The sequence below is a fragment of the Treponema maltophilum ATCC 51939 genome, from assembly GCF_000413055.1.
Lineage (GTDB): Bacteria > Spirochaetota > Spirochaetia > Treponematales > Treponemataceae > Treponema_C > Treponema_C maltophilum.
In genome coordinates this window covers 674,926-905,611 of sequence record NZ_KE332518.1, presented here as the reverse complement: position 1 = coordinate 905,611, position 230,686 = coordinate 674,926, and the positions used below count along the sequence as shown (strand labels likewise).

The window sequence follows — 230,686 nt, the reverse complement described above, 5'->3', positions numbered from 1 at the left end:
GATACCATCTTCTTTATATCCGGCAAGCACACTTGCAAACATTGGCGTATCAACCCAGCCGGGTGAAACGGAATTGACACGGACACCATTCTTTCCATTTTCAACTGCCGCATTTTTACTCATCCCGATGATAGACCACTTACTGGACCCATAGCCGATTTCCAGCGAATATCCGAACATACCGGATACCGAACCGAAATTGACGATGGATCCCTTTTTCTGTTTCTGCATGATCGGCAATGTTTTTGCCATCATCAGATATGTTCCGAACGTATTGATCTCATAGACCCGGCGGAAAGTTGAAAACGTATAATCTTCCGCCCGCTTTTGCGGACCGCCCCAACCGGCCGTATTCACAAGCGCATCGATGCGCCCCCAGCGTTCAACCACTTTCGCCACCGCATTTTCCACCGCATTTTCATCGGATACATCCGTAGCAATAACCATGGAACGATCAGTAGAAAGATTAAAATGCCTGATTGTTTCCTGTCCGAACTCTTCATCGATGTCCAGAATGGCAACCTTGGCTCCCTCTTCATAAAATTTTTGTGCCAGCACACAGCCGATACCTAGCTTGTGATACTTTTCCCACTGCTTCGCATTTATTCCTGCGCCGGTAATAATCACAACCTGATTTGGAAAATCCATAATAATCTCCTTTATTTTGATTATCTTCCCGCCCGCATGTTTTGTCAATATTTTAGTGCATATTTTATCGTATATTTTTTTATAGAGTTTTTTACGGTCATGGGAGTTACAATGAGAGGAACTTTATAAAGCGATTCATATGGTACAAGAAAACTCTTTACCAAAACATTCCTGTTCGAAAATTTCTTCACCGATTCCGCAGCAGTCCGTAGAACCCACGCCCAGGGCTTCAGCATGAAAAGATTTGCATAGCGAACGACAAAATATGAAACATCTTGAGCCTAAATCGTGCGGATTTTGAATGATTCAAGTAGAACTCAGCTCGGGAATTCTTCCTTCGCTATTTAAGCGGACAGAGCTTTGGCGGACTAAAAAGCCCAAAAGAAAACACGCTTATGAGAAATGCGTGAAAAAAGAGGACGTGAACGGCTTATGAGCGAAGCGAATTGCCTGAGCGGCCTCTTTTTTCACGTATCTTTTCGGGAGTAGGTAATTTCTTTTATTGATTTTAGTTCATGCTGAAGCCCTGGTGTTTCGGCACGCTCTACTTGACCGTAAAATCGTTTTTCGCTAAAATGGAGTCCTTAAGTTTTAGGGAACGGCCGAAGGAGGTGATTACATTTGGCTCATATCATGATCGATGATTCCGAGAACCTTGAAAAAGCCATTAAGCGTTTTAAACGAATGGTTGAAAAAGAAGGAATTATCCGTGAATGGAAAAAGCGGGAATATTTTGAAAAACCTTCAACCATCAAAAATCGCAAAAATAAAACCCTCCAGCGCAAATTGATGAAAAAGAACAGAAAAACCCGCGATACGGGACACGGTGCATATTGATCGGCAACGTTAAAAACCGAAACGGTGTGTCCGGGAAACAAACGTTTTCAGGCGCACCGTTTTTTTTACGGCTGTGTTTTTCGGCGCTGTGCATTGTCTTTCTTTTTTTGCAAAGCTGCGCAACCGGTTCCGGAACGGAGTCTGCAGCCGGTACAAATCCTGCAGCCGACAGGTCGGCCGCCGAAAAAACCGAAACAAAAGAATTTCTATTTCCCGCCCCTTCGTCTTCTCAATGGCAAAATCTTATTCCGCCCGTATATTACCTGCGCTGTAAAAATAAGCGGGAACGGGTGCGCTATACGCTTGTGCGCATACACCTTGCCGATTCTGCCATTGAAGTTGACGGAATACCTGAAGACGCCACGGAAGACGGCGTTACGGATGCGGCCTACCTTTGGCGCACGGCCGCACAAAAAGGTTTTTTTGCGGCGGTAAACGCGACACCCTTCGATTACGGGCCGCTTTTTTCGGGCACACTCAAATTGTGCGGACTTTATATACGCAACGGTACGGAATTGTCCGCTGCTCGAAGCGAATATGCCGCCTTATGTTTCGACCGCACAAAGCGCGCGTATATTGCAAACAGTCAAACGGACGACTCGGTAAAACAGGCGCATCTTGCTTTCGGCGGATTTTGGACGATTTTGGAAAACGGAACCGTTCTCCCATTTAAAAATATCCGGAACGCGCGCACCGCCGTCGGGATCGGCGAAGACGGTTATACGCTTTATCTTTTAACCGTAGAAAAAAATCTTTTTTCGCGCGGACTTTCGTTTGAAGATTGCGCGCTCATTTTAAAAAATGCGGGTGCCGTTGATGCCGTTCAGCTCGACGGAGGCGGGTCGACCGCCCTTATTTTTCCCGATTTTCCCGCGTATTCGGTGCGCGCCAAACGCAAAACGGCCAACGCCCTCGGCATACGGTACGTGAAAAGATAACCGGCAGTTTTTTTGCCGATTTTTGCTCATGGAGAATCGCTGTGAAAAACGATTGACCAATCGTTTTTTTTTAATTATTATGTACGTATGGGCGTTATGACAAGTCAGCAAATATCCCGCTTTTACGACTCATATCGGAATACGGAAATAATGTTTTCCAAAGAAACCATAAAAGCACTGAATCTCGATCCGCGGCAGGTGTATATAAAATGCAACAGCGGGCAATGGCCGTGCATAATAAATTCTTCGTCGCTGAGCATTGCGCGCATTATCATAGGTACAAAAGGCGGAGCATATGCCGCCATACAAAAAGTGAATACGCCGGTAAGTTTGCGGTTTTTCTTTTCGGATCCGAACGGACAAACAATGAGTTTTTTTGTCAACGCGCACGTCAGTGCGATGGATCCGTACATGAATTCCAAAGAACTTGCGATTGCGACGTTGGCGTTCAATTCAAAGCCGCCGGATGATCTCATCGAAATAGTCGGCCGCCTGCTCGAGACAAAAGATAACGCCGTCAAACGCAGAGAAGAGCGCATCGCCATTACGCCCGAATCGAAGCGGCGGCTTTCTTTAATGAAAGAAGAAACGATTGTCAATATACAAAACGTGCCGCGCAACTGCATTATACGCGATCTTTCGTTTTCCGGTGTAAAACTCATCATGATGGGTGTAGCGCAGTTTTTAAAAAACAAAGAAGCCTCTTTGCAGCTCGAATTCGATGAACCGCGTGAAACGCTTATCATTAAAGGCCTGACGGTCAATGCGGTACCGGTGGAAGGCCGAAAGGAATTGGTTACGCTTTCGATAAAATTCGACGAAGCTTCGGTTCCGATTTCGTATAAAATACACATCAACAACTGTCTGACGGCCGTGCGGCAAAAGATGCTCAACTCGGTCGCGCAAAGTGCTCCGGCAAAGCCCGCCGCGGCAGCTTCCGCAAGCACGATACCGGCGGCAAAGCCCACCGCTCCCGCCTCTCCCGCTGCAGCCGACATACCGAACGCGGCGGCGCAAAAAACGCAGGGATAACGACCGTGAGTCCCGCAAGCCCGCTCGATTCGGTTGTGTTTATTGCGCTCGGCGATAATTTTAAGCTGCCGGCAAACGCGTTTACGATCGATCCTTCAATACCGCTTCCCGTTCAAAAAGCGTCGGCTTCCTCATCAGTAGACATCGCCTCTTTGACGCAAGAGCAGATTTTCGCCGGCATTTTAACCGTGCTTGCCTACGACACGGCGAACGCGAACAGGCAGTATTACCGCAGTTTAATAAAGGCGGCAAAACCGGATATTTTGCGCGAATTGACCGAAGCCGCGATTTTAAAAGCGAAAAACGAAGATTACGAAATCGCCGACGAAATATTCGCCGCCCTGCGCGGTTTGGAACCCGAAAACCCCGCCGTTACGTTGAATTCGGCACTGTTTTTCGACCAGCGGGCCGACTCGTACCGGCGCTCGGGCTTAACCGAAGACGCCGACGCATACGACGAAAGCGCGCACGCCTATTATAAAGAAGCGATGGCAGCCGAGCCGGCCGTTCCCGACGCTTTTTTTAATGCCGGATTTTTTTATTTAAAACAGCAAAATTTTTCCAAGGCGAAATTCTGCTTTGAATCCTACCTCCGCCTCACCGAAGGCGCCGATACCGAAAAGGATGAAAACACCGCATATAAACGCGAGCGTGCGCGACAAATCGAAACGGATATCAGCAGGTGCAACCTCGACGACGAATTGTTCAAATCGGCATTCGATTTTATTTCGATTGGACAAGAAGAAAAAGGCCTTGAATGTATCCGCCGCTTTTTGGAAAAAAATCCGAAAGTGTGGAACGCGTGGTTTATGCTCGGCTGGGCGCTGCGCCGCTTAAACCGCTGGAAGGACGCAAAGGCGGCTTTCGAACAATCGCTTGAATGCGGCGGCGAAAACAGCGACATATACAATGAGCTTTCGCTGTGCCTTATGGAACTGAACGATTACGAAGGCGCGGGAAAATGCCTGCGCACGGCTTTAAAACTGGAGCCGGAAAATACGAAGATAATGTCGAACATGGGCTTTTTGGCTTTGCGCAAGGGCGATCCGGCCGAAGCCGCGCGCTATTTTAATGCCGTATTGGAATTCGATCCGGACGACCGCATCGCAAAAGACGCTTTAGCACAGCTTGATTCTCAAGGGCAAGCTTAATTTTTAAGTGCCGCAGAACGCCGCACTTTGCCGCGCCTTTACAAAACCTGCGCTTAGGGCAGGCACTTTAAAGCTGCGACAGGTCGAGTTTGCTGCCCGGCTTTATGTTTTTTTTCGCAAACCAACCCCGCGGCACTTCAAGCGCATAGCGCACGGAAACGGTCGACTCTACGCTTGCAGTACTGAACGGCGTCATATCGTATATTTCGCGGATTTCGCCGCTCGAACTGATGAAGGCGATCGAAAGAGCCGTCGGCGTATTTTTCATCCAAAAGCTTAATTTTTCCTCTCTTTTAAAGATAAAAAGCATACCAGTTCCTTCGGGAATATTTTTGCGCCCCATATAGCCTTTTGTGAGCTCTCTTACGGAACGCGCAAGCTCAACCCGTATGGGAACGGTCGTGCCGTCGGTGCATGTGATCGTCAAATCTCTTTTTTCAAAGTCAAGCGCAAATATCGAACAGGCGCTTAAAATAAGGCAGCACAGCAAAACGGCTCCCCTCGGCAACAGCTTTACAGCCGGCGATAAAAACTGTTTCATAAGTCCTCCAAAATACCCGAACGGATTGTTTCCGACACGGATTCTTCAACCCGGCTTGCTTCGCCGAGCCGCTCAAAAACCGTGCGGTCTATATACTTTACGCTTACCGGCCTTTCAAGGCTTAAAATGACCTCTTCATTCCGCCAAACGGCTTGTTCGGGAGTCAATTCGGCAGGCGTGCCGTATTTTTCCAAAAGCTTGGTAAACACCGAATAATAATCTATTTTTTCCGGATTGAAATTCACAATAAGGGTATAAAGCTTGTCTTCGTAAAACTGAAACCAGCAGCGTTCCAGATATCCGCCGGAAGAAGTTTCGATAAGCACGCGGTTTTCTCCGGGCAAAAGCGAAACATCGCGCTCGCCGCGATAACCGAAAAGAGAATCGGAGCGCAACGCTTTTTTTACTTCTTCGAGCGTCATTCCGAGTTTTATCGAACGGTAACCCGCAGGCAGTTTTTCCGGCGAAGGATTTATGTTTAATGCCGGCGGTATTTTTTGCGCAGGCGCGGCCCTTTGTACGGTTGATTGCGCGGGTGCAATTTTTTGTAAAGGGGTTTGGGCAAAAATAAGCGAAGCGAATAAAACGCTGCAAAAGCTTACGGCAACAAACAGTCCGTTTTTCATAATTACAGCACCGGAGCCGATTGCTTTTGCTTTCGGTAAAATTCGGAGGCTTTCATCAATTCGCGGCAATCGGCAATGTAAATCTTATTGGACACCAAACGGACGCGCGGGTCCTTTATAAACTGAGCCAATACGATGGCTTGCTCTTCCTGCGGAATGCCGCACATATGCGCCAAATCGTAGGGCGTAAGGTCGAACTGATGGCTCGCGGTCTTTCCGAGCGGAACGCGGTTTTTTTCGAGCTGTAAAGCGAGCATGTCGAACAATTTGAACATGGGGTCGCGCAGCTGCGCGTTTGTAAGCTGGCGCGACATGGACCACAAACGCTCGGCAAGTGTTATCGTAAGCCGCGTAATAAGCTGCGCTTGAGTTGCAACCATTTGATCGAAGTTTTTACGGTTCACCGCCATAAGCACGCAGTCTTCGTGAGCGATCGCGCTTGCCGAACGCGGTTTGTTTTCGAGCAGGGCCATTTCGCCGAAAAAGTCGCCCTTTTGCAAGACGGCCAAAATCACTTCGTTATCGTCGACAACCTTCGATATTTTAACCTGCCCCGATTGGATAATAAACATATCCTGCCCGGACTGACATTCGGAAAAAATCATCGTATCTTTCGGATAGTTGCGCAAATTACCGGTGGGACTTTCAAAATAAACGGCGTGTGAGCGCGCTTTTAAAGTAACAAAGCGGCTTTTTGCCTTTTCGATATTCGCTCCGCCGGGACATTCTTTCATATACTGATAATAGCCGTAGACCGCCAAATCGGTTTTTCCCATTTTTTCGTAATAGGCGGCGATAGAGTACATGCGCTCCGGAGAATCGGCCATGCTGTTTTTTAAAGTAAGCCGGGTAAGGATTTCGTTGACCGTGCGCATCCTGTTGGCGAAGGTGCGGATTATTTTCATCGCAACCGGCGTATTTTTTGAAATAAGGGCCTGATACTGATCGCGCCGTACGGAAATGACGACAACGTCGGTCGCCGCAACGGCCGTTTCTATTTGGCTGTGGGAAGACATACAGGGAACGACGCCGACGAAATCGCCGGGGCCGAGTACGGAACCTGAATCCGAAAGTACATCGCCTTGCCGGAATGTGTGAACCTTTCCGCTTTGAATAATATAAAAACGGTCGTTTTCGGTTTTGCCTTCAACCAGCAGATAGGAGTCTTTTCTGAAATTCACAAACGATAATTGTAACAATTCTTCCCTCGTTTAGGCTCTTATTAAGGTATAGTATAAAAGCCTAATAGACTATTGTCAATAAAGATAATTTCGCATTCGAGGCTAAAACCCGTACGCTTTTTTACTTCGCTTTGAACGTATTGTACCAGTTCTTTTATACTATCGGCAGAAGCGCCGCCCGTATTTACTATAAAATTCCCGTGCCAGGGCGCAACCTGCGCGTTTCCTCTGCGCGTGCCGCGCAAAAGCGCTTCGTCGATTATTTTTCCCGACGGTTTGCCGAACGCGCGATTGTTTTTAAAAACGCTGCCGGCGCACGGATAACGGAAATGTCCTTTTTCTTCGCGGTCTTTTATAAAACCGCGGCATTTTTGTTCGATAAGAGAAGCCTCGCCTTTTTCGACTTTAAAAGCGGCCGAAAGGATGAGGCAGGGCCTTTGTTCGGCGCACCGGGCCATAAAAGGCGATTTTTTATAGTCCCAATCCGTTTCGTTCATCGTATAGCGCCGCGCTTCATCGTCTTCGGGCACGGCATAGTCGGCAAAGAGCAAAACGTCGCTTATCGATTTTTCGTAGCAGCGCGCATTCATGTACACCGCCCCGCCGACCGTTCCGGGAAGCCCCGCAAAATTTTCAAGACCGGAAAGTCCGTGCGCAATGCAAAAGTCGGTAACCTCATCAAAACTTGTACCCGCGCCGCAATACAGCACATCGTCTTGTAACCTTAGAGCGTTTAAGGCCTTTGTACACAGTATGCAGCCTTCAAGCCCTTCGTCGGCAACAACGATATTGGAGCCGCCGCCCAAGATAAAAAAGGGAACGCGGTTTTCACGCAAGAGGCCCAGCACAAACATACAGCTTTTTTCATCGTCCGGCTGCGCGAACACGCGGGCATCCCCGCCGACTTTAAACGTCGTGTGATCAGCCATCGATTCGCCGTATATTATTTTTCCGCGAAAATCCGAAGAAGTATTGCAAATTTCCGCTATTTTGCGTAAATTGGTATTCATAGGTTTTCAGTATAATATAAAAAGTTATAAAGAAAAAGAGAAAAAGATGAAAATTCGGGAGGCATTATGGCACTGCGTTTATTCAACACGATGGGACGGCAAACACAAGATTTTATTCCCATACGCACAGGAGAATGCGGTTTTTACGGATGCGGCCCGACCGTATACAATTATGCGCACATAGGGAATTTGCGCGCATACGTATTTTTGGACACGCTTGACCGCACCATGCGCTTTTTAGGCTACAAGGTCAATCACGTTATGAACATTACCGACATAGGCCACTTAACCGGAGATGCGGACAGCGGCGAAGATAAAATGCTTAAAACGGCAAAAGAACGCGGGCAGTCGGTTTTGGAAACGGCCGATTTTTACACAAAGGCTTTTTTTAAAGACATCGATTCGCTTAATATACGCCGGCCGACCGTCGTGTGCAAAGCGACCGACCATATTCAAGATATGATCGATTTAATCAAACGGATTGAAGCGAACGGCCATACCTACAGCAGCGGCGGGAATTTATACTACGACGTATCCACCTTTCCCGACTACGGAAAACTTGCAAACCTCAATTTGAACGACTTAAAAGCCGGCGCGCGCATCGATATCGACGCGAACAAACGCAATCCCTACGACTTTGTGCTGTGGTTTACAAAAAGCAAATTCGAAAACCAAGCGCTCGTATGGGATTCGCCGTGGGGCAAGGGGTATCCGGGCTGGCACATTGAATGTTCCGCTATGAGCATGAAGTATTTGGGCGAACAGTTCGACATTCACACCGGAGGCATAGACCATATTCCCATTCACCACACAAACGAAATCGCCCAGTCCGAAGGCGCTACCGGGAAAAAATGGGTAAATTATTGGCTTCACAATGAATTCCTTGTCGTAAATAAAGAAAAAATGGCCAAGTCTTCCGGCAGTTTTTTAACCTTGCAAAAGCTCATCGATGCCGGCTTCGATCCGCTCGACTACCGGTTTTTCCTTTTGGGCGGCCATTACCGCAGTCAGCTTGCCTTTTCGTGGGAAGCGATGGAAAGCGCCAAAAATGCGCGCAAAGCCCTTGTTCAGCGCTTTGCAAAAACGCTTAAATCGGCTTATGCCGAAGGATTGACAAAAGAAGATGCCGAACGGTACGCGCGCTTTTCTTCGAAAAACGCTTCCGACGAAGACGTTGAAGAATGCGCGCGCCGTCTGCAAAAATTGAGTGCGGAAGCAAAACAAAGCCTCGACGCTTTCAGACAGGCACTCGAAGACGATTTGGCTTTGCCGCGCGCATTGTCGGAAATACAAACGGCGGTAAAAAACAAAAACATACGCGCGCGCGACTGCGTGCTTTTGACGGCCGCCGCGGACGGCGTGCTCGGTCTTGAACTCGTAAAAAGCGCCGCCGCCCTTTTGGAAGAAGCCGAACGCGGTACGGCCGGCATCGGCACCGGAGACGCGGACATAGACAAATTGGTTGCGGAACGCACGAGAGCGAAAAAACAAAAAGATTACGCGCGCGCCGACGAAATACGCACGCTTTTAAAAGAAAAGGGCATTATATTGGAAGATACGCCCGAGGGTACGACGTGGAAACGCCAATGAAAACCGGCGGACGCTGTAACGTTAGCGGGGGTTGCTTTGTTTGATATACAAATATCGGCCGCAAACGAAGGGGACTTCCGCAAAGTATACAATGCGGTCATGCCCCTTTTGTTCAAAATATCGTACAGAATTGTCAACGATGAAGAAGCGGCGGAAGATTTGGCGCACGATTCGCTTATAAAGATGCATGAAAAGCAGCTCGTTTTTCCGTCGCTCGACGACGCAAAATACTGGCTTATACGCGTTGTAAAAAACGCATCTTTAAATTATGCAAAGCGAAAAGTACGGGAACGGCGGGCGTACGAGCGTGCGCTTAAAGAAGATCGACGGCAAAGCGATTCGGGCGAAACGGAACTGTTAAAGGCCGAAACCCTGCGCCGCACGCGCGAAGCGCTCGACAAACTGCCCGTCAATTTGAAAATGGTGCTTATACTGAAGGAATATGCCGAATTGAATTATAAAGAAATCGGAAGAGTTTTGGGAATTACTGAAGGAAACGTAAAAGTCAGAGTGTTCCGCGCACGCGAACAGCTGGCAAAACTGATAGGAGAAGACGATGTCTACTTGCCCCGGTAAAGATATTCATTGTTTATACGCGGATAACGAGCTTCAAGAGCCTTTTAAAACGGAATTCGAAAAGCACACGGAAGGCTGTCCGCACTGCCGAAAAGTTTTGGAGCATTATTTGTTTTTGCGCAAAGCGCTCGAAAGCGATGCCGCAAGCAGCGATCTTTCCGACAGCCGTCTTGCCGAAGGCTATTTACGATTAAAAGCGCAGCTCAGCTATAAAACCGTCGTTATGCCGGACAAGCCTTTTTCGGCCCTGTCTTTTTCCGTAAAGCTGGTTCCGGCCGCGGCCGTTTTAGCCCTTGCCGTTGCCCTTCCCCTGCGGTTTTTCGGAAAAACCGCACAAAGCTCATACCCTGCAGCCGTAAGTACGGCGGCCGTTCGCGCCGAACCGATACGCAACGGCGGCGTTTTTTCGAGCGAAACCCTTCCCGCCTCGTCTTTGGCTTCCGCGCTGGGGACCGACTATACGGTCAATATCGATATGCCCAAATTGACGGCGATGGACGTATTTAAGCCTCAACTTTCATCTTCAAACGAGTCGGCGATGCAAATTCCTCTGACAGGCGTTTCGCACATACCCTTTGCCCAAAATGTCGATATAAAACTTCCCTCATACGGCGCCGAGGGTTCGTTCAAGTGAGTCTTTTAGACAAGTTCCTTTACCGGTTCCGCAAACACCCGCTCGTCAGAATAGCTTCGACGGCGGGCATTATCGCTCTTGCAGTCTATGTGTTTTTTTTTCTGTCGACGGCGCGCCGGCAAGCTCCCGTGCTGACGGGCATACATCCGGCGGTAGGAGAACCGGGCGAAATTATAACGCTGACGGGTAAAAATTTCGGATCTTCAAAAGAAAGCGATTCTTACGTGGAAATCGCCGGCTGCCGGCTTACAACATCGTCGTATCTTGTATGGACGGACACGTCGATAAAAGCGGTGCTTCCCTACAATGTGGAAGACGGCTTGGTATACGTAACGACAAAAAACGGACGTTCCGAAGCCGAAATTTTTGCGAATAGGCAAACCATCCCCGTTCCGGTCAGCCGCATCCCGGCAACCGCAATTCCGTTTATAGAATCCGTTCAAAAAAAGACGGCTCAAATCGGAAGTCTTATAACGATCACGGGCACCGACTTCGGATCGCTGCGGGGAAACTCGCGCGTACTGTTTACTTCCGCGTACAACGCTCCCGACCGTGAAACGTTGCTTATTCCCTGTTCCGAATTCGATTCCGATTACGTCTTTTGGAGCGACACGCGGCTGCAAGTGCGCGTTCCCGACGGAGCGGCAACCGGACAGGTTTTCGTCGAAACCGATTACGGCAAAAGCTCAGGCTTCGACTTTACCGTTTCGTCTTCGGCCGGTTCAAAGACTTATGCGGACATGCACACGTATTCGGTAAAAGTTGCGGCCGACATAAGCGACGCTCAAGCCGAAACGAATTCACTTTTGACGCTCTTTATCCCGCTGCCGCAGATAACGTCGGCTCAAAAAGCGGTTACGATTGTCAATTCAAACCCGGAACCGTCGATTCCGCGCTATATGAACACGCTTGTACACCAAGTGAGCCTGCACGAAGCGATCGGGAAAAAGTTGAATTTTTCTCACACCTTTGTGCTGACCGTATACGCCGTGCATTCGCAGATTCAAGCATCGGCGGTAAAATCCGTCAGTGAAGAAACAAAAAAAATGTACGCATCGTATTTGAAAAGCAACGCCGTCACCCCTTCCGATAACAAAGCCGTGCGGGAATTGGCCGCATCGATTATAAAAAACGAAAAAAATCCCTTTGTACAGGCAAAACTTTTATATACATGGCTCATCAAAAACATGAGGGTGTCGCAAAACACACAAAGCGGCGACACGAACGTTTTGCGTTCGCTGTCTTCCAAAAAGGCCGACGCCTACGATATGGCGGTTTTGTATACGGCGCTTTTGCGCGCCGCGGGTATTCCTTCCCTTACGAACGGCGGTATTTTGGTCGATTCCGACATGCAAAGCCGCAATCATTGGTGGTGCGAATTCTACATCGACGAGGTGGGCTGGATTCCCGCCGATCCGGCATTGGGCGCGGGTTTGGCGTATAAAGCCTTTCAAAAGCCCGAATCCGCAGCCGATTTTTACTTCGGCAATTCGGACGCCCAGCATATTACGTTTTCGCGCGGATGGAACAATATAAAACCGGCGCACGTGACGGGCAAAAAAGTATACCGGCCCAAATCCTATGCGCTTCAGTCTATTTGGGAAGAAACGACCGCCGGCAGCGTCAAGTACAGTTCATACTGGCAGGATGCCGCCGTAACGGGAATATATTAAAAGTTTTAAGGGAGGAATGATAATATGATTAAGGTTTTATCGGTCGGAGGTTCGATTGTGGCGCCGGCGGAACCGGATACGGCATTTTTAACGGCGTTTGCGGCGATGATCCGCTCATGGCTTAACGAAGATGCGCAGCGTAAACTTATTCTCGTTGTCGGCGGGGGCGCTCCGGCGCGCCTGTATCAAAATTCCTACCGCAGCGTATGTTCGCTGTCGAGTGCAGGCTCCGGCGAACGTTCTTCAATTCAATACGACAATAACGAAGCCGATTGGCTGGGCATTATGGCAACCCGCCTTAACGCGCAGCTTTTAAAAGCCGTTTTTTCCGATGTATGCGTGGATCCCGTTGTCTGCGATCCGACCGCCGACTTTAATTTTACCGGACGCATTTTGGTTGCCGCAGGATGGAAGCCCGGCTTTTCGACCGACACGGACGCCGTATATTTGGCCGAACGCTTCGGAGCGAAAACGGTTGTCAATCTTTCAAACATCGAAAAAGTATACAGCGACGATCCCAAAAAGAATCCGGCCGCAAAGCCCTTGGACGATATTTTGTGGAAGGACTTTTTGCACATGGTCGGCGAAGAATGGGTGCCCGGTAAAAATTGCCCCTTCGATCCGGTTGCAAGCAAAAAAGCCGACAAAGCGGGCATTTCGGTCATATGCGCGGGCGGAAAAGATATCAATAATATGCTTGCGATTTTAAATGAAAAGCCGTTTTTCGGCACGCTGATTCACTGAGCGTTTTTTTTAACGGGTTTTAAAAGCGCGCCATGCGCTTTAAAATGCCGGCGAGCTTTTCGCCGTACTGCCGGTCGGACGCCCATGTGCCGCTCAGCGCATACACGTCGGGAGCCTTCCCTTTCGGCTGCACCCAGCGGTAGCGCGGATCGGCAAGCGGCATGCGCAGATCTTCAGTGCTTCCGTAGGCTTTTAAATGCTGAATATGAGCGCGCACGCCTTCCTGTTCGGAATTAAAGCGGCAGCCGGGATTGTTTTCGTCTATTGCGCCCAAGCCGCAAAAATTATACATATCTTCGGTTATTAAACCGCCGAAACGTAAAAATCCCGTTTCCAAACACATTTGCGCAAAAGCTATGTCGGAATTGATTCCTTCAAACGAAGCTTCGATTATATACAAAGCCGCCAAGCGCCGCACTTTTAAAACATCCGCATCGGGAACTTCGGCAATAAAAAACGCTTCCAAAGCCGAAGCCGTTTTAATTCCCGCATCGGCAATAACGACTGAAGGAAAGGCAAGTTCCTTTGCCGCAACGGCGTTTTGCCCTTCCCGCCGTAACGGTGAAAGAGAAACGCACGAAAAAAACAGCGCGGCACAGGCAAAAATCGGCACAAACATGTATGATTTTTTCACGCATAAACTATACTTTGTATTAAGGAAAAATGCAATCGAGCCCTATAATAAATATGAGACCGTGTTTTTTTAAAACGGAATTAAGGATGGATTATGGAAAATGTTTATTCTTTGTCGGAACTGACACTTAAAGACAGTAAAAAACCGCAGGCGCGCGAAATACTGCTTGCCGAAGGCGCGCACAGTTTAAGTACGCAGGAATTGATTATGGTGCTTTTAGGTTTCGGTTCGCAGAATATTCCGGTCAGACAATTATCGGGAAAAGTACTGCACATTTTGCAGACGGCCGGCGATGAAAACCTCACGGAAAAGCTTTTGAACACCCGCGGCATCGGAGCCGGAAAAGCATGCATTATTGCCGCCGCGATAGAATTGGGCAAGCGCTTGAATTCGGCCAAAGGAATAAAAATAAACAGCCCGACCGACGTGCTGCCGCTTTTACGCCATTATACGCTCGAAAAACAGGAGCATTTTTTGTGCGTTTCGCTCAACGGAGCACAGGAAGTTATGAATATCCGCACGGTGAGCGTCGGCATATTGAACCAAACGCTCATTCATCCGCGCGAAGTATTCGCCGAGCCGCTTAAAGAGCGCGCGGCAGCGGTTATTTTGTCGCACAACCATCCGTCGGGAAGAGCCGACCCCTCGGACAAAGACATCGACATAACGCACAGGCTGCTGAAAGTATCGGAACTGCTCGGCATTCACTTGCTCGACCACATTATTATCACAGTGTCCGATTACTTCAGTTTTGTCGAAAACGGGCTGGTTTTTCAGCGGTAAATGCGCTATGATGAGTACATGCAAAGCGCTCAAAGATTATTGCTTTTTGCGGCGGCCGTTTTTTTGTCGGCGGGAAAAACCGCGGCATCGGATCTTGAAATCCGCACACGGGAACTTCCGTCTTTTTCGCCTTCCGTTTTAACGCTCGACATACGCACAAACGTATCCGCAGCCGAAATATATCTTAACAACGTATTCAAAGGAAGCGCCCCCCTCGTATTGGAAGATACCGTTCCCGGCAGCTACATACTGCGCATCGAAAAAAAAGGCTATTATACGCAGGAATACGAATGCGACTTTGAAGGCGGCAGTAAATACATACTATGGGCGCAGTTGGAAGAAATTACCGGTATTTTGCGCGTAAAAACCGACGAACCCGGTGCCGAATTGTACGTGGACGGCGTGCGAAGTTCCGAATGGACTTTAAAAGTAAGCGAAGGTTCCCATACGGTTGAAGTAAAAAAATTCGGTAAAAAAAGCGAAAGCCGAAACGTATATGTATTCCGTGCCGCGAGCGTCGACCTTGACTTTCATTTGCAGCCGGCCGATTTTGAAGTACGTTCTTTTTCATCATCGATGCGCCGCTTTAATCCGCATAATCCGGGCGCTTTGGGCTTGTGCCGCTTTTATTTTTCCGTAACGGCCGAAGGCGACGGCGAATTGGAAGTATACGATGCTTCGGACAGAATCGTATACCGGCGCCGCGTCGGCCCCTTTACACGGGAAAATCAGGAATGCGCGTGGGACGGCCGAGCCGAAAACGGACAAATCGTAAAGGACGGCACGTATACTGCGCGCATAAAGGCGCGCGGAGAAACCGGTGTTCAAGGCGGCGAAAGCCTGTCATTTTCGGCAACAAAAGAAATCCCGGTTACAATCGACCGTTCTTTGTTTTATCCGCTGATTGCTGCCGCGGCAGGCGGAAGCGCATCGGGTACGGTACCTTCGGTACGCCTTATACCCAAGGGCGGCATATATTGCGCGTTCAGTGCGGGAGCCGATTTTTTGCTCGGCGGCACAAAAGGCGGAAATCAAACCGTACCGCAAGGCTTTAATTCGGCACCGCTTTTCGTATCCTTTGCCGGCACGCCTTTACGCTTTTTGGAACTGTCGTGCACCATCGGAACCGAAATACGGTCGGAAACGCAAAGCCCCTTTGTCGTGCAGGCGGCCGCAAAAGCCGCACTGAACGCAAAACCGTTTTATTACGGATTCCTCGTGCGCTACGGTTATTCATCGGCGAGGGCATCGGCTTTATTTAACGAAACGGGATTAAGCGCAGGCGTTGCTACGGCCGCCGAAATAGGGCCGGTATGCGTAACGGTAGCCGAAGAAGCGGTATTCGGGGACGAGCGCGGCATTATAAACGCGCTCGCGGGAAAACTTAAAACGGGACTGTCGTGTGCTTTTCAAAGGGATTTTTATTCGCTGCACGTTTTCGCTTCCTGCCTTTTTCCTTTCAACGCAAACGGCATGAACGAATACGGCGTACTGAACAGCGGCACGGAGTTTGCGTTTTTGCCCCCCGCGCGCGATTCGGCATGCATGCCCTTTGCCGGACTGTATTATTCGTATGATTCGGCCGCGGCAAAACACGCCCTGTCCTTCCGCATGGGAGCCGCATTATTGTATTAGGCGCACCGCTTCGGCAAAAGGAGTAAAAACGAATGGAAAATTTTTGGCCGATTTTCATCAACATAATAAGCGCAATAAACTATATGTTTATCTTATTTATTTTGTTTTTTGAAAAACAGGATTCGGGCCGGCGTTTTGCATGGATACTGACGCTCAGCTTTTTGCCGGGCTTGGGCATCGTTTTATACTTTTTGTTCAGCGGTCATTTTTTTACAAAAACGCGCAAAATGGAAATCGCAAAAAAATATGTAAAAGACGAAACCGCTCAACTTATGCAGGCGCAGGAAAACTTTTTTGCATCGCAGGCCGGCAAATTGCCGAACATGGTTATGAACGAATACAGCTCGCTCATACACTTAAACCTCATATACGGTAACAGCCCCGTAACCTTTGCCGAAACCGCGCACATTTTTACCTCGGGACAGGAAAAATTCGCGTCGCTGTACCGCGACATAGAACGGGCGACGACGTTCATCTATTTGCAGTACTTTATCGTACGCAATGACGCAACCGGACGGGAATTTCTAAACCTGCTGTGCAAAAAAGCGCAGGAAGGCCTTGAAATCAGGCTTTTGTACGACGACATGGGCTCTCTTACGACGCCGCGCTCTTTTTTTGCCCGGCTCGATAAGGCGGGCGGCATGACGTTGCCGTTTTTTCCGATAAAAACCGGAAGTCCATGGTCGCTTAATTTCAGAAATCACCGCAAAATCGTGATTATAGACGGAAACATCGCCTACACGGGCGGTTTTAACATCGGCAACGAATACGCGGGCTTGGGAAAATTCGTGTGGCGCGACACCCATGTCCGATTGACGGGAAGCTGCGTCCCTTCACTTTTAAGTTTATTCGTAGTCGACTGGTATGCGGTTGCAAGCGGCAAAAAAAAATTCACCGCAAAGTCATGGGCGACCCCCGCCGTCATGCGCAAAAAAATCAATTCGGCAAACAAAAATATTTTGCGCGAACTAAAAACGGATGTTCCCGCCGTAACCGAACGCATCCCTACACAAGTTGTAGCGTCGGGCCCGGATAACAGAGGACGAACGGAAATAAAAGATGCGATGATTCGTATGATTATGATTGCAAAAAAAAGCGTGCGTATTCAAACGCCGTATTTTACGCCCGATGCGGCTTTTTTTTCGGCCGTAAAGATTGCGGCAAGCTCGGGGATAGAAGTATCGATTATGGTGCCCGGCCGATGGGATAAATTCTATGTAAAAGCCGCCGCATGCGCTTATATGCGTGATCTTTCGGCTTGCGGCGTACGGTTTTATAAGTACCCGGGATTTATTCACGCAAAAACGCTTATAACCGACGATAAAATCGTTACGATCGGTTCGTGCAACATAGACAGCCGCAGCTTTGAATTGCACTACGAAGCGAACGTGTTTTTTTATGACGAAGGATTCGCAAAAAAATATTCGGCCGTGTTTTTTAACGACAGAGCGGGCTGCACCGAATACACACTTGATTGGCTGAACAGCCGCCCGCTTATTCAAAAAGCGTGGTGGAGCTTTTGCCGCCTGTTTTCACCGCTGATGTAAGCCGGGACGGCGAGTTTTGAAAATCGGCTAATGCCAAAATAACTTCAAGGCGAGGTCTGCCCGCATACGGCGTGGTTGAGCTTTATAGGTAAAATCACCCGAGAAAAACGCTCAAAACGCCTCGCGGTCAGCCCCTCGTCTGTGTACCGTTTTTGCATTCCTAGCGTACAAAACTCGCCGTCCCTTATTGCGGACGTATTGAAGTATTTGTAAGTCTTGTATTTTCCTGCGCGTTCCGTTAAAATGAGGGTATTCCGTATAATCAATAAGGAGAAATTCATTTATGAAAACCGTTTCCGCGCTGCAAACTGCGCGCTATGCGTACAAACCCAAACTTCCGGCCGTACTGGGCGGCAAGGTTGAAAACCTTACATTAAGCTTCGGCAAAAAAACTCAAGCCGTTTCCGACACCGAAGAATTAAAAAAGCTTTTTGAAAACACCTACGGCAAACCGCTCGCTCAAGTACAAAAAGGAAAGAACGCGAACGCTCTAAAGAAAATAAAAGCGGGCGTTATCCTTTCCGGCGGACAAGCGCCCGGCGGGCACAACGTTATCTGCGGTTTATACGACGCGATAAAAAAAGGCAACGTCGATTCCGTTCTGCTCGGCTTTTTGGGCGGACCTTCCGGATTGCTTGAAAACAAATTCATCAAATTCACCGACAAAATAATCGACGAATACCGGAATACCGGCGGCTTTGACATTATCGGTTCCGGCCGCACGAAAATAGAAACCGACGAGCAATATGCGGCGGCCGCAAAAAACGCAAAGGCAAATAAACTCGATGCGCTGGTTATTATCGGCGGCGACGATTCGAACACGAACGCGGCGCTTTTAGCCGAATACTTTATACAAAATAAAATTCCCACGCAGGTTATCGGCGTTCCGAAAACCATAGACGGCGATTTGAAAAACGCTCTCATCGAAACGAGCTTCGGCTTCGATACCGCGTGCAAAACGTTTTCCGAACTTATCGGCAACATCGGCCGCGATGCGAATTCGGCAAAAAAATATTGGCACTTTATAAAACTGATGGGAAGGTCTGCAAGCCACATTGCGCTTGAATGCGCGCTGCAAACCCAGCCGAACATCTGCCTTATTTCCGAAGAAATTGCGGCAAACAAAACCACCCTGCGCGGCATTGTCGAAGGCATTTGCACCGTGATCACCAAACGCGCGGCAAACGGAGAGAACTTCGGTATCGTGCTTATTCCCGAAGGTCTTGTCGAATTCATTCCCGAAATGAAGGTTCTCATCGCCGAACTGAACGATACGATGGCACTGAAGCAACACGAATTTGCCAAGCTGAAAAACTTCGACGAAAAAAAAGCATGGCTTAAAACGAACCTTTCGCAAACCTCATTTGAGGCCTTCGATTCGCTTCCCGAATCAATCGCCGACCAGTTTTTGGCCGACCGCGATCCGCACGGAAACGTACAGGTAAGCAGAATAGACACCGAAAAACTTTTGGCCTTGTCGGTCGCCAAGCGCCTTGCCGAAAAGAAAAAGGCCGGCACTTACAAGGGCAAATTCAGTTCGTACACGCACTTTTTCGGCTACGAAGGACGCTGCGCCTTCCCTTCAAACTTCGATGCCGACTACTGCTACGCATTGGGCTACAACGCCTTTATTTTGATTGCAGGCGGCGTAACGGGTTATCTTTCGTCGGTGCGCAATTTGGTAAAAAGCGCAAAAGAATGGACGGCGGGCGGCGTTCCGCTTACGATGATGATGAACATGGAACAGCGCCACGGCAGCAAAAAGCCGGTTATAAAAAAAGCGCTTGTTGAATTGAACGGCAAACCGTTTAAAAAGTTCGCTTTGCAGCGCGACAAATGGGCGATCGACACAAGCTATACTTTCCCCGGCGCCATACAGTATTTCGGCCCGAGCGAAGTGTGCGACTGCCCCACCAAAACGCTTTTGCTGGAACGGAAGTAAAAAACTTAAAAGGGGACGGAGAAAATCGGGGAAACTGTCCAAAAACTTCAGTTTTTGGACAGCATCATCTTTCATTTTTAAAGTCTTTCGATTTCTTCAACGGAAAGTCCTGTTCCTTCGGCTATTTTAGCAATATCAAAACCAAGCCGTTTAAAAGCCTTTGCCGTTTCAAGCGCTTTTTGGTATGCTCCGTCGGCAAAGGCGATTTCGCGTTCCTCTTCTCTTTGTACTGCAATGTCGGTATCATAATCATATTCGGCTATCAACATGTTCATAACCTCCCGTGATTTTCGCTCTAAATAATTCCGTAAAATATCGTTTTGAATACATTCTTTAATCGCATTCTTAAAGCCGTTTTTTCTATCGAGCTTGATGTGCCGGCGCACCGCTTCTACAAACTGCGTGTATTCCGCAAGCGGCTTGCATTTTTTCAAGAGCTTGTTGTCTTTATTGTAATTGATGTTTATCACTTTTACAAGCAATTCAAGACTTAGTTTTGCGGATTTTACCGAGAATGCATCGGAAAGCCGCAGTTCCGCCTGAGAGGGGTATTTTTCTTCACCGTTGTAAAACACATAGAATTCGGGCGTAGGAATCTGTTTAAGTTTACGCAAATAGCGGTCGCGCGGGTTTTGGATTTGTTCGTACAAGCGGGCTGCATATTCCAAAAAGCGCACCGGCATGTTATCGTTGATTGTAGATTGGTGTTCGGCCAGCACGATAATTTTGTTGTCGATAAGACAGGATACATCGTTGCAAAAACTCATGTACATGACGTTGTCAAGGCGCAGCGGCTTGAGCTCGGTCGAGCCGTCCAAATGAGTGCGGTGAAGCGCATTATACAACGACAGAAAATTCTCCTTTGCGTTTTCGTCCTCGCCGAATAAATCGACGAACACGGAATCTTTATAGCGGCGATTGTGTTTTTTCATATACACCTCCGTACCTAATTATAGACGCAGACGGTATAAAAATAGGAAAAAACACTTGCTCCCGATAAGTACGCGTGAAAAAAATCACCGCACATCCGATTTTCAAACATTACCGTGCGGGACGAAACGCTCGAGTGCGGCGTTAAAGCCCAAGCCAGCTTCCCTTCAACTTATACATCTTCCACTTCTTTCGGGTCGGTAAAGTCTGTGTGATGCCTTCGGTACCTGGTATTTACTACTGCGTTTTCAGCTTGAGCTGATTACCGGCCAGCTCGGTCGTCCAATCCTTTGAGGTTGGCAATGTCTGCGGTGTTATGGGGAACTTGTCTTTGTAGTCAGTTGTAAGCGTATAACCGTCTCCCTTTACGACAACTCTGCCTACTTCGTATCCGGTTGTATCATTCTCCATCGTAAGCGTTGCCGCAAGCGTATTGGTCAAGGGGGCCGTTACGGTAATAGACGCTCTTGTTGTTGTACCGTCGTTACCCAAGTACACGTCGTTACCTGTATCGACTTTTGCGCTGCCTGACATCGTCATAGTTACACGGCGGTCGACAAAAATACCCTTTCCCAGCGCCGAGGTGGGAACGCTGCTTAGCGTCATATTGCCGCTCACTGTTCCGCCAGAAAAGTCGAATGTTTCATTATTAACGCCTATGCCGCCGCCAAAACCGTTCGTAGCTGTGTTATTCTTTATGTCGCCGCCCGAGACGGTCAATTTATAAAGCGAACATATACCGCCGCCTGCCATCACACCTGAGGCCTCTGCCGTATTGCCTGAAATTTCGCCGTCTAAAACGGTAATTTCGCCTTTGGCCTCATCGGTACTAGAATAATAATATCCGAAAATACCGCCGCCTTTTTGAGCTGCCGTATTGCCGCTCACCTTTCCCTTTGACATGGTAAAGGTACCGTGCAATACAGCGATGCCGCCGCCCCCGTTCGCAGTGTTGTCGGAGATTTCGCCGCCGGTCATCGTAAGCGTGCCGGTATTTTCATTAGCATCTGCATCAGTGCCGACGCAGATGCCGCCGCCAAGGCCGTTATTTTCCGCTGTGTTGCCGGAGATTTCGCCGCTGCCGGAAAGCTCCAGGGTTCCGCCCTTATCGAGTGCAACACCGCCGCCGTTTTTGGCGTTATTGGTTTTAATTTCGCCGCCTGTCATAGTGAATGTGCCGCGGTCTATGTGCACACCGCCGCCGGAACCTTCGTACGTACTGCCGTTTTTGCCTGCTTCATTTCCTTCTATGCTGCCGCCGCTCATAACAAGCGTTACCTTAGAGGAACCGTCCACATACACACCGCCGCCTTTTCCGATATCGCTTCCATTTTTTGTCGTCTTGTTCAATTTTATGGAGCCACCGGTTATAAAGAGTTTTCCTGTTGAATCGACGTAGATGCCTCCGCCATTTTTACCTGCGTCGGCGGTATTGCTTTCAATAGTGCCGCCGGAAAGAGTAAAAGTTCCCCGATGCACGAATACGCCGCCTCCGCCGCTCTGCCCCGTATTGTTTTTTATTTCACCGCCGGTCATCGTAAACGATACACTCGTAAACGATGCACTATTATCAACAAGTACGCCGCCGCCTAAAGAGCTTACCGTATTTCTCATAAGAAAACCGCTTTCCATACTTACCGAGCCTGATTCGCGCACAGAGATAGCTCCGCCGTAGGAGGCTTTGTTTCCGCTTATAGTCGCAGTTTTAAGCGTAAAACGTCCGTTTTTCTGTATGCAGATACCGCCGCCTTGGTTTGCTTTGTTGGCATCGGCCGCAGAACCGCCGATAGTGCCGCGGTCTAAGGTCAGCTCGCCTTCTGAACAAATAGCGCCGCCGAATTCCGCTGCCTCACAGTTTTTAATAATGCAGTTTGTAAGTTTCGCCTTGCATCCCGCTTTGACAAATATGCCGCCGCCGGATTGTTCGTCATCTGTAGTTCCTGCTGCCATACCGCCTTTGAGCGTAATGTTTTCAAGCGTCAGTTCTCCGCCGTTTTCAACGGTAAAGATACGATGTTTGGGTTTACCGCCGATGTCCTTATCGGCATTGAGTACGGGAGTTAAGCCGGTTCCTTTTACGGTGATCTTTTTTGTTACACTGATTGCACCGTGGTTATCGGTAGCGTTTGTTGCTTTAACTTCACCCATGACGGTTATAACGCCGCCGGCCTCTGCACTCTCGACGGCCTCTTTTAGATTTTTCCATGCATTAGTCGGAGAGCTTCCGCTTGCGATATAACCTAAAGTATGCGCTTCTTTTGGCGCGGAAGAAAGGCCTTTTGTGTCGATCAGCCGGACTGTGTATTTTTGGGGGAGTGTACTTTCCGTAAGGCTCGTACCGGTTTTAAAACAGACCTTCCATGTTCCTGAAGGGACAGGGTCAATAATCTGCGAAGCCGATGACAAAAGACCGTTCGTCGTGTCTACCGCAAATCCAGAACTTTCTATGGGAAGCAGTATTTTCTTCGTTTCTCCGCCCTCTTTAGTAATGACAAGGCCTAAATCGTTGTGTAGGTTTTCGCCTGCTATGGTTGTATTCATAGCCGAATTGTCCACCTTAAAGCACAAAACATAATGAGGATCCGCCTCATTCGTTTTTGCTATCGTTATATCGCCGATTTCGGGCGGCGGCGTGTTTGCTTCAATATTCAGGCTAAACTTTTTACCGAACTTTCTGCCGTCCGTGGAAGTAAGGGTAATTTCGGCTCCTATGTTGCCGTTACTCCATTCGTGTGCTTTCAAAAAGGTCGAGCCGTATTTGAGCCTTAATGCCGATTTATCAGGCGTTTGCTCTAAGGTGTAGTCCGTGCCGTATGTCGGCTGCGTTGAAAGCCCGGGAAAACGGATAATCTTCTGCACGTCTGCTGCTGAGGACGTTGACGTAGGCATAATTAAGCTGAATTTTCTTGAGTTATGCAGTTTAATTGTAAGCGTTACAGGCGAATCCGACGGTATGCACAGTGCTCCGTCATTACTCATTTGATAGGACACATCAAAACTGTAATCCACAGGAACAACTTCCGACGCCCAATAGCCGAATTCTTCATCTATATCCGCGGTAAACTGTTTGCACGCCGTCATACCGAACAGCAGCGCGATGACTGCCGCACACACGGCAGCGCGTATAAAATTTTTACCTGATCGTTTCATAGCCGACTCCCTCATAAAAACAAATATTGCGTCGTTTCCCTAAAACATCCAGCCGACGGAAACTTCCGGCTGAACAATATACTTCGGCATGCCTTTTCTGAACACGATAAAGTGTTCGACGCCGGCTTCGACATACATCTTTTTGAATATATTTAAAAGCTGCAGCGAGGTTCCCGCACTGATGCCCGGTCCCCAATACCAGTACGCGGGACTTTTTACATCGCCCGAACCCTCAAACACAAAGCGGCTGTTTACCAAAAAGGCGGCGCCCAAGCCCGCGTGTACGTCGAGGTTTAAGCGGTGTTTTATAAGCGGATATATGTACACCGCGTTCAACTGTGCGGTCATGAGCGTGCCGTTCAGCCTGTAATACTCGTGCTTTGAATTCATCATTGCGGCCGAATAGGTCAGGTTAAAGCCGAAGTTGCCGTAGGTTCTTTTTATCGGCAGGAGCGAAAAGCGGAACATGCCGCCTAAGGGGGCGACGTTCCTGTTATAGAACGTTTGAAAGGCGCTTTGACCCGCAAAGCCGGTAAACGTATAGCCGACCGACACATAGGCGTCCACGGGCTTTTGGAATTTGAAGGTTACGGTTTTGCTTTTGTCGGTTAAGCCGCTTATATCGCGCACGGTAAAGGTATAGACGCCCGGATTGAATTTATTTAAGTTCAATTCAAAGCGGACTTTTTTTCCGTCTTTGGAAAGCTCGGTCGGCACAAGCGCGATCGGCGCGCTCCCCTGTTTGTTCAGGAAAAACACGGTGTGGCGCAAAAAATACGCGCCGGATGCGGCAAAGATGCCGTCGAAAAATTCATCCAAATAGATGAGGTGCGGCGACACGGATTCGACTTCCGGCTGGTGCGCGATCAAAATTTCAAAATTGCGGTAAGCGCTGGACGCTTCGGCCTGTCCGAGCAGGTTGATGACGGTTATTTTATAGCGGTAAGTTCCCGGCGGCAGCGATACATCGGTAAAGTTGTCTTTTACCGTTTTTTTATCGATTCTGCGCCACTTGCCGTTATCGTCCTCTTTTTCGAGTTCGAACTCGTAACCCAAAATATCGTCAACCTTTTGCCACGAAAGCCGTTGGTATAAAACCGAGCCGTGTTCGCTTTCCTCGATAAAATAGTGCGTCGGTTCCTCCGTTTGCTCTTGGACGGGCTCGCCGGTACCGGCAGGAGTCTGCGCCTGTGCGGGCGGCAGGCATACAAAAAAAACAAGCGCACACAAAGCCGCAAAAAATCGTCTATCGCCCATACAAAACTCCGGTATCATCTGTTTCGACTTTTTTCGTTTGCGGCAAATCTATGACAAAGTGCCGCACGGAAGCGTTCCCGTCTTGGAACAAAAGGCCGTTCTTTAAACGCCGTTGGGCGCGTATGTCGGCAGAAAACGTTCCGCGCGATAATTTGGCAAGTTCGGTAAATGTAAAGGCACATTCGCCCGCAGTACCCGCCGCGGAAGCTTCGTTTGCCTCTATTTCGCGCTCGAAAATCTTTTGATTTTTAGCGTTGTACAATTTGATTGAATAATGCGTAGCGTCGGCGTTCTTTTTCCAACGGAACACGATGCTGCGGTTCGTTTTGAAAAAGTTTACACTGAATGTTTCGTTTTCCTCCGGTGAAGAAACGGCAAGTTTTTCAAGCGGCGGTATGGGTAAAACGGTAAAAGTTCCGTCCCGAACCGACGAAATGTCCAAGCCGTCTTCGGTTGCGGCGCTGACCCGCCAGCGGTAGGTTCCGGCTTCAAGCGGCGGAAGGTCTACCGTATAATCGGGATTCGAAACCGAAATGATGCTGCCCGCTTTGCCGACCTTTTCGAGTACGAGGCGGCTTTTTACGGGTTTTTCAACCGAGTTCCATTCCAAAGTGCCCGGCTTGAGGGCCGCATCCACGCCGGAGATCCGTGCACCGCGCACGGGAGACACGAGTTCGACGGGGCGCAGGTGCTTTAAATCGAAGGTTTTATCGGCGGCAAAGCTGTGGCGCCGGCTCGACGTAACAGTCGCCGCGGCAAAAGCCTGCACGTGTATAACGTAGCGCCCCTCGCGTATCGACTGCAAAGCCATTTTTACTTCGGTGCCGGTAATGTACAGATTTTCGTATAAGGGCTGCGAATCCAAGCCCGGCTCGGTGATTTTTACCTGATAATAATCGGCAAGCGGAACGGCCGTCCACGCAAAGGTCGTTTTCGCATCGGGGCGGACAACGACCGAATCGCCTATACCGATAAGTTCCGGACGAGGAAGCGCGGGAGCAACGTTCAGCTTTTTGGCCGGCGTATGAAAAGTTTCGTCTTCGCTTTTTATCGCCACGCGCCAATAACAGTCGCCCCGCTCGAGCATGAGGCCGTCGATACCGGAGCCCTGCGCTTTTATGTCCAAAAGGGGAGATGAAAAATCGGGCGTCGCGGACACTTGAAAGCGCTGTTCGCCCTGCAAATTCGTTTTCCACGTAAAGCGCGTATCGAGGCACAAGGTGTCGGCCAACACGTAATTGTCCGGCGGAAAAAGCGAACGAAGGATAACTTCGCTGTCGCGCGTTTTAAAAGAGGAAGCCGCGCTTGCCGTTAAGCGTTCGCCGTTTTTATCGAGCCCTTCAACCGTCCAATAATAAGTGCCGTTCGGAAGCGCTTTTGCGGCGTTTTTCAGCTCGTAATAATTGATGTCGGAAGAACGCTCCAAAACGGGATTGTTCATCGCTTCGGTTTTTGCAACGCGCACAAGGTATTTTTTTACCTCGCTTACGCTCTTCCACGAAAAGGTTACGCTTTTGCCTTCGGCCGTATCCGCGATTTTTCCGGGCGCAAGCTGTTCTATAGGTGCAAAGGTTTTTTGTTTTTCGATATAAAAAACCGATGCGGGAGTCGGCTTGCGGCTCGTTTCGTCTTCCGCCGCATAAATCGGCGTTAACCGCCAGTACCATGTTCCGTCGCGGGGAAGCACAAACGAAACCGATTCGCCGTTCACCTGTTTTGTAACGGCGGGATTTTTCATATCGGGATCGGAAGAGGCTTCAAGCACGTAGGACGAACATACTTCGTTGCCCTTCCACAAAAAGCGTACGGCCGGAAGCGCTTCTTTATACACATAGCGCCTGTCGCTCGCGGGTTCAAGAATTACGGGCGGAGGCGCGGCCAAGACGGTAAATTTTCCCGAATCGGACGAAGCATCTTCCGGGCCTTTTTCGGCGGCGTACAGTCTCCAATAAACGGTGCCGGGTTGTTCATCAAGGGTCAATTCTTTTAAGCCGGTAACCGACACGCGGCGCACATTTTGCGTAAAATCGCGGCTGCGGGACGTTTCAAAAATCAATTCGCTGCCGTCGTCAAAAGAGCTGTACCATTTAAATGGAACCGCAGCCGCTTTACCGGCGGCGTTTTTGTTCAGTATTTTCATTTCGGGAGCGGGACTTATAACCGAAACAAAGGGGCGATTTTCGGTGCCTGCGGCATCGGCTCTTCCCGGCTCATAACCGAAACCGCCGGCATTCACAACCGTCCCTTCGGTTAAGATTTCGCCTTGCGCCTGTGCCGCGGAATCCGCTTCGGCAAAACCGCCGTCCGTTTTGCTCAGGGCAGCCCGTCCTTTTTCGACGCTCAAACGCAATACGCCGCCTGAAGAATCGGCTTCCCGGTCGGCCTCAAGCTTTTGCATGTGCAAAACCGAATCTTTTTCCACATTGACCGATGCGTTATCCGAGCGCACGGCCATTGCCGCGCCGGCCGTCTGCACCGAAATTCTTCCTTCGTCAACCTGTATGGCCGTTTCGTCTTTTTGCGCTTGCTTAAAGATTTGAATCATCGTGTTCGCACCGACGCTTATGACGTTTTGATCGGGAAAGTTAATCGTCGCTTCGGATAAAGGCGCGGTACGGATAATGTCGCCGTTATACACGGGCGAATACTGCACGGGTCTGTCCCATACGGAACGGTCGAGAAATTTTCGCTGCACGCTTTTGTATTTATACGAAACGGTTGCGATTTGCACCTTATCGCTGCGTTCAAGCGTTTTATTCACATCGCGGTAAAACAGCCGGGCCGTAAAGGCAACCGCAGCGAGAGAAAACACAACGACGGCGATATCCTGCAATATGCTTACCGCGCTCGGAGAATCAGGATTGTATTTTGTACTTTTTTTCGTCTTCATTGAGATTTACCTTCGCAAAATCGGGAGTCGGGATTCCGAGTACAGTCCGTATTTGTCCGAGTGATTGGGGGCCTTTTGCGCCCGCGCCGGGGATGCCGTCTTCGGCGGGCATATTGACAACGGCAAACATTCTCAGCGGTTTTTCTTTGCCTTTGACGGTAACCGCCGGCATTTCTTCAACGACAACATGATCGCGCACCAAATTATACGTGTATTCGGTAATAAGGATGTCCGTTCCCATCGGCTTGTTCAAAGCTTCCGTGCGGGAAGCGAGGTTTACGGCGTCCCCGATAACGGTATATTCCATTCGTTTTACCGAACCGATTTGCCCGGCAACGACGGCGCCCGAATTGATACCGCATCCTATGCGGATAATCGGCTTTTTATCTCCGCCGCGGCCGCGGTTGAACGCAATAAGAGCCGCCCTCATGCGTAATGCCGCACGGATGCAGTTGAGCGCATCTTCTTTCGGACTTCCCGCCGAAGTCGGGGCGCCCCACACCGCCATAATCGCGTCTCCGATAAACTTATCGACAACACCGTGGGTCATGTTCACGCATTCGACCATAGCCGTCATATATTCGTTCAAAAACTCGACGACTTCCGACGGCTCAAGTTTTTCGGAAATCGCCGTAAACGAACGGATGTCCGAAAAGAAAATCGTCGTTTCCTTTGTTTCGCCGCCGAGCGCAAGTTCCCCGCGCGCGGCAAGCTCGGCGATTTCTTTATTGATAAAGCGGCCGAACGAATCTTTAAGCCGTTCGCGCTCCGCAAGCCCCTTGCCCATCTTTACAAAGCTCGACGTTAAAAGTCCCAGTTCGTCTTTTGTTTTCGGTTTTAAATCAAGTTCGTATTCGCCCTGCTCTATTTGCCCCGCGGCGCGCGCAAGGGTTTTAACCGGCCGGCTTATCGATTTGGAAAAAAACCATATAAACACAATCGAAAGGAACAATACGATAACGCTTAAATAAATATTGCGCCGCGTCGTATCGGCAACCGGTTCCAAAAGAACGTCGGCATCCGCGGTCGTTAAAACGGCAAGTTCGCCGAAGGCAAGGCGGCGGTACGTACCGAAATACTTTTTACCGGTATCGTCGGTAACGAGAAGCTGGCGGTTCGTGTCGCCGTTTTCGCGCATCTGTGTAAACAGCGAAAAATTGCTCACATTGGCGCCGTTTTTTACCAAGTTGAAATCGGGGTGAATGAGGATGTCGCCGTCGTCGTTGACCAAATACGTGGTTTGCAGCGTTCCGGCTCCGAAACTGTCGGATATTTTTTCGGCGGAAAAGAAGACGGCCAAACCCTGATTTAAGCCCCGCTCCGTGTAGGGATAGCACAGCACCAGCAGGGGGCTTTCGAACACGGGAGAAGCGTTCAGCACGTTCATAATGCCGCGTTCGGTTTCGCGGATTTTATCCCGCTCACGGGATAAAAAAGTATCGATAAGAGAAGGATCCAATTCGTTCGACAAAAAGAACGCCGAACTTAAAAGTTTGCGCTCCAAACCGTCGGGCCGGTTCGAATCGGTTACCAAAACGGCGGCAACCGAAGGATTGCGCTCAAAGTAAAAATCCGCCGCCTGTTTTGCAAACGAACTCCCGCTTTCCGTTCTATTCAAAATATCCAAAAGCAAAAACGCGTTCGCGCGCAAAGACGACAAATCTTTTTCCGCCAAGCCGGCGGCTTGCGCGTTTACCGTGCGGTTGTTTTCTTCCGCGCGGATTCGCACATCCTGACTTCCGAACCACGTAACCAAAAGCGTAATAATTCCGAGCGATAAAATCGTCAAAACCGAAATAATAACAACCAGTTTTGCTCCGATGGAAAATTTAACCCGATACGAAACTTCATCTCCTGCAGTTTTTGTCATGTCGCCAACTCTTTAATTGAAATTGAAATAGAGGCTCTATTGCCCTTATATAGTATATACTAATATACGGGAAAAAACAATTTGAGCCGCACACAAAACATAAAAATCGATATTTTTTTAATTTTCGGCGCGGTACAGCGATTTTATCTTTTTTTGAACGGAAGAAGACAATTCGGGGCCGTAGGCGACAACGATTTTTTCGGGCGAAGCAAGCAGGCTTTGCAAAGCCGACTCAAGTTCTGCTCCGCTCAAACCGCGTATCGCTTTAAGGCTTTCGTCGAAGGGCGTCTGAACAAAGCCGTAAAACGCGCAGCGCGCGAGGCGCTTCATGCGGTGTTCGGTATCTTCGGCATTGATGATTTCTTCGCCGCACACATGCTCTTTTGCCGCGCGGATTTCATCGTCGCCGAAGCCCTTTTGCACAAGTAATTGCAGTTCGTCGCGCACTACGGCAAGGATTTTTGCGGCGTTTTTTTTCGGCGCGCACGCATAGGCGCACCAATAGCCGCAGTCGGCATAGAGCGAAAAAAAACTGTACACGGTATAGCAATAGCCGCTCCGTTCACGCAACGCTTGAAAAAGCCTTGAGCTCATCGTATCGCCGATAAGCGCATTGAGAACCGACCAAGCGTAATAATCTTTCAGCGTAAACGGAAAGCGCAATGGATATAAAACGAAAAACTGTTCCTGCTGAAAATCGGCGCTTAAAAAATGCACGCCTCCCTTGCTTCTTTTTTTCGGAGTCGGAGAAAGCAGTACACCTGCGGGAATTTGCGCAACTGCGGGAACGGACTGAATACGGGGACGACAAGCGGCGTGCGGCCCCAATTTTTCAAGACGGGAACACAAAGCTTCGGGATTTACGTTGCCCGCGACGCAGACGGTAAGCTCTCCTTTTTGAAAAAAATCGGCATACCACGAGCGCACCGAATCGGCGGTCAACTTCCGCACGTCTTTAACGGTACCCGCAATCGGAAACGACAAGGGATCGCCGGGCCATAAAATGTCGCTCACCGCGTCCAAGGCGGCGTCTTCGGGATCGTCGGCCGACGCTTCTATTTCGCTTTCGATAACCGTGCGCTCGCGCTCCGTTTCTTCGCTCAAAAACACGGAATGTTCGGCCATGTCGCACAAAATGTCCAGCGCATCTTTGGCATAAAAAGACGGGACAACGCAATACAGGCACACCTGTTCGCGCTCGGTAAAGGCGTTCGCATAACCGCCCATGCGGTCGAATGCGGACGCGATATCGAAAGCGCTGCGGCTTTTTGTGCCTTTAAAAAGCATGTGTTCGGCAAAATGACTTATGCCGCGCCGGCCTTTTTGTTCGTAGCGCGAACCGCAGGAAAACCAAAAACCGATTGCAACCGTCCGCACGGCTTCAATCGGTTCGGCAATCAGCGTAACGCCGTTTGAAAATCTGCGTTTAAAAACCGGCCTTGCGGCCGGCTCCGTTTTTTTACTTGTGCTGCGCTTCAACGGCATCGATGTAGGATAAATTCAATCTGCCCATCTTATCGATTTCCAGCAGTTTTACGGGAATTTGCTGACCCTCGCTTACGACGTCCGACACCGAAGCGATTTTCGTGCGCGAAAACTTGGAAATATGGCACAAGCCTTCTTTGCCGGGAAGAATTTCGACAAAGGCGCCGAAGTCCATAATGCGCTTAACCGTACCGTTGTAAATCAAGCCGACTTCCGGATCTTCGACGATTCCCTTTACGGCCGCTTTTGCACCGTCGGTTGAGGCGGCGTTTTTGCCGTAAATCGTAACCGTTCCGTCGTCTTCGGTATTGATCGTAACGCCGTATTGGGCGGAAACGGCTTTTATGTTTTTGCCGCCCGGCCCGATAAGCGCTCCGATTTTATCCACGTCGATTTTCATCGTTTCGATCTTGGGCGCATACTTGCTTATTTCGGCGGCGGGCTTGTCGATCGTTTGGTTCATAATACCCAAAATATGCAAACGGCCGCGCTTTGCCTGAGCGAGCGCCTTCGTCATAATTTCTTTTGTAACGCCGGCGATTTTAATGTCCATTTGAAAGCCGGTAATACCGTCTACGGTGCCCGCAACTTTAAAGTCCATGTCGCCGAGGTGGTCTTCTTCGCCCAAAATATCGGACAAAATCGCATATTTTTCGTACGCGTTACTTTCGGTACCTTCGGTAATAAGTCCCATCGCTATACCGGCGACGCTCTTTTTCATCGGAACGCCCGCGGCGAGCATGCACAAGGTACCGCCGCACACCGACGCCATCGAAGAAGAACCGTTCGATTCCATAATTTCGGAAACGACGCGGATTGTATACGGGAACTTTTCGCGGCTCGGCACCATCGGCTCCAACGAGCGGCGCGCCAAATTACCGTGTCCTATTTCGCGCCGTCCGGTTCCCATTCTGCCGACTTCGCCGACCGAATACGGCGGGAAGTTGTAATGCAAAATAAAGTGTTCGCGCCGATCACCGTCTATGTCGTCGTACACCTGTTCGTCGAGCATGGTGCCCAAGGTTGCAACCGCAAGCGATTGGGTTTCGCCGCGCGTAAACAGCGCCGAACCGTGCGGACGCGGCAGTACGCCGATTTCGCAGGTAATGGGACGGATATCTTCCGTTCCGCGCCCGTCGACGCGCACGCCCTTATCGAGAATGCTTTTGCGCAAAATATTGTATTCCATGTCTTCAAAAAGCGCATCGAACAATTTTTTTTGCGCTTCGTCTTCGAGCTGCTCCGCGTATTTTTCGGCGAGCAACGTTTTTACGGATGCAATCGCGTCGCGCCGTTCGTGCTTGCCCTTTACAAAGCAGGCTTTTTCCATTTGCGGAAGCGCTTCGGCGAGCATGGCATCTTTATTTTCAAGGGCAACCTGCAGCGGCGAAAGCGGAAGCTTTTCTTTTCCGGCAAGTTTGCGCAGTTCATCCTGCAAGCGGCACATTGCGGCGATAAAATCCTGCGCTTTTTCCAAAGCGCCGAGCATAACGTCTTCGGACACTTCGTTTGCGCCGCCTTCGACCATCGTAAAGCCGTCGGCTGTTCCCGCAACGACGATTTCCATATCGCCTTTTTCGATTTGCTCGTAGGTCGGATTCAAAATATATTCGCCGTTTACGTACCCGACGCGCACTCCGGCAACCGGTCCGTTAAAGGGTATGTCCGAAATATGCACGGCGGCCGAACTTGCGATAACCGAAAGTATGTCCGGCGGGTTTATTTGATCCGAAGAAATGCAGGTCGGAATAATTTGAATTTCGCGCCCGAAAGCAATATCGAACAGGGGGCGCATGGGCCGGTCGATAAGGCGCGACACGAGGATTTCCTTATCCTTGGGGCGCCCTTCCCTTTTTATAAAACCGCCGGGAATTTTTCCCGCGGCATAATATTTTTCGTTGTAATCGACGGTGAGCGGTACGTAATCCAAGCCTTCCTGTGCGGAAGGAGAAGCACATACCGTCGCGATAACGGCCGAACCGCCGTATTGCGCGTACACGGCGCCGTTCGCCTGTTTGGCAATCCGGCCCGTTTCCAAAATCAGCTCGTCATCGCCGATTTTATATGTAACTCTGTGAACCATTTAATCCTTCTTATTCTATTATTTACGCAAACCGAGGTCTTTAATAAGCGCGCGGTACGTTTCCAAATCTCTGCGCTGCAAGTATTTGAGCAGTCTTCTGCGCTGACCGACCAGCTTTATAAGAGAGCGCGACGCCCCGGTGTCTTTTTTAAACGTCTTACAGTGCTCGGTAAGCTGTTTAATCCGTTCGGTTAATAATGCGATTTGAACTTTCGTATTTCCGGTGTCTCTTTCATTCGCACCAAAATTGTTTACAACCGATACCGTTTTTTCTTTTGTAAGTGCCATACTTACTCCTTTTATTTTAATCCTTAAAGTCTCAATTTTTAAACCGGATCGTATCGAGCCGGCAATTTTTATATACATCGGGCACATCCAGGCGAAGGACGGAAGAACCCGCATGTAAATCCGCTGCAAAACCGATTTTTTTTCCGGCATCCGATGCCGAAACGTTTACGCGGTAAACGCCGTCGGGCGGCAGTATTTGAAAACAGTCTTGCCCGCCCCCGTATTTTTTTAACGCGACCGTTTTACCGCCCTCGTTTTCGGCGCTGAAGCACAAGCAGTCGATTTCGAACGGCCGTCCCAAAAGCTGTTCGGCTTTATCGAGACTGCCCGAGCGGATGCACCGGCGCACGGCGCTGGAACTTATGCGGCTGCCGCCGTCGGCTGCCAAAGACACAAAATCGCATTCGATTCCGTGTTCGCCGGCAAACTTCCGTATTTCGTCTTCTCCGGCCGCGTGATTATGCCCGCAGCGGAAAAGTTTTCCCACTTCGAAAAAACGCATTCCGCAGTAATCTTTTAATACGGTTAAAAAGGTATACCCCTCCATTTTACTGAAATCGGAGGAAAAGTCAATGACTACGGCGAAAGCGAAGCCCCATTGCTTAAAAACTTTCAAGCGCAAACGCAGCGTCGATATGTCGCCTTCATATGAATCCTGCTGCTTAAAAGCGCGCGGAGAATGTGTAAAGGTAATAAGACCGGGTAAAAGAGCGCGTTTTCGGGCATCCGCAACAACTTTCGCACATAAAACCTCGTGCCCCCGATGCGGGCCGTCGAAACCGCCGACAGTCAGCGCGGTACCGCTTCCCGCAATAAAGTCCGAAACCTTTGAATTAAGAACATCGTCCCATGAAAAAACCTGCATGTTCACCGAGTATAGCAAATTACATAAAAACGTGATAGCCCGGCCCTATCGGCAACCCCGAAACGGTCCACAGCGCCAAAAACGCCACCCAGATAAGCGTAAAGGCTATCGAAAAGGGCAGCATATACGCCATAACCGTTCCCGTTTGCGCGCGCTTATCATACTTTTGCGCATAAGCCAAAATAATTCCCAAATAGGCGAACGTCGGCGTGATATTATTGGTTAAGCTGTCGCCTATGCGGTAGACCATTTGCGTTGCCGCGGGCGTTATGCCGGCAATCAAAAGCATCGGAACGAAGACCGTAGAAAGAACCGCCCATTTGGCACTCATGCTGCTTACAAAAAGATTTATGATCGCAATCAAAAATACGAACGCGATAAAGAGGCCGACGCCCTGAATGCCGCTGTTTTTAAGGAACATACCGCAATTGATCGCGATAATCGTTCCCAAATTGCTTTTTGCAAAAACCGAAATAAACTGGCTCGCAAAAAAACAAATAAGAAAAAACGGCGCAATCGTTTTCAATTCGTTTGTCATCATATCGAAGATGTCTTTGAATTTTTTAATCGAACCGGTAACTTTTCCGTACACATAACCGGGGACGGCGAATACGAACAGAATAACCGCGGGTATGGCACGCAGCATCGGACTGAACGCAAAGGATTTCCCTTCCGGCGGAGCGAACGGCATGCCTTTAAATCCCATAACGACGATAAGCAAAACCAGCGCCGCCAAACTCACGGCGGACATTCTCATGGCTTTTTTTTGTACGCCGGTAAGAGAAACCGCAAAATGCTCCTGTTCTTCAAGCTCGAATTCGACGCCCATACCGGTTTCGTCAAGCTTCTTTTCTATAAATCGTATCGAAACCCATGCGACGGCTGGACTTAACAAAAGCGTCGAAGCAAGCATAAAATAATAGCCGCTCGCAGGCGAAACGACCATCGCGGGATCCACCAGATGGGCGGCGGCTTCTGTCATGCCGGCAAGCATCGCGTCTCCGTTGCCCACAACAAGGGCGGCACCGAAACCGCAGGCTACGGACGCATAAGCGGTAAAAAGTCCCGCCAAAGGATTACGCTTTAAGTTTATATACAGCACGGCAATAAGCGGCGGAAAAACGACAAAGGCACTGTCGCCGATGAGGTTGCCGTTTATGCCGATCAACACCACAATCATCGTTACCAAAAACTTCGATTTAAAGTTTGAAGCAAGCGATAAAATACCTTTTAAAAAACCGCTTCCGTTGGCAACGCCCAATCCGAGCGTCGCGATGAATACCGCGCCGATCGGAGCAAAGCCCGCCCATACCGACGGGAAACTTTGCAGTATTTCGGCGATACTTTTTGCAGTAAGCAAATTCACCGCGGCAACTTCTTTATTGTTTATCGGATTGATAACCTTTACCCCGGCTGCGGCGCAGACGGGGGATAAAATCAGCGTTAAAAAGAAAAACGCGATAAACATATAAATCGGATGCGGAATTTTATTTCCCGCACGTTCAATAAAGCCCAGTACGCCCGTAAGCTGTGCCTTTTTTTTATTTGAGTTCTCCATTTTATTCCTCCGAAGAAATCCTACATATTTCGTTTTATAAAATCGACGTAAAACCGGACGGCGCTTTCCAAAGCCGCTTCGTCCATATCGAATTTGCCGTTGTGATGAGCGTGCACGATACCCTTCGCCTTGTTCCCTATGCCGATAAAGGCGTAAAAACCGGGAAATTTCTGCAAATAACAACCGTAATTGTCGGCGCCCATAATCCGCTCAAAGTGAATGACGTTTTTGCTCCCGAAAACCGCTTGAGCCGACGGCAGAGCTTTGGCGACGCACAAAGCGTCGTTTACGACCGGCGGAAGACCGACCGGCGTCGTCCATTCGATTTTCGTTCTCGTGAGCGTTGCGGCGGCTTTACAGCTGCGGTCGATAACCGAAATCAGCTGTTTTTTTTCGGCGGACGAAAAAAAGCGCATTGTTCCGCTGAGTTCCGCGCGGTCGGGAATAACGTTCGTAGCGCTTCCGCTGTGGAACATTCCGAAGCTGAGCGTATTGTTTTGCAGCGGGCTGAATTCCCGGTCTTTAATTCGGAACGCTTCTCCGACAATCATCGCTCCGGCATTTATCGGATCGATTCCCTGGTCGGGTCTTGAGCCGTGGCAGCCTTTTCCGGTTACAGTGATGCGGAAACTCGTCGTCCCGGCCATTACCGCGCCCGGCTGCAAAGATATTTTTCCGACGGGAATATCGGCCCACAGGTGCGAACCGATTATCGATTCGATTTTGCCGGCCTTTTTAAGATAGGCGATCATCTCTTCGTGCCCCTTACCGATTTCTTCGGCTTGCTGAAAACACAGGTACACGGTTCCCTTCAGTTCGGCTTTAAGCGATTGCAGCTCTTTTGCAAAAGCCAAGAGAATCGCGATATGACCGTCATGACCGCACGCGTGCATGCAGCCCGGATGTTCCGATTTGAACGGAAGCCCCGTTTGCTCTTCTACGGGCAGCGCATCGATGTCGGCGCGGAACGCATAGGTTTTTCCGCTCAAAGCGCCTTTTATGCATGCGGCGGTACCGTACTCGCCGACCTTTTCATACGAAACGCCCAGCTTTGTCAATTCTTTTCGGATATTTTCGGCGGTCTTTTTTTCCTGCAAAGACACTTCCGGTATCCGATGGAATTTACGCCGCAGCGCGACAACGTATTCTTTTATATCGTCAGACACATTCTCCTCCGTGTAAAATTATTTTCGTTTTTTTTCAACGGCTTTTTCGAGCCGCGCCAAAGCTTCCTCAAGAACCGAGCGCGCGCAAGCGACATTGAGCCTGAGATATCCGTCCTGTGCACCGAAGGATCTTCCGTCGCTTAAACCCAAACGCGCTTCGTTTACGATAAAATCGCAGAGCTCGTCGCCTTTCATGCCGAGCGCGCGGCAGTCGAGCCACATCAAATAGGTACCTTGCGGTACATAGGTTTTTATTTCCGGAATTTTTGCGTCCAAATAATTTTTAACGAACCTTACGTTGCCTTCGATGTAGCGCAAAAGCTGTTCGAGCCATTCTTCGCCTTCACGGAAAGCAATTTCGGTTGCAAGAGCGCCGAAACAGTTAGGCATACCGATAGCGACGCGATGCCAAAACGAATCGAATTTTTCTTTTGACGCTTTATCGGGAAAGATGATCGTACAAGCTTGCAAACCGGCAAGGTTAAAGGTTTTCGTCGCCGACGTACAGGTAATCGTATTTGCGGCGGCTTCAGACCCGATTGAAGCAAAGGGAATATGTTTGTTGCCCCAGAGCATAATATCCGAATGGATTTCGTCGGACACGACGGGCACCTTGTACCGGCGGCACAATTCGTCGATTTTTTCCAATTCGGATCTTTTCCACACACGCCCGAGCGGATTGTGCGGATGGCATAAAATAAACAGTGCGGGCTTTTTTTGCAGCGCTTTTTCAAACGCATCAAAATCGATATCGATAATGCCGCCGTCTCTTTGCGTCAACGGAACGGTAAGCGGAAGACGGCCGCAGTTTTTCGTCGCATTAAAAAACTCCGAATATACCGGCGTAAAAAATAAAACGGTCTGTCCTTCGCGCGAAAATTCGCTTATAACGGCGGCCAGAGCCGGAACGACGCCCGGACAAAAAGATGCAAGAGCGGTATCGAAGAGCCAGCCGTTCCGTTTTTTTTGCCAATCACGCACGGACTCGAAATAGGAAGACGGCCGCAGCGTATAACCGTAAATACCGCTTTTTGCGCGCTTGCAAATCGCGTCGATAACCGGCTGCGCGGTCGGAAAATCCATATCGGCAACCCACAGCGGAATAATATCTTTTTTACCGAATACGGATTCGGCTCCGTCATATTTAAGCGAATCGGTATTTCTTCTGTCTACACGGATATCAAAATTATAAGTCATAGGCATGAGTATAGCGCCTGTATGCTGCGTTGTCAAAGGCTTGATGTAAAAGAAAAAGCATATATATTGACACATAAAAGAAAAAAGGACGATACTACCCCGTAAAATCCGTACAAAAAATATCGGGCGGGAACGGTTAAAAGATCCTATACTTTGTTTTCAGACGGGAGAAGCCGAGTGAACATGCTCAATTCTTTTAACAGGACGATGGACTATATTGAAAGCGTGCTTGACGGTGAAATCGACGAAAAGGAAGTCGCGCGGATTTCACGCTATTCGTTTGCACTTTTTGCAAGACTGTTTTCGATACTGACGGGGTACACGCTCGGCGAGTACCTGCGTTTTCGAAAACTGAGCCGGGCGGCCGTCGACTTGCGCAACACAAACGAAAAAGTCATCGACATCGCTTTAAAATACGGATACGAGTCCCCCGATTCTTTTGCCGCGGCGTTTAAAAAATTTCACAATGCGTCGCCGAGCGAAGTAAAAGACGGAAAAGAATTCACATCGTTTTTGCCGCTTCGCCTGTCGTTAACCGTTACGGGAGGTAACATGATGAAAGTAAAAATCGAAAAAAAAGATGCGTTCAGCGTCGCAGGCTTAAAGGAAACGGTTTGCGCATCGTATGATTTTCCTTCGCTGTGGAAAAAGTTGTATTTGCACATACCGCATTCGCAATTGGTAAAGCTCGGCAACGGACAAAGTTTCGGCGTATGTACGGAAGTAAGCGATTGCAAAGACTTTACGTATATGGCGGCCTACGACCTTCGCGGCGCATCCTGCAAAGAAAAAGCTCGGGAACTCGGTTTATCGGTTCTCGAAATCCCCGCAGCCGAATATGCGGTCGTTACGCTTGAAGGAGCCGTCCCCGACTGTATTCACGCCGGATGGAAATTCGTTATGGAAAACTTTTTTCCCGAACATGGTTTTCGTCATGCGGGCAGCCCCGACTTCGAAGTCTATGCCGAAGGCGACACGGACTCGCCCGCCTACAAAATGGAACTGTGGGTACCGATCGTAAAAGAGTAAAGAACAAAAACAGATTTACAGCGAGTTTCCGTTTGCAGCCGGTACAGCCGAGCCTCTTTCTTTCATGTACGTGCATACTTCGGCGGCAGTGAGTCTTTTCGCTTTTGTGTTCGGGAACTCGCGGTATTCGCTTTGCGAAAAAACCGGGGCGCCGGCCGGGCAGGTTTTGTCTTTATTCGTTTTTAAGTACGAACTCAGGTCGTTTTCATCGGCGAATATTTTGTAAAAGGTTCTTCCCTTTGCGCTTTTGATTTCGTATATACCGCAGCATTTTTTCATTGTGTAATCGGCGGTGCGCAAGTACAGTTTTGCAATTTCCGAAGACTGAAACGGAAAATTCCACCGTTGCAGTCCTTTTTCCGTTTTCCCGATACAAATACAGCGGCCGCAGATTCCGCACACATATTGCATATGGTTTTCCAAGCATTCCCGCGGATTCAAAAGCGGTGTTATCCGGCTTTCGTTTACATAACATTCTTCACACACGGCGGTGCCTCCTTATCGGCTGCAATCATACGGGTATTACAACAACTGTCAAGCAGGTAAAAAAACAGAGATTCGGCATGAATAAGAATAATAAAAAAGTTTGTCCGCGATAGGGCGTAAAAAAGTGTCCGTTCAGGCAATTCACTCCGCTCATAAGCCGTTCACGGTCCCCTTTTTCACGCCCTCGCTATAAATGTGTTTTTTCAGCTTCGTTACACATGCTGAATCCCGTTTCTCATTTTTCATATCGGGGTTAATACGAAAAGCTCATGCGCTGAATGGGAGAGGGGCCGAGCTTGCGGCACAGTGTGCGGTGTTCAAGCGTCGGATAGCCCTTGTGCCGTTCATAGCCGTAAGCCGGATACAGTTTTGCGTAAGCGCACATAATGCGGTCGCGTTCCGTTTTTGCCAAAACGGAAGCCGCCATAACCGCTGGAACGAGCGAGTCGGCGCGCACGAGCGCGGTACAGGGCACTCCGACCTCGGGACAAAAGGTGCCGTCGGCTATGCATTCGATTGTGAGGCGCGGATCGGGAAGTTTTTCATAAAGGCGCTCATACAGGCTTTCAAAGGCTTGCTTCATCGCAAGCAGGCTTGCGCGTAAAATATTGATGCGGTCGATTTCTTTTTCGTCTACGGATGAAACCGCCCAGGCGACGGCTTTTTCTTTTATGAGTATTTCGAGCGTCCCGCGTTTTTTTGCCGAAAGTTTTTTGGAATCGTTAAGCAGTTCGACGGGAAAATCGGGCGGCAGAATAACGGCGGCGGCGGTAACGGGGCCGGCCAAGGGTCCCCTTCCCGCTTCGTCCAAACCGCAAATCACGCTCATCGGCTTGCGTACAGCGAAGAAAAACCGCTGTAGGTATTTTTGGAAACATCGATTGCGATGTCGGGAAAAACGTTCGACCACACGGCGCCCATGCCGTTCATCGGTTTTTCGGAAACGAACTCGTTGTTCCCGAGTTCGAAATTCGAATCGAGGAACTCGAGCGCCCGCACCAGATTCCCGCTCAGTCTGAACGACGAATCGAAAACCGTTACCGAACTGCGAACGCTTTTTACGCCGACTCCCGTTTGCGCAATTACAACGGAGCGCACATTGTGCAAATTCACCACCGAATCCTTTGCGCTGACGGCATCCGCGTATACGACGCCCTCGGCGGTAAAGCCGCAAAAGTCCGCGTCGAGCGAAGAAGATTTCAGACCGAAGCATGAAACGCCGTTCGGATCGCGGCATATGAGTTCGGCATGCGAAAAAGAAAGCGCGGCGTTTTCGGCTTGCACCAGATACGTTTGAAGCATATCGTTTTCGCCTACACCATAGCGTTCGAGCGTGCAGTTTTTCAAATTGAAAAACGCATTGCGCACCGTAAGCGATGCGTCCTTTTCGAACTGCAAGCGCGTTTTTCCGTCGCCGCACAGTTCGGTGTCGCGCTCTATAAGGAGCGGATGAATGTCGGAAAAAGTGCCCTCGAGCATGCAGCGCACAAAGGGCGAAGCCGATTTTTGCACCGCGGTATAAAGAGCGGGAAAAGAACCGAAGGGTTTGTCGGGAGAACCGTCGGCTTGAGCGTCTTCGGCAGCGGTCGAAGCGTAAAAGTTTACGGCGTCCGCAACCGTTTGAAAGCGCACGACGGGGCTTTTGTTGCCGGCCGCATCGGCACTGTACGCGTCCACCGTGTACAATCGGGCGCTTTTTTCTCCCGATGTAAGGATAAGACTTCCGCCGGAAAGCCGCGTAAAAGATTCTTCGTTTTCGCCCGCAAGGGAGGATTCGAGCGCGCGGTTTATGTCTTCGATGCGGGAACGGGAAAATCCCTTTTCGGCTTCGAACGTTTCGGCAAAGCGGTAATAAACGGCGCCTTCGCTTTGAATGTCGAGGACAATGTCTTTTCGCGCATAAAAATCCTTTTCCGACGACACAAACACGGGAGCCGAAGGCGGAATTTTATCGATAATAAACGAAGGACGCACGGAGCCCTGCTTTACGCCCTTATACAGTACGTCGATATTTTCCGAAAAACCGAAAGCATCGCCTTCAAGCGCATCGACCGAAAAAACCGGCGAGTACAGTTTTTTCCCGTCTTTTGTCCGAGCGCAGAACAGAAAATCCGGATCGTCGAAAGACAGATTCACCGCCTTGTTCACGGAAGGAACCGCAGGAAGGCCATGAAGTTCGGGTTTGGGCGGAATAAAAAGCCGGTTGAATTCCGAAAGCGGCGCACCGGATAAACCGAGCGCGCTTTGAGTACCGGCCGCGTTCACCGCGGCGGCCGCTTTACTTTCCGCGTCGTCGATTTTCCAATAGAGCATATGCGGCTTTGTTCTGTCGATACGGATGCGCGCCGAAGCGCTTACGCGCACGGGACCTTCGTCGATCGCATAAAAAACCGGAAACGGAGTTTTAAACGCCGCGTAATTCCAATCATCGAATTCGGGAAGCGTATCGGCAGAGAGGATTCCGTCCGCCGCACCGGCCGTTTCCGAACCGGGTGATTTTTCCGCATCTCCTCCGGTTAAAAGCACATAGCGGAACGGCACTTCCCCGTCGTAGACGGCAAGCGGAACGAAGCGCTCGTACACGGAAGCATAGGGCAGCATAAGCCGGCGCCCGGTAAAAAAGACCGGACTGGGCCCTGCGGTATACGAAACCGATTCGGGAAGATCGATATAGGCGGACGAGTTTACACGCAAAAACGCTTCGTCGGCGGAAAACGGGCGCGCCGCCCGTATATACGCCGGTTCTTCTTTCGGAACGACCGTGTACGGAATTTCGGTTTCGAAAATCGGGGCGGAACCGTCGGTTACGACAATTCTGAGCGCAACGCTGCCCGCAACAGAAAGCACAACCGGACCGTCGTATGCAAAGCCCGACACGGAAGGGTCTTCGCCGTTCAGCGAATAAAATGCTTCGGCGCCTTCGGGTAAGTCGAGCACTAACGTTTGATAATTCGCCCACACGCCCGCAGCGGGATTGATGACATAATCCGGTGCGGCGCTCCGGAGGCTTTTTAAGCCTTCGTTCGCATACGCGCCGCAAAACGGCAGAGATAAAAAGAGGACGGCGAAAAAAAAGTTCAAAGCGGATGCGGCTCTTTTTTTTGTCTTTTTTTCCATTCCGATTTTCCTCTCTATTTTGCCGATTTCTGAAACAAAGGTTCGAGCACGTCGCGCAGTTCCGGATCCGACGCATAATAATACTTTTCGCGTTCTTCGGCCGTCAACCCGACCAATTCGTGGCTCAAATAATGCAGCCAGTTGTCGTTATCTCGGTTCGGCTGAGTGAACTTGCGGCACCAATAATCGGGCTGAATGGGAAGTTGCTCTTTCAAATCGGTAAAATATTTGTAGTCGTGAACGGCAACCTTTATGTCTTTGCGCGGAATGCCCTTTTCGAGCAGAATTTCGACTAAATGATTTATGGTTCTGCCGGTATCGAAAATATCGTCCACAAGCAAAATACGGTCGCCGGGTCGCAAATGTTCGGGCGAATAGGTCCAGCCGTCGACCATAACGCGGCTGTGACAGCGGATATCCGAATATGAGCGCGCAACGACGGCGGCATACAGCACCGGATGCACATCTTTTCGGGCAAGTTTAAAATATTCGCTGAGCACGTTCGCAACGTACGCGCCTCCGCGAAGCGACACATAGATAACATCGGGAATAAAACCGTCCTGCAAAATACGGTGCGCCATTTTAAGCGCGTTATTCCGTATGCTATCGGACGACACAAATTCTTTCATCAAAAACTCCTGTAATAAACAATCGGTGCTTTTTTATAATAACACAGGAAGCGATATTTCTGCAATATGAAAGATTGGCGGCCTTGTATGCAGTACGGTTTCGGTAGCGCTTTGAAGCTCCGTTTCGGTACAGCCCTCTACCGTAACGGGGAAAATATCGGCGATTGTTACCTCAACTTTGATGTCGAACTTGCCGAGGCTTACACATTACCATTTAATTAATCGATTCCACTTCCTGCTTGGAAAGCCCGGTCATTTCACAAATTTCGGCAATCGGATAGTTGTGCATTTGCATGAGTTTTGCCGTTTCGAGCGCTTTTTGGTATGCTCCGTCGGCAAAGCCCTCGCTTCTGCCTTCCAATCTACCAATCCGTTTTGCATCGGCTTCAAAGGCTGTCATTATCATATAATCGTGCCTCCTTTGGTCGTTGTGTTTTATTTCTGCTATTCTCTGTTCCAACTCTTTGACAAATGTATCTTCGCTTTTTTTGCCGTTCATGTATTCCAAAAATGCTTTAAGCTCCGGATTCTTTTCTTTCTCGGCCGCCTTACTGTTAAGTATAACCTTTGTTGTACCATCAGGCAACTGCAAATGTGAGTTTTGCGTGCACATTGTTTTAAAAGTGTACATCGGCAGCCCCGCATTTAAATAGTCAAACGGACAAAAGAAGATAATAAAGGTGTCGGGTAAGTCGTTATAGTCGCCACCTTTAGTCAATGTACTCACATCGATCGCCGATTGATAATAGCGTAAGCGTTTGGCAAGATTTTTTTTGTCAGTGGTTTGCATTTCTATGTCGTATAGTGTGCCGCTATCATCGCCTGCCCACACATCAAGGCGAATACCCTTACTGCTGCCTTTTTCGAATGCCGTTTGATACTGTAATTTCGTAATAGTGCCGATTGTGTCTGAAAGGACAATGTTTAAAAGTTTTTTACATAACTTAGGGTCTTGCATAACGGAACAAAACATAAAGTCATCGGCGATGGTTAAGTCATCAAAGCATTTTTTCATATACACCTCCGTACCTAATTATAGGCGCGGACGGTGCAAAAAGCGGAACTGCTCCTTGCGCTATCATACCACAGCGCAAAGAGGTTTACAATATATACTTCGATAAATCCTGATTTTGAACGATGTCTTTGAGCCGCTCGTCGACGTATTCGCCGGTGATTTCGATCGTTTCGCCCGCATGTTCGTCGGCGCTGAACGACAAATCTTCCAAAAGGGTTTCCATAATCGTATGAAGGCGCCTCGCCCCGATGTTTTCCATGCGCGAATTGGTGTCCGCGGCGAGGGCGCTCATGCGCTTTACGGCTTCGTCCGTAAAGGATATGTGCACTTGTTCCGTTTCCAAAAGGTCGGCGTATTGGCGCGTAAGGGCGTTTTTCGGTTCGGTTAAAATACGCTCGAAATCTTCGGCGTTCAGCGAATCCAATTCGACGCGGAGCGGAAAGCGCCCCTGCAATTCGGGAATAAGGTCGGACGGTTTGGACAAATTGAAGGCGCCGGCCGCGATAAAGAGTATGTGCGTCGTGTCGACGACGCCGTATTTCGTATTGACCGAAGAGCCTTCGACTATGGGCAAAATATCGCGTTGAACGCCTTCGCGCGATACGTTGGCGCCGTTTCCGTGCCCCTCGACGGCGATTTTATCGATTTCGTCGATAAAGATAATGCCCATTTGTTCGACCCGCTCTTTTGCAATGTCGGCGGCTTTATCCGGATCGGTCATGCGGTCCAGATGGTCTTCGAGCAGAATTTGGCGCGCTTCGGCGATGCTTACCGTCCGTTTTTTTGTGCGGTTGCCGCCGAACATCGAAGAAATGCTTTGCATGGCGCTTTCCATATCTTCCATGTTGCCGCCGGCGATGATTTCCATCGACGGCATTTTTTGACGTTTTTTTACGCTGACTTCAACTTCGCGCTCTTCGAGTTTTTTTTCGCGCAGCATGCGGCGGAATTTTTCGCGCGTCGAAGACAAGGCTTCTTTTTCGGCATGTTGAGCGCTTTCATCGCCGGCGGCGGATGCGGAAAGTCCCGCGTTTTCGCCCTGTCCAGCTGCTGCGGAAGTTTGCGCGGAATTATGCGCCGAAAATCCCCCGGAAGCGCCGCTTTTATCCTGCGAGCCTGCGGCGTCCGCAATTTCGGAAACGTTTGTGCCGAACACGGTAAAGGGCAGCATAACGGAACCGCCTTCCTGTTTGCCGTTTTCGTCCGAAGTATTCTTGTGCTTTTTACCACTTCCGGGAAGCAGCAAATCCAAAAGGTCTTCTTCAACCTTTTGCTCGGCGGCCGCTTTCATCTTTTCCTGCATTTCTTCGCGCACCATATTGTAACCGACGGCCATTAAATCGCGCACCATCGATTCCACGTCGCGGCCGACATAGCCGACTTCTGTATACTTTGTCGCTTCAACCTTTATAAAAGGCGCCCCGCACATTTTTGCAAGACGGCGCGCTATTTCGGTTTTTCCGACGCCGGTCGGACCTATCATCAAAATATTTTTCGGCGCGATTTCTTCGCGTATTTCTTCGGGCAGTTTTAAACGCCGCGTACGGTTGCGCAGCGCGACGGCGACCGAACGCTTTGCTTTTTTTTGGCCGATTATATACGTGTCCAATTGTTCGACTATTTGTTTGGGAGTTAAATCTTCAAGCACAGTCTTCATTACAGTTCCTCCGCGGTAATATGCTGATTTGTATAAATGCAAATATCCGATGCGATTTTAAGGCTTTTTTCGGCGATTTCAAGCGCGCTCAATTCGGAAGATTCCATAAACGCCAAAGCTGCCGCATACGCGTAGTTTCCGCCGGAACCGATAGCCAATACGTCGTTTTCCGGTTCGATAACGTCGCCCGTTCCCGAAATAAGAAGGATTTTATCTTTGGACGCGACTAAAAGCAGGGCTTCCAAATTGCGCAGTGCCTTATCGGTGCGCCACATTTTTGCAAGCTCCACGGCGGCTCGCGTAATGTCGCCGTTGTATTCCTGCAATTTCATTTCGAATTTATCGAACAGATTGAACGCGTCGGCGGTAGCGCCTGCAAAACCGGCAAGAACCTTGCCTTCGTACATTTTGCGCACTTTGCGGGCATTCCCCTTCATGACGGTTTGTCCCATCGTTACCTGCCCGTCGCCGGCCATTGCGATATGTCCGCCCCGCCGCACGGCGATAACGGTAGTACTTCGAATTTGTGGTTTTTTCATCGGAACCTCTTTATCTGTAAACGCTTTATTTATTTTCGGAACCGTGCGGGTGCGCCCGGTTGTACAAGGCGGTTAATTCCTCCGTCGTAACATGCGTATAGCGCTGGGTAGTCGAAATACTCGAATGCCCCAGCATTTCCTGTACCGCGCGGATGTCGGCGCCGGAGCGGAGCATCGCGGTAGCAAAGGTGTGCCTGAAAACGTGCGGCGACACATGCCGGTTCGTTCCTTCCGCGGACGAATAGCGGCTTACGATAAAGCGCATGCCGCGCGCGCTTAAGGCGCCGCCCTTTCGGTTTATAAAAAGCGCTTCGGTTGTTTTGCCGGCCGCTTGAGCGCCCGCCTTGCCGATCGTCTTGCCGCGCTCGGCAACATACCGCTTTAAAGCGGCGCACGCCTCCTTCGAAAAAAAAACGCGGCGGTCTTTTCCGCCCTTGCCGCGTACCAGGGCCGAATCGTACGCAGCCGAAACATCGCCGAGCTTTAACTGCGCAAGCTCGCTTACGCGGCAGCCGGACGAATACAGCATTTCAAACAGGGCCGTGTCGCGTTCGGGCCATAAAAGCGGCGTTTGTCCGGGCTGAGCGCACAAAGCGTCGACTTCTTCCGCCGACATGAATTTGGGAACCCTGACCGGATTTTTAACCGTTTTCAAGTCACACGCGGGGTCTATTTTAATATAACCAAAACGGCGGCAATAGGCAAAGAAATTCCGTACGGAAGCGATAAAACGGTTTATGCTCGCGGCCGCTTTGTTTTGCCGCGACAAAGCGCCGATGCACGCTCGCAAGTCTTCGGTCGTTACCGCATCACAAGCCGGATTTTTCGCCTGAGGCGGCACGTTTGCTTTCAGCATGGCGGCCATTGCGTATAAATCGGAGCGGTACGCCGCAACGGAGTGTTCGGAAAGGCCGCGCACGCCGCTTTGCCATGCAAGGAACTCTTCGATTAAATCCGTAAAATCAGACATCGGCGGCTTGGGCTTCCGCGGCGGACGAAGCGGTGTCGTCTTCGGCGGTATGCAGATAATCGCAGTCGGGGTTTATGCACGACTTATAGGTGCCGTTTTTCTTATCGTACTTTTCAACCAAAAACCGGCCGCATTTAGGGCATACGGCGTTGAGCGGCTTAAAGTGGCTGATAAAGTCGCATTCGGGATAATTCGTACATCCGTAAAATTCTTTGCCGCGTCCCTTCGTTTTGCGCGCGACGATTTCGCCGTTGCAGCCTTCGCGCGGACATTTTGCAAGCGGCACCGAACGGGTGTTTTTGCATTCGGGGAAGCCCGAACAGGCAAGAAAATAGCCGAACCTTCCCAATTTTTTAACCATCGGCTTTCCGCACAGTTCGCACACCTTGTCGGTCGGCTCGTCCATCGTTCCCTTATAACTTTCAAGGGTTGCCATAACTTCTTCGACGCGCTTATGAAACGGAAAGTAAAAGTCGCCCATCATCTTCGTCCACTTGACGCGGTTTTCTTCGACCGAGTCCAAATCGCGCTCGACTTCGGCCGTAAAATTCTCGTTTATAACTTCGGGGAACGATTCGACCAAAATGTCGTTTATAATACGCCCCAAAGCCGTCGGAACGAGTTGACGGTTGTTGCGCGTAACGTAATAGCGGTCGAGCAAAACCGAAATAATCGGCGCATAGGTTGAAGGCCGGCCGATTCCTTTTTCTTCAAGCGTTTTAACGATGGAAGCGTCGGTGTAGCGTGCAGGTCCCTGCGTAAAATGCTGTTCGGGCGAAAACTTTACGGCTTCGAGTTTTTCGCCTGCAGTCAATGAGGGAAGACGGCTGCCGTTGTCTTCTTTCGACGAAAGCAATTTGATGACGTTGTAAAAACCTTTTTCGACGATTTTACTTCCCGAAATACGGAACAGGGCGTCGCCCGCTTTTATATCGACGCTTGTCGTGCGGCTTTTTGCGTTGTTCATTTGACTTGAAACAAAGGCTTCCCAAATAAGGGTGTAAAGGCGCAGTTGGTCGCGGTTTAAATATTCTTTTACGTAATCGGGCGTGTATTCGGTATAGGTGGGGCGGATCGCTTCGTGCGCGTCCTGCGCCTTTTTTTCCACGCTGTAGTGCACGGGCTTTGACGGAAGTTCGGCGGGAAAATTCTTTTGCAGCCAATTCCGGACGTCTTCGATCGCCGTGTCCGATATACGCACCGAATCGGTACGCATATACGTGATAAGACCGACGCGGCTCGATCCGATATTGACGCCTTCATAGAGCTGCTGGGCAATCTGCATGGTTTTACGCGACGTAAAGCCGAGTTTGTTCGCCGCCGCCTGCTGGAGTTTCGACGTCGTAAACGGCGCCTTCGGCTTAAGCACGCGATCGCTCGTTTTTATGTCGGCAACTACGCAGTCGGCATTTTTAATTTCTTTAATAATATCCTGAACGCTTTGTTCCGACTTCAGCTCAACCTTTTTCCCCTTGTACTGTACCAGTTCGGCGGTAAACGAGGTTTTGCCTTTTTTAAAGTCGGCTTCGAGCGACCAATATTCTTCGGGCAAAAATTCTTCCACGGCTTTTTCGCGTTCGCACAAAAGTCTGAGCGCAACCGACTGCACGCGGCCGGCCGACAAACCGTTTTTTACCTTTTTCCACAAAAGCGGCGACAAATTGTAACCGACCAAACGGTCGAGTACGCGGCGCGCTTTTTGAGCGTTTACCTTCGCTTCGTCGATGTCGGCCGGATGCAAAACGGCTTCTTTTATTGCGGCCGGCGTTATTTCGTTAAACACAATACGCTTTATGGCCGCAGCCGTTTTTTCGCCGAGCGAATTGCGCAAATGCCAGGCGATGGCTTCTCCTTCGCGGTCGTTATCGCTTGCGAGCAGCACTTCGCCCGCTTTTTTTGCATCCTTTTGTAATTCTTTAAGCAGGGGCGCGCGGCCGCGCACGGTTATATATTCAGGCTCGAAATTATGTTCGATATCGATGGCCATACGCGATTTGGGCAAATCGATTAAGTGTCCCATCGACGCTTTGACCGTATAGCCGGGGCCCAGATATTTTTCGATCGTTTTTGCTTTTGCCGGAGATTCCACGATAATAAGGGTGGAATGTTCCTTGTTTTTTTTCATATTATAACTCCACATATTCCGGTGCAAGCAAAGACAGTACATCCTGTGCATCGGAAACGATGCGCGCACCTTCTTCTATATAATTTTTTACCTGCCGCTTTTTTTGGGCCGCCGAAAGCGGCTTTGCGGACGGCGCTTCGGGATAGTCCAAAGCGCATGTATGAAAACACAGTTCGCGGTTTTGTTCAAGAGCAAAATCGGCCGTAATAAGCGCGCCGGAGCCCGCCGGAGCTTCCATAATCACGGTTGCCGCGCTCAAAGCCGATATTATCCGGTTGCGCTGCGGAAAATGCCATTTTTCGGCACCGACACCGGGCGCATATTCGCTCAAAATGCAGCCGTCCGAATTCAATATTGCGGCGGCAATATTTTTGTTCGACGCAGGCGTTATCGTGTCGACACCGGACCCGAGTACGGCGGCGGTTTTGCCCGCAACGGAACGCAAAGCCCCGCTATGTGCGCATGCATCCGTTCCGAGCGCAAGGCCCGATACGACCGTATAGCCTTTTTCGGCAAGGGCAAACGCAAGGTCGGCCGTAGACTGCATTCCCCGTCCCGTCGGGCGACGCGTACCGACGATCGATACGCACGCCTTTTTTTGCGGCGTCAATACGGCGGGGTTCCCGCGGTAAAACAGCGCATAAGGCGGATCGTATATTTCGTTTAATAAGGGCGGCCACAGCGGATCGTCGTAAAACATAACGGCGATGCGGAATGCCGCCATGATTTTTTGATCGGAATCCGCCAAACGTTCGGCATCCTGCGTTCTCCACAATTTTGTATCGATAACCCTTCCTATTAAAAGGGAAAGATCATCTATAGAAAGTAACGCAAGACGGGACAGCGTGTCAAGTTTTTTTTCAAGAAGTTTTTTTTCGGCAAAACTTAAAAAGCCGAGCCGGCTTATCGCCAAGCGCAGGGCAAAACGCTCCGGTGCGCATGCCGTATGTACCGCGTCAGTTGTATTCATTGCGCAGCGCCGCCGTATAAAGCGTCCAAAACCGCTTTTTTATTCGATTCGGCTTCGGCAAGCTTTGCTTTATTTTTCGTAAGAGCGCAAATGCGGTCGTACATATCGATTGCGGCTTCGTAGTCATAGGTCATATAATAGGCACGCGCCAAAACGAACATGGCGTCCGTTTGTTTGGTGTCGACGCTTAAAAGGCGCTGCAAAAGCGGAACGGCTTTTTCCGGCATATTCGTTTCGAAAGTGTATAAAACGGCAAGGCCGTACAGCGCGCGCACGTAGCGCGGTTCCAATTCCAGTGCGCGGCTATAGGCGTTTTCGGAAAGGTCAAGGTAAAAAGCGCGCTTTTTAGCCGACGATGCCGAAGAATCGAGTTCGGTTTTTGCCATGTAGCCTGCGCATAAGCCGACGTAATAATACAGGTTTTGATTGTCCGGATAATACGAAAGCGCTTGTTGAAAGGCGCCGAGGGCTTCGCCGTACATGCGGTTGTCAAGGTAGCGCACGCCCAAAATTTTGTACCAAATGCCCACTTGGCCTTGGGCGGCCATAATATCTTCAACCCGTCCCTGATACTTTTGTATTGCCGCAACGATTTCTTCTTCGGTTTGCGGAGAACCGACGCCTTCTTCCAAAGCCTGCATGCGCTTTATGTAATTGACGTTCGGGCGGCAGCCGGATAAAGCGGTAATAAAGAATAATGCGCAAAACGCGCACAAAAGCGCGTGTACAAAGGACAAGGTTTTATGCAAAGTACTCGTATGCATACGCAAACTATATGCGCATAGTGCCGCTTCTGTCAACCGTTCGGATGCGCATGCCCGTCTTTTTTATGTCCGGGGAAAAATTTGCTGTGACAGTCGTGCAAAGCGCTGTCGTCTATGTGGGTGTAGATTTGCGTTGTCGAAAGGTCGGCGTGCCCCAAAAGTTCCTGCACACTGCGCAAATCGGCACCGCCTGCCAAAAGGTGGGTCGCAAACGAATGGCGCAGCGTGTGCACCTTTGCCGTAACAAGCGAAAGTTCTTCCAGTTCCTGAAAACGCTTCCAAATTCCCTTGCGCGACAAACGTCCGCCGCGGTAGTTTAAAAAAAGCCACGGAACAATGCGGTTTTTTGCGACAAGCGGGCGGCCGTCGGCAAGCCAGTTTTGTATGCGGAAAGCCGCTTCGTTACCGAAAGGCACCATGCGTTCCTTATCGCCCTTACCGTGTACAAACAGCATATGTTCGCTCAAATGCACGTGCTGCAGCTCAAGGGCCGATGCTTCGCTGATGCGCAGCCCCGACGAATACACCAATTCGAACAGCGCCCGATCGCGCAAGCCAAGGGGATTCGACACGTCTATAACCGAAAGCAGTTTTTCAACCTGTTCTATGCCGAGCACGCGCGGAAGCCGGCGGCGAGAACGGGGGCGCTGCAACAAAAGGGCGATGTTTTCCGGCCATATGCGGGTTCTCACCAAATACGAGCCGAAAGAACGCAGCGCCGAAATATCTTTTGCGACCGTCAATTCGTCGGCGAGAATGCGCGAAGCATCTCCCGTTTTTCGGCGCACAAGGTAATGCAGCAAATCCTGAACGGTCAAAGCGGCGTAATCGATGCCGGACTCGGCGCACCAATGCAACAGTTCTTTTACGGCGATTTTATATGTTTGCGCGGTTAAAAGACTTTTGCGTTCAACTGTCAACAGATCGTCGTAAAAGCGGCCGAGAACGGGATATTCACGGCCGTCTTTTTGTGAGCAATTCAATCGTTATCCAAGCTGATGCGGTTTGTACGCAAACACGCCGGTATTTCTATATCGTCTTTGGAGCGCGCTGTCGAAGCGGATGAAGAAGGAAACGGACTTTTTTGCGGTTTTTCGGCAGCCGATTCCGACGGACGGCGTACCGAACGCGCAAAAGAAGATGTTCCGCTTCCGAACGACGCCGAAAGCGAAGAGGAAGAATCGGACTGCGAGCGCGACGGGAAATCAAAGGTCGAAGACGACTTTGAACCGTGCCCGATCGTTTCCCACTGATTGTACGAAACCAAATTGTCGTCGTCCGCGGATTTTTTTTCACCGAAAGAAGCGGCCGATGAAGCGTACGCATTTTTCCCGTTCGGAAATTCCGTCGCAATAACTGTTACCGCAACGCCGTCGCCCATAGCCGGATCGACCGCCTGTCCGTAAATGATAAAAACGTCCGGATCGGCCGTTTCGGTGACGGTATCGACGATTTCGTTCGTTTCGGCCAGCGAAAGGGTTTCCCCGCACGAAATATGAATTAAAATATTTTTTGCACCTTCAATATGCGAATCTTCCAAAAGCGGGTTGTTTATGGCTTCCGTTGCGGCATCTATCGCGCGCGAATTTCCTTCGCCCTTTCCGATACCCAAAATCGCGTCTCCCTTGCCTTTCATAACGGTTTTGACGTCCGCAAAGTCGATGTTCACTTCGCCGGGCCTCGTAATAAGGTCGGAAATTCCCTGTACGCCCTGACGCAGCACGTCGTCGGCAACTAAAAATGCCTGCTTGACGGGAGTCGTTTTTTCCACGATATTCAAAAGATTTTGATTGGGAATAACGATAAGCGTATCGACCTGTTCGTGCAGTTTTGCAATGCCGTCTTCAGCGAGGCGCATTTTAACGCGGCCTTCAAAATGGAAGGGTTTGGTAACGACGCCGACGGTTAAAATCCCCTGCTCTTTTGCCGCCTGAGCGATAATCGGCGCGGCTCCCGTTCCGGTTCCGCCTCCCATTCCGGCGGTGATAAACACCATATCGGCGCCTTTAAGCGCATTCGAAATGGCGTCGATATCTTCCTGAGCGGCTTTTTCGCCCACTTCGGGTTTACCGCCCGCGCCCAAGCCGCCGGTCAGCTTCGAACCGATGCCGATTTTTACCGGAGCTTTCGAACCGCCGAGCGCCTGTAAGTCGGTATTCGCCACAATAAATTGAACGTTTTTTATGCCGGCATCGATCATGCGGTTGACGGCATTGGAACCGCCCCCGCCCACGCCGACAACCTTAATCACAGTCGGACTGATAGTCTTTTCGTCTATTACAGAAAATTCCATGATAATAACTCCCGCCCCCCAAACGCGCGGAAAACGCCGTCAACAAAATGCGCCGCCGCTTCCGCACTATTAAGTTTATATCAGTTTACAATACATTTCAATATATCGGGCCGAAAAGCTTTAAAAAAACTCTTTGAGCCACTGTAAAAAATTGCGCAAAACCGATTCCGAATCCGTTTTGCGGCGCTTCGCACCCGCTCGGTTTTCGCCTTCCTGCCTGCTGCGCACGGCATTCATACCGTTCAATAAAAGACCGGTAACGGTCGCAAATTCGGGCGAGCGGTATATTTCCGCAGGGCCGCCGAAATTCCCCGGCCGGGCGATGCGGACGTTTTCCGTTTTAAATTCCTTGGCGGCAAGTTCGGCGATACCGCTCATTAAGGCGCCGCCGCCTGCAAGCACAACGCTTCCGCTGAGCCGCTGCTTTTTTACCTGTTCGGGCAGTCTTTGGCGCACCATCGCAAAAATCTCTTCGATGCGCGGCCTGATAATTCCGCATATTTCAAGACGCGAAATAACCTGCGGCGGGTTGCCGCCTATGCCGGGAATAACCACTTCGTCGTCTTCGTTTATAAGAGCTTCCCAACAGCAGCCCGACGTTTTTTTAACCTTTTCGGCGGTATCGAACGATATGCCGCGCACCAGCGAAATGTCGTTGGTTACGAGGCTTCCGCCGACGGGAACGGATACGGCGCACAGAGGAGAACCTTCGGCAAGCACGAGCACGTCCGTCGTTCCGCCGCCCAAATCGATCACGATTGAACCGAGTTCCCGTTCTTCTTCGCTTACGGCCGCCTGAGCGGAACAAAGCGTTTTAAGCATAACGTTGTCGACCGTATAGCCTGCGCGCGATACGCAGCGCAAAAGATTTTCCGTCGAAGTGCGCGAAGAAGTGATTATGCACACTTCCGATTCCAAACGCACGCCGAGCATGTTGAGCGGGTCTTTGATGCCGCCCTGTCCGTCTACGATGTACGAGCGCGGAACGACGTGCAAAATATTGCGGTCGAGCGGAATGTTTACCGCGCGGGAAGCTTCTATGACACGGCGGATATCTTCTTCGTTTATTTCGCGGCTGCTCCGGTTTTTTGCGGTAACGGCGACAAGGCCTTTGGAAATAAGGCTTTCTATTTGAGAACCGCCGACGGCCGTTATGCACGAACGGACTTCGCGGCCGGCCATCATTTCGGCGCCTTCAATAGCGGTTTTAATGGACTTCATTGTGGATTCGATATTGACGATGATACCCGCGCGCAGGCCCGTGGAAGGCGCGGTTCCGACGCCCGTTATCAAAAGCGAACCGTCTTCCGAGTATTCGCCGATGACCGCGCGTATGCTGCTTGTTCCTATATCAAGTCCCGTTATAATATCGCTCACAAATTCCTCCGAGTCCGTAAGTCAGGAATGCAATTTATACGATACGGCACCGTAACGCAAGTCGACTTCGGATACATTCGGCCTTAAGCCTTTTACCATTTCCAGCACAAGCATCATCGACTGCAGCGCGCTTTCGCACAAGTTGCGGTCGGTTAAAACCCGCACCTTCGAATACAAAGGATACAAAGCCAGTTCGTAATTCCCGTACTCTTTCGGCAGCACTTTGATTTCGGAAACCGCCGAAAAATATGCGGGATTGCTGTCCTGAATGAGCGAAACGCGTTCCAAAAGCGAGCGGTATTTGGAATCGAGATGCATACCGTCGAAAAACGAATCCGCTTCCAAGCCGCTTATCAAAGGCAAAGAAGAAGGCGGAACGGTTCCGTCCGACTTGAATAATACACCGTTTTTGTCGATTTGAACAGGGCATGTCTTGCCGTTTACTTCGGCTAAGGTAACGGCGACCGGAATGCGTTCTTTTATTTTTACGAACACTTTGTCGGGAAAACGTTTTTCAACCGACACGCTTTCGATCGCGCCGTAAGAAGAAAGCTGGGCAACGGCAACGGCCGTGTCAAAACCGATCCAGCGGCTGTCGCAATGCAGCGAAAGCTTTTTGCCCAAGTCTTCGGCGCGGAGGTTTTGCAAGCCGATAAATGTAACGCGCACCTGCGATGTTGCCGGAATAACGACGAGGTATAAAAGTCCTTCCAAAACGAGAACGGCGCCGAGCAAAAACACCAAAACTTTAAGGACGGTTATCTTGCTTTTTGTCTTAGCCTTCACATCCGGCCTCTGTTCGTTTTCGTTCGGATAATAGGGTGTAAAATCGGAATACATATAATTTTCACTCATATACAGCTCCGTTTTCTTCTTCGCTATTTTTATAGCGGGACACGTTTATAAGCACGCCGCACAGGCAAAGCGTTATCAATATGGAAGAACCGCCCGACGAAAAAAACGGCAGGGGAATTCCGGTTGCAGGCACTGCGCCGCTTACAACGGCGATATTCATAAGCGACTGCAGCACGATAATAAGCGCGCAGCCGAATGCGCACAAACTCCTGAATCTTTCCGGGCATTTAAACGCGATTGAAAAAGCGCGGCAGGCAAAAAACGCAAGCAGGATAAAATACAGCACCACGCCGATAAGCCCCATCGCTTCGGCCCAGCCGGCAAAGATAAAGTCCGCCTGAACTTCGGGAATCGCGTTGCTCCGCTGAATGCCGCCGAGCCCCTGCCCCCAAAAACCGCCCGCACTTATCGCGCGCCGCGAAACCCGTATTTGATAATTCAATCCGTTTATATCGAGTTCGGGCTTTAAAAACGCGATAACGCGGTTTGCGCGGTACGCTTCGTCGAAAATAAACAAAACGCTTACCGCGGCGGTAATCAAAATAAAAACCGCAAACCAATGCAGTTTTACGCCGACAATAAAAAACATACACAACGCCGTTATGAGCAAAAACACGGCCGTCGAAAAATCGTCCTGCAAAAAAACAACGATCACAAAGGCAAAAACGCCGAGCGCCGCGGGATACAGCGAAACATCCGGATCGTCCAAGCGGTCGTATTTTTTTGCAAACAGATTCGCCAAAAACAGCACGACGGCAAGCTTTGCCGCTTCCGACGGCTGAAAGGTCGAAAAAACGGGAACGCGTATCCAGCGGCTCGCACCGTTGCGCCTGATTCCTATGCCCGGCAAAAACGGAAAAAAACACAGGATAAAGATTCCGATGACGATGAACGGCAGCGCTTTGCGCAACATGTCCATATCGATCCACGCAAAAATCAACAGGAACAGCAGTCCCGCGGCAATACCGAGCGCCTGCCGTTTTACAAAATACAGCGGATTATCGAACATCCTGCCGGCATAGTCGGCGGACGTAATGTACAAGGTTACCAAACCCAAGCCGACCAACAGCACCATCGACGCGATAAGAGCCGCGTCAAAGGACGAATCGTGTACGGTTTTTTGCGGAAACACCGAATATTTATTCATGCGGCTCCCTCCCTGCCGTCCGTAAGGAAGGGTACGAGGCGTCCCAAAGCCATGCCGAAAGACGCTTTAATAAGCACAAGATCTCCCGGCCTCAATTCGGCACGAAGGGACGGCGCACATGTTTCAACCGATTCGGCATCGGGAATGAGCATGATTTTTTTACTGCCGGCGTACTTTTGTTCGGCAAAGGCTTTGTTAAACGCTTTGCCCGCGAACACGATAAATTCCGCATCGGATCCGAGCGCTTTGTTTACCAAACGCGCGTGCGCCTCACGTTCGCTTTCCCCCAATTCGAACATATCGCCGAGTACCAGCACTTTGCGCGCCGGATGGCGGACGGAGTTCAAAAAATCGATTGCGGCGCCCATGGAATCGGGATTTGCGTTATAGCAGTCTTTTACAATCGTTATATCGCCTTCCAAAATCTGCATTCTGCCCGAAAGCGGCTTTACGCTCTCCAAGCCGGCTTTTATCTTGTGCGGTGCAATGCCGAAATGTTCGGCAACCGCAATCGCGGCGGCGGCATTTTTTGCATTGTGAATTCCGCACAGCGGAAAATCGATCTGCAGATTTTTGTAAAAAAGACGGCTGCCTTTAAGGCCCGCATCTTCAACCTTTGTTACCGGTGATTTTTTTCCGAGACCGAAGGTATGCATGGTGCCCGGAACGCCGCGCATTAAAAATTCTTTATACGGATCGTCTTCGGGAACAAAGCCGGTACATTCTGCCGTAAAGTTCGAAAAAATCCGTTTTTTTTCTTCAGCTATGTTATCGGTGCTGCCGAGAATACCGATATGGGCGGTACCGATGTTCGTAATAAGCGCAGTTTGCGGAACAAGAACATCGGCAAGTTCTTTTATTTCGCCCCTGCGGTTCATACCCATTTCGAATACGCCGATTTGATGATGGGGCCGGATATTGAATACCGAAAGAGGCAGCCCCGTTTCCGAATTCAGATTTCCCCGATTCATAACAACCGAATAGGATTGAGAAAGAATCGAAGCGACGCATTCTTTTACCGTCGTTTTTCCGCTCGAACCGGTAATACCGATTTTTTGCAAAGCGGGGAATTTGGCCACGTAAAAGGCGGCGGCTTTTTGCAAAGCGTGCAAGGTGTTTTCGGTTAAAACGACGCTCACGCCCCGCTTTGCAAGCGCTTTATACAAAGGCGAAAATTCCTGTACCGACGAGTTCATCGCCAAAACGACCGACGCGCCGTTTTCGCACGCTTTTTCTATAAACGAATGCCCGTCGCAGGATGTTCCTTTCAGCGCCGCGAACAAAGCGCCTTTTTCCGCCGTGCGGCTGTCCGTACTCACCGACGTAAAAACGCATGCGCCCTTCCCGCCCGCTCCTTTACCGCCGTCCGCGCCGAAAAGAGCGCCGCCCGTTGCGCGAAGAAGTTCGTCGAGAGAAAGAAGGCTTTCGTTTTTTTGCGTGCACATTGTTATTTTCCCTTTGGCGCGCGCTTAATTTCCACGCGATCTATTTCATCCGAAGAAGCCTGATGCATACCCAATTCTTCAACGGCGATTTGTTCGATCCGCGTCGAACTGGAAAGCAAGCCTATATCGCTTATAAGCTGTTTATTGTTTTCGATTAAATCGGTTTGTTTTTTTTCGAGGCTTTTAAGCTGATTTTCAAGGCCCATGTAGCGGTGAGCCTGCAAACTTTGAACGGCAAGCAGGGCCGGAATGCACAAAGCCGTAAGAATAAAAGCTATATCTTTAAAAATCGATTTTAATTTTTCCATAAACACCTTCCCGTTTATTTATCGGCTTTTTACAGTTTCCGTAATACCCGCAGTTTTGCGCTGCGCGACGGCGGATTTTCGGCAACTTCTTTTTCATCGGCGCTTACCGGCTTACGCGTAATCAAAGCGGCCCTCGCCTTTCCGGAACAGGTACACACGGCCTGTTCGGGAGGACAGATGCAGTTTTTCGCGCACTGCTTAAAATAATTTTTTACCGTTTTATCTTCCAATGAATGAAAGGTTATCACTCCCATCTTTCCGCCGGGATTCAAAACGGCAAACGCTTTATCCAATACGTTTTCCAAACGCTCCGTTTCTTTATTGACCGCTATACGCAAAGCTTGAAAACTTTTTGTCGCAGGATGAATCGGACCGAAGCGGTAAGGAGCGGGAACGGCCGCGTAAATACAGTCGGCAAGCTGTTTGGCCGAAGTAAACGGCGATAAACGCCGGCTTTTTTCGATCGCGTGCGCAATGCGTCTGCTGAAGCGCTCGTCGGCAAAACGGTAAAACAAATCGGCAAGTTCGTCGGCTCTCAAATTGTTTACCAAATCGGCGGCGGTTTTACCTTCGGCGGGACTAAGGCGCATATCGAGCGCTTCGTCGCTGCGGAACGAAAAGCCGCGTCCCGAGCATTCATAATGGAAAATCGATATCCCCAAATCGAACAAAATAATGTCGGGACGCGGCAAAGAAGCGGGATAGTCGGCGTAAAAATCCGTAAACCACCCCCGGTAAAACGACATCCGCTTTCCGAAAACGGAAAGCCTTTCGCGCGCACGCTTTTGGATTTCTTCATCGACATCCAAACCCATAATGCGCAAATCGGGAAAGCGCTGCAAAAAAGCATAAGAGTGCCCGCCTTCGCCGAGCGTCGAGTCGATCATAAAGCCGCCGTTTTTATAGTTTTCTCCTTCCGGAGAAAGCAGGCTTAATGTCTGCTCGAGCAAAACCGGCGTATGCACGTATGTATATGTTCCCCCACCCATAGTTCATTCCGCCTATAAATGAATGCCGTTTAAGCCTTCGGCCGCCTGCCTGAACAGGGTATCGGTTTCGGAGATGTAGTGCTCGTAGCGCTCGGCATCCCATAATTCCATATATTTATTCACGCCCATAATGACGCATTCTTTAACCAAACCGGCGTGTTCGCGCAAACTTTGCGGAATGGACAAGCGCCCGGCTTTGTCGAATTCGACTTCCTGTGCAGGCGCAATTAAACGGCGCAACACAAGGCGTGAATCTTTGTTAAAAGGAGATGTTTGTTCCATAAGTTTTTCGGAAAAATTCTTCCATTCGGCGGGAGTGTACAGCCACAAACAGCCGTCAAGCCCCTGCGTTATCATGAGAACATTTTCCGTCAATACGGTACGCAGCCTCGCCGGAAAAAGGATCCGTCCTTTTTCATCGAGCGTGTTGCGGTACTCACCCGTTACCAGTTCCATACCACTTATTACCACAAATATCCACTTTCTACCACTTTTATACATTTTAACGCAAAAAAAGGCAATGTCAACGAAAAAACGGGAAAAAAACACAAAAACGGCCGCGGTCTTTACATTTCGCTTATACAGATGTATAGTATATTCGTGATAAATACCTATAATGAGTCTTCTTTGCATAGAAAGTTTAAAATTGCGGCGGCTGACACATACGGCGGGAAAACGGAACAAAGCGTCGGCTCGTACATTTGCGATGTCGTCGCCGCCGACGGAACGATAATCGAAATACAAACGGGAAGCTTTACGCACATCTGTGCCAAACTTGCCGATTTGCTGAAAACGCATCGGGTACATCTTATCTATCCGCTTATGACGGCCGTTTATTTGGAATACCTCGACGAAAACGGGCGCCTTTTGTCGCGGCGCAAAAGCCCGGTAAAGCGCGGCATCTATCATATTTTTGACGAACTGACCGCCTTGTATTCGATTTTGCCGCATAAAAATTTTTCGTTCGAAGCGGTTGAAACGTCGGCGGTAAAAACACGCATAAAAACAGCCGAACCGGTGCAGTCGGCAAACAAAAGGCGGCGCCGTAAAAAAGACTGGCTCGCATCCGATACGGCCGTCGAAAGGATCGGCATAAGTCGCGTTTTCCGTACCGCGCGCGATTATCTGAAACTTTTGCCGAAAAACCTTCCGCAGGAATTTACCGTAAAAGACCTGAGCGCACGTATTGAAGAGCCGGCGGTTTCCGCACGCCAAATAAACGAAATGCTGTGGCTGTTTAGAAAATTGAATTTTGTTGCGCGCACGGGAAAACGCGGAAAAAGTTTTTTGTACTCGCTGATTTAAAATTCGATGATTAAAAAACAAAAGCCCGCCTGCGGAACCGTACGGATCCTACAGCCGGGCTTTGCTTTACTAACTTTAAACGGAATCTTACCAGTTATCCATCATATCGTACGGATCGTGGTTTTCAAACGAATACATATCGCTGACCGCGCGCAAATCGTCGAAGTAAATATAGTATGTTCCGAAAGCGACTTCGGGATCGCAGTCGACGCGGAAGCCGACAACCGAAAGTCCGGGACGGCTGCTGAAATAAGCGCTGTCCTGCACAATACCGCGCTTTCCGTCGGGAGAAGGCGGCACGGCGACAACCATTTGCTTCCAGCCGGTAAAGGCAAGAGAACCCATGTACAGCTCGAAGTTGTTGCCGAAAAAGTCGCGCACAAGCAAGGTTAAGGTATGATTTTGGTTACGGCCGGCAACCCACACCGAAACGGTTTTTGCAACGCCGTCTACAGCCAAGGGCTGAGAAGGAGTTATAAAAAAGGAGTTTATGCCGCGGCGGAAAAATTCCACCTTTACACCGTAGGCATGCGTATCCGAAAGTTTTTCATCGCCGGTCGTTTCGATCGGAGATTTCGCTTCCGGATCGGGACCGCCTTCAAAAAAACGTCCCGTGATAATGCCGTAGTCGGGCGACATTTTTACGTTCCAAGAACCTTCACGTTCGAATAAGTCGATCGAAACTTCGCGCAGCGCAAAGTTTGCCGAATCGGCGCCCAATACGGTCGGATCGGGGGCCGACAAATCTTTATTTTGATTTTGGGCAAAAACAAAACCCGCCGTACAAACGATCAATAAGAGTACAATTAATTTTTTCATCAGTTCGTTCCCCCGCTTGCTTTACTGAAATCGGTATCCTGCAATTTAAATCCGTCGTAAACATTGGACAGCGTATTTGAAGCATACCTGAGTTGATCGAAATAAATCATAAAATCGTCGACATATTCTTTCGGATCCGTACGGATACGGAAGCCGACGAAGTTCATCGTTTTGGGACCCGAACGCAGGCGGGAACGCTGCGGAATCCAGCTCGGAATGCGTACGACAACATTTTTCCAGCCGTAAAAATTCAAGTTGGCTGCGGAAAGCACATGAACGCGGCCGTTCGCGTCGCGCACGAGCACGTCGAGATAGTACAGATAATTTGCGCCCCATACCCAAAAATCGATTTGATTTACAATGCCTTTAAAAGGAACTTCATAGGGCTTCATTTCTCCGCTTTCATCTTTTTTTTGCGGATAAATTTCAAACCAGTTGTTTCCCTTGCGCTGGAATTTAACTTGCACGCCGAGCACTTGGGCTTCGGGATCGCCTTCCTCACGATACACTTGCAGCGAATTCGGTATCCCGGCAAAATAGCCCATCTTCGGATACACTTCGTTTTTTTCTTCATTGACGTATACCGATTTACTCGCCTGAACTCCCCAGGAAAAATCCTGATTTGCGGGTACGTCAAAGTTATCGATCAAAATCGTCTCAACGCTTTTTGCATTTGGCTGGGCGGACAGCGGCAGACAGACACAGAGAGCGAGCATAAGACTTACGCAGACCAAACCGTAATGTTTCATCCAAAACTCCTTTTCTTATTTATCAATAGGAAAAAAATATTCTTATACAATAATATCGGTACAATTATATTTGTTCAACATATCTTTGTCAATCTTTTGTTCCGTTGTTATTGATTATTTTCAAAAAAGGACGTACTATTGCCGTATCTTAACGACAAGGAGTCATTATGGTCAGTTATAAGGACTTAGGTTTGGTGAATACGAAAAAAATGTTCGCCAAAGCCATCAAAGGCGGCTATGCGATCCCCGCGTACAACTTTAACAACATGGAACAACTTCAAGCGATTATTCAAGCGTGCGTGGAAACGAACTCGCCGGTTATTTTGCAGGTTTCTTCCGGCGCGCGCAAATACGCAAACCAAACGCTGTTGCGCTACATGGCGCAGGGAGCCGTTGCGTATGCAAAAGAATTGGGCTGCAAAAAACCGCAGATCGCGCTGCACTTGGATCACGGCGATTCGTTCGAGCTGTGCAAATCCTGCATTCAAATGGGATTTTCGTCCGTCATGATCGACGGCTCGGCACTGCCCTACGAAGAAAACGTAAAATTAACGAAAAAAGTATGCGACTACGCGCACAAGCAAAAAGACTATATTACGGTTGAAGGCGAACTGGGTGTCTTGGCCGGCGTTGAAGACGATGTTTCGGCCGAAGAAAGTCACTATACGAAGCCCGAAGAAGTACAGGATTTCGTAAAGAGAACCGGAGTGGATTCCTTGGCGATTTCCATCGGCACGAGTCACGGCCGCCAAAAATTCAAACCCGAACAGTGTACGAAAAATGCGGACGGAATTTTGATTCCTCCTCCCCTCGCCTTCGACGTACTGTCCGAAATAGAAAAAAAACTGCCCGGCTTCCCGATCGTCCTGCACGGCTCTTCGTCGGTTCCGATCGAATACGTTAAACAAATCGAAAAATACGGCGGAAAATTAAAAGATTCCGTCGGCATCCCCGAAGCGCAGCTGCGCAAAGCCGCAAAATCGGCCGTGTGCAAAATCAACATCGACTCCGACGGACGCCTCGCGATGACCGCAGCTATCCGCAAAGTTTTTGCCGAAAGTCCGAGCGAATTCGACCCGCGCAAATACTTGGGCCCCGCCCGCGACGAACTGAAAAAGATGTACATTCACAAAAACAAAGAAGTACTCGGCTCGGCCGGCCATTTGGAATAGGCTCTTTGAGCGTTCCGAAAAGCGCAATTTAAAAGATTGCAAAGCGGGCTGTCAAAAGCGCATAACGTGTTTTCGGCAGCCCGTTTTTATTGTCAAACCTTCCTTAAAATGCGGCGGCCGAAGTTAAACCTTCTTGCCGTACCAATCGACCTTGCGCGTAAGGAACATAAGCAGCGCAACCGTGCAAAAGATGCCGATGCTTCCGATGAGCAGCGCGTAATCTTCCGACTGCAAAATACCGAACAGCAAAAAATACGAAACCGCCTGTACGGACGAAAGCAGCAAACCCCACTTAAAGCGGTGGAAAATCGCTGCCGCATAAAACAGCACAACGGCGCATACGCCGATTGTCGCAATAAAATAACTCAATTTAAACGAAAGGTGCTCGGATATGGAAAGAATCAGCAAATAAAACAAAATATCGGCGATTCCTATAAGAAAGTATTGAATAGGATGAATCTTAACCGCGCTCCACAGTTCGCACAAAAAGATAGCCAAAAACGGCACCGCTAAAAATAACAACGCATAGGTTATGCATCTTTTTGCCTGCGAATAATTGTTCACCGGAGTGATAAAACCCACAACGACTTCTTCGGCGCCGGAACTTGTCTTTGAAGAAGCGGTAAAAACTTCCGTATCTTCGGTTTTCCACGTACGCGGGAACACCGTGCTTAAACCGGAAATATTCCATACGGCGCTGAATCCGTCCTTATTCAGCGTCCGCTCCTTGGGCAGCCAGCCTCCGCTAAAACTGGGCGAAGGCCAAGCCGAACGCAAATCGAACACGTTGTCCTGCGCGAGCGGGACGATTTTTAAGCTTTTGCCGCCTTGAATCGAAAGGTTCCCCTTGAGCGAAAAACCAGATTTTACCGCCGCTTCGTTTACGGTATAGTATACGGCGCTGCCGAACGGAGAAGCGTCGTTCGGGTCGGAAAGCGCAATTTCCAACTCCCGTCCGTTTAATTGGAGCGCGGGCTGGGCGGTAAAACTTTTTTTGTTTTCAATTCCGAGTATGAGAACGGCGTCTTTCCAGCGTATATCTTTTTCGGGTATATTGAATTGACTGAATCGAAAAGCGGGGAATTCGGCGTTCAATCCGACATCGGCGTTAAAGACGGGCACGGTAAAAATACCGCGCGACAGGTAATACGGATTTACCTGAGCCGAAAGCGAATAGGTTTCGGGCACTTCAATAATGTAATACGTGCGAAGGCTTCGGATTATATTGCCCTTTTCGTCTTTGCGCTCCGTCATTTTTTCGTACGGCACGGCAAGCACGAGGCCTTCAATCGTCGGTTCGCCGCCGACCGGTTCCATAATGGAATCTTCGGCGTCCTCTTTGTAAAATTCCCTGTCGCGTATAAGCGATTTAATAAAGGTGATCGGGATTAAAAGTACGAGCAAAAGCGCAAAAATAATCAGCGGTTTTACCCATGCCCATTTTCCCGAAAAATCAATCGATTTTGTTTCCATTGCGTTATTATAACCGCCTGTTTTGAAAAGTCAACACAGGGAAGATTATATGGGCGGCTTTAGGCGGAGCGGAACGCGGCGCACAAAGTGTACAAATGCGCTTCCGGCTGCGTTCTACCCCCGCGGAGCTTTATCCGCGCGGCGCTTTGGCGGGATCCATCGGGCTGCCGTTTTTAAAGACCATAAGGTTTATAAGACTTTTACCCGATATGGGATCGCTTCCGATAATGCCGAGCTGCTGGCCGTAATTGACCTTTTGCCCCTTTGTAACCGCGAGAGTATCGAGTCCGGTATATACGTAGATAAGTCCGTTCGCCGACTGCACAAAAACAACTTGCCCGAAGCCGCGGTATATGCCGCTGAACATAACGGTTCCCGAGCGGATGGCCGTAACATGTTCATTTTTTGCACCGGTCAGCGCGACGCCGGAAATTTTTCCCGCAACGTAAACGACTTCGCTTGCTTTTACCGGCCATACCAAACTCGTATCGCCGTTCTTTTTGGAATACGCGCGCGGATCCTTGTCAGAGCCGATGAGCGAAAGATTGTCGCGGGCCGAAGACGAGGTATCCGGAACGGAAAGAGCAAGGCCCGAGGAACTTGATCCGGCGTTTTGCGCCGCCGAACCGCTTTGTGCCGTCGCGCCGCTTTGCGCGGGAACCTTTAAATTTTGCCCGATTTTCAGCACGGCCGACGAATCGAGCGAATTAAGGCGGCGCAGTTCGTCTACCGTTATTTCGGAGCGCTTTGCAATGCTGTACAGCGTGTCACCCGCCTTTACCGTATAGCTTTCATACGTTACGCGTTTGTCATTTTTTTTTGCCGGAATAATCAGTTTTTGGCCGGCATATAAGTCGCTGCCGCTTATAGCGTTTGCGCTGCGCAGATCGTCAACGCTTACGCCGTATTTTTTCGAAAGCGAATATAAGGTATCGCCTTTTTCCACGATATGGCTGATATTTTGTGAAAAAAGCGGCAATGCGCATAAGCAAAAAAGAAGCGCGAAAACGGCACGTATAGGTTTCATATTCATATATTCGGCATTTTTAAAACGGATATTTACTCAAAAAGGGCAAAAAAAGAGGCGGGTTTAAAACCGTTAATGATTTTTTCTTCCGGGTATAACTTAAAAAGATTCGCACGTCCGTTTTGTAGCTGCGGTGAAGTTATTCCGTAACGGATGGAACTGTCCGCTTCGACAAAGGCCGCAATGTGGTCGGCGACGCGCACGAGTTTGCCGTCGACGGGCGAAAATTCGTCCGCATTGTATTTTTCGTTCAAATCTTCAAACGATACGATTTTTTCGCGCATCCTGCCTTTGATTGTTCCGTTTTTGCGGTCGCTTTCAGCGGCACTTGCGGCTGTTGTTTCAGCGGCATTTTCGGCAAGGCTTTTTTCGATATGTTCGGCAGGCAGCAGAATTCTGTTTTCGAATTCGTCTCCGGTAAAATACATAAGCTCGTCTGCATAAAAATCTTCCATAAGCGGGCGCAATTCGTTTTCGACCGTTTCTGCTTCTATGCGTTTTACGACCGCAGGCAGCGTGTCGGTCGCCTGCTTAACCGGAGAAATAATGTCGCGCGTTACCGCTTCGGGAAGGTCGTGAAACAAAGCGGAAAAAAAATCGTTAAAGATGCGCTTTTCGCACAGCGAAAAAGGTTTTTCCGAAGGCGTCTTTTGTACGCGCACTTCTTCGGAACGCGCGTCTTTACGCCGGGAATACTCGTAACTTCGCGCAAGCAAAAGCGTTACGATCGCGACAAAAAATGAATGGCCGAGTACGGTCGTTTTGGGAACGCGCGGCGTTTGGTTCCACCGTATTTGAAAACGCAGCTGTTCGAGCACTATTAAAAATTCGTAGGGCCGCTGTTTTGCAATCAAAAGCTGCAAGCCTTCCAAATCCAAAAAAGGCTGGATATCGGCGTTCAAATCCTTTTCGATATTTTTAAGGCGGGAACGCTCGTTTACAAGAGCAATCATTTCGAATTCGCGCAAAGCGGAAAACTTGTGCGCCGCATTAAAAACGCGCTCGGTAAGACCGTCGTGCTTAAAATTGCCGGCGGAACAGTTTGTCATATAGGCGCAAAAACGCTCGTATAAATCTTCGTCGCGAATAATATCCTTATATTGGCACACAACCCATTCGTTTAAGCGCCGGTATTCGTCCGGATATTCGGTACGGATGCGCCGCTGCAAAGGCGATTTTATGTCGCAAAGGGCGATTTTTCTGAGGAGCTCGAACAAGGATGCGTAAATCATCCACTCCCAATCGATCCGGTGCCCTTTGCGTTCTTCGAATTTTCCGATAATATATGCGAGTACCATTTTTTCGGCACTTTTGTCCATTTCGATTAAATCGAAAGGACGCACCAAGTCGGTCCAGCGCTCTATGGAAAATCCTTCGAATAATTTTAAAATCAGTTCCTTTGTAATCATCGATGCTTTCGGATTAACTTGAACCTTGTTCGTAGGGTTTACCGTCTGCAGCCGGCGCATAGTTTTTGCCGCTGAACACAACCAAAGCGAGCAAGGTTATAACGTAGGGAAGCAGACTGAAAAACTCCGACGGGAACAAATTGCGCAAAGCCGGAATATTCACGACATAAATGGCAAAGGCGACGGCCGAGCCGAACAGCAGCGAAGAACCGGTAATGCCGGCAGGCCGCCAGCGGCCGAACGAAACGGCGGCAAGCGCGATAAAGCCCGCGCCGTTTATCGTCGACGATGTGTACTGAATGGTTTGCGTGAGCACCAAACAGCCGCCCGCCAAACCGGCCAAAAAGCCCGACGCCAAAACCGCAATGTAGCGTATACGGCGCACATTGATACCGACCGAAGCGGCCGCATGGGGATGTTCGCCGCATGCGCGCAAATGCAAGCCGAACGGCAGCTTATACATCACAAACCACACAATAAGAATAACCGCAAGCGCAATAAGAGCCGTCGGGTAAATGCCGTTCCAACCGGGAAGCATGCCCATTTGGTAGGGGCGCGTGCGGTCGGTATGAAACAGGATTTGCGAAAAAAAGATGGTTAAACCGCTTGCAAGCAAATTGATACCCGTTCCGGAAATCGTTTGATCGGCGTTTAAGGATACCGCCGCATATGCGTGAATGACGGACATAAGCATTCCGATGCAGGCGCCGACAAACAAGGCAAGCCATATCGAGCCGGAAAACGAGTTTTCCAAAAGCACGTGAACCGAAGCGGCGGCAAAGGCGCCTATCCCCATCAAACCTTCAAGCGCAATATTTACGACGCCCGATCGCTCGCATATCATGCCGCCGGCAGCCGTAATTAAAATCGGGGATACGATCATTAATATTGAAGGAACAAGCCCGCGTATAATGTCCATTATTCTTTCTCCTGTGTGAGCACTTTGCGCTCAAGATCTTTTTTTAAGCGCCATTGCAAATAAATTTTAAGTCCCGCACGCAAAGCGATAAACACGACGATTAAGCCCTGCATAATAAGAGTGATTTCTTTGGGAACGCCGTTATCCTGCATGATTCCCTGAGCGCGGGCAAGCATACCGAACAGCAAGCCTGCAAGCAGGGTGCCTCCGGCCGTATTGTTTCCGACAAGGGCAACCGCGATACCGGTAAAACCGTAGCCTTCCAAACCGACCGGAACGCGTCCGTAGGTGAACGAACCCAAAGCGACAATGCCGCCCGCAAGCCCCGAAAACGCTCCCGAAATCGCCATGGCGAGCACAATGCTTTTTACAACGGGAATGCCCGCATAGCGCGCGGCGTCTTTATTAAAACCGGTTGCCCGAAGACCGAATCCCAAATTCGTTTTTTCCATTAAAAACCAGTATAAAATGACGGAAATAATTGCAAAGAAAAATCCCAAGTTCAGGTTGGAACCGTTTGTAAGCACATCCAAAAAACCGACGCGTATAAGCGCCGTTTGAGGAAAGTTGACGGTACGGTAGGTGTTCGTGCCGGGAAGGCCCAAAATAACGATGCGGGACACATAGAGCGCGATATAGTTGAGCATGATGGTCGCAACGACTTCGGAAACTTCAAACTTCGCTTTTAAAAAGCCGACGATTCCGCCCCACACGGCACCCATAATAACGGCAGCCGCGATTGCGACAACCCAGTGAACGACCGGAATATGCGGAAGGGTCAAGGCAAGTACGGTTGCAATCGTCAACCCCGAAAGGTACTGGCCCTCGCCTCCGATATTGAACAAACCCGCGCGCGCGGCAAAGCCCATCGTAAGGCCGCACAAAATATAGGGAACCGATACGTTCAGCCATTCGCCTATGTAGCGGATTTCCCATTTCATAACGCCCCTGTTGTTCCAAAAAAAGCCGGTAAGCACTTGAAAAAACGATTTGAACATGCCCATCGGGTTGCGCCCGACAAGGCGTATAAGCAAGGCGCCGCACAAAAATCCGAGCACGACAACCAATAAGGATACGGCCGCATCCGAGTGAAGAAAAAAATTGATAAGGCCGCCGTTCGTTTTGGCGGCCGCTTTTGCCGATTGTTTTTTCATGCCGGAACCTCTTGCGTATTTTTATGTTTTGAACCCGCCATCATAACGCCGATTTCCCGTTCGGTAACTTCGCCCGCATTAAAGACGCCGACAATCGAGCCCTTCGATATGGTTGCGATACGGTCGCAGAGGTTCATAATTTCATCGAGTTCGAACGAAACAAGCAAAACCGCCCGCCCCTTGTCGCGCTCGTCGATAATCCTTTGGCGGATATATTCTATGGCGCCGACGTCCAAGCCGCGCGTAGGCTGCGCAACGACAAGCACTTCGGGCGAAAGTTCTATTTCGCGCGCGATAATAAGTTTTTGCTTGTTGCCGCCGGACATACTGCCGGCAATAGTTGCCGTTCCTTCTCCGGCGCGGATGTCGAAATCGCGGATAAGCTCGGCAGTTTTCGCTTCTATCGCCTGATAATTAAGCAGCCCGCTTTTGGAACTGTAAGGCGCTTTATAATAATTTTTAAGCACGATATTTTCGGCGGCGGTAAATTCGGATACCAAACCGTGCTTTTGCCGGTCTTCGGGAATGTGCCCGACGCCGGCTTCTATGCGTTCGCGGATACTGTATTTCGTAATATCGGTTCCGTTCAGCATAATACTGCCGCTTTCAACCGGCAAAAGTCCCGTAATCGCATAGATAAGTTCGCTTTGGCCATTCCCGTCAACGCCGGCAATACCGACGATTTCGCCGGCACGCACGTCGAGCGACAAATCTTTTACGGCAAGGCGGCCGCGGCTGCTTTTAACGCACAAGTGCTTCAATGCAAGCACGGTGCGGCTCGGATTCGCCGGTTTTTTATCGATTTCGAATTTAACCGCGCGGCCGACCATCATTTCGGCAAGGTCGTGCTCGGTTACGTCGGCAACGTTCACCGTACCGATCAGGCGGCCGCGGCGCAAAACCGTGCAGCGTTCGCCGACGGCTTTTATTTCGTCCAGCTTATGCGTAATAATGATGATTGTTTTGCCTTCGGCTTTCAGACGGCGGATAATGTTCATAAGCTCGTCGATTTCCTGCGGCGTAAGAACAGCGGTCGGTTCGTCGAAGATGATAATGTCGGCGTTGCGGTACAGCGTTTTAAGTATTTCCACGCGCTGCTGCATGCCGACCGTAATATCTTCTATTTTGTCGCGCGGATTTACCATAAGACCGTATTGTTCGGAAAGTTCGGCCACGCGTTTTTCCGCCGTTTTAAGATCAAGCACCCCAAAGCGGTTTACCGACTCCATTCCGAGTACGATATTTTCGGTAACCGTATAATTATGCACAAGCTTAAAGTGCTGGTGAACCATGCCTATACCCAAAGCGGTTGCCGCATTCGGATCCTTTATCTTAACTTCTTTTCCGCGTATTTTGATTATACCCTGATCGGCTTCATACGCGCCGAAAAGCACCGACATAAGAGTCGATTTTCCGGCACCGTTTTCGCCCAACAAAGCCAAAACTTCGTTTTCGCGGACTTTAATCGTTACATCATCGTTTGCAACGACGCCCGGAAAGGTTTTTGTGATGCCGATCATCTCTATCGCATTATTTTCCATATTACTTCCGCCTGCCGATAAAACAGGAGGAGCCCGAAAAGGCTTTTTCGAACTCCTCCAAAATTCAATTATTCGTAAACACCGGGTTTCGATTAGTCGTCTTTTGCGCCCAAACCGGCCGGAACAAGCCCTTTAGCCAAAGCTTCTTTATAAGTTCCGACAACTTTGACTTTTCCGGAAATAATATCGGCTTTCATCGCGTTTACTTTTTTTACAACGTCGGCCTTCAATTCTTTATTTGTCGTCGCATAATCGACGCCGTTTCCTGCCAAGTCGAGCCTGTACACGCCGCCCTTGAAGCTGCCGTCGGCAACGGCTTTTAACGACATCAGCGTCGCCGTTTCAACCTTTTTAATCATCGACGTAAGAACAACCGATTTTCCGTCGGCATAAACACCGTCTTCATATTGATCCGAGTCTACACCGATCGCCCATACTTTTTTGCCCTGCGAGCGGTATTCTTTAGCCTGCGCGATAGTGCCGTTTCCGGTTCCGCCGGCTGCAGAGAAAATCGTCGTAACGCCCGAATCGTACCAGTTTTTAGCTTGGGCTTTCGCTTTTTCGGGTGCGCCCCAGTCGTTCGCATAATAATCGACAATCTGTGCGTTGGGCAGCACTGAGCGGATTCCCTGCACATAGCCCATTTCGAATTTGGTGATCGTAGCTCCGGGAACGCCGCCGATAAAACCGAATTTGGGATTTTTAACTCCTTCGGCTTGAGCCTGCAAAGCGGCCGCAGCCCCGACGAGGAAAGAACCCTGTTCTTCCGAATATACGAACTCGGCCAAATTGGGTTTGCCGACCCAGTCCACGTCGATAATTACAAACTTCTGGTCGGGATACAAGGCTGCAACTTCGCCTACGGCTTCGGCAAAGGTAAAGCCGGTCGTAATGATAAGGTCGTAGCCCTTGTCGGCGGCTTGCTTTAAGTTCGGAATATACATATCCCGCGTTTGGCAGGCAACGACATCATATAATTGTCCGCGGTTTTTTTGATTTTCCCACGTGTCGCCGTAGAATTCCAAAATACCGCGCCATGCCGCCGCATTAAAGGATTTGTCGTCGATACTGGTATCATCGGTGATGAGCCGTATCGTAGGCAGAGTGCTTGACGCCGCGTCTTTATTGCCGCCGGCGAATACGATTCCGGCTACCGACAATAAAGCGATCAAAACGAGAAGAATTTTTTTCACTTTTTATTACCTCCATAGGACATCGGTCCTTCTTGCTACAGTCTACCCCATATCCGTGAAAAAAACAAGAATAAAAACAAATAAAAATTTGATAAAACTTGATTCTCAACCGAAAATCGTATATACTTTAAGATATGAAATTATATACAATTAAAAATATTAAAAGTATTATGATTATGTTGAGCCTATTCCTTTTACTTGTTTCGTGCAAAGAAGGTTATACGGCAAAAAAGGCTCCTGCCGCCCCTTTGGCGATTTCCGTCGCTTCCGATGAAACTTCAGTTTCCGTTGTGAAAGGCGATACGTACCGCCTGCAAGCGAAAGTTTTGCCCGAAAACGCGGCAAACAAAAGGCTCAGCTTTTCGTCGAGCGCCGAAGAAACCGCTTCGGTAAACCCCGACGGTTTAATTACGGCGCATAAAGAAGGCAATGCCGTGATTACGATCAGAGCGGCAAACGGCGTGCAAAAGGCAATAAATCTTACCGTTACGCCGGAACCGGTTCCCGTTACAAATATCGAATTTGAAGAAGAACCGCCCGCCTCTTTGATTATCGGCGATACCTATAAACTCAAGGCGAAAGTAGAGCCCGATAACGCGACCGATAAGTCCCTTACCTACGCCGCAAACAATAATAATGCGGCTGTTGCTCCCGACGGTATGGTAACCGCCCAATCGGAAGGTTCCGTAATCATAACCGTAGCATCCCAAAGCGCCCCCTCCAAAACGAAAACGGTTACGATTGAAATTAAAAAGAAGCCGCAAATCAAATACGAATCAAAACAAGCCGTTATGAGAGAAAGCGCTGCGGGAACATATACATTCGAAGTGCAAACGATAGACGGCAAATTGGATTATGAACCGTGCTTTACGTCGAATAAGGATAAGCTCCCGTGGATTACGGGAACTCCGGCAATCAGTTCACGAACCGATCCCAATAAGGATGAAATTTCGTTTACCTGTACGGAAAACAAAACCGTATGGGACAGGCGCGCATATATAAAGTTTTGGGATAAAACGGCAAAAGCCTATGTTAAAAATGCGGACGGCAAAGACGATTTGACCGTAAACATTATTCAAAAAAAGAATGAGAATCCCGTTGTGCATTACAAATGGGTTAAAGGTATCAATGCGCCTACTGCCGATCAAAAAGAAATAATGCCGATAATTTATAACAGTACCCCCACAGGCGATTATTATGAGCAGCCGTATGTGTTCAAGTGGAATGAAACTGCCGATACGAACTTTTACAATGCACGAAAATTATCCAAACTACGTAAGGATGATTTCCCGCACGATTATTTCGTGATAGAAGGGATAGACAATAAAAAGAAACAAGGAACAGATCTTAGTCAATGTTGGGCTAAAACCGCTTCCAATATGCTGCATTGGTGGTTTGAACAAAATAAAGACTATATTGAGCAGTATAAGCAAAAAGCTGCCATTGAAGCGTGGAAACGGCCTTTATATAAGCATGATTATATCAGAGGTTTAACCGATAAAGATGAAGGCAAAAAAAGCGATATAGCCAATATTTTTAGGGTCTACACACATGATAAGTCGTATGGCGGTTATATAGAAGACGGCCTGACGTGGTACCTGTATAAAAGAGACGGTCAAAAAACTTTAGGTTCAATCTATCCCGGGCTATTCAATGATGTTTTCACATTTGATACAAAACCTATTAATACGGAGCGGTGTGAAACAAAAAAAGAATTTGAACGGATTATGAATGAAGCGTTTGATAAGGGACGGGCGATCGGTTTGTTTTGGAAGGGTTCCAAAGGCAGACTATATCAACATGCCGTAACATGCTGGGGTGCGGCTTATGACGAAGAAAATAATATCATCTGCCTCTATATTGCCGAATCGAACTTAACGGAACCGGCTCTTTATCCGTACGGCGTTCAATACCGCGGCAACATCTATGATGAACCGGAGCAAAACAGAGCATATATGTTCAATTATTATTTAAGCAAACTTGAAGATATCTATGTCGACAGCATAACCACCTTAGACCTCGGCGAAGAGCAGTGGAAAGCGTGGCTGGCGGCGCACTAATGTATGACAAAACCGTACGCGAGCTTTCCGGTTTGCGCACTCCGCTCGACAACACCTAAAAACGTGCCGTCGGGCAAAAACACGGCAAAGGCTTGCGGCTCACTTTGAGCATCAAGCGGCGCTTGCAGCGACCGGGGGAAACGCTCAAAGTCCGTAAAAAAATCGGGTTTTAGCGTTTTTCCGTTTGCAAAATCGAAGCGGCGGTTCGGACGAAGCGTAAGCAAACCGAGCCCGCAGTATTTTGCCGCCTGTCGATCAAAGGACATAAGAGAACGGCGGATGAGGTTTTCACCGTCCTCGGCGCTTTTATCGCCGGAACAGCTCGGGCCGCTGCGGTCGGAAGATTCGGTTTGCGTGCGGCTCAGTACGGAATCTATCGTAAAGGAGCCGAGCATATCGGAAAATGAGGCTTGAGCGATATCGAAACACCCGACTTTCGTGCGCTTTAAGCCGATAAGGTGGGCGGCCGAACCGCAGGCTGCGGCCAAATCGCGCGCCAGGCTTCGAATATAGGTTCCTTTGGAAACATGAAAAAAAACGCGCGCATAACGCACACGGGACCGCCCGCCTTCCTGCACGAAGCGCATTTCAAGTATATCGCTTTGATACACGGCGACCTCGCGTTCGGGCAAAAGAGCCGCCCTTCCCTCCCGCGCAAGGTCGGAAGCTCTTTTTCCGTTTACATGAACGGCCGAATATGAGGGCGGCCGCTGCATAAGGTTGCCGCGAAAAGAGGTAAAAGCCCGCTCAAAAGAAGCCGCGTCGGGTAAAGGCGCACTGCGCACGACAGTTCCGCACGGATCGAGGGTATCGGTTTCTTCGCCGAAGGAAATAACGGCTTCGTAGGTTTTATCGAAAAGAGTAAAATACGGCACAAGGCGCGTAAGGCTTCCGGTCAAAACGACCAAAAGGCCTTCGGCAAAAGAATCGAGCGTACCGGTGTGACCGACCTTTTTCGTGTGCAGCGCTTTTTTTATACAGCCCAAAGACGCGAAACTGGTTATGCCGCTGTGTTTTGCGTACGGCAAAATGCCGGATACGGGACTCACATCCATCAGGTCTTGCGTTCGCCTTCGTGCTGTTCAAGCTCGTTGAGTTTTCGCACCATATCCATTCCTTCCTTTATGCTCGAATCGGCAATAAAAGTCAGTTTGGGGAATTGGCGCAGCCTCAGTTTTTTGCTCAACACGGTTTGAATAAAGCCCGCGGCATTTTCCAAGCCTTTAACGCCCTTTTCGGTCGATTTATCGGTCAAAAAACTGGAAACGTATACTTTCGCAAAGGACAAATCCCGGCTCACTTCAACCCGATTGATATTCAAAAAAGTTGAAACGCGCGGATCCTTTATCTGCTCGGAAATAATCATCGAAGCGATTTCTTCCCGAATCTGCTCGCCCAAGCGAATAAGACGGAATTCTCCCATCGATTTTAAGCCTCCGAATCCGAAGATTCTTTTTCCGCGGAAGCGTCTTTAGCTTCGGCACTATCGGCCTTCGCTTTTTCTTTTTTCGAAGTTTTTTTGGAAGCGCTTTCGCTGTCGCCGAGTTTGCGCGCAACTTCCGTGTATTCGAACACTTCAAGCTGATCGCCGACTTTAATGTCGTGCCATTGATCTATGCCGACGCCGCATTCGAATCCCGCGGCGACTTCTTTCGCATCGTCTTTAAACCGCTTGAGTGAAGACACTTTACCCGTGTAAATAACGATGCCGTCGCGGATAACGTTTACGCTGCTCGTGCGCTTGATAAGTCCCTGCGTAACGTAGGATCCGGCGATAAGGCCGACCTTCGGCACCTTGAACGTATCGCGCACTTCCAGCATACCGATAACTTCTTCTTTGACGTCCGGCTTGAGCATGCCTTCCATCGCAAGGGTGATTTCCTCAACCGCTTTATAGATGATGTTGTATTTGCGGATATCGACTTTTTCCTGATCGGCCAAAATCTTCGCTTTGGGCGTCGGGCGCACGTTAAAGCCGATGATAATCGCGTTCGAGTCGGCGGCCGCAAGCATAACGTCGCTTTCGTTGATTGCGCCGGCCGAAGAGTGAATGACGACCAAGCGTATATCGCGCGTCGACAGCTTTTCAAGCGATTCTTTAAGCGCTTCGGCGGAACCCTGCAAATCGGCTTTGACGATAACCTTGAGTTCCATAACCTCGCCCTCGTCGATTGTATCGTAGAGGTTGTCGAGCGTAACTTTTTTGATGTTCTTTGCGTCTTCAAAGCGCTTGAGTTCCTGCCGCTTAAGCGAAACGTCGCGCGCCGTGCGTTCGGTGTCGGTAACTTGGAAGGGATCGCCGGCATTCGGCATGGCTTCCAAACCGAGAATTTCAACCGGCATCGAAGGAGTCGCTTCGTCGATTTTTTGACCGCGGTCGTTAAAGATTGCGCGCACGCGGCCGGAATAAATACCGGCAACGTACGGATCTCCGGTGCGGAGCGTTCCGCGCTCGACGATAATCGTCGCGACAACACCGCGCCCGTGGTCTATGCGCGATTCTATAACCTTGCCCTCGGCGCGGCACTTCCAATTCGCCTTCAATTCGAGAATTTCGGCTTGCAGCAATATCGCGTCCAAAAGCTCGTCCAAGCCCTCTTTTTTAAGCGCGCTGATTTTTACAAACTGCGTTTGGCCGCCCCATTCTTCGGGCATAAGCCCCATCTCGGAAAGTTGCGTCATAACGCGGTCGGGGTTCGCTTCGGGTTTATCGATTTTATTTACCGCAACGACAATCGGGACGCCGGCATCTTTTGCGTGGTTTATCGCTTCGACCGTCTGCGGCATCACGCCGTCGTCGGCGGCGACAACCAACACGACAATGTCGGTAACCTTCGCTCCGCGCGCCCGCATCATCGTAAAGGCTTCGTGACCGGGCGTATCCAAAAAGGTAATACGTCCCTTAGGCGTTTCAACCATATATGCGCCGATGTGCTGGGTAATGCCGCCGAATTCGGTCGCGACCACGTTCGTACTGCGGATTGCGTCGAGGGTTTTCGTCTTTCCGTGGTCGACGTGTCCCATAATCGTAACAACCGGCGGCCGGGGAGCCATATCGGCTTCGTTGTCCTTTTCGGTTGCGATAACCGTTTCTTCATACAGACTGACGACTTTTACGTCGCAGTTGTATTCGGAAGCAAGCAAGGTCGCCGTATCCGAATCGATGGATTGCGTAATCGACACCATCATTCCCATCGACATCAGCTTGGCGATAATTTCCGACGCTTTTAAGTTCATCTTTTTGGCCAAATCGGAAACGGAAACGGTTTCCATAATTTCGATTCGTTCGGGAACTACGCTCGCCTTTGCGGCTTGCTTTTTTTTCTGATTAAAAAGTTTATCTTCCAAATCTTCTTCGCGGTCTTTACGCGAATAGACGGCTTTTTTCTTTGTAAACGTTTTTTTTGAAGGCGTTTTTTTCGTTTCGGGAAGCGGAGCTTGAGAACCGCCGAATCCCGGCCGCGGCATAAAACCCGGTCTTCCTCCGGCGCTTCGCCCTTCGCCCGGACGACGCGGACCGCTTCCGGTTCTGCCGGCTTGAAAACCGCCCGCCTTATAGCCGCCTTCGCGGCCCCTTTGTGCGCCGAATCCGCCTTGAGCATCGCGCCTGCCGCCCTGATATGACGGGCGTTCTCCCCTGCCCTGAAAACCGTCGCGGGACTGGGCGCCGTCGCGCGCTTGCGCTCCGGTAAAGCCCGAATCCTGATAGCGGTTCGGCCTGTTTTGTACCCTTGCCCCGGAAGCCCCGTAAGGACGGCCTGCAAGATTGCCCTGCTTTACGTTGGGACGGGGCGGACTTAATTCGGAAATTGAAGACGGTTTTTTGACGGAAAGGTTTTCGCTTGAAGGAGCGGCCGAAGAAGCGGGAACCGCTTTAACCGCAACCCGTACGGAAGCATGAGCCTCCGGCTTGGGCGCAACGGTTTTCTTTTTTACGACGACAACTTTTTTCTTTTCCGGCGCAGCCGTTCCTGCAGCGGATGCTGCAGACGGCGTTTGCTCGGGCCGCTGCTTGTTTACTCTGAACTTCGGTTTTTTATCCAATTCTTCCGCCATGTAATCCTACTCTTCGTCCTCATATTCAAAACTTAAACCGATACCGCAATTCGGACAATTTGTCATATCGGTCGTTATTTTTGCCCCGCATTCGGGACATTCGTATACTTCTTCATCCGGTTCGCCGGAAGGCGCCGCTTCTTTTTCCGCACTTTCATTTTCGCTCGCGCCTGCTTGAGCTGCGGCCGTTTCGGAATTTTCGGAGCCGGCGGCATTTTCGTCTTCGACGAATTCAACCGTTTGATCGATGAGGGCGCCGATTTCGTCTATACTTTGCTGCGAAAGATCTTCCATGCCGGCCAGTTTGCCCTCTTCTTTTGCCGTAATAAAATCCTGAATGTCGCTTATGCCGTGAGCAGCCAAAACCTCAACCGTTTTTTGATCCGCGCCGGGCAATTCGGCAAGCGAAGCGATTTCATACACCTCTTCGTCGGATTCGTTAAACAGATCGCGGGCGGCTTTGCGCGATTCGGCTAAAAGCTGATCGAAGTCTTCATATTGTTCTTCAGTTTTGACGTCGATGTTCCAATCGGCCAGGCGGTTCGCCAAGCGCACGTTCAAGCCCTGCTTGCCGATCGCCAACGAAAACTGGCTTTCCGGAACGACGGCCAAAGCTTGTCGTTTTTCTTCGTCCAAAATAACCACACCGGTAACTTCGGCCGGTGAAAGCGCGTTCTTTATAAATACGCGCGGATCCGGATCGTAGCGGAGAATGTCGATTTTTTCGCCCTCAAGCTCGCGTATAACCGCTTGAATGCGCACACCCTTTAAGCCGACGCATGCGCCGACCGGGTCGACGTCTTCGCGGTGCGAAAAAACCGCGATTTTCGTGCGGTAGCCGGCTTCGCGGACAATCTTAAAAATCTCGACCGTATTATCGTAAATTTCGGGAACTTCCAATTCGACGATCGCGCGTACCAATTCGGGATCGGTGCGGGACAGCACCACTTGCAAACCCGAATACGTTTTTTTTACGTCCACGACAAGCGCTCGTATGCGGTCGTTTTTGTGGTATACTTCGCGCGGCGATTGGAACTTTACGGGAAGGATTCCTTCCACATTGCCCAAGTTCACGTAAATATTGCCGTTGCGCTCGCGCTGATAATAACCGACGATAATTTCGCCGACCTTATCCTTGTATTCGGCCATGAGCGTGTCTTTTTGAATTTCGGACAAGGCTTGATGAGCGGTTTGCTTTCCCGTTTGCACGGCCGAAAGTTCAAAATCGCGCGGATCTATGAGAATGTCTATCTCGTCGCCGACTTCGCAGTCGGGGCTCATTTTCAGCGCATCTTCAAGTTCGATTTCGGTAACCGGATCGTAAACGCCGTCCACAATCATTTTGCGCGAATACACCGACACGTCGCTTAAATCGTCTTCGAATTCGACATAGCAATTATCCGATGTACCGTATGCGCGTTTGTACGCCGCCTTTATCGTATTTTCAACTGTTTTTAAAACAGCTTCCTCAGTCAAGCCTTTGTCTTGAATAAGCTGGTGAATTGCCTCCGCTAATTGTGACGCCATTTTCAGCCCTCCGTATCTGCCAATTTTGCCTTTGCGATATGTTCATACGCAAAGGTTTTCGTTTCGCCGGTTCCCGACACTTTCAGCTCGAGCGATTCGGATCCCGCGTTTTCGATAACACCGCTTGTCCAATCCGCAGCGTCCGTATCCCACACACGAACGTTCTTTCCGACGAACAAAGCGAACTCGGCCGCATTTTTTATATTGCGGGTCAAGCCCGGCGAAGTTACTTCCATAGAAATATCCTGCGCATTCAGCAACGCTTCAAGACGCGGCATCAAAAGACGGTGCACTTTCGCACAATCGTTTATACCGATCCCCTGCGCAGCGCCGTTTTGTGCGGCTTGCGGTCTCGAAATAACGGCGCGAATTTGAACGGCCGAATGCGTACGCCCGATTTTCAGTTCAACCAGGATATACCCCAAACCTTCAACGAGGCCCTTGCATTCCGAATAATAGTGCTGACTTTCAAGAGGCGTATACTCCATCTTTTTCCCTGTGTAAAAAAAAAGAGCCGTTTGAACGACTCCCAGCTTTGAGGATATTACTATGTTCTTGTCTACTATAGCACTTAGTGCCGAGACTGTCAACAGGCGAATAAGGTCAGCGCATAGACTTTTTGAACGCCCGCCTCTTTGAGAAGCGCCGCGCAGGTTTCGAGGGTAACGCCGGTTGTCATAATATCGTCGAGAAGGACGACTTGATGCGGAAGTTTTTGAGCGCACGCGGCTTTTTTGAACGCGCTTTTGAGCGCATACTGTTTTCCCAATCGGCTCAGGCGCTCGCTGCGGCTCAGCTTTTTTTGTTGCTGAGTGCCCAGTCTGACCAACGCCCTGCATATGCGGATCCCGTATAAGCCGCGCAAATACCGGCACAAATCCGCTATTTGATCCCAGCCCGTCTTTTTTATTTTTCCCGGGCGCGGCGGAACGGGAACAACGGTAAAACCTTCATAATAGCGCTGCAAAACCCGAAACAGCACGCGCGCAAAAAAGGGCGACAGCGAACGACTGCCCGCCATCTTCCAGCGGAAGAGCAATTCTTTTTTCCACAGCACATACGGATACAGGGGAAATGCGCCGTCGCAAAAGGTAAAAAGTTTTGCCTCGCGGCATTCAAGGCAGCTTTCTTTTTCGGATATAAGAATGCGGCCGCAAAAAGCGCAGCGTCTTTCTTTCGGCACAATGCCGCTTTCAAGCTCGCTTCGGCAGCGCGCGCATAGCGGCAGATAGGTACAAAAATCGCCGCACGACAGGCAATTTTGCGGCGCCAACAGTGCGGATGCACCGTACGCCCAAGCCGCTCGTATGCCGTAACGGATTTTAAACAGCGTTCCCATACCCCTTATTATAGGCCGCGCCGGTAAAAAAACGACAATCGCCGGATTTAAAAGTCTTTTTTATTTTTTCGTAGTATCCCCTTACTCCGCCTCACCCCAACAGCATGCGGTCGTTAAGGGTGCCGTCGGAGTTTTCGAATTTTTTAAGAAGATCGGCAACTTGGATATTCTTTTTTTCTTCTCCGCTTACGTCGTAAATAATGCGGCCTTCATGCATCATAATAAGGCGGTTGCCGTAACGGATGGCATTTTTCATATTGTGCGTTACCATAAAGGCGGTAAGTTTGTCGCGCTGAATTATTTCTTCGGTAAGGTCGAGTACTTTTTGCGCCGTTTTGGGATCGAGGGCGGCGGTATGTTCGTCCAAAAGCAACAATCTGGGTTTTTGGAGTGTCGCCATAAGCAGGGTCAGCGCTTGGCGTTGGCCGCCCGACAAAAGCCCTACTTTTGCACTCATGCGGTTTTCCAAGCCCAAGCCTAAGACGGCAAGCTTTTCGCGGTACAATCGGCGTTCGGCGCTGCTTATTCCCCAGCGCAAGGTACGCCTTTTGCCGCGGCGGTACGCGAGGGCGAGGTTTTCTTCTATCTGCATTGTCGCGGCCGTTCCGCGCATGGGATCTTGAAACACGCGGCCGAAAAAGGCGGCTCTCTCGTATTCTTTTAACGCGCTTATATCGCGGCCGTCCAAAACGATCGTTCCTTCATCGGCCGTATAGACGCCCGCTATCAAATTCAGCAAGGTTGATTTTCCGGCTCCGTTCCCGCCGATAACCGTGACGAAATCGCCGGGCGCCAAATCGAGGCAGAGGTCGTGCAGGGCTTTTTTTTCGGTAATCGTTCCGGCGTTAAAGGTTTTGGAAACATGTTGAATACGCAGCATTACGCACCGCCCTTTTGCGATATTTTAAACAGCTTTTTGCGCACAAAGCTTTTTTTGATAACGGGAATCGAAAGCGCAAAGGCGACGATACAGGCGGTTAACAGCTTGAGGTCGGTCGATTTCATGCCGAGCTGGAGTACAAGCGCAATAATGATTCGGTATACGGCGGAACCGAGCACAACGCCCGCAAGCGTGTACCAAAAGGCAATTCGGTGGCCGAAAATAACTTCGCCGATGATAATCGAGGCAAGACCGATGACAATCGCTCCGGTTCCCATGCCAACATCGGCGTAACCCTGACTTTGCGCAACCAAGGCGCCCGAAAGTGCGGTCAGTCCGTTCGACAATGCCAAACCGATAAGCTTCATGTTTTCGGTATGTATGCCCTGCGCGCGCGCCATATGCTCGTTTGTGCCGGTCGCCCGGATCGCGGAACCCGTTTCGGTGCCGAAAAACCAATACAAAAGCGCAATAAGAGCCGCCGAAAAGACAGCGCCGGTTATAAGCGAACTGAGATTTTTCCCCGCACCCGTCACATCGGAAAGCCGGTTCATAAGCGTGGCAACGCCGAGAAGCGGAATGTTCGCCTTGCCCATAACTCTGATGTTTATCGAATACAAGGCGATCATCGTTAAAATGCCGGCTAAAATACCGGGAATTTTCAGTTTTGTGTGCAAGAGGGCCGTCGCCGCTCCCGCAAGGCAACCTGAAGCAAAGGCGGCTACAACCGCTAAAAAAGGATCGACACGGGCGCTTATAAGCACGGCACCGACCGCGCCGCCCAGGGCAAAGCTTCCGTCGACGGTCAGGTCGGGAAAGTCGAGCACTTTAAAGGTGATAAAAACGCCTAATGCCATAATGCCCCACAGGATTCCCTGCGAGGCGGCTCCCTGTACGGCGAGTAAAAATCCCATACTTTAATCCGCTCAGCGCAGATCCGACGGAATCGCGATGCCGATTGCCGAAGCCATGTCTTCGTTTACCGTCAAATTAAAGGAACTGACGTATTCGATGGGCATGTCGGCGACTTTCTTTTCGCCGCGCAAAATCTCGGCGGCTTGGCGGCCGGTTAATTTTCCCAATTCGTAATAGTTTATGCCGTAGGTTGCAAGACCGCCGCGCATAACCGGCCCTTCTTCGCCGCAGATAACCGGAATCTTCGCTTCCCGCGCGATCATTCCGACCGTGGTAATACCCGCGGCAACCATATTGTCGGTGGGAACGTAAATCGCGTCGACTTTGCCGACGAGGTTTTGCACCACTTGCTGAAGTTCATTCGAATTGGAAACGGTCGCATCCGTGTACGCAAGGCCGATTTCGCCGCACGTTTTTTTTGCGATTTCAACTTGGAAAATCGAATTTTGTTCGCTCGAATTATACAAAAGCGCAACCCGCTTTGCGTTCGGCGCCAATTTTTTCAAAAGCTTTATTTGCGCATCGACGGGAGTTAAATCGGAAGTGCCGCTTACGTTCGTTCCGGGCTTGCTGTTCGATTTTACAAGCTTTGCCGATTCGGGATCGGTTACCGCCGTTACGAGGATGGGAATCGTATCGGTCAAATTCGCAACGGCTTGTGCGGCGGGAGTCGCAATCGCCAAAATAAGATCGCAGCGGTCGTTGATGAATTTTTGCGCTATCGTTTGGCAGTTTGCCTGCTCGCCCTGCGCGTTTTGATAATCGATGACGACGCTCGAACCGTCGACATAGCCCGCTTCGGCAAGCGCGTCTTTAAAACCCTTATATGCGGCATCAAGCGCATCGTGTTCCACCAGCTGCAAAACGCCTACGCGGGGCAGTTTTTTTTCCTGATTTCCCGAACCGCTTTGATTTTTGGAACACGCGGCAAAAAAACTTACAAGCACGAGCACACACAGCGCAACACCGATTTTTCTTTTCATACAACTCCTCCTGTTTGAAGCCGGCGGCGCCGTTTCAGCCGCGAGCTTCAAAACTTTTCCCGGTTAAGGACTTTTTTAATACTTTGTACTATATATAAAACGTTCGGCGCAAGTCAAGAGATATTGTATTAAACTCGTTCTTTATGTTATTTTAAAATGATTATGGTGAAACAAAATATAAAAGATAAAACAATTACGATAGAGTTATACAAGGGTGTCAAAATAGAATTTTACGATACGGAGACGGATGAAATATATGAACTGAAAGGAAAGCCGCGCAATGTTTTTCGAATCGATTATTGCAGACAAGGTATTTTGGAAGGCGAATTCGAAAACATGTCTTTTGCATATTTAGGCGAAAAAGAAACCGCGATAAATTATGAAAAATTGGCATTATTAAGAACATTCTTCCCTTTACGGATTTACAAGGGCGTGAGCATTCTGTTCTTTTTCGATGAGCTGGACGAAGGATTTACAACTATGGCACAAGCATTCAATATCGACATAAAAGATATGTGTACCCGTTTCCACTTAAAAAACGGATGGTATAAAATAAAACCGGGTTCCGGAATTACGGAAATTTTGGATAGACTGTACGGAGAAACCATGCAGCGGGACATTGCCTACTTACAAATCAAAACATTCGAGATTCTGCATTTGCTCACGCAGCTCGATTCTTCCGAATACCGCGAGCCGGATTTTTTTTCGGGGTACAACATCAATAAAGTAAAAAAAATACATGCCCTCATGGTAAACAATCTTGATAAAAATGTTCCTTTCCAGCGGATAGTAAAAGTAGAAGATTTAAGCTATACGATTTTCCAAAAACTGTTTAGACAAATTTACGGCGACAGTCCGTACTCGTATCTGAAAAAATATAAACTTAAAACGGCGGCCTTTTATATTTCGTCTACAAATAAAAAGATTATAGAAATCGCATCCGACTTGGGCTATGCAAACGCAAGCAAATTTTCCGATGCTTTCAAATCCGTATACGGAATGACTCCCCTACAGTACCGCAACGGAAGCGTTAAAAAATATTAAAACGGAGTATTTTCAATCAAAACAGAGTAGCAAAAAAATGATATTCCCTATAAGTTAGAATATACTAACTTATATTCAGGAGAATTCTTATGAAACGCATACTTTTATGTATGGTCGCCGTGAGTCTTGTACTTTTTTCATGCTCTGCAAAAAACGCAGCAAAAAAAGAGGAGAAAACGGTGCTTAAAATAGGCGCCATACGGGATTTTAAACAATCTAAAGAAGGAGCCACGCTGATTTTTGACGCATTGCTGAAAATTACGCCCGATTATACTCCTCTTCCCAATATTATTACCGACTGGACGAGAAACGATACGGCAACGGAATATAATCTTACCATGCGTACCGATATTCTTTTTTCGGACGGAACACCGCTTACCGCACAAATCGTAAAATATGATCTCGAAAATGCGGCACCCATGATGTGGTGCGGTTTTTCATATTTACTGGAAGAAGTTTCCATAACGGATTCCTCACATCTAAAGATCAAACTTACCGCTCCCTATTATTTTTTGCCGCACGATCTTGCGGTCGTACCCGCAATAAAAGAAAACGGCATCGACGAAGCGATGAATATTACGGATTTTACGGGAACCGGTCCGTATATATTGACGGATTATCGCGAAGGTCAAAGCGCTTCATTGACAAAAAATAAGACATATTGGAACGCACCCGGTCCCGACTCTTTTTCCGTTCCGCAAGTGGAATGGCTCGTTATTACCGACAGCAGTGCACGAGATCTGGCGCTTTCTTCCGGTCAAATCGACGTACTCGGCATAAGCGAACATTATTTATCGATAGAATACCCTTCAATTAATGATTTGGTTAAAGTAAAAAAAATGAATTTTGTCGAAGAACCTAAAGAGGTTTTTACCTCGCTTATGAGTATCGGCTTTAACTGGAAAGAAGGTTTTTGCAGCGATCGTTCGCTTCGCCGGGCAATGGAATACGCCGTAGACCGGCAGGAACTTACGGATAAAATCTTTTTCGGAATACCCGAAGCGCTCGGACATCAGTTTAATCCCGCCTTTATGGATGGCCCTCAAAACGAAAAGCCCTATTATTACGATCCGGAGCTTGCAAAAAGGATTCTTGCCGAAGCCGGATATAAGGATACCGACAACGACGGTATCCTTGAAAAAAACGGCAAAAATGTTTTGCTGCGTTTTCTGATTTCTTCAAAAGAAGACTATCAGCGAGACTTGGCGGTTTTCGTTAAATCGGAATTGCGCAAACTCGGAATCGATTGCGAAATCATTCCGGCAGCAGGTGAAACAATGAAAGAACGTTTTAAAACCGGCAGTTACGATTTAGCCATTCAGCATCCGTGGTACGAACCGATTATCGGAGCCGTTACCTATTTCGGTTTCGACGACAGCTATACGGACTACGGTTTAAGTTATGCCGTAAACAAAAAGTCCGTAGAAGCGGCACAAGCTTTAATCGTATCACAAAACGAAGAGCAAATTAAAAAGAACGCGGGCGCCCTATGGCACGAACAATATGAAGAGTGCGTAACGCTTCCCGTTTGTACAAGTTCCCGCCTTGCGGTTTTTAACTCCCGCTTCGAAGGATTCCGATTTAACGGGAACATATACATGATCGATTTAAGTGAAGTTAAAACCCGCAGCATAAAACAATGAATCCGATCAATGCGTCGATCAGAAAGCTGCTGATGATTCTGCCGACGGTACTGCTTTTGTCGCTTTTAAGCTTTTCTGTTATTTACTTTGCCCCCGGCAGCGCAGAGAAACTCCTGTTGGGTGCAAAGAACCAAAGGGGCTTTATCAGCGACGAAGCCGCAAAAGCATACGGTAAAAAACTCGGACTCGATAAACCTTTCGGCACTCTGTATGCGGCATGGCTTACCGGCGTGCTGAAAGGTGATTTCGGAAAATCATACAGAACCGACGAGCGTGTTCTATCCGTTTTTATAAACCGTTTTTCGGTAACCTTTAAACTTGCCTGCCTTACGACGTTGATTTATTTTTTGTTCGGCGTTCCGCTCGGCATGGCAGCCGCCGTAAGAAAAAACGTGTTGTGCCGTTTTCTTTTGCGGCATTGGCGCGTTATTTGCATGTCGATTCCGTCATTTTGGATCGCCGTAATTTTGGTATGGTTCCTTGCAACCTATGCGCCTGCGATTCCCACTATAGGCTACCACGGCATCAAAAGTTTAATAGTACCGGCGCTTTTAATGGGAATAATGTCCTTTCCCAACCTTACATGCGTTATTCAAAATAAAACCGAAACGATTCTCAGCAAGCAATTTATTATTTCGGCAAATGCGCTCGGCATTCCGCAAAAAACTATCTTTATAAAACATATTTTAAAAAATATTGCGCCTCCGGTAATCGCAGTCGCCTGCCTTGATTTCAGCGGTTTTATCGGCGGGGCAATTCTAATAGAAAACATATTTTCCGTTCCGGGATTGGGTCTTATGCTTACGGAATCGATAAACGTAAAAGATTATCCGGTAATTGCAGGAACGCTTTTTTTGCTGGGGCTTTTTATAAATCTTTTAAATTTGACTGCGGAAATTCTGTATTGCGTAATTGACAAACGGGGCATTCATGAAAGATAAAAAGAAGTATCGGCTGCAAATTATTATTTATTCGGTCTTATGTTTCGTTATTCTTTTATCTGTTATTTTATCCGATGTCGTCGCCGCTCCCGAAATAAACGCCGTATTGGAAAACAGATTTTTGCCGCCCTCGCCGAATCATTTTTTCGGAACGGACGATTTCGGCCGCGATGTTTTTTTACGGACGTTACAAGGTTTCAAATATACGTTTTTTATCGCCTTAACGGCACAAATTTTCAGCTTTTTATTGGGCGGAATCGCCGGTTTGATTACCGGTTATTACGGCGGTATAATTGACGAAATTTTTTATTATTTTTGCAACATTATTCTCTCTTTTCCGATAATTGCCGCAGTTATCTTTTTTTCGGCGATATTCGGCAGCTCCGTTTTCATTTTAATCGTATTGTCGATCGTTTTCGGTATGATGTTCAATGTAAAAGTCGTAAGAAGCGAAATAATGGTTTTAAAACACAGCAATTTTGTCGCGGGCTTAAAAATTATCGGTGCCTCCGATTTCTTCATCGTAACACATCATTTACTGAAGCCGGCATTCATGCTCATTCTGCCGACTTTTCCGCTTATTTTGGGACACATTATAATCGGCATTTCCGCCTATTCGTTTTTAGGTTTCGGGGTGCAGCCGCCAAAGCCGGAAATAGGACTGATTTTAAAAGAATCGATCCGCTTTATAAATTATGCGCCGTGGCTTATGATTTTTCCCGGACTTTTTCAGTTCGCGGTTATTCTCATTCTTTCCAATCTGTCCGAAGCGGTTCAAAATTTTATGCGTTACACAAAAGATTTGCGGAGAAAAATATGAATGATACCGTATTGAAAATAAATAACTTAACGGTTGATTTTTTACTCGGCGAGAAAAAAAAGCGGGTTATAAGAAATCTTTCGTTGGAAATCAAAAATGAAATTTTCGCAATTATGGGAGAAACGGGCTGCGGCAAATCGGTACTCGCTGCGAGCATTTTAGGACTTTTACCTTCAAATGCGCTCGTAAACGGGTCCGTTTTATATAAGGAAAAAAAGATTTCCGATTTAAAAGAAAAAGAATACAACCGTTTGCGCGGAAAAGAAATAGCGCTTGTACTGCAAAGTTCCGCCGATTCTTTAAATCCGCTTTTAAAAATACAGACGCAGCTTTCAATTCCTATAAAAGTTCACGGCGTATGCAAAACCGCAGATGCGGTGCGTTTCTATTCCGAAACGCTGCTGAAAAATGTTTCGCTGAAAAAGGGTGTTTTAAAACTGTATCCCTTTCAGTTAAGCGGCGGAATGCAGCATAGGATTCTGACGGCATTAGGGCTTTCGTGCAAACCTTCGGTTTTGATATTGGACGAACCGACCCGCGGGATGGATATGGTTTTACGGAACGAATACGCTTCGCTGATAAAATCCGTTTATGATACGGAAAAAATCGCGATTCTGTTTATTACCCACGATTTGGAACTTGCACAAAAACTATCGCACCGCTGCGCGCTTATGCACAACGGAGAAATTGTAGAAGAAGGTGAAACGCAAAAAGTATTTAACGACCGGCGTTCGGCATATTTTCGTTCTCTCATAGCCGCAATGCCGAAAAACCTTGCGAGGCGGCAATAATATGATAAAGTGCGTTTCCGTTTCAAAAACGTTCCGTACGAGCGGACTAAAAAAGAACAGTTCTCCCGTTTTAAAAAATATCAACTGCGAAATAAAAGCTTTTTCCGTTACCGGTATTACCGGCGAAAGCGGCTGCGGCAAAACGACGCTTGCCCGATGCCTTATGAATCTTATAAAACCGGACAGCGGAAATATATTTATAAATGGCAAATCCGTTTTCGAATACACCGACAAAAAAGCGTTTTGCCGCCTTGTTCAAACGGTTCAGCAGAATCCCGAATCGGCGCTGGATCCCGATTTTACGGTAAAAAAAAGTTTGGAAGAAGTATACATACTCCATAAAGAACGTTTCGCTTCAAAAGCCGCCTTTCAGGCAGAACTGCAAGAATTATGCATACAAACCGGAATTCCTTATGACGAAACGGATAAACTGCCATACGCCTTTTCAGGCGGACAATTGCAGCGCATTTGCATTATCCGCGCCCTATTGATTAAGCCCGAGATTGTAATACTTGACGAATCGACTTCAATGCTGGACGTTTCCGTTCAAGCGCAAATACTTTCATTGCTTTTAAAACTTAAAGAACGGTACAAACTTACGCTGATCTTAATTTCGCACGATTTGGATGTTATCGAATATTTTTGCGATGAACTAATCGTTATGCAAAAAGGTACGATCGTCGAAAGCGGTGCGTGCAGCCAGGTTTTTGCACACCCTACGCATGAATATACGATAAAGCTGTTAGAAAACAGAAATTTGATTTTGGAATAAAGAGAGGGAATAAGGAAATGATGATTCACAAACGGGTTCTCGAACTGACAAACGGCGTACGAGTCAGTATTGCATGCAAAGCCTTATTGGGAATTGCAGTTTCGGGTACCTATATTCTTCAAGCCGTATTGCTGGGTATGACGGTCGACTTACTTTATGAACGCAGCGCTTTTTCCGTACTGCTGCCATACACCGTCTGTCTTATTGCAGCCGTAACCGCCCGCCTTATTTTAATCTATGTGAATTCCGTATACGGGAAAAAGATTATCGGAAAAATAAAAAATACGCTCAGACGGCACATTTACGCAAAACTTTTGCGATTGGGACCGGCATTTTTGGATGATGAAAGAACGGGCAAGCTAGGTTCTACAATGGTAAGCGGTGTCGACTATTTGGAAGGCTATTTAACGATGTATCTTCCGCAAGTGCTTGTTTGCATTATCGCCTGTTCCGCCATGCTCGTTTATGTTTTTTCAGTACATTATCTGCTCGGCGTTGTTTCGACAATCGCTTTGCTTATCGTACTATTTTCGCCGGTCGTGTTCGGTAAAGTGCTTTCAAAATCTTCCGATGAGCATTGGTCCGCCTATCGCGAACTGACAGCGGAAATACTCGACGGAATACAAGGCATCGTAACGGCGAAAGCAAACAATGCGCAGGAACGGCTCGGAAGCTATTTAAAAACGAAAATGCGAATCCTTTTTTCGCAAACGATGAAAAACTTAAAAATAAATTTAACCGAAGTGGGCATCGCAAACTTTGCTTCCGGAGTAGGCGTAAGTTTTACGCTCGCGCTTGCCGCTCTTTTAACGGTACAAAAAGCAATTCCCGTTTCATCGCTTTTAATCCTTCTTTTTATGACCAATGAAGTTTTCAGACCGGCTGCGGATTTAGGCACCTATTTTCACCAAGGCTTTATGGGACTCACCGCTTCGAGCGGCATCTTTGCAATATTGGACGAAAAAGAAAAAATACATGACAGCGGCACAAAAATACTCGATGCAAAAGATACCGGAGGCCTTGAAATAACTTATAAAAATGTTTCGTTTTCATATAGCGACAATGCACATCCCGTTTTTCAAAATCTGAATTTTACGGCCACAAAAAACGAAAAACTTGCAGTCGTCGGAGAATCGGGAAGCGGCAAAACGACGCTCATCAATTTGCTGCTTCGATTTTACGAAGTACAGTCCGGCAGCATTTATATTAACGGAATCGATATAAAGGATTTGACGCTCGCATCGCTTCGCAGTTTAATGACGGTCGTTTCGCAGGAAACATATTTGTTTAACGGTACGATAAAAGAAAATTTGCTGAATGCAAATAAAGATGCGGACGAAGCAATGTTGATACAAGCCTGTAAAATTGCCCATATCGATTCATTTATTCAAAGCTTGCCGAAAAAATACGATACGAAGGTAGGAGAACGCGGCCTTAATTTTTCCGGCGGACAGCGGCAGCGTATTGCCATTGCCCGCGCCGTTTTAAAAAATGCACCCATTGTCATACTTGACGAAGCGACTTCCGGTGTCGATACTGAAAACGAAGATGAGATCAAACACAGTCTTTCTATTTTGTTGCGCGGGCGAACAAGCATAACCATTGCGCACCGCTTAAATACGATAGAAGATTGCGACCGTATTTTGGTTTTAAGGCGGGGAAAAATCGTTGAAAGCGGTACGCATCGCGATTTACTCGAAAAAAACGGATATTACAAAAAGCTGGTGCAAACTCAGCAGAAATCTTTATAAGAGAGGAAGACATGTTCAAAGAAAAATACAAACCGCTTTTTAAGATGGTCGTATACATCAAAGAATATAAAGCAAAATTTATTGTTTCGGTTATATACGGAATATTGAGCAGTGTTTTCTCGTTGCTGACAGTTTTAACCGGAGCCTATATCACATCGGCCGCGCTTCTTCATGAGAACGTAAAAACTCTGTTGTATTTGTTTATACCACTTGCAGTCTTTATTTGCGGGAAAGGTTTATTTTCTTTTTTGGAAATGTATCAATGTCACTTGGTTGCTTATAAAATAATTGAAAAAATACGCAATCTTTTATATGACGCGATTTCGGCTGCCGCGCCGCAATCGGTATTAAAAACCCGATCGGGGAAAATAAGCGCGGCTCTCGTTGACGATGCGGAATCCACCGAAGTTTTTTTTGCTCATACCGCAGGTGCATATATAGTTGCACTTGTATGCACCGTTTTATATTTAACCGCCCTCGCTTTTCTTTCGCCGCGTATCGCCGCCGTCGTATGCGCTGCCTGTATTCTCGTCGCGGCCGTTCCTTATTTTTTTAATCCCATTACAAAAAAAGTCGGAGATGAAATAAGAGAAGGATTGGCTGCCGTCAATGCCGAAGCGGTTGACACCGTACAAGGGTTGCGGGAAATTTTAATCTTCGGCAAAGAAAAAAAGTATATTGAAAAAGTTGCTCGGGATACGCTGCGTTTAAATAAAAAAGAAATTAAAGACGGACGTTTTAAAGGCCTGCAAGGTTTGATCATCAACCTTATTACCTCGGCGGTTTTAATCGCTTCAATCTTATTTACGCACAAAGAAGTTATTGCGGGCATATTAAAGCCCGAAATGATTTCCGTCGTGCTTGTTTTTTCGCTGTTTGCGTTCATACCTGCAATGGGAGTTTCGGTAACGGCCGGCACAATGAATATTTCGAACGGCGCAGCAAAACGAATTCTTGATATACTCGAAGAAAAGCCGACAATCGAAGATACGGTGCCTTATATCCCCTTGCATGACTTGCATCTTTCGGGCAGCGTCGATTTTAAAAATGTGCATTTTTCTTACGAAAAAGGCAGAGAAGTTTTACACGGGATCGATTTTTCCATACAAGCCGGAGAAAATGTCGCAATTACCGGAGAATCGGGAGCGGGAAAATCCACTATTGCGGCTTTACTATTGCGGTTTTACGATCCGGACAGCGGCGTCGTATCTATCGGAGGAAAAAACATTAAAGAACTGCACCAGAATTCCGTCCGGGATCTTATCGCGTATGTGCCGCAAGACGTTTATCTTTTTAATAAAACCATCAAAGAAAATATTGCACTCGCCTGCCCCGATGCTTCCGACGAAGATATAAAAACGGCGGCAAAAATCGCGATGGCAGACAGTTTTATCGAAAGGCTGGAAAAAGGGTACGATACGAATGCCGGCGAGCGCGGCGTTCAGCTTTCGGGCGGAGAAAAACAGCGCATTGCAATCGCGCGCGCCGTATTAAAAAAATCGCCCATTCTTCTTATGGACGAAGCGTCGTCCAATTTAGACAGCGAAAGCGAATCTTTGTTCAGGCAAGCTCTAAACAATGCCCGCCGCGGGAAAACCCTTATTACGATTGCGCACCGCCCCTCGACGATAGAAGAAGCGGATAGAGTTATCCGCGTTGAGAACGGGCGGATCGTGTAGAAAAAACATCCGGCGGCAAGGCTTTTCCGGCGGCTTTAACGCACTTTTTCGCTCACGCTTTGCGCCAATACGCAGGCGCCGCGCACCGGCTCGTACAAGCGTTCATGCACGCGGACAAAGGGCAAAAGCTTTTGTATGCGTTCGGCGGTGCGGCGTGAAAAATCTTTTTCGTGTTCGAAAATACCGCCCGAAAACACGGCGCCGATGCGCTCGCTTTTGCCGCCGCCGAAAAGTTTATCGTATGCGCTTTTTGCCAGCAAGGCAAGCTCGCAGGAAGCGCCGTCTATAATGCGTACGGCGGCGGCATCTTTCAACCGGGCGGCTTCGAATACGGCCGGTGCAAAAGACGCAATGCGGGCTTTATCGAATTTCGTATACAAAAACGAAAAAAGATCACGGACATCGGAAACCTCATAATGCGCAAAAAGTTTTTCGGTTAAAAGCGTCTTTTCAGCACGACCGTCGGCGGCGCGCACTGCAGCCCGTATTCCTTCAAGGCCGATCGCAAACCCCGAGCCTTCATCGCCGATAAGATGCCCCAAGCCGCCCGAACGCGAAGATCTTCCGTCAGGACGTAAAGCGGCCGCAATGGAACCCGTTCCGCTGATGACAATTAGGCCTTCGGCCTTGCCCGTACCGCCCGCAAGAGCGGCGAGCGCGTCGGAACACACGTACACGGGACAGGAAGCGCTCATTTCGGCAAAAAAAGCGCGAAACATTTCTTTTTCGTTTTCCGTGCTTATGCCGGCGGATGCAAAACAGCCGGCGGAAAAATCTTTAAAAACGATGCCGCTTTCTTTTTTGAGCGATTCGAATAAATCCGCGACGGCGGCGCAGGCTTTTTCAAAGCCGACGGCGTATTGATTGGTGGAAGAACCGCACACGGTGCACAGTATTTCGCCTCTTTCATCGACGGCGGCCAAACGCGATTTCGTTCCGCCTCCGTCGATACCGAAAAAAAGTTTTTTCATAGTTCAATCCGATAATTCACCTTTTATCGATCGGTGTGCTTCTCATGAGCGTCGATCGCAAAATTGATGTTGCCGCCTCCGGCTTTCAGCAATTTTTCCGCTTCGATTTTATCGACGCCGAGGGAAGCCATAACGATTGCCGTACGAATTTTTTTCCCCGATTCTTCGAAAACTTCGGCCGCCCGCAATTGACCGCAGCCGGTTATTTCGTTTATCAAACGCTTTGAGCGCTCTTCCAGCTTTGCATTTACGGGCATTAAGTCTATCATAAAATTATTATACACTTTGCCGAGCTTTATCATCGCGGTTGTCGTAATCATGTTTAAAACGAGTTTTTGCGCCGTTCCCGATTTCATACGCGTAGAGCCGGTAATTATTTCCGGCCCCACGGGCAAAAAAATGGGAAAGTCGGCGAGTTCGAAGGTTTTTGAATGTTCGTTGCAGCTTATTGCGCCGACGGGGCTGCCCAAAGAACGGGCATACTTCATCGCACCGAGTACATAAGGTGCCGAGCCCGATGCCGTAATGCCGATAAGCATGTCGGAAGAAGAAAAAGCGGCGCTTTTGAGCTGCTCGACGCCGTGATTTTCATCGTCTTCGGCGCCTTCTATCGATCGGCGCAGCGCTTCATCGCCGCCTGCTATAAAACCCTGCACCGTGTCGGCGGACACGCCGTAAGTCGGCGGGCATTCGGATGCATCCAATACGCCCAAGCGGCCGGAAGTCCCCGCGCCCAGATAAAACAGCCGTCCGCCTTTTTTTAAAAGAGGCACAAGGCGGTCGATCAGCTTCGTCAGTTCGGGAATCGCACCTTCGACCGCATACGGAACTTTTTTATCTTCGTTATTGATAATCGATAAAATTTCTCCCGTAGACTTCGTGTCGATTTGATACGAAGCGGGATTGCGCTGTTCGGTTACGGGTATGCTCATCAAATATCTCCGCTTACAAAAAATTAAAAAACGTTTGCCGCCGTTCAGTATATCTTAATATTAAATTATTGACAAGAAAACGTTAATGCGCAAAAATAATACGGTAGAAGTTATAATAAAAAGCAACGACTGAACGTCACCGTTACTTTTTATAGGAGTTATCTATGGCACTTATTCACGCACAGTTTTATTCTCAATCGCTTATGCGCAACGTACCCTTTTGCGCTTTTATCCCGATAGAAAAACCTGCACAGGGAGAAGACGCGTTTAAAAAAAGCGCACAATTTCAAAAAGGTTTAAAAACACTGTATTTGCTTCACGGCTTATCGGGCTGCGAAACCGACTGGATCACGCTGACCTGCGTAAGAGCATACGCGGCAAAGAAAAACCTTGCCCTTATTATGCCGTCGGCGGAAAACCGTTTTTACATCGACGGCGCTTTGCCGAATGAACGGTACGGTACCTATGTCGGCGAAGAATTGGTAAACGCATCGCGCGCACTGTTCAATCTTTCCGAACGGCGTGAAGATACTTTTATCGCGGGTTTGTCGATGGGCGGCGCCGGAGCGATCCGCAGCGCGTGCCTGTATCCTGAAACTTTTTCCGCAGCGGCAGGTTTGTCATCGGCATTTTTAAACTCGGTTCACCTTGCGGGAAACAATCCGTCGTTTTCGCAAAAATGGGCCGACAGCGTATTCGGCAGCGTAGAAAATATGGAACAAACTTATAAAAATGCCGCAAAATCCCTTAAAGAAAGAACGAAGCGCGAGCTTTACCCGCGCTTTTATTTGGGCTGCGGCACCGAAGATTTTTTGATCGAAGCGAACAGGGATTTTCACCGATTCCTTTCCGAAAACGGTATCGAACACCGCTATGAAGAAAGTCCGGGCATTCACGACTGGAACTTTTGGGACGCCGGCATAAAAAAAGTTATCGATTGGCTCTGCCCCGACACCGAATAGCACATATTGCCTAAAGAAAACTTTTTCTTTTTTGATGCGGATTTCCGGCATTTATAGTAGACAAGTATGAAAAAAATTACCGGTATTTTAATTACCGTATTGCTGTTGTTACCGGCGTTTACACAGCAAAAAAACGACACCGAATTAAAACAATATCTTATAGATAATTCCTTCGGCGGTTTTAAGTTTGCCCAAGACGGAACTTATACGTATTACGAAAAGCATCTCGGAGGCTCTGTGGAAGGCGCAGGTTTTTATTCCGTCAAAGACGGTATACTGTTTTTTAAATCGTATAACGGGCATGAGAAACCGATGTATTCAGACGGTTACGGTGAGTATATGGAATTGCCGGGAAAATACAAGGTGGATTTGGAAAAAACGGGTCTCTATAATAAAGGAGCTTTAATAAACATATCCGGCGGTAAACTGTATTGGTCGAATATAGACCCGCCTGCATACGTAAAAATAAATTACGAAGACACAATTGACGGAATAACCGCCCCTTGGTATTTAATTCTCGCATACGGAACCGATGAAATGGGATACGATGTGAAAGAATCATGGGTTTTCGGCCTACGCACAGCGGCGGCTTAGGGCGAGTAAATTCAAAAAGCGTTCCATCAGCGCAAACGACTGCGGCGTAAGGCTTGTTTCGTCATCGAGCATCGTATGCATAAGCCGCCACGTGCGGGGAAGTTTTTCGCTTAAAAGCAAAGACTGTGCGGGATCGATTCCTTTTTTGCGCAGTTCCGCGGCGGGAGAGAGCGCGGCCGTATTTTTTTTCCCCGCAGCGGATCCTGCCGAAAGATCCTTCGACAAAAAGCCCGCGCCGTGGGCGGCGACACCGCGGTTCATAACCGCTTGCGCAAAGGCCTTATCTTTTTGCAGCTGACGCATGTACACCGCCGCTTCGTCGGACGGCAGTACCGTAAGCGCCACGGCCGGAATTCCGCAAGATAAAAAGCCCGCGTTATCGCCGTAAGGCACGGGAACGCTTATCCACTTCCCTTTTGAGGCTTCTTTTGCCAAAGAACAGGCATGTGCAAAAAGCGCATCGAACCGTTTGGCAAAGCCGAGCGGTGCGTTCGAATTTTTTCCTGCGGTGGAAACAGTCAACACGTCGCCGCGCCCGCAGCCGTCAAGCACGAAAACGTCGTCATTGATGATTCCGAGCTTTCGAAAAAGAGATGCGAGTGCAAACGCGCCCTGAGCTTTTGCACCGGAAACCGAAGAAGCGCCCAATTCTTCACCGTCGGTAAAAAAAATACGCATATTGTGAACGCCGCCGGGCAAAGGAATTTCATTGTGCATGAGGCGCTCGGCAAAACGCAAAACCTGAAACACGGCAGCCGAATTGTCGTTCGCGCCGGGGGTAATAAACGAACCGTCGGGCGCACAAGCTCTGTCGTAGTGAACAAGCACCGTTTTTATTTTGAACAGCGAATTATAAGCGCTCGAAGGAAAGCGCACACACAGGTGGACGCAGTCTCCCGTTGTAATCGGGTCAAAATCAATGTGCGCTTTTTTCAGCAGATTTTCCAAAAAAGTTCTGCGGTCGCAGCCGGGCGCAATAAAACCGCCGAAGTCGTCGGGTAAAAAAGACATAGCTTATAAAAAAGGACTTCATTCCGCAAAGGGAACGAAGTCCTTTGTCCGCCTCAGTAAGAAGCGTTTGCGCCTTCTTCGGAACGGTTATAGGAGGGACGCGGGCGCGGATTGCGCGGTCTGTCCTCCGCTTTATTAACGCGGATACGGCGGCCTTCAAATTCGGTTCCGTTCAAACCGGCAATGGCGGCCTCCGCCGCGGCATCATCGGCCATTTCCACAAAACCGAAACCTTTCGATTGTTCCGTATAGCGGTCTTTAATTACAACCGCCGATACCACTTCACCGTACTGCGAAAAAGCATTTTTTAATGAATCTTCCGTAGTAGCATAATTCATGTTTCCGACATAAATTTTTTGAGCCATTCTCATTCCTCTCGCCCGCTCAAACGGGCATGTAATTGCGTACTGCCAAGACAGCAAAAACAACGTTCGCTTGAGACTACTGTATGTAACCGGAAATAAAAAACTGAAACGGTGGCAAAACAATTCGAAACAGTCATTCGGGCACTGCATAGTTTTAAAGAAAACGTATGTTCTTTTTAAAGCGTACTACGAGTTTTATTTGCTGTCAAGTAACTATTGCCGTATTTCGCCGATTTTATTACTATTTTAGTATGATAAAAGCACAAATTCAGGATTCGGAACTGCTGAAACACATAGCCGGGCTCGAAAAAGACGGCATGACGGTTTTTATAGCGGCAGACGGACTTTTCCGCGGCGCACTTTTTCACGGAACGACCTTTGTCAATCAAATGCGCTGCCAGCATGATTTGGGTATTTTGGAAACGCTCGCGCTCGGTCAGGCGACTTTATGCACCGCCCTCATGATTCAAACGATGAAGGGCCGCGAACATTTGAAATTCCGCTGCGATACGAACGGACCGCTTGCCGGTTTTTCGACGGAAGCCGATTCGACCGGGTACGTGCGCGGCTATCTTTTGCAAAATCCCATTCCTATCGACAAGCCCCTGGAAAGCTGGGACCTTGCGCCGTTTTTCGGTGAGGGTACGATAAGCATCAGCCGCACAAAGGAAGTTCCCGGCGCAAAAAAGAGCGAAGTCGAAACGGGTGTTGTCGATATAAAATACCGCAATATCGCAAAAGATTTAACGTGGTACTTTCTTCAATCCGAGCAAATATACACGGCGTTCAACACCGGCATTCAATTCGACAAACAGGGACGCGTGATCGGCGCAGGCGGTTTATTCGTACAGGTTATGCCCGACACCGGCGGTACGGCGGGAAAAGGCAAACTCGGCGAAAGCGAGCGGGACGATTTAATCGCGCGCATGGAAAGAGCCTTTTCGGCATGCCCGCCCTTGGGGCAATGGTTTGCCGAAAAAGGAAAACGCGAAGATATAATCTACGGTTTGTTCCGCGAATTCAAACCGCAGGCGGTACTCGAGCGCGACATCCTTTTCGACTGTCCCTGTTCGAAAGAACGCTATATCGAATCGATACGCGCCCTGCCGAAAGCCGAATTGGACGACATAAAACACGGCAAGGTCGATCCGCTTGAAGTCGTGTGCCATAACTGCGCAAGCGTTTATAAGATTCCGCTGAGTGAACTGTAAGGCTCAAAAAGTGCAGCCGAAAGATCGATTTTAAGTTTCGCGGTTTGCGCGGTAAGGTCGGCGGTATGCCCGCTGCGCAAATAGTACACATAGGTACGCACGAGCGAAAAATCCTTATTGCGCATAAGAGAGACCGCGCGGCGGTACACGGCAAGCTGGGATGCGTGCCGGCCGGGATCTTCGTATGCATCGGTTTTGAAATCGACAACGGTCAACGTCCCGCCTTCACTTTCATACACAAGGTCGATTTGTCCGCGTATGACATCGCGCGAGCCGGGTTCATATTCTTCCGCGGCAAGTTTAAAGGCGTATTCGTTTTTGCGCCACAACGCGTTTTTCGCTTCGCGGCCCAAGTCCGAACGGATAAAATTTTCGGCCATAAGCTGCGCGGCTTCTTTTACGTTTTTCAACTGCGTTTCATTCAGCGCCGACACGGCCTCCGCAGGAAGACGCACGGGAAGAGCGGTAAAAAGCGCTTCCGCATACGCATGGGCGATTGTGCCGAAATGATTGTAACCGAATTCACCGTTTGCAAAAGAGGAAACGATTTCATCGATTAAGGGGGCGGAAGCTGCAGGGGACGGAGCTGAGGCGAACAAAACCGAGGCGAATTTCGGCTGCGGAACGGAAAAAGCGGAAAGCCCGGTATCGCTTTCGGGCGGCGCAAGTTTCGACGGACTTATATAGCGGCCGTGCAAAGCGGGCGTTTGTACGGCGGAAGCTCGCTCGTAAAGCGGACGCAGTTTTTTTTGCACCGCGGCAAGACTTTGCCGTTTTTTGGGCGCGGCAATGTTTTTCAGTTCGGCGCGGCTTAAGGCGGGAATCGGTTCAAGCGTAAAGGGCACGTTCTTTTTTACGGTGCCGCTTTTTTCATCGAAAAAATCGTATATAACCGGAAATAAAAAATCGAAAAAGGTCGTGCCGCCGACATAGTCCGGATCGGCTTCCGCTTTTTTACGCGCAACGGCACACAAAGCGCCGATATGAGTAAAAAGCCTAAGCGTTTCGTCATCGGCTTTTTCTTTTTTGAGCAGTTCTTTTGCATCGGCGCTTAAATAATAAGAGCCGCTTATATACACTTCTTTTTCGGCGCGCGTAAAGGCGACATACAAAAGACGGCGCAGTTCGGCCGCGGCTTTTTGCTTTGCCGAAACGGACATTAAATCGAAAAAGATATTTTTTTTGCAATCTTTAATTTTGTCGGGCGGAGGGAAATTCAGCGAGATTCCCCATTCGTCGTTTGCGTACAGCAAATCCGTATTCCGTTCGCCGCGCGCCTTTGCCGAAGCGCCGCAGATAAACACGACGGGAAATTCAAGCCCCTTGCTTTTATGAATGCCGATAAGGTGTACCGCGTCGGAACGTTCGAGAGGAATATCCATGTCGTTAAGCCGCCGATTATCCGCAAGCAGCGCGGCAAGTTCGTCTACAAAGCCGCCCAAACTTTTTCCGCGGCTGTCGGTATTCCGCGCAATTTCGTACAAATAATCGTACAATTCCGAAAACAAGCCGCCCTCTTCCGTCCACAGCGTTTCATAACGGTAGCCCGCGCAATACCACAGCGTATCGACCATATCGGCACAGGACGATTCCCCCGAACGGTCGCACAAAGTTCGGTATAATTCGGCGCCTTTTTCAAAGCGCGCACGTTCTTCGCCCGTTAAAGATTCGGCATTTTGCATTGAAAAAAGGCAGGGAGAAGATGCGGCATTTTTTTCGGCCGAAGAGGCACACTCAAGAGCGCTTTGTTGCGGCAAACGCACAAAGGGCGAAGTCAGCACTGCGGCAAAGGCATGCACGTCCTGCGGATACGCAATTAAACGCAAAAAATAATATATATCGTTTACGGGCGCGTCGGAAAAAAAATCGGCGACGGTTTCCGACGCATACGGAATTCCCTGCAAGCGCAGCTGCGCTTCGTACAGGGATTGGTTCGAATACGTGCGGAACAGGATTGCAATATCCTGCGCTTTGTACGCGCCGCTTTTTATAAGAGATGCCGCTTCAGAAACGACGAATACGGCTTCGCTTTCGGCATCGTTTAATTTTTCGTTCTCCGCATTTGCCGTATCTTCGTCGTTTTCGGTATTTTTTTCGCTTTGCAAAAGACAAACGTGTACGGGCGGCCGGGAGTTTTTGTGCACGGACGCTTCCGCGCCGGTTTGCGTATCCTCGGCGGGAGATGCAGGTTCGGGAACGGTAAGCGGCGTATATTCGGCTTCGAACGGCGGAAAAGGAGTTCCCGGCGCAAAGCGCTCTTTTTGCAAAAAGACCGAATGCGGCAAAAGCGCAGGCGAGGTTCCGAGCGAGTCTTCCGTTGCCGCTTGACCCGCTTGCTCCGATTGACCTGTTCCGCAAAAGCCGCCGAACAGCGCGTTGAAGGCGTCGATCAATGCGCTCGAAGAACGGTAGTTTGAAGAAAGCGCCGTATCTTTCGACGCCAAATCTTCTTTAAGTTTTCGGAATACGGACACATCGGCGCCGCGGAACAAATAAATGGATTGCTTTTCATCTCCTACAAAAAACAATTTGCCGGAACACAGCTCATCGGGACGCGGCGCCGACGGAGCGGTTCTTTCGATTTTTTCGGCAAGTAAAAAAAGTATGTCGCGCTGCTGTTCGTTATTGTCTTGGAACTCGTCTATCATAATCGCGTTGAGCCGTTTTTTTTCGGCGCAGCGCACGGCCGGCTGTTCAATCAAAATACGCAGCGCAAGAGATGAAATATCTTTAAAACTCAACAAGCCAGATGCGCGCTTTCGGCCGTTGACTTTTTTTTCGAATTCCTGCAAAAGCGGTACGAGGGAGCACAAATCGCCGAAATGCAAAAGATAGTTCGCGCAAGAAGTGAGCAAATTATACGCGGGGCGCAATTCATTCAACGCGTCTTTGTACCGTGCAGTTCTGGCGCTCTTTTTTTGCAAAACATACACGGCCGCCGCGAACGAAACGATTTTTTGCGCAAAGATTTTTTCCACCCCTTTCTTTTTTTCAAGCGGGATACCGGCATCCGCTATCGTACTCATATACTCGCCGACGGCCTTTGCATCCGTAAGATTTTCTTCCAGCTTTTTTAAAACGTCGGAATCTTCATCCGTGTCGGCAAGGACGGGAGCACAATCGGTTACGGTTTTAACTACCCCGCCCCACACGCTTTGCACCGCGGATCGCTGCTTTTGTAGAGAGGTTTCAAAATCAAAGGGACGCGCGATAGTCGAATAATTCAAAACGGCTGCGGCAAAAAAATCGGCGGCGGTTTTATCCAAACTTTGCACGCCGAGCAGGGATTGCAGCGACGGATTGTCTTTATGCCCTAAGGTAAACGCGAGCGCTTCTTTGTTTACGAATTCCCGTATTTGAACGTCGTCTACCGAAAAATCGGGACGAATACCGTACAGGCGGGAAGCCGTTCGGAGAATAAAAGCGCAGTACGAATCGAGGGTTTGAATGCGCGCTTTATGGAAATTTTCCAAAGCGGCCTTTGCGTGCCGTGCGGCAAGAGAATGAGCATCTTCCGATTCGACAAGCTTTTTAAGCAGCGCATAAATACGGCTGTACATTACGGCCGCCGCTTTTTTGGTAAAAGTCAGCGCAAGAATCGTATCGACGGCAAAACCCTTGTCGACAATCAAGTGAGCAAAACGCCGCGCAAACACAAAGGTTTTCCCGGAACCCGCACCGGCGGCAACGACGCAGTTCGCTTCGTTCATAACCGCGGCCCTTTGTTCTTTATTCAATCCGCGTTCCAAAAACGGATGCAGGAACGCACGTTCATCGGCACGAATCATCTTTGTCTCCCGAGGCTGTATACGGTGCGGCACAGCGTTTTGTACCGGCAGGCGGCGCATGTTTTATACGGAACGCGTTGTCCGTCCGGCAAACGGTACAAACGTTCCGGGTCGGTAAAAAGAGAAAGTTTAGGATCGCCGAGTTCCCGTGCATAAACATTTGCGGCCTCTTCGAGCAGGGCGAAAGTTTGTCCAACCGGAGAAACGCCGTCTTCGCCGATAAAATTCCGTTCAATTATATTTGCCTTACGGTAAGGATTTGTTTTCTTTTCATCGAGGGCAAATGTTAAAAAGCCGACGACCGTCGAAGGCTTTTTTTGATAAATGCTGAAAAAGCCCGCACCGCTCACCCAGGGCTTTCCGCCGCACTTGCATTTTTCGTACAGGTACATATAAGCGGCAAGCTGATAATTTTTGAATTCCGTGCCGGGCAGTTTTAAACATTCGGAAGCGGACGGCATGTTACCCGTTTTAAAATCGACAATGAAAATATCGCCGCCTTCGGCTTTTTGCAGCACGCAGTCGATCTTCCCTTCGAGCTGCCGGCCGCCGCAATCGAAGGACAGCGGCTCTTCAAGCGACACAACCGTATAGCCCGAAAACCACAAAACGAATTCTGTAAAAAAGGCAATAAGAACTTCGGCAAGGGCGTCTTCCTGCATTTTAAAATTTTCAATCGTGAGCGGACTCAATTTTTTTTGCAGTGAACAGGATTCCGGTAAAGACGCGATAACCTCGTGCGTAAACGACAAAACCGCTTCGCATAGTTTTTCCGGAAGACTTCCGTTTTCGGCATAAAGCGGAATTCTTTCGCTTTGCAGCTGCGACAACACGCGCCTGATTATTTCGTGAAAAAGCGTTCCGACGGAAAGATCGTCGACAAGCGACGCTTCCGGATCGTATTCGGCGATTTTTAACACGCGCGAAAAAAGCCATTGCAAGGGACAGGTAAAAAAAACGTTCAAATTGCTCGGCGACACGCGGATTGCACCGGTTTGCGCACAGCGCACATAAGCATCGATGCGCTTTTTAAGTTCCGGAACGGAAAGAGCCGCAGCCTCGGACAGACTGCAGGAAACAGGTTCAAGCTTCGAATCGCCGGATACGGCCCACGATAAAAAGCCGTTTTTTTGCACCGAATACAAAAATGCGGGGAACGGAGCGCGTCCGTGCAAAAAATTCTTTTCGTTTTCAAAAGAGTCCGCCCCGAGTGCACCGGAGATTTCAGATGCAACACGATTCGTGCACGACGAAAAAATATTGTGCGCAATCGTATAGCCCGAAAAAGTTTTTTCCGAACAGCTTACGCTCATGGGGTACTCCGAATGCAAAGCATACAGGCGCACAAAAAGCGCGGACACATCCGTATCGTTTGCGCCCAGATGCGCACGCTTTTCGTCGGACAAAAAAGAAAGCGGGCGGTACACGAGCGTTAAAGAATCCTGCGACGCGTTTAAAATAAAGTGGCGTTTAAAAGGCGCGCCCGCGGCCACCTTGTAAGAAAATACGTTCACGCCGCCGCCCGAACTTTGCGCAAGATATTCCTTGGAATCCAAAACGCGCACAAAAAAATCGAAGGGGTCGGCGCACTGCGCCGCATCGGGATAGGTTTGTTCTATATCGATAAGAGAAGCGAGTTCGCCGATACAGCGTCCGATCACAAGGTTCGCTTCGGCGGAAAATTTTTGCGGATCAAAAAATACGGAACGGAACGCAAAATAGCGCTCGCGCAGTTTTTGAAAATTCGGTGCACCGCGCATCGACGAAACGGCTTGCTTGAGTTTGCGGTACAGCGCAAGGGCGCGTTCTTCCCCGCCGTTTTTTGCGAAAGCTTCTTCCCACACATCGATGCCGCCGTACGAGCAGAGGCAGTTGTTTTTTATACCGAATTCGATAAGCTGATTTGCAGCGGTTTTATCCTTCCACGGAAAGGCATTTTCCGAAAGCAGGGAGCGCAGCGAATCGAACGAAAAAGATTCGTCGGCGCAATTTTTAATCAAAGCAAAAAGCCGCCCGGCGGGATACAGGCCGAGTTTTTTTCCCGAACGAAGCTTAACGGGAATATTACGCAAGCCGAATTCGCGCAAAATGTACGGAGCAAGGGTTTCCAAATCGGGAACGCTGACGGCGATATCGTCCCAGTCCAACAGTTCGGCGGCGCCCGCATTTTGATTTTGCGGGTTTTGATTTTTCGTCCGGTTCGAACAAAGTTCTTCTATACGCAAGACCGTTTCCCGCAGTTCAGTGCGCGCGTTCGGATACGAATAAAAATCGCACACCGAATCGTCAACGGGAAAATCCGGTACGGGAATAAGTTCTATAAAAGGCGACTGTTCCAAAATCGGGCGGTATTCTTCAAAATCCTGTAAAATTTCCGGATACACAATGACATAGCGGCGGCCGCTGTCTTTAAGCGGAGGCTTTTCCCATGCGGGCTCAAACAGATTATGCGAATCCAAAAAAGAACGGTAGTGTTTTTCCAATTCGTGCAAATCGGCATCTTCGGCATCACTGAGGATGCCGACATCATTGAAGATGCCGACATCGCTGAGAATGCCGGCATCGCCGCGGCCTTCGGCGTCGCCGGAACGTTCGGCATCGGCGAGTCCACGGCGTTCACTGCGCTTGCGCTTCCACAGGGCAAGGCAGGGCACAAGCGATGTAAGCCAATCCGCAAACACCGCGGGATTTGAAGCGTATTCGCCCGGTACAAGCGACAAAAAAAAAGGCTTTTCGGCATTTTGCCGTAAAAGCTGCAACACAAAGAGTTTGCGCAAGGGGGACGGAATGCTGTTTTTATCCTGCTTTTCGGCGCGGACGGCTTCGCTTTTAAACTTGTCCCACGCGGTAAAGCGCTCCAGCGCAACGGCCTTTTTTAACCGAAGCGCATAATCCGACCACGCGGAAGCGGCTATGTCGGTCGGGAATACAAAAAAAACCGCCGGGTCGTCTATGTACGCTTCGAGCGCGCTCTGTACCGTTTGCATAATAAACCGATTATATCACATTTTCGGCTCGGCGACAAAGGGGAAGAACAAAAGGAAACCTGTTATTTACTTTTGAATAATAAAGGTATTTTCATGTATTCTTCCAATAATCCCTTGTATATTTTAATATAACTATACACATAGCTTATCCGAAAACGGCTTTCCTTAGAATATTATTTATCCTATATTTTTTCATTTGTGCATCGGTTACCTCCGGACATTCCTCGGTAACTACGGGTTTGGCTGAATTTATGATTTTTCTGTCTTCTTCAGTAAGCGGATTTTTAATTAAATCATCTAATGTCATAGTTTTCATAATACAATTTCTCCTCTTTCGGTGTTGCTCTTCGTGCAGAAATAATCCGAATATTATTATCGTCACGTTTATTGTTTTAAGAAGTGAGAATCCAAACTCACCTTGATCCTGAAAACGGTTTTACCAATGCGCTAAAAATATGCATAGGAGCCGCATTTAAAAGATTCGGAATTGATATTGGCAAGATAGCGCAAGGAACCGGCTTAAGTCTCGAAGAAATCAATACCTTGTAACTACTCTACCTTTTAACAATCAATCCTAAAATTTCTTCCATCGGATCAAAATCCCTATCATTGTGTATTAATGGAAATCCGTTTTCTATACAAAATGTTGCGATTATAACATCCATTGTTTTTTTTACTGTGATACCCTGCCTTCTCAATTTCCTATAATTATGTGCAGCTTGTATTGCAATTTCCTTTCCCAGAAAATCTCTGTATTCCAGACTATCCATAATGTGCTTTGCCGCGAGGTATTCTCTATCGTTTTTAAATCCTTGTAAAAATTCGGTTATTATTATATCACCTGTTACGACTCTGTTACGGATTAATTCATTATCCAACATATCGGTATGAGGCACATCAATCCCCTTTACATAATCAATCCAAACCGATGTATCTGCGACAATCATTTATCAAGCCTCATTTTTTCCAAATCACCATCCCAAAACAGTTTCCCGCGGAAATTTCTTATGCGTGCTTGATTTTTTAATGTTATTAAAAGTTTTAAAGCTTGTTCAACCGTTTCTTTTTTTGTTTTATAACCGGAAGCATGCAAAGCCTCTCTCATTAAGGTATCATCAATAACAATATTTGTTCTCATAATAACTCCTATGTGTATGTTTTAATATAATTATACACATACTTTGATAAAAAAACAATATTATTATGTCTACCGTGAAAACGGTGTCAGGTGTTATTTCTTATCCGAAAACGCTTTCCGGGACAGATTTTATTTACTGTCATTGCGGTAATAAACCGATTTTTAGATATTTTTTCATTAGTTCGTAAATATCTCTTTTTTTGTCACCATCTCGCCTGATTCCTACAGCTACAATAATAACCTCAATTTCATTCTCTTTAACTTGATAAATTATTCTGTATCGTTGTCCGACGGCACGAATAGAACGATAATCTTGTAAATTGCCTTTTAAAGGCTTGCCTACTTTTAGAGGATATTCTTTTAATACCTCAATCTTTTGCAATACCTGCTGCTGAGATTTATTGTCCAGTTTAGCAATAAATTCTGCGGCAATTTGGGTTAATTTTATTGTGTACACATCAGACCCGCCTTAAATGTGTCAAAATCTACAAGGTTATTTTCATTTATCTGCTTAATTCCGGTAGACAGGTCTTTTGACAATTGCTCGTCTGCAAGTATTTCCAAAGTTTCTTGAATACATTCATAGGTATCCCAGCGAATCAAGGCAAATACTTCTTTCCCATGATTAGTAATGGAGATTGTATCATCATAATTCATCGTATTTTCAAGTGATGTGATTTTCTTTCTTGTTTCTGTTATCGTCATAGTTGAAATCATAAAAACCTCCTATTACTTATAACGTACATTATTTTGTACAAAATAGCAAGAGCAAACGGCAAACTTGTTCACATATTTTACAGCTTTCGCGAACCCGCTTCTTCATCTCAAAGGCAGTGAACACCGCATCTTTTCCTCTAAAAAAAGCCGGTAAGCGAGTGCCTACCGGCTTTTACATTTTTTTTACTCTTTCAGAACCGCTTTTTTATAGCCGTCATCGCTCATAAAACCGAGAACGACCGTATTTGCCCAACCTCCGCCTGTAGGAACGCCGTTGCAGATGGTTTCGTCTTTCGGGATAATTCCTTTCATCGGAATGGTCATGACTTCCCAATTACCGGTAAACAACTCGTCTTTTGCGCCGTCTTTTACCGTTCCGGTCAAATCGTTGCGCCATGCTACGCGTACGGAACTCGGCGTTTGCGTAAATGCGGACTGGAAGTATGAAATATACGGTACGATCTTGCCGTTTTCTTCCCGAGTTGAAATCGATATCTGCGTTCCGACCGACAAGTAACTGTCGACCGTTACGACAGTGGCCGTACCGTTATAAGCCGGAAGATAAGCGTATTTCAGATCGCCTTTTGAACTGCTGTAATATGCTATGTGTATACCGTTGTTTTTATCTACGGCAAGATCTACATACCAACCGGCAAAATCGTCATCGATCAATTGAGCATTGGTTTGCCAGACTCCTCCTTGAGCAGGAGTCTGCGGTGTCTTATTGTACGAATACACCAGACATTTATTCGTAGCGTCATACCATGCGACGACGGCAACCCCGCCGGAGGTAACGCCGTGCGCGACATACGGACCGCCTTTATACCTTGGAGAATCATCGTCGGCGATAGTATGATAGTTCGGAGCGGAACCGTAGTTGTTGGCCGGATTCGTTGCACCGTCAATAATGCCGTCAGTAAAGATATTTGAATTATTAACTGTACCGTAGCGGAATTTTACCGGATTTTTGGGATGGTTCGCGTCAAAATAAGAAATATACACTTTTGTCGACGCCGTATTTCCTATAGTAACTAATTTCGGGCGCGGTACTCTATTTATATTATAAACCGTCCCGTTGGATACGGTTTCAAGCCGTGATTTTCCCGTCCATACATTTTGATAAGCATGAACGGCAGAACCTATATACGAAGCTGCCCGTGAGTAAAATGAAAACTTTGCCGAGTTTTCATTTATACGGTCAGTATTCGTTCCTACCGCATATACATTGTGAGCGGAATCAAACGCTACTGCCGTATTATGAAATTTATTATAGCTGTAATCGATGTCAGTTTCAGTACCGTTTTTATTTACAACCATTGCAGGTATGCCTTTTCCGTAACTCATATACCACTTACTATCCGGAGCTATTTTGAGCATGGGACTCGTTATGTCTTTCTGAATACTTGAATGAAAATTATCGACTTTCCACACCGAAAGCTTGAGATCGTCGGCAAGCCGTTTATTTGCTCGGTTGCTCCACGAGTTGTATGCAGCCTCCGTAACCGTTCCGTCCGTACCGATTACGGGATTTTTATTGCCGTTGTTGATCGCCTGCGTAGTGCCGACCGTTATCGTAAGCTCACCGGTTTTAACGTCTGCGGTATCTTCAATTTCGACGGCAAATGTACCGGCCGCCTGATTGTATGCGGATACTTTCGAAGTCAAATCCTTGGTTCCGAGCTTGACAGTCGGTGATGACGCTATATTAAAACCTTTAAGCGTTATCTTTTCTCCCGCATATACGGGATAAAAACCGAGTGCGGAGCGGTCAAAGTCAATGCCGGCAGAACCGGTTAGAGCGGTCTTTATTCCGGTAATATACGGCACGACATTTATATTTACCTTCGCTTTGTTTGCGGTATAGCCGTACACAAACGCTTCGTCCGCATCCGTGGGAACGGTATCAACAAGCGTTACCTTGTTACCGGAGACGCTTTCAATGCGAGTAAGGTATTGGGTTTCGCCTTTTTTGAATACGACGAATTGCCCCGGATTTTTATTTGCGAAAACAGCATCCTCGGCAGTCTTTAACGTTTGTCTTGTTACCGTTGCGTTTTGAGACGTACCGCCGTCTGCGGGGGCGGAAGTATTCGTTCCGTCGTTAACGCTTACCGTAATACTTTTGGCAATGCCTACGCCCGCTTTTTCGGTATTCCAATCAAGCCGCCATTTGACATAATAACCGAGATAGTCGGCACCCAAGGTTTCAACCGTCAATACGGCTCCGTGCGAAGCCATATTTTTATCGGATGTCCACGTACCGTTAGCCTGCCGCGTTGCCTTAACCGTAAGCGCCGTTGTGTTCGGGAGGCTCGCTTCAAGCGTATTTATTTTGATATTGTCATACGCAAAACCGCTTACGCTTACCTTGCCCGAAACGGAAGAATAAGTATTGCCCGTTCCCGAAACCGAAGCGATTTCCACGTGCCCGTTTGTACGGCTGCCCTCATACAGAGAGTTCAGCGGATTATTGTTCGAGTCTTTGCCTTCTCCGTTCCAATAGAAGGGCAGAACGACTACCGTAGGTGCTTTATCGTCCAGGGCGTCGAATATGGCTTTGATCGTTACCTCGGCAAAAGAACTTTTGGTAAGAGGAGCGCTTCCTGTTGCCGTACAGCCTTCTGCGCTGTCCCACAGTTCAAGCACTAAATCCTTAGTGTTGCCTCCGGTGCTGTTGCCTATCGTATTCAAATCGCTTGAAGTTAAAGCTATAGTATTTCCGGAACTGATATTGTTCATATTGTGACCGGTTAATATGTTGCCGTTATATTTGAGCGTATATTTAATCTGTCCTTGCCCGTCGGTAAAATCCACTTTGATCTTGGAATCGGTCAAAGATTTAAAGGCAAATCGTTTGCTGGTAAGTGTTGCCGTAGCGTCCGAATTATTATCGATTGTTTCTTCTAGTGCATTGTTTGCATTTGTATTTTCAAACGTACTTTGCGTGCCGCCGATATCCGTACTCAACGTTACCGTAGTTACGCGTAAAGCTTTATTTTTTACCCGCACATCTTCCTGAGCGCTAAAAACGTTACCGCTGTTGTCGGTTACGGTATAGGTAAGTTTACCTTTACCGTCAGGTATACTTGATAAATTGATCTTTCCTTCCCACTTACACAAACCGTCCAGCTGTCGGTATATTTTATTTGAAGGATCAAGCTCGGTCATTGTTACGCTTTGTGAAGCACTGCCTACTTCAAGCTTGGCGGTAACTTCTTTAACGCCCGAACCGTTGTCGTTGGCAACACCGCGCACAACCCAATCATTGCCGCTGACGGCTTTTACCAACACTTCCGGTTTATATACGACATAATTGTATCTTCCCGCAGAAGCAAGAGCGGGCATAAAGTTTACCGTATTACCCGAAAAACCTGCGGTATTTGTTATACTTACGATTTTATCCCCCACAAGCATTTTTAAACCTGCAGGATTTGAACGTATCGTATTTGCAAGAGCCGAATCGGTAATTGACGTTGTATCAAAAGTACCGTTTGCAACGTAAATCATATTACCGAAACCGCCTGAAGGATTTTCCGTATCGAAACGGAATGTAAATTCTCTTTCGGATTTTAGCTTATTAGCAGTATCTTCGGTAATAGATATTTTTACGGTAAATTCTCCCTTTGCTTGAGCTTGTGCAGTTAAAGTACTTAAATTAAGTGGTATTTTAAGCTTATAATTTTTTGCAGCAGGCGATGAAGACGGATGAGCCGGATCTTCTTCTATCCATCCATCATGTTTTAAGTTCTCTATAGCTGTTGAACCGGTATATATTTTCCCATTTGCCAAATCACCGGAAATAGTAATTTCTTTTATTCCCGATTCATCGTATAAAGATCCGGTAAGAGTCATATTCGAGCCGATCCACATACGCGGAACATAGTCTAAGGAAACAGCAGGCGCAGTGCTAACTATTTTAACAGCGTCAGGACTTCCGATAGTCGGAGAAGACTTATCTATTTCGATTTTAATCTTTTCCGTCCATGCACCGAATTCATTGGTTGTTTTATTTTTAGCACGAACTCTAAAATATACAAACCAGTTATTGCCGCTCGGATTAAAAGATTGATCTTGATTGATCGTTTGCGTCCACTGTACTGCACCGTTTGCAGCAGTATCATCTACAACAATGCCATTCCCGCCGTTATACCAATCTTTTGTACCGAATTTCCCGTCATCCGGCGTAGCATCAAAATTACCGGTTTTGGAAAACTGAATATATGCTTCTCCTATATCAGACGGAGAACCGATTGCAACATTCGTTGTACCGAAAATTTGTATAGTACCGCCCAACTTGGCTTCATTTGCAGGCGATAATATTTTTACAACAGGTTTTCTTCCATCGGGATTTAATAACATTGTCAGCGGATATACTTTCTTATTGCCGATATTGTCTTCCGCAAGAATATATATGGGAATGTCAAAATATGCCGGTATAGACGTATTCGGATTTCCATATTCTGAAGGAGTTATACTGGTGAAATTATATTTAAAGTTCCAACTGCCCGCCGTAGAAGTAACCATATTTTGCCAACCGCTCGTTTCAGGGGTTACCGTTCCTACGGATTTTTTTGCGATTAAAAACTTTGTTGCAGAGGCTTTAACTCCTGCACCTGCGTCCGAAATCGTTCCCGTAAAGCTTACTTCACCCGCTTGAGCAACGTTAGACTCGGGATAAGTTAATTTAACCGTCGGAGGTGTTTTATCGACGCTAAAAGTTATGTTATCTTTGTCTTCACTTCCGCTATTTGCTTTAGCCAAAAAGTGGAGTTCGTATTCTCCGTCGGATAACGCACTTATATCAAGGGTTGCTTTATACCGTGCGGAAGCGCCCTGTTGTTCAAGTTTTCTATGTGGATCTACTGTTGCCGCTCCTCCTATTTTGTAGTACGCGGTACCCGGTTCCAAATCGGTAATGTCGGCAAAAATATCGAAATTTTGATTTTTAAATCCTTCGATGCGCACAGGTCTGATTCTCGGACCGCTTCCGCTGGAAATAAAATTACAAATATATAAACCGTTATTTACCGAATTCGAATCGTCATACGCTTCAAAGGTATTGGAAACTTGAGTTGTGCTGTCCGTGCCGATAACTTTTATTGCACGTTTTCCTTCGGTAAAAGAAGTAGGTAAATTGAATTTTACGCGTAAATTGCTTCCTACTTTTGTTATTGCGTTATCTAATTGTGTTTGGTCGGTTAAATTGGCAAAATCCAACAGTACCGCTTCTTCTTCAAGGTTGGCCCCGGTTTTAAAACTCTCGGTTTCATTTGTTCCCGTAGTACCCTTCCATTTCACAAGCACTATTTTTATACCGCTGTTTTTATAAGCATCAACCGTATTCGGACTTACCAAAGAGTCGCCGTCTTTATTGGGGATAAGTTCGGCTAAAAGCGTTGTCACGGTTCCGCCTTTAAAAACAATCGGACTGGCTGCGGAAAGATCCAAGTTTTCTTTTGCTAAATTTTTTACGCCGATAATTTTATAACCGGGCGATTTATTCGGGTCCAATTTAAAAGTACTGCGTTCCGCTGCAGAACCGTCCATCATTTTGCGGTTTTCTTTTAATGCAGTTAATGCAGTAGTGTCTTCACGCAAGGCTTTTATTTTTTTATCGTGGTCATTTTTATCGGAACCTTTTTTACCTGCAAAATAATCACTTATAACTTCTTCCCTATAGCCGTTTTTTAAAACGGTATTTTGTATATCACCTTGTAAATAAAAGAATTCGGATTTATTACCTTCCGTGCCGGGAGCGCCGCCTGAAAATTTCTGCGCATTGTCGTACAAAAACAGTTGGGCTTTTATGGCTTTGTTGTGGAGCTCGTTTTTTTGATAGTCGTACCATGCAGCGGCATCCGCTTCGCCGTATACAAAAAGCTGTGCATTGATATTTTTTCCTACGAACATTTCGCTTGTCGAAAGATTTTTTTCCGGCACTTCAACACTCAGTTTGGAAACCGTGTTTCTTTCGCCTGCCTGCCCCACTACCGAAAAGATCGCTCCGTATTTATCGCCGGTTTCAGAATCGATCGAAACCGGTTTAGCCGTCGACGGCCGCGAAACGATGAACACGGGAGGCGTGTTGTCGATTTTATAGTTCTTTGTAAACTTGGACGTTTTTCCGTTGTTGTCGGTAACGGTAACGATTGCCGTGTATTCGCCGTCGGGGATGGGATACACTTTTACGAGTTCGTGAGGCGGCGCTTCCGTCCCCGTAGACTCGTTGGCTATGTTTGCAGTCCACGTTGTACTGTAAGCGCCCGGCTTGGAAAGTTCGGCCTGAAAAGAGCGCGTTCTGTCTTTCGTTTCTATGTCTTCAAATACAATCGAAACCGCTTGTACTCCCTCGTCGTCCTTTGCCGTTCCCTTGAGTACAAAACTGCCGCGGATCGGAGTTTCGCCCGCATCGGGGTACAAAATCTCGCCGCTCGGAGGCAAAATATCTACGCCGCCGCCCAAAGCGATATGCTGCTGACAGGTCGAAATTATCAGCATCGCAAAAAGGACTGCGGAAAACAACAGTCCGTTTTTTATCCGAACATTTTTATTTTTGAATAAGGTATTTTTCATAATACGCCTCCTCAAGTTTTAGTCGAAACTTTTAGAATATATTGACGCGCACTCCGCCGCACAGGTGCGGCATAACGGATCTTATCGATGATGAATTGACGTCGGTCGGAATAAACCACAGCTGTCCTTCGGTAAAGAACGAAAACGAACTGAAGTGTTTGCGCTTATACAGTTTTACGCGCGGGAATTCCACCTGCACCAAGCCTGCCGAAAGCACTTGCGGTTTTCCGCTTTGCGTTTCGCCGAACAGCGAAAACTGCGCACCGACCGCGACGTTCAAATACAGCCATTGCCAATCGGGTCCCAAATAATAGCCGAACGGCAGTTCGAACACGTTCGCCAAAAGCTTTATAGAACCCACATGTCCGCCGTAACGGATTTGTTGGGGCGGAAGCTTTTGCATTTTATAAAACCAGTCGAATTGCTTTTGCGTAAACTGCCCGTAATGCAACTGCAGCTTTACGTTGTCGTCGAAAAAGCTTAAGCCGACGCCCATGTTCCACAGCGTTGCGCCCCAAAAACCGGCTTCAAAATGCAGGCCTTGTATGAATTTGGGCACGCCGTATGTCGATTTGTCGCCTTGTCGGAGCGCGGCGCTTGCGTTTTGCAGTCCGTTTTCGTCCGAAGCCAAGCCGGTAAAGGTTATGCTTCCGTTATAACGTCCGCCTTCGCCCGGAGAGATAAGCGTTATGTTCGGAACGGTTTTATCGATTTTTACAATCGTTCTGCATATCGCGACTTCTTTATTTTCCATAACGGCACGCACGAGCAAAAAGTGATTGCCTTCGGCCATGTCTTCCGTTTCGATTCGGTACTGCCAGCCGTCTTTAAGTTTTGCCGGAACAAAGGTGCGTCCGTTGTTAAAGCTTACTTCAACCGATTTGAGGCGCTTGCCCGCAAAAAGCCGCTTCGCATCCGCGGACGCGTCTTTTGCAACGGCGGCGTCTTTTTCCGCTTGCGAAACCGAATAGCCCGCCCTTCCTTTTAAGTACGGACGGTCGATTGCAAAATCGCCCATCGCAAAATTGTCTATCGTAACCCACGGGCCGTTTTCTTTATAGTCTACGGAAACACCGCTTGAAATCACCGTTTGAGTTGCGGGAATAATCCCTTTTATTTCGATCTTGTGCGTACCCTCGCTTATAAGTTCGGGAGTCAGGCGGAATGCCGCGTAGGAAGTTTTCGACACGTCGGAGGTCTCTATTTGCTTTCCGTCAATAAACAGCGATATCTGTTGTATCTTCGACGACGGCTCCGTGCGGCCGTACACGTTGAACTCGCCGCACAGCGTTTGGCCGTTTAAAGGATACAAAAGTTCTATTTTATTTTTGTCGGCCTTTCGCACCACGTCGAAGTTTACGGCGGCTTCGTTCGTATTGCCGGCTTTATCGATGCCCGATATTTCCAAATTGTAGCGTCCTTCCGGCAGCGAAGCAATATTGACGGTTTCGGCGATAAGCAGTTCCGTCTTCAATTTGATTTGAGCAAGCGATGCCGGAACGGCCGTATTCGAAAGACTCTTTATTTTGAGCGTTACGCCTTCGAGCGAAATACTGTCCCATGCCTGACCCGATATAAATAAATCTTTATCGAGTACCGAACCGGCCAAAGGATATTCGATTTCCAAAAGCGGCGGCGTGTTGTCGGTATTGATTAAGGCGGACGATACCGATTCCTGACCGTATTTGTCGACCGCTTTAATAAGCATAACGTGGGTGCCGTCCCCGATAACCTGCGTGTTGAGCGAATAGCTCCATTTATCCGTTCCGTCGGCGCGCAAAAAACTGCTTCCGTTATTTACCGAAATATACACTTTGCCGATGCCGTTTCCGTCGGAAGCCGTACCGGTTATGGTTATAAAACCTTTGATGGTTTCGTCGGAATTCGGCAAAGTCATTTGCACTACGGGCTTTTCAAGCGACACTCTGATTTTTCGTTCGACCGGTGCGCTTTTTATGCCGTAAATATCTTCGCCGTATATGCTGATCGTATGCTCGTTGTCGGTTAAAGACGAAAGAGCAATCGGAATCGAAAAGGTGTTTTTGACGTCGAGCGCCGTATAGGGCTTATCGTCGATTTTATAGTAGATTTTTGCCGGAGCGTCGTCGTCGTACACGATGCCCGAAACGGCAAAGTCGCCGACGATAACCTGATTTTCAAACGGCACATGTATTTCGACGACAGGAGCGTCGGCGGAAGTGTCGATATCGAAATCGTATTGATTGATGAGCTTGACGTTTCCCGCAGCGTCGGTAAAACGGAACTGCATGTTTTTGCTTATCGGATCGGCCGCGGTTCCTATAACAACGCTTGAAAGCGAAGCATAGGGAAATTCCTTCCACGCCGGGTTTTTATCGTCGGTTTTGTATTCGGCCTTTACGCTGCCGAATTTTTCACCGATCGTAAAAGCCGCCGTTATCGAACCGTTTACCTTATCGCCGACGGCGGGCATAACCATGCGCACATCGGGATCCTCGGTATCTTTTATAAAGATTGCGCGTTCAAAAGTTTTTTTGCCGGCATCGTCCGCCGCGGCAAGCGAAAGAAGGAGCGCGCCGTCCGGGAAACTTTTTACGTCGAGCGTTTTTTCAAAGCGGCCGTCAAGCGTTCCGGTTAAAACTTCATCCGAAGAAGATGACGACAGGCGGTATTCGATCGGCAATCGGGAGCCGCTTACGCTGCCTGAAAAGGCGAGCGAATCTTTTACGTAAGCTGCGCTTTTGTTAAGCGTTATGACGGGAAAAGCCGTATCGGCTAAAACATCGATGCTTTCGCTCGTTATATCCCGGCCGTCGCTTGTGTGCAGCGTTACGCGCACATCTTTATACATGCCGTCTTTTGCCGCGGCAATTTTTATCAGGTTTCCTTCAACTTCACAGGAAAGGTCTGCCGAGCCGGTCAATTCGGCACTTTCAATTTGGGCGCCTTCAGGCGAATAAAACAAGCCTTCCAAAACACCGCCCGTAATGAGCGCGGCGCTTCCGAGCCTGCTTCCTGCCCACGCAAAAGCGGTAAGGTCGCTCGTATCGCCCGACTTTCCGTTATCGGCGATGCCGATGAGCAGTTTTTGTGCCGCGGTGCGGCCTGCCGTGTCGGTTGCGCTGACCGATATCGCGTATATTCCCGCGCCCGTTTTATCGTTTACGCTCGGGCGTACGGTAAATTCGGTTTGACCTTCTTTTATAACAAGCGGCTTTTCTTCTTCACCGTTAAAACCGACAAGCACTTCGCGCAAGCCCGCTTCCGCTTTTATGCGGACGGCTGTCGGAACTCTGTTTTGCGCACCGTACAACGGAATAACGGTGCTTCCGTTGTCGAATGCGATGACGGGCGCTTTTCCTATTGAAGAAAACCGAACGCTTTGCACGTTTCCGGCCGTTCCGTCGGCTTTCACGGCGTACGCAAAAAGCGTGTGATTTCCGGCGGCAAGACCTTCTTCCGTTGCGGCAAAGGCAACCGAGGTTGAAGAAAGCATAAGGGATTTTTCTTCGCCCCGGTCGATTCTATAGCGGATTTCCGACGCGTTGCCGTAGGACAAACCTGAAATAAAAAGGCCGCCGTCTATCTTTTCGTCCGCCTTCGGACTGACGATTTCCAAGCGGGGCTTATCTTTCGCTTTATCGATTTCAATCTTTTTTTTCTCGCGCACAACGTTTCCGGCAACGTCTTTTGCCGCAAATTCGATAACAACCGATTTTGCATTCGTGCGCGTAAAGTCGAATTCCTTAACCCAATAATCGTTGCCCGGCGTTACGGCAATCTCGCCGCTTTCTTTTCCGCATACCCATGTAAGGGATTCGAGCCCCGTACCGTCGGAAACGCGGCCGGCAACGGAAAAAACGCTCGGAAACGTTTCGGTTTCATTGTCCGGATATATGAATGAAAGCGAGGGCGGCACATTGTCCACAAAAAATAAAAAGGTATAGATTCCGGTCGAGCCCTGTTTATCGACCGCTTTGAACCAGCATACGTTCGGGCCGTCGGAAAGCAGTGCGGTTTTTACGGGAAGTTTAAAAACCGAACGATTAAGCTTTTTGTCGTACGATAAGCGCACTTCCTCAAATTTATTTCCGTTATCGAGCGAATAAAACAGACGGTCTATGCCGTTTCCGTCTTCAACCGTTCCTTCCAAGTTTACGGTACCCGACACCAAAGTGCCTTCTCCGGTATTCGTAACGCTTGTAACGGGCAAGCGCCTGTTCAAGTTAAAAGAAGTTTTTATGCTTTTTCCGTCTACGCCGTTTACGTCGGTACCCCACACTTCAACCGTGTGCACACCTTCGGCTAAGGCCGCCGTATTGAGCGCGTAGGACCAAAATTCGGTTCCCTTTGCCGTATAGATTTGTTCGGCACCGTCGACCCTGATCGAAACTTTGGCAACGGCGTCGTCGTCATAGCAGGTTCCGATGATGTCCACGTTACCGGCTACGTCGGCACCCGAAGCGGGAAAAGCGATCGAGGTAACGGGCAAATCCGAATCCGGATCTATGTACATATTAAAAGGGCCCGCATAGCCGACATTGCCGGCAGTATCGCGAGCCGTTATAAGAATATTGTATTTTCCCTTTTTTTTCGCCGAAATATCCGCAGTTTTCTGCCAACTTTCCAAAGGAACAAGTTCGGTTTCGGTTATGTCTCTGGAACCGAATGCATGGCCGGCGCTGAGCGCACAGCAAAAGAACACAAAGAATGCTACTCTTTTCATAAACTCCCTTTACTAAACAAGTGCCAACCCGAAAAGATTTTAGCGACAGCCGTTTACACAGGAGTACACGCTGCCCGATAAAAACATCGACTCGCTTCTTTATCGGCATGTGTTTCCGAAACCTTTATTTTTTTAAAGCTCGAAAACTCACCGCCCACCCAAAGCAATCCCGAAAAGCAGTGCGTAGCAATCACATAATTCTGTCATATTTTGTACTAAAATCTTTTTACCTAAATGCTCTAAAGCATCCAAACTCTATCATATTATTAAAAAAAAGGCAAGTATCCGATGCAATTTTGTACTAAAAATAAAAACGGCAGGCGGTTCGGACGTAAAATTCGGCGGAGCAGCCGGAGTTTATGCAATCCCGGAACACGCCTCCCGCCGAATTCGTACGGTTATTTTTTCCAAACCTTTAAATTATCTCTGCGTATTTTCAGCTTGCCGGCCGCATCGTTTTTATAATAATCGGCATTTAATCCGCCCTCCCAATTTCCGTAGAGAGGATTCGGCAAAACGATATACTTTACGCCGAAGTCGGATTTGTACTTGTCGACAACAGAGCGGCGCACATCGTTGAGTTTACGATAGGTTTCACCCGTAAAGCGGAAATCATCCAAATTGTCGCCGATAAATACGACGATTTCGTAGCCGGCTTTTTCGACCTGTTCGAATCGAGCCGTTTTTTGCGAAACTTTATCTTTCAGCAGTACGGATGTCGAATCGACGCCGGTAAAGCCGAGCGCTTTTAAATTGTTGATCGTCGGCTGGTATTCGGGGCCGACAATACGATTTGAAACGTAAAACATTTTGCCGCCGTGCGAATTAACATAATTTGCAAATTCGACGGCACCGGGAATCGCAAGCGCTTGTTCCGCTTCGCACCACCTTGTCCAAAATGAGGGGTCAAATTCCTTGTGCTCCAATAATCGGATCGCCCCCTCGGCCGAATTGTCTATCATCGTTTCATCGAGATCGACGACGACCGCTTTTTTCATACCGTCTGCCGGAACCGCCGCATCAAAGGCGGCTTTTGCCGCATTGAATGCCTGATACGCCAGCGCGCGATATTCGCCCGATTGCTGCATCCAGTTGTATGCCAACATCCCCTGCTCGGCAAGCAGAACCTCGTCGGCTTCGTTTTTTGCCGCGGCCTGCTTTGCTTTTTCGGCAGTCCCCGAAGCGCTCGCACACGATACGAAAAAAACTGCGGCAATAAAAATTGCCGAAACGGATTTTGTTATGCGTTTGATCATAGCTTTTCTATTTAACCTCCGAATAGATAAAATTATTTCATAGTGTATCGACTGCCGTAAAACGGTACCGATACCCGCACATTCCCCATTTTACAATTCCGTATCGGGTTTTGCAAGAGATAAAAATCGTGTTTGGAGCGTATCTTTATCGGTTGTTTTCGGAACTTCGTTATTTCATAAGCACATTCGGCACCGCCATAACCAAGCCGGGGACAAAGGTTACCAAAAGAAGCGTTACAATCATCGCGGCATAAAACGGAAGGCAGGCTTTAGTGACCTGTTCTATTTTAATTTTCCCGATTGAACAGCCGACAAACAGCGCCGCGCCGACCGGCGGCGTACACAAACCGATTGCCAAATTCAATATGAGCATGCTTCCGAAATGTACCGGATCCATGCCGAATGATTGGCACACGGGCAACAAAATCGGCGTCAAAATCAAAATAAGCGGGCCCATGTCCATAATGCAGCCGAGCACGAGGCACATAATGTTTATAAGCAACAAGATGACGATTTTATTATCCGAAACGGTTAAAAGCGCCCGCGTCATAAGGGTCGGAACTTTTAAATACGCCAAAAGCCAGCCGAACATCGAGGCCGTTGCGATGAGCGACAGGACTATCGCGATGGTGCGCAGTGAACGTTTAAGAATCGGTAAAATCTGCTTTAAAGGTATTTCGCGGTAAAGAAAAAAGGTAACGACAAAGGCGTAGACAACCGCTATGGCGGCCGATTCGGTTGCCGTGTACCAGCCGAAGATAACGCCGAAAATAATAATCAAACAAGTGAGAAGACCGGCAAAGGCATTCCACACCGCCGCAAGCATTTCTTTAAAAGGGATTTTTTTACCGCGCGGATAATTGCGTTTTACGGCGATAATATATGAGGTAACCATAAGGCTTACGCCTAAAAGCAGTCCGGGAACCAAACCGCCTAAAAAAAGCCGCCCGATGGAAACGCCGCCTGCAGCCAAAGAAAACAAAATCATGTTGTGCGAAGGCGGAATCAAAACGCCCTGACACGAAGACGTAACGGTAACGGCAACGGAAAAGTCCGTATCATAACCGGATTTTTTCATCATCGGAATAAGCATTGAGCCGATCGAAGACGTATCCGCAACCGCGGAACCCGAAATACCGCCGCACGGAAAAAATCATTCAGTCTTTTAATTTGGGTAAAAAATCTTTATAGATTCCCGGAGTGGAATCGGCGATTAAAACGGCACCGACCGTTTTGGCGTAAAATTCGGCAGGCCCGATGCCCCCGATAACGGCATATACGTAGCCTTCCGCTCTCATCGCGTGCAGCGACGCCAAGAGCAGCGCTTTGCCGACGCCCTTACCCTGCTCTTCGTCCGATACGCGCGTCGGCCCGAAAAAGTCGGGGGCGGTCGCGTTGTAGCATGCGTAGCCCAAAACGCAGGCGCCGCGCGTCGCAATAAAACACGAAACGGGCAAACGCGAAAAGCATACGTCGCACTCGCCTGCAGCGCTCAAGCTCGAATGCTCTTTTACCCACTCCACAATGCGGAATTTATCCGGCACCAGAGCGCGCCGTATGTAAATATTGTGGTCTTCTTTTAACCGTTTATACAGGCTTTCGGTATTCGGCAAATTAAGCAAATTAACAAGCATATCCGCCATAACAGCATCCTCTTTTTTATTCGGTCATATCGATCGCGGGAATTGTCAAGCCGAGCCGGCCTTCGCATTTTTCGCCGCGTTTTAAAATATCGGTAATGCATGATAAAACGCTGTTGCTGTATTCGTAGGCGGCGATACCACATACGCCTCTTTGCAAAAGATTTTCCGAAAGGCAGCCCAAATCGTAGGGGTTGCGCAGTGCGGTGACGAGCATGGGTTTACCTAATTCGGCGAGCGCGCGGACTAATTTAAGCTGACCGCGTTTGACATGACCGTTATACGTTGCCGCGGCAATCGCACTCGCATTTTCGGCTTGTGCGCGGATTTTTGCGATTTCCGCATCGCCCGGATCGATTGAAGTGTCGACCGCGGTACCCCCGAATTCTTTTTGCATATGGGAAGCAAAGCTTATCGACGCATCCACATCGTTCGACACGTTTGTAATAATAAAAGGCTGCGGGCCGACAAAAAACGGATTTTCCCCGAAATCGGGAAAGCGCACCGCAGCCGACGGGTACGCGGTGATCGTTTTTTTTCGCAAATCGGCGATTGTTTTTTTTATTTCGTTCAAGCGATCGCCGCTCAAAGAGTCTGCACGCGGAAGTTTTTCTTTTAAAGCAAGTATCTTTGAAAGCGCACCGTCTATAACTTCGGCTTTTATGCGGCCGTTTTCGCATTCTTTAAAAACTTCGTCCAAAGAATCGCGGGCGGTTGAAACGGTATGCGAAATAAAGATCAATTCGATTCCGGCATTGATTGCGCCTACGCAGCTTTGCGGCGTTCCGAAGAATTTTTGTACCGCTTTCATTTCCATACAGTCGCTTATAACCAAGCCGGAAAAACCGAGCTCTTTTTTGAGTAAATCGGTAACGATTTTTTTCGACATCGTCGCAGGTACGTCTTTATCGATTGCCGGAAACACGATGTGGGAAATCGTAACCGCGCTCAAAGGCGAATGCACTGCCTTTGCAAAGGGTATAAGTTCGACCTTGTCGAGTTCCGCGCGCGTTTTACGGACGGTCGGAAGCGTCAGGTGCGAATCGACCGAAGTGTCGCCGTGGCCGGGAAAATGCTTTGCCGAACTCAATACGCCGCCTTCGGCCAAGCCGCGTATCATTTGAATGCCGAAACGCGCAACGATATCGGGATTGTCGCCGTAGCTGCGCACGCCGATAACCGGATTGTTCGGGTTTGAATTAACGTCCAAAACGGGCGCCAAGTCGAAATTCACTCCGCAGCCGCGTAAGATTTCGGCGGTTAAAAGCCCCGCCGTATAGGCGTTTTTTTCATCGCCCGTTGCGGCCAGAGCCATAGCGCCGGGCACGTTCAGCTCGTCTTCGGCCAAACGCGACACCGCCCCGCCTTCCTGATCGATCGTAATAAAAGCGGGAAAACCGGTTTCGCTTTGAATCAGCTTTTGAATGTCGGTGCACAGCGTTTTCATTTGCGCAAGACTTTCGATATTGTGTTTAAATAAAATAACGTTTCCGACCTTGTATTTTTTTACCAGTTCGATAAACTCGCCGTTCATGCTTGTGCCGGGAAAGCCGCAGACAAACATTTGCCCGATCTTTTCGCGCAGCGTCGTTTTTTTCACAGCGCATCTCCGTACATAAAAAATTTTTTAGCCCGTTTAAAAAAAGCGTCCGCTTCTTTTTCAAACACCGCCGCAACTTCCCGCGCCGAAGACGCACGGCGCAGAATCGAACTTCCGGCAAGGCGGTCAACGGGCATAAGCTTTGCGCCCTCGGGAACGGGCAAAAACGCAAAGTCCTCCGGATACTCGTTTTTGATTGTAAACAGCAGTTCCAAGCCCGTTTTAACCGGCTCGAAGGTTTTGCAGTCTGTAATAAAAAGCCGAACGCCGCGGCACAGGGCACCCGAATGTTTTGAAGAAACCGGCGTAAAACGGGCACTCATAAAATGCACACCCGGAAGTTTTTTTGCGTTCATCGCATCCGCAAGTTTTTCCGCGTCGATAAAAGGAGCACCGACCGTGCTGAAAGGGCTTGCGGTTCCCCTGCCCTCCGAAATATTCGTACCTTCAAAAAGCCCGATGCCCGGATACAAAAGCGCGCATTCGAAGCCGGGCATATTCGGCGAAGGCGGAACCCACGGCAAACCTGTTTCGTTAAAAAGCATGCCGCGCGTCCAATTTTTTACGGGAACCGTATGCAGCGCACAGCTCATCGCCTCGTTTTCGTGTACGAAGCGTGCAAGTTCTCCGGCCGTAAGCGCATAACGGATCGGAAGCGGATACATACCGACAAAGCTTTCGTATTCTTTTTGCACGAGAGCGCCTTCGGCTTTAAAACCGCCGAGCGGGTTTACCCGGTCCAAAATAATAACTTCTTTGCCGTATCTGCAAGCCGCCTTGAGCGCGCAGATCATCGTCGAAATATAGGTATAAAAACGGGTTCCCACATCCTGAATGTCGTATACGAGCGCATCGACATGCTCGAGCATCGAACGCTCAAAATCCTGACCGTCTTTTCGGTACAGGCTGTACACGGGAATGCCGGATGCGCTTTGCGAACCGCCCGATTCCACGGGAGCGCCCGCCTCTTCGCAGCCGAACAGACCGTGCTCGGGCGCGAATAAAGCGCCGACCGTATAGCGTTCGGCGAGGATTTTCCATGAAGGGACAAAATCTCTGTTTACGCCCGACACCGACGTAATAACGCCGAGTTTTTTGCGCGCAAAAAGAGAATCAAAGCCGTCTATTGCATCGATTCCGTTTAAAACCATGCATAAAGTATATCCCGATTGAAAGTTTTTGTCTACAGAGCGGCTAAAACATGAAATATTGTTTCCGAATTTATTGACAATAAAAGCGTTAGGCTGCATAATTTCGATATGGACAGGTTGGGCCGCATACGGCAAAAAACGACAAAAACAGCCGTCGGCTTAATGAGCGGAACCTCGGTTGACGGCATAGACGCGGTATTGCTCGACATAAGCCGCACGCCCCCGAAAGCTGAAAACCGCCGCAAAAACGCAGGACTGTTCGGCGCATCGGACAAGCTCCCCGAACTTCCCGAATTGACGGTAAAAGAACGCGCTTTCGTTACGCTTGATTATCCCGAAGATGTACGACAAAAACTTTTGGCTTTGGCCTCCGGGAATACGGGCGGCAGCGAAGAACTGTGCGTGCTTAATTTTTATTTGGGCGAACTGTTTGCGGACGCGTGTTTTGAAGTGTGTAAAAAAGCCGGCGTATCGATCGGTTCGGTAGACTTTATCGGTTCGCACGGACACACGGTGTTCCATGCGCCGCAGGAAAGACTCGTGTTCGGCAAGCGCATAAAAAGCACGCTGCAAATCGGGGAAGGCGCGGTCATTGCCGAACGCACGGGCTGCATTACGGTGTCCGATTTTCGCGTGCGCGATACGGCTGCAGGAGGCTTCGGCGCGCCGCTGGTTCCGTTCAGCGAATACCTTTTATACCGCGAACGGGGAAAGGTTATCGCACTGCAAAATATCGGCGGCATAGGCAACATAACGATTTTACCCGCAGACGAAAACATAAACGGCATTATCGCATTCGATACGGGGCCGGGCAATATGATTATAGACGGCTTGGTACGGATTCTGACCGGCGGTAAACAAAATTACGACAAGGACGGTGCGATCGCTTTGCGCGGAAAAGTCGATGAAGAACTGCTCGGCTTTTTAAAAAAAGATCCGTATCTCTACGAAGCGCCGCCGAAAACGACGGGGCGGGAGCATTATACGGCCGATTTTATACAAGCGTTTTACCGTAAGGGCAAAGAGCTTAATCTTGCACCGGAAACAATTGTGCGCACGGCATCGTATTACACGGCTTTTTGTATCGCCCGCTCGCTTACGGATTTTAAGCTGCCGCAGCCGCAAAAACTTATTGTCGGCGGCGGCGGAAGCAAAAATCCGGTTATTTTGGCGCACTTGCGCGAACTGCTTCCGCACTGCGCGGTTATGACAAACGAAGATATCGGCAAAAACGGCGATTCGAAAGAAGCGTGCGCCTTTGCCGTCCTTGCGCACGAAACGCTGTACGAACGGCCGAACAACGTTCCTTCGGCAACGGGAGCGCACAGCTTTGTCGTTATGGGAAAAATCAGCTTTTAGGCGGCAAAAAACGTCGAGGTGAAAACGTGACCAATATAGAAATCAAAGTAAAAAGTATTTTCGATCAATTAAGCAACGCGGAACGTAGTGCGGCTCAGTATTTTTTGAACAATGCGAACAGCATATTCGACAAACCGATTGCGGTGCTGGCAAAGGAATCGCAGACGACTCAAGCTGCATGGGTGCGTTTTTGCAAAAGCTTGGGATTTAAAGGTTTAAAAGAATTAAAAAAAAGCTTTTTCGTCCAAATACAAATGCCCGCATCGGAAAACACGTACGAAAACTATACGGTATACAGCGACATAAACGGCTACAAAAGCGTTGAAGAAATAAGCGCGAACGTTATGCAAAGCGGCATATGCGCGATTACGGACACGGTAAAACTCATCGATTCGGCAACGATGGAAAAAGCGGCAAAAGCGATTATGAAGGCGCACAGCGTTAAACTGTTCGGCGTTTCCGCGTCGGCCCTTGTCGCCGAAGATTTTTACTACAAACTGCTGCGCATCGGAAAAAACGCCTGCTTTTCAAAAGACAGCCACGTACAATTAACCTACGCGGCGAACATTTCGCCTGCCGACACGGCGGTGATTATTTCGCATTCGGGCGCGACGGCCGAAATTATAGAAATTCTCGATGCGGTAAAAAAACGCGGAGCCGTCGGCATTGCCGTTACGCGCTTTTCCAAAAAAAATTATTTGAACAATGCCGACATCATTTTGTATTCGAGCGCGCCCGAAATTTACCGCAGAAGCGGCGCGATGAGCAGCAGGATAGCGCAGCTTACCGTTATAGACGTTTTATTCAGCACCATCGCACACCAAAACTACCGGGTTATAGAAAAAAATCTTGAACAAAGCTACCGCGCCTGCCTCGTTCATAAAAAGAAGTTTTAAAAACGGAACTTGCCGCCCGTTACAATCGGCGGCGCCTTTTCGGAATCAGCCTTTCACCGAACCGAGCGTCAAACCTTTTACAAAATATTTTTGTAAAAAAGGATAGAGCACAATAATCGGCAGCGTGGAAACGATAATAACCGCAGCTTTTATGGAAATACCGATAACCGACATGTCCGCGCTTCCCGCCCCGTCGCCCATAACGGCGGTTCCGTTTACGATATTGCGCAAAAACAGCATAACCGGAAACTGGGACGATTTTAAATAAATCAAGCCGTTAAACCAATCGTTCCAAAAGAAAACGGCGGTGTATAAGCCGACCGTCGCCAAAGCCGGCGTCGAAAGCGGCAAAACGATTTTTATAAAAATCCTAAAATACCCCAAGCCGTCGATGAGGGCGGCTTCTTCAAGTTCGTAGGGAAAAGCTTTAAAAAAGTTGATTAAAATAATCAGATAAAACTGATTTATTGCAAACGGAATAAGCATTGCAAAAACCGTTCCCGTCAAACGCAAAGACGACACAAGTAAATACGTGGGGATTAAGCCGCCTGAAAAAAACATCGAAAAGACGACCAGCTTTGTAACAAAACCGGTACCGCGCAAAAACTTTTTCGAAAGCGGATACGCAAACATCGACGTAAAGCAAAGGGAAATCAACGTTCCGAAAAACGTATAGAAAAACGTATTGCCGTAGGCTTTAAAAAAGTTCGGATACGTAAAAATCTGTTTATACGCGGCAACCGAAAATCCCACCGGCAGCAGCGACACCTTTCCGTTTATTATCGCCGCCGGATCCGAAAAAGAAAGGGCAAACATATATACAAAGGGCAGAATACAGGCCAGCACCACCAGCAACATAATAAGAAAAAGAATGCTGTCAAAAACGGTCGAGCCTCTTTGATTTATCTGCATATTCAACTCCGCTGATTTTATTACTAAACGTCTTTTAATAAATACCTTCGTCGGTCAGTCTTTTGCTCAGCGTATTCGCCGAAGCGACAAGGACAACTCCGATAATTCCGGTAAACAATCCGATGGCGGTCGCATACGAATAGTTTTGATTCGCCAATCCGGTACGGTACACCAAAGTTGCGATAATATCGCTGACATCCGCATTGTTCGGTGTATACATAAGCAGTATTTTTTCAAAGCCCAGATTTAAAAGCCGCCCTATTTCCAAAATAAGCATAACCATAATCGTCGGCAAAATGCACGGGATCGTTACGTATATTATTTGCTGGAATTTATTCGCGCCGTCTATTTTTGCAGCTTCATACAAATCTTCGTTAATGCCGGTAATCGCGGCCAAATAAATAATCGCCGTCCAGCCCATGTATTGCCACGTGTCGGTAAACACATATAAAATTCTGAAGTATTGCGGCTCATTCATAAAATAAATCGGCTGCACGTCAAAAAGTTTTTTTAAGACGACGTTTAAAATACCCGTACTGGGAGATAAAATCTCGCCCATCATCGCAATAACGACAACGGTCGAAATAAAACGGGGCATATATGAAATCGTTTGAACGGCTTTTTTAAAGAACAAATTCCGTATTTCGTTCAAAAGAAGGGCGAAAATAATGGGAATCGGAAAATTGATAACCAAATTCAATAAAGAAAGACCGATCGTATTCCGGAACGCGCGCCAAAAGGCGGGATCTTTAAAAAACATTTTAAAGTAGCGCAAGCCGACCCATTCCGACCCGAACACGCCCAAGCCCGGACGATAGCGCCTGAAAGCCAGAACGTTGCCGAACATCGGAATATATTTAAAAACGATAAAATAAATAAACGGCAATATCATCATCGCATATAACTGCCAATATTTGTGTACGTACCGCCGCGTTTCAATTTGATGCATAAAAACCCGCTTGCCTTGAATAATCGTGAATGGCGGTACGGAGATCGTAAAACCGCCGTACCGAAAAAAAATTAGACCTGTTCGATAACTCCGTTGTCGAACAGGTTTATTATTAAAAGTTACGTAGATTTACTTTCTGCGATGGCTGTTGTACAGTTCAAGATATTTTTCGAGCCCCAGGTTGTTCATATCTTTAACATAGGTCGCCCAATTCTTTTCAATATCTCTTTGCCCGGTAATAAAGTCGTTTGTCCATTTTTCAAAGGCGTCCAACAAGGGCGTGCGCAAAATACCGGCTTCTTCGGAAACAACGTCGTCAAAAAGCGGCGTAGGCGGAATGGCTTGGATCGCGTTATCCATTTTTTCCACTTCGGCATTGATTCTCGCATAGTTTTCATCGTACTTTGTCATTTCTCTGCTGTTTATCCATACGAGTTGAGTTACGTCGGAACCGCAGCCGTACTTTATCTGCATCGATTTATATATGCCTTCGGGCGCTTCGACGATGTCTTTCGCATAGGTAATTTTACCGTCTTTTTCGGTATAGGTAACGCCTTCAACGCCCAAGCACCACAGTTTGGCGCCTTCGTCGCTGAAAAAGATATCGTCTATCGCCCGCACAACGGCTTCAAAGTCGGCGCGTTTTGCGGTTTTTGCGGGAATCATAATGCCGGCCTGTGTTCTGCTCTTGGGCTGGTGGTGGGCGCCGCCGGGACCTTCAAGCGGCGGATACATTTGCAATTTAAATCCCTGAATCGACGATTTGCCGGTAACGCCGCCGATTTGGTCGTAATAGGCGTACGTTGCGACGGCTTTTCCGGTTGCAAGCTTTTGCGCCCATTTATCGCCGTCGATAGGATCGGCCATTTCCGGATCGAGCAAGCCTTCTTTGTACAATTTTGCAAGATAGCTTACGTATGATTTATACATATTGCTGGTGGCACCGGCAAAATAATCGCGGCTGTCATAGTTCCAGCTTAATACGCCCGTACCGGTGGAAGAGTTTTTACCCAAACTGATGCCGTACGAAGGCATGGTCATTCTGAACAATACGCGCGGCCCGGCCAAAATCGTCAGCGGGTAAGAGTCGGGATTGTCCTGTTTATATTTTTTCAAATATACGTACAAATCGTCGAATGTTTTCGGTTCGCTCAAATTATATTTTTGCAGTATGTCTTCGCGCAAAATCAAACCGCCGTCGTAAAAGGGCGTATCGAATAAAGAAGGAAGATAATAGTATTTTCCGTCTTTTAAACGTATGGAATCGACGTCTTTTTCCATACCGAATTTTTCAACCTGTTTGTTGAAATTCGGAGTCCAGTCGCGGTAATCGCTGAGCGCGACCAGTGCGCCGTTCATAGCGAGTGAAGCGTTTTCGCCCTGCGTGGTGCGGTACAAAATAACGTCGGGAGTATTGCCCGTATTCAACGCAAGAGAAACCTTTGTGGCGTAATCGGCGATCGGGATCGGTTCGAAATTCAATTTCGTATTCGTGCGCTTTTCCGATTCCTTAATCGTAAGCCAATCGGCTTTAAAAGGAAGCGTCGCGTTATCCGAATAGTACAGCGAAATTTCGACGGTTTTTCCCGACGACTTTTTTTCGCCGCTTTTTTGTGCTCCGCCGCAGCCGATAAAGGCCAAAAGGGCAATGAGCATAACAGCATAAACTTTATAACTGAGTTTCATATATTCCTCCGCGTCAAGCATACCCCTACATTGTAATCCTGTCAAGTAATTTTAATTCACTGTTAAAGTAAAAAAACGTTATTTTGTTTCATCCGATTCATAGTTTTGCCGCCTGAAAATCACCCCCGTGGAGGCTTGCGCGCTCTTAGACGGGGCTTTATACTGAATTATTCGAAAAATACTTATTTATACGGTTTATACGGGAGAGTTTATGAAAACATTACACAAAGCGCGTATTTTTCGCGCGGCATTTGTTGCAGTTTGTGCGGCGCTATGCCTGAACTGTGCGGCCTTATATCTGAGTTGCACGCAAAAAACGCAAAAACAAAATAAAAATCAAACGGTGCGGGAGCGCACGATTACCGATATTTTGGGGCGCACGGTAACGATTCCGGCACGGGTTGAACGTATCGCCGCAATAAACGGAGCGGCACGAATGCTTACCTATGCGCGCGCAGTCGACAAACTTGTCGGCGTTACCGACATGGATAAAAAAGGTGCTGCCGGCATGCCGTATTCGTACGTAAATAAGGAAAAGTTTCAAACGCTCGCGTCGGTCGGAAAAGGCGGCAGCAACGATATCGCTTATATAGAAAAAATCGCCGAACTGTCGCCCGATTTGATTTTCGCGTTTACGAACAATATCGATGCCGTAAACGACGTGCAAAATAAAACGCACATTCCCACAGTCGCTTTGTACAAAACGTCGATGTTTTCCGACGATTTTTTCGAAACGCTTTTATTGATCGGTTCGATTATGGGAACCGAAGCCGAATGCAAAAAAACGGTTGATACGATTAAAAACTGGCAGCGGGATTTGAACGACAGAACAAAGGACATTCCCGACGCCGCCAAACCTTCGGTGTACGCGGGCGCGGTGAGCTTCCGCGGCGGACACGGCATAGAAGGCACGTGCGGCGCCTACCCGCCCTTTACGGCCGTCAATGCAAAAAACGTCGTCGATTCGACCGGAAAAACGGGCGAAATGCTCATCGATCGCGAAAAAATTACCGAGTGGGATCCGGACATTATTTTTTTGAACCCGTCGAATATGAACCTCGTAAACGAGGACTATAAAAAAAATAAAAACTTTTACGAAAATTTAAGCGCCGTAAAAAACGGCCGTATCTATTCGCAGGTTTCGTACAATTACAATTGGACGAATGTTGAAATCGCGATTGCGGACGCCTACTATGCAGGCTGCATTATCTATCCGGAACGCTTTGCCGATATCGACTTTAACGAAAAAGCCGAAGAAATTTTCAAGACAATGCTCGGACAAACATATCTTGAAGTTTTGGATAACGCGGGCATAGGTTTCGGGCCCGTGATTATCGGAAAATAAGCGGCCGCAAAATGGAAAAAACATATGGCGCGTACACGAGCGTAAAAAAACTTTTTATAATCGCACTTGCGCTTTTAACGGCACTTATCGCCCTTTTCGCAATAGCGAACGGTTCGTCGAAACTGACGATACTGCAAGTGCTTGCAAGTTTATGCGGCCGCGGTACGCCGAAAACGGATATTATCGTATTGGACATCCGTCTGCCGCGCATTCTGACGGCGATCGTCGCCGGAGCGGGATTATCGGCCGCAGGCTGCGTTATGCAAAGCATTTTGCGCAACCCGCTCGCTTCGTCTTCGACGCTCGGCATATCGCAGGGCGCGGCTTTCGGAGCGGCGGCCGCAATCATTTTGTTCAATGCGGGCGCACAAAAGCAAAGCCTCGACGGCATCGTTTTTTCAAATCCGTACATCATATCCGTGTGCGCGTTTATCGGCGCAATGCTTTCCACCGTTATTATACTCGGTTTGTCCAAAATCAAAAAGACGACGCCCGAAACGATGATTTTATGCGGCGTTGCGCTCAGCTCGCTTTTTGCCGGCGGAACGGCTCTTTTGCAATATTTTGCCGACGACGTAAAAATAGCCGCCGTCGTGTTTTGGACATTCGGTAATTTGGGCAGTACATCGCACAAAGAAATACTCATTATGGGAGGTGCCGTGTGTCTTTCTTTGACGTATTTTTTCTTTAACGGCTGGAATTACAACGCGCTGCAAAACGGAGAAAGTACGGCCAAAGGCTTGGGCGTCGATACGGATGTCGTGCGCCTTGCAGGCATGGCCGTCTGTTCGTTCACCGCATCGGTAATCGTATCGTATGTAGGCATAATAAACTTTATCGGTTTGATCGCCCCCCACCTTATGCGTCGCATAGTCGGCAGCGACTACCGTTTTTTGCTGCCCGCTTCGGCCTTCGCGGGCGCGGTACTGCTTTTGCTCAGCGATACCTTTGCGCGCCTTGCCGTACAGCCGGTCGTTCTTCCCATCGGAGCGATCACTTCGTTTTTGGGAGCGCCGCTTTTTATCGCTTTGATATTCAAAACCGGGAAACGTTTATGAAAGAGCGGGCACTAGATGTGCAAAACGCGGAATTCGGCTACCGCGGCGGCACGGTTATACACAACATATCGTTCTCCTGCGAAAGCGGACATTGCCTTGCGCTGTTGGGCAACAACGGGGCCGGCAAAACCACACTTTTAAAATGCCTGAACCGCATCCTCGGCGTTCGCAGCGGCATCGTAAAAATATGCGGCAAAGACATCAGGCGAATGGAGCGCAATGCCCTTGCGCAGCATACGGCCTACGTCGCCCAGCATACCGACGCGGTTCGCCTTACCGTCTTCGATTCGGTGCTGCTCGGAAGAAAGCCGTACATCAAGCTGGGGCCGCAAGATGAAGATATGCGTATTACCGAAGGCGCGATCGCGCGCATGGAATTGGACGATTTAAAGCTGCGCTACATAGACGAGCTTTCCGGCGGCGAATTGCAAAAGGTCGTGCTTGCGCGCGCTTTGGCGCAGCAGCCGAAAATCCTTTTGCTCGATGAACCGACAAGCAGCCTCGATTTGCGCAATCAGCACGAAGTAATGCGTACGGTACAAAAAATCGCAAAAACGGACAATATTCTCGTTATCGTCGTTATACACGACCTGAATCTTGCCCTGCGGTATTGCGACCGTTTTTTATTTATTAAAGACGGTGCCGTTTTTGCCTGCGGCGGCGATGAAATCGTTACGGAGCAGGTTATTTCCGACGTCTACGGAATTTCCGTGCACATAGACGAAATCGGCGGAAAAAAATTCATTACGGTCGATTGACTGAAAGGAACGACAAAAATGAGCATTGAACGATTGAGGCGGGAATGGATCAATCCGCATAACGGCAAGGCGGACATACAAAAACGCATGTGGGACAGTGCGGCAAAACAATTCAGCGCCCACGAAATTCCCGATCCTAAAACAAACGCGTTCCTTAAACTTGTTTTCGAAAAAGCAAAACCCGATTCGTCCATGAGCGCTTTGGACATAGGATGCGGCTGCGGTTCGTATTCGATCGCGCTTGCACCGCACATAAAAAACGCGGTCGGCGTAGACATTTCGCCCGAAATGATTCAATATGCGCAAAAAAGCGCGAAGGAACACAGGGTGCAAGCGGATTTCCGCCGCCTCAATTGGGCAAGCGCCGACATCGAAAAAACCGGCTTTAAAAAAGCCTTCGACATCGTGTTCGCACATATGACGCCCGCAATAGCCGATTTTGCAACCTTCGACAAAATGAACGAATGTTCAAAGGGCTGGTGCTTTATCGCAAAACCGGTTAAACGGCACAGTTCCTTGCAAGAGCACATTTTTGCCGAAGCGAGCGTATCGTTCGACCGGGGTAAAGGCGGCGCACCGGCCGATTCACTTCCGTTTATAACCGAATACCTGCAGGACAAAGGCTTTAAAAGCGAATCGTATTACCGCAGCGAAGTGTGGACGGTCGAAAAATCGCTTGAAGAAATGACCGAATGGATGATTTTGTGGGCAAAGCTGCGCACGGAACTCGGTCCCGATCAGGAACGGGCGATCGTTTCGGCACTGCAAAAAGAAGCACGAAACGGTATAATCGTCGAAACAACCGAAGCGACCATTGCCACCGTTTGCTGGAACGTGCAGCCGCTTCACGCGATTATGTAACCGGCACAATTATTTAACGAACATATCGATTGCGCTGTTGAGCTTTTTGACGGCTTCCGTATCGCCCTGCTCCACCGCTTCAACGATACAATGACTTATGTGATTTTTCAAAACAGTGTTTCCGGTGTTATTGATTGCCGCCCGAACCGCCGCAAGCTGGATGAGCACTTGGCTGCAGTCCTCGTCGTTTTCGACCATGCGCTTAATCGCTTCAATATGCCCGGCCGCCTTTGAAAGACGGTTTATAACGGCTTTTTTTTCTTTATCGCTGTGAATGTGGCGGTGTATGTGTCCGTGAGTGCCGTGAATATCGTGTACATGATTTTCCATAAGTTCCCATCCTTTGCGCAGCATCATACGTTCAAAACGCGCTCTTGCGGCATTTCGTCAAAATAGCGCGTAAAGCGCTCAAGCATGGCGCGATGATCTTTTTGATTAAGCACCTGCGACTTTATATAATGCGCAAACGAAACGTTATCGCAATAATAAGCAAAAAAGCGCTGCGTCCTCGTTTTCCAAAAATCCGCAGGCTGGCATGCTTCCAAATCGGCAATAAAATCTTCGGCGATCTTTACCAAATCGATTTGAAGTTCCGCGTCGCGCCGGCCGGCTTCCGTATCGCACCCGTCCGGTTTTGCCGAACGTTTTAAAAGCGTAAAAATCCACGGCTTTTGCACGGCGGCGCGCCCGATCATAAAAGCATCGGAAAGCGGGCACTGCGCGGCAAAATCCGCCAAACTTTTCGGCCCGTCTATCGCGCCGTTTCCCGCAACCGAAACAGCGGGATAACGCGCTTTTATAAATTCGCCGAGCAGACGGACGTATTGTATACGCGGGAGACGGGCATAGCGCTCTTTTCTCGTGCGCGGGTGCAGCGTAATGCGCTCGACGCCGCAACTGCACAGCATATCGGCAAAGTCGAAAAGGCCTTGCAGCGTAAAATCTTCCTCTCCGAGCCTGATTTTTACACTCAAACGCTTTGCCCCGCACGCAAGCCGAAGTCCGCGCAGCATCGATTCGACCTGCTCAAAGGGTTTACTCATCCACGCGATGCCTGCACCCTGCCGGTAAATTTCGGGCGCGGGGCAACCCATATTTATGTCGATGCCGATAACCGAAGATGCACCCTCGGTTTGCATAAGAAGCCGGGCACAGTGGACAAGCTCTTTTTCGTGAGCGCCCGTCAGCTGCCACACCGTTTTTTCGGGTTCGGGCGCACAACTTGCGTAGCAGCGCTCGTACGGGCCGCCGTTGATAAAAGATGCGGCATGTATCATTTCGGTGTAGTATTCGTCGCATCCGCCGAAACGCGCGATCGTCCGTCTGAGCGCTTCATGGCTGAGCGCCGCCATCGGCGCAAGCAAAAGTTTCATATCGTCCGCCCCATCTTAAAGCAAAACGCCGGATTGTACCAGAGGCTTGCCGATTTTTGTTCAGGCTGCAAGTCCCGCTTTCTCGGTTGACATGCCGCCACATAGATGCTATAGTTTTAACGATATTGATGCGGAAGTCGGAAGAGTTTCCGGCACCGTATCTAAATGGAGGTTTCTATGAAACAAAAAAAATTCGTTATCGTATCGGCGGTTCTTTTGCTGTCGGCAGTCGGTATGTTTGCAGACACGATATTGTCCGTCGGCCCCGCTTTTACGAATTATTTCGTACAGACTAAAGTAGACGGCAGCATTGATTCCCAAGTCTTAAGTCTCCTCGACAAGTCTATCACGAACGCTAAAGACGAAAAGAACAATGCGGCAGGCTTTGCACTCGACTGGAGAGGAGAACTTTTTTACCTGATGGCTCAAATGGCCTTCCCCGGGAAAACCCATTCCGACATTTTTAAATCCAATTCGGAAACCATAAAGCGGTCCGCCATTATTCTTGATACCCAGCTGGGTGTAGGCTTTACGCTCTTTAAACAATCACAGCTTAATCTATTCCTCGGCGCAGGCGCGGGATTGAACACCATGTACGCGAATCAAGAGATGCAAGTGCCGATTGCAGGAAAAATCAGTTATGCAAAGCTTGACTTTATGGTCGGCGCGGGCGCAAACGTTATTGCAAGCCTTTTCCTTACGAAAAACATCGGTATATATGCGGGCGTTGCGGATACCATCTATTTTCTCCCGATCGTAACCCAAAAGAAATTTACTTTCGGCGGAAACACATACGAACTGGATAACAAAACCGTAAAAAATGTTTTGGCAAACAGCTTGAACGTAAAAGCAGGCCTTACGATTAAGTTATAAATCGTAAACCGATTTTACGCCGATTTTATAAAAGGCCGTCTTTGCAGACGGTCTTTTTTTTTGTATACTGCCGATATGCAGACACTTAAAAGCATGCTTGACAACATACGGAATTTATCCGTTACCGTTATGGGGCTCGGCTTAAACGGCGGAGGGCTTGCCGCCGCCTCTTTTTTTGCCGAACGCGGCTCACAGGTTACCGTTACCGATTTAAAGTCCGCCGCAGAATTGGAGCCCTCGGTTAAAAAATTGAGCGGATTTTCAAATATACGATTTGTGCTCGGCGAGCACCGCATAGAAGATTTTAAAACCGCCGACCTTGTCATAAAAAATCCGGGCGTTAAACGCGAAGGCAATATCTATCTGCAAAACGCGCGGCGCATAGAAAGCGATATTTCCGTATTTTTATCGTTGTCGCACGCTCCCCTGCTCGCCGTTACGGGCAGCAAGGGAAAATCCTCAACTGCAAGCGCCCTTCACTACGGGCTTAAAGCACTCGGCTATAACGCATTTTTGGGCGGCAATATTACGGTGAGCCCGCTGACCTTTTTGGAGCAAACGGAAAGCACCACGCCGGTCGTCTTGGAGCTTTCGAGCTGGCAGCTTGCCGACTTAAAAAATGCGGATTTTTTCAAACCTCAAATCGCAATCATAACGCCGATTATGAGCGACCATTTGAATTGGTACGGCACGATGGGAAAATACGTCGCCGACAAAAAAATCATCTATAAAAACATGGATAAAGACTGCCGTCTTATTTGTTCGTACGGCGACCGCTGGGGAAACGAATTCGCCGCAGAAAGCGCGGCGCGAATTTACCGCTATAGCGAACAGGCCCTGCCGGAAGATATCGAGGGCGCCTTTTTTACCGACGGCGTAAACGGCTTTTGCCGCGTCGGCGGAAAGTGCGTTCATGTGCTGAATGAAAAGTCGCGCGTTCCCGGCATAAAACTTAAACAAAATGTTTTAAATGCGGCTTTGGCGCTCATGCTGTACGGTTCACACGCGGAAAAACTTTCGGAAGTTATGAACGGCTATGCCGGAATCGAGCACCGCATGGAATTTTTTTACGAATCGAACGGCGTTGAATTTTACAACGACAGCGCGGCAACGATTCCCGAAGCGGCAGAGGCCGCCTTGTGCGCATTTTCTTCGCCGCCGGTACTCATTTGCGGCGGCACAAACAAAAAGCTGGACTTTACACCGCTTGCCGACCGGGCGTACCGCGCAAAAAGTATTTACTTGCTGCGCGGATCCGGCACAGACTTGCTCATCGATTTACTCAAAGAACGCGGTATCGCGTATTACGGCCCCTTCGACGGCTTCGACCCGCTTTTGGCGCAGCTGAAAAGCCGCCTTGAAAAAGGCGACAAGGTCGTACTGTCGCCGGGAGCCGCAAGCTTCGAACTTTTTACAAACGAGTTTTACCGCGGCAATCAATTCAAACAAAAAGTGCGCGAAATGATGTAAAAAGACAATATAAGAATTTCGCATGTTTTGTACCGTCTGCGCCTATAATAAGGGGCGGAGGTACATTATGGTAAAACATAACCGCTGTCCAACAAGGCACGTCCCTGTTCCTTGTTGGACGACGAGTTTTTTACAAAAACTCGCTTCCCTATAGCTTAACCGACATCCTGTCGGAACAGATATAAATACACGGGACGCATTTGGACGGTTCGACCAAGATTACCCCCTTGCGCCTTGAACACGTCATGTATATGAGCTTTTGCAACGATGTGTCCTGCCTCATCGACAATAAAATCATTGTGCTGGCCGAGCATCAGTCTACAGTCAACGACAATATGCCCTCGCAAACACCGTACGTCCGTGTACCGTGTTTGCGGCGAGTTTTTGGGCTGCAAAAACATCGCATTCAATGTATTTAATCGCCATCCTTGGCGACATCGAAAGCAAAGCAAATCCAAAACCCGCGCGAGCGTTATTCCCGTAAGTTAAAACAGATTCCCACGCCTGAGTTTTACGTTTTTTACAATGGTGAAGAAAAATACCCCTCCCAGACGGAACTCAAGCTCTCCGATGCGTTCGCGGTAAAATCCGCAAAACCGAGCCTTGAATTGCTTGCAAAAGTGATAAACATCAATTACAATAAAGACAGTAAGCTTTTGGAAAATTGTAAGCCGCTTGAAGAGTACACACTGTTTGTAGAAGCGGTGCGCCGACACATCAGGCTCGATGCTGAAAACGGTTTTAAGAATGCTATAAAAGAGTGTATACAAAACGATATTTTACGGGACTACTTAGAGCGAAAATCACGGGAGGTTATGAACATGTTGATAGCCGAATATGATTACGATACCGATATTGCAGTTCAACGGGAAGAAGAACGCGAAATCGCCTTTGCCGAGGGAGAAGCGCAAGGCATTGAACGCGGAATAGAACAGGGAATTCAACAAGGCTTTTCCGACGGTTCGCGCCAAAAGGCACTTGAAACGGCAAAGTTGATGAAAAACATGAATTATCCGATCAGCGATATTTGCACAATATCCGGCCTTTCCGTTGAAGAAGTCGAAAAACTTTAGGAATCGCCGCACGCTGTTTTAACCACCCGCCCCTTTACCCCCGCATCGCTTCTTCCGCGCGCTTGACGAGGCTTTCGCCCCAGTAGTCGCAGAGAATATTGTACGCTTCTTCCTGCAATGACGGCTCGACACAGACTTTAAGGCGGCGCAAATTCGATGTAAGCTGAGACCCGCACAGTTCGTACAGAGCGGCTTCGTATTTTTTGTCGATCGGGTGCGTTTGCAGATATTGGAAAATAACCGTAAATACCGAAGATGCGGAACAGGCTTTTTCCCAGCGCGCACGGTCCGTGATACGGCTTTTTGACGTAATGCCCGCATCGTTGTTGTAGCGGTAGACGGTATCGTCTATACCGAAATACGAGGGATTTTGCTGCAGCACAAAAAAATACACAAGCAAAGCTTCGGCCATAGTGCAAAAGGTGTGAGGGATCGCCTCATAGGCTTTGCGCAGCAGTTCGGTACGGAAAAGTTTTGCGCACAAAAAGCTCGTGTGGCCTTCGGCAAGAAAAAAATCATCCGATACGGCTTTGCCTTCCAAAAAACCTTCATGCACGCGGCGCACTCTTTTGGAAAACTTTTCAAAAACCGCGGCATTCTCTCCGCCGTGCAAAGCGGGGTCCTTTATAAAAAGCTCCATCCTGCCGTGCACGATATCGGCTCCGGATGAAAGGGCGGCAGCGTACAGTTTTTCGAGTGCGCAGGGAGTGAGCGTATCGTCAGGATCGACAAAAAGCGTATAAGGGGCCGAAGCGGACAGTACGCACGTGCGCCGCGCTTCGAGGGTGCCGCGGTTTTTGCGGTGCTCTTCGAGAACAAGCGAACAGCCGCGTTTTGTAAACTCTTTTTTATAGCGCCGTATGATTTTCGGCAGTAAGGCCCCCGTCGGGCTTCCGTCGTTTACGACGATAATCTCCAAGGGGAAATCGGCGCTTGCGCTGTCAAACACTGTCTGTTCAAGAACGCTGTCAAAAAAGGAGGACAAAAAACTTTCCGTTCCGTACACCGGAACGGAAAGCGTTATACGCGGCGCTTTCAAAACCCGCCGCGCACGAAAAAACAAAGGAACATATTATTTCCAGTCAAACTGACCGCAGTCAACATTGTACCGTAATTCCTTTGAAAAGGTTATTCGGGTGTCGGGAATCAAAAGATCGGGATGATCACCGACCATGTCGCCGGAACCGTCGAGCGTAAAGAGCAAAACGCGGTTTTTGTTGTACGACGTTTTATCTTCCAATCCGTATGCGCCGTCCGAAGCGATAACGAGCTTTTTGGGTTTGACGGCGATAAAGCGATAGGGAGCAAAATCGCCGTTTGAAGCATTATTCATATCGTAATAAAACACTTCCTCCCCGCCAAAATTTTCCGTTTCTCCGATTTTAAGAAGTTTACCCGACATATTGAAAAAAGCGGGATCGGAGCCGATTTCTTGCTTTGTACTTATGCCGTACAAAACGCCGTCCAAAATCTGCAGGGCATTGATATTTCCGACATCGTCGTGGCTCTGAATATCACCGTCAGAACTTCCATCATGCTTAAACTTTTTAATGCTAAAACCGGACGCTCCGTTCGTCGCAACAAAGAGGCCGTCTTTATTTGCCGCAAGGGGAACAGGGGAGGATTCGGGAATCTCAGTCCATGATGAATGCGTGGCGGCTGCAGAGAAATCCTGGGTCGTTTGCCAGCGTATACGGCCGATTTTATAAACAGATGGAGAATATTCATAGCAGTAATACAGTGCGTTATATCTATACCCGCCGTGTTCTATGGTACCGGACGCATCAACCGCAATTGCGGTTATTTTATCAGTCCCGAAAGGATTTGGGGAAGGGGTAAGCGGATGATCAAAATCGTAGCCGCCGTTTGCAGTCGTTTCATAGCGCACAACCTCATAATCGCTCCTCCCCTTTTTCACAAGATACAAATTGCCGTCCTGGTCGAAGCAAAATATATCCGTATAATAATTGTTATCGGACACGGATGTGATGACCGCAGAGTCGAGGGAAGAACCCGCACTGGCTACCGTATAATAGTCGAAACCTTCGGTAATACCGGTAGCCTTTTTCCACAAAAGCGTTTTTTGAGGAAGTATTTTTTCTTCTTTTTCCCAGGTTGCGCTTGTGTCGGTAAACGAAAGCGATTTTGTGCTTGTATTAAAAGAGGCAATGCGATTTTTATTTGCCGTAATGCGCGGCGCTTCGTTAAAATACGTAAAAGTTACGCCGTCGTCGGCAATGTACAACACATCATCGTCAAAACCGATGAATTTAAGCGGTCCGTAAAAGCAGCTGGCGCCGGTCGGCACAATACCGTTTTCGTCATCTTTGTCACTTTTGCCGAATTCCTCGCGGTCGTCAATTTTTTTCTTTACTTTATTGTACTCGTACTTGATAAGGGCGCCTTTTGAATACACGTTACCGTATTGATCGGGAACGACGGTGTAGTCGTTGCGCAAAAGGTACACGGCATCGTCCGTAACGAACATATCGGTATACTGATAGTTACTTATACCTGAAGGCGGATCGATGTTATTCGGTTTTTCATTGTTAATTTGGTTTGCCGGCAGCTGCATATTTATATCGTACACATAGAGTTTGGTACCTGAGGTCTGTTCCCCCAGTACAAACAACTGCCCGTCGTGCGCGGCGATGCAATTTATGCTTGAAAAAGAAGATAAACTAACGGAAGACCAGTTTGAAAGAGGAGATTCCGCCTGTACGTCATACAACTTTTTATTGTCATCCAGTAAAAATACTTTTCCCGTTTTCGAATCACCTACAAGCTGTTTTATATTTCCGGTAACAACCGTAGGAGTACCGCTTCTATCACCTTCACTTGTATAAAAATGTAAAGTATTTCCATTTCCAATATAAATATTTCCCTTACCGTCGCGGCAAAATGCAGGTAAACCTTGTCCGGAAAAAGACGGCAGCAAGGATTTGCCTCCTACGGTAAAATTAAATGTAGGAGACGACGACGACGTTTTCGAAAAAGTAAGCGCTTGGGCGCCGGATATGGTTTTATTCAGCTTTACGGACACGGCGTTTGTGCCTTCTTCAACCGTAAAGGTTGTGCCGCCGCTCCAAATTCCCGATGCGTTTGACGCTTTTACGCGGAGGCGTACCGTATCGCCGGCAATAAAACGCAGCACGATATTTCCGGCTTCGCCCGGCGCGAATTCTTTTACAAAGGTACCGCCTACACGGCCGACCGCTTCTATCGTTATATGAGTATCTTTTAAGAACGGAAGCCCGTTTTGGCCTATAGCTCGTGCGCCCGAAGCCGAACCGCCCAAGTCAAGGACGACGGTTGCGTACTCGCCATTTACGGCCTGATTGCACGAGAAAAAAACCGTACTCAGCAGTAAAACTGCCGTTATGAATTTTTTCATGATTACCCTCCGTATTGCAATATCCTCTTTAATACTATAACCGAAAATCGGCAAAAAAACAACTTTTATGCTTTAAATTTTGCAATTTCGCCGACAAGCGTTTCTATGCTGCCTCTGTTTCGTTGAGTAGCTTCGTTGACTTCCTGCACCGCATTGTTTATTTGAACGGCACCGAGCGCCATTTCGTTCATGCTGTCGGTTATAACGCGGGTTAAATCTCCCAAGCGTGCCATTTCTTTGGATATTTCGGTTCCGCCGCCGACTATTTCGGACGAACCGGATTTTACGGTCATCGTGATTTCGCTTATTTCCTGCATGGCGCGCAGCACGTCCGCACCGGCTTTTTGCTGTTCGTGCATCGCCTGCACGACGGCCTGCTCTTGAGACGCGACGCGTTCGGCCAAACCGTAGACGCCGTTAAAGGCCTGTTCGGCGGCTTGCCCCGATTCGGTAAGCAGTCCGATAACCTCGGCCGTTTCATTTAAAACCGTACCGATGTGTTTTCCCTGCGTGTTCGATTCTTCGGCAAGTTTGCGGATTTCGTCGGCAACAACGGCAAAGCCCTTGCCCGCTTCGCCCGCATGGGCGGCTTCGATCGCGGCGTTCATTGCAAGCAGGTTCGTTTGGCTTGCAATATTTTGAATCACCTGACTCGCTTCCATAAGCAGGCCCGACTGTTCGGCAACCTTCGAAACGATTTCGTTCGCCTTTGCCGCGCCTTCTTTGCCGTTTACCGATTGTTTGTATAAATCCTGAATGGTTTTATTGTTTTCTTCAAATACCTTTCCTATCGAATCGATGTTCGCAATCATTTCTTCGACCGCCGCCGAAGAAGATTCCACACATTTTGCCTGCGCTTCGATGCTCGCATTCACGCTTTGAATAACGCGCAAAATGGAATCGATTGTGGACGCGGTTTCGGTAACGCTTGCAGCCTGCGTTTGCGCCTGCTGTTTTACGCCTTCGATATTCGCGGTAATTTCATGTACGGCGCTTGCGCTTTCCGCCATGTCGGCGGATAAGGTTTCGCCGATTTCTTTCATCGTTTCGGATTCCCGCCGCAACGAAGCAAACATAAGCGCCATGTTGTCCATGGTTTGATTGAAATATCGAATAAGACTGCCGATTTCGTCCTTACCCTTGTAGGCAACCCTGCCGGTAATGTCGCCCGACGCGATTTTCGAAAAAATTCCGTGCAGTTTATCAAAAAAAGCCAGCAGCCGGCCCGACAAAACAAGCAGCAGCACAAAAAAGATAACGCACATGCCGGCACCGACAAAGGCGATATTGCGTATAAAGCCGTACACCGAATCCGATATTTCCGCGCGTTCTATGCACGCGATAATTTTCCAGCCGACGTCTTTCATCGAATAAACATGCGCATCCCATTTTTTGCCGTCGAATTCGGCTGTCATAGGACCGTCGCCCGCGTCGGCAAAACGCGCAAAAGCGCCGATACCGCTTTCGGCAAGCGTTTTAAAATTCAGGTCCGCGTGCTTCGGGTCGGCCAAAACAGTGCCGTCGCCCTGCACGAGCATAACGTAGCCGGTTTTGCCGAGCGATATGTTCGAAATAAAATCGGTTAAATCGCTAAGGCTCACCTCAATGCTCATGCAGCCGACATCGTCCCCGTTATCGGAAACGATTTTTTTTGACACACAGATAACCGGTTCACCTATGGTGGATTGATAGGCGCTTGCCATAATCGTTTTGCCGCCGGCTTCAAAGGCTTGCCGATACCACGATCGTTTGCGCGGATCGTAGCCGGCCTGCATGGAACCTTGCGACGAAGTTGCGTAGCCGCCCCACTTTGTTCCCAAGTATACTTCGGCAAATTCGGGATAATTTTTTTCTATACGCGTAAACAATTCGACCAAATCGCGTTCGGTTTTGCTTTTTCTCGTGTCCTTTATAAGAACCGCTTTTGTTTCTTCGGAATAATCATGGAGCGTGTCGTCGGCGCCTTTTATAAGCGGATGGTCGGCAAGAGAACCGACCGCGTGTTCGGCGTTTTGGATAACGCTGCGCACGGTTTGCGCAACAACCGAAAGTTGCTGCTCCATAAACCGGTGGAATTGTTCGGTATTTATTCTGTTCATCTGCGAACCGACGATAAGACAAGCTCACACGACAAGAACGCTTACGGTAAGCATTACCGCAAAAATCATCTTTGTCCGTATCGAAGAAAAAAAGCCTACCCTGCCCTCTTTCGCATCATTTATCTTGATTGTTGTCATAAAACGCAGCCTCCGCTTCTCTTTAAAGATAATAATCTTTATGGATATTATTGACAAAAGTATATATAAAAGCGGACTGTTCGGCAAGCGGAAAAATCAAGCCTTGACCAATCGCGGGATGAGCGCTACACTTTCGGTTATGAAAGACTTTACACGCATAAATCCCGCTGTGCTGCACGAAAATGCGGCCGACCTTATCGGAAGGCAATGGATGCTCGTAACCGCCGGAAACACCGAGGGCAAGCGCTCGTGGAACACGATGACGGCAAGCTGGGGGGGCTTGGGGCATTTGTGGAACAAAAACGTCGCCTTTGTATTTGTGCGTCCGCAGCGCCATACCTTTGAGTTTACCGAAAAACATAAAAATCTGACGCTGTCGTTTTTCGGCGAAGAGTACCGCAAAGCGCTGCAATTTTGCGGCACAAAATCCGGCCGCGATTACGACAAAGCCGAACAAACCGGTTTAACGCCCTTTGAAACGCCGTGCGGTTCGGTCGCATTCAAAGAAGCACGCATTATTTTGGAATGCGAAAAACTCTACTCCGAATTCCTTAACGAAAAATCGTTTATACGTACGGACGTGCTGAACGAATGTTACCCCGGCCGCGATTTTCACCGCATGTACGTGTGCGAAATCCTCGACGCGTGGGTAAAAAAATAAGGCGGGAGGCATAAAATGAACGCGCGCGGACACACGTCGGCTTTATTTACCGATTTTTACGAATTGACGATGGCGCAAGGCTATCGGAAGCACAACATGAATTACCCCGCCGTATTCGATATGTTTTTCCGCCGGCAGCCTTTCGGCGGCGGGTTTTCCGTTTTTGCCGGAATCGAAACGCTCATAGACGAACTGACTTCCTTTTCGTTTTCCGAAGCCGATATCGCCTATTTGGATTCGACCGGCGTTTTTGAAAAAGACTTTTTGGATTATTTAAAAACCTTCCGCTTCAGCGGCGATTTATACGCGATGAAAGAAGGTTCCCTCGTCTTTCCCGGCGAGCCGCTTGTACGGATCCACGCAAACCTTATCGACGCGCAGATTATCGAAGGGCTTATTTTAAATACAATCAATTTTCAAAGCCTTATCGCAACAAAAAGCGCGCGCGTGTGGCTCGCGTCAAAAAAAGGTTCCGTTATGGAATTCGGTTTGCGCCGCGCCCAAGGGTGCGACGGAGCGATGAGCGCTTCGCGCGCGGCTTACATCGGCGGCGCGTCGAGCACGAGCAATACCCTCGCCGGTATGCGCTTCGGCATTCCCGTTTCGGGAACGATGGCGCATTCGTGGATTATGTCGTTTCCGAGCGAACTTGAAGCCTTCGAAGCATACGCCGAGTTGTATCCGGAAACCTCCGTTTTTCTTTTGGATACCTACGATACCCTAAAGTCGGGCATACACAATGCGATTAAAGCCGGAAAAAAATTGGCGGCACAGGGACATAAATTCGGCGTCAGACTCGATTCGGGCGACATTCAATATTTGTCCGTCGAAGTGCGCAAAATCCTCGATGAAGCGGGCTTTCCCGACGCATTTATTACCGTGTCGAACGAACTGACCGAAGAAATTATAGAAACCCTTGTCGCATCCGGCGCACCGATAAACGCGTGGGGCGTCGGTACGCACATGGTAACCGGCGGCAGCGATTCATCGTTTACGGGCGTGTATAAACTTGCCGCCCGTAAAGGCCGCCTCGACGGAGACTTCATTCCCGCAATGAAATTTTCGGACAATCCGCAAAAAACCACCGATCCGGGCGTAAAAAACGTGTGGCGCCTCTACGACGAAGACGGCATGATGAAGGCCGACATCGTCGCCCTTGAAGACGAAAAAATCGAAGCGGGACTTGAAAAACGCTTTTACCATCCGGCGATCGATTACCGCAGCTTCAGCTTTGCGCCCGCGGCGGCGGAACCGCTTCTTATAAAACGCATCGAAAACGGAAAGCCCGTTTTTCAAGCCGAAGACGAAAAAACACGACTTTTAAAAAGCCGCACGACGATGAACGAACAGCTCGCCAAACTCGATGCGACCTATCTTCGCATTTTGAATCCGCACATTTACAAGGTATCGATAAGCGAAAAGCTTAAAGATTTAAAACTGCACTTTATTCAAGCCAGACTGCACTAGGGGAAGGGATTCGGTATGAGCGGAAATCAAAAAAAATGAGTACAGCAAGCCCTCTGCCCGCATGCGTCGCGGTTACGCTTTTGGGGTAAAATCACGTTTCAAAACCGAACCTCCTGTTCGGTTTTGAATTCGAGTTTTAGGCACAAGCCTAAAACTCGCACACATACAACTTGTCCAGCGTCCTGGCGGAACTAAATCACCCATATCTTATCCTGCGGCGGGATTGTACCGACATGGATGTTGGACGAGCTTTAAATATGTGAGTTTATGCATCGCATAAACTCGGAGAAAGAATTGTACAGGATGTACAATTCTTTCTCACCTCGCGGTCAGGGTCTTGCCCGTACACAGCTTTAATTAATTTCACATCATACCGGCTCCCTGCCATGTAGGGGCAGAAGGCTGCTTTCGAGAAGAGGATTGGATTTTCATAGCGAGATTTTGCCGAAAACTGCGTTTTTTGACAATCGCCCGGTACCGTTTAGGGTAAATATTCGCTTTTGATATTTTTAAGCGATTCGAACAGTTTTCTTTTTTGCGCCGTATCGGAGCCGGTTAACGCTTCAAGTTTTTTGCGCGCTTCTTTTCTCGCGGAATTGTTTTGGTAATCGCAGGTGCAGGTAATGCTTTTATAACCGGAACGGCGCGCATGATCGATAATTGTCTGCTCGTCGGCAAAACACAGCGGCCGTATAATCGTTACCGGATATTTGTCGTATTTTAACCGCGGCGGCATAGTTGAAAGTTCGCCCTTGTACAAAGCGTTCATTAAAAGCGTTTCCAAAATATCGTCCAAATGGTGGCCGAGCGCGATTTTGTTGTATCCGTGTTCCATCGCATAATTGTTCAATTCGGTGCGCCTTTGCGTCGAACACCACCAGCAATTCATCGTTTTTCCCGGCTTTAAACGCGCCAGAACGTCGGCATTCAGCGAAACCAATTCCGTATTCCACGAGCGCAACAAAGAACGCAGTTCGGGAAAGACGGAAGAACCGATGCCGCTTTCCACGTGCAAAGCGCAAAAATCGAAGTTTTCGCGTCCCTGCCGCTTGCGGTACGCAAAATATTCGGTCAGCGCGGCCGAATCTTTTCCGCCCGAAAATCCGACGAGAATGCGGTCATTGTTTTCAATCAATTTATAGTCGTATACGGCTTTGTCGATTATGCTGAATAATTTAGGCTGCCCCATATTCGGTATGCTACCACAAAAAACGCTTAAATGGTATAGTGTACCCATGGATTTGGAACTGTTGCGCTTCCGCGCCCGTACGCTGCAAAGCTTACGGCGCTTTTTTATCGACCGCGGCTATCTTGAACTCGACACGCCGGCTTTAAGCGCGGATCTTATACCGGAAACCTGTCTTGAAGTTTTTAAAACCGATTACACGGCGCCCCGTACAAACGGCGCGCAGACAACCGAACTGTATTTGGTACCTTCGCCCGAAATTTACATAAAAAAAATTATCGCGCGCCATAAAACCGACGTTTTCCAAATTTCAAAATGCTACCGCAATGCCGAATCCTGCGGCCGCATTCACAGCCCCGAATTTACGATGCTCGAATATTATACGATGAACGCCGATTACCGCACTTCCATGCGCATAACCGAAGACCTCTTCGATTTTTTGCTCCCGCCGCCGGGAAAAAATGTCGGCAGCGATCCGGAAAACCGCAGCGCCGATCCATTTACCAAAGACCCGTGGGATTTTTTACGGCCTCCCTTTATACGCTTAAGGATGGACGATGCCTTTGAACGCTACGCGGGCTTCCGTTTAAGCGAATGTGCGAGCGCTGAAAAACTTGCGCGCCAAGCGCGGCGTTTGGGCATTGCCGAAAGCGCCGCTTCCCTTTTTGAATCGTGGCCTATAGACGATTTATATGAATTGATTTTCGTACAGGCGGTTGAACCGGCGCTCCCGCAGGACAAACCGGTTTTTCTTACCGATTATCCGGCATTCGTTCCCTGCCTTGCAAAAGACGTTCCCGGAACGGAAAACGATAAACCTCTGTGGAAAGAGCGCTGGGAACTGTATGCGTGCGGCATCGAACTTGCAAATTGCTATACGGAAGAAACGGACGCCGAAAAAGTACGCGCCTATTTTGAAAGCGAGCGGCGTTTAAAAGAAAAAAATGCACTGGTCGTGCATAAAACGGATACTTCGTATTGGGAACTGTTCCGCTCGTTTCCGCCGTGTTCGGGCGTTGCGATGGGAGCCGACCGGCTTATCGCGCTTTTAAGCGGACGAAAAAGCATAGAGCCGGTGCTCCCGTTTTCGATTATTGAGCGCCCGTCGGTTTAATGTTAAAGCGCTTGTTAAAGCGTTCGATGCGTCCGGCGGTGTCTACCAGCTTTTGTTTACCGGTAAAAAACGGGTGGCACGCCGAGCAAATTTCAACGTTGATATCTTTAACGGTTGAACGGGTTTCGATAACATTACCGCACGCGCAGGTAATCTTTGTCAGCTCGTAAGCGGGGTGCAAATCTTTTTTCATAATATATTTACTCCTAATAAATATTAAACTTTTCGGCGCCGATTTTAAAACGACTCGGCCGTGTTCATCGAGCGCAGGAACGCTTCATTATTCTTGGTTTTGCGCATTCTGTCAAGCAGTAATTCCATAATTTCGGCGTCATCCATTGGATTGATAACCTTGCGCAGTACCCAAATCTTTTGCAGTTCTTCTTCGGTAAGCAGCAATTCTTCTTTGCGGGTACTGGATTTTTTAATATTGATGGCCGGGAAAATGCGGCGGTCGGCAAGTTTGCGGTCGAGGTTGATTTCCATATTGCCCGTGCCTTTAAACTCTTCGAAGATAACTTCGTCCATGCGGCTTCCCGTTTCGATAAGGGCGGTGGAAATAATCGTAAGGCTGCCGCCTTCTTCAACGTTGCGCGCCGCACCGAAAAAGCGCTTGGGCTTGTGCAGCGCGTTCGAATCCACACCGCCGGAAAGCACTTTGCCGGAAGTGGGAACGGTTTGGTTATATGCGCGCGCAAGACGCGTTATCGAATCCAAAAAGATGACCACGTCGCGCTTATGCTCGACCAAACGCTTCGCTTTTTCCAGCACCATTTCGGCAACCTGCACGTGGCGGGTAGCCGGCTCGTCGAAGGTCGACGAAATAACTTCGGCGTGAATCGAGCGTTCCATTTCGGTAACTTCTTCCGGGCGCTCGTCTATGAGCAGCACGATAAGGTAGACTTCCGGATGGTTCGTCGTAATCGCGTTTGCGATTTTTTGCATTAAAATGGTTTTACCGGCTTTCGGCGGTGCAACGATAAGCGCGCGCTGCCCCTTTCCGATGGGCGAAAACAAATTGATTATGCGCGTCGAAAACTCTTCGGGTTTGGTTTCCAGATTGAGCTTTTCGTCCGGATGAAGCGGCGTAAGGTTTTCGAACGGAATACGCGTTTGCGCCGCGCGGGTTTCGTCGTCGTTGACCGTTTCGATGCGCAGCAGGGCAAAAAAGCGTTCGCCCTCTTTCGGCGAGCGGATTTGCCCGTAGACGGTGTCGCCGGTTTTTAAGTTGAACAGGCGGATTTGGCTGGGCGAAATGTATATGTCGTCCGGGCCGGACAAATAGCTGTTTTGCGGCGAACGCAAAAAGCCGTATCCGTCGGGCAGAATTTCCAAAGCGCCCGAAGCGAAAATAATGCCGCCGTGTTCGGTATGCGATTTAAGAATGACGAAAATCAATTCCTGCTTTTTCATCGGAGCCAAATCGTCGCGCGGAATGCCGTATTGGGCGGCAAGGTCGCGAAGTCCGGGCATACTCATTTTGGTTAAATCGTTTATCAAAAGGCGCGGTTTTGCATCGCGGCTTTGCGCATCGTTTTCGGCGTCAAAGCTTTGTCCGTTTTGCTGAATGAGCGTACCGTTATGCGCGCTTTGGTTCGCCGCATCGGAAAAAGACTCTTCGCTGCGCGAAGAAAAAGCGGCGTTTTCGGATACGGGGCTTCTCCGTCCCGCTCCGGTTGTGCGGACAGCCGTTTTCGAGCGCACGGCCGTTCGTTTGGCTTTCGGACGAACGACTACCCGTTTTTCTCTTCCCTCTTCGGTAAAATCGCCGGAAGCGCCTTCGTCTTCGCTATGAGCGCTTTCGGGTGCGGGCTCGCTTGAGCCTTCAAAGCCGAATGAACTTTGAACGTCGCTTTCGGACGGTTCAAATCCTTCCGTGCGGTCCGATTCATCGATAAAACGGCGTCTTTGATTTACTGCCATTAAATATCTCCATTAAAATATGAAATTGATTTCCGGATTGATTATAAAAATATTTTATATTAAGACGTTGTTTCGTTGGATGCCCCATAATACTTAAGAAAAAATAAAAAGTCAAGACACCGACAGGAATTCGCCATGAACGAAAATAGGCAAAAAAAGATGAATACAACAAGACCTTTGCCGGTACCCAACTTTTATTTATTTCACATCATACCGATTCCCTGTCGGCTAAAAAAGGGGAGATTTTCGAACCGAATTATGATTTGACTTTTCCAATTTAAATGATTCAAAATGCGCACAAATGCCGAGTATCCCGTTTGTTGCCCTGTGTTATCAAGTGTCGTCTTCTTCCGACGCGAGGGCGCGGGAATCGACCATCCGCTTGTATTCGGCGGCCGATACCGAAAAAATGTCGATGTCCGGAACTTCGTCAAGCATTTTTACTTCTCCGTGAAAATTGACGTTTTCGGCGATGCGCAAGCGCGATGTTGCAATGTCGCCGATTATCCTGCTGCCCGAAAACATTTCAAGCTTTGTTTTGGCGTACATGTTGCCTTCAACCTGACCGGCAACGCTTATCGAATCGGCCTTGATGCTGTCGACCGTACATACGCCGGTTTTTTCGACGACAAGGCTGCCTTCCGATTCTATGGAGCCGGTGAATTTTCCCGTAATAACCAAATTGCCGGAAAAATGCAGCATGCCGTTCAATTCGGTTTGTGCACCCAATATGGTTAATTCGCCTTCTTTTTGTCGGTATGAAATCGGCATACAATGTTCTCCATAAGTCCAAAAATCAGTAAAAGCGACGATGCGGCGGCAAACAGTATTCCGACGTAATCGCCCAAAACAGTATATACGGTTTTTGCCCTGTTTGTCAAAACCGGAATGTCGACGGCCAAATAGCCTTCCGTAAACGGTTCGAGCATCGAAAGCACTGTACCGTTCGGATCGATAAGGCAGGTTTGCCCCGATGCGGTAGCGCGCACGCTCGGAATCCGGTTTTCGGCCGAACGGAAAACGGCCATCGAAAGGTGCTGATATTGGCAGGCAAGGCTTTTCGACCATGCGTCGTTGGAAAGATTCACCAAAGCGTTCGCTCCGTTGTTCACATAGCGGCGGCCGATATAGCCGAAGGTGTCTTCAAAGCAAATCGGAGTTCCGAAGCGCAAATCCCCTGCCGAAAACACAACCGCCTCGTCTCCGGGCGTCCACATATGGGTATCGCCGTTTAAAAGCAGCGTGTAGATTGTCGGCAAGAGCTTTTCAAACGGAAAATATTCGGTAAACGGAACCAAATGCATTTTGTGGTACAATTGCGGTTCCGGCGGAATGACGTTTTTTTTCGGTTCAAAAAACAAAACGGCGTTGTAACTCACTTCACCCAAACCGCCCGTCCGCGTATAGCCGCGCACGGTGTCGTCGTTTCCGATGACAAAGGGAATGTTTTTAGAATCGATATAATGTAAAAGCTCGTCGACCAATTCAAAACGGGCGCGGTCGGTGCGGTAGCGGTAGTGCCAGCGTATGCGCGGCACAAAGGCGGTTTCGGGCCATACGACAAGCTCGGCGTCCGGATGCGCTTTCAAAGCTTCATCAGTCAGGCGTTCGAGCGTCGTTAAATCGCGCCGGTATGCAGCCGTGCCGCCGAGCCAAGGGTCGGTATTCGTTTGCACGAGGATGATTTTTTTTGACGGACAGCCGCGCCAATCTTTGACGGAGGCGATACCGTATATGAGGGAAAAAGCAAAAGCCGCGCACCATATGCAAGCGCTTACGCGACGGATGCGCATTTTTTCGCGGAGCTTTTGGAGCACCGGATGCATCTCGGCGGTGGATTTTTCGGCACACGCTTTTTTGCCGCAATCGAACAGCGGATAAATGCAGTCGGCTATCCACATCGAAGTAAAGTCTATGAGGGCGCTTAAGCCCCACACGCCGACAATATTCGTAATTTGAATAAGATGAGTAAGGCGCCAGTGCGAATAGGCGGTAACACCGTAATTGAAGCCCGCAAAGCCCTTGGTTTTAAGGTATTCGTATGCGCACCAGACAATCCATTGGGCAAACCAAACTCTCTTTCCGCACAAAACCCATGCGGCCTTTAAAAGCGGGAATACGAACATCAGCTGAATTCCGTACAGGCAGGAAATAACGGTTATGCCCATGGGATGAAAGGTTGCAAGCCAGCTCGTAAAGGTAACGTAGCAGCCTATGCCGTAGAGCATGCCGTACAGCCATACGCTTTTCCAGCTCAGGCGCCTCGTCAGTATAAAAACGGGAACAAAGGCTATGTATGCAAAGAAAGGAAAACCTTCGGCACGAATAAAATTCGGCTGAGGCAGCATAAAGAGCATAATGCCCGAAAAGAGAAGCGCCGCGTTTACAAGCGTTTTTTTCATGATTTTTTTGCGGGAACGGGCAGTTCCCACAGCGCGTTTTTAAGCTCCTGTCCGGAACGGAAGGCCGCTATATAGTGGGGAGCGACCGAAAGTTGTTCGCCCGTTTTGGGATTGCGCGCGCGGGAACGTCCCTTGCGCAAACGCAGTTCAAAGGTGCCGAAACCACGCAGTTCGATCGTCGAACCGTCTTTCAGAGAAGATTTGATATTTTCAAGTAAGGATTCAAGAACGGCCTGCACGGTTTTTTTTTCATATTTTGTTTTAAGATATACGGCTTCGACCAAATCGAATTTTGTTACTTTTTTTGATTCCATCAAAAACCTCTGACCTTGTTCCGGCATCCGGTTAGACCGGGGGCTGCCTCGAAAGCAGTGTGCCTTCAGGCAACCCGCATTTTACAATTACTTTGCGGGTGCAAATGAAACGTTGTACAGTTTCATCATGCGCGATTTTTTACGAGAAACGGAATTGCGGGACAAAATTCCCTTACGGCCGGCCGTATCCAATTCCTTGCACAAAAGACGCAGCGTTTCGGACGCAAGCGTTTGATCTTTTGCCTGCACCGCCGCCGTAAATTTTTTAGCGCAGGTACGTGCCGCGCTTTTTACCGCTTTATTGCGTAAACGTCTTTCTTCACTCTGTCTAAATCTTTTTTCCGCAGACGATTTTTTTACTGCCAAAGGAAAACCCTCCAAATAAAACTGTTTTATGTTACCAAACACTACGGGAATAGTCAAGTAGCGCCGTGCGCAATGTTTTAATGCAGTGCGCGCTTGTCGTACTTTACCCCTTGACCAGATTCACCCGCTATTATACGATGTTTTATAATGAAGATAAACGATAAAAAAGTTCCGCTTTTTTTAATTTTGCTCGTTTTCGGCTTATTATATCTTTTTTTAGCCGTCGAATTGACGGGAAAAAAGCTTACCATACGGCCCGAATGGACGGTTTTCGTCGATAATCCGACAACGGACACGGCACAGGCGTCAGCACGCCTTTTACCGTTCAAAATGGGCGAAAAAATGGGCTATTACACTGCCGACGGCAAAGTCGGCGCTCTCATCCCGTTTGAACACCGTGCGGCAATTTCCGCCGATTTTTGGGCCGAATACGACCGCGATGCCGAGCGCATCGTTTTTTTTACTCCCGACAATAAACCGAGCGGCACCTTCGACCGCGCGGGTTTTCCGTTTTTTGACGCGGGAGGAATTTTTTTATTCCATCCGGGCGGAAGTTCTTTTTCGAAACACAATACGGAAGGGAAAACCGAATGGCTATACGAAAACTATGTTCCGATAACGGCTTTTTCGTCGAGCGCGGCAGGATGCGCGGCCGGTTTTGCCGACGGAAACATGGTATGTTTCGACCGCACCGGAAAAATAACGAGCGGCTTTTATCCGGGCGGAAGCAATATGGAAGTAATATTCGGCGCGGCCCTTTCGCGGAGCGGTGAATACTGCGCCTGCCTTTCCGGCTTAAATCCGCAGAGAATCGTCGTTGCCGAACCCGCCGGCGGCAAAACGAAAATAATCTATCACGAATATTTAAAAGACGAACTGCACGAACAAACGCTCGTTCAATTCAGCAGCGACGACAGATACGTATTTTTCGGCGGCAAAGGGGCGCTTATCGGTGTGTTTTTGCCGCAAAAAAAAGCGTTTTCCGTACCTTTTTCCGGCAAAATCGTAAGCATAAGCGAATTCGGCGCCAAAGATATTTTTTTCGTTTTAAGCAAAGAAGCGGACACGTACACGGTTACGCTCCTGTCGGAAGGAAAATACCGGCAAGGTTCATTTTCGTTTAAAGCGACAAACGCGTTCGTGCATGCGGAAAACGGCGACATCTACGTCGGCTGCGACGACCGCATTTCAAAAATGCATGTAAGTTTCGATTAAGGAGAAAAGCCGAATGAAAAAACGACGGATATTCAGCACGGGCGCTTTTTGCGCATTGTTTATCGGCGCAGGCATTCCCCTGTGCGCGTTCGGCTGGCCCCGGCTTGCCGATACCGTCGCCGTTTTTTTTGCCCAAAAATACGGCGGCACCTTTAACCGCGGCCTCGTATTCAACGACCCTGCCGAAGTTGCGGCCGCCGAAGACGGGCAGGTTCTTATAACGATACGCGAAGACGGCGCAGACAACGGCTTGTTCCCGTCGACCTTGGGAAATGCCGTCATACTGAGCCATAAAGATCATATTTTAACGGTATACGGCGGTTTGGAAAAGAATTCGGTCGATGACGGAAGCGGTCATGCGGACAAGGCGGCCGCCATAGGCATAAGCGGGTATTCGGGCTGGGGCACCGGCAGACAAAGCCTGCAATTTCAAGTTATCGACACAAAGATAAAAGCCGTCATAAATCCGCTCATTTTAATCGAAGGCGATGCCGCGGCAAAAAAATTCGTTATCAAAAACGTAACGGCGGTAAGCAAAAACGGCAACAAAACGGTTTTATCGAACGGCATGAGCATTGCGGCGGGAACCTACGTGCTTTATACGGACGCTTCGGAAATCACCATGCCTTATACGACGAGCGTATCGGTAAACGGAACGCTTGCCGAAAAAACCGATTATACGGCGCTTAAAACCGCGCAGGAAAAACTCTGCGTTCAAGGCAGCGCCCAGTACGATTTTTCGGCGATTTATTCCGATAAAGGCGCCATGCGCTTGGCCGAAATTTTGCTTGTAAGAGGGAAAAACACGCTCGATATATCGGTACAGGATATCGGCTTACATGAAACATCGTTCCATCTTACGCTGAACGCCTTCTAACGCTTTTAAACTTCTATCGTACGCGAAATAACGCCGCCGCCGAGTATGAGCTTATCGGCATACACGACCGCCGACTGACCGGGCGCGACGGCGCGCTGCGGTTTTTCAAACATAATGCGGTACGTCCCCCCCTCCAAAGGGATAATCCGGGCGGGAGCGGCCGGAGAGGCAAGCCTGATTTTTACCAGCGCTTCGAATTCGGCATCGGGCGCATAATTTCCCGCCCACACCCACGAATCGGCTTCAAGGCCTGACGAAAAAAGTCCGTTTTCGTCTGCAAGTACGATGCGGTTGTTCGCGGAATCGATTGAGCGCACATACAGCGGCTTGTTTGCGCTGACACCCAGGCCGCGCCTTTGACCGATCGTATAATGCTCTATGCCGCGATGCTCACCGAGCTTTACGCCGTTCATATCGACAATGTCGCCGGCGACCGATTCTTTATCGGAAAAAATAATGTTGAAGTATTCGCTCGAAATAAAGTCCTGACTTTCGCTGCGCAAAGCCGCCTTTAAGCCGCGTTCGCGCGCAAATTCGAACACGGCCTTTTTCGTAAAACCGCTTAGCGGAAAGCGCGTTTGCTCCAAAACGGCGGAGGGAATGCGGTGCAAAAAGTAGGTTTGATCTTTAAACGTATCCTTTGCCGCAGACACCGTAACCGGACGTTCCGTATACCCGCGCGCTTCCGCACTTGTCGAATGCGCGCTGCCGGAAACATTTCCTGCGCCGTCCGACTGTGCGGCCGAATTGTCGGAACCCAGCGCGCGGTAAATATCGGCTACGGGAATAAGCGGGCGCACCAAAGCTGCGTAGTGCCCCGTACAAAAATAATCGAAATCGACGCCCTGAGCGCGCGCTCCGTTTACGAGGGCGGCAAACTTTACGTGAGCGTTGCAATGAACGCAGGGGTTCGGCGTTCTTCCCGCACGGTATTCGCTTTTAAAATAGTCCATAACGTAGGCTTTATAGGCTTCGCGCACATCGATGATGTAATATTTTATGCCGTATGTTTTGCAAAACTCGGCGCATTGTTCCATATCTATCTTTTCGTCGGCACCGTAACAGGAATTACGCACACCGTTTTTTGAAGGCGGCAGCGGAAGATCGTTGTTCCAGCTCGACATCGTAATGCAGACAACGGTGCAGCCCCGCTCTTTCAGCATAAGCGCCGTCGAAGCCGAATCGACACCTCCCGAAAGTCCGACCGCAACCGTACTCCCCGCTTCGGGCCACTGCAATTCCTGCACCGGTATGTGAAACTCGTTCATACGCACACGTTGATCCTCTATTTTTCATACGCCAATATATCGCGGCCGTCTTCGGCCGAATACGATTCGGTTTCGTCTTTCCCGTGATCGTCATACCACAGCTGCGCATAAAACGGAATATGTTTTGCAAGCTCGCCGAAATTCCACGGCGGACAGCTGCAGCAGTCGGGGCACCAATGTCCCGTTTTTAAAACCAAGTACGGACTTGCCTTAAAGCGATGGCCGTTATGGCACTGCCATTGCAAGGGACTGTACAAATCGCCCTTTTTCATCGTCCCGCTCACGCACTTTCCGCCGCGGAAAGCTGCCGCCTGTTTTGCATCTGTAATGCCGAGCTCTTCGGTCTTTTTCGTTTCATCGTAGCCGTGATTTAAAAGCAAACCGTTTTTTTCGATTAAAGATTCATCCTTTAATTTTTCGTAATCCAAAAAAGCGCCCGTTTCCGGATTTTGATTTTTGCACATTACAGGGAATTTTTCCCAACTGCGCGGGAGCGCGCGGTACGCTTCGAGCGAACCGAAAAAAGCCTTTACCCGTTTTGTAAGATTGTGCGAAACCCAAAAGGCCGGCGCGTTGTTCGTGCGCAAAAGCGGCATAAGGGCAAAGCGCCGTATCAAGTGCGGGAAGGGTTTTCCCAGTTTAAAGTACCACAATTTTTTTTCGAGCCGTGCAAAAAAATCTTCAAAACCTTCATGCTGAAAATCGAGATAATCGTTGAGCACGTGAGAATCGGCAAACCACATACAATGAAAATTACGGATTGCATTCCATTCGGGCTTGAAAATTTCGGTACCGCTCCGTCCCATCATTTTAAAACCGCGGTCGAGCGTTTCAAAGCCCGTAACGCGGGCGGTTTTTCCGTTTCCGATATTGTAGACTTTTTTCCAAAAATCGGCGCCGAGCGTTCCGTCCGAATCTTTTTCAACCAGATTTTTTAAAAGCAAGCCGGAGGTTTTCGCCGTCGCCCATTCGATCGGAGTATTCCAACAGGTATGGAACATAAGCCCGTCGTGCATGTTATTTAAAAGCACGCGGTCGTACAGAATTCCGCTTTGACGGAGCGACACCCAGCACAGGGGCGATTCGATAACCGCACGTTCGGCTTTCAGCTTGCTCGCCGCGTACACGTCGAAGGCGCTCGGCATAAGCGGATCTCCGACGCGGCCCCACGGATGCTTGAACGTTCTGTTCCCGTACTCCGCGACCGTGCCGATATAAACGAATTTGGTCTTTCCGATTTGGCCGCTGTCGGCGACAGCCTCGAGCAGGTTTTCGGTTCCCAGCCAATTGGTGCGGAAGGTTTCGTCGGGATTGTGATCGGCTGCCGGCGGAATAATCGCCGCACAATGCAGCACATAGTCGGCACCTTTTACGGCGGCAAGACAATCGCCGTAATTTTGTATATTGCCGAACAGCACTTCAATAAGAGCGTTCTTTTGAAGCTTTTTCGCCAACCGCATATTCGCCTTTTTCGGGCGCAACAGAATGCGGCACAGGAATTTTCCCGTCTGCGCAATTTGCGTCAACGCTTCGGATCCCATAGTTCCGGACACGCCGGTAATAAAAACCGTTTTCATGCTTTCATATTATTATATTTTTACAGACTGCGCAATCGGCCGGGGCGGGAATGCTTTCGTTGACAAAAAAAGCACGGGCAGGTATACTTATACGCGATATGAAAAAATACCTGAGCGTACTTTTTGCCCTGTTTATAATCGCCTCGTGTTCGCAAACAAGCTATAAAAGCCCGCATGAAAAAAGGGATTTGAAGGTAGTAAATATTTCGAGTCATGACGTTACTATTACGATAAGAGCACTATACAACAGCGTCGTATATCAGCCGAATGCAGTAATATCTCACGCCCCCGGCACAGCTCTTGAATTAAAAGGCGTCCCCTTTTGCACGGCCGATCCCGAAAAAGGCTACGATTGGAAAATCGACGGCCTCAAAGACAATATCGATCCTACTACGTGGACAATACGGAATTTAACCGAGGATGAAAAAATAAAAGTTACGGTAAAGAATGGACTAAGCAAAGATGTAAAATTGAAATATAAAGTAAAAAACGACGGGAAATATCCCGGAGAGCTTAATCTGAATAACATTCCGAGAATAATAACTTTATATGATACCGATTATATATTTGAACTCGAAAATCAAAAAAAATATAAGATAAAAGTAAAAAAGAATGGAGTATGGGAGTATGCCGCCGATGCTTCCGGTCAATACATAACAGCATTTGCAATTCAAACAAATCCTTCTGATGTCCCGCCTGATTGGGCTGCCGACCCCTCGAACCCCGCGGATGCGGATAAAATTCCGCTTTTCTTTACCATCGATTATGACAAAGCGGCAAAAACGATAAGTATAAAGCCGCTCCCTATCGAATAAAAAAGCAAAAGACGGGAACTTCGGTTCGCGTCTTTTTTTTGCCCGGCGCACTCAGCACACCGTATAAAAATTCCGCTCAGCGGCTTATGCCTTTTTTTTGGTCGCTGTCCATTTTGGCTTTCCAGACGACGGCTTTCTTTTTGGTTTCTTCGGCATCTTCGCTTTCACCGAGGTTAAGCTGGATTCGTCTGAGCGCAACCAGATAGTTTATGCCCAAACGTATGTCGTCCAAACGGCGGGTCGAAAGCTCGTACCGGTCGCGATAGCCGTCGGCCGCTTCGCCCAACAGTTTTTTTATGAGCCTGAAATAATAGACCGCCGTATCGTAATCGGGATTGCGCGGATCGAAATAGATTTTCGACGCGGCTTTCATATCGAGCATATTTTTCGCAACCGTTGCAAGACGGCCTTGCAGTTCGATAAAACTCCAGCGCCATTTCGTATTGTCGCCGTACGCATCGACAACCAGCCGAATGGCAAGGCCGAGTTTACGGCTCAATTCGTAGCGTTTAGTCAGCGGAATGTTCGCGATCTGCGCAACCCGGTCTTCATAGTCGGAAAAGGGCGCGTCGATTAAATTCGAAACGGTTTCTTCCAAATAAATAATCGCCTTATACAGCGCTTTGCGCCCGTCGTTTAAAGCATCCAAACCTCTGGTCGATAAAATCTTTACGGAAAGATTATTGATAAGCACGTACAGCGTCGTAACGTAAATCATATCTTCGGCGAGCAACATGCGTTTATACGAACTTCCCGCACCGTCTTTTTCCATTAATGCAAGAAGATTTTTTTCTTTTTCGAATATTTTATCTATTGAATCTTTATAAGGCTGCATTTTTACCGCGAAGGCTTCCCTGCTTTCTGCCGTAATTTTCGCCATCTTATCCTCCGAAGCTCCCGTAACTCTTCAGCAAAGTGCGGGCATGTTCGAGCGATACGGAACTGACCGCATCTCCTGAAAGCATACGCGCGATTTCTTCAACACGCTTTTCGCCGCTCACTTCGCACACGCGGGTAGCCGTAATGCCGTTTTGCACCGACTTTTCTATCTTAATTTGAGTATCGGCATAAACGGCGATGGCGGCAAGGTGCGTAATGCACAAAATTTGCCGATCGGCGGCCAAACGTTTTAAATGGGCACCGACCGCAACGGCGACTTCGCCTCCGATTCCCGTATCGATTTCGTCGAAAATGAGCGTGTCGGTAATATCCGAACGATTTAAAACCGTTTTTAAAGCAAGCATGACGCGCGACAATTCGCCGCCCGAAGCTATTTTTGCAAGCGGCTTGGGCGGATTGCCCGGATTGGCCGAAATTAAAAATTCAATGTCGTCGATTCCGTAGGGGCCGCATTTTTGATCATCCGATACGGCTTCTTTTTGTTCGATATGCACGCAAAAACGGCTGTTTTTCATGCCCAAATCGGCAAGCACGGCTTCAACTTCTTGAGCCATTTTATCGGCGGCCGCACGCCTTTTTTGCGAAATAATCGTCGCATCCTTATATGCCTGCCGCTCCAAAACGGCAACTTCGTCGGCAAGGGCTTTTTTATTCGTATCGGCGTCGGCCAATGCTTCAAGCTGTTCGGCCGCTTTTTGCGCGTAAGCGATCACTTCGCTTAAAGGACTTTGAACGGAGGCCGCATACTTTTTTTTCAGTTTGAAAAACAGGGCAAGCCGTTCCTGCACTTCTTCCAAACGGGCCGGATCGAACACGAGCGATTGCGCATAGGAACGCACTTCCCCCGCAATATCGCTCAATTCGTAAAAAGCGGTTTCCATGCGTTTTGCAAGCGTATCGAGCGACGGATCCGAATGCGAAGCGTGTTCCAAGTGCGCGTTCGCTTTTTTAAGCGAAGAAAGCACAGTGTCCCCTTCGCCGTTTAAAAGATTTGAAAAACTTTCTATTTCACCGTACAGTTTTTCGTACTGTGAAAGACGGTTTTCTTCCTGAACAAGTTCGGTTTCTTCGCCCTCACGCAAACGGGCAGACGCTATTTCGTCGCAGGCAAAACGCAAAAGTTCGATCCGTTCGGCTCGTTTGCTTTCCGATTCGTCGGCGGCGGCTAAAAGATTGCGTTTTTCCACGAGTTTTGAATACAGGGCGGTAAAGCGTTCAACTTCCGCTTCGATTCCCGCGTAGGAATCCAAAAAGCGCCGGTGTTCGCCCGTGCGCATTAAAGATTGATGTTCATGCTGCCCATGAATGTCTATAAGCCACGAAGTCAATTCGGCGAGTTCCTGCCGCGTAACGGGAACATCCTGCACCCAGGCGGCGCTTTTGCCGCTGTCTTTTACGAGGCGGCGGATAAGGATCCGATCGTTTTCGGCTTCAATGCCGCGCTCGCCAAGCCATGCGTATACGCCTTTTGCGCGCACGTTGAGTTTAACGGTGCCGCTTACGCGCGCTTCGCTTGCGCCGGCTCTGATAAGTTCAACGCCGCCTTTTCCGCCGAGCAAAAAAGAAATCGCGCCGATTAAGATGGACTTTCCCGCACCCGTTTCGCCGCTTAAAACGGTAAAGCCGGAGCCGAATTCCAAAGACACTTTATCGATTAACGCAAAATCGTTTATGTGAATATCTTCAAGCACGGGGACCTCCCGACCAATTCAGTTTTGAGCGGAGCGCCGCATAAAAAACGGACGAGTCGCAGCCTGCAAGACTCACGGCATATTCGGCCATCTTTATAAGGATACGGTCGCCCGCTTTTATCGGCGTATGCACTTGCCCGTCACAGTTGAGCATAAGATCATAGCCGCGCGGAGGCAGTACGGTAACGGTAAGCTGCGTGTCGGCCGGAAGCACCAAAGGCCGGTTCGAAAGCGAAAAGGCCGAAACGGTATTCAAAATCAATACATCGAGCCCCGGATCGACGATGGGGCCGCCGGCTGCGGCCGAATAAGCGGTTGAACCGGTCGACGTGGACACAATGAGCGCATCGGCCTTGAATTTGCCGAAAGCGGCGTACTCCGTGCGGATATCGACTTCAACCGTTTTAGACGCCTGCGACGCGGACAAAACCGCATCGTTTAAGGCACAGCCCGAATACACCGTTTTTCCGCCGCGCACAATGTCTGCCCGGACAAGAGAGCGCTTTGCAAAACTCATGCGCCCGGCAAAAAAATCGTTTAAGGCGGAGCGCCAATGCTCCGGCTGAATGCCCGCGATAAAGCCGAATTGCCCCAAATTGATCGGAACGACGGGCTTCCCGCTTGCGGCACAGCGGCGCGCGGCGTACAGCACGGTGCCGTCGCCGCCCAAGGTTACGGCGCAGTCGTACGTATCCGCCGGAAAGGGAACGTCGGCACCCGAAAAATCGGAGCGCACAACCGTATGCCCCTCTTCCGTTAAAAACTCGGCTATACCCGCATACAGGTTTTCGGCGGCTTTGTTATATGTATTTACAACCACTATGCACGTCATACAATACCCGTTATGTGCGCTCCTGCGGCACTAGGGCAGCGTCGCCAACACTTTTGCAATCTTTTGCGCCTTTGCCGAACCGAGCCTCGGATACAACGGAAAAAGCGCACAGCGCAAATAAAGCGAATCGGCCTCCCGGCAACTGCCGCACAGATTGTTAAAAACCGACACAACCGCGTTTTCGTACGCCGGCTGTATCGTTATATCTTTTTTTTGCGCATATTGTTTAACGTCTTTAAAAGAGCCGGAAAGCACCACGGGAAAAGAATACACGGCGCACACCGCGTCTTCGGCCGCTGCCGAAAATGTTTTGTGACGTCCCTGCATAAGGGCGCGCACATACATTTCGTACATTTCTTTGCGGATCTGTTCGTTGCGCCCCGATTCTTTCAGCTGAACGTAGGCCAAAGCGGCATTTATGTCCGGCAAAAGATCGGTCGAAGGAGATGCTTCGGCCATCTTATGCAAAACCGCCCAGTTTCGGCTTTGCATCGCCATAAGCACGGCCCCGCCGCCTGCGGTAAGCATATCGCGTTCTTCAAGGCCGAGTATCGAAAAAATGCCGAAAGTCCCCGCCTTTTTGCCGCCTTCGGTTCCTCCCGCACTTTGCGATATGTCTTCAATAATCGGCACATTCAATTCAAGCAAACTCTGAAAATCCGGCAACTGCCCCAGCGTTTCGTGCAAAACAAGAACACGGCCGCCTTCGCGCATGCCCTTTTCAACGATTTCGGCGGTTACGAGTCCGGTGCCGGCCGATACGTCCAAAATAATGCAGTTAAAACCCGCTTCCGTTACCGCCGAATACTGCCATGCGGGCGCAAGAGCGGAAATCATAACCGAAGCGCCGTTTTCAAGCGCAAGCGCGCGCAGCGCGTATTTTAAAGCGATCGCCGGGCTTCGTACCGCAAATGCACCGCTTACGCCGAAGCTTTCTTTTACCTGCTGAATAAGGCGCGCATTAAGCTCGCCCGGCCCCAATTTTTCTTCAACCATGCAGGTTAAAACGGCGTCCATCTCCCTTCTACGGATTGTCGGGCTGAAAGTTTCTATAGCCATCAGTTTTGCGCGCTGATAAGTTTTTGCAGCTCTTTGGGGTCAAACAGTTTGCGAATGTTGAGCACAATCAAATAACCATTTTGCTGCTGCACTACCCCGTGTATGTATTCCGATCCGATACCGGTAAGCATTTGAGGCGGAGGCTTTATATCCGCAGCATTAATCATCACCACGCGCGAAATTCTGTCTATAATAATGCTGATTTTTATTCCGTCAAGGTTCAGAATAACCAAACCGCCCATTTCGGCGTCGTAGTCTTCTTCCGCGGGTTTTTCCAGGCGAAAGCGCTTATGCAGATTGATTACCGGTATAATCTCTCCGCGCAAATTAAAAATTCCTTCAACATAATGCGGAGCGTGCGGAATAGGACGGACGCTTTGAATTTTTACAATCTCTTTTACGTCCATAATGTTTACACCGTAGAGTTCTTCGCCTAATTGGAATGTTACAAGTTGAAACTGTGCATCACCGACTGCCATAACACCTCCTATTACAGGCTAACACAGAACGGGAAAAAAAACAAGTAATAAACGGCGTACATATTAAATCAAAAAAATATAAAAAAGGCTCAGCTCAAAAACGTACGCCCGGACTCAAACGATTCCGGACATTTTTTTGCCCAAAAGTATACCGAACTCATATCATTAAATTTCCCTAATAATCAATTTCAGTCACGGCATTTCCGTTTTCGACTGATTTTATGAATATGATTTTTTGAAATTTTGCATCAACATAAAATCTGACAAAATCCTTTTCAGTATATTTATAAATGCTTTTGAGATTATTTCCGATTTTATCACACAACCAAAATTGAATCTCCTTTGTAGAAGGATTTTTTGTTTTTATAAGTAAATTTTTTGAAACACTTTCCGAAGAGATATTATTATTGTTTTCAACCCAATTCGGATTTGAATCGGCACCATAGCATCCGTTATTCGAGCGACGGAATGAATAAAGATCTTTTTCATTTTTCGCTCCCTGCTGCAACATAAACCACCCGTTTTTCAGCTTGGATATCATAAAAGCGGTTTTATTAATTGTATAATTTCAGTTCTTTTATTATTTTTGACATGGATATAAAATCTTTGTCGTTGTGTAACAAGTATAAATCATTTTCTATCGCCGTTTGCGCTATCAATAAATCTATCGTACTTCTGACGGTTATTCCCTTTTCCCTGCATTTGATATTCATAAGGGCAGCCTGCTCATAGGAGTCTTTACCGTATTTTAAATAATAGAAAGGGATTGTTTCAAAATATTCTTTAAGTAAATCGTATTCGGCACGATTCCTCGCCCCCTGTAAAACTTCCTGATAGATAAACACATTGATGCCGTAGGGGATTTGTCTGTCCAAAATATAGTCAAATTGCTCATTAGGTTTATTTTTTTGATTTTTCAGATAACTTATCAGAACGGAAGTATCGACTAAAATCATTTTTTCAGCCGCATTTTTTTATAATCATAATTTTCGAAAAAAACAATTTTTCCCTTCAGTTCCCGCAAATCTTTTATTTTTCTGTTTTGAACATATTCTTTTAAGGCCGTTTCAACCAGTTCCTTTTTTGTACGAATATCAACGGAATATTTAAAAGCTTCTTCAACCAAAGCATCATTCAATACAATATTTGTTCGCATAACACACCTCTCTATACACATAGTAATACACACAAGGTATCTTGTCAACGTTTTAGGAATTGTACATTCGATTAAAATCAATACCAGCCTAAATCAAAATGAACCATATCTTCCGGAATATAGTATTTGAGGCCGCCGCGTTCTGCCGAAGCATAACCGCCGAAAATCCAGCCGGTAAAATCCTTATAGTTTATTTTTAGCCAATAATTGTTTTTGCCGTCGATTGTGTCCCGTTCTTCGGTTATAGCAATGACTTCCACATTGGTTTGCCGAGGATCGGTTGTACCGGGCCGTATCGTATACACGACATTCGTTCCGTTTATTCCCGGCTTGGCGCGGATATTCAAGTTTTCCCATACCGATAATGACTGTTTTATCGATCGTACCGTCCATTTTTTACCGGCACTTTCTATAACCTCAAGGATTTCATAGCGGTTATCGAAATAAGGATCGCGAAAGAAGGCGATATAACCCGAATAAATACATATCCACCCTTCCATGGTATCGGATTTTATATTATACCATAGTTCGCCTTTCATATCTCCGTCTTCATTTTTCGGCTCATTCAAATAGTCTTTTCTGCACATACGCAAAACCTTGACTTTATCGTTATCGTGCAGCTTTCCTATTTTATTTTTCTTGTCACAAGCGGTATATACATCTCTGTATTTTTCATCCAATAGATTACCGATAACGACTTCAAGTTCACATTTTCGCACGGTAATTTTTATTCCGTTTTCCGTTTTTTCCGATAAAACAGTGCCGTTTCCGTTATTGTAATTAGGCAAGGCAAATATGAATTGCACAAAAGTCAATAATAGCAAAATGCATAATACCGTTTTTTTCATAGTATCTCCTTACTCGGCCTCACCCCGGCAGCATGCGGTCGTTAAGCGTGCCGTCGGAGTTTTCGAATTTTTTAAGAAGATCGGCAACTTGGATATTCTTTTTTTCTTCTCCGCTTACGTCGTACATAATGCGGCCTTCATGCATTATACATCGTCCGCACCGGAGACGATTTAATCGTTCCGCTTAATAAAGTCCGCCTGAATCCAGCCTTTTTTTTGCTTGCTTTGGATATACAGCCATTCCCGTTCCGAACCGAAACCGTTTTGCTCGACATATTTTCGCGTGGCAACGGCGGACGAATCGGCTTTGAGCATACTCACGATACGCGCGTTGTCTTCATCGGGAATGCTCAAAAGGTCTATGTCCTCGGTGACGGTAACTTTTTCATTGATTTTTTCCACGGAAATATTTTTAAGAAAGTTTTCTTCTTTAATCATGATTTCGGCAAGAGATTGCAGATCGGCGATAACGTCGCTGTATGAAGATCCCATTTCGATTGCGTTTTGAAAAAGCTCGGCACGGATCGTATCGTTCTTCGATTCCATCGCGACCTGCGCAAGAATCATCGCATCGACGCTCGTTTTATCCGTTTCAACGTTTTCGCGCTTTACGAATTTTTCTTTAACCGACCACGTCTTAACGAATTCGGAACTGTACGCCGCGATTTCAAAAAAACGGTTGTTTGCGTTTCCAAGACTTTTTTTATAGACCGCAACGATTAAATACTGCGGAACGATTTCGTCGGTCATCGCCGCAAGCGATTCCGATTTATACAAAACGGTGTCCGCGGCCGAAATAAAAGCGGGTACCGTATCCGGTTCAAAGGAATAGTCCTGCACCCAATAATCTTTGTCGTTCAATTGAATATGAAAGAAAGTGCGCTTTTGGCCGTCGGTTCTGACGGCATCTTTTTTTTCGCCCAAATACACGGCGATATCGCCGAGCGCGGCTTCGGCCGTCCACTTCATTTTGCCGTCGTCGGTTTCGATATAAAGCCCCGTCCCGTTCGCATATATAACGCCGGTTGAAGCGCCTTTCGAAGCGTTCCGCGAAGAAAGGGCGGATGTTTTCGCAGCCGACGAATCGCCGGATGAATTATCTCCCGCGCCCTGCCCTTCTTTTTTTGCGCAGGAAGTCAGCGCCAACATAAAAATTACCGTCAGTATAAAACCTTTTTTTAACATCTTCATCTTCGCACCTCGTAAATTGATTTTATTTAAGCTTTTCGTTTAATTTTATAAAAGAAACCGTCATACGTCAAGATAACGTGTGCAACAAATCGAGTTGACATTCTCTTTCCGAATCTATACTATACGGTCGAAATATATCGCTGATATATACGTTTATTATACCGAGAGGAAAAAGCCGATGAACGAACTGTCGGAAACGCAAAAAAAAATTCTGGAAATAGGAAAACGGGAATTCCTCGCAAAAGGTTTTAAAGATGCGTCATTGCGCGGGATCGTAAAAGAGGCGGGTTTCACCCAAGGCGCCTTTTACGGTTATTATCCCGATAAAAAAGCGCTGTTTACCGCGCTTGTTTGCAAAGCTGCCGACGGTTTGGCGGTGCAATTTAAAAACGCACAAAAAGCTCACTTCGATTTAATTGAAAAAGGCGAAACCCGGTTCAGCAGAAAGCTGTCTACCGAATATCTCCAAACGTTTATAGATTATATTTACGATAATTTCGACGCTTTTAAACTGATTGTGTGCCGTTCCGCGGGAACCGAGTACGAGCATTATATTCACGATTTAGTGGAACAGGAAGTATCCGTTGCCGAGAAATATTACCGCGTTTTGCGTAAGCTGGGAAAACTTGACGGCACGGTAAGCCGCGAATTACACCACATGATTACAAGCGCGTATTTTACCGCCGTGTTCGAAACGGTCGCTCACGATATGAGCCGCAAAAAAGCGTTTGAGTATATTAAAGAGCTCGCCGTTTTTTTTAACTGCGGCTGGGACGGCATACTAAAGATGACATAAAGAAGACGATATGACTTCTTTGAAAACAATGACGAATTGTGCACATACAATAAACGCGGATTTAACGATTTTTGATAAGGGCGAAGCACACTGATTGACCGCATGTTTGCGCGGGGAACTTCGTGCCGCGTTCTCGTTGCAATGGATGCGGTTGAGTATTCCGAGCGTTCGTTCCGAACGTTCGGTCTTGACAAAATTTTCCGTTTCATATATCACTGATATATACCAATGCTATATCAAACAATAAAACAAGGAGCGGAAGAAAAACACGAACATGCAAAAACGAAAATTATTGCTGTACGGCACTCAAATGAAAACCCTGCTCGATACGCTGTCGCCCGGCGCGGTGTGCAAAGATGGGGAACTTGTACTGCGCATGGAAGGCGAATACAAACGCCTTTTAAATGAACAATCTTTTTCAAACGGAATGCTTGCAAGCCACTTAAAAAAATCGATACTTCCGGCGGTCGCAGCATACAAAACGCTTATTGCGACCGGAAAAACAAAAAAACAAGCATTTGAAGCCGTGCGCGCTTCCGTACTGTCGGATTCGGAAAAACAAAAAAAGGCGTTTCAAAAAATCGGTACATTGCCCTTCGGTTTTTCGCTGATGCGATTGATGACACCGTTGTCGTTAAAAACGACTTTCGGGCCGAGCGGCTGGGATTTTAAGTGGAAACAAAACGACCGCCGTGCACTCAAATGGGATTGCAGCCGCTGCTTTTATGCCGATATTTTTGCACAACATAAGGTAAGCGAATTGACATCGATTTTTTGCGAAAGTGACGATGTCGTATACGGCAACATTCCGACGATACGCTGGGCGCGCACACGTACCATCGGCAACGGCGACGATATCTGCGATTTTACCTTTTACAACGAGCGCGCCGAGAATGCACCCGGCGAAAATAACCGCGGCAAAAACACGCACAACAGGGCGGAAAACCATGTATAAAACAGTACGGTCGTTTAGTGATGCTTTCTGCCGGCTGCTGTGCCGTGCGGCGGTGCTTTTTCTTTGCCTCTGTGCCGACTTTTGTACTGCAGCGTCATTGTACGCCGCCGCAGCACAAAACGCGCAAGACGTACAACCGCTGCAAAACGGATACGAAAACATCGTCGACGGCGTAGCTGCCTCCTATGTAGGAAAAAATATTCCGGGAGCATGCGTTATCATTACCGAACACGGTACCGTCGTTTTTTCTAAATGCTACGGGTACGCAAACCTCGACACACAACAGCGCATACGACCCGATACCGATTTTTTTGAATGGGGTTCCGTCACTAAAACACTCGTGTGGGTAAGCGCGCTCCAGCTTGAAGAAAAGGGCTTGCTCGATCTTAACGCGGACATACGGCGCTATCTTCCCGAGAACTTTTTGCGCAATTTGCGATACGATGCGCCCATTACCATGCTCGATCTGATGAACCATACGGCAGGTTTTGAAGAATATTTAATCGATTTTCGTTATTTGAACGAACAACCGGTAAAACCGCTTATCGATGTATTGTCCGCCCGGCAGCCGGCGCAAGTGTTTGAACCGGGAAGCGTGTCGGCGTACTCCAACTGGGGAGCGGCGCTTGCGGGTTTTATCGTAGAACGGGTAAGCGGACAAAGTTTTGACGAATACGTTGCAAAACACATTTTTGCGCCGCTCGGCATACAAGACGCGGAGCTGAAACCGCAGTGGACAGCCGAAACGCTCAAAAGAAAAATAAACGGGTACTCGCATTCGAAAAAGGGATTCCGCAAAGAAGAGTTTATGCGCTTGCGGCTGTACCCTGCCGGCTCTTTAAATGGAACGCCGAACGCGCTCATAAAATACGCAGCCGAATTGGCAAAAAAAAGCGGTACGGCGTCCCTTTTGTTTTCGGATCCGGCAACGAAAGACAAGTTGTTCTGCGAAACCTACCGTTCTTTCGGAGCCGCTTCGGGGCTTGCGCACGGCTTTTGGGAGTATACGAAAAACAACGGCATATTCGGACACGAGGGCGGAACCTACGGTTTTCAAACCCAGCTGTGGGTTCAGCCGGAACGGGAGCGCGCAATCCTCATTGCAACGAACGTTATGGAATCCGATTTTTGCCGCAGTCTTATGAATGAACTTGTTCAAAACGAGGCGCAAGCCGGCAAGGAGACAAGCGCGAATGCAAACGGAAGTGCCAGCACAAATGCCGCCGGCGGTACCGATACGACGAACTTTGCACGATTTTCGGGCGAATATTTTCCGGCGCGCTCCGTATGGACTCACGCGGGAAAACTGAACGGTTATATGCAAATGATTTCCATACAACAAAATACGGACGGTACCGGTATTGTACTGAAAAAAAGAAGCGACGGTAAAAGCCTCACGTATCGGCCAATCGGAAACAACCGCTTTTATTGCGAAGAAGCGCTGCCGGAAGAACAGTACCTTGCTTTTAAAACCGAAAGCGAAAACGTCATTTCCATGACTTTTTTTCTTGCGCACGATTATGTTCCGGCCAAAGGAAGATATAGCACCGGCTTTTTGCTGTCCTGTGCGGCAGCCTTTGCACTTGCGTTTGTGTTTTGGCTTGCATCGGGAATCTTTTTTGCGGTCTCCGGTATTCGTGCGCGGCGGGCGATTAAATCCGCACCTGCTATACATGCCGGCTCCGACCGGCTGCCAAAGGTCCTGTGTGCCGCCTGCGGTTTAATTGCGGATGTGAGCATAATTGCGGGAATGCGCAATTGGTTTGCAATCTATACGATAGATTCGGTTCAGATGAATCTCATAGTTGCAATAAATGCCGCATGCGCGTTGTGCACGGTGTGCAGCTGCGCGTACCTGTTTTATAAAAAACGTTTTTGTCCGGCAGTCATATTTTCCGCCGCCTGTGCCGTGCAGCTTTACGCGGCGATTTGTTTGGGCTTTTTTCATATTGTGTAATTTTTAATAGAAGAGGTATTGTATGAGCGAAGTCAGGGAAGAATTATTAAACAAAAATCCGTGGAGCTTAATGATTAAGTTAAGCCTTCCGGCAATTTTGGGACAATTTGTCGTCGGCTTATATGCCTTTGTCGATTCGATTTACGTCGGTCAAATGGTCAGTACGGATGCGATGAGCGCCGTTTCGGCGGCTTCTCCTTTTGTACTGATTAACAACGGCATCGCGGTGTTGCTCGGTATCGGATCGGGTTCGATTCTTTCGCGCGCAATCGGCGCAAAGGATTGGGAAACGGTCGATAAAATTATGGGCAATTTAAGCGTTTTAGTACTTTTGATGTCCGCCTGCGTTATGGCAATCGGTATTCCGCTTGCCCCCGTATTTTTGCGTTTATCGGGAGCGCAAGGCGCCGTCCTCGATATGGGCGTTTCATATTTGCGCACGGTGTATATCGGTTCCGTGTTCGTCAATTTTATGCAGGGCGCCAATATGGTGCTGCGCGCGGAAGGACGTATGGGAATCGCTATGGGCATTATGGCGGGCGGCGCCGTTTTGAACATGATACTCGATCCCGTTTTTATCCTATTGCTGCCCGGCTTCGGACCGCAAGCGGTTGCCATCGCGACGGTTGTATCGCAGTTGCTGCAAGCCGCCGTTACTCTGTGGTATTTTTTGCGCAAAAGTCCCGTCGTTAAATTTCACGGATTAAAGTTGTCCAAAAAACTTACCGGAGAAACTTTTGCCGTCGGTGTAAGCGCCATGCTCATGCAAGTGATGATGCTTATTCAAATGACGGTCGTATACAATACGGCGGTTAAATACGGCGGCGCCGATCAAATCGCTTTAATGGGAGCCGCTTTGCGCGTTATGCAGCTTGCCTTTGTGCCCGTGTGGGGAATGAGCCAAGGGTTGCAGCCCGCCGTCGGAACGAATTACGGAGCAAAAAAGTATGCGCGCGTAAAAAAACTGACAAACGTTTTTATCGCGGGTTCCACGTGTTTGTCGCTTGTATTTTGGCTCGTTATAGAATGCTTTCCGAGCGGAATTTTATCGGCATTCATTACGCAAGCCGATATCGTCGCCAAAGGAATAACGAACTTTCGTCTTATGTTCGCCGTTTTTCCCACCTACGGTCTTCTTATTATGACGCTCACGTATTTGCAATCGCTGGGAAAAGCAAAGCAGGCGGGCTTACTCGTCGTATTCCGACAGCTTGCACTCGTCGTTCCTTTAGTGCTTTTAGTTCCCGTATTGCTGGGCGGCAACGTTGCCGGCGTGTGGGCGGCGCTTCCCTTAAACGATATCGTCATTTTGGCCTTCGCCCTCGTCTTGCTCATAAAAGAATACAAAGCGCTCAAAGTTTAATCCGGCGAACGCAATATTGCATAATAGAGTAAAAACGGCTATAGTCGAGTTATGAACAGAATATATATTACGCCCGATATAGGCGTCCTCCATGCCGACATCCTCAAAGACCCGTACTTTGAAGGATTTTGGGACATAAAGCGCGGCGTGTCCGTCAACTGCTATCTTCTCACCGGTGAAAAAACCGCACTGGTCGATTTGTACGGCGAATGGGAACATGCCGACGAACAAATCGAAGAACGTTTGAAGCTGCACGGACTTTCCGTTGAAGACATCGACGTTTTAATTATGCATCACGCCGAAAGCGATCATACCGCTTCGGTCGCCGATTTAATGAAGCGCAACAAAAAGCTGCATATTTACTGTACCGAAAAAACCGCGGCTTTTTTAAAAAACTTTATTAAATTGCCCGAACCCGATTTGCAGCGCATTAAAACCGTAAAAACGGGCGACAGCCTTTCGCTGGGCAAGGGCCGCAACGCCGAAGCCGAACTGACGCTCAATTTTTATGAAACGCCGAACGTCCACTGGCCGGAAACAATGATGAGCTACGAGCCGAATTCCAAAACGCTGTTTTCCTGCGACGCGTTCGGCTCGTACGGCGCCATGAGCGACAACCGCATGTTCGACGACGAATTTACGGAAGAAGAGCACCGGGTCTTTGAAGAAGAATGCCGGCGCTATTACGCGACGGTCGTCGCATCCTTCGGCGTACCGGTAAAAAACGCGCTTGCCAAACTGAAAGGCTTGGACATTCGCACGATAGCGCCTTCGCACGGAATGGTGTGGCACAAAAATCCGAAAACAATCGTCGAGCGTTTTGCGCGCTATGCCGGCTACAATACCGGCGGCGAACAGGAAAAGCGGATATGCGTCATTTGCGGTTCAATGTACGGCCACACGGAAAAAGGCTGCAAAGCGGTTACGGAAGGCATAGAAAAAGCGGGCGTTCCCTACACCTTTATGAAAATTCCGGACACACCGATGTCGTACATAATCGGCGAAGCGCTCCGCTGCAAGGGCCTTGTACTCGCCTTCCCCACATACGAATACAAAATGTTCCCGCCGGCCGCATGGGTGCTGGACGTTTTTTCGCGCAAACATTTGTACGATAAAACGGTTTTGCGCATCGGAAGCTGGGGTTGGTCGGGCGGCGCTCAAAAAGAATACGAACAGCTCACCGCAGCTCTTAAATGGACGCAGCTTGAAAGCTTCGAATGGCAGGGCATGCCGAGCGGGCAAAATCTTGCGGACTTAAAAGAGCGCGGCGCCGCTCTTGCAGAAGAAATAAAAAAAAGCTGACGATTCCGCCGACTGTGATTACGCAAAAGCTGCCCGAAACCCGCTCAGGCGGAAAATTCCGGGCGGCTTTTTATTTTCCCGTGACGGACGCGAGGCGGATCATGTCCGCCATAGCCAAAAAATCGTCGGCTTTTAAAAGAGCGAGGCCCTTGTCTTCATCGCCCAAAACCACCAGGGCGTCGCCCGCTTTTATGCCGAACACTTTGCGCGCTTTTGCAGGAATCACAATCTGCCCCTTATCGCCGACGGTAACGGTTCCGAAAAGATGCTTTCCTTTCGGCGGAACGGTAAGCCCGAAATTCGATTTCGCTTCGTGGTTTGCAAGATCGTCGAGCGATACGTCCAGCGCTTCGGCAAGCAGTTTGCTTTTTTCCAAATCGGGAAGCGTATCGCCTGCTTCCCATTTTGCGAGCGCTTGGCGCGTTACGCCGACCTTTTCGGCGAGGGCTTCCTGCGTAAAGTTCCGCAATTTCCGCAGCTGAACGATATTGTCTTTAAGCATATTTCCTCTTTTTTATGCCGAGCAGGCACCACCGCACAAAAGGAATACGCACAACCGCTTCATAAAGCAAAAAAGCGCCGAAAAAAGAAGCGAAAGCCGCAATCGCGTATGCCGGCACCGCCGGAAGTTTTGCGTACCGTGCAAGGAGCCACGCCGTAAGCGTCAACGGAAAATAATGGAACACATATAAGCCGAAGCTCCGTTTTGTCATAAAGCGCGTAAAGGCGGACTCGCGGTCATAACGGCGCTTCATCAGAGCCAAAAGCGCAAGCGAAGCAAGCCATGCGTACGCGACCGCCGAAACGGAATTGACTGTCGGCATGACGGCATACTTATCACCGAAGTGCAGATACAGATACAGCGCTCCCGACAACAGCGCCGCAATACCGAGTACGATATCGATTTTAGCGAGCCGGTCGATAAGATTTTCATGCGAAAATACAAAATAGCCCAAAAAGAAGGCAAAAGCGTAGATGCCGAAGCGGTACACCGTAACGACGGGCGTGTTTAAAATAAGCCCCGAAAAATACAGCGGAACCCCCAAAAGCAAAAGTACGAAAACATTCGCTTTGCCGCATAATGCGTACAATCCGCCTTTTTCGAATTTTCTCACGAGCGCAAGCAGCATCGAAAAAAGCCACAGCATTTGTATAAACCACAAAACGCCCGTTCCCGATGCGACCGTAATCGCGAATACGGCGACGCGCGGCATCGTATCCGGAATCCCGTCAAAGCCGCCTGCAAGGGTCATATTCAGCCGGCCCTGAAGCCAGCCGAAAAGGAGCACGCCTATCGTCGACGGCACAAGCAGCTTCCTCGTCCTCGTGCGCACAAAATCGCGGATCGAATGCGTTTCAAGGTAGCAGCGTGAACTTATTCCGGCAACGATAAAAAGCAAAATCATAAACCACGGATACAAAATATACAACAAAGCGTCCTGCACCTGCGTTTCGGAAAATGCGCCGATAAGGGTATACGGCGGCATAACCGCGTTGTAAATAAAAATCACGTGATACAGAACGACCGCACACACCGTCATCCATCTGATGTTATCCAAATAATGTTTTCTCATACATTTCACACCTTTGCAATTATTGTTTACACAGTATAAACGCAGTGCGCTGGCGTGTCTATCAACCGAACATAACCGTATGCGATTATTTTGTCAGCTTTCGTTGCATATCGCGGCATAAAAAAACCGCCTCCGAAAAAGAAGGCGGTATACTCGCCGGTGCTTTATACCGGCATATTAAATCTTAAGCGCATCCGGTGCTTTATTTTGTTTCCAAGACGGCGATGCCGGGAAGCGTTTTTCCTTCGAGGAATTCGAGGGAAGCGCCGCCGCCGGTCGACACATGGCTCATTTTGGAAGCAAGATTGAATTTATTTACCGCGGCAACCGAATCGCCGCCGCCTACGACGGTAACGGCGCCTTTGGAAGTCGCTTCGGCAACAAGGCGAGCAACTTCGCCCGTTCCCTTTGCAAAATTTTCAAACTCAAAAACGCCGACCGGTCCGTTCCACACGATCGACTTCGATTTAAGAATGATATCCTTATATAAAGCGAGCGTTTTCGGTCCGACGTCCATGCCCATAAGATTGTCGGGAATGTCGACACCGTCTACGGCAACGGGCTTGGCGTCCGCGCCGAACGTTTCGGCACACACGTGGTCGAGCGGCAGCACGATTTTAACGTTCTTTTGTTCGGCGGCTTTCAGCAGGTTTTTCGCCGTATCGATAAAATCGTCTTCGACCAAAGACTTGCCGATTGTGTGTCCCTGCGCTTTTAAAAAGGTGTACGCCATGCCGCCGCCGATAATCAGCGCAGAGGCGTTTTTTAAAAGGCTTTCCAAAACCGCAATCTTCGACGAAACCTTTGCACCGCCGATAATGGCCGTCATCGGTTTGGGCGGATTTTTTACCATCGGCTCAAGGTATTTGACTTCTTTTTCCATTAAAAATCCGCCGACTTTTACCTTCATGAATTCGGCAATCGTTGCGGTCGAAGCGTGCGCACGGTGAGCGGTACCGAAGGCATCGTTTACGTAGATGTCGCCGTAAGAAGCAAGTTCTTTGGCCATCTTCTTTTGTTCGTCCATGTCTTTGGAAGTTTCGCCCGCTTCAAAACGCGTGTTTTCAAGCATCATAATACCGCCTGCAGGCAGGGCGTCCACGGCCGCTTTTTGCCCCAGACAGGAAGGCGCAAACACAACCGGCTTATTCAACATTTTCGCCAAATATTCGGACACGGGCTTCATACGGTTTTTGCCGTTTATAAACGCTTCTTTATCGAAGGGTTTCCCGTCTTTTGCCGCTTTTTCTTCGGCTTTTTTAACGTCTTTTTTCGGGTCGCCCAAGTGGCTCATAAGCACGAGGCTTTTCGGTTTTTGCTTTAAAATATACTCTATCGTGGGAAGAGCCGCCCGTATGCGCGTGTCGTCTTGAACGACTCCGTCTTTCATGGGCACGTTAAAATCAACACGCATAATAATGCGCTTGCCGGTCAAATCGACATCTTTTACCGTCTTTATCATAAAAACCTCCAAAGATTCCGCAAAACAGCAGCCGTAAACGGCATAAACCGAAAATGCAACCGTTTATGTTTTTTAGTCTTTAAAAATATATCAATAATGTGCTAAAATGTAAAGCATCTAAAATTAAGGCAGGATTTTAATGAAAAAGATTTTAGCGGCGGTAACCGCTCCGGACATTATTCGCGTTATAGACGAAGCATGCAAAAAATACACTTCGTACTTCGACTTCGACATATGCTCCGATACGGATGAAATAATCAAATACATCAACTACGAATTGCCCGAAATAAAAGTAATCGATTTTACATCAACCCGAATCGACAGCCGGCAAATACTCGAATCGATCAGCGCCGACCCGTGGCTGCACAACGGAGGAATCATCGCCGTCGTCGCCGACATGGAAGAGCGCAAAGAAATTGAAGAGCAAAAAAATGCCAATATTTTAATTGTACAGACGAAGCGGCAGTTCGCCGACAATTTTTCGCGCCTTTTGCATATTTTGTGGCTGAACCAGCAGTTTTTGTTCAGCAGGGGAATGCAGGGGCAGCTGGGAACGTCGGAATCGGGTTCGTTTATCTGCGGCAACGATCCCATCGACATTCAAGTGTATACAAGCTTTTTGTTGAACTATCTGTACAGCTCGAACCGCATCGACACCGAAATCCGCAGCAAGCTGCACACGGTGCTTATGGAACTGCTGTTCAACGCGCTTGAACACGGCAACTGCGGCATAAGCTACGAAGAAAAAACCGAATGGCTCGAAAAAGGCAACGACATCCTCGCTTTAATAAAACAAAAAGCGCAACTGGACGAAAACAAAAAAAAGCATATATACATTTCGTATGAAATAAGCGGTACAAAGGCCGAATTTTCGATCCGCGACGAAGGAGCCGGCTTCGACTGGAGAAGCCGCGTAAAAAAAGAAGTAACGCCGGGCATGCACGGCATGGGCATACACATATCCGAAAATCTCGTAAGCGACATGACCTACAACGAAAAAGGAAACGAAGTGCGTTTTTTTGTGAGCTTGGCCGGAAAAGGCGCCGCGAATACGGTACCGCTTATTATGTCGCCGTATCAAGCCGTCGATTACGCCGACAAAGAAACGGTATGCCTTCAAAACGAGCGTACAAACAATTTATTTTTTATCGTGTCGGGAAAATATGCGGTGTATTCCGGCCGCAAGCTGGTGTCGATTCTTACGCCGAACGATTTATTTATAGGCGAAATGTCTTTTTTGCTCAACGACCGGCGCAGCGCAACGATTTTGTCGGTCGGGCACGGAAAGCTTATAAAAATCCCCAAAGAAGCGTTTTTAAACCTTTTGCGCAAAAACCCGCACTACGGCATATTTTTGTCCAAACTTTTGGCGCAGCGCCTCTACGTGCAAACGCAAAAAACGATGGCTTTAAATAAAGAACTGGCGGAACTGCGCGAAAAAGAAAATCAAAAATAAAAAACAAGTGCATCGATAAGGCATGAAAAAAAAGGCGCAGTTATGATTGGAAAAACAAAATCTAAATTTTTGTTTCATAATTGCCGATATTCGTAAAAGTTACATGAAACGCATTTATTTAAGTTGTATTTTTTTTATTCTCCTGTCGTCCGTTCACGCACTTGAAGGCGATTTGTTTGCGAACAATCAAATTATTCAGGATTCGATCATTGCACAGATAAAAACCGTGCGCGAACCTGTCGTGTTCGGCGATTACGTAATTTTTACCGCGGACGCTCACGTGCGCCATACGGGTATTGCCTTCGATTTTGAAAATTACCGCCGCGTCCATTCGTTCAGGCGTTTGGTAAAGCCGAACCTCGAAGCCGACAGCGCACCGAACCTGCTGTTTTATGTTTTGAAAATTCCGCAAAATCTGACACTTATAAAATATCGTTTGGTTATAGACGGCTTGTGGACGACCGATCCGCATAATGCAAATGCCGAATTTGCGGAAAACGCCAATGTGAACGTATCGAAGGTCGTTATAAACCGCCCCGCCGAAAATCGCACCGGTATTGCACAACCGGCGGGTTCCGCAAACTCGGGCGGCCGCATCGCACCGGGCACGGTGCGCTTTGTGTATGAAGGCGAAAGCGGCCAGCGCATACGTTTGGGCGGCACTTTTACAAACTGGGATTCTTTTATTTACGAATTGCAGGAGACGAGCCCCGGCCTGTATCAGCTTGAACTGTCGCTGCCGAAGGGTACCTATTATTACGCGTTTTACAAGGGAATGAGCGCCTTTGCCGACGACAAAAATCCTAAAAAAGTATACACCGCCGACGGCAGAATCGCGTCGGTTATCAGTATAGATTAAAAAGCCGCCTCCCGGCAGCGTCCTGCCCTTCGACGCGGCTGACCGTAATAGGTATCGGACGGCGCAAAATTTCCGAGAAATTTTGCTCGCCAACGGTCAGAGCGTCTCGGAGGCAGTTGCCGCTGCCCTGCGTTCGGCCGTTTTTCTTTATGTATTTTGTACTCGAATAATTCCAGTGCCGCTGTCCTGTATAGATTAAAAGTACGATGTTGTAACTCGCAATAATACAGCGAGTTACAACTCGTCAGCATCTCGAAAAAGTCACTCAAGGTCGGCTTTTCGAAAAGCCCTTTTATTTATTCAATATAAATTCGACGCGGCGGTTTTTCCACCAATTGTCTTTGTCGGCGCGTGCCGCAACGGGCATTCGTCCTCCGCGGCCGACGGTGCTTAAACGCGATGCGTTTATACCGTACGACACGAGAATTTCTTTAACGGTTTTCGCCCGCGCTTCCGAAAGAGGAACCAGCGGAATGTTGCCGTTTGCCGTCGATGTTTCTTCCCGTTCCGTTCCGCTTATATTGTTCGCATGTCCTTCGATCGTTACGTTGTAATCGCGGAATTTTTCGAGTATTTGAGCGATACGCTTTAATACGCGGTAATTGTTGTCGATAATGCTTTGATCGAGGCCGCGCTGCGGATCCTTGTCTTTACCGTTAAAGTCGGCATTGTCGCTTCTGAATATAATCGACGGAACCTGCATTTTCAGCACGTCGCCGCTGCGGATAACCAAAACGTCCACGGAAATAGTGCCTTCGGCAACGGAAGTCATGCCCAACGTGTCGGTTACCGTAAACTTATACGGATAATCGACTGCGGACTGAACCAATTCGCCGCCGTTGCTCCTTCCGTCCCAGATGATGCGTTCCGAAATCGCCGATTTACCGGACGTTTTCCAAAAGGTTTTTCCGTTGTTCGGATCGTTGATTTCAAACGACCAGCTTTTAAACGGCACGACGCTCGTTCCTTTTAAGCTGATGAACAAATCGTCGTCCGTACCGTCGTTATCGGGGCTGAAATATTCGGGAGCGGTACGCACGCTCAGTTGAGGCGGCGTTACCGAGCATATGAACGGTGCGGTCGATACGTTCAGCTTATCGCCTTTGGCATAAACGACTTGCAGCGTACCGGTTAAATTGCCTTCTGCAATACGCCCGTTGGACGATTTTCCGTCCCACTTTATAGTTGAAGGAAGGGCTTCGCCGGACGTTTGTTCTCTTGCGTAAACGGTTTCGCCGGTTGCGGTATTTTTAACGGCAAACAGCCACGATTCTATTCCGTCGGCGAGGGTTGTTCTGATGTTGAAGCGCTGTTCGTCCGCAATGCCGTCGCCGTTCGGGCTGAACGCTTCGCGCTCGGCGGTTACGAACACTTTTACGCTGCGGTTGTCGACGCGTACATCTTTTAAGGCCGCGCTTCCGGTATTGCCTGCGGCATCGGTACTTGAAAGAACGACCGTGTACGTTCCGTCGGCAACCGTATTGCCCGCTTCGTCTTTTCCGTCCCAGCTGAACGGCTTTGCCTCTCCTTCCCAGCTGAAAGAGCGGACGGCATTTTTGTTTCCGTCGCTTATGACGGCTTTCCACAGTTTTTCTTTGCCTGTTTTTACCGACACGTTAAGCGTATCCTTATTGCCGTCGCCGTTCGGGCTGAACAGCGTGTACGGAGCGCTCATCGTAACTTCGGGATATGTCGTATCCAATTCGAACGGTTTTGTCGCAAACAACGCTTCGCTTCCGTTTTTGGATACGGTCAACAAAGATGCGTTGTACATTCCGTCTTTGCACAAAGTGCCGGCGTCTGAAAGGCCGTTCCAGCTTATCGAACTTGGAAGGTTCCGTTTATCGCTGAATGTTTTTACCGCGGCACCCGATGCGTCGAAGATTTTCAATTCATACGAAGCGATTCCCGCAGCCGTGCGAACACGCGGCGTAAAAGTTATAGTATCCTGAATTTTATCGCCGTTCGGGCTGAACGCTTCGGGATTGACCGCCAAAATAACCTCGGTCGTGCCGGTATTCAATTCGAAAGCCGGCGTTTTTGCCCGTCCCGTATTGCCTGCAAGGTCGGTTGCGGACAATTCGTAGGTATAAAAACCGTCGGCAATGCTGCCGTCGGAAGCGGTTCCGTCCCATACGACTGTAGGATCCGGCGTTTCGCCGAATGTCCAGGTTTTTACGGCCCTTCCCTTTTCGTCGGAAATAACCGCATGCCAAGCCTTTTCTTTCGAACCTTCCTGAAAAATACGCATAGTATCGAGCCGGCCGTCACCGTCGGGGCTGAATATGGAACCTTCAGTACGCACCGATGCAACCGGAGGCGTGTTGTCGACCGTTATATTGCGGCTTATGCGCGATTCCTGCCCGTTGTTAAAAAGGGCGGAAAACACAAGCTGATAATCGCCGTCGGCAAGCACGGCACCCGCATCGCTTCGGCCGTCAAAAGTAAGAGAAGCCGGCGGCAAAGTCTTTGAAGAAAAGGTGCGCACATCCTTGTCTTTGCTGCGGACGACGACCGACCAATTCAACAAGCCGGAAGAATTGGGCATGGAAAGCGCAACGGAAACCGTATCCTTTACGCCGTCGCCGTTCGGCGAAAACGGGCTTCCCGTAACGGTCATATTTACCGAACGCGGAATCGCGTCGTAAATAATGTTCGACACTTGGGCCGCAGGCGATTTATTGCCCGCACGGTCGGTTGCTGAAATCCGGTACGAATAGACGCCTTCTTTTACCGCGGCGCCGTCGTTGTTTTTACCGTCCCACATACAGTCCGAAGGTTTTGAATTTTTCCACGTAAACGTGCGCACAACCTTGCCGGAATTGTCGAGAATTTCGGCCGTCCATAAATCTTCAACCGAACCGGTTTGCCGTATCGTAACGTCCGCCTTATTGCCGGCGCCGAAAGTTTTCATCGCGTCGGAAGGCTGAGTCAATTCGATTACCGGTTCGCTGTTGTCGACTACAACCGTGTACAAGGGCGTTTTGTTTACATTGCCGTTGTCGTCGGATGCGGTCGCATAATAAAAATACGTTCCGTCGGGAACCGTTTCGCCCGCATCGGAAACTCCGTTCCAAATAAGCGAATCGGGAATAAGCACTCCCTGTTTGGGTTTAAACAACTGTTTAAAGAACGTTATAAACGTAAGCTTTTCGGGGCGCGCTTCCTTGTTGCCGATTGTGCGCACAACCTTTCCGCTTTCATCGGTAATCACAAAACTCCATTCGCTTACATAGCGCTTTTCGTTAACCGCAAACGGAACGACCAGCTGATCCTGAACGCCGTCGTTATTCGGCGAAATATACACCGTTTTCGGACTTGCGGCAAAAACGGAATATGCCGCCGAAAACATACAAAATGCAAAAGCGCAAACCCGAAGAGCGGTTTTGCCTCGAAGGCCGATTTTTTTCAACTTATTCATCATTCCCCCACAAAGTTATTTCAGGCGCGGCGGTATCTTTTAAACCGAAATACAAAGCCGCACCGCCGGAAGCCGCATGTATGCCTGCGTGCAGCGGACGGTATGCGGCGGACACAATCATTTCGCTTTGCTGCCAGCCCTTTTTGCTTAAAATCGATTCGTCCGTACTCGTAAAGCCGAATTTAACGCTCAGCGAAACCGACGGATACCAGGAATTCTTTTTTGCCAACGCTTCGCGCACGTTGCACTGCCAGCCGGTCGAAAGCCGCACCGTATCCGCAATTAAAAACTGCAAGCCGGCGTCGAACACGAGGTTTTGAAAAGTCGGGAAAGACAGATCCAGCGAAAGGCCGCCCGAAAGATATTTTATTTCGAACAGCGTACCGGCAAAGCCGACGTGCGGCGTAAAAACCGACGGAAACGAAGTTATCTTATTTGCCGATCCGTCCAAGCCGATTGTCGCCGGTTTGAAATTTTTGCCCATGCCGGTAAGCGAAACGGCAAAGCGCGGTTTGCGTATAAAAGGAAGCGCGCCGATTTTTTCGGGCAAATAAAGTATACCGATATCGGCACCGGCTGCCCAATCGTCGCCGAAAGCACCGTAGGCTCCCAAACCGACATACAGCCAGTCGGTAATATCTTTTGAATAGGACACACGCGCGGTAAAACCGTTTTTTAAAAGCATATCGTTAAACGGAACAAAAACGCCCTGCATAACGCCGGTAAATACGCCGTATCGGCTCGGAATCATGCCGCCGATATTAAAGGCTTGACCGTACGTTTTGTTTTGCGCGCTCGCAATAAGAGCCGTGTACGCCGCATCGATGACAATACGCTGTTCGTCAGCCGGCAAGGCGGGGTTTACGCCCGTATGTCCCGGATGAACATGGTACAAAGGACCTCCCGCACTTGAACGCTCGGCCGAAAGCATAAACGGAGAAGTAAACGAATACAGAGCGTCTCCTCCGGGCGGTGGATTGTAGGCAAAAACGGCACAAGACAGCAGCATAAAAACCGCGGCCGTTTTTACGATTTTATTTTTTCCGAATTTCATAGTGGATGCCTCCTGACTATAACCAATTAGTTCCTATAGTGTAACGTATTTTGCCTTTTTTTTCCAATCCCCTTACTCCAGCATTGACCGAAAATGCATAAGTGAATACAATATTACGTATGACTACACACACCTTTAAGGGCGGAGTTCATCTGCCCGAATTCAAGGAACTGACTGTAGATTCCGCCGTAGAACAGGCTTTTCCTTCTTCAAAGACCGTCAGCATTCCCGTAACGCAGGGGGGCGCTCCCAATCAGCCGATTGTCGCCGTCGGAGATACGGTAATCCGCGGCCAAAAAATCGCCGAATCGGACGCCTATATGTCGGTTCCGGTTCACGCATCGATTTCAGGTACCGTAAAAAGCATCGAAAACCGTTTGGTTGCCGGAAACCTGTACGCATCCTGCATCGTTATCGCTTCCGACGGCTCGGATAAAACCGCTTTTATGGAGCCGCTCGACCCGTTTTCGTGTACAAAAGAGCAGACGCTCGAACGGATTCGGCAAGCGGGTCTTGTCGGCATGGGCGGAGCCGCTTTCCCGACCCATGTAAAACTGAATCCGCCGGCCGATAAGAGCATCGACTGCATTTTAATAAATGCGGCCGAATGCGAACCGTATCTTACCATAGATACGCGCGCGATAATCGAATCGGCCGATAAAATCATCGACGGACTTTCGATCATCATGCACATTACACATGCGCAAACGGGCATCATCGTTTTGGAAGACAATAAACTTGCACTGGTGCCCGTGCTTGAAGACGCCATTGAAAAAGCGGGCTTCGGCGAAAAAATGGCCGTATCGGTATGCAAAACGAAATATCCGCAGGGCGGCGAAAAAAATCTCGTACAAGCCGCCGTCGGCCGCGAAATTCCTTCAGGCGGGCTTCCCTGCGACATAGGCTGCATTATTCAAAACGTCGGCACCGCGCGCGCAATATCGGAAGCGTTCCGCGAAGGCAAGCCCTTTGTTGACCGCGGCCTTACGATTTCCGGCGGAGCCTGCACAAAGCCGAGGAACATCCTCGTTCCCGTCGGCACGCTGGTCGGCGATCTTATTCCCCACGAATTCGGCGTTACCGAAAACGTAAAAAAAATCGTTATCGGCGGCCCGATGATGGGCTATACGATGCCGAGTACCGATTTTCCTATACAAAAGAATACCAACGGCATTACGTTCCTTACCGAAAAGGAAACTTCCCTTGCCGAAGAAAGTCCCTGCCTTAACTGCGGGCACTGCATTCGCGTATGTCCCTGCCGCCTTACTCCCGTTATGATCGTAAAATCGCTGACGGCCGGCAATTTAAAAGATGCCGTGCGTTACGGACTTTCCGACTGCGTGGAGTGCGGCTCGTGCGCGTGGGTGTGCCCCGCAAAGGTGCAGCTCGTTCAAAAAATCCGCACGGGAAAACAAAAGCTCCGCGCTGAAAAACAAAAACAGGCACGATTGGCCGCCGCACGAGGAGGAAAATAATGTCGGCACTTCCTGATAAAAATCAATTGTACATGTCGACGAGTCCGCATTTTAAGACGCCCCGTACGACACAAAGCACTATGTTCATCGTTATAGTAAGCCTTATACCTTTGGCCGTGTACGGCGGCATGCTCTTCGGTCTTCCGGCTATATTGAACATAGCGGTTTCGACCCTTTCCTGCGTCGTTTTCGAATTCCTGATACAAAAGCTGTTTAAGCGTCCGGTAAGAATAAACGATCTTTCGGCCGTCGTAACGGGTTTGCTTTTGGCATTGACTTTGCCGCCCGCCCTTCCCCTATGGATGACCGTTTTGGGTGCTTTTTTTGCAATCGTTATCGCAAAGGAATTTTTCGGCGGCATAGGTTCGAACGTATTCAACCCGGCTTTGGTCGGCCGCGCCTTTTTGTTTACGAGCTTTCCCGCGGCGATGGGGTCGCATTGGCTTGAACCGGCAACCGACGCGGTAAGTTCGGCAACGGTTTTAACGCAAATAAAGGAAGGAAGCGCATCGTTTTTGCCCGGCGACTACCTGCAATTTTTTATGGGCAACAGGGCCGGCTGCATAGGCGAAACGTCGGCAGCCCTTATTTTGCTCGCCGCCGTCTTTTTGCTTGTTACAAAAATCATCGATTGGCGCGCCCCTTTAACCATGATTATCTTTGCAGCCGTTCCGACCTTTTTGGCAGGCGGCGACATCGTCGCATCGGTGCTTACTGGCGGCTTATTGTTCGGCGCGGTATTTATGGTAACCGATTACACAACCGTTCCGCCGACATCCTACGGACGCCTTATATTCGGGGCGGGCTGCGGTTTAATAACCTTTTTAATCCGAAAGTTCGGCGGCTACCCTGAAGGCGTTATGTTCAGCATTCTCATTATGAACGCGCTGACTCCCTTTTTGGCAAAACTTATCGGACGCAAATACGGCTATCCGAAAATGTTCGCCGGCAAAAAAGCCGAAAAAGCAAACGGGGGCGCAAAATGAAAAACATACTGAAATTGGGCTTTACCCTCGCCGCTTATGCGACGGTCGCCTGCGTATCGCTGGCCTTTGTGTACAACGTAACGGCGCCCGCCATTGAACGGGTAAAACAGGAAAAGGCCGGCGCGGGAATGAAAATCGTTTTTGAACAAGCCGACTCCTTTGTTCCCGTACAAAACTTTGAACGCGATTCGGCAAATCCGATCGCGATTAACGCGCTGTACACGGCCGAAAAAGGCGGAAAAGTGCTCGGCGCGGTTGTCGAAGCCGCAGGTCCCACCTACGACAAGGCGACCATGCTCATCGGTTTGGATTTGAACCGCACGATAACGGGCATTCAGTTTTTGTCTTTAACCGACACGCCCGGCTTCGGCCAGCGGGCAAACGAACCGGAATTTTTAAATCGGTTTAAAAATTTGAACGCCGAAAAAACGCTGGAAGCCGGCAAAGACTTTGACGGTTTAAGCGGAGCGACGATTACGACAAAGGGCGTTACGAACATCGTAAACTACGCCGTGTGGGTCGCCGGCAATTATTTGGCCGCAAACCACGGCGGAAAAGCCGGTTCGGGCGCGGCTCCCGCGGCACCCAAAAAAGCGGCAGCCTTCGACTTTGAATCGGCTTTTGCCGAACTCTTTCCCGCAAAAGAAGGCTCAAGCGCGCCTTCCTATACCGAAATTCCGGGCATGCAGGCAAAAACGGTACATAAAATCCGCATCGATAACATGTGGAGCGTTTCTTCGGACGGCAAAACAATCGGCATTATGGCCGCCGCAACCGGTGCAAGTTATCACGGGACGGCGAGCGTTCTTACCGCCGTCGACATGGAACGGAATATTATCGGCGCGCGCATTACCGATCTCAACGACACGCCGAATATCGGCCAGAGAGCGTTGGAAGAAGACTTTTACAATCAGTTTGCCGGGAAAAGCGCCGATGCAAACCTGCTCGTAAAAGACGGGCTCGATGCGCTCAGCGGAGCGACGATAACTTCGGCGTCTATTGCCGACATTGTAAAAGTGAGCGCCGTTGAAGCCGCTTCTCAGGCAGCCGCGCGGGGCGGAAAAGCCGCACCTGCCGGTTCCGGAGAATACGCGCTTAACGGGCTTCAAATGGAAGAATAGGATGGAACGATTATGAACACACACGTAAAAATACTTACAAACGGCATTGTTCGGGAAAATCCCCTTTTGGTTTTAACCATCGGATTGTGTTCGTCGCTTGCCGTTACCGTCAACGTATTCAACGGATTGGGTATGGGAACGGCGATGACCTTTGTTTTGGTGATGAGCGAAATCATCATCAGTTTATTCAGAAAACTGATTCCCGATTCCATACGCATTCCGATTTTTATTATTGTTATCGCAACCTTCGTTACGATTGTCGATTTGATTATGCAAGCGTATTTTCCCTCATTGTCCGAATCGATGGGCGTATTTATTCCGCTCATCGTCGTAAACTGTATTATCATGGGACGAGTCGAGTCCTTCGCATCGAAACAGGGCGTCGGACAATCCGCCCTCGACGCCTTGGGCATGGGCTTGGGCTATTTGTGGGTTTTAAGCGGAATTTCGATTGTACGTGAATTTTTCGGAGCGGGAACCTTTTTCGGCTTGCGCGTTATTCCGGAAGCATATACAATCGGCTTTTTTAAAGCGGCGCCCGGCGGATTTTTCGTATTCGCCATGTTTATCGCCGTAACGCAGGCCGTCCGCAAAGCCGCGGAACAGCGGAAAAAAGCAAAAGGAGGGGCAAAATGACGGACTTGGAACTGGGAAAAATCTTTTTAAAATCGATGCTTATCGACAACGTCGTATTCATTCAGTTTTTGGCGCTCTGCCCCTTTATCGGCATGACGGCGGATACGGGAAAAGCGATCGGTATGGGAGGGGCAACCTCCTTCGTTATGATTTTGGCGACGGCGGTTACCTACCCGCTGTATACGTATTTGCTGAATCCGCTCGGCTTGGGCTTTTTGCAAACCCTTATCTTTATTCTCGTTATCGCCGCGCTCGTGCAGTTGGTCGAATTCTACCTTAAAAAATCGGCGCCGGCTTTGTACAGTTCAATGGGCGTGTACCTCGCGCTGATTACGACAAACTGCGCCATTCTCGCCGTTACCTTAAACACGATTGCCAAAGGCTACGGCTTTTTGCAATCGCTCGTGTATGCGGCAGGTTCGGCTGCGGGCTTTTTTCTCGCTCTGGTTATGATGGCCGGCGTCCGCGAGCGCATGAAAACCTCGGACATTCCGGCATTTATGAAAGGAACTCCCGTACTTTTTGTTACGGCGGGACTTTTATCCTTAGCGTTCGGCGGCTTTGCCGGGCTTATAAAATAAGGCGGATACCATGACGATTAATATTGTATACCCTCGCCGTTTCGTTCACGCTGGCGCTGATTTTAGGCATTTTGTTGGGCATTTTTGAAAAACTGTTTTACGTTCCCGTCGACGAACGCATCGCAAAGATACGCGCGGTGCTGCCCGGCGTAAATTGCGGCGCATGCGGTTATCCGGGCTGCGACGGTTTTGCCGCCGGCGTTGCCGCGGGAGAAGCGCCCGTAACCGGCTGCGTTGTCGGCCGCGCTCCGGTTGCACAGGCAATCGGCGAAATTATGGGTGTGCCCGTTCCGGCGAAAAAATAAGGCACGCACCGCACACCTGCGGTACTGCCCGCGCAGCCGCGCCCGAAAATTAAACAGACGGCCCCGAGTCGGAGAAAATTCCGGATCGGGGCGGTTTTTTATTTTCTACATTATTTTCCTCTTTACTTTCTATAAAAATTTATGTATATTCACTGTGTACTCCCTTCCGATTTATACTGAAAATCAATCGAAGTACATACATTTTTTTCAACAGGAGAAAGTAATGAAAAAACTTTCAGCTTATGTAGCGGCGTCGATGCTTTTTTTGGCGCTGCCCCTTTCATTTGCCGCTGCCGATTCGTCAACGGACGTCCGCATCGATTATCGGATGAACGTTGCAAAGGCCGACTATACGGCAAATTATTTTAATTGGACGGTCGGGAAACAGCCTGCCGTAAAAGACAAATTCGATACGGCGTCGGGCGCAAGCGTAAAAGGTTCTACAAAAGCGTTTAACGAAGTTCGTTATGCCGAACCTGCCGCCGACAAAAAAGCCGCAATTCCCGCAGGTTTACGCGGTTTGCTTTTGTATCCCGTTGCGAATTTCGACGTTGCACAATTCGATAATCTCAGCGTAACCGAAAAGGGTGGCGTCGTAACCGTCCGCTTTGTACACCGCGGCACGGCATATGAATTGACCACTGACAAAAAAGGAAACTTCGACGTTTTAACCGGCGCGAAAATCGCGCGCAATGTCGGCGACAACAACATGAACGTCTTTACGGTAAAACCCGAATACTTAAAAGCGGGCGGAGATGCGGCAAAAATGTCCGATGTGGATTGGAGCAAGGTGCAGCTTGTAAGCGACACGTTCAGCCCCGAAGCCGCCTACCATTACGATGGCACATTAAAGTTTACTTTTAAAAACAATGTTTTAAGCATTACCGGCACGCTCAAGCGCAGTAAGTAAGGTTTGCACACAGTCGCTCCCGAGTCGGAGAAGGTTCCGGTTCGGGGGCGTTTTTACGAACATACAATGACCGACGTGCGGCAATGCGACGTATGATGCAACGCGCGTATTGACACAAAAGAGCGCTCATGCTATTATGTGCACACACGGCGGCATAGCTCAGTCGGTAGAGCAAACGGCTCATATCCGTTCGGTCATAGGTTCAAGTCCCATTGCCGCTATAATCGAAAGGCGTTCAAAAACTTCACGCTCAGGAGTTTTCGGGCGCTTTTTTTGTTTTTAAAAACGAATCAAAACCGAAACGTATCGCGCCGCAGGGGCAGGCTTTTTTGCAGTCGTGGCAGCGGATGCATTCGGCATTGTCGACCGACAAAAAAGCCGGCATTTTCGCGCCTTCGCCCGTAAAAGTGCCGTCTTTAAGCGGCTTTATAATCGGCACGTGCATGCGGCATGCACGCTCGCATGCGCCGCACCTCGTACACTTCGCCGTATCCACGCGCATGCGGTACAAACTTATTTTGTTAAAAAACGAATAAAATGCGCCGAGCGGGCACACGTATTTGCAAAACGGACGGTACAAAAAAAGAGACGTTAAAACGGTCAGCGCCAAAAACGACGTTTTCCAGCCGAACAAAAAGCCGAGCGTATTGCGCAGACTTTCGTTTTTCGCTATAAGCGGCAGCGCGCCTTCAAGAATTCCGGCCGGGCACACCCATTTGCAAAAATACGGATCCCCTATGCCGAAGGCGCTGCGCACAAGGGCCGGAAGCGCAACGACGAATACGGCAAGCACCGCGTACTTCAAAAAGCGCAAAACCTTATCGAGCTTTTTGGGAACGCGAAAACGCTTTTCTTTTTGCGCAATCGTTTTTGCAAAGGGCAGCGGAATGCGGTGCAGCACATCCTGAAAAAAGCCGAAAGGACATAAAAAGCCGCAAACAAAGCGTCCGAACAGGGCGCCGAACATCATAACGATTCCCGTTATGTAAAAGCTGAAGCTGAATTTTTTGCTTCCCGCCACGGCCTGAAAAGCGCCGACCGGACAAGCGCCGGCCGCTCCGGGACAGGAATAACAATTCAAACCCGGAACGCACACTTGCTTTATGCGGCCTTTAAATATATCGCCGCGGATAAAGCCGGCAATATACGAATTGGAACCGAATGCGGCGCAGCTTTGTATGAGCGGGCGCAAAGCCCGCGACTTTAAAGAAACAAAGGGCTTTTCGGATACGGATACGTTTGCCACGAACTCACCCTATCCCGATGCACTCAAGGCAGATATGTACCGCCTTTTGCAGTACGACAAGATTTTCGCCCCGCAATAAGCCGATGCCGATAAAGCACAGCGCAACGAACATGCACACACACACGGCGGCCTTTCTCGGCACAAGCGGGCCTTTTACCGCAATTTTATGTGCCGATCCGGCCGTTTTATGAATCGGTTTATTTTGCATTTTGGGCATCCGAAAGTTCCTGCAGCGTTTTTGCATAAGCTGCCGCCGGTTCGCGTCCGGGAGCTCCGGTAATCGCTTTACCTATAAAGTTCCCTTTCGAATCGACAAATACCGTCGTCGGAAGAGCCGATACACCGTTCAAAAACGGCGCCAAGTCGGCATTCGGCACCAAGGTTGTAAAGCCCGCCGAAACGGAAGCAAGCACTTGCTTCGCACCCTCGGGATTTTCCGCCGCGTCGACGCAAATACTTATCATGTTCGTGCCGGAAGGCAGCATTGACGAATGCAGCTTTGCAAGATCGGGCATTTCTTTTACGCAGGGCGAGCACCACGTCGCCCAAATGTTTATCATCGTTACCTTATAGTCTTTGAACAAATCCTGCGTAACCGTTTTGCCGTCAAGCGTGCGCGCCGAAAACGACGTCAATCCGCCTTGAACGCTCCCGTCTTGAGAAACCGCATTGCCCCGCGCAAGCGGCGGAAATACGAAAATATTCTTTTTAAAATCCTTCAATTCGTCGATTACGCTTTGCACATCGGCTTTTTCCGCATCCGAAAAATTCACGTTCGAATAATCCGTATTATAGCCGAACCAATAGGAGATGCCGTCCGCTTCGGCGATTTTTTCGCACACCGCATATTGCGCTTTTACATACTCCATAAGGGCCTCATCGTCGCCCGAAAGTTCACCGGAAGGAACACGCAACATAAAGCCCGCCGCAAACGCATGCTTTTCGGCTTCCCGGGCAAAAGCGATCCATTCGTCTTCCGTTATCGTTTCCGGATGTATCGACGCGCGCAAAGGAAAAAAACTTTGCGCAAAAACCGTAAAAAACGTTATGTTTTCGGCTCCCGGCAAAATCTCCAGCGTTCCCTTTTCCCTCAAATCGTTCAGCGTTTTCGGAACGACAAAACCGAAGCCGAATTCCTGATCGGCATACAGGTCTTTTTGATCTTTTACGGAAACCTTTTTACCCGTGAGCGTTTGCATCTTTTTTTCGTTATAGCGTTTATTCGTTTTTGGCCCCTTGGACGCGGCAAAACCGCCGCAGCCGGTCAACAAAAAAATCAGCGCCGCGGCAACAAAAACCGCAGCCTTGGGTGCATAATGTTTGTTTTTCATCACAACCTCTTGAATGATAACTATGAAATTTGTCGGGCGGCTTTTTGCGCGGAACGGCTTAGCCGCCCCTCCAATCCCTGCCGCGCATAAGATAAACGGAAAATTTCTGTAATGGTTACAAAATCCGCCTATAGATTTTACACAAAAATCCGTCTTCCGTAAAGTATAGATACGCGGAGTAGATACGCGGCGCCAAATAAGGTATAATCGGTACGACGGCGGATTTTAAAGCCGGCGGAGGTTTATATGGAATTGACATGGAATAATCTTGATACATTGGAATCTTTTAGAAAACTGCAATCGCTTAAAGGGCAAGTACACTTAAAGGACGTTCTCGATGCGGACAGGGTTTTCACATACGGCACGAAGGGTGCGGAAGGCTTAACGTACAATTATGCGGCAAAACAGGTAAACGAACAGATTTTGTCCGTCATGCAGGAATTGGCCGACGAAGCGCAATTAACCGAAAAATTCACCGCCTTATACGAAGGAGAAGTTATAAACACGGGAGAAAAACGCAAAGTGCTCCACCACTTGCTGCGCGGCCGGCTCGGAAAAGACGTGTTTTACGATACGAGCGCCGGCACAAAAAATGCGCGCGACTTTTACGAAAGCCAGCGTAAAGCGATTGCCGATTTTGCCCGCAGCGTTCATTCGGGAAAAATCACTAACGAAAAAGGCGAAACCTTTACAACCGTCGTACAAATCGGCATCGGCGGTTCCGACTTGGGCCCGCGCGCCTTATACCTCGCGTTGGAAGAATGGGCAAAGGCGCACGGTACGAAAAAAGCCGACGCGTATTTTATTTCGAACGTGGACCCGGACGATGCCTCCCACGTGCTGACTTCGTGCGTAAAAGACTTATCGCGCACGCTGTTTATTTTGGTATCCAAGTCGGGCACCACGCAGGAAACGCTCGCAAACGAACTGCTCGTAAAAGATTTTTTAACCAAAGCCGGATTGAATCCTTCAAAGCACATGGTCGCCGTTACGTCGGAAACAAGCCCCTTGGCAAACAATCCTTCGTACCTTGCTTCGTTTTATATCGACGACTTTATCGGCGGCCGCTATTCTTCATCGTCTGCGGTCGGAGGCGCCGTGCTTTCGCTTGCCTTCGGGCCGGAAACCTTCGAAGCGTTTTTAAAAGGCGCGCACGAGCAGGACAAAAACGCGCGTGAAAAAAACATACGCAAAAACACGGCCCTGCTGGATGCCCTTATCGGCGTGTACGAACGCAACGTGCAGGGCTATCCTGTCAGCGCGATTTTACCCTACAGTCAGGCACTCAGCCGCTTTCCCGCCCACTTGCAGCAAGCCGATATGGAATCGAACGGCAAAAGCGTCAACCGGCGCGGCGAAAAAGTCGGCTATGCGACCGGTCCCGTTATTTTCGGCGAACCGGGAACAAACGGCCAGCACTCGTTCTATCAGCTTTTGCATCAGGGTACCGACATTATCCCCCTGCAGTTTATCGGCTTCGTGAACAGCCAAAGCGGAACGGACATTACCGTCGACGGTTCGACAAGCCAAAAAAAACTGTGCGCAAACCTCGCGGCACAGATTGCCGCCTTCGCTTTGGGAAAAGACGATGAAAATCCGGCCAAAGTATTCACCGGCGAGCGGCCGTCAAGCCTCATATACGGACAAACGCTGAATCCCGAATTTCTGGGCGCCCTTCTCGCCCACTACGAAAACAAAATCATGTTCCAAGGCTTTTTATGGAACATAAACAGCTTCGATCAGGAAGGCGTACAGCTGGGTAAATTGCTGACCAAAACGGTGCTTGCCGGTAAAAGCGAAGGCGCTTTAAAGGTATTCGCTTCGCTGCTCGGCGTCTAAGGCGGAAGGGCACAGCGCTGCGTACCGATCTTTATTAAGTCGAGAGCCATTTCGCAGTTGCATTTTTGCATTATGAACCTCTGATAAAACGGTGTCAAGGCCGGGCGTGAGCAGCGATGCTTTTCGCGCACACAAAACGCAAAGATTTTCTCTAAATTCTTTAAGAAAGTTGTTTTTCGGTAAAAATTCATGTATACTCTTAATAAGGGAAACAGGAGAAATACCATGAATAAAAAACAAAAAATATTACAAAAAATACTCGGTGCGGCCGCAGTTGTTTTTTTTTGCACTGGCGGCAAGTTCATGTTCAAACTCGACGAGCGGGAGCAATACGGCAAAAACGTCCGAAAAAAAGAAAATTCCGGCGCTCAGTGTACGTTCCGCAAACTATGAACGGAATGAAGGGAATAATCTTACCTATCGGCTCATATACAGCGGTTCCGGCAATTATGAGGCAACAGCTGAAAACCCCGATATTATCGAGCTTGATACATCCCGACTTAATAAAAGAGGTATAATCACCGTAGCATGCAAAAAAGAAGGCCGGTCACGCATAAAAGTGTATGACAAAGTCGGCAAAAAGGAAGCTTATTCCGGTAGTATTACGGTAAAGTCGGCAGACAGCGTTATTGCCGAAGATTTTTTTGAGCAATCAAATGTACGCTACCGCATACTGAGTAAAACGGCGCTTACGGTTTCCGTAACCCCGAAAATTTCTTCCGCAAAGAATTTAGAGAAGGCGTATTTGTTATATACCCAAGGAACGCTTTCTATACCGGCAACGGTAGATCACGGAGATAAAACGTATAAAGTGAAAGATATAGAATGGCCCCAAGAGTGGGGTACGGATGTGCAAAACGTAGAGATTGCTCCCGATAACGAGTTTATGACATCGGAAAACGGCGCTGTTTTCAGCAAAGATAAAAAGATGCTTTTGTGGTACCCGCGCGGCAAACCGAATGCCGAATACAGCGTGCCTGAAGGCGTAACGACTTTACGGATAAGTTCTTTATTTAACGTCCCGGAATTGAAAAAGCTGGGACTTCCTTCGACGATTACCGACATACAACACTATATTTTTGCCGACTGTCCTTCTTTGAATACGGTAATCTGCAAAGCGGAAAATCCGCCGGCACTCGTAAGTACAGTGTTTGAAAACACGCCGATAGATTCGGCAACGCTTAAAGTACCGGCAAACGCGGTTGAAGCGTACAAAAACGCCGAGGGCTGGAAAAACTTTAAAACGATAGAGGCGATTGTACCGTAAACTATTCGTCCTTCACAATCATTAAGCTGTGCGCTTGAAATTTGGGTAAAAAGCTTTTTTCGGCGCCGCTTTCAAAACGGACGGTAATGACGTAATCGTCCGGCTCGCTGCCGCGCGCGGACTGTATAACACCGTAGCCCCATTCGTCGTGGTAGAGTCGGACGCCCTTTGCCCAGCGCGATGCGAGCGGGTTTGAAGGATATTCGGAACCGGTAAAAGATTTTGAGCGCTCCGAACTTTCGTCCGAACGCGAAAGCGAAAAGCCGTACGGCGGTTTTCCCAAAACGTCGATACCGCTCCCTTTAAGCTCGTATAAAAAGGGGCTGGGATCCGTATAATCGGTTTTGCCGTAGAGCCTGCGCATTGCGCACGACGTCATATACAGTTCGTCTTTTGCGCGCGTAATACCTACATAAAACAAGCGCCGCTCTTCTTCGATTTCTTCGTTCGATTTATCGGTGCGGGGGAAAATGCCGCGCTCAAGCCCGGTGATGATTACACGCGGGAATTCCAAACCCTTTGTGTTATGTAAGGTTATGAGATTTACCGAATCACGCGCTTCGTTTTCGTCGGCCGCTTCAAGCGTGCGGTCAAGTTCAATATGGTCGAGAAAATCCGAAAGGCCCGCACGGGTTTTCGGGTAAAAAACGGCGCTGTTTGCCAATTCCTGCATGTTCGCCGTTTTTTGAGTTCCGGCAATTTCGTCCTGTGCGCTGTAATATTCGTTCAATCCCGAAAGCCGAATAATCTTTTCAACAAAAACCGAAAGCTTTTCGCCGGCCGAATTGTCCGCACCGGAGCCGGCATCGTTTTCATCGCCTGAATCTTCGCTTCGGCCGCCGCTGTTGTTTTGCCCCTCATCCAAAAAGGCGGTAAGCGAATCGATAATCGATACAAAACCCTGCACGGCTTCGGCCGTTTTTTTCGATAAAAAAGACGCGCACAAGCGGCAACCTTCAATAAGACCGCCGGAATGCCCGCCCCCGGGCGCCCCGGCTGAAGACGGCAAAAGGGGCGCTTGAGATCGCACAAAGTTGACGATTTTTTCCTGACTGACGCTGCCTATCGAACGGGCGGGTTTGTTGACGATGCGGCGGAAGGCAACCTCGTCTTTGGGGTTTGCAATAAAGGCCAGAAAAGCGAGAATATCTTTGATTTCTTCGCGCTCGTAAAATTTAAGGGAGCCGATAACGGTGTACGGAATTTTACGGTGCAAAAACTCGGTTTCAAACCCGAGCGATTGGGCATTTGTGCGGTAGAGTACCGCCCAATCCGCGTAGGGGCAGCCTTGCTTATGCGCGCTTTGAATAAGTTCGGCGCAAAAGGCGGTTTCGCTGTCTTGCGTCGGCAAAAAAGCGAGGACGGGGCGCTTGCCCTTCCCGCGCACCGAGCTGAGCGTTTTTCCCAAACGTTCGCTGTTGTTGCGCACGACATTGTCCGCCGCCGCCAAGATCGGGGCGACCGAACGGTAATTGCGTTCAAGGCGGATGATTTTCGTTCCGGGAAAATGATCCTGAAAGGTTAAAATATTTTTTACTTCGGCGCCGCGGAATTTATAAATCGACTGATCGTCGTCGCCCACAACGCACACGTATGTATCCGGCGAAGCGAGCTGCTGCAAAAGCAAAAATTGCGCGGCGTTCGAATCCTGATATTCGTCCACCATAACGACTTTAAAACGGTAATGCATTTGAGAACGGATATGCTCGTCCTCGCGCATAACGCACACGGGAAGCATGATAAGATCGCCGAAGTCGGCATTGCCCGTTTCGCGAAGTCGCTTTTGATATGCTTCGTATATTGCCGGAAAATCAGGATCACTTTCGATTGACGTCAATTCGGGAGAATCGGGGAAAAGGCAATAATCTTTTGCCAAAGATATTTTATGAGCGGCCGAAGACGCTTGCTGGCGCGACAAGGTCGGCACCGCCTTTGAAAGCAGCGTAACCGCATCGTCGTCGTCGTATACGGTAAAGTTCGGTTCCAAGCCCGCGCGGTTTGCAAAGGTGCGCAAAAACCACGCGCCGAACGAGTGGAAGGTGCGGATTTGCGTGTACTCGGCGCGCGGCTCCAAAAGGCGGGCGCGCTCGGCCATTTCGTTTGCCGCTTTTTTCGTAAAAGTTACCGCTAAAATCGAGTGCGGATCAAAGCCTTTTTCACCGATAAGGTATGCGATTTTCGTCGTAATAACACGGGTTTTTCCCGAGCCGGCGCCCGCCAAAATCAAAAGCGGAGAACCTTCATGCACGACGGCTTCATGCTGTTCGGGATTAAGCACGCGTAAGTATTCGGCGGCGTTCATACGAGCACTCCCGTAACGTCTACTCCGCGCACGCCGGTTATGCGCACGGAAACAACCGAGCCGGGCACAAGGTCCTTTGCCGCCTTGCTTTCTTTGTCGAAGCGCACAACGCATATGCCGTCCACTTCCGGCGCTTGGAAGGCGCAGCGGCCGAGCGCCAAACCGTCGCTTTCACGTTCTTCCGCTTCGGCTTCGTGTCCGTCCGCATTTTCGCGTTCGCTGCCGGCTTTATTTTCGCTGCCGGCTTTATTTTTGCTGCCGGCTTTAGTTTCGCTGCGCCCGCCCGGGCCTTCGCCGACAACCTCTTCGATAAGTACGCTGCACACTTTTCCGACATAAGAACTCAAAAGGGACGCCGTTATGTTTTCCTGAGCATTTTGCATTTTTCGGATACGCTCTTTAACGGTTTTTGCCGGCACCCGGTGAGTCAATAAGGCGGCAGGCGTATCGTCTTCGCGGCTGTAGGCAAAACAGCCCGACCAATGCGGCTGTAATTTTTCCAAAAACGAAAGCGTATGTTCGGCTTCTTCGTCCGTTTCGCCGGGGAAGCCGCACAAAAAGGTTGTGCGCAGCACGGCATCCGGCAGCGCCGCGCGGATTTTTTGCAACAATTCCAAATACGAATCGGGGCTGCCCCTGCGGTTCATCGCGCGAATAATGCGTTCATCCCCGGCCTGAAACGGAAGATCGAAGTACGGCAAAATACGCTTGTCGCGCTGTATAACCGGTAAAATATCTAAAGGAAAGTGGTCGGGATGAATGTACAAAAGGCGCAGCCAAAAATCGCCTTCTATCTTGCTTATTTTTTGCAGCAAAAGGCTCAAGGGGCTCGGACTTTGAAAATACAAAGCATTCGCCGAATCGCCTGCCGAAACTCCGTCGCGGCCGAAGGCCGCCAAATCCTGACCGATTAAATTGAATTCGAATATGCCGCGATCGCGCAGGCCTCGTATTTCGTCTACAATGTCGTCGGCGCTGCGGCTGCGCAAAACGCCGCGTATGAGCGGAATCGCGCAAAACGAACAGCGGTTATTGCAGCCTTCGGTAATTTTAACATAGGCCGAAGAAGGGAAGCCCAAAAACGCTTTGCGCTCTCCGCAACATACGCCTTTTTGTTCGGGTTTTACGACGGGGCGCAAACCTTTTTCGAGCACATCCATCAAAAAATCGAGTTTGCTCAAATCGCCGTTCCCGAACACCGCATCGGCTTCGGGTAAATCCCGTTTAAAAACGTCGGCATAGCGTTCGGCAAGACAGCCGGCAAGAATAATCTTCGCGTCCGGATACGCTTTGCGCGCCGAAAAAAGCGCGTCCAGCGATTCTTTTTTTGCGCTTTCTATAAATCCGCATGAATTGATTATAATAACGCGGGCCGACTCGGGCCGTTCCGTCCGCACCCAGCCCTTGTTTTCCAACAGGGAAATAATAAGTTCGCCGTCAACTTGATTTTTGGCACAGCCGTGCTGATCAAGATAAAACGATTTTACCGAAGCCGCCGGTTCAGTCAACTTCCGATACCGTCAGTTTGTATGTGCCGTCGGCTTCTTTTATCCAGCGGACATCTTCAACCAGCACTTGGCCGGGGCGCCCGATGTCCAAATCGTAGGTTTTGCCTTCGGCCGTAACCTGCATCTTTACCGTATTTGCATTCGAAATCCACAAACGCAAGGCGCTTTGAGCGGACACTTTAAGCGTATCGCCCGACGTTAAAAGATTTTCGACGCTTTGGTTCCGGTCGCTTTTGTAACGATACAAACACACGCCTCTGAAGCTTGCCGTTATCGTAAACGGATACGCGCGGTTATCCTGCAAAATCAGTTTATACTTTGTGCCGTCTTTCAGCGCTTCGCCGGATTCGACCGCAACCGCTCCGGCATTTGCCGTTTCATCGGCAAGCGCGATTTCATTTCCCGCTTTTGCAAACATGCGCACTTCGGCTCCGGCATCCTCTTTATCTTTGGAAATATCGGATAAAAATACAACGATATCGGGCCTTCCCGAACCGTCCACATCCATTTCGAGTTCTTCGCCCAATTCGACGTATTGAACGCCGATCGGCGTTTTTAAAGTAAGTTTATTTAAAGTTCCGTCCACCGTCAGCACAACGGGATTTTCGGCAAGCGGCACGATAATCGTATCTTTTTTGTACAGACGGCGCTGCAGCGGCACGGTGGATACGGTATAAGACTGCCCGTTTTCTTTTTTTAAATCGACCGCCGTATATTTTTTATTATTCGGTTTTATAACCGAATAATAAACGATTAAAAACGTACAAAGCGCAAGCAGGCACACGCCGAGCGAAACGGCGGCCGCCAAAACTTTTTTGTTTATGTGCCGTTTGATAATCAGATTTTCGGGAACGGGAGATTCCTGCATCCTTTTGCCCTGAAACAGCTTTATAAGGTACGCGCTGTCCAAGCCCAAATATTCGCTGTAGTTGCGCAAAAAACCCGTTACATAGGTGTCGCCGGGGAAAATATCGATATTTTCGTTTTCCAATGCTTCCAAATACTGCTTCGATATAATCGTATCGCGCGAAACGGTATCCAAAGCGATATTTTTTTCTTCTCTTCTTTTGCGCAAAATCGCGCCGAAACTTTCCATTCAAAACTCCCGTTTTATTCCGTAAGCAAAAAGTTATTATACGTATTGGCGGATGAAGGCGCGTCGTACAAAAAGCGCGTATCGGGAATATTCTGGTTCAGCGCGTAATTCGAAAAATCGAATTTGAATACTTCTCTGCTGACGGCGGAAACCGCTTCGACGCGGCGGATAAGCAGGGTTGAAGGATCGATTGCAAGTTTTATTGTCTGAAAACCTTCCGAAAGCGTTTTACGCGATAAAAGCAATTTTACAACCTTTTCTTCCGATGCGCTCCCGGCGGTGCTTTCATCGAGCGCAACCGGCTCCTGCCCCGATTCGTAGGCTATCGAATAATATCTGCGCATTAAAGCAAGTCCGTCGGGGGTCGCAAGATTTGCGGCATTTTCGCGGCGACCGGATTCTACGGACTGGCTCAATATCGAGCGCTGCCCCGGAAGGTAGACGGTCAACTGTTCGCCGTTAAACACGATTACCTGCGTTTCCGGATTTGAAAAATCTATGCGCAGCAAATTGGGGCGCTTAAACGATACGCGCGACTGCATCCGCGTTTTGCCGGCCGCTATGGCCATATCGGCTTCATAATCCTGTATTTGAGCATATTTTTCGGATACCGTTTTAAAAAAAGCGCCGGCGGTCAATATCGGTGTTTGCGCGTTTGCAAGCGCACCGATACACAGCAGGCAAAACGCGCCGAAAACGATTTTCTTCATTTATATACTTTCCTCGCTGAACTATAATAAAAAAGATTTTCTTATAAGTCAAGTGTTCGCCTGCGGGCAGGAGCTTGTTGTGACAGTATTTTAGGAAAAACAATTGATTTTTTTTTTGCGGAACGTTACAATCGGTGCAGGTTTGTGGACCTGTATCTCATTGTACATGGAGGCGCCGTATGGATTCCGACCCCGGCAGTAGTCGTTTATATTATTCTATGTACACAGGAGGGCAGGCCCATGATAACGTTTTGGCAGCAGGAAAAAGGAAAACTCGTTCAACGTTCCGAAGATGAACTTACGCCCGATCTTAATAAATGGGTGGACGCGCGTTCGGTAACCCGCGAAGACATCAGAATCCTCGAAGAAGATTATAAAATCCAACAGGAACACATTCTCGATATTCTCGACCAGGATGAATTGTCGCGCATTGAACGCGAAGACGATTACACGCTGATTATTTTGCGTTTGCCGGTTTTTATCGCCGACAACGATATAAGCTATTTTACGGTTCCGCTCGGCATTATTTTGTACCCGGGAACGGTTATCACCATTTGCTGGACGGACTGCGAAGTTTTAAAAGACATAGCCGAAAACCGCATACGCGATTTAACGCTTTCTGACTTTCCCGCCTTTATCGTACGCATTTTAAGCCGCTCGGACATCACCTTTTTGCGTTATCTGAAAGAAATAAACCGGCGCTCCACGACAATTCAAAGCCAGCTTGAGCGCTCGATCCGCAACAACGAATTGATTTTGCTTTTGAACCTTGAAAAATCGCTTGTGTTTTTTACGACTTCGCTTAAAAGCAATCAGATTTTGCTCGAAAAAATAAGCAAAACCCGCACGCTCAATTTGGACGAAGAAGACAAAGATTGGCTCGAAGACGTCGCCATAGACAACCGGCAGGCTATCGAAATGGCCGACACATACAGCGACATTCTTTCGGGCATGATGGATGCGTTCGCTTCGGTTATCTCAAACAACCTGAACATCGTCATGAAGCGCTTAACCGTTATTTCGCTCATTTTTATGGTTCCGACCTTTATCGTCAGTTTTTTCGGCATGAACGTTCCCCTGCCCTTTTCGAATTCGGGCTGGCTGGGAACGGCTATTATCAGTGCGCTGTGTTTGCTCACCGGCTTTATTGCGCAGCGATTGCTTTCCGACCGCCCCGATCCGCCGCACCATCCGAAAAACCGCGGCAAAGAAAAACATAAAAACAGGAGTGGGCGATGAACGAGCGAACGACAAAATCGATGAAAACGATAAAATCGATAAAGCCTCAGCGGGAATTCCGCGCCGTGCGGGCGGCTTGCGTTATCGCTCTTTTTGCGGTATTTTTTCCCGCCGTATTTTCGGGTGCGCATTTTGCGGCATGTTCCGCTTCGCTTGTCTTTGCGCAGGAAGGTGGGCAAAAGGGCATTTCCGACGACATAAAAAACACGATGATTTCGCTCGTAAAAATGGCCGAAAAAGGAGACCGTTTTATCATCGGCGAAAACGTCCAGTCGGTAACGGCCGAGCGCCGCGTAAAACCTTTTTATATAAACAAATACGAAACAACTTATTCGTTGTGGTACGAAGTACGCATCAAAGCCGAAAATCTGTTGGGCTACGTGTTCCCAAACCCGGGTCAGGAAGGTTCGGCGGGAAGGCGCGGCCGCGAACCGTCCGAAGACGGCCGGTATCAGCCGGTAACGAATATCAGCTGGCGCGATGCGATCGTATGGTGCAATGCGTTCAGCGAATTGGAAAACCGCAGCCCCTGCTACACCTACAAAGGAAAGGTGCTGCGCGACGCTTCGAACGCCGCCGAAATCGATTTGGCCGAATGCGATTGGAACGCGGACGGATTCCGTCTTCCGAGCGAAACCGAATGGGAATACGCCGCGCGCAAAATACGGGGAAGAGAGGGTAAACAAAGCTTTACGGCCGGCAACCGCGTATCCGGCGCCGCATGGGATGCCGAAAGCGTGCAGGAAGCCGCACAACAAGCGCGCAAGCGCTTTTTTGAACACACCGAGCAAAAATCCGGCGAACAGATAATCCTGCCGTATTTTTTGTATCCGGGAACGGCAAACGTCGCAACGGCCGGGAGCGTGCTCGGCCCGACAAGCGTGAGCGGAAGCGGCAAAGCAAACGCCTCGGGCATATACGACATGAGCGGTAACGTGCTCGAGTTTTGCTGGGATTGGTTCGGCGTATACAAAGCCGACGAAACGGACAGACCGGCCGGTCCCGTATACGGAAACGACCGGGTATGCCGCGGCGGAAGCTGGAGCCCCTATGCGGCCTTTTTATACGCCGCCGACCGCTACGCGTACAATCCCGGCGAAGCGTACAATTATATTGGCTTCCGCATCGCCGTCGGCGGCAAATAAGGGTATCTTTCCGTAATATAACGATTTGCATAACTATAGATAAAACATTGACAAAAGAGTACTGCTCTAGTATGATGCCAAAAATTTATTAGATACAGTAAAACAAAGTATTATTAATAGTAAATCTAAAAAAGTGCATGAAGATCGGACATACCGGAAAGATAAGAAGTGAAATAGAAAATAAATTAGGGCGCAGGTTAACAAAAGAAGAATGAAGTGATTGGCATACTGAAATGGAGAATATAAAATCTCGAAAGGCGACCAAGCGAGAAAAAATTCCTCTCTTACAGAAGATGAACTTCGTGAAGCTGCAAATGATGCACTAGATTTAAATTGAGGAAAACAAGATGAAATATGCGGTTGCCAAATTGTTAAATCTCGTGAGCTATGGGTTACAAATAGATTTTGGAGAGTTAACAGTGATTTTGTGGAAAAACGCTAAAGGCAAAACCCGTGAAATATTCCGCGGTGATTATATGTTATAAATATATTTATTAACAGATAAATACAATAAAACTTTTAATGATTTGAATATCTTATATAAAGATATAAATTAGGTTTAGAATATTATGGACTATATTTTTGCAAATGAAAATGATAATTTTCGGCAGATGAATGGTTATCATAAAAGTAGAGAATGAAAAGCACAGTTCTGAATATCGACAGAATCACAGAAAGGAAAATCAGCAATGAAAAATAAATTATTTGGTATAATTATTTTTGCATTAATAATTTTGATGCCATCGTGTGCTAGAGATAAGATTATTAAAGGCGATGGAAATCCGGATTTTTCAAAATTTATTGATGGTGATGTAAAAAATGAAACAACTTTTGATAATAATTACTATTATCCAAAATTTAAGATTATTCTGACTAAAGCCCCAGAAATAGAAATATTGGAGTACGAAATACATTATCAGTACATTTTTGGTCAAGATTGGAATATTCTTATAGATATTCGAAAAAGATATACACAAACTGATAATGAACTTAAAGAATTAAACGAAAAAGGTTCTTTTACTATTCGACATGAACTTGAAAAAGTTCCAATAGAAACGATTTATAACCCTTCTTCATATTATGGGGAACTGAACTATAATAGTATTGATGCACAAGACTGTTATATACGATTCAGAAAAAAATAGATGTATTTAATCCCTTTCAGAACGCAACCCACAGTCACGTTCCGGTAAAAAGGTTTAATGCGGGAATATCCCGCAAGCAGCTGACAGCTACTGTTTCTTTTTTGAACATAAAATACTGCTGATTTTTTATCAAGAATACATTATGCACATTTCACCGTAGGCCCGGCCCCAGTTATGGATCGGCTCAAGTTCATTTTTTTGTTGCTTCAAAAGTTGCAAGATATAAAGCTTTAAGCAAAGCCTGATCACTGGGAAAACACTACGCTGACGATTCAGTTTTCGATAGCCGGAATTATAGGTTGTAGTTTCCTGTTTTCTTTAACAGACGGGCTTATAGATAATGGTACTGATATTTTTGTTAAAAACTTAATGAGTACCGGTAATGATGATAATATTTGTCGTTATTTATCTCTCCGGAATCGTTTTGAGTTCAGCCTTTGTAACCGACCACGAATCGGTTTTGCCGTCATGTTCGACTTCCAAAATACCGTAGCGGCCGTCGGCAACGGCGCCCGGATTCATCAAAACGGTCGGCCCGAGCTTGTCGACCGCAAACGATTCGTGAATATGTCCGCTTATAACGGCCAAGGGTTTGTGCTTTTCGATAAAGGCGCGAGAGAGTTTTGAGCCGACGTGAGGGCCGCCGCCGGCGACGTCGAGCTTTGTGTCGTAGGGCGGATGGTGAATCAGCAAAATCACGTTGCCGCAATCGCCCTTTTCGCCGACAATGCTTAAATCGCCTGCCAAATCTTCTTCCGTGCGTTCAAAGGGAGTATCACCGGTGAATTTCAAACCGCCGCCCGCACCGCCGAAGGCAAGTCCGTCTCGCAGGACCAAATCGCCTTCCACCGATACGTCGAGATTTTCAAGTTCGGTTAAAAAATCTTTTTCATCGCAATTACCCAGCACGCAAAACAAGCTGTCGTGTTTTTCAATCAGCGTATTCAGCACGCCGAGCGCGCTCGAAGGATCGCTCAAACGCGCAAAATCTCCGGCAAACAGCACCGCATCGGCCCGGCCGAATTCGTCATCGAGCTTTTCAAGCTTTTCCGTATCGCCGTGAATATCCGATAAAACAAGAAACCGCATCCTTCCCCCTCAAATAAAACGAGTTTGCAAAGCAAACTCGGCATAAAAAGCGCTACAATTTTGTCATTACGGCCGCAAGCGAGCGCATGTGCTCCTGCGTTCCTATCGTAATGCGCACAAAGTCGTCCGTCGCTTTTCCGGCAAAATGGCGCACCAAAAAGCCTTGAGTTTTCAGCGCTTCGTACACTTGAGCGCCGGAAAGCCGCGCCTTCCCTTCAAGACCGCCTTTTTTAACCATAACGAAATTTGTCCGCGAAGGCAATACCGTCCAGCCCGCCTTTTGCAAAATACGGCTGAAAGCGTCCCGTTCGCTGCAAATGCGCGAACAAGTGCCGGCATAATAGCGCCAGTTTTTGCACACCGAAGAAGCGGCGCATTGGGTAAGCGCATCGACAGGAAAATGGTTAAAACTGTTTTTTGTTTTTTTCAGCGCATCGATTGCGTCGGGGTGCGCGACACAAAAACCCAAACGCATACCGGCAAAGGCAAACGATTTGGAAAACGTGCGCACGATTATGAGATTTTTATATGTTTGCAGCAAGGGCAAAGCAGTCGCTTCGGAAAAATCGGCATAGGCTTCGTCGATAACGACCGCAAACCGGCCGTCCGCGGCGCGAAGAATCTTTTCGATTTGTTCAATCGATAAAGCGATGCCCGTCGGCGCATTGGGATTCGCGCATATAAAACCGCCGCAGGGCTGCTCGAACAGCGAAAGCACTGCGTCCGTATCGATCGACCAATCGTCTTTGAGCGCAAAACGTTGCAGCGGAATGCCGTAGTAGCCTGCGTAGACGGGATAAAAACTGTACGTATATTCGGGCGCCAAAAGCGGTTTATCGGAATCAAAAAACGCATAAAAAACGAACGACAGCGCTTCGTCGGAACCGTTGCCGCAAAAAATCATATCTTCGGTAAGGGAGAACGGAAGCGGTTGCGCTTTATTCAACACGCCGCCGGATTCGTTGAGCATCGAAGCGATTGCGCGCCGCAAACCGACCGATTCGGGGTCGGGGTACAGCGCCGTGCGTTCTCCGTGTTCGCGCAAAAAAGAGGCCGCGTCGTTCAGCACGTCGGGACAAGGCGGATACGGATTTTCGTTGGCGTTCAGTTTTATATAATCGCGATCCGTAAGCTGCTCGCCGGGCACATAGGGAGACAGATTTTTAAGCCGCCGGGAAAACATGGCACCTCCGCTTTGCCGACAGCCCGTCCGGCATTAATCGGCGTATTTATAGTATGCAATGAGGCTTTGCGCGTCAAGAGCAGGCGCAAACGATTTGTTTTGATTGTACAAAGCCTAATTTTTAAACGGTTTCCACTTCTTGTTTGCTGAGACCGGTAACTTGCATTATTTTTTGGACAGAGTCACCCAGTTGCTTTAAAATACGCGCTGTTTCGAGCGCTTTTTGGTAGGCACCCTTGTGTACACCTTTTTCAAAGCCGATTTTCTCGCCGGCCATGAGTAAGTCATCTTTATGAATATTCAATGACATATACAAACTCCTAAACCTTTCATTGTTTTTAGTCGTTTCAACAAGCGCATCGATATTCTGCGTAAAGCTGCTTGTTGCCTGTTTTTCGCACAGATACCGCAGCAGCGCATGCAATTCATCGTCTTTTTCTTTACCGTATGCACTCGCATTATAAAACACTTTTGCCGTTTTGTCTGTAAGAGAAAGGCCGCTTTCTTCTCTACACGTGTTTTCAAAGGTATATACGGGAAGTCCTTTATCAAACGGATCCTGTGTACAAATAAAGATAACATAGCTCTCTTTGAGTTCCGCATAACTTTGACCGCGCAGTAAACAATCTACGTCCATGAGGCTTTGATAGTACCGTGTGCGCTTTGGAAGGTCGGGATGGGCGGACGTCTGTATTTCGATATCGAATACACGGGAAGGCTCGGCGACATAAACGTCGAGGCGAATGCCTTTGCTTTCGTAAAACGGGGCTATTGTCTTTTGCAAAGACGGGTATTCAATCTTGCCGACTTTGATATGCAGTAAGCGTTCAAGCACGCCTTTACAAATAGGTTTGTTTTTCATTATTGTGCCGAACATAAAATCATCGGTAAAAGTCAGCTCCTCTACGCTTTTATGACGGGGAAGAAAATCCATACGCGCCTCCACGGAATATAGTTTGAGAAGGTAACCTCTCATCTATGTTATAGGCGCAGAGAATATAAAAATAAGATATGGGAAACCTGATTTTACCGAAACAAGCAAAATCCGAAATTTATGCAAATAATCGCGCATATAACAAAGGCGCATATTGCAAAGTTTTAATATTACTGTATAATTCAACTGATGACCGATAAAGTAAATATGTTGACATTGCTGAAGCTTTTTGCTCAGCGCCAAAATCATGCCCTTATTTCCTTCGCCGAATTTTGCACCTATATGCAGTATTATGCGCAGCGGCATTTGCATGAAGTACCGGAACTGGTTATTTTTTTAAAGAATACCGAATCCTCTTTACAAAAATATTTAAATAAGCTTGAAACGGAACGTTCGATTATGATCGTAAATGCCGACAGCCCGCAAAAGGGAATCGTCGTCATTCCGTTTTTTGTCGATAAATACGCAAACCGCTACCGGGAAATACTGAACAATCCGGCAATCCCCTACCCGCTTATAACCGATTTGCCGGCGCACACGCCGCTCGAAATCGTCGACCGGCAGCAGGCATCGACTCTTTTAACGCGTCTTTTCGACGAAACGCAGGAAAACGAAAAAGCGGGAAAGCTTGCCGAAAAAAGGGAAGAAAAGCCGACATTGTACGGTCTTATGCTGCCGCGCGATATGCCGGTTATACTTTTTCCGTCGGCAACATCGGTCAATATTTTATTCGATATCGCGATGGCAAAGATTCGGCAAATGCTGCGCAAAGAAGAATACCACGATTATTTTTTGAAAAAACTGCGCGTAACGAATCCGGGAAAAGATATTTCCATTAAATCCTTTTTTACACAATTCATCCAGCGCCCGATGGAAGCTATGGAATCGATCAAGAATTCCGGCGAAGTGTTTTATTTTTGGGGGCAGCTGTGTTTTTTTATCAGACAGGACTACGAAAAGGTAAAGGATTACACGCAGGAAGACATCAGCATTTTGCAAAGCATTTACTTAACCGAAATCGCAATCAATTATTTTAAAAATAAATCCCAGCAGCTCCAGCAGCGCGACGCGGCTTTGCGCATTTTGGAACAGCTTTTGGAAAAACCGCCGTACTATTTCAATAAAGAAAGCATTCAGGGCTTTTCGGATTCCACGGGTCGCAGGCTCTTAGGGCAATACAGCGAAAAGGATTTGAACGATTTTTTGCATACAAAGACAACGGCGTTCTCCGACAACAATTTACCCGAGTTGCTCACATTCAAACTTCATACGGGAGAATATTACTATATAACAAAGTCGAAGGTTATTCCGTTAATTATACGCTTGTGCAACGATGCGCGCGAAACGATAAAGGACAATTTAACGAAAGAATGGTTTACGCTGTATAAAAAGTTCGACAGCGTGCCTGCGATGAACGACCGCAAAGCCTTCGAAAAGCGGCTTGAGCAGGAGCTTTTAACCCGCGCTCCGATTTTGTACGCGCTTTTGCATTCGAACTTTTTGTCGCTCATCTACTACGAAACGCTCATTTCAAAAGAAATATCAAAAAATACGCTCAATCTGTTTGCCGACGGCAAGCTGCTTCCGTACAGCGAACTGCTGATGCTTTCGCGCTCGGAAATCGTTACCGACGCAAAGATTATGTTGCCGTTTTGGTATACTATGCCGCCCATATCGTGGATAGCGGCTCTTGTATTGCGCCCGCGCAGAAAAACCAAAAAGCACGCTGCGGAGGTACCGGCCGATACGCCGGTCGAAACGACCTTTGTCGAACTGCAGGATAATCAATCGTTCGGGAACCCGGTACGGGCCGCGCGGCGCAGAGAATTCCGTTCGGCTGCCGAGGAAGCCGAAAAAACATTGATTCCGCCCGGTTCGACGCTGGATCGGGAATTAGCTTCGTATATCAATCAATGGAATCCGCTTTTGGACAAGCAGCTGCGGGCGAATCTCACCGAAGACGTCAATTCGCTCATACGGGACTATATGCGCAGAACGATCAGAACGCTTAAAGCTTCGAACTTTACCGTTGAGCGCATACAAAACCTGGCCGCGATTTTGCTAAAAACGTCGGCACTGCAAAAGTTAAAAGACAAAGATGCGCTTCAAATGTACGTTACGCTGTATATCATTCGGCTCGTAAAAAACGGATAATTTTTTCAAAAATCGACAAAAAATATCTGTTTTTTTTGCCGCCTCCGCCTATCATGTTTATATCCGGCCGGAACAAAGAAAACATTTGCGGAGGTTTAGCATGAATTCACTTAATTCCATTATTCTTGAAGGCAATATTGTCCAAGAACCGGTTTTGCGCGAAACGGCGAAAGGCACCAAGGTGTGTTCCTTTTCCGTTATGTGCATGCGCACGTATAAGCAGGACGAAACTTACGAAAAAGAAATTTCGTTTTTCGACATTGACGCGTGGGGAAAATTGGCCGAATTGAGCATAAAAAACGCAACAAAAGGCAGGGGCGTGCGCGTCGTAGGCCGGCTCAAACAAAGCCGTTGGGTCGACGCCGAAGACAAAAACCGCGCCAAAGTTTCGATTATCGCCGAACACATAGAATTTAAGCCGGTGTTTAAAAAGCCGGCGAACGGCAAGGATGAAAGCGGGGAAGAAATCGCAAAAGAAGCGGCGGCACTTAAAGAACCCGAATATGAAGAGGTTTCGACCTTTTAGAAATCGTACTTCGTTGCTGCGTTAAAAAAGAGGCGGTACGGAATCAGGGCGGGGACCGGGGCTGTCGAAAAACTTCAGTTTAAAGTAGCAAACTTTTGAGGCGGCGCCGGTTCCCTTGATTTCGTATGCAAAAAATTGTTTGCAAAATATCCGCTTACCGTTTTATCTTTATACCTTTTGTATCGGTTTTTAAAGGAAGCGCCGAATAAAAGCCGTCTTTCCAGTTAAAGCGGCTCGTGTCCGGCAGCGCTTCGCCCTTGTATAAGGCGCGCATAAGAACTTTTATGTCGGCTCTGCGCACGGCCGTTTTCGACATATCGATTAAAAAGCGCGAAAAGCCGATTTTGCGCAAATGCTGCATGCGGTCGATAATCGAAAACGGCTGTTCGGGCATTACAAAAGAACCGTCGGGAGTGGAAAGCGCACGGAACATCATGCCTTCTTTATCGGCAAACCAGCTGAAGTCGTACGATTCGGGCAACGTGAAGCGCATGCGGAACAGTGCGGGATACGAAAACAGACAAATCATCATGCGTGAGCGCTGGGTTCCTTCAAAAATCGCTTCGAGATTTTTCAAGCTCGTTTCGTAGCTCATGATAAACGCGTCGATATTTTGATTTTCGAGCCAGGATACGGCCCAGCGGTTAAAAGTATATAAATACGACCCGCCGATTATGCGGACGTTTTTATTTTTGAGCAACGCGATATGAGCCGGATTGTTGACAACCCACTGTGTAAAGCCTAAAGCGCTCAGCGCTTCGATGTCGTTTTCCAAAACGGTTTGCGTTTTCGGCGGGCAAAAAGGGTCGAGCGAAATAAAAACCTGTTTTTTCCCGCACGGCAGCGCTTCTTTTTTGTCGATGAGCGAGCGGCGCGTTTCGGTATTCAATTCAATAATAAAGCGCACCGGATGTTCGGGGGCAACGGCATACAAATCGGAAACGGTGCTCACCTGTATGTACGTGCCTTCGGGAAAAAAGCTTAAAGTTTCTTTTTGCAAAGGCGTCAAATCAAGCACGGGAAGGCGCTCTCCTCCGGGCTGCAAACGGAACTGCGACAAGTCGGAAGCGAGCACGCGTTTATAGCGCTTGGACATCGATTTGGTTTGCAAAAGATACACCGAATCTCCGCGCGAAGCATCGGCGGGAACGCTTATCCACGATTCCTGCCTGTCCTTTGCGTTTGCGAATTTTTTGACGCTTTGTACCTTATAGCTGACGCGCCCCGAATCGTCTTTTTTATGAATGCGGATCGAATCGCCCGATTCGGGGTCGTAGGAGCCGCCTTTTAAAAGCGCGAACTTTTGTACGGCGCCGCTGCCCGAACCGGTACCGGCCAAAGCCGAACCGCTTAAACCTGTCGCGGATACACCGGCATTGTCCGAACCTGCATCAGCTGCGCCGGATAACTCGGCTTTGGCGGAAGGTTCTGCAGCCTTTTCCGTGCGCACGGCGTCTATCTTGCCTAAATAAATTCCGGTGCCGCCCGCCTGATCCGGGTTAAGGAATTTTGAAGAGTCGGCGCCGTCGAATAAAAAGTGCGTTTTTGCGCGGGCAAAATCCGTTGCAAGCATGCGCTTGCCGGCTGCTACGGCGCCTTCTTTGTCTTCCCGCCAATGATCAAGCACATAGCGGTAGGCGGCCGTAACGCTTCCGACATATTCGGCGCTTTTCATCCTGCCTTCGATTTTAAAAGAATCGACGCCGGTTTCCGCGAGGAAGGGAATGCGGTCGATAAGCTGCAAATCGTTCGGCGAAAAATAATAGCCCTTTTCTTTTGCGCCCGCGCCCGATTCGGTTTCGTAATAGCGCCGGCATGCCTGCGTACACATGCCGCGGTTCGCCGACTTTCCGCCCAAATAGCTGGAAAACAGGCACAGCCCCGATTCGCTGACGCACAGCGCGCCGTGAACGAACACTTCCAATTCGGAAGCGGTATTGTGCCGTATGCTGCGGATTTCTTCGCCCTGCAGTTCGCGCGCAAGAACGACGCGCTTTATACCTTCTTTGCTCAGCAGGTTTACCGCGGCCGCGCTCGAAGCGTTCATCTGCGTAGAAGCGTGCATCACCAAGCGCGGGAAAAATTCCTGCACCATGCGCACAACGCCGAAATCCTGTACGAGGATCGCATCGGGGCCGATCTTGTCCAAATACGACAAAAAGCGGTACAAACGCTCCGTTTCGCTTTCTTCGACCACGGTATTGACCGTTACGTATATTTTTTTACCGAGTTTGTGAACGGCCTGCACCGCCGATTCGAATTGATTCCATGCAAAATTGGAAGAGCGAAGCCGCGCGTTAAAACTTTTGAGTCCCAAATAAACCGCGTCGGCGCCCTCGCCTATCGCCGCGTCCAATGCTTCCGTGTTTCCCGCAGGAGCAAGTAATTCCGCCATAATGCGTATAGTATACAAAAAAAAGCGTAAAAAGAACAGGGGACGCAGCAAATGCGGTATAATTCGGTAATCGGTATAACGGTGAATAAATAAAAGCCGGTGTCGACAAGAACGAAAATCGGGATTAGGATTGCATATCCGCATGCGGGCAAAGGTTTTGCCGTATTCATCATTTTTTTACCGCATTGACAACACTTCGCTTTTTCTGATAGTATGTATACGCTTATAAAACAAAAAAATCCGCCGGGATGGTGGAATAGGTAGACACAAGGGACTTAAAATCCCTCGGCAATTTAAACGCCGTGCCGGTTCGATTCCGGTTCCCGGCAAAAGGACTGTTTTCAAAGCCCACGCTTTTGACAGTCCTTTTTTTATAAGGAAACCGCATGATTAAAACGCTTATAAAAAGTCTGCGCGAACACAAAAAAGGCTCTTTGATTACAATTATTTTATCGGCTTCGGAAGTGGTTTTTGAAATCGTTATTCCGCTGTGCATGTCCGGCTTAATCGATTACGGCATCGATACGGGAACCATGGCAAAGGTGTGGACTTACGGTGCCGCGCTGTTCATATTTGCGCTCTTGCAGCTTACGACGGGAATCGGCGCCGCGCGCATCGGCGCAAAAGCCGCCGCGGGCTTTGCCGCAAACCTCAGGCAGGATATGTACGACAACGTGCAAACCTTCGCGTTTTCGAATATCGATAAATTTTCTTCGGCTTCAATCGTAACGCGGCTTACGACCGACGTAACCAATCTGCAAAACGCATACCAAATGCTCATACGGCTTGCAATACGCGGGCCGGTTATGATGATTTTTTCGATGTGCGTATCCTTCAGCATCAACAAAGAAATCTCGCTTATATTCCTTGCCGTGATTCCGGTACTTGCCCTGCTTTTGGGTTTGATTATCCGCGCGGTAATTCCCGTTTTCCGCACAGTGTTCCGTAGCTATGACGAATTGAACAACATCGTTCAGGAAAACATAAAAGGAATCCGCGTCGTAAAAACCTTCAATCAGGAAACATACGAAACACGCAAATTCAAAGCGGTATCGAAAACAATCTACGAGCTGTTTTCAAAGGGCGAACGCTTCATCAGCTTTACCTCTCCGCTCATGCAGCTGTGCATGTACGTTTGTATGATTCTCATTTCGTGGATCGGCGCAAAGGCGATTGTCGCAAGCGGGAACGACGCATCGCTCGGGCTGACCACCGGCGAACTGACGGCCCTCATCACTTATTCCATTCAGATTTTAATGAGCTTGATGATGCTTTCCATGGTTTTTGCGATGATTACGATTTCCGGGTCTTCCGCGTCGCGCATTGTCGAAATTTTAAATGAAAAAGCCGATATCACAAGCCCCGAAAATCCGGTTACGGAAGTTGCGGACGGAAGCATCCGCTTCGACCACGTATCGTTCAGGTACAACCGAAAGGCCGACGAAAATGTTTTAAAGGACATCGATTTTACGATAGAATCGGGACAAACCGTCGGCATTATCGGCGGAACGGGTTCGGCAAAAACAACCCTTGTTCAGCTGATTCCGCGCTTATACGACGTGAGCGAAGGCGCTTTGTACGTCGGCGGCAAAAACGTACGCTCCTACGATTTGAACGCTTTGCGCGGCGCGGTTGCGATGGTGTTGCAAAAAAACGAATTGTTTTCCGGCACGATTAAAGAAAACCTGCGCTGGGGCAACGAAAACGCAAGTGACGAAGAATTGGAAAGCGCGTGCCGCGCATCGTGCGCCGACGAGTTTATCCGCGCGATGAGCGACGGCTACGATACGCACATCGAACAGGGCGGCGCCAACGTTTCGGGCGGGCAAAAACAGCGGCTGTGCATTGCGCGCGCTTTGCTCAAAAAACCGAAAATTCTGATTCTCGACGATTCAACGAGCGCGGTCGATACGAAAACCGATGCCCGCATCCGGCAGGCTTTGGCCGACGCTATTCCCGGCACGACGAAAATCATTATCGCGCAGCGCGTAAGTTCGGTGCAGCACGCGGATATGATCCTCGTAATGGACGAGGGAAAAATCAGTGCGGCCGGAACGCACGAAGAATTGCTCGCAAAAAGCGATATTTACCGCGATGTATACCTGTCCCAGCAAAAAGGAAGCGAAGACAATGAATGAACGCGAAAAACAGCATTTTAATCCGGCCGCGTTAAAACGGCTGCTTTCGTACATGAAAGCGTATAAAGGGCGTCTCGTTCTCGTAACGATATGCATCCTGCTCAGCGCCGTTGCGAGTGCGGCGTCTTCTATGTTTTTGAAGACGCTCATCGACGGCTACATTGCGCCGCTTTTAAAAGCCGAAAATCCCGTATTTACGGGACTCCTGCGCGCACTTGCGGCCGTCGGCGCGGTGTACCTTGCAGGCGTGTGTTCTTCTTTGGTGTACAGCCGCACGATGGTAACGATCGCCCAGGGAACGCTGAAAAAAATCCGCGACGAAATGTTTACAAAAATGCAGTACCTTCCCGTGCGCTATTTCGATACCCATACCCACGGCGACATTATGAGCTTGTACACAAACGATACGGACACGCTCAGGCAAATGATTGCGCAGTCGATGGCACAGCTTATTTCGTCGGTTTTTACGATTATAACGGTTTTTTGCTGCATGCTGTACATCAGCGTATGGCTCACAATCCTTGTCTGCGCTGCCTTATTTTTTATCTTGAAGGCAATCAAATTGATTGCGGGAAAAAGCGCCGGTTATTTTATGAAGCAGCAGGAATCTTTGGCAAAACTTGAAAGTTATGTCGAAGAAATGATACACGGACAAAAAGTCATTAAAGTTTTTTGCCGCGAAAAACCGGCAATAAAAGAAATGCGCGAAAAAAACGATACATGGAAACAAAATGCCGGAAGCGCCAACGGATACGCCAACACGATGATGCCGATGATGAACGCCTTGGGTTATGTGCAGTATGTGATTATCGCCGTACTCGGCGCATACATGGCCATAGCGCACATTCCCAATCTCGGCATTTTCGGCATAAACGTAATGACGCTCGGCATGATCGCATCCTTCCTTACCATGTCGCGGAATTTTACAAACCCCATTTCGCAAATCGCCAATCAATTCAATTCGATCGTTACCGCGCTTGCCGGAGCCGCGCGTATTTTCAGCTTTTTGGATGAAGAAAGCGAAAAAGACAACGGCTACGTAACGCTGGTCAACGCGCGCGAAGAAAACGGCGTTTTAACCGAAAGCGAAAACCGCACAGGTCTTTGGGCGTGGAAACATCCGCACGGCGACGGAAGCCTTACCTTTACAAAACTTGAAGGCCGCGTCGTTTTGGATCATGTGGATTTTTCGTACGTGAGCGGCAAGCAGGTTTTGTACGACATTACGCTCTTTGCCGAGCCCGGACAAAAGATCGCCTTTGTCGGCGAAACGGGTGCGGGCAAAACGACCATCACGAATCTTTTAAACCGCTTTTACGACATCGACGACGGAAAAATACGCTACGACGGCATCAATATCAATAAAATAAAAAAAGACGCATTGCGCCGCTCTTTGGGCGTTGTATTGCAGGACGTCAATTTATTTACGGGCACCGTTATGGAAAACATCCGATACGGCAACCCCGAAGCAACGGACGAACAGTGCATCGAAGCGGCAAAACTCGCGAATGCGGACGCCTTTATCCGCATGCTGCCGCAATCCTACGACACGATGCTGAAAAACGGCGGAAGCGGCTTATCGCAGGGCCAGCGCCAGCTTCTTTCCATTGCCCGTGCGGCAGTGTCCGATCCGCCGGTTATGATTCTCGACGAAGCGACTTCTTCGATCGATACGCGGACCGAAGCTTTGGTGCAGGACGGAATGGATAAATTGATGGCCGGACGGACAACCTTCGTCATTGCGCACCGGCTTTCAACCGTCCGCAATTCCGACCACATCATCGTGCTGGACCGCGGCAGGATTATCGAGAGGGGCAGCCACGACGAATTGATTGCACAAAAAGGTACCTACTACGAATTGTACACAGGCGCCTTCGAGATGGAATGACAGCACGCGTGAGCAAGAGAGTGTTCAGGCAATTCGCTTCGCTCATAATCGGTTACATGTCGAAAGTTTCGGGAATTTCGAGCGAAAAGAGTTCGTCTTTTAAAGGCTTTTTTAAGCTTTTCGTATCGATTTTGACGAATTTAAATCCTTCTTTCGAGCGCGCCGTGCCGGCATGATTCAGCGCAGAACCGGACACGAGAATTTCTTTTCCGTAGGTTTTCGTTAAAGATTCCAAACGCATAACCGTATCGACCGCTTCCGACACGGCAACCTGCGACAAACGCTCGGCCGAACCGGTTGTTCCCAAAATAACCTTTCCGTAGTGAATGCCGATTCCGATGCGCAGCGTAATGGGCTTGCCCGTTTTTAAATACTGCATTTTTTGCTGCATTTCGATTGCGCACTGAAAGATATTCGACGTATTGTCGGGAAAAATCGCAATGATGCAGTCGCCCAAATATTTTTCGATAAATCCGCCGTATGTGCGGATAAGCGGAGCAATATTCGTAAAACAGGCGTTGAGCAAATCGAACACTTCTTTGCCGCCGAGCTGTTCCGATATCGGGGTAAAATTGCGTATGTCCGCGCACAAAAGCGTTACATTGCGCGTCGTGTAATTTCCCATTTCGACGTCGGTAATATTGCCTTTTTCCAAAAGGTGCAAAAATTCCTGCGGAACAAAGCGCATATACGACAGGTTTGTTTTTTGCAAACTTTCCGACAGCACTTCTATCGAAGAAGCGGCCTGTTCGTGCCGGATTGCGGCAATAAGGGACTGAAACAATACGAACAAAATAAACGCATACGATAAAAGATGCACGTTTGCATAGGTGCCGCGCGAAAGCTGCGTAATAATCGTATCATATATGGCGGCAAACGAAATAACCGCAACGCCGAGCATGCTTAAAACAATGATTTCCACGCTGCTTTGGCGCAGTTCGGAAAAAATCATAACTAAAATCACGATAATGCTTGCAAACAAATAGACAAGGCAGGGAATCACCAGGTAATTCGCTATAGCGATCGGGGACAGCCACATGGCAAGCCCGATAGCCGCACCGATGATGACAACGATTTTTGCCGCAACGGCCTTTTTTGTTCCCGTTTTCAAATCGGTACTGTATAAAGACATCAAATGCAGCATAAAAAATACCGGAGCGGCAAAAACGGCGGTATAGCTGATTTTCAAATCGAGCGCATACGGTATGGCCGGAACATACAACAGCAAAAGCGAAAAATCGTCGGAAATGCTGCGTAAAAAAACCGTAAAAGCGAAAAACGCAAAATAAAAACTCGGCCAATCGTATTTTCGGAACAAAAATAAAAACAAGTGATACAGCATTATGCTCAGCAAAGCGCCGGCGTAAAAAAAGTTATAATTCAAATTAATCGTAAACCGGTGGCGGATAAAACCTTCTTCGGCAAATGAAAGGCTGCTCCACAAACCGCCGATACGGTACACGTAGTTTGAACAATGAAAAACCAAGTCGACAATGCCGTCCGCATCCGATTCGAGCACGGCGATATCCATGGAGCGGCGGGAGCGCGTTTCTTTATAGTTTACCGAAGGTGTGCCCTGCGAAAAGGCAAGCTTTCCGTTGCAGTATAAATTGCCCGCGGTTCCTATCCGATCGAACATGTACATAGCGTAACGGAAATTCGGCTTAAGGTTTTCGATCCTGATGTGATAGGTTGCGGATCCCTTGCCCCATTTCGCTTCGCGCTCGCCGATAATATCGTTCCATACGGAAGGCACTTTAACGAGGGCATAGGGTTCGGGCTTTGAGGCGGAAGGTTTTGAAGGTTCGGAAGCATTGCCGGAATAAAAAAGTGCCGGATCGATAAATTCGTTCCAATAAAATTCCCACAAACCGGGCAGTTTTATCGAAGCTGAAGCGAGTTTTTCCGGACGCGAAACAAATATTCTTCCCGCCGATAAAACCGCCGTATCGTGAACGGACGCGGCGGATAAAGCTGCGGCGGCGCATAAATAAAATAAAAAAATAAGTCGGCTTTTAAACACTTTCATGTACAACAGGCCCCTTTTTTTCAAGCGATACGCCGGCGCTGTCGCCCGTTTCGAGTTTTTTCGAAATCGTTCGAGCGGCAAACAGTTAAAAAGCAAAACCAATTTTATCCTGCCCTTTACGTGAATGTTTCCCAGCGGAACAAGCGCGATATCGGCGCTCTCAGCCAAATTCGACTTTTCGATCGCTTCCAAAGACGCGAGCACCGGATAATGCAGGGTTTCGGACACGCTTTCGATACGCGCAGCCGTATTTACCGCATCGGATATAACCGTATCGTCCAAGCGGGAAATTTCTCCGATGGTTCCCAAAATCATTTTTCCGTAGTGAATGCCCATCGCCACAAAAACGGGCGGACGGCCGGCCGAGCGGCGGATCTCGTTGAGTTTATCGATTCGTTCCTGTATCTCAAAGCAGCAGTTGATTACGCTTTGCGTTCCGTCGGGGAACAGCGCAATAAGGCCGCGGCTTAAAAATTTGCTTACAAAGCCGCCGTATTGCGGCATAAGCAAAGACACGACCATCGAAAACGTACTGAAAATATCGTACTCTTCTTCCAGCGTGATATCTTGGCTGCCCGCGCGTACGTAAATCTGTGCAAATAAAATGCCCATATCTTTTTGAACATAATCGCCCAATGCAACGTCGGTGATGTCGCGCTTATTCAGCATATCCAAAAACTCGCGCGGAACAAAGCGTATGTACGCGTCGTTGAGTTTTTTTAATTTATGTATGAGTACGACGCGGTCTGAAAACAGTTCGGTTTCCTGCGCGGCAAGGGTAAAGAACTGAACGACGGCAAGTATTAAAACCGCCAAAGGAATATAGCTGTATATAATCGCGCCGTGTACTGCGAGGTACATAATTTCGTGTAAAAGCGCGAGTGCGACGACAAGCACGGACAGCGAATACATGGCGATATGTTTTTCTCTTTTAAAAAATCCCGCAATAAGAATGACGATGCAAAAAACGGCTCCGATGATCGTCGCAATTTCAAAGACCGGCACCAACTTATTTACAATCGAAATCGGCAAACAGACGGTCAGCAAACCGAGTACGGCTTCAAGAATACCGTATGCATAGGTTAAGCGCCGGTACTTGGTCATCCACTTGAACATCGAATACAAAAAGAACAAAAATGCGGGCGGCCCGATCCACAAAACCGAATATTCCATTTTGAATAAAACGCTATACGGAAAATTCTTAAACACCAACGGAAGTATATTGAATCCGGTTATGCCCATACGCAAAAGCAGGGAGAGCAAAAAAAGGCCGAGGTACAAGGGACTGCGCTTTTTTATGTTCAGCGCAAAAATCGTAAAACATACTATGCACAAAAACAACAGCATGGAGCACACAAAAGCGATAATGCCCGCTTCCGTATTATAGTAGCGGTACAGCGCGTCCTGCTCGCCGAAATAAAAGGGAAGCCATATGCCGCCCTTACGATACACGAAATTCGCTACCTGAACGACCAGTTCGGCTTCGCCCGTGTGCGATGAAGTAAAATCGGCATATACGGGCTCATATGCCGGGCGGAACTTTTCGGCGGCATCGGAAACCGTACCGCTTGAGGCAAGCAGTTTTCCGTCGACATATACGGCGCACGAAGACGACGGCGTGGATTTAATATAAAAAGCGTAACGGCAATTCGACTTTAAGCCCTTCAGCACAAGCCGATATGATGCGCAGCCGAAGGCGGTTTCTTCGCCTTTAAATTCGGAATAGGCTTTGTTCCAATTTGAAGGAACGGCAAGACGACATGCAGGTTTCAGATTTTCATTGCCCGCGAGCGTATTGAACAAAATGTCGAAATATACGTCGAACGAGGTTTCCATTACGATAATATCTTTCGAACTTTTCAGCGCGGGATAATACGCGGCGCCTTCTTCTTGAGCAAAAGCTGCAAAGCTCATAAAAAGAAAAGCGGAAAAAACGATTTTTTGAAGTTTTTTCATAGAATTGTATCCCTATATATTTCTATTTAATTTTGCTGTACGCATCGGCGATGTTCGCCCGCCATTCGTATTTTTTATCGCGCGGCTCCCATTCTATAACGCGTTCGATAACAAAACGCGGAGAAGGCAAGCCTGCGGCTGCTACGCCTGCGGCTGCGGCGCCTGCGGCTGCTACGCCTACGGCGGATGTGCCCTGTACGGATGCCGGCACCTTGGAAGATATGACGGCAAAGCGACCCTGCCCGATATACGAAATGCTTTGGCCGGCACTCAGCGTTTCGTGTTCGGCAAGATAATCGAGTACGCAGTCGAAATGGACGGGCTTGTCGGTCGTCCTATCGGCCAAAGCCGAAGCGACATCGGTTACCGGTTTGCCGCAAAAGGAACATTCGACCGGTTCGCCTTCGTACAATTTGATCCGTTCGCTCGGGCGTTCGGTATATTGTCCGCCCGATTTTCTCGGCGCGTCTTTTCGGCGGCGATTATTCCGCCGGCGTCTTTCGTTTTTATGTTGTTTTTCGTCTTTTACATCATTCATATCATTACTTCTCTCAGACGGCAGGATTTCCCGGCAATTTCGCGGCTTAAAATCAAGGCTATACGCTGCACCGCATTATCGACGTACGAATTGTCTTTGATTTTTCGGCGAATTTCCAATATCCTCGGAGGAACATTCTCGGCCGATATTTTTTTTGCAGAAACAGTCATACAAACTCCGAAAAGGCATTTTTTATATGATATACCGGAGGATAGAAAGGCACATCAACAATGAGCACATCAAATCTGATATAGCTGTTACTATATTGTCGATTCTCCAGCAAAAAACGTTTAGCCGTTTCGATAATTTTTTTTTGCTTTATACCGCCGAGCACGTGTTCCACCGTTTCGAGTGTCGAAGCGGGCAAGGTTTTTACTTCGGCAAAAACCAAAGTTTCGTCTTTTTCGGCGATAAGATCGATTTCGCCCCGGCGTGCGCGCCAATTGCGGCATACAATAACGTATCCCTGTTCTTTTAAGTAATTCTCCGCCTTTTTTTCTCCTTCTTTTCCTTTTTGAATATTATCGGTTGACACTGTTTTTATCTTCTTCGGGATTTATCGCGCGCACAATAAGTATCGATTTTTCGCCGTTCAAATCTATAAGTTTACCCGTTTTATCGTCACCGGCCGAAGATGATTTGATGATCTGCACCGACGGAACAAAGGGCGCATCGGGATTGTTCGACACAACCTGCGCTATCGAAGAATCGTTCAGCAGTACGAATGTCCCCGGCGGATACAATCCGACCGCGCGCACAAAGGCTTTTAAAACGCCCGAATCGAATTTTTTATCTTTTTCGTCGAGCAGTTTTTTGACCGCATCGTAAGCAAGTATGCCCTGCCCCGCAGGTTCCGGGGTAATCATCGAATAAAAATCGCAGCAAACGGCAAGCACTCTGGCTCCCTGATCGATTTCCTGAGCTTTGCGCCCTTCGGGCGAACCGGTTCCGTCCCATCGTTCGTACCGCTGCGAAAACGCGGAAATAACTTCGCGCGGATACATAAGCGTGCCTGCGGCAAAGTTTACCGTTTTTTGCAGGCATTCGCGCAAAAGTTCGTTTTTGTTTATATTGAGCACGGCAATTTTTTGCACGGAAGCCGGCGCTTTTACGAGCAAGGCGGCGTAATCGGACATTTCCAAACTGTGCAAAAAAGCGGCCGATATACAGTGAATAAGCGCACGCTGCGGAAGATCCGTTTCCCGTGCAAGTACGGCACAAAGAACCGCCGTATCGACTGCCGCAAGCGGATAAAAAGGAGTTTTTTCGAACTTGCAAAACACGCAGGTAAGCGCAAAGTTTTTGTCGTCGGTTACCAATTTATACAGCAGTTTGATACTGTCGTCTATTAATGTTTTGTCGGCCGGTTTGTTTTCTTTATAATCGGCAAAAAACTTTTGCATGTTTTTTACGGCTTTGGAATAGAATTTCCACAAGGAAACATCGGTAAGCTTTTTACGCACGATATTTAAAAACGAAAAAGTATCCTGCTCAAGTTCTTCCAGCTCTTCCAATTCTTCGGCTTCGGCTTCGACAACCGGATCCGGACCGAGCAGTTTACCGTATGTTACGACAAACGGAATCGACCAGCGCGAAAGGACGCTTACGTGAAAGGGCGTTACGGGCTTTTTTTCGGCCAAAAACATATTTTTGCCGTCGTCAAAAAAGACCGGCGCGGAAAAACGCATCCCTTCTTTCACATCTTCGCTTCTAATTGTTTCCATAGGTTTCATTCTCTTTTAAAAAACAAAACACCGCAGCGAGGACTCGGTATGTTTCCGGCGGTATACAACTGCCGACTTCCTGCATTGAAAGTATGTGCGCCGTTTCCGGTTCCGAAACGATCGGAATACTCAATTCGGAAGCCAAATCCGTCATAACTTCGGCAAGTCTTCCCGTTCCCTTGCACGCAATAAAGGGGGCGGGAAAACCTTCAGGATAACGCAAAGCGACGGCCGTTTTTTTATCGGCGTTTTGTTTGTTCATGCGCGCGCCTCTGCAAAAGAAAGATCCGGTGCTCCCGTAAAACACCCGAAGCGGCACATGTCTTCGCGGTAATGCACCGCAAGATCGGCTATGCCGGCCATCGACGTTTCCAACAAGCCGCCGAACTTCATCGCTTCAAAGTTCGATGCGGCAGGCGTTATGCAATAATCGATTATTAAACGTATTTTGTTATCCGTATTTGTCTTTCCTTTAAATGATATCACGAAATAATAATTTCTTACAGAAGAAAAAGCCGAAATCAGCATTTTTTCCGTTTTTTTTTCTTCAAGATTTAGAGAAAGTCTAATAACTCCATTAAAACATGTACTATTTATACAATATTCGAAGGGCAAAACAAGCCAATGCTTATCTTCGCTTTTATAATGATTTAAAAACGACAGCAAACCGAAAGGTAAAGATAAGAGTTTCGAAGCATTTTCGTATACAAAAGGCAAAAAATTGCCCGCGCTCCCGCCTTCGTTTTGCGCGAGCGCGGAAAAACTGCCGGAAGAATTTTCGTTTGAATTTTGCTTTCCGTTCAATATATCTAAAAGATATAAAACCATGTTCTCGTCGGCTTCCAGTCCTTTTTGCAGCAAAAACAGCGCAATTTCGGCGGCATCTTCTTCGCGGCCTTTAAAACGCTTGGCGATCGCGCGCGCCTTTAAAGCGAGGCGGCCGTCAAAACGAATGCCGTTTTCCTGAAAAAACTGCACCGAGCGGAACGAAACGTCATCGAACGGAAGGCCGAGCTGCTCCAAAAAAGCGGAAAGTTTTTCGCCGCCGACTTCGTGCAGCGAGGAAAAGCGGCGAACGCCCGTACCGCCTTCGCCGGCTGAACCGCCTTCCGGGAATGCGGCCGAAAACGGCGAAAGTCGGCGGGGCACCAGCAGCACTTGCCCCTTTTCGACCTTAACGTCGGCGCGGAACGCGCTGCCTATGCCGAGCGCTTGGCGCGACAGTACGCTGAAGCGCCTGCCGGCAAAGGAAACGGTATAACGCCCGCCGTCCTCGGCGGCAAGCACGCGCACAAAAACGCTGCTTCCTTCGGCTATGCCGCCCGGCCCCGCTTCCGAAGGAGAAACGATCGAAATCGACGCATACGGATTTATCGCGGGATTCATTCGCCGCCCTTTTTCATCACGCAGTTTTTTGTTAAACGGTTTTCCACTCCGCTGATTACGTCGTCGGGTGTCGAAGCACCGGCGGTTATGCCCACAACTTTCATGCGGAAAAATTCGGCCGGAATTTCGTCGGGGGTTTCTATGTGCGCGGCATGAGGACACAGTTCTTGTGCGGTTTGGAACAAGCGCTTGGTATTTGCCGAATTTTTCCCGCCGACGACGATAACGCCGTCAACTTTATCGCACAATTCTTTGAGCGCGTCCTGCCGTTCTTTTGTCGCCGGACATATCGTATCGAACACTTTTATCGAAGGGTTCGCCGCGCACAATATGCGCCGGATCGCTTCGTATTCTTCAAGGCCGGCCGTCGTTTGGCTTATGAGGATCGCTTTGGAATCGGCAAAACCTTCGCTTTGCGCAAGAAGTTTCGCGTCGGCTTCGTTTTGAACGATAACGCATTCGGCGCCCTGCAGCTCGGCTTCTCCGACAAGCGCGGCGACTTCGCCGTGGCTTTTATCGCCGGCTATGATTATTGTGTATTTTTGCGCGGCGTAATCGGAAACCCGTTTTTGATTTACCAATACGCGCGGACAGGTCGCGTCTTCTATACGGATGGCGGCATTTTGCAGTTTTTTCCGTATAGCCGGCGGCACCCCGTGCGCCCGTATAATCGCGACGCGCTTTTTATGTCCGGCATCGGACGGTTCGCCGCAAATCGTTTCCAACGATGCCGAATCGAGCAATAAAAGTCCGCGCTCGTATAAGGGCTTCAGCGCCGTTTTATTATGTATAAGCGGTCCGAGGCTGTACACTTCGCAATCGGCATAATCGGTCAAAGCGTTTTCCGCAGCCCGTATCGCGCGGCGCACGCCCATGCAGCAGCCGAGCACCGAAGCGCGTATCACCTTACTCATGCGCAAACTATAGCAAAAATACGGCCTTTGTGCTACACTCAAAAACCATGCTTACGATTTTGCATACGGGCGATTTTCACTTAGGCAAAATTTTTTACGAATATTCTCTTATAGAAGATCAGGCATTTATGCTCACCTCGCTTAAAACCGAATTGGAAAAGTGCCGCTACGATGCCCTCATTATAAGCGGCGATATTTACGACCGCGCCGTGCCGCCGAGCGAAGCGGTGCAGCTTTTCAGCGATTTTTTAAACGAAATTCATGCTCTTTTTCCGGAACTTCCCGTATGCATTATTTCGGGCAATCACGATTCCGCCGCGCGGCTCGGATTCGGCGCGGAACTTTTACGCAACGAAAATATTCACATTCGTACTGAAGAAGCGAATTGCACACAGCCGGTTATTTTAAAAAATGCTTCGGGTAAAGCCGAGGCGGCGCTCTATTTGCTGCCTTTTTTGCGTGCAGGTTCTTTAACATCCGAAGACGGCACCGTTTTGCGTTCCCAGCAGGATTTGGCAAAAGAAGCCGTGCGCAAAATCAAAGCCGCCCACGAAGAACTGCAAAAAAGCGATGAAGCCTACAAAAATCTTGCGCCCCTGCTTGCCTGCCACGTGTTTACAACGGGCGTACGAGATGCGGGAACTGAACGCGTTTTTGCCGGAACTGCCGAACTTATAGACTCTTCGATCTTCGATTTTTTTGCATACACGGCCGCAGGCCACATCCACAAAATGCAAAAAATCGGCGAACGCTTGTATTATTCCGGTTCTCCGCTCGCTTATTCGTTCGACGAAGCCGGCAAAGAAAAGTGTTTTTTAAAAGTTGAATTCGACGGCGGGGATGCCGCGCACAGCGGACAGCCGGCGCTTGATGCACGGGGCGCGCTTACCGTAACGGCGCTGCCGGTTAAAAGTTTGCGTCGAGTCGTAAAAATTTCGGGAAGCTTTGAACAGCTGTGCCGGAGCGGCGAATACGCGCAATACGCAAACGACTATGTTGAATGTACGTACACCGATCCTGTCATTGCGGAAAACGCCGTTGTACGCTTGCGTGAAAAATTTCCGTTTTTGCTTTCGGTAAAACAGCAAGCGTTTGATGCCGCTCAAAACGAACGGAGCGCAAACGCCGAAAAAAAGAAACGCCTGCTCGAAAACGAAAGCGGCCTTCCGCTTAAAGAAATCCTGTATGCGTTTTTGGCGGACACGGGACTTATCTCGGAAGACAAGGACGCCGACTGGCAAAGCGCGGTCGACTTGTTTATAAAAATCGACGGCGAGGCGAAGTGCGATGAAACCGCTTAAACTCACGATAAAAAACATCGCGTCTTTTACCGGCGAACATGCGATCGATTTTTCGCTTTTGGGGAACATGTTCCTCATTTGCGGAAAAACCGGTTCGGGTAAAACGACCGTCCTCGATTCCCTCACCTACGCTTTATACGGCAGCCTTCCCGGTTCGCGCAGGCAAAACGAAATAAGGAGCCTGCGTTCCGATTTTTGCGGCCCGCAGGAAGAATGTTACGTCGAACTCGATTTTATGCTGAACGGCAAAACCTACCGCGTCCGCCGGACGCTGCCCGTAGACAGGATCACGCGTAACGGAACGGTCGCCGCGAATGCCGAGGAAGTCGAACTGTACCGGCTCGACGGAACCGAAGCCGAGCTTATGAGCCGTCAAAAAAGCGAAGCCGATTCTCTCATACAATCGCTGATTTCGCTGTCGGCCGACGAGTTTTCCCGTATCATTTTGCTGCCGCAGGGCGACTTTGCCGAATTCTTGCGGCAAAAATCGAGCGAGCGGAAAATCGTTCTTTCAAAACTTTTTCCGATTGAACGCTTTACGCGTACCGCGGAGCGTCTGAAAGAAAAACGGAACAGCCTTTCGAGCATGCTTGAAGAAGTGATGGGCAATTTGCAGCGGCTCGAACAAGCTTTTCCCGGTTCTCAGGCGGGCGAGCGCATTCGGGAATATGAAAACGAAGCGGAAAAAGCCTCGAAAAAATGCGAAGAGCTGCGCGCTTTGCTTTTTGACATACAAACCGAAAGCCGCGGCCTTGAAGAAAAAATCGGCCTGCACGGCGACTACGAAGCGGCCGTAAAAGAATTGGAAAAACTGCTGTCGCAAGCGGACGAACAAAAAGCCGACGAAGAAAATCTGTCGCAGCTGCGCGAGGCGGTGCGCATCGAACCTTTTTTGGACGCGGCCGAGCAGGCGCAGGCAAAACGGAACCGCATACAAAAAGATTCGGCGGATGTACAATCGCAGCTCGAAAATCTCGCGCGCATAAAAACCGATTCGGAAAGCAGGCGGGACGAATACGAGCGGTTCCGGGAACGGATTCCGGAACTTTCATCGCTTATCCAAAATGCACAACTGGCGCTCGGTGCGGCCGAAGAATTGCGCACGGCCGAACAACGGCTTTGCGGTATTGAAAACGGCATTCAAAACGAAAGCGCCGCAATACAAAGCATAAACGAAAAGCTCGAACCGCTGCAAAAGATTGCGCAAAACGAAGACAGTTTGCGCGAAGCGGGGGAGGCAGCCGAACGCGAATTGTTTGCAACCGAATATCTGCATTTAAAAGCGCTGGAAAAAGACGCGCACAAAACCGAATCCGATTTGCAAAAAACGGCCGAAAACGCACGCATTATTTTAAACGGTTTTTCGGAAGAACGGGAAAATATACGCAAAACATCGGGCGCATATTTTTTGGCGCAAAATCTTGAAGAAGGAAAACCCTGTCCCGTGTGCGGCTCGCTGCACCATCCCCACCCCGCCGAAAGCGAAAAGCAAACGCTCGGCTTGGAAGAAAAAATACGTACGCAGCAAAACTTATGCGAACAGGCGGAGCGCAGCCTCAGAAAAGCGCAGGACGACAAAAAAGAACTTCAGGGACGCATCGCCCAAAGCCGCGAAAACCTTGCGCGCTTTACCGAGGACTTTATCGCCGAGTGTGAAAAAGAAGCCGAAAACATCGATACCGCGAGTGTGGCCGAACGGCAAAAAACCGCGCGCCGGGAACGCGAAAAACAGGCGGCAGCCTATACGGAATTTGAAAAAGCCTGCGCGCTTATCCGCGAATACGAAGCGGCGCTGAAAATACCGCAGGAAAAACTGCGCGAACTTGAAAAAGACAAGGCGGCGGCGCAGGCGGCTTTCGAACACGGCCAGAGGCAACTTGCCGATCTTTTATCGCGCATACCAGCGGACATTCCGCAAAGCGGGCAGGCTGCCGCCGAGGCGGAGCAAAGGGCGCAAACCGTACAAAACATATTGACGTCTCTTCGCGGCGAACGGGAGCGCTTGGAAAATGCCGTACGCGCCTACGACGAACAAAGGACGCGGACGGAAAAAGCCATAGCCGAATTAACCGGAAAAGAAGCCGTGCTCAAGTCGGAACTGAACTCGAGCGAAAAAGAAAACGATTCGTGCCGCACGACCCTGTACGAAGCGGTTGAAAATTCCGT

At 48.6% G+C, this 230,686-nt stretch carries 194 protein-coding genes, 2 tRNA genes and 3 pseudogenes (2 of these 199 running past the window's edge); 72 read left to right on the top strand and 127 right to left on the bottom strand.

Features of this window, described 5'->3' with window-relative positions; translation table 11 throughout:
• Positions 1–648, bottom strand: partial view of an SDR family NAD(P)-dependent oxidoreductase gene (locus HMPREF9194_RS04055; RefSeq protein WP_016525106.1) — the 5' portion only. The gene continues 159 nt to the left of window position 1, outside the view; only the first 648 of its 807 coding nucleotides appear in the window; it begins with the start codon at positions 646–648; its stop codon lies beyond the left edge, outside the window.
• Between the two features lie 621 nt (positions 649–1,269).
• Between HMPREF9194_RS04055 and rpsU the strand changes: the two genes are divergently transcribed.
• The 4 genes from rpsU to HMPREF9194_RS04035 all read left to right on the top strand — a co-directional run bounded on the left by rpsU (position 1,270) and on the right by HMPREF9194_RS04035 (position 4,606).
• Positions 1,270–1,485, top strand: a complete 216-nt coding sequence (gene rpsU, locus HMPREF9194_RS04050) for a 30S ribosomal protein S21 (protein ID WP_016525105.1) — start codon at positions 1,270–1,272, stop codon at positions 1,483–1,485.
• A 26-nt stretch (positions 1,486–1,511) separates the two neighbouring features.
• Positions 1,512–2,423 (top strand): phosphodiester glycosidase family protein, encoded by a 912-nt coding sequence (locus HMPREF9194_RS11800; RefSeq protein ID WP_169558721.1) that lies wholly within the window; start codon positions 1,512–1,514, stop codon positions 2,421–2,423.
• A gap of 87 nt (positions 2,424–2,510) precedes the next feature.
• Positions 2,511–3,455, top strand: coding sequence for a PilZN3 domain-containing protein (locus HMPREF9194_RS04040; protein ID WP_016525103.1), 945 nt, complete (start codon positions 2,511–2,513; stop codon positions 3,453–3,455).
• Between the two features lie 5 nt (positions 3,456–3,460).
• Complete coding sequence (locus HMPREF9194_RS04035) at positions 3,461–4,606, top strand: tetratricopeptide repeat protein (RefSeq protein ID WP_016525102.1); 1,146 nt, start codon at positions 3,461–3,463, stop codon at positions 4,604–4,606.
• A gap of 67 nt (positions 4,607–4,673) precedes the next feature.
• Here HMPREF9194_RS04035 and HMPREF9194_RS04030 read toward each other — a convergent pair whose 3' ends face one another.
• Genes HMPREF9194_RS04030 through murB form a run of 4 tightly spaced genes read right to left on the bottom strand, consistent with a single transcriptional unit; the run spans position 4,674 to position 7,964 of the window.
• Entirely contained in the window at positions 4,674–5,147 is a 474-nt protein-coding gene (locus tag HMPREF9194_RS04030) for a DUF192 domain-containing protein (protein WP_016525101.1), read from the bottom strand.
• Entirely contained in the window at positions 5,144–5,773 is a 630-nt protein-coding gene (locus HMPREF9194_RS04025; RefSeq protein WP_016525100.1) for a hypothetical protein, read from the bottom strand. The genes HMPREF9194_RS04030 and HMPREF9194_RS04025 overlap by 4 nt, the downstream gene beginning before the upstream one ends.
• A 2-nt stretch (positions 5,774–5,775) precedes the next feature.
• Positions 5,776–6,972, bottom strand: coding sequence for a Crp/Fnr family transcriptional regulator (locus HMPREF9194_RS04020; protein ID WP_016525099.1), 1,197 nt, complete (start codon positions 6,970–6,972; stop codon positions 5,776–5,778).
• A 23-nt stretch (positions 6,973–6,995) separates the two neighbouring features.
• The gene (gene murB / locus HMPREF9194_RS04015; RefSeq protein WP_016525098.1) at positions 6,996–7,964 is read right to left on the bottom strand and encodes a UDP-N-acetylmuramate dehydrogenase; all 969 of its coding nucleotides are present in this window, start codon (positions 7,962–7,964) and stop codon (positions 6,996–6,998) included.
• A 66-nt stretch (positions 7,965–8,030) separates the two neighbouring features.
• Here murB and HMPREF9194_RS04010 point away from each other — a divergent pair, with 66 nt between their 5' ends.
• The 5 genes from HMPREF9194_RS04010 to pyrH are packed head-to-tail and all read left to right on the top strand — an operon-like array spanning position 8,031 to position 13,181.
• Positions 8,031–9,554, top strand: coding sequence for a cysteine--tRNA ligase (locus HMPREF9194_RS04010; protein ID WP_016525097.1), 1,524 nt, complete (start codon positions 8,031–8,033; stop codon positions 9,552–9,554).
• Between the two features lie 36 nt (positions 9,555–9,590).
• Positions 9,591–10,130, top strand: coding sequence for an RNA polymerase sigma factor (locus tag HMPREF9194_RS04005; protein ID WP_016525096.1), 540 nt, complete (start codon positions 9,591–9,593; stop codon positions 10,128–10,130).
• Positions 10,111–10,764 (top strand): anti-sigma factor family protein, encoded by a 654-nt coding sequence (locus HMPREF9194_RS04000; RefSeq protein WP_016525095.1) that lies wholly within the window; start codon positions 10,111–10,113, stop codon positions 10,762–10,764. The genes HMPREF9194_RS04005 and HMPREF9194_RS04000 overlap by 20 nt, the downstream gene beginning before the upstream one ends.
• Positions 10,761–12,437: a transglutaminase domain-containing protein gene (locus tag HMPREF9194_RS03995; protein ID WP_016525094.1), complete on the top strand. Its 1,677-nt coding sequence runs from the start codon at positions 10,761–10,763 to the stop codon at positions 12,435–12,437. The genes HMPREF9194_RS04000 and HMPREF9194_RS03995 overlap by 4 nt, the downstream gene beginning before the upstream one ends.
• A 24-nt stretch (positions 12,438–12,461) precedes the next feature.
• Positions 12,462–13,181 (top strand): UMP kinase, encoded by a 720-nt coding sequence (pyrH, locus tag HMPREF9194_RS03990; RefSeq protein WP_016525093.1) that lies wholly within the window; start codon positions 12,462–12,464, stop codon positions 13,179–13,181.
• A gap of 19 nt (positions 13,182–13,200) precedes the next feature.
• On the opposite strand, the gene HMPREF9194_RS03985 is transcribed toward pyrH, so the two are convergent.
• Positions 13,201–13,815: a glucosaminidase domain-containing protein gene (locus HMPREF9194_RS03985; RefSeq protein ID WP_040846176.1), complete on the bottom strand. Its 615-nt coding sequence runs from the start codon at positions 13,813–13,815 to the stop codon at positions 13,201–13,203.
• A gap of 93 nt (positions 13,816–13,908) precedes the next feature.
• On the opposite strand from HMPREF9194_RS03985, the gene radC reads away from it, so the two are divergent.
• The 4 genes from radC to HMPREF9194_RS03960 all read left to right on the top strand — a co-directional run bounded on the left by radC (position 13,909) and on the right by HMPREF9194_RS03960 (position 19,722).
• The gene (radC, locus tag HMPREF9194_RS03980) at positions 13,909–14,598 is read left to right on the top strand and encodes a RadC family protein (RefSeq protein ID WP_016525091.1); all 690 of its coding nucleotides are present in this window, start codon (positions 13,909–13,911) and stop codon (positions 14,596–14,598) included.
• An 18-nt stretch (positions 14,599–14,616) separates the two neighbouring features.
• Positions 14,617–16,233 (top strand): PEGA domain-containing protein, encoded by a 1,617-nt coding sequence (locus tag HMPREF9194_RS03975; protein ID WP_169558720.1) that lies wholly within the window; start codon positions 14,617–14,619, stop codon positions 16,231–16,233.
• 32 nt (positions 16,234–16,265) lie between these two features.
• Complete coding sequence (cls, locus tag HMPREF9194_RS03970; RefSeq protein WP_016525089.1) at positions 16,266–17,780, top strand: cardiolipin synthase; 1,515 nt, start codon at positions 16,266–16,268, stop codon at positions 17,778–17,780.
• 283 nt (positions 17,781–18,063) lie between these two features.
• Positions 18,064–19,722, top strand: coding sequence for a diphosphate--fructose-6-phosphate 1-phosphotransferase (locus HMPREF9194_RS03960; RefSeq protein WP_016525088.1), 1,659 nt, complete (start codon positions 18,064–18,066; stop codon positions 19,720–19,722).
• 77 nt (positions 19,723–19,799) lie between these two features.
• On the opposite strand, the gene HMPREF9194_RS03955 is transcribed toward HMPREF9194_RS03960, so the two are convergent.
• From HMPREF9194_RS03955 to HMPREF9194_RS03900, 12 genes are all read right to left on the bottom strand, one after another.
• Positions 19,800–20,654, bottom strand: coding sequence for an Rpn family recombination-promoting nuclease/putative transposase (locus HMPREF9194_RS03955; protein WP_016525087.1), 855 nt, complete (start codon positions 20,652–20,654; stop codon positions 19,800–19,802).
• A gap of 235 nt (positions 20,655–20,889) precedes the next feature.
• On the bottom strand, positions 20,890–23,802 hold the full coding sequence (locus tag HMPREF9194_RS03950; RefSeq protein WP_016525086.1) for an autotransporter outer membrane beta-barrel domain-containing protein: 2,913 nt from the start codon (positions 23,800–23,802) through the stop codon (positions 20,890–20,892).
• Between the two features lie 39 nt (positions 23,803–23,841).
• Positions 23,842–25,059, bottom strand: a complete 1,218-nt coding sequence (locus HMPREF9194_RS03945) for a fibronectin type III domain-containing protein (RefSeq protein WP_016525085.1) — start codon at positions 25,057–25,059, stop codon at positions 23,842–23,844.
• Entirely contained in the window at positions 25,049–27,949 is a 2,901-nt protein-coding gene (locus HMPREF9194_RS03940) for a FecR domain-containing protein (RefSeq protein WP_016525084.1), read from the bottom strand. The genes HMPREF9194_RS03945 and HMPREF9194_RS03940 overlap by 11 nt, the downstream gene beginning before the upstream one ends.
• Positions 27,915–29,819 carry an adenylate/guanylate cyclase domain-containing protein gene (locus HMPREF9194_RS03935; protein ID WP_016525083.1) on the bottom strand — a complete coding sequence of 635 codons (1,905 nt, stop codon included), beginning with the start codon at positions 29,817–29,819 and terminating at the stop codon, positions 27,915–27,917. The genes HMPREF9194_RS03940 and HMPREF9194_RS03935 overlap by 35 nt, the downstream gene beginning before the upstream one ends.
• 117 nt (positions 29,820–29,936) lie before the next feature.
• The gene (locus HMPREF9194_RS03930) at positions 29,937–31,304 is read right to left on the bottom strand and encodes a M16 family metallopeptidase (protein WP_016525082.1); all 1,368 of its coding nucleotides are present in this window, start codon (positions 31,302–31,304) and stop codon (positions 29,937–29,939) included.
• Positions 31,279–33,387, bottom strand: a complete 2,109-nt coding sequence (pnp, locus tag HMPREF9194_RS03925) for a polyribonucleotide nucleotidyltransferase (RefSeq protein WP_016525081.1) — start codon at positions 33,385–33,387, stop codon at positions 31,279–31,281. The genes HMPREF9194_RS03930 and pnp overlap by 26 nt, the downstream gene beginning before the upstream one ends.
• 18 nt (positions 33,388–33,405) lie before the next feature.
• The gene (rpsO, locus tag HMPREF9194_RS03920; protein ID WP_016525080.1) at positions 33,406–33,675 is read right to left on the bottom strand and encodes a 30S ribosomal protein S15; all 270 of its coding nucleotides are present in this window, start codon (positions 33,673–33,675) and stop codon (positions 33,406–33,408) included.
• Between the two features lie 31 nt (positions 33,676–33,706).
• Positions 33,707–34,540 (bottom strand): FAD synthetase family protein, encoded by an 834-nt coding sequence (locus HMPREF9194_RS03915; RefSeq protein ID WP_016525079.1) that lies wholly within the window; start codon positions 34,538–34,540, stop codon positions 33,707–33,709.
• Between the two features lie 19 nt (positions 34,541–34,559).
• Positions 34,560–36,098 (bottom strand): AbgT family transporter, encoded by a 1,539-nt coding sequence (locus HMPREF9194_RS03910; RefSeq protein ID WP_016525078.1) that lies wholly within the window; start codon positions 36,096–36,098, stop codon positions 34,560–34,562.
• Positions 36,099–36,118: 20 nt separating this feature from the next.
• On the bottom strand, positions 36,119–37,264 hold the full coding sequence (locus HMPREF9194_RS03905; protein WP_016525077.1) for a M20 metallopeptidase family protein: 1,146 nt from the start codon (positions 37,262–37,264) through the stop codon (positions 36,119–36,121).
• A gap of 18 nt (positions 37,265–37,282) precedes the next feature.
• Positions 37,283–38,461, bottom strand: a complete 1,179-nt coding sequence (locus tag HMPREF9194_RS03900; RefSeq protein WP_040846171.1) for a MalY/PatB family protein — start codon at positions 38,459–38,461, stop codon at positions 37,283–37,285.
• A gap of 183 nt (positions 38,462–38,644) precedes the next feature.
• On the opposite strand from HMPREF9194_RS03900, the gene HMPREF9194_RS03895 reads away from it, so the two are divergent.
• Positions 38,645–39,490: an AraC family transcriptional regulator gene (locus HMPREF9194_RS03895; protein WP_040846170.1), complete on the top strand. Its 846-nt coding sequence runs from the start codon at positions 38,645–38,647 to the stop codon at positions 39,488–39,490.
• 15 nt (positions 39,491–39,505) lie between these two features.
• Here the strand turns inward: HMPREF9194_RS03895 and HMPREF9194_RS03890 are convergent, their stop codons facing one another.
• The 21 genes and pseudogenes from HMPREF9194_RS03890 to HMPREF9194_RS12600 all read right to left on the bottom strand — a co-directional run.
• Complete coding sequence (locus HMPREF9194_RS03890) at positions 39,506–39,976, bottom strand: hypothetical protein (protein WP_016525074.1); 471 nt, start codon at positions 39,974–39,976, stop codon at positions 39,506–39,508.
• Positions 39,977–40,229: 253 nt separating this feature from the next.
• A complete protein-coding gene (locus tag HMPREF9194_RS03885; RefSeq protein ID WP_016525073.1) occupies positions 40,230–40,805 on the bottom strand; it encodes a ribonuclease HII in 576 nt (191 codons plus the stop codon).
• Positions 40,802–43,093 carry a chitobiase/beta-hexosaminidase C-terminal domain-containing protein gene (locus HMPREF9194_RS03880; protein ID WP_016525072.1) on the bottom strand — a complete coding sequence of 764 codons (2,292 nt, stop codon included), beginning with the start codon at positions 43,091–43,093 and terminating at the stop codon, positions 40,802–40,804. The genes HMPREF9194_RS03885 and HMPREF9194_RS03880 overlap by 4 nt, the downstream gene beginning before the upstream one ends.
• Positions 43,094–43,107: 14 nt before the next feature.
• Complete coding sequence (locus tag HMPREF9194_RS03875; RefSeq protein ID WP_016525071.1) at positions 43,108–43,722, bottom strand: phosphoribosyltransferase; 615 nt, start codon at positions 43,720–43,722, stop codon at positions 43,108–43,110.
• A 214-nt stretch (positions 43,723–43,936) separates the two neighbouring features.
• Complete coding sequence (locus HMPREF9194_RS03870) at positions 43,937–44,737, bottom strand: Rpn family recombination-promoting nuclease/putative transposase (RefSeq protein ID WP_016525070.1); 801 nt, start codon at positions 44,735–44,737, stop codon at positions 43,937–43,939.
• 85 nt (positions 44,738–44,822) lie between these two features.
• Positions 44,823–46,394, bottom strand: coding sequence for an ATP-dependent protease ATPase subunit HslU (hslU, locus tag HMPREF9194_RS03865; RefSeq protein ID WP_016525069.1), 1,572 nt, complete (start codon positions 46,392–46,394; stop codon positions 44,823–44,825).
• Positions 46,394–46,933, bottom strand: coding sequence for an ATP-dependent protease subunit HslV (hslV, locus tag HMPREF9194_RS03860; RefSeq protein ID WP_016525068.1), 540 nt, complete (start codon positions 46,931–46,933; stop codon positions 46,394–46,396). The genes hslU and hslV overlap by 1 nt, the downstream gene beginning before the upstream one ends.
• A gap of 25 nt (positions 46,934–46,958) precedes the next feature.
• Positions 46,959–47,903, bottom strand: a complete 945-nt coding sequence (locus HMPREF9194_RS03855) for a tyrosine-type recombinase/integrase (RefSeq protein WP_016525067.1) — start codon at positions 47,901–47,903, stop codon at positions 46,959–46,961.
• A complete protein-coding gene (topA, locus tag HMPREF9194_RS03850) occupies positions 47,896–50,028 on the bottom strand; it encodes a type I DNA topoisomerase (RefSeq protein WP_016525066.1) in 2,133 nt (710 codons plus the stop codon). Before topA ends, HMPREF9194_RS03855 begins: the two co-directional genes overlap by 8 nt.
• Before the next feature lies 1 nt (position 50,029).
• On the bottom strand, positions 50,030–50,998 hold the full coding sequence (dprA, locus tag HMPREF9194_RS03845; RefSeq protein WP_016525065.1) for a DNA-processing protein DprA: 969 nt from the start codon (positions 50,996–50,998) through the stop codon (positions 50,030–50,032).
• Positions 50,995–51,762, bottom strand: coding sequence for a tetratricopeptide repeat protein (locus HMPREF9194_RS03840; protein ID WP_016525064.1), 768 nt, complete (start codon positions 51,760–51,762; stop codon positions 50,995–50,997). The genes dprA and HMPREF9194_RS03840 overlap by 4 nt, the downstream gene beginning before the upstream one ends.
• Before the next feature lie 32 nt (positions 51,763–51,794).
• The gene (locus HMPREF9194_RS03835) at positions 51,795–52,745 is read right to left on the bottom strand and encodes a tyrosine-type recombinase/integrase (protein ID WP_016525063.1); all 951 of its coding nucleotides are present in this window, start codon (positions 52,743–52,745) and stop codon (positions 51,795–51,797) included.
• Positions 52,742–54,055: a cell division protein FtsZ gene (ftsZ, locus tag HMPREF9194_RS03830; RefSeq protein ID WP_016525062.1), complete on the bottom strand. Its 1,314-nt coding sequence runs from the start codon at positions 54,053–54,055 to the stop codon at positions 52,742–52,744. Before ftsZ ends, HMPREF9194_RS03835 begins: the two co-directional genes overlap by 4 nt.
• Positions 54,056–54,175: 120 nt before the next feature.
• Positions 54,176–55,432 carry a cell division protein FtsA gene (ftsA, locus tag HMPREF9194_RS03825; RefSeq protein ID WP_016525061.1) on the bottom strand — a complete coding sequence of 419 codons (1,257 nt, stop codon included), beginning with the start codon at positions 55,430–55,432 and terminating at the stop codon, positions 54,176–54,178.
• 21 nt (positions 55,433–55,453) lie between these two features.
• Positions 55,454–56,287, bottom strand: a complete 834-nt coding sequence (locus HMPREF9194_RS03820) for a cell division protein FtsQ/DivIB (RefSeq protein WP_016525060.1) — start codon at positions 56,285–56,287, stop codon at positions 55,454–55,456.
• The gene (locus HMPREF9194_RS03815; RefSeq protein ID WP_016525059.1) at positions 56,280–57,434 is read right to left on the bottom strand and encodes an FtsW/RodA/SpoVE family cell cycle protein; all 1,155 of its coding nucleotides are present in this window, start codon (positions 57,432–57,434) and stop codon (positions 56,280–56,282) included. Before HMPREF9194_RS03815 ends, HMPREF9194_RS03820 begins: the two co-directional genes overlap by 8 nt.
• Positions 57,431–58,879: a UDP-N-acetylmuramoyl-tripeptide--D-alanyl-D-alanine ligase gene (locus tag HMPREF9194_RS03810; RefSeq protein WP_016525058.1), complete on the bottom strand. Its 1,449-nt coding sequence runs from the start codon at positions 58,877–58,879 to the stop codon at positions 57,431–57,433. The genes HMPREF9194_RS03815 and HMPREF9194_RS03810 overlap by 4 nt, the downstream gene beginning before the upstream one ends.
• 2 nt (positions 58,880–58,881) lie before the next feature.
• On the bottom strand, positions 58,882–59,187 hold the full coding sequence (locus HMPREF9194_RS03805) for a cell division protein FtsL (protein ID WP_016525057.1): 306 nt from the start codon (positions 59,185–59,187) through the stop codon (positions 58,882–58,884).
• Positions 59,188–59,216: 29 nt separating this feature from the next.
• The gene (rsmH, locus tag HMPREF9194_RS03800) at positions 59,217–60,176 is read right to left on the bottom strand and encodes a 16S rRNA (cytosine(1402)-N(4))-methyltransferase RsmH (protein WP_016525056.1); all 960 of its coding nucleotides are present in this window, start codon (positions 60,174–60,176) and stop codon (positions 59,217–59,219) included.
• A 12-nt stretch (positions 60,177–60,188) separates the two neighbouring features.
• The gene (gene mraZ, locus HMPREF9194_RS12385; RefSeq protein WP_016525055.1) at positions 60,189–60,632 is read right to left on the bottom strand and encodes a division/cell wall cluster transcriptional repressor MraZ; all 444 of its coding nucleotides are present in this window, start codon (positions 60,630–60,632) and stop codon (positions 60,189–60,191) included.
• A 3-nt stretch (positions 60,633–60,635) separates the two neighbouring features.
• A pseudogene (locus HMPREF9194_RS12600) lies at positions 60,636–60,809 on the bottom strand (KxYKxGKxW signal peptide domain-containing protein); the annotation flags it as partial.
• On the opposite strand from HMPREF9194_RS12600, the gene HMPREF9194_RS12380 reads away from it, so the two are divergent.
• Positions 60,777–61,481, top strand: a complete 705-nt coding sequence (locus HMPREF9194_RS12380) for a DUF8091 domain-containing protein (RefSeq protein WP_169558718.1) — start codon at positions 60,777–60,779, stop codon at positions 61,479–61,481. The pseudogene HMPREF9194_RS12600 and the gene HMPREF9194_RS12380 sit on opposite strands and share 33 nt — an antisense overlap.
• Positions 61,482–61,568: 87 nt before the next feature.
• Here the strand turns inward: HMPREF9194_RS12380 and HMPREF9194_RS03785 are convergent, their stop codons facing one another.
• Together HMPREF9194_RS03785 and HMPREF9194_RS03780 are read right to left on the bottom strand one after the other, a co-directional pair.
• Positions 61,569–62,300, bottom strand: a complete 732-nt coding sequence (locus HMPREF9194_RS03785; RefSeq protein ID WP_016525053.1) for a flagellar filament outer layer protein FlaA — start codon at positions 62,298–62,300, stop codon at positions 61,569–61,571.
• Positions 62,300–63,049, bottom strand: coding sequence for a flagellar filament outer layer protein FlaA (locus HMPREF9194_RS03780; RefSeq protein ID WP_016525052.1), 750 nt, complete (start codon positions 63,047–63,049; stop codon positions 62,300–62,302). Before HMPREF9194_RS03780 ends, HMPREF9194_RS03785 begins: the two co-directional genes overlap by 1 nt.
• 167 nt (positions 63,050–63,216) lie before the next feature.
• On the opposite strand from HMPREF9194_RS03780, the gene HMPREF9194_RS03775 reads away from it, so the two are divergent.
• Complete coding sequence (locus HMPREF9194_RS03775; protein WP_016525051.1) at positions 63,217–64,221, top strand: class II fructose-bisphosphate aldolase; 1,005 nt, start codon at positions 63,217–63,219, stop codon at positions 64,219–64,221.
• A 123-nt stretch (positions 64,222–64,344) separates the two neighbouring features.
• On the opposite strand, the gene creD is transcribed toward HMPREF9194_RS03775, so the two are convergent.
• The 7 genes from creD to HMPREF9194_RS03740 all read right to left on the bottom strand — a co-directional run bounded on the left by creD (position 64,345) and on the right by HMPREF9194_RS03740 (position 72,937).
• A complete protein-coding gene (gene creD, locus HMPREF9194_RS03770) occupies positions 64,345–65,694 on the bottom strand; it encodes a cell envelope integrity protein CreD (protein ID WP_016525050.1) in 1,350 nt (449 codons plus the stop codon).
• A 130-nt stretch (positions 65,695–65,824) separates the two neighbouring features.
• Complete coding sequence (locus tag HMPREF9194_RS03765) at positions 65,825–66,640, bottom strand: LysM peptidoglycan-binding domain-containing M23 family metallopeptidase (RefSeq protein WP_211209552.1); 816 nt, start codon at positions 66,638–66,640, stop codon at positions 65,825–65,827.
• Positions 66,641–66,753: 113 nt separating this feature from the next.
• Positions 66,754–68,190: an HD domain-containing protein gene (locus tag HMPREF9194_RS03760; RefSeq protein ID WP_016525048.1), complete on the bottom strand. Its 1,437-nt coding sequence runs from the start codon at positions 68,188–68,190 to the stop codon at positions 66,754–66,756.
• On the bottom strand, positions 68,144–69,049 hold the full coding sequence (locus HMPREF9194_RS03755; RefSeq protein WP_016525047.1) for an ABC transporter permease: 906 nt from the start codon (positions 69,047–69,049) through the stop codon (positions 68,144–68,146). Before HMPREF9194_RS03755 ends, HMPREF9194_RS03760 begins: the two co-directional genes overlap by 47 nt.
• Positions 69,049–70,203: an ABC transporter permease gene (locus HMPREF9194_RS03750; RefSeq protein ID WP_016525046.1), complete on the bottom strand. Its 1,155-nt coding sequence runs from the start codon at positions 70,201–70,203 to the stop codon at positions 69,049–69,051. Before HMPREF9194_RS03750 ends, HMPREF9194_RS03755 begins: the two co-directional genes overlap by 1 nt.
• The gene (locus tag HMPREF9194_RS03745; protein ID WP_016525045.1) at positions 70,200–71,744 is read right to left on the bottom strand and encodes an ABC transporter ATP-binding protein; all 1,545 of its coding nucleotides are present in this window, start codon (positions 71,742–71,744) and stop codon (positions 70,200–70,202) included. Before HMPREF9194_RS03745 ends, HMPREF9194_RS03750 begins: the two co-directional genes overlap by 4 nt.
• 92 nt (positions 71,745–71,836) lie before the next feature.
• Positions 71,837–72,937, bottom strand: coding sequence for a BMP family lipoprotein (locus HMPREF9194_RS03740; RefSeq protein WP_016525044.1), 1,101 nt, complete (start codon positions 72,935–72,937; stop codon positions 71,837–71,839).
• A gap of 134 nt (positions 72,938–73,071) precedes the next feature.
• Between HMPREF9194_RS03740 and HMPREF9194_RS03735 the strand changes: the two genes are divergently transcribed.
• On the top strand, positions 73,072–74,997 hold the full coding sequence (locus HMPREF9194_RS03735) for an IdeS/Mac family cysteine endopeptidase (RefSeq protein WP_156827988.1): 1,926 nt from the start codon (positions 73,072–73,074) through the stop codon (positions 74,995–74,997).
• Here HMPREF9194_RS03735 and truB read toward each other — a convergent pair.
• From truB to HMPREF9194_RS03690, 9 genes are all read right to left on the bottom strand, one after another.
• The gene (truB, locus tag HMPREF9194_RS11790; protein ID WP_016525042.1) at positions 74,994–76,052 is read right to left on the bottom strand and encodes a tRNA pseudouridine(55) synthase TruB; all 1,059 of its coding nucleotides are present in this window, start codon (positions 76,050–76,052) and stop codon (positions 74,994–74,996) included. The genes HMPREF9194_RS03735 and truB overlap by 4 nt on opposite strands.
• Complete coding sequence (gene rbfA / locus HMPREF9194_RS03725) at positions 76,052–76,420, bottom strand: 30S ribosome-binding factor RbfA (RefSeq protein WP_016525041.1); 369 nt, start codon at positions 76,418–76,420, stop codon at positions 76,052–76,054. Before rbfA ends, truB begins: the two co-directional genes overlap by 1 nt.
• A 5-nt stretch (positions 76,421–76,425) precedes the next feature.
• Positions 76,426–79,053, bottom strand: coding sequence for a translation initiation factor IF-2 (gene infB / locus HMPREF9194_RS03720; protein WP_016525040.1), 2,628 nt, complete (start codon positions 79,051–79,053; stop codon positions 76,426–76,428).
• A gap of 6 nt (positions 79,054–79,059) precedes the next feature.
• Positions 79,060–80,580, bottom strand: a complete 1,521-nt coding sequence (gene nusA, locus HMPREF9194_RS03715; RefSeq protein ID WP_016525039.1) for a transcription termination factor NusA — start codon at positions 80,578–80,580, stop codon at positions 79,060–79,062.
• 2 nt (positions 80,581–80,582) lie between these two features.
• Positions 80,583–81,068 (bottom strand): LSm family protein, encoded by a 486-nt coding sequence (locus tag HMPREF9194_RS03710; RefSeq protein WP_016525038.1) that lies wholly within the window; start codon positions 81,066–81,068, stop codon positions 80,583–80,585.
• A gap of 98 nt (positions 81,069–81,166) precedes the next feature.
• On the bottom strand, positions 81,167–81,919 hold the full coding sequence (locus HMPREF9194_RS03705; RefSeq protein ID WP_016525037.1) for a ComF family protein: 753 nt from the start codon (positions 81,917–81,919) through the stop codon (positions 81,167–81,169).
• A 91-nt stretch (positions 81,920–82,010) separates the two neighbouring features.
• The gene (locus HMPREF9194_RS03700) at positions 82,011–82,799 is read right to left on the bottom strand and encodes an ABC transporter ATP-binding protein (RefSeq protein WP_016525036.1); all 789 of its coding nucleotides are present in this window, start codon (positions 82,797–82,799) and stop codon (positions 82,011–82,013) included.
• Positions 82,799–83,713 carry an ABC transporter permease gene (locus tag HMPREF9194_RS03695; RefSeq protein WP_016525035.1) on the bottom strand — a complete coding sequence of 305 codons (915 nt, stop codon included), beginning with the start codon at positions 83,711–83,713 and terminating at the stop codon, positions 82,799–82,801. Before HMPREF9194_RS03695 ends, HMPREF9194_RS03700 begins: the two co-directional genes overlap by 1 nt.
• 12 nt (positions 83,714–83,725) lie before the next feature.
• Positions 83,726–84,697 carry an ABC transporter substrate-binding protein gene (locus HMPREF9194_RS03690; RefSeq protein WP_016525034.1) on the bottom strand — a complete coding sequence of 324 codons (972 nt, stop codon included), beginning with the start codon at positions 84,695–84,697 and terminating at the stop codon, positions 83,726–83,728.
• 162 nt (positions 84,698–84,859) lie between these two features.
• Here HMPREF9194_RS03690 and HMPREF9194_RS03685 point away from each other — a divergent pair, with 162 nt between their 5' ends.
• The 8 genes from HMPREF9194_RS03685 to HMPREF9194_RS03650 all read left to right on the top strand — a co-directional run bounded on the left by HMPREF9194_RS03685 (position 84,860) and on the right by HMPREF9194_RS03650 (position 94,138).
• Positions 84,860–85,741 carry an AraC family transcriptional regulator gene (locus HMPREF9194_RS03685; protein ID WP_245540719.1) on the top strand — a complete coding sequence of 294 codons (882 nt, stop codon included), beginning with the start codon at positions 84,860–84,862 and terminating at the stop codon, positions 85,739–85,741.
• A gap of 89 nt (positions 85,742–85,830) precedes the next feature.
• On the top strand, positions 85,831–87,384 hold the full coding sequence (locus tag HMPREF9194_RS03680; RefSeq protein ID WP_016525032.1) for an ABC transporter substrate-binding protein: 1,554 nt from the start codon (positions 85,831–85,833) through the stop codon (positions 87,382–87,384).
• Positions 87,381–88,325, top strand: coding sequence for an ABC transporter permease (locus HMPREF9194_RS03675; protein WP_016525031.1), 945 nt, complete (start codon positions 87,381–87,383; stop codon positions 88,323–88,325). The genes HMPREF9194_RS03680 and HMPREF9194_RS03675 overlap by 4 nt, the downstream gene beginning before the upstream one ends.
• The gene (locus HMPREF9194_RS03670; protein ID WP_016525030.1) at positions 88,315–89,145 is read left to right on the top strand and encodes an ABC transporter permease; all 831 of its coding nucleotides are present in this window, start codon (positions 88,315–88,317) and stop codon (positions 89,143–89,145) included. The genes HMPREF9194_RS03675 and HMPREF9194_RS03670 overlap by 11 nt, the downstream gene beginning before the upstream one ends.
• Entirely contained in the window at positions 89,142–89,936 is a 795-nt protein-coding gene (locus tag HMPREF9194_RS03665; RefSeq protein ID WP_016525029.1) for an ATP-binding cassette domain-containing protein, read from the top strand. Before HMPREF9194_RS03670 ends, HMPREF9194_RS03665 begins: the two co-directional genes overlap by 4 nt.
• Position 89,937: 1 nt before the next feature.
• On the top strand, positions 89,938–90,708 hold the full coding sequence (locus tag HMPREF9194_RS03660; RefSeq protein WP_016525028.1) for an ABC transporter ATP-binding protein: 771 nt from the start codon (positions 89,938–89,940) through the stop codon (positions 90,706–90,708).
• A 17-nt stretch (positions 90,709–90,725) separates the two neighbouring features.
• Positions 90,726–92,459: an ABC transporter ATP-binding protein gene (locus HMPREF9194_RS03655; protein WP_016525027.1), complete on the top strand. Its 1,734-nt coding sequence runs from the start codon at positions 90,726–90,728 to the stop codon at positions 92,457–92,459.
• Between the two features lie 11 nt (positions 92,460–92,470).
• The gene (locus tag HMPREF9194_RS03650) at positions 92,471–94,138 is read left to right on the top strand and encodes an ABC transporter ATP-binding protein (RefSeq protein WP_016525026.1); all 1,668 of its coding nucleotides are present in this window, start codon (positions 92,471–92,473) and stop codon (positions 94,136–94,138) included.
• Positions 94,139–94,173: 35 nt separating this feature from the next.
• Here the strand turns inward: HMPREF9194_RS03650 and HMPREF9194_RS03645 are convergent, their stop codons facing one another.
• Both HMPREF9194_RS03645 and murQ read right to left on the bottom strand, forming a co-directional pair.
• Positions 94,174–95,109: an N-acetylglucosamine kinase gene (locus tag HMPREF9194_RS03645; RefSeq protein ID WP_016525025.1), complete on the bottom strand. Its 936-nt coding sequence runs from the start codon at positions 95,107–95,109 to the stop codon at positions 94,174–94,176.
• A gap of 23 nt (positions 95,110–95,132) precedes the next feature.
• Positions 95,133–96,041 carry an N-acetylmuramic acid 6-phosphate etherase gene (gene murQ / locus HMPREF9194_RS03640; protein WP_016525024.1) on the bottom strand — a complete coding sequence of 303 codons (909 nt, stop codon included), beginning with the start codon at positions 96,039–96,041 and terminating at the stop codon, positions 95,133–95,135.
• A gap of 164 nt (positions 96,042–96,205) precedes the next feature.
• On the opposite strand from murQ, the gene HMPREF9194_RS03635 reads away from it, so the two are divergent.
• The gene (locus HMPREF9194_RS03635; RefSeq protein WP_016525023.1) at positions 96,206–97,003 is read left to right on the top strand and encodes an alpha/beta hydrolase; all 798 of its coding nucleotides are present in this window, start codon (positions 96,206–96,208) and stop codon (positions 97,001–97,003) included.
• A 66-nt stretch (positions 97,004–97,069) separates the two neighbouring features.
• The gene (locus tag HMPREF9194_RS03630; RefSeq protein ID WP_016525022.1) at positions 97,070–97,597 is read left to right on the top strand and encodes a hypothetical protein; all 528 of its coding nucleotides are present in this window, start codon (positions 97,070–97,072) and stop codon (positions 97,595–97,597) included.
• Here HMPREF9194_RS03630 and HMPREF9194_RS03625 read toward each other — a convergent pair.
• Complete coding sequence (locus tag HMPREF9194_RS03625; protein WP_016525021.1) at positions 97,577–98,608, bottom strand: M28 family peptidase; 1,032 nt, start codon at positions 98,606–98,608, stop codon at positions 97,577–97,579. The two genes, HMPREF9194_RS03630 and HMPREF9194_RS03625, sit on opposite strands and share 21 nt — an antisense overlap.
• A gap of 53 nt (positions 98,609–98,661) precedes the next feature.
• Positions 98,662–98,973, bottom strand: coding sequence for an RNA recognition motif domain-containing protein (locus HMPREF9194_RS03620; protein WP_016525020.1), 312 nt, complete (start codon positions 98,971–98,973; stop codon positions 98,662–98,664).
• 251 nt (positions 98,974–99,224) lie between these two features.
• On the opposite strand from HMPREF9194_RS03620, the gene HMPREF9194_RS03615 reads away from it, so the two are divergent.
• The gene (locus HMPREF9194_RS03615) at positions 99,225–100,184 is read left to right on the top strand and encodes an Hsp33 family molecular chaperone HslO (protein WP_016525019.1); all 960 of its coding nucleotides are present in this window, start codon (positions 99,225–99,227) and stop codon (positions 100,182–100,184) included.
• Here HMPREF9194_RS03615 and HMPREF9194_RS03610 read toward each other — a convergent pair.
• The 14 genes from HMPREF9194_RS03610 to HMPREF9194_RS03550 all read right to left on the bottom strand — a co-directional run bounded on the left by HMPREF9194_RS03610 (position 100,157) and on the right by HMPREF9194_RS03550 (position 125,739).
• Positions 100,157–103,972: a UvrD-helicase domain-containing protein gene (locus tag HMPREF9194_RS03610; RefSeq protein WP_016525018.1), complete on the bottom strand. Its 3,816-nt coding sequence runs from the start codon at positions 103,970–103,972 to the stop codon at positions 100,157–100,159. The two genes, HMPREF9194_RS03615 and HMPREF9194_RS03610, sit on opposite strands and share 28 nt — an antisense overlap.
• Positions 103,969–106,959, bottom strand: coding sequence for a PD-(D/E)XK nuclease family protein (locus tag HMPREF9194_RS03605; protein WP_016525017.1), 2,991 nt, complete (start codon positions 106,957–106,959; stop codon positions 103,969–103,971). The genes HMPREF9194_RS03610 and HMPREF9194_RS03605 overlap by 4 nt, the downstream gene beginning before the upstream one ends.
• A gap of 145 nt (positions 106,960–107,104) precedes the next feature.
• Positions 107,105–107,266 (bottom strand): hypothetical protein, encoded by a 162-nt coding sequence (locus HMPREF9194_RS12375; RefSeq protein ID WP_169558713.1) that lies wholly within the window; start codon positions 107,264–107,266, stop codon positions 107,105–107,107.
• A 247-nt stretch (positions 107,267–107,513) separates the two neighbouring features.
• The gene (gene vapC, locus HMPREF9194_RS03600; RefSeq protein ID WP_016525015.1) at positions 107,514–107,906 is read right to left on the bottom strand and encodes a type II toxin-antitoxin system VapC family toxin; all 393 of its coding nucleotides are present in this window, start codon (positions 107,904–107,906) and stop codon (positions 107,514–107,516) included.
• Positions 107,903–108,097 carry a type II toxin-antitoxin system VapB family antitoxin gene (locus tag HMPREF9194_RS03595; protein ID WP_016525014.1) on the bottom strand — a complete coding sequence of 65 codons (195 nt, stop codon included), beginning with the start codon at positions 108,095–108,097 and terminating at the stop codon, positions 107,903–107,905. The genes vapC (HMPREF9194_RS03600) and HMPREF9194_RS03595 overlap by 4 nt, the downstream gene beginning before the upstream one ends.
• Before the next feature lie 139 nt (positions 108,098–108,236).
• Positions 108,237–108,554 carry a type II toxin-antitoxin system RelE family toxin gene (locus HMPREF9194_RS03590; protein ID WP_016525013.1) on the bottom strand — a complete coding sequence of 106 codons (318 nt, stop codon included), beginning with the start codon at positions 108,552–108,554 and terminating at the stop codon, positions 108,237–108,239.
• Positions 108,542–108,814, bottom strand: coding sequence for a type II toxin-antitoxin system Phd/YefM family antitoxin (locus tag HMPREF9194_RS03585; protein ID WP_016525012.1), 273 nt, complete (start codon positions 108,812–108,814; stop codon positions 108,542–108,544). The genes HMPREF9194_RS03590 and HMPREF9194_RS03585 overlap by 13 nt, the downstream gene beginning before the upstream one ends.
• 183 nt (positions 108,815–108,997) lie before the next feature.
• A complete protein-coding gene (locus HMPREF9194_RS03580) occupies positions 108,998–115,387 on the bottom strand; it encodes a hypothetical protein (RefSeq protein WP_016525011.1) in 6,390 nt (2,129 codons plus the stop codon).
• 31 nt (positions 115,388–115,418) lie between these two features.
• The gene (locus HMPREF9194_RS03575; protein WP_016525010.1) at positions 115,419–120,092 is read right to left on the bottom strand and encodes an Ig-like domain-containing protein; all 4,674 of its coding nucleotides are present in this window, start codon (positions 120,090–120,092) and stop codon (positions 115,419–115,421) included.
• 398 nt (positions 120,093–120,490) lie between these two features.
• The gene (locus tag HMPREF9194_RS03570) at positions 120,491–121,348 is read right to left on the bottom strand and encodes a 5'-nucleotidase, lipoprotein e(P4) family (RefSeq protein WP_016525009.1); all 858 of its coding nucleotides are present in this window, start codon (positions 121,346–121,348) and stop codon (positions 120,491–120,493) included.
• Between the two features lie 169 nt (positions 121,349–121,517).
• On the bottom strand, positions 121,518–122,483 hold the full coding sequence (locus HMPREF9194_RS03565) for a TRAP transporter large permease (RefSeq protein WP_084663071.1): 966 nt from the start codon (positions 122,481–122,483) through the stop codon (positions 121,518–121,520).
• Positions 122,484–122,505: 22 nt separating this feature from the next.
• The gene (locus HMPREF9194_RS03560; protein ID WP_016525007.1) at positions 122,506–122,991 is read right to left on the bottom strand and encodes a GNAT family N-acetyltransferase; all 486 of its coding nucleotides are present in this window, start codon (positions 122,989–122,991) and stop codon (positions 122,506–122,508) included.
• A gap of 16 nt (positions 122,992–123,007) precedes the next feature.
• On the bottom strand, positions 123,008–124,588 hold the full coding sequence (locus tag HMPREF9194_RS03555) for a glycoside hydrolase family 3 protein (protein WP_016525006.1): 1,581 nt from the start codon (positions 124,586–124,588) through the stop codon (positions 123,008–123,010).
• Positions 124,585–125,739: an exo-beta-N-acetylmuramidase NamZ family protein gene (locus HMPREF9194_RS03550; protein ID WP_040846559.1), complete on the bottom strand. Its 1,155-nt coding sequence runs from the start codon at positions 125,737–125,739 to the stop codon at positions 124,585–124,587. The genes HMPREF9194_RS03555 and HMPREF9194_RS03550 overlap by 4 nt, the downstream gene beginning before the upstream one ends.
• Positions 125,740–125,847: 108 nt before the next feature.
• Between HMPREF9194_RS03550 and HMPREF9194_RS03545 the strand changes: the two genes are divergently transcribed.
• Both HMPREF9194_RS03545 and HMPREF9194_RS03540 read left to right on the top strand, forming a co-directional pair.
• A complete protein-coding gene (locus HMPREF9194_RS03545) occupies positions 125,848–127,098 on the top strand; it encodes an anhydro-N-acetylmuramic acid kinase (RefSeq protein ID WP_016525004.1) in 1,251 nt (416 codons plus the stop codon).
• 26 nt (positions 127,099–127,124) lie between these two features.
• Positions 127,125–127,994 carry a MurR/RpiR family transcriptional regulator gene (locus HMPREF9194_RS03540; RefSeq protein ID WP_016525003.1) on the top strand — a complete coding sequence of 290 codons (870 nt, stop codon included), beginning with the start codon at positions 127,125–127,127 and terminating at the stop codon, positions 127,992–127,994.
• A gap of 45 nt (positions 127,995–128,039) precedes the next feature.
• Here the strand turns inward: HMPREF9194_RS03540 and HMPREF9194_RS03535 are convergent, their stop codons facing one another.
• The 3 genes from HMPREF9194_RS03535 to HMPREF9194_RS03525 form a co-directional block, all read right to left on the bottom strand.
• The gene (locus HMPREF9194_RS03535) at positions 128,040–128,906 is read right to left on the bottom strand and encodes a carbohydrate ABC transporter permease (protein WP_016525002.1); all 867 of its coding nucleotides are present in this window, start codon (positions 128,904–128,906) and stop codon (positions 128,040–128,042) included.
• 34 nt (positions 128,907–128,940) lie between these two features.
• Positions 128,941–129,855 carry an ABC transporter permease gene (locus HMPREF9194_RS03530; RefSeq protein ID WP_016525001.1) on the bottom strand — a complete coding sequence of 305 codons (915 nt, stop codon included), beginning with the start codon at positions 129,853–129,855 and terminating at the stop codon, positions 128,941–128,943.
• A 129-nt stretch (positions 129,856–129,984) separates the two neighbouring features.
• Positions 129,985–131,541, bottom strand: a complete 1,557-nt coding sequence (locus HMPREF9194_RS03525) for an extracellular solute-binding protein (protein ID WP_016525000.1) — start codon at positions 131,539–131,541, stop codon at positions 129,985–129,987.
• Between the two features lie 211 nt (positions 131,542–131,752).
• On the opposite strand from HMPREF9194_RS03525, the gene HMPREF9194_RS03520 reads away from it, so the two are divergent.
• From HMPREF9194_RS03520 to HMPREF9194_RS11785, 4 genes are read left to right on the top strand one after another with little or no spacing between them, the layout of a single operon-like run.
• Positions 131,753–132,886: an iron ABC transporter substrate-binding protein gene (locus HMPREF9194_RS03520; RefSeq protein ID WP_016524999.1), complete on the top strand. Its 1,134-nt coding sequence runs from the start codon at positions 131,753–131,755 to the stop codon at positions 132,884–132,886.
• An 11-nt stretch (positions 132,887–132,897) separates the two neighbouring features.
• Positions 132,898–133,944 (top strand): FecCD family ABC transporter permease, encoded by a 1,047-nt coding sequence (locus HMPREF9194_RS03515; RefSeq protein WP_016524998.1) that lies wholly within the window; start codon positions 132,898–132,900, stop codon positions 133,942–133,944.
• The gene (locus HMPREF9194_RS03510; RefSeq protein ID WP_016524997.1) at positions 133,941–134,702 is read left to right on the top strand and encodes an ABC transporter ATP-binding protein; all 762 of its coding nucleotides are present in this window, start codon (positions 133,941–133,943) and stop codon (positions 134,700–134,702) included. Before HMPREF9194_RS03515 ends, HMPREF9194_RS03510 begins: the two co-directional genes overlap by 4 nt.
• Positions 134,703–134,720: 18 nt before the next feature.
• A complete protein-coding gene (locus HMPREF9194_RS11785) occupies positions 134,721–135,563 on the top strand; it encodes a class I SAM-dependent methyltransferase (protein WP_016524996.1) in 843 nt (280 codons plus the stop codon).
• A gap of 9 nt (positions 135,564–135,572) precedes the next feature.
• Here HMPREF9194_RS11785 and HMPREF9194_RS03500 read toward each other — a convergent pair whose 3' ends face one another.
• Both HMPREF9194_RS03500 and HMPREF9194_RS03495 read right to left on the bottom strand, forming a co-directional pair.
• Positions 135,573–135,893, bottom strand: coding sequence for a metal-sensing transcriptional repressor (locus tag HMPREF9194_RS03500; RefSeq protein ID WP_040846554.1), 321 nt, complete (start codon positions 135,891–135,893; stop codon positions 135,573–135,575).
• A gap of 23 nt (positions 135,894–135,916) precedes the next feature.
• Complete coding sequence (locus tag HMPREF9194_RS03495; RefSeq protein WP_016524994.1) at positions 135,917–136,936, bottom strand: tRNA-dihydrouridine synthase family protein; 1,020 nt, start codon at positions 136,934–136,936, stop codon at positions 135,917–135,919.
• Positions 136,937–137,113: 177 nt separating this feature from the next.
• Here HMPREF9194_RS03495 and HMPREF9194_RS03490 point away from each other — a divergent pair, with 177 nt between their 5' ends.
• From HMPREF9194_RS03490 to HMPREF9194_RS03480, 3 genes and pseudogenes are all read left to right on the top strand, one after another.
• Complete coding sequence (locus tag HMPREF9194_RS03490) at positions 137,114–137,809, top strand: hypothetical protein (protein ID WP_016524993.1); 696 nt, start codon at positions 137,114–137,116, stop codon at positions 137,807–137,809.
• A gap of 75 nt (positions 137,810–137,884) precedes the next feature.
• A complete protein-coding gene (murD, locus tag HMPREF9194_RS03485) occupies positions 137,885–139,279 on the top strand; it encodes a UDP-N-acetylmuramoyl-L-alanine--D-glutamate ligase (RefSeq protein WP_016524992.1) in 1,395 nt (464 codons plus the stop codon).
• 185 nt (positions 139,280–139,464) lie between these two features.
• Positions 139,465–140,352 (top strand): annotated as a pseudogene (locus HMPREF9194_RS03480) (RpnC/YadD family protein).
• 34 nt (positions 140,353–140,386) lie between these two features.
• Here the strand turns inward: HMPREF9194_RS03480 and HMPREF9194_RS03475 are convergent.
• From HMPREF9194_RS03475 to HMPREF9194_RS03465, 3 genes are all read right to left on the bottom strand, one after another.
• Positions 140,387–141,391: a glycosyltransferase family 2 protein gene (locus HMPREF9194_RS03475; RefSeq protein ID WP_016524990.1), complete on the bottom strand. Its 1,005-nt coding sequence runs from the start codon at positions 141,389–141,391 to the stop codon at positions 140,387–140,389.
• A 33-nt stretch (positions 141,392–141,424) separates the two neighbouring features.
• Positions 141,425–143,746: a hypothetical protein gene (locus tag HMPREF9194_RS03470; RefSeq protein ID WP_016524989.1), complete on the bottom strand. Its 2,322-nt coding sequence runs from the start codon at positions 143,744–143,746 to the stop codon at positions 141,425–141,427.
• A 65-nt stretch (positions 143,747–143,811) separates the two neighbouring features.
• Positions 143,812–145,845 (bottom strand): methyl-accepting chemotaxis protein, encoded by a 2,034-nt coding sequence (locus tag HMPREF9194_RS03465; RefSeq protein ID WP_016524988.1) that lies wholly within the window; start codon positions 145,843–145,845, stop codon positions 143,812–143,814.
• A 178-nt stretch (positions 145,846–146,023) separates the two neighbouring features.
• Between HMPREF9194_RS03465 and HMPREF9194_RS03460 the strand changes: the two genes are divergently transcribed.
• Together HMPREF9194_RS03460 and HMPREF9194_RS03455 are read left to right on the top strand one after the other, a co-directional pair.
• A complete protein-coding gene (locus tag HMPREF9194_RS03460; RefSeq protein WP_016524986.1) occupies positions 146,024–146,644 on the top strand; it encodes a flavin reductase family protein in 621 nt (206 codons plus the stop codon).
• A 15-nt stretch (positions 146,645–146,659) separates the two neighbouring features.
• Positions 146,660–148,111, top strand: a complete 1,452-nt coding sequence (locus HMPREF9194_RS03455) for a nicotinate phosphoribosyltransferase (RefSeq protein ID WP_016524985.1) — start codon at positions 146,660–146,662, stop codon at positions 148,109–148,111.
• A gap of 481 nt (positions 148,112–148,592) precedes the next feature.
• Here the strand turns inward: HMPREF9194_RS03455 and HMPREF9194_RS03450 are convergent, their stop codons facing one another.
• Positions 148,593–149,300, bottom strand: coding sequence for a tRNA 2-thiocytidine biosynthesis TtcA family protein (locus tag HMPREF9194_RS03450; protein WP_016524984.1), 708 nt, complete (start codon positions 149,298–149,300; stop codon positions 148,593–148,595).
• A gap of 46 nt (positions 149,301–149,346) precedes the next feature.
• Here HMPREF9194_RS03450 and HMPREF9194_RS03445 point away from each other — a divergent pair, with 46 nt between their 5' ends.
• Positions 149,347–150,411, top strand: coding sequence for an EF-P lysine aminoacylase GenX (locus tag HMPREF9194_RS03445; RefSeq protein ID WP_040846159.1), 1,065 nt, complete (start codon positions 149,347–149,349; stop codon positions 150,409–150,411).
• Here the strand turns inward: HMPREF9194_RS03445 and rpmE are convergent.
• The 6 genes from rpmE to rpsT all read right to left on the bottom strand — a co-directional run bounded on the left by rpmE (position 150,389) and on the right by rpsT (position 155,416).
• On the bottom strand, positions 150,389–150,604 hold the full coding sequence (gene rpmE, locus HMPREF9194_RS03440; protein WP_016524982.1) for a 50S ribosomal protein L31: 216 nt from the start codon (positions 150,602–150,604) through the stop codon (positions 150,389–150,391). The two genes, HMPREF9194_RS03445 and rpmE, sit on opposite strands and share 23 nt — an antisense overlap.
• Before the next feature lie 44 nt (positions 150,605–150,648).
• Positions 150,649–152,334, bottom strand: a complete 1,686-nt coding sequence (rho, locus tag HMPREF9194_RS03435; RefSeq protein ID WP_016524981.1) for a transcription termination factor Rho — start codon at positions 152,332–152,334, stop codon at positions 150,649–150,651.
• Between the two features lie 333 nt (positions 152,335–152,667).
• Entirely contained in the window at positions 152,668–153,105 is a 438-nt protein-coding gene (locus HMPREF9194_RS03430; protein ID WP_016524980.1) for a bactofilin family protein, read from the bottom strand.
• Positions 153,069–154,736, bottom strand: a complete 1,668-nt coding sequence (gene lnt, locus HMPREF9194_RS03425) for an apolipoprotein N-acyltransferase (RefSeq protein ID WP_016524979.1) — start codon at positions 154,734–154,736, stop codon at positions 153,069–153,071. The genes HMPREF9194_RS03430 and lnt overlap by 37 nt, the downstream gene beginning before the upstream one ends.
• Positions 154,733–155,050 carry an HU family DNA-binding protein gene (locus HMPREF9194_RS03420; protein WP_016524978.1) on the bottom strand — a complete coding sequence of 106 codons (318 nt, stop codon included), beginning with the start codon at positions 155,048–155,050 and terminating at the stop codon, positions 154,733–154,735. Before HMPREF9194_RS03420 ends, lnt begins: the two co-directional genes overlap by 4 nt.
• Positions 155,051–155,137: 87 nt before the next feature.
• Positions 155,138–155,416, bottom strand: a complete 279-nt coding sequence (gene rpsT / locus HMPREF9194_RS03415; protein ID WP_016524977.1) for a 30S ribosomal protein S20 — start codon at positions 155,414–155,416, stop codon at positions 155,138–155,140.
• Positions 155,417–155,563: 147 nt separating this feature from the next.
• On the opposite strand from rpsT, the gene HMPREF9194_RS03410 reads away from it, so the two are divergent.
• Positions 155,564–156,631: a hypothetical protein gene (locus HMPREF9194_RS03410; RefSeq protein ID WP_016524976.1), complete on the top strand. Its 1,068-nt coding sequence runs from the start codon at positions 155,564–155,566 to the stop codon at positions 156,629–156,631.
• Positions 156,632–156,644: 13 nt separating this feature from the next.
• Positions 156,645–157,508, top strand: a complete 864-nt coding sequence (locus HMPREF9194_RS03405; RefSeq protein ID WP_016524975.1) for a M23 family metallopeptidase — start codon at positions 156,645–156,647, stop codon at positions 157,506–157,508.
• Between the two features lie 5 nt (positions 157,509–157,513).
• On the opposite strand, the gene HMPREF9194_RS03400 is transcribed toward HMPREF9194_RS03405, so the two are convergent.
• Positions 157,514–158,776, bottom strand: coding sequence for an MnmA/TRMU family protein (locus tag HMPREF9194_RS03400; protein WP_040846157.1), 1,263 nt, complete (start codon positions 158,774–158,776; stop codon positions 157,514–157,516).
• 17 nt (positions 158,777–158,793) lie between these two features.
• The gene (locus HMPREF9194_RS03395; RefSeq protein ID WP_016524973.1) at positions 158,794–160,353 is read right to left on the bottom strand and encodes an NAD-dependent epimerase/dehydratase family protein; all 1,560 of its coding nucleotides are present in this window, start codon (positions 160,351–160,353) and stop codon (positions 158,794–158,796) included.
• A 98-nt stretch (positions 160,354–160,451) separates the two neighbouring features.
• Between HMPREF9194_RS03395 and HMPREF9194_RS03390 the strand changes: the two genes are divergently transcribed.
• A complete protein-coding gene (locus tag HMPREF9194_RS03390) occupies positions 160,452–161,168 on the top strand; it encodes a hypothetical protein (protein WP_156827987.1) in 717 nt (238 codons plus the stop codon).
• Positions 161,169–161,244: 76 nt separating this feature from the next.
• On the opposite strand, the gene HMPREF9194_RS03385 is transcribed toward HMPREF9194_RS03390, so the two are convergent.
• From HMPREF9194_RS03385 to HMPREF9194_RS03340, 11 genes are all read right to left on the bottom strand, one after another.
• Positions 161,245–162,048 (bottom strand): hypothetical protein, encoded by an 804-nt coding sequence (locus tag HMPREF9194_RS03385; RefSeq protein WP_016524971.1) that lies wholly within the window; start codon positions 162,046–162,048, stop codon positions 161,245–161,247.
• A 1-nt stretch (position 162,049) separates the two neighbouring features.
• Entirely contained in the window at positions 162,050–163,759 is a 1,710-nt protein-coding gene (gene recN, locus HMPREF9194_RS03380) for a DNA repair protein RecN (protein ID WP_016524970.1), read from the bottom strand.
• Positions 163,752–164,591, bottom strand: coding sequence for an NAD(+)/NADH kinase (locus HMPREF9194_RS03375; protein ID WP_016524969.1), 840 nt, complete (start codon positions 164,589–164,591; stop codon positions 163,752–163,754). Before HMPREF9194_RS03375 ends, recN begins: the two co-directional genes overlap by 8 nt.
• A 30-nt stretch (positions 164,592–164,621) precedes the next feature.
• Entirely contained in the window at positions 164,622–165,650 is a 1,029-nt protein-coding gene (locus tag HMPREF9194_RS03370; RefSeq protein ID WP_016524968.1) for a DegT/DnrJ/EryC1/StrS family aminotransferase, read from the bottom strand.
• Entirely contained in the window at positions 165,650–166,129 is a 480-nt protein-coding gene (locus HMPREF9194_RS03365) for a chemotaxis protein CheW (RefSeq protein ID WP_016524967.1), read from the bottom strand. Before HMPREF9194_RS03365 ends, HMPREF9194_RS03370 begins: the two co-directional genes overlap by 1 nt.
• A gap of 175 nt (positions 166,130–166,304) precedes the next feature.
• Positions 166,305–166,670, bottom strand: a complete 366-nt coding sequence (locus tag HMPREF9194_RS03360) for a hypothetical protein (protein WP_016524966.1) — start codon at positions 166,668–166,670, stop codon at positions 166,305–166,307.
• Positions 166,671–166,683: 13 nt separating this feature from the next.
• On the bottom strand, positions 166,684–167,085 hold the full coding sequence (gene vapC / locus HMPREF9194_RS03355; protein ID WP_016524965.1) for a type II toxin-antitoxin system VapC family toxin: 402 nt from the start codon (positions 167,083–167,085) through the stop codon (positions 166,684–166,686).
• The gene (locus tag HMPREF9194_RS03350; protein WP_016524964.1) at positions 167,082–167,285 is read right to left on the bottom strand and encodes a type II toxin-antitoxin system VapB family antitoxin; all 204 of its coding nucleotides are present in this window, start codon (positions 167,283–167,285) and stop codon (positions 167,082–167,084) included. Before HMPREF9194_RS03350 ends, vapC (HMPREF9194_RS03355) begins: the two co-directional genes overlap by 4 nt.
• Positions 167,286–167,362: 77 nt before the next feature.
• A complete protein-coding gene (locus HMPREF9194_RS03345) occupies positions 167,363–168,133 on the bottom strand; it encodes an SH3 domain-containing protein (RefSeq protein ID WP_016524963.1) in 771 nt (256 codons plus the stop codon).
• Between the two features lie 19 nt (positions 168,134–168,152).
• Entirely contained in the window at positions 168,153–168,278 is a 126-nt protein-coding gene (locus tag HMPREF9194_RS12535; RefSeq protein ID WP_016524962.1) for a hypothetical protein, read from the bottom strand.
• Between the two features lie 26 nt (positions 168,279–168,304).
• Positions 168,305–169,324, bottom strand: a complete 1,020-nt coding sequence (locus tag HMPREF9194_RS03340; RefSeq protein WP_016524961.1) for a hypothetical protein — start codon at positions 169,322–169,324, stop codon at positions 168,305–168,307.
• Positions 169,325–169,502: 178 nt separating this feature from the next.
• On the opposite strand from HMPREF9194_RS03340, the gene HMPREF9194_RS03335 reads away from it, so the two are divergent.
• The 6 genes and pseudogenes from HMPREF9194_RS03335 to HMPREF9194_RS03315 all read left to right on the top strand — a co-directional run bounded on the left by HMPREF9194_RS03335 (position 169,503) and on the right by HMPREF9194_RS03315 (position 175,697).
• Positions 169,503–170,120 carry a TetR/AcrR family transcriptional regulator gene (locus HMPREF9194_RS03335; RefSeq protein ID WP_016524960.1) on the top strand — a complete coding sequence of 206 codons (618 nt, stop codon included), beginning with the start codon at positions 169,503–169,505 and terminating at the stop codon, positions 170,118–170,120.
• Positions 170,119–170,214 (top strand): annotated as a pseudogene (locus tag HMPREF9194_RS12565) (alpha/beta hydrolase); the annotation flags it as partial. The gene HMPREF9194_RS03335 and the pseudogene HMPREF9194_RS12565, both read left to right, overlap by 2 nt.
• 180 nt (positions 170,215–170,394) lie before the next feature.
• Positions 170,395–171,075, top strand: a complete 681-nt coding sequence (locus HMPREF9194_RS03330; RefSeq protein WP_016524959.1) for an L-2-amino-thiazoline-4-carboxylic acid hydrolase — start codon at positions 170,395–170,397, stop codon at positions 171,073–171,075.
• A complete protein-coding gene (locus HMPREF9194_RS03325) occupies positions 171,068–173,032 on the top strand; it encodes a serine hydrolase domain-containing protein (RefSeq protein ID WP_016524958.1) in 1,965 nt (654 codons plus the stop codon). Before HMPREF9194_RS03330 ends, HMPREF9194_RS03325 begins: the two co-directional genes overlap by 8 nt.
• 22 nt (positions 173,033–173,054) lie before the next feature.
• A complete protein-coding gene (locus HMPREF9194_RS03320) occupies positions 173,055–174,395 on the top strand; it encodes an MATE family efflux transporter (RefSeq protein ID WP_016524957.1) in 1,341 nt (446 codons plus the stop codon).
• 51 nt (positions 174,396–174,446) lie between these two features.
• Positions 174,447–175,697, top strand: a complete 1,251-nt coding sequence (locus tag HMPREF9194_RS03315; RefSeq protein ID WP_016524956.1) for an FprA family A-type flavoprotein — start codon at positions 174,447–174,449, stop codon at positions 175,695–175,697.
• A 70-nt stretch (positions 175,698–175,767) separates the two neighbouring features.
• On the opposite strand, the gene HMPREF9194_RS03310 is transcribed toward HMPREF9194_RS03315, so the two are convergent.
• From HMPREF9194_RS03310 to HMPREF9194_RS03300, 3 genes are all read right to left on the bottom strand, one after another.
• Positions 175,768–176,199, bottom strand: coding sequence for a helix-turn-helix domain-containing protein (locus HMPREF9194_RS03310; protein WP_016524955.1), 432 nt, complete (start codon positions 176,197–176,199; stop codon positions 175,768–175,770).
• Positions 176,192–177,271: an acyltransferase family protein gene (locus HMPREF9194_RS03305; RefSeq protein WP_016524954.1), complete on the bottom strand. Its 1,080-nt coding sequence runs from the start codon at positions 177,269–177,271 to the stop codon at positions 176,192–176,194. The genes HMPREF9194_RS03310 and HMPREF9194_RS03305 overlap by 8 nt, the downstream gene beginning before the upstream one ends.
• Before the next feature lie 202 nt (positions 177,272–177,473).
• Positions 177,474–178,733 carry a phosphoglycerate kinase gene (locus HMPREF9194_RS03300; protein ID WP_016524953.1) on the bottom strand — a complete coding sequence of 420 codons (1,260 nt, stop codon included), beginning with the start codon at positions 178,731–178,733 and terminating at the stop codon, positions 177,474–177,476.
• A gap of 139 nt (positions 178,734–178,872) precedes the next feature.
• Between HMPREF9194_RS03300 and HMPREF9194_RS03295 the strand changes: the two genes are divergently transcribed.
• Positions 178,873–180,189 (top strand): cyclic nucleotide-binding domain-containing protein, encoded by a 1,317-nt coding sequence (locus HMPREF9194_RS03295; RefSeq protein WP_016524952.1) that lies wholly within the window; start codon positions 178,873–178,875, stop codon positions 180,187–180,189.
• A gap of 103 nt (positions 180,190–180,292) precedes the next feature.
• On the top strand, positions 180,293–181,048 hold the full coding sequence (locus HMPREF9194_RS03290) for a glycogen-binding domain-containing protein (protein ID WP_156827986.1): 756 nt from the start codon (positions 180,293–180,295) through the stop codon (positions 181,046–181,048).
• A gap of 292 nt (positions 181,049–181,340) precedes the next feature.
• On the opposite strand, the gene HMPREF9194_RS03285 is transcribed toward HMPREF9194_RS03290, so the two are convergent.
• On the bottom strand, positions 181,341–184,400 hold the full coding sequence (locus HMPREF9194_RS03285; protein WP_245540716.1) for a FlgD immunoglobulin-like domain containing protein: 3,060 nt from the start codon (positions 184,398–184,400) through the stop codon (positions 181,341–181,343).
• A 61-nt stretch (positions 184,401–184,461) separates the two neighbouring features.
• Positions 184,462–185,523 (bottom strand): hypothetical protein, encoded by a 1,062-nt coding sequence (locus HMPREF9194_RS03280; protein ID WP_016524949.1) that lies wholly within the window; start codon positions 185,521–185,523, stop codon positions 184,462–184,464.
• 119 nt (positions 185,524–185,642) lie between these two features.
• On the opposite strand from HMPREF9194_RS03280, the gene rsxC reads away from it, so the two are divergent.
• From rsxC to HMPREF9194_RS03240, 8 genes are all read left to right on the top strand, one after another.
• Positions 185,643–186,998, top strand: coding sequence for an electron transport complex subunit RsxC (gene rsxC, locus HMPREF9194_RS03275; protein ID WP_016524948.1), 1,356 nt, complete (start codon positions 185,643–185,645; stop codon positions 186,996–186,998).
• The gene (locus HMPREF9194_RS03270; protein WP_016524947.1) at positions 186,998–187,984 is read left to right on the top strand and encodes an RnfABCDGE type electron transport complex subunit D; all 987 of its coding nucleotides are present in this window, start codon (positions 186,998–187,000) and stop codon (positions 187,982–187,984) included. Before rsxC ends, HMPREF9194_RS03270 begins: the two co-directional genes overlap by 1 nt.
• The gene (locus HMPREF9194_RS03265; protein WP_016524946.1) at positions 187,981–189,105 is read left to right on the top strand and encodes an FMN-binding protein; all 1,125 of its coding nucleotides are present in this window, start codon (positions 187,981–187,983) and stop codon (positions 189,103–189,105) included. The genes HMPREF9194_RS03270 and HMPREF9194_RS03265 overlap by 4 nt, the downstream gene beginning before the upstream one ends.
• 12 nt (positions 189,106–189,117) lie before the next feature.
• Entirely contained in the window at positions 189,118–189,741 is a 624-nt protein-coding gene (rsxE, locus tag HMPREF9194_RS03260; protein ID WP_016524945.1) for an electron transport complex subunit RsxE, read from the top strand.
• Entirely contained in the window at positions 189,738–190,322 is a 585-nt protein-coding gene (locus tag HMPREF9194_RS03255) for an electron transport complex protein RnfA (protein WP_016524944.1), read from the top strand. Before rsxE ends, HMPREF9194_RS03255 begins: the two co-directional genes overlap by 4 nt.
• A 23-nt stretch (positions 190,323–190,345) precedes the next feature.
• On the top strand, positions 190,346–190,627 hold the full coding sequence (locus HMPREF9194_RS03250; RefSeq protein WP_016524943.1) for a (Fe-S)-binding protein: 282 nt from the start codon (positions 190,346–190,348) through the stop codon (positions 190,625–190,627).
• Between the two features lie 223 nt (positions 190,628–190,850).
• On the top strand, positions 190,851–191,537 hold the full coding sequence (locus HMPREF9194_RS03245; protein ID WP_016524942.1) for a hypothetical protein: 687 nt from the start codon (positions 190,851–190,853) through the stop codon (positions 191,535–191,537).
• A 148-nt stretch (positions 191,538–191,685) separates the two neighbouring features.
• Positions 191,686–191,758 (top strand) — tRNA-Met (locus HMPREF9194_RS03240).
• Between the two features lie 29 nt (positions 191,759–191,787).
• On the opposite strand, the gene HMPREF9194_RS03235 is transcribed toward HMPREF9194_RS03240, so the two are convergent.
• Genes HMPREF9194_RS03235 through HMPREF9194_RS11775 form a run of 3 tightly spaced genes read right to left on the bottom strand, consistent with a single transcriptional unit; the run spans position 191,788 to position 194,114 of the window.
• Positions 191,788–192,783, bottom strand: a complete 996-nt coding sequence (locus HMPREF9194_RS03235; RefSeq protein ID WP_016524941.1) for a 4Fe-4S binding protein — start codon at positions 192,781–192,783, stop codon at positions 191,788–191,790.
• 4 nt (positions 192,784–192,787) lie between these two features.
• Positions 192,788–192,991, bottom strand: a complete 204-nt coding sequence (locus HMPREF9194_RS12595; protein WP_040846154.1) for a CD1871A family CXXC motif-containing protein — start codon at positions 192,989–192,991, stop codon at positions 192,788–192,790.
• Complete coding sequence (locus tag HMPREF9194_RS11775) at positions 192,981–194,114, bottom strand: TlpA family protein disulfide reductase (RefSeq protein WP_016524939.1); 1,134 nt, start codon at positions 194,112–194,114, stop codon at positions 192,981–192,983. The genes HMPREF9194_RS12595 and HMPREF9194_RS11775 overlap by 11 nt, the downstream gene beginning before the upstream one ends.
• A gap of 246 nt (positions 194,115–194,360) precedes the next feature.
• Here HMPREF9194_RS11775 and HMPREF9194_RS03220 point away from each other — a divergent pair, with 246 nt between their 5' ends.
• Complete coding sequence (locus tag HMPREF9194_RS03220) at positions 194,361–195,953, top strand: glucose-6-phosphate isomerase (RefSeq protein ID WP_016524938.1); 1,593 nt, start codon at positions 194,361–194,363, stop codon at positions 195,951–195,953.
• 274 nt (positions 195,954–196,227) lie between these two features.
• Positions 196,228–197,220, top strand: a complete 993-nt coding sequence (locus HMPREF9194_RS12445; protein WP_051127819.1) for a leucine-rich repeat protein — start codon at positions 196,228–196,230, stop codon at positions 197,218–197,220.
• A gap of 1 nt (position 197,221) precedes the next feature.
• On the opposite strand, the gene HMPREF9194_RS03210 is transcribed toward HMPREF9194_RS12445, so the two are convergent.
• From HMPREF9194_RS03210 to HMPREF9194_RS03195, 4 genes are read right to left on the bottom strand one after another with little or no spacing between them, the layout of a single operon-like run.
• Positions 197,222–199,522 carry an ATP-dependent helicase gene (locus tag HMPREF9194_RS03210; protein ID WP_016524936.1) on the bottom strand — a complete coding sequence of 767 codons (2,301 nt, stop codon included), beginning with the start codon at positions 199,520–199,522 and terminating at the stop codon, positions 197,222–197,224.
• Positions 199,519–201,030, bottom strand: a complete 1,512-nt coding sequence (locus tag HMPREF9194_RS03205; RefSeq protein WP_016524935.1) for a MiaB/RimO family radical SAM methylthiotransferase — start codon at positions 201,028–201,030, stop codon at positions 199,519–199,521. The genes HMPREF9194_RS03210 and HMPREF9194_RS03205 overlap by 4 nt, the downstream gene beginning before the upstream one ends.
• Complete coding sequence (locus HMPREF9194_RS03200) at positions 201,023–202,126, bottom strand: helix-turn-helix domain-containing protein (protein ID WP_016524934.1); 1,104 nt, start codon at positions 202,124–202,126, stop codon at positions 201,023–201,025. Before HMPREF9194_RS03200 ends, HMPREF9194_RS03205 begins: the two co-directional genes overlap by 8 nt.
• 14 nt (positions 202,127–202,140) lie before the next feature.
• A complete protein-coding gene (locus HMPREF9194_RS03195) occupies positions 202,141–202,836 on the bottom strand; it encodes a LolA family protein (protein WP_016524933.1) in 696 nt (231 codons plus the stop codon).
• 240 nt (positions 202,837–203,076) lie between these two features.
• Here HMPREF9194_RS03195 and HMPREF9194_RS03190 point away from each other — a divergent pair, with 240 nt between their 5' ends.
• From HMPREF9194_RS03190 to HMPREF9194_RS03180, 4 genes are all read left to right on the top strand, one after another.
• A complete protein-coding gene (locus tag HMPREF9194_RS03190; protein ID WP_016524932.1) occupies positions 203,077–204,075 on the top strand; it encodes a magnesium transporter CorA family protein in 999 nt (332 codons plus the stop codon).
• Positions 204,072–205,220 carry a formylglycine-generating enzyme family protein gene (locus HMPREF9194_RS03185; protein ID WP_016524931.1) on the top strand — a complete coding sequence of 383 codons (1,149 nt, stop codon included), beginning with the start codon at positions 204,072–204,074 and terminating at the stop codon, positions 205,218–205,220. Before HMPREF9194_RS03190 ends, HMPREF9194_RS03185 begins: the two co-directional genes overlap by 4 nt.
• A gap of 347 nt (positions 205,221–205,567) precedes the next feature.
• On the top strand, positions 205,568–205,705 hold the full coding sequence (locus HMPREF9194_RS12260; protein ID WP_016524930.1) for a hypothetical protein: 138 nt from the start codon (positions 205,568–205,570) through the stop codon (positions 205,703–205,705).
• 204 nt (positions 205,706–205,909) lie between these two features.
• Positions 205,910–206,365 (top strand): hypothetical protein, encoded by a 456-nt coding sequence (locus HMPREF9194_RS03180; protein WP_016524929.1) that lies wholly within the window; start codon positions 205,910–205,912, stop codon positions 206,363–206,365.
• A 405-nt stretch (positions 206,366–206,770) separates the two neighbouring features.
• Here HMPREF9194_RS03180 and HMPREF9194_RS03175 read toward each other — a convergent pair whose 3' ends face one another.
• The 3 genes from HMPREF9194_RS03175 to HMPREF9194_RS03165 all read right to left on the bottom strand — a co-directional run bounded on the left by HMPREF9194_RS03175 (position 206,771) and on the right by HMPREF9194_RS03165 (position 209,571).
• Positions 206,771–207,454 carry a metallophosphoesterase gene (locus HMPREF9194_RS03175; protein ID WP_016524928.1) on the bottom strand — a complete coding sequence of 228 codons (684 nt, stop codon included), beginning with the start codon at positions 207,452–207,454 and terminating at the stop codon, positions 206,771–206,773.
• Positions 207,455–207,506: 52 nt separating this feature from the next.
• Complete coding sequence (locus HMPREF9194_RS03170) at positions 207,507–208,637, bottom strand: pyridoxal phosphate-dependent aminotransferase (RefSeq protein ID WP_016524927.1); 1,131 nt, start codon at positions 208,635–208,637, stop codon at positions 207,507–207,509.
• 121 nt (positions 208,638–208,758) lie between these two features.
• Complete coding sequence (locus tag HMPREF9194_RS03165) at positions 208,759–209,571, bottom strand: Rpn family recombination-promoting nuclease/putative transposase (protein ID WP_016524926.1); 813 nt, start codon at positions 209,569–209,571, stop codon at positions 208,759–208,761.
• A 189-nt stretch (positions 209,572–209,760) separates the two neighbouring features.
• Here HMPREF9194_RS03165 and HMPREF9194_RS03160 point away from each other — a divergent pair, with 189 nt between their 5' ends.
• Complete coding sequence (locus HMPREF9194_RS03160) at positions 209,761–211,725, top strand: hypothetical protein (protein ID WP_016524925.1); 1,965 nt, start codon at positions 209,761–209,763, stop codon at positions 211,723–211,725.
• Positions 211,726–211,825: 100 nt separating this feature from the next.
• Positions 211,826–212,251 carry a single-stranded DNA-binding protein gene (locus tag HMPREF9194_RS03155; RefSeq protein WP_016524924.1) on the top strand — a complete coding sequence of 142 codons (426 nt, stop codon included), beginning with the start codon at positions 211,826–211,828 and terminating at the stop codon, positions 212,249–212,251.
• A 154-nt stretch (positions 212,252–212,405) separates the two neighbouring features.
• Here the strand turns inward: HMPREF9194_RS03155 and HMPREF9194_RS03150 are convergent, their stop codons facing one another.
• A complete protein-coding gene (locus tag HMPREF9194_RS03150) occupies positions 212,406–214,646 on the bottom strand; it encodes a peptidase U32 family protein (protein ID WP_040846534.1) in 2,241 nt (746 codons plus the stop codon).
• A 242-nt stretch (positions 214,647–214,888) separates the two neighbouring features.
• On the opposite strand from HMPREF9194_RS03150, the gene HMPREF9194_RS03145 reads away from it, so the two are divergent.
• The 3 genes from HMPREF9194_RS03145 to HMPREF9194_RS03135 all read left to right on the top strand — a co-directional run bounded on the left by HMPREF9194_RS03145 (position 214,889) and on the right by HMPREF9194_RS03135 (position 218,672).
• Positions 214,889–214,975, top strand: a tRNA-Leu gene (locus HMPREF9194_RS03145).
• 57 nt (positions 214,976–215,032) lie between these two features.
• Complete coding sequence (locus tag HMPREF9194_RS03140; protein ID WP_016524922.1) at positions 215,033–216,784, top strand: ABC transporter ATP-binding protein; 1,752 nt, start codon at positions 215,033–215,035, stop codon at positions 216,782–216,784.
• The gene (locus tag HMPREF9194_RS03135; RefSeq protein ID WP_016524921.1) at positions 216,777–218,672 is read left to right on the top strand and encodes an ABC transporter ATP-binding protein; all 1,896 of its coding nucleotides are present in this window, start codon (positions 216,777–216,779) and stop codon (positions 218,670–218,672) included. The genes HMPREF9194_RS03140 and HMPREF9194_RS03135 overlap by 8 nt, the downstream gene beginning before the upstream one ends.
• Before the next feature lie 52 nt (positions 218,673–218,724).
• On the opposite strand, the gene HMPREF9194_RS03130 is transcribed toward HMPREF9194_RS03135, so the two are convergent.
• Genes HMPREF9194_RS03130 through ispH form a run of 8 tightly spaced genes read right to left on the bottom strand, consistent with a single transcriptional unit; the run spans position 218,725 to position 227,219 of the window.
• On the bottom strand, positions 218,725–222,657 hold the full coding sequence (locus tag HMPREF9194_RS03130) for an adenylate/guanylate cyclase domain-containing protein (RefSeq protein WP_016524920.1): 3,933 nt from the start codon (positions 222,655–222,657) through the stop codon (positions 218,725–218,727).
• A gap of 22 nt (positions 222,658–222,679) precedes the next feature.
• Positions 222,680–223,195, bottom strand: coding sequence for a hypothetical protein (locus tag HMPREF9194_RS03125; RefSeq protein ID WP_016524919.1), 516 nt, complete (start codon positions 223,193–223,195; stop codon positions 222,680–222,682).
• Entirely contained in the window at positions 223,192–223,365 is a 174-nt protein-coding gene (locus tag HMPREF9194_RS12255) for a hypothetical protein (RefSeq protein WP_016524918.1), read from the bottom strand. The genes HMPREF9194_RS03125 and HMPREF9194_RS12255 overlap by 4 nt, the downstream gene beginning before the upstream one ends.
• Positions 223,362–223,730 carry a YraN family protein gene (locus tag HMPREF9194_RS03120; protein ID WP_016524917.1) on the bottom strand — a complete coding sequence of 123 codons (369 nt, stop codon included), beginning with the start codon at positions 223,728–223,730 and terminating at the stop codon, positions 223,362–223,364. Before HMPREF9194_RS03120 ends, HMPREF9194_RS12255 begins: the two co-directional genes overlap by 4 nt.
• Complete coding sequence (locus HMPREF9194_RS03115; RefSeq protein ID WP_016524916.1) at positions 223,717–224,919, bottom strand: HD-GYP domain-containing protein; 1,203 nt, start codon at positions 224,917–224,919, stop codon at positions 223,717–223,719. Before HMPREF9194_RS03115 ends, HMPREF9194_RS03120 begins: the two co-directional genes overlap by 14 nt.
• The gene (locus HMPREF9194_RS03110) at positions 224,906–225,181 is read right to left on the bottom strand and encodes an EscU/YscU/HrcU family type III secretion system export apparatus switch protein (protein ID WP_016524915.1); all 276 of its coding nucleotides are present in this window, start codon (positions 225,179–225,181) and stop codon (positions 224,906–224,908) included. Before HMPREF9194_RS03110 ends, HMPREF9194_RS03115 begins: the two co-directional genes overlap by 14 nt.
• Positions 225,178–226,305: a hypothetical protein gene (locus HMPREF9194_RS03105; protein WP_016524914.1), complete on the bottom strand. Its 1,128-nt coding sequence runs from the start codon at positions 226,303–226,305 to the stop codon at positions 225,178–225,180. The genes HMPREF9194_RS03110 and HMPREF9194_RS03105 overlap by 4 nt, the downstream gene beginning before the upstream one ends.
• Positions 226,302–227,219 carry a 4-hydroxy-3-methylbut-2-enyl diphosphate reductase gene (gene ispH, locus HMPREF9194_RS03100; protein WP_016524913.1) on the bottom strand — a complete coding sequence of 306 codons (918 nt, stop codon included), beginning with the start codon at positions 227,217–227,219 and terminating at the stop codon, positions 226,302–226,304. Before ispH ends, HMPREF9194_RS03105 begins: the two co-directional genes overlap by 4 nt.
• A 47-nt stretch (positions 227,220–227,266) precedes the next feature.
• On the opposite strand from ispH, the gene HMPREF9194_RS03095 reads away from it, so the two are divergent.
• Together HMPREF9194_RS03095 and HMPREF9194_RS03090 are read left to right on the top strand one after the other, a co-directional pair.
• Positions 227,267–228,520 (top strand): exonuclease SbcCD subunit D, encoded by a 1,254-nt coding sequence (locus HMPREF9194_RS03095; RefSeq protein ID WP_016524912.1) that lies wholly within the window; start codon positions 227,267–227,269, stop codon positions 228,518–228,520.
• Positions 228,507–230,686, top strand: partial view of an AAA family ATPase gene (locus HMPREF9194_RS03090; protein ID WP_016524911.1) — the 5' portion only. Its footprint extends 883 nt past the window's final position; the window shows 2,180 of its 3,063 coding nt (coding positions 1–2,180); it begins with the start codon at positions 228,507–228,509; its stop codon lies off the right edge, out of view. The genes HMPREF9194_RS03095 and HMPREF9194_RS03090 overlap by 14 nt, the downstream gene beginning before the upstream one ends.

Coding starts and splice junctions, on each gene's coding strand:
- pnp (WP_016525081.1), bottom strand. CDS start 33,387: ATGGTTCACAGAGTTACATATAAAATCGGCGATGACGAGCTGATTTTG.
- HMPREF9194_RS03450 (WP_016524984.1), bottom strand. CDS start 149,300: ATGGGGCAGCCTAAATTATTCAGCATAATCGACAAAGCCGTATACGAC.
- cls (WP_016525089.1), top strand. CDS start 16,266: ATGGAAAATTTTTGGCCGATTTTCATCAACATAATAAGCGCAATAAAC.
- HMPREF9194_RS03395 (WP_016524973.1), bottom strand. CDS start 160,353: ATGAAAACGGTTTTTATTACCGGCGTGTCCGGAACTATGGGATCCGAA.
- HMPREF9194_RS03695 (WP_016525035.1), bottom strand. CDS start 83,713: ATGGGATTTTTACTCGCCGTACAGGGAGCCGCCTCGCAGGGAATCCTG.
- HMPREF9194_RS03110 (WP_016524915.1), bottom strand. CDS start 225,181: ATGAACAAACAAAACGCCGATAAAAAAACGGCCGTCGCTTTGCGTTAT.
- HMPREF9194_RS03490 (WP_016524993.1), top strand. CDS start 137,114: ATGAAACAAAAAAAATTCGTTATCGTATCGGCGGTTCTTTTGCTGTCG.
- HMPREF9194_RS03880 (WP_016525072.1), bottom strand. CDS start 43,093: ATGGAAAAAAAGACAAAAAAAAGAGCCGCATCCGCTTTGAACTTTTTT.
- HMPREF9194_RS03635 (WP_016525023.1), top strand. CDS start 96,206: ATGGCACTTATTCACGCACAGTTTTATTCTCAATCGCTTATGCGCAAC.
- HMPREF9194_RS03285 (WP_245540716.1), bottom strand. CDS start 184,400: ATGTTTTCGGCGGCATATTCCGTTTTTGCCGCAAGTCCGAAAACGGTG.
- HMPREF9194_RS03885 (WP_016525073.1), bottom strand. CDS start 40,805: ATGAGCGTGATTTGCGGTTTGGACGAAGCGGGAAGGGGACCCTTGGCC.
- rsxE (WP_016524945.1), top strand. CDS start 189,118: ATGAACACACACGTAAAAATACTTACAAACGGCATTGTTCGGGAAAAT.
- HMPREF9194_RS03510 (WP_016524997.1), top strand. CDS start 133,941: ATGAAAGAGCGGGCACTAGATGTGCAAAACGCGGAATTCGGCTACCGC.
- HMPREF9194_RS03780 (WP_016525052.1), bottom strand. CDS start 63,049: ATGAAACATTACGGTTTGGTCTGCGTAAGTCTTATGCTCGCTCTCTGT.
- HMPREF9194_RS03895 (WP_040846170.1), top strand. CDS start 38,645: ATGCTCAATTCTTTTAACAGGACGATGGACTATATTGAAAGCGTGCTT.
- topA (WP_016525066.1), bottom strand. CDS start 50,028: ATGAAAAAAAACAAGGAACATTCCACCCTTATTATCGTGGAATCTCCG.
- HMPREF9194_RS03575 (WP_016525010.1), bottom strand. CDS start 120,092: ATGAAAAGAGTAGCATTCTTTGTGTTCTTTTGCTGTGCGCTCAGCGCC.
- HMPREF9194_RS04030 (WP_016525101.1), bottom strand. CDS start 5,147: ATGAAACAGTTTTTATCGCCGGCTGTAAAGCTGTTGCCGAGGGGAGCC.
- ispH (WP_016524913.1), bottom strand. CDS start 227,219: ATGAGTAAGGTGATACGCGCTTCGGTGCTCGGCTGCTGCATGGGCGTG.
- HMPREF9194_RS03775 (WP_016525051.1), top strand. CDS start 63,217: ATGGTCAGTTATAAGGACTTAGGTTTGGTGAATACGAAAAAAATGTTC.
- rsmH (WP_016525056.1), bottom strand. CDS start 60,176: ATGGGTGGGGGAACATATACATACGTGCATACGCCGGTTTTGCTCGAG.
- HMPREF9194_RS03815 (WP_016525059.1), bottom strand. CDS start 57,434: ATGAATAAATATTCGGTGTTTCCGCAAAAAACCGTACACGATTCGTCC.
- mraZ (WP_016525055.1), bottom strand. CDS start 60,632: ATGGAACTGGTAACGGGTGAGTACCGCAACACGCTCGATGAAAAAGGA.
- HMPREF9194_RS03945 (WP_016525085.1), bottom strand. CDS start 25,059: ATGGGCGATAGACGATTTTTTGCGGCTTTGTGTGCGCTTGTTTTTTTT.
- HMPREF9194_RS03140 (WP_016524922.1), top strand. CDS start 215,033: ATGATTAAAACGCTTATAAAAAGTCTGCGCGAACACAAAAAAGGCTCT.
- truB (WP_016525042.1), bottom strand. CDS start 76,052: ATGGATGTGAGTCCCGTATCCGGCATTTTGCCGTACGCAAAACACAGC.
- HMPREF9194_RS03290 (WP_156827986.1), top strand. CDS start 180,293: ATGAAACGCATTTATTTAAGTTGTATTTTTTTTATTCTCCTGTCGTCC.
- HMPREF9194_RS03840 (WP_016525064.1), bottom strand. CDS start 51,762: ATGCATACGAGTACTTTGCATAAAACCTTGTCCTTTGTACACGCGCTT.
- rho (WP_016524981.1), bottom strand. CDS start 152,334: ATGGCAGTAAATCAAAGACGCCGTTTTATCGATGAATCGGACCGCACG.
- HMPREF9194_RS03125 (WP_016524919.1), bottom strand. CDS start 223,195: ATGAATGATGTAAAAGACGAAAAACAACATAAAAACGAAAGACGCCGG.
- murD (WP_016524992.1), top strand. CDS start 137,885: ATGCAGACACTTAAAAGCATGCTTGACAACATACGGAATTTATCCGTT.
- HMPREF9194_RS03955 (WP_016525087.1), bottom strand. CDS start 20,654: ATGAAAAAACACAATCGCCGCTATAAAGATTCCGTGTTCGTCGATTTA.
- HMPREF9194_RS03665 (WP_016525029.1), top strand. CDS start 89,142: ATGAATGATACCGTATTGAAAATAAATAACTTAACGGTTGATTTTTTA.
- HMPREF9194_RS03160 (WP_016524925.1), top strand. CDS start 209,761: ATGACCGATAAAGTAAATATGTTGACATTGCTGAAGCTTTTTGCTCAG.
- HMPREF9194_RS03520 (WP_016524999.1), top strand. CDS start 131,753: ATGAAAACATTACACAAAGCGCGTATTTTTCGCGCGGCATTTGTTGCA.
- HMPREF9194_RS03340 (WP_016524961.1), bottom strand. CDS start 169,324: ATGAAGATGTTAAAAAAAGGTTTTATACTGACGGTAATTTTTATGTTG.
- HMPREF9194_RS03670 (WP_016525030.1), top strand. CDS start 88,315: ATGAAAGATAAAAAGAAGTATCGGCTGCAAATTATTATTTATTCGGTC.
- HMPREF9194_RS03570 (WP_016525009.1), bottom strand. CDS start 121,348: ATGATCAAACGCATAACAAAATCCGTTTCGGCAATTTTTATTGCCGCA.
- HMPREF9194_RS03385 (WP_016524971.1), bottom strand. CDS start 162,048: ATGGCGAAAATTACGGCAGAAAGCAGGGAAGCCTTCGCGGTAAAAATG.
- HMPREF9194_RS03585 (WP_016525012.1), bottom strand. CDS start 108,814: ATGATTTCAACTATGACGATAACAGAAACAAGAAAGAAAATCACATCA.
- HMPREF9194_RS03195 (WP_016524933.1), bottom strand. CDS start 202,836: ATGAAGAAAATCGTTTTCGGCGCGTTTTGCCTGCTGTGTATCGGTGCG.
- HMPREF9194_RS03960 (WP_016525088.1), top strand. CDS start 18,064: ATGAAAACCGTTTCCGCGCTGCAAACTGCGCGCTATGCGTACAAACCC.
- HMPREF9194_RS03390 (WP_156827987.1), top strand. CDS start 160,452: ATGAAAAAATACCTGAGCGTACTTTTTGCCCTGTTTATAATCGCCTCG.
- murQ (WP_016525024.1), bottom strand. CDS start 96,041: ATGAGCATACCCGTAACCGAACAGCGCAATCCCGCTTCGTATCAAATC.
- HMPREF9194_RS03345 (WP_016524963.1), bottom strand. CDS start 168,133: ATGAAAAAAACGGTATTATGCATTTTGCTATTATTGACTTTTGTGCAA.
- HMPREF9194_RS03265 (WP_016524946.1), top strand. CDS start 187,981: ATGAAAAACATACTGAAATTGGGCTTTACCCTCGCCGCTTATGCGACG.
- HMPREF9194_RS03935 (WP_016525083.1), bottom strand. CDS start 29,819: ATGACAAAAACTGCAGGAGATGAAGTTTCGTATCGGGTTAAATTTTCC.
- HMPREF9194_RS03525 (WP_016525000.1), bottom strand. CDS start 131,541: ATGAAACTCAGTTATAAAGTTTATGCTGTTATGCTCATTGCCCTTTTG.
- HMPREF9194_RS03255 (WP_016524944.1), top strand. CDS start 189,738: ATGACGGACTTGGAACTGGGAAAAATCTTTTTAAAATCGATGCTTATC.
- rsxC (WP_016524948.1), top strand. CDS start 185,643: ATGACTACACACACCTTTAAGGGCGGAGTTCATCTGCCCGAATTCAAG.
- HMPREF9194_RS03625 (WP_016525021.1), bottom strand. CDS start 98,608: ATGTCTTTTTTACCCGACGACTTCGGCGGTTTTATTGCGCCCGGCTGC.
- HMPREF9194_RS03200 (WP_016524934.1), bottom strand. CDS start 202,126: ATGGAAAGTTTCGGCGCGATTTTGCGCAAAAGAAGAGAAGAAAAAAAT.
- HMPREF9194_RS04040 (WP_016525103.1), top strand. CDS start 2,511: ATGGGCGTTATGACAAGTCAGCAAATATCCCGCTTTTACGACTCATAT.
- HMPREF9194_RS03295 (WP_016524952.1), top strand. CDS start 178,873: ATGAAAAAGATTTTAGCGGCGGTAACCGCTCCGGACATTATTCGCGTT.
- murB (WP_016525098.1), bottom strand. CDS start 7,964: ATGAATACCAATTTACGCAAAATAGCGGAAATTTGCAATACTTCTTCG.
- HMPREF9194_RS03410 (WP_016524976.1), top strand. CDS start 155,564: ATGAAGATAAACGATAAAAAAGTTCCGCTTTTTTTAATTTTGCTCGTT.
- HMPREF9194_RS04010 (WP_016525097.1), top strand. CDS start 8,031: ATGGCACTGCGTTTATTCAACACGATGGGACGGCAAACACAAGATTTT.
- HMPREF9194_RS03655 (WP_016525027.1), top strand. CDS start 90,726: ATGATGATTCACAAACGGGTTCTCGAACTGACAAACGGCGTACGAGTC.
- HMPREF9194_RS03930 (WP_016525082.1), bottom strand. CDS start 31,304: ATGCCGTTGAAGCGCAGCACAAGTAAAAAAACGGAGCCGGCCGCAAGG.
- HMPREF9194_RS12535 (WP_016524962.1), bottom strand. CDS start 168,278: ATGCATGAAGGCCGCATTATGTACGACGTAAGCGGAGAAGAAAAAAAG.
- HMPREF9194_RS03280 (WP_016524949.1), bottom strand. CDS start 185,523: ATGAAATTCGGAAAAAATAAAATCGTAAAAACGGCCGCGGTTTTTATG.
- hslV (WP_016525068.1), bottom strand. CDS start 46,933: ATGAAAAAACCACAAATTCGAAGTACTACCGTTATCGCCGTGCGGCGG.
- HMPREF9194_RS03310 (WP_016524955.1), bottom strand. CDS start 176,199: ATGCTTAAAGACAATATCGTTCAGCTGCGGAAATTGCGGAACTTTACG.
- HMPREF9194_RS03915 (WP_016525079.1), bottom strand. CDS start 34,540: ATGCAGGTTTTTTCATGGGACGATGTTCTTAATTCAAAGGTTTCGGAC.
- HMPREF9194_RS03975 (WP_169558720.1), top strand. CDS start 14,617: ATGCAAAGCGCTCAAAGATTATTGCTTTTTGCGGCGGCCGTTTTTTTG.
- HMPREF9194_RS03735 (WP_156827988.1), top strand. CDS start 73,072: ATGAAATTATATACAATTAAAAATATTAAAAGTATTATGATTATGTTG.
- HMPREF9194_RS03170 (WP_016524927.1), bottom strand. CDS start 208,637: ATGTTTTCCCGGCGGCTTAAAAATCTGTCTCCCTATGTGCCCGGCGAG.
- HMPREF9194_RS03620 (WP_016525020.1), bottom strand. CDS start 98,973: ATGGCTCAAAAAATTTATGTCGGAAACATGAATTATGCTACTACGGAA.
- HMPREF9194_RS04000 (WP_016525095.1), top strand. CDS start 10,111: ATGTCTACTTGCCCCGGTAAAGATATTCATTGTTTATACGCGGATAAC.
- HMPREF9194_RS11785 (WP_016524996.1), top strand. CDS start 134,721: ATGAGCATTGAACGATTGAGGCGGGAATGGATCAATCCGCATAACGGC.
- HMPREF9194_RS03660 (WP_016525028.1), top strand. CDS start 89,938: ATGATAAAGTGCGTTTCCGTTTCAAAAACGTTCCGTACGAGCGGACTA.
- HMPREF9194_RS03560 (WP_016525007.1), bottom strand. CDS start 122,991: ATGGCGGATATGCTTGTTAATTTGCTTAATTTGCCGAATACCGAAAGC.
- nusA (WP_016525039.1), bottom strand. CDS start 80,580: ATGGCGTCACAATTAGCGGAGGCAATTCACCAGCTTATTCAAGACAAA.
- HMPREF9194_RS03875 (WP_016525071.1), bottom strand. CDS start 43,722: ATGAAAGAATTTGTGTCGTCCGATAGCATACGGAATAACGCGCTTAAA.
- HMPREF9194_RS03455 (WP_016524985.1), top strand. CDS start 146,660: ATGAACGCGCGCGGACACACGTCGGCTTTATTTACCGATTTTTACGAA.
- HMPREF9194_RS03180 (WP_016524929.1), top strand. CDS start 205,910: ATGAAAAATAAATTATTTGGTATAATTATTTTTGCATTAATAATTTTG.
- HMPREF9194_RS03365 (WP_016524967.1), bottom strand. CDS start 166,129: ATGGCAGTCGGTGATGCACAGTTTCAACTTGTAACATTCCAATTAGGC.
- HMPREF9194_RS03465 (WP_016524988.1), bottom strand. CDS start 145,845: ATGAACAGAATAAATACCGAACAATTCCACCGGTTTATGGAGCAGCAA.
- HMPREF9194_RS03105 (WP_016524914.1), bottom strand. CDS start 226,305: ATGAATCCCGCGATAAATCCGTATGCGTCGATTTCGATCGTTTCTCCT.
- HMPREF9194_RS12595 (WP_040846154.1), bottom strand. CDS start 192,991: ATGCAAAATAAACCGATTCATAAAACGGCCGGATCGGCACATAAAATT.
- HMPREF9194_RS03750 (WP_016525046.1), bottom strand. CDS start 70,203: ATGAAAAAACAATCGGCAAAAGCGGCCGCCAAAACGAACGGCGGCCTT.
- HMPREF9194_RS03630 (WP_016525022.1), top strand. CDS start 97,070: ATGAAAAAAATTACCGGTATTTTAATTACCGTATTGCTGTTGTTACCG.
- HMPREF9194_RS03650 (WP_016525026.1), top strand. CDS start 92,471: ATGTTCAAAGAAAAATACAAACCGCTTTTTAAGATGGTCGTATACATC.
- HMPREF9194_RS03785 (WP_016525053.1), bottom strand. CDS start 62,300: ATGAAAAAATTAATTGTACTCTTATTGATCGTTTGTACGGCGGGTTTT.
- HMPREF9194_RS03950 (WP_016525086.1), bottom strand. CDS start 23,802: ATGAAACGATCAGGTAAAAATTTTATACGCGCTGCCGTGTGTGCGGCA.
- HMPREF9194_RS03165 (WP_016524926.1), bottom strand. CDS start 209,571: ATGGATTTTCTTCCCCGTCATAAAAGCGTAGAGGAGCTGACTTTTACC.
- HMPREF9194_RS03760 (WP_016525048.1), bottom strand. CDS start 68,190: ATGCGCCGGCTGCAGACGGTAAACCCTACGAACAAGGTTCAAGTTAAT.
- HMPREF9194_RS11775 (WP_016524939.1), bottom strand. CDS start 194,114: ATGAAAAACAAACATTATGCACCCAAGGCTGCGGTTTTTGTTGCCGCG.
- HMPREF9194_RS03245 (WP_016524942.1), top strand. CDS start 190,851: ATGAAAAAACTTTCAGCTTATGTAGCGGCGTCGATGCTTTTTTTGGCG.
- HMPREF9194_RS03870 (WP_016525070.1), bottom strand. CDS start 44,737: ATGAAAAAATGCTTTGATGACTTAACCATCGCCGATGACTTTATGTTT.
- hslU (WP_016525069.1), bottom strand. CDS start 46,394: ATGAAGACTGTGCTTGAAGATTTAACTCCCAAACAAATAGTCGAACAA.
- HMPREF9194_RS03710 (WP_016525038.1), bottom strand. CDS start 81,068: ATGGAGTATACGCCTCTTGAAAGTCAGCACTATTATTCGGAATGCAAG.
- vapC (WP_016524965.1), bottom strand. CDS start 167,085: ATGATTTTAGTCGATACTTCCGTTCTGATAAGTTATCTGAAAAATCAA.
- HMPREF9194_RS03550 (WP_040846559.1), bottom strand. CDS start 125,739: ATGGTTTTAAACGGAATCGATGCAATAGACGGCTTTGATTCTCTTTTT.
- HMPREF9194_RS03685 (WP_245540719.1), top strand. CDS start 84,860: ATGGTGAAACAAAATATAAAAGATAAAACAATTACGATAGAGTTATAC.
- HMPREF9194_RS03460 (WP_016524986.1), top strand. CDS start 146,024: ATGGATATTATTGACAAAAGTATATATAAAAGCGGACTGTTCGGCAAG.
- dprA (WP_016525065.1), bottom strand. CDS start 50,998: ATGAATACAACTGACGCGGTACATACGGCATGCGCACCGGAGCGTTTT.
- HMPREF9194_RS03910 (WP_016525078.1), bottom strand. CDS start 36,098: ATGGAGAACTCAAATAAAAAAAAGGCACAGCTTACGGGCGTACTGGGC.
- HMPREF9194_RS03330 (WP_016524959.1), top strand. CDS start 170,395: ATGCAAAAACGAAAATTATTGCTGTACGGCACTCAAATGAAAACCCTG.
- HMPREF9194_RS03805 (WP_016525057.1), bottom strand. CDS start 59,187: ATGGAAAAATTAAAATCGATTTTTAAAGATATAGCTTTTATTCTTACG.
- rbfA (WP_016525041.1), bottom strand. CDS start 76,420: ATGGGAGAATTCCGTCTTATTCGCTTGGGCGAGCAGATTCGGGAAGAA.
- HMPREF9194_RS03610 (WP_016525018.1), bottom strand. CDS start 103,972: ATGATTCGTGCCGATGAACGTGCGTTCCTGCATCCGTTTTTGGAACGC.
- HMPREF9194_RS03940 (WP_016525084.1), bottom strand. CDS start 27,949: ATGAAGACGAAAAAAAGTACAAAATACAATCCTGATTCTCCGAGCGCG.
- HMPREF9194_RS03130 (WP_016524920.1), bottom strand. CDS start 222,657: ATGAAAAAACTTCAAAAAATCGTTTTTTCCGCTTTTCTTTTTATGAGC.
- HMPREF9194_RS03690 (WP_016525034.1), bottom strand. CDS start 84,697: ATGAAAAGAAAAATCGGTGTTGCGCTGTGTGTGCTCGTGCTTGTAAGT.
- HMPREF9194_RS03445 (WP_040846159.1), top strand. CDS start 149,347: ATGGATTTGGAACTGTTGCGCTTCCGCGCCCGTACGCTGCAAAGCTTA.
- HMPREF9194_RS03305 (WP_016524954.1), bottom strand. CDS start 177,271: ATGAGAAAACATTATTTGGATAACATCAGATGGATGACGGTGTGTGCG.
- HMPREF9194_RS03175 (WP_016524928.1), bottom strand. CDS start 207,454: ATGCGGTTTCTTGTTTTATCGGATATTCACGGCGATACGGAAAAGCTT.
- ftsZ (WP_016525062.1), bottom strand. CDS start 54,055: ATGGAATTTTCTGTAATAGACGAAAAGACTATCAGTCCGACTGTGATT.
- HMPREF9194_RS03370 (WP_016524968.1), bottom strand. CDS start 165,650: ATGGCTATAGAAACTTTCAGCCCGACAATCCGTAGAAGGGAGATGGAC.
- HMPREF9194_RS03400 (WP_040846157.1), bottom strand. CDS start 158,776: ATGAACGAGTTTCACATACCGGTGCAGGAATTGCAGTGGCCCGAAGCG.
- HMPREF9194_RS03810 (WP_016525058.1), bottom strand. CDS start 58,879: ATGTGCACGCAAAAAAACGAAAGCCTTCTTTCTCTCGACGAACTTCTT.
- HMPREF9194_RS03745 (WP_016525045.1), bottom strand. CDS start 71,744: ATGGAAAATAATGCGATAGAGATGATCGGCATCACAAAAACCTTTCCG.
- HMPREF9194_RS03605 (WP_016525017.1), bottom strand. CDS start 106,959: ATGCAAACGGTACAGAGCGCGCTCGAAGCGTACATAGACGACCCGGCG.
- HMPREF9194_RS03135 (WP_016524921.1), top strand. CDS start 216,777: ATGAATGAACGCGAAAAACAGCATTTTAATCCGGCCGCGTTAAAACGG.
- HMPREF9194_RS03470 (WP_016524989.1), bottom strand. CDS start 143,746: ATGAAAAAATTCATAACGGCAGTTTTACTGCTGAGTACGGTTTTTTTC.
- HMPREF9194_RS03515 (WP_016524998.1), top strand. CDS start 132,898: ATGGAAAAAACATATGGCGCGTACACGAGCGTAAAAAAACTTTTTATA.
- HMPREF9194_RS03190 (WP_016524932.1), top strand. CDS start 203,077: ATGATAACGTTTTGGCAGCAGGAAAAAGGAAAACTCGTTCAACGTTCC.
- HMPREF9194_RS03095 (WP_016524912.1), top strand. CDS start 227,267: ATGCTTACGATTTTGCATACGGGCGATTTTCACTTAGGCAAAATTTTT.
- lnt (WP_016524979.1), bottom strand. CDS start 154,736: ATGAAAAAAACGCTTGTAAACGCGGCGCTTCTCTTTTCGGGCATTATG.
- HMPREF9194_RS03320 (WP_016524957.1), top strand. CDS start 173,055: ATGAGCGAAGTCAGGGAAGAATTATTAAACAAAAATCCGTGGAGCTTA.
- HMPREF9194_RS03405 (WP_016524975.1), top strand. CDS start 156,645: ATGAAAAAACGACGGATATTCAGCACGGGCGCTTTTTGCGCATTGTTT.
- HMPREF9194_RS03820 (WP_016525060.1), bottom strand. CDS start 56,287: ATGAGTGAAAATTATATGTATTCCGATTTTACACCCTATTATCCGAAC.
- HMPREF9194_RS03420 (WP_016524978.1), bottom strand. CDS start 155,050: ATGGAATCAAAAAAAGTAACAAAATTCGATTTGGTCGAAGCCGTATAT.
- HMPREF9194_RS03595 (WP_016525014.1), bottom strand. CDS start 108,097: ATGAGAACAAATATTGTTATTGATGATACCTTAATGAGAGAGGCTTTG.
- HMPREF9194_RS03855 (WP_016525067.1), bottom strand. CDS start 47,903: ATGTCTGATTTTACGGATTTAATCGAAGAGTTCCTTGCATGGCAAAGC.
- HMPREF9194_RS03705 (WP_016525037.1), bottom strand. CDS start 81,919: ATGGGAACGCTGTTTAAAATCCGTTACGGCATACGAGCGGCTTGGGCG.
- HMPREF9194_RS03210 (WP_016524936.1), bottom strand. CDS start 199,522: ATGAACGCCGCCGAATACTTACGCGTGCTTAATCCCGAACAGCATGAA.
- HMPREF9194_RS03155 (WP_016524924.1), top strand. CDS start 211,826: ATGAATTCACTTAATTCCATTATTCTTGAAGGCAATATTGTCCAAGAA.
- HMPREF9194_RS03335 (WP_016524960.1), top strand. CDS start 169,503: ATGAACGAACTGTCGGAAACGCAAAAAAAAATTCTGGAAATAGGAAAA.
- HMPREF9194_RS03615 (WP_016525019.1), top strand. CDS start 99,225: ATGATAAAAGCACAAATTCAGGATTCGGAACTGCTGAAACACATAGCC.
- creD (WP_016525050.1), bottom strand. CDS start 65,694: ATGGAAACAAAATCGATTGATTTTTCGGGAAAATGGGCATGGGTAAAA.
- HMPREF9194_RS04025 (WP_016525100.1), bottom strand. CDS start 5,773: ATGAAAAACGGACTGTTTGTTGCCGTAAGCTTTTGCAGCGTTTTATTC.
- HMPREF9194_RS03315 (WP_016524956.1), top strand. CDS start 174,447: ATGAACAGAATATATATTACGCCCGATATAGGCGTCCTCCATGCCGAC.
- vapC (WP_016525015.1), bottom strand. CDS start 107,906: ATGATTGTCGCAGATACATCGGTTTGGATTGATTATGTAAAGGGGATT.
- HMPREF9194_RS12375 (WP_169558713.1), bottom strand. CDS start 107,266: ATGACATTAGATGATTTAATTAAAAATCCGCTTACTGAAGAAGACAGA.
- HMPREF9194_RS03115 (WP_016524916.1), bottom strand. CDS start 224,919: ATGGAAACAATTAGAAGCGAAGATGTGAAAGAAGGGATGCGTTTTTCC.
- HMPREF9194_RS03900 (WP_040846171.1), bottom strand. CDS start 38,461: ATGACTTATAATTTTGATATCCGTGTAGACAGAAGAAATACCGATTCG.
- HMPREF9194_RS03645 (WP_016525025.1), bottom strand. CDS start 95,109: ATGAAAAAACTTTTTTTCGGTATCGACGGAGGCGGAACGAAATCGCGT.
- HMPREF9194_RS03350 (WP_016524964.1), bottom strand. CDS start 167,285: ATGCGAACAAATATTGTATTGAATGATGCTTTGGTTGAAGAAGCTTTT.
- HMPREF9194_RS03220 (WP_016524938.1), top strand. CDS start 194,361: ATGGAATTGACATGGAATAATCTTGATACATTGGAATCTTTTAGAAAA.
- HMPREF9194_RS03185 (WP_016524931.1), top strand. CDS start 204,072: ATGAACGAGCGAACGACAAAATCGATGAAAACGATAAAATCGATAAAG.
- HMPREF9194_RS03270 (WP_016524947.1), top strand. CDS start 186,998: ATGTCGGCACTTCCTGATAAAAATCAATTGTACATGTCGACGAGTCCG.
- HMPREF9194_RS03535 (WP_016525002.1), bottom strand. CDS start 128,906: ATGCAGATAAATCAAAGAGGCTCGACCGTTTTTGACAGCATTCTTTTT.
- HMPREF9194_RS03150 (WP_040846534.1), bottom strand. CDS start 214,646: ATGGCGGAATTACTTGCTCCTGCGGGAAACACGGAAGCATTGGACGCG.
- HMPREF9194_RS03430 (WP_016524980.1), bottom strand. CDS start 153,105: ATGCCGATTTCATACCGACAAAAAGAAGGCGAATTAACCATATTGGGT.
- HMPREF9194_RS03530 (WP_016525001.1), bottom strand. CDS start 129,855: ATGCATCAAATTGAAACGCGGCGGTACGTACACAAATATTGGCAGTTA.
- HMPREF9194_RS03495 (WP_016524994.1), bottom strand. CDS start 136,936: ATGAAACTTTTGCTTGCGCCGATGGCGGCGCTCAGCCATGAAGCGCTC.
- HMPREF9194_RS12260 (WP_016524930.1), top strand. CDS start 205,568: ATGAAATATGCGGTTGCCAAATTGTTAAATCTCGTGAGCTATGGGTTA.
- HMPREF9194_RS03680 (WP_016525032.1), top strand. CDS start 85,831: ATGAAACGCATACTTTTATGTATGGTCGCCGTGAGTCTTGTACTTTTT.
- HMPREF9194_RS03755 (WP_016525047.1), bottom strand. CDS start 69,049: ATGGACATTATACGCGGGCTTGTTCCTTCAATATTAATGATCGTATCC.
- HMPREF9194_RS03375 (WP_016524969.1), bottom strand. CDS start 164,591: ATGACGTGCATAGTGGTTGTAAATACATATAACAAAGCCGCCGAAAAC.
- HMPREF9194_RS03325 (WP_016524958.1), top strand. CDS start 171,068: ATGTATAAAACAGTACGGTCGTTTAGTGATGCTTTCTGCCGGCTGCTG.
- HMPREF9194_RS03360 (WP_016524966.1), bottom strand. CDS start 166,670: ATGATATCCAAGCTGAAAAACGGGTGGTTTATGTTGCAGCAGGGAGCG.
- radC (WP_016525091.1), top strand. CDS start 13,909: ATGGAAAATGTTTATTCTTTGTCGGAACTGACACTTAAAGACAGTAAA.
- pyrH (WP_016525093.1), top strand. CDS start 12,462: ATGATTAAGGTTTTATCGGTCGGAGGTTCGATTGTGGCGCCGGCGGAA.
- infB (WP_016525040.1), bottom strand. CDS start 79,053: ATGGCGGAAGAATTGGATAAAAAACCGAAGTTCAGAGTAAACAAGCAG.
- HMPREF9194_RS03300 (WP_016524953.1), bottom strand. CDS start 178,733: ATGATAAAGACGGTAAAAGATGTCGATTTGACCGGCAAGCGCATTATT.
- HMPREF9194_RS03580 (WP_016525011.1), bottom strand. CDS start 115,387: ATGAAAAATACCTTATTCAAAAATAAAAATGTTCGGATAAAAAACGGA.
- HMPREF9194_RS03675 (WP_016525031.1), top strand. CDS start 87,381: ATGAATCCGATCAATGCGTCGATCAGAAAGCTGCTGATGATTCTGCCG.
- rpsO (WP_016525080.1), bottom strand. CDS start 33,675: ATGGCACTTACAAAAGAAAAAACGGTATCGGTTGTAAACAATTTTGGT.
- HMPREF9194_RS12255 (WP_016524918.1), bottom strand. CDS start 223,365: ATGACTGTTTCTGCAAAAAAAATATCGGCCGAGAATGTTCCTCCGAGG.
- HMPREF9194_RS03700 (WP_016525036.1), bottom strand. CDS start 82,799: ATGCTGCGTATTCAACATGTTTCCAAAACCTTTAACGCCGGAACGATT.
- rpmE (WP_016524982.1), bottom strand. CDS start 150,604: ATGAAAAAAGATTTGCACCCCGCTTACGAGCTGACAAAGATTACCTGC.
- HMPREF9194_RS03545 (WP_016525004.1), top strand. CDS start 125,848: ATGGACAGGTTGGGCCGCATACGGCAAAAAACGACAAAAACAGCCGTC.
- HMPREF9194_RS03500 (WP_040846554.1), bottom strand. CDS start 135,893: ATGGAAAATCATGTACACGATATTCACGGCACTCACGGACACATACAC.